The 212811-nt window shown below is 60.4% G+C and carries 190 protein-coding genes, 2 pseudogenes and 2 riboswitches (1 of these 194 cut by a window edge); of the genes and pseudogenes, 76 read left to right on the top strand and 116 right to left on the bottom strand.

What is annotated here, in order from left to right; all coding sequences use genetic code 11:
• Positions 1–640, top strand: a 640-nt coding sequence (locus tag NTD81_RS15610) for a CDC27 family protein (RefSeq protein ID WP_262183536.1), incomplete at its 5' end; no start/stop codon positions are given.
• Between the two features lie 388 nt (positions 641–1028).
• Here the strand turns inward: NTD81_RS15610 and aguA are convergent.
• From aguA to NTD81_RS15585, 5 genes are all read right to left on the bottom strand, one after another.
• Positions 1029–2123 (bottom strand): agmatine deiminase, encoded by a 1095-nt coding sequence (gene aguA / locus NTD81_RS15605; RefSeq protein ID WP_262183535.1) that lies wholly within the window; start codon positions 2121–2123, stop codon positions 1029–1031.
• Between the two features lie 206 nt (positions 2124–2329).
• Positions 2330–3211 (bottom strand): N-carbamoylputrescine amidase, encoded by an 882-nt coding sequence (gene aguB, locus NTD81_RS15600; RefSeq protein WP_262183534.1) that lies wholly within the window; start codon positions 3209–3211, stop codon positions 2330–2332.
• Between the two features lie 301 nt (positions 3212–3512).
• Positions 3513–3713, bottom strand: coding sequence for a ribosome modulation factor (gene rmf / locus NTD81_RS15595; protein ID WP_262183533.1), 201 nt, complete (start codon positions 3711–3713; stop codon positions 3513–3515).
• Between the two features lie 195 nt (positions 3714–3908).
• Entirely contained in the window at positions 3909–5489 is a 1581-nt protein-coding gene (gene gshA, locus NTD81_RS15590) for a glutamate--cysteine ligase (RefSeq protein ID WP_262183532.1), read from the bottom strand.
• A 204-nt stretch (positions 5490–5693) separates the two neighbouring features.
• The gene (locus NTD81_RS15585) at positions 5694–8006 is read right to left on the bottom strand and encodes a Tex family protein (protein WP_262183531.1); all 2313 of its coding nucleotides are present in this window, start codon (positions 8004–8006) and stop codon (positions 5694–5696) included.
• Between the two features lie 271 nt (positions 8007–8277).
• Here NTD81_RS15585 and ompR point away from each other — a divergent pair, with 271 nt between their 5' ends.
• The 3 genes from ompR to NTD81_RS15570 all read left to right on the top strand — a co-directional run bounded on the left by ompR (position 8278) and on the right by NTD81_RS15570 (position 14166).
• Complete coding sequence (gene ompR, locus NTD81_RS15580) at positions 8278–9018, top strand: two-component system response regulator OmpR (RefSeq protein ID WP_262183530.1); 741 nt, start codon at positions 8278–8280, stop codon at positions 9016–9018.
• Complete coding sequence (locus tag NTD81_RS15575) at positions 9018–10331, top strand: ATP-binding protein (RefSeq protein WP_262183559.1); 1314 nt, start codon at positions 9018–9020, stop codon at positions 10329–10331. The genes ompR and NTD81_RS15575 overlap by 1 nt, the downstream gene beginning before the upstream one ends.
• Positions 10332–10398: 67 nt before the next feature.
• Positions 10399–14166, top strand: a complete 3768-nt coding sequence (locus tag NTD81_RS15570) for an EAL domain-containing protein (RefSeq protein ID WP_262183529.1) — start codon at positions 10399–10401, stop codon at positions 14164–14166.
• Here NTD81_RS15570 and rimK read toward each other — a convergent pair.
• Together rimK and NTD81_RS15560 are read right to left on the bottom strand one after the other, a co-directional pair.
• Entirely contained in the window at positions 14163–15068 is a 906-nt protein-coding gene (gene rimK / locus NTD81_RS15565) for a 30S ribosomal protein S6--L-glutamate ligase (protein ID WP_262183528.1), read from the bottom strand. The two genes, NTD81_RS15570 and rimK, sit on opposite strands and share 4 nt — an antisense overlap.
• Positions 15068–15541, bottom strand: a complete 474-nt coding sequence (locus tag NTD81_RS15560) for an ATP-dependent zinc protease (RefSeq protein ID WP_262183527.1) — start codon at positions 15539–15541, stop codon at positions 15068–15070. The genes rimK and NTD81_RS15560 overlap by 1 nt, the downstream gene beginning before the upstream one ends.
• A gap of 86 nt (positions 15542–15627) precedes the next feature.
• Here NTD81_RS15560 and NTD81_RS15555 point away from each other — a divergent pair, with 86 nt between their 5' ends.
• A complete protein-coding gene (locus tag NTD81_RS15555) occupies positions 15628–16020 on the top strand; it encodes an RNA-binding S4 domain-containing protein (RefSeq protein WP_262183526.1) in 393 nt (130 codons plus the stop codon).
• On the opposite strand, the gene NTD81_RS15550 is transcribed toward NTD81_RS15555, so the two are convergent.
• The gene (locus tag NTD81_RS15550; protein ID WP_262183525.1) at positions 16017–16826 is read right to left on the bottom strand and encodes a phosphatase PAP2 family protein; all 810 of its coding nucleotides are present in this window, start codon (positions 16824–16826) and stop codon (positions 16017–16019) included. The two genes, NTD81_RS15555 and NTD81_RS15550, sit on opposite strands and share 4 nt — an antisense overlap.
• A 224-nt stretch (positions 16827–17050) precedes the next feature.
• On the opposite strand from NTD81_RS15550, the gene hslO reads away from it, so the two are divergent.
• The 3 genes from hslO to NTD81_RS15535 all read left to right on the top strand — a co-directional run bounded on the left by hslO (position 17051) and on the right by NTD81_RS15535 (position 21646).
• Positions 17051–17938, top strand: a complete 888-nt coding sequence (hslO, locus tag NTD81_RS15545) for an Hsp33 family molecular chaperone HslO (protein WP_262183524.1) — start codon at positions 17051–17053, stop codon at positions 17936–17938.
• A gap of 156 nt (positions 17939–18094) precedes the next feature.
• Complete coding sequence (locus tag NTD81_RS15540; RefSeq protein WP_262183523.1) at positions 18095–19636, top strand: phosphoenolpyruvate carboxykinase; 1542 nt, start codon at positions 18095–18097, stop codon at positions 19634–19636.
• Positions 19637–19720: 84 nt separating this feature from the next.
• Positions 19721–21646, top strand: a complete 1926-nt coding sequence (locus tag NTD81_RS15535) for an ATP-dependent DNA helicase RecQ (protein WP_262183522.1) — start codon at positions 19721–19723, stop codon at positions 21644–21646.
• Between the two features lie 37 nt (positions 21647–21683).
• Here NTD81_RS15535 and NTD81_RS15530 read toward each other — a convergent pair whose 3' ends face one another.
• From NTD81_RS15530 to NTD81_RS15515, 4 genes are read right to left on the bottom strand one after another with little or no spacing between them, the layout of a single operon-like run.
• Positions 21684–22298: an ABC-type transport auxiliary lipoprotein family protein gene (locus NTD81_RS15530; protein WP_262183521.1), complete on the bottom strand. Its 615-nt coding sequence runs from the start codon at positions 22296–22298 to the stop codon at positions 21684–21686.
• Positions 22295–23212 carry an MlaD family protein gene (locus tag NTD81_RS15525; protein ID WP_262183520.1) on the bottom strand — a complete coding sequence of 306 codons (918 nt, stop codon included), beginning with the start codon at positions 23210–23212 and terminating at the stop codon, positions 22295–22297. The genes NTD81_RS15530 and NTD81_RS15525 overlap by 4 nt, the downstream gene beginning before the upstream one ends.
• Positions 23213–24001 (bottom strand): ABC transporter ATP-binding protein, encoded by a 789-nt coding sequence (locus tag NTD81_RS15520; RefSeq protein WP_262183519.1) that lies wholly within the window; start codon positions 23999–24001, stop codon positions 23213–23215. It abuts the gene before it with no gap.
• Entirely contained in the window at positions 23998–25143 is a 1146-nt protein-coding gene (locus tag NTD81_RS15515) for an MlaE family ABC transporter permease (RefSeq protein ID WP_262183518.1), read from the bottom strand. Before NTD81_RS15515 ends, NTD81_RS15520 begins: the two co-directional genes overlap by 4 nt.
• Positions 25144–25292: 149 nt before the next feature.
• Here NTD81_RS15515 and NTD81_RS15510 point away from each other — a divergent pair, with 149 nt between their 5' ends.
• Positions 25293–25637 (top strand): cupin domain-containing protein, encoded by a 345-nt coding sequence (locus NTD81_RS15510; protein ID WP_262183557.1) that lies wholly within the window; start codon positions 25293–25295, stop codon positions 25635–25637.
• Between the two features lie 41 nt (positions 25638–25678).
• Here the strand turns inward: NTD81_RS15510 and NTD81_RS15505 are convergent, their stop codons facing one another.
• Both NTD81_RS15505 and NTD81_RS15500 read right to left on the bottom strand, forming a co-directional pair.
• On the bottom strand, positions 25679–26347 hold the full coding sequence (locus NTD81_RS15505) for a DUF3313 domain-containing protein (RefSeq protein WP_262183517.1): 669 nt from the start codon (positions 26345–26347) through the stop codon (positions 25679–25681).
• 138 nt (positions 26348–26485) lie between these two features.
• Positions 26486–27424 (bottom strand): class I SAM-dependent methyltransferase, encoded by a 939-nt coding sequence (locus NTD81_RS15500; RefSeq protein WP_262183516.1) that lies wholly within the window; start codon positions 27422–27424, stop codon positions 26486–26488.
• A 91-nt stretch (positions 27425–27515) separates the two neighbouring features.
• Between NTD81_RS15500 and NTD81_RS15495 the strand changes: the two genes are divergently transcribed.
• Both NTD81_RS15495 and NTD81_RS15490 read left to right on the top strand, forming a co-directional pair.
• On the top strand, positions 27516–28118 hold the full coding sequence (locus NTD81_RS15495; RefSeq protein WP_262183555.1) for a nitroreductase family protein: 603 nt from the start codon (positions 27516–27518) through the stop codon (positions 28116–28118).
• Between the two features lie 195 nt (positions 28119–28313).
• Positions 28314–28493 carry a hypothetical protein gene (locus NTD81_RS15490; RefSeq protein WP_262183515.1) on the top strand — a complete coding sequence of 60 codons (180 nt, stop codon included), beginning with the start codon at positions 28314–28316 and terminating at the stop codon, positions 28491–28493.
• Positions 28494–28499: 6 nt separating this feature from the next.
• On the opposite strand, the gene NTD81_RS15485 is transcribed toward NTD81_RS15490, so the two are convergent.
• Positions 28500–29399, bottom strand: coding sequence for a LysR family transcriptional regulator (locus NTD81_RS15485; RefSeq protein WP_262183514.1), 900 nt, complete (start codon positions 29397–29399; stop codon positions 28500–28502).
• A 134-nt stretch (positions 29400–29533) separates the two neighbouring features.
• Between NTD81_RS15485 and NTD81_RS15480 the strand changes: the two genes are divergently transcribed.
• Genes NTD81_RS15480 through NTD81_RS15465 form a run of 4 tightly spaced genes read left to right on the top strand, consistent with a single transcriptional unit; the run spans position 29534 to position 34223 of the window.
• A complete protein-coding gene (locus tag NTD81_RS15480) occupies positions 29534–30787 on the top strand; it encodes a 3-hydroxyacyl-CoA dehydrogenase (RefSeq protein WP_262183513.1) in 1254 nt (417 codons plus the stop codon).
• Positions 30784–32574, top strand: a complete 1791-nt coding sequence (locus NTD81_RS15475) for an acyl-CoA dehydrogenase C-terminal domain-containing protein (protein WP_262183512.1) — start codon at positions 30784–30786, stop codon at positions 32572–32574. The genes NTD81_RS15480 and NTD81_RS15475 overlap by 4 nt, the downstream gene beginning before the upstream one ends.
• A 38-nt stretch (positions 32575–32612) precedes the next feature.
• Positions 32613–33776, top strand: a complete 1164-nt coding sequence (locus tag NTD81_RS15470) for an iron-containing alcohol dehydrogenase (RefSeq protein ID WP_262183510.1) — start codon at positions 32613–32615, stop codon at positions 33774–33776.
• Positions 33777–33785: 9 nt separating this feature from the next.
• Positions 33786–34223 carry an acyl-CoA thioesterase gene (locus NTD81_RS15465; RefSeq protein WP_262183509.1) on the top strand — a complete coding sequence of 146 codons (438 nt, stop codon included), beginning with the start codon at positions 33786–33788 and terminating at the stop codon, positions 34221–34223.
• A gap of 45 nt (positions 34224–34268) precedes the next feature.
• Here NTD81_RS15465 and NTD81_RS15460 read toward each other — a convergent pair whose 3' ends face one another.
• From NTD81_RS15460 to NTD81_RS15445, 4 genes are all read right to left on the bottom strand, one after another.
• A complete protein-coding gene (locus NTD81_RS15460; protein ID WP_262183508.1) occupies positions 34269–34715 on the bottom strand; it encodes a hypothetical protein in 447 nt (148 codons plus the stop codon).
• Between the two features lie 148 nt (positions 34716–34863).
• A complete protein-coding gene (locus NTD81_RS15455; protein WP_262183507.1) occupies positions 34864–37185 on the bottom strand; it encodes an FdhF/YdeP family oxidoreductase in 2322 nt (773 codons plus the stop codon).
• Positions 37182–38012, bottom strand: coding sequence for a formate dehydrogenase accessory sulfurtransferase FdhD (gene fdhD, locus NTD81_RS15450; RefSeq protein ID WP_262183506.1), 831 nt, complete (start codon positions 38010–38012; stop codon positions 37182–37184). The genes NTD81_RS15455 and fdhD overlap by 4 nt, the downstream gene beginning before the upstream one ends.
• A 109-nt stretch (positions 38013–38121) precedes the next feature.
• The gene (locus NTD81_RS15445) at positions 38122–39018 is read right to left on the bottom strand and encodes a LysR family transcriptional regulator (RefSeq protein WP_262183505.1); all 897 of its coding nucleotides are present in this window, start codon (positions 39016–39018) and stop codon (positions 38122–38124) included.
• A gap of 157 nt (positions 39019–39175) precedes the next feature.
• On the opposite strand from NTD81_RS15445, the gene lysM reads away from it, so the two are divergent.
• Positions 39176–39613 (top strand): peptidoglycan-binding protein LysM, encoded by a 438-nt coding sequence (lysM, locus tag NTD81_RS15440; protein ID WP_262183504.1) that lies wholly within the window; start codon positions 39176–39178, stop codon positions 39611–39613.
• 82 nt (positions 39614–39695) lie between these two features.
• Here lysM and yrfG read toward each other — a convergent pair whose 3' ends face one another.
• Positions 39696–40367 (bottom strand): GMP/IMP nucleotidase, encoded by a 672-nt coding sequence (yrfG, locus tag NTD81_RS15435; RefSeq protein WP_262183503.1) that lies wholly within the window; start codon positions 40365–40367, stop codon positions 39696–39698.
• 119 nt (positions 40368–40486) lie between these two features.
• Between yrfG and nudE the strand changes: the two genes are divergently transcribed.
• Positions 40487–41053, top strand: a complete 567-nt coding sequence (gene nudE / locus NTD81_RS15430; RefSeq protein ID WP_262183502.1) for an ADP compounds hydrolase NudE — start codon at positions 40487–40489, stop codon at positions 41051–41053.
• A gap of 7 nt (positions 41054–41060) precedes the next feature.
• Positions 41061–41897 carry a 3'(2'),5'-bisphosphate nucleotidase CysQ gene (gene cysQ / locus NTD81_RS15425; protein WP_262183501.1) on the top strand — a complete coding sequence of 279 codons (837 nt, stop codon included), beginning with the start codon at positions 41061–41063 and terminating at the stop codon, positions 41895–41897.
• Between the two features lie 46 nt (positions 41898–41943).
• Here the strand turns inward: cysQ and NTD81_RS15420 are convergent, their stop codons facing one another.
• A complete protein-coding gene (locus tag NTD81_RS15420) occupies positions 41944–43854 on the bottom strand; it encodes a beta-ketoacyl synthase (RefSeq protein WP_262183500.1) in 1911 nt (636 codons plus the stop codon).
• Positions 43855–44099: 245 nt separating this feature from the next.
• Between NTD81_RS15420 and NTD81_RS15415 the strand changes: the two genes are divergently transcribed.
• The 5 genes from NTD81_RS15415 (at position 44100) to gcvH (ending at position 50345) form a co-directional block, all read left to right on the top strand.
• The gene (locus tag NTD81_RS15415) at positions 44100–45725 is read left to right on the top strand and encodes an acyl-CoA synthetase (protein WP_262183554.1); all 1626 of its coding nucleotides are present in this window, start codon (positions 44100–44102) and stop codon (positions 45723–45725) included.
• A gap of 136 nt (positions 45726–45861) precedes the next feature.
• Positions 45862–46863 carry an extracellular solute-binding protein gene (locus NTD81_RS15410; RefSeq protein WP_262183499.1) on the top strand — a complete coding sequence of 334 codons (1002 nt, stop codon included), beginning with the start codon at positions 45862–45864 and terminating at the stop codon, positions 46861–46863.
• A 113-nt stretch (positions 46864–46976) separates the two neighbouring features.
• Positions 46977–48596 carry an ABC transporter permease gene (locus NTD81_RS15405; protein ID WP_262183498.1) on the top strand — a complete coding sequence of 540 codons (1620 nt, stop codon included), beginning with the start codon at positions 46977–46979 and terminating at the stop codon, positions 48594–48596.
• A gap of 152 nt (positions 48597–48748) precedes the next feature.
• The gene (gene gcvT / locus NTD81_RS15400; RefSeq protein WP_262183497.1) at positions 48749–49831 is read left to right on the top strand and encodes a glycine cleavage system aminomethyltransferase GcvT; all 1083 of its coding nucleotides are present in this window, start codon (positions 48749–48751) and stop codon (positions 49829–49831) included.
• 124 nt (positions 49832–49955) lie between these two features.
• Positions 49956–50345 (top strand): glycine cleavage system protein GcvH, encoded by a 390-nt coding sequence (gcvH, locus tag NTD81_RS15395; RefSeq protein WP_262183495.1) that lies wholly within the window; start codon positions 49956–49958, stop codon positions 50343–50345.
• 61 nt (positions 50346–50406) lie between these two features.
• On the opposite strand, the gene NTD81_RS15390 is transcribed toward gcvH, so the two are convergent.
• The 4 genes from NTD81_RS15390 to NTD81_RS15375 form a co-directional block, all read right to left on the bottom strand.
• Positions 50407–51684 carry an esterase/lipase family protein gene (locus NTD81_RS15390; protein WP_262183494.1) on the bottom strand — a complete coding sequence of 426 codons (1278 nt, stop codon included), beginning with the start codon at positions 51682–51684 and terminating at the stop codon, positions 50407–50409.
• 18 nt (positions 51685–51702) lie between these two features.
• The gene (locus NTD81_RS15385; RefSeq protein ID WP_262183493.1) at positions 51703–52158 is read right to left on the bottom strand and encodes an NfeD family protein; all 456 of its coding nucleotides are present in this window, start codon (positions 52156–52158) and stop codon (positions 51703–51705) included.
• Positions 52159–52161: 3 nt separating this feature from the next.
• Entirely contained in the window at positions 52162–53082 is a 921-nt protein-coding gene (locus NTD81_RS15380) for an SPFH domain-containing protein (RefSeq protein ID WP_262183492.1), read from the bottom strand.
• 156 nt (positions 53083–53238) lie between these two features.
• Complete coding sequence (locus NTD81_RS15375) at positions 53239–54816, bottom strand: murein L,D-transpeptidase (RefSeq protein ID WP_262183491.1); 1578 nt, start codon at positions 54814–54816, stop codon at positions 53239–53241.
• 139 nt (positions 54817–54955) lie between these two features.
• On the opposite strand from NTD81_RS15375, the gene NTD81_RS15370 reads away from it, so the two are divergent.
• Positions 54956–55681 (top strand): murein L,D-transpeptidase catalytic domain family protein, encoded by a 726-nt coding sequence (locus tag NTD81_RS15370; RefSeq protein WP_262183490.1) that lies wholly within the window; start codon positions 54956–54958, stop codon positions 55679–55681.
• Here the strand turns inward: NTD81_RS15370 and NTD81_RS15365 are convergent.
• Together NTD81_RS15365 and rpiA are read right to left on the bottom strand one after the other, a co-directional pair.
• The gene (locus NTD81_RS15365; RefSeq protein WP_262183489.1) at positions 55678–57462 is read right to left on the bottom strand and encodes a GspE/PulE family protein; all 1785 of its coding nucleotides are present in this window, start codon (positions 57460–57462) and stop codon (positions 55678–55680) included. The two genes, NTD81_RS15370 and NTD81_RS15365, sit on opposite strands and share 4 nt — an antisense overlap.
• A gap of 151 nt (positions 57463–57613) precedes the next feature.
• On the bottom strand, positions 57614–58288 hold the full coding sequence (gene rpiA, locus NTD81_RS15360) for a ribose-5-phosphate isomerase RpiA (protein WP_262183488.1): 675 nt from the start codon (positions 58286–58288) through the stop codon (positions 57614–57616).
• Positions 58289–58446: 158 nt separating this feature from the next.
• Between rpiA and ilvA the strand changes: the two genes are divergently transcribed.
• Both ilvA and NTD81_RS15350 read left to right on the top strand, forming a co-directional pair.
• The gene (gene ilvA, locus NTD81_RS15355; protein ID WP_262183487.1) at positions 58447–59961 is read left to right on the top strand and encodes a threonine ammonia-lyase, biosynthetic; all 1515 of its coding nucleotides are present in this window, start codon (positions 58447–58449) and stop codon (positions 59959–59961) included.
• Positions 59962–59985: 24 nt separating this feature from the next.
• On the top strand, positions 59986–60426 hold the full coding sequence (locus tag NTD81_RS15350; protein WP_262183486.1) for a DUF2269 domain-containing protein: 441 nt from the start codon (positions 59986–59988) through the stop codon (positions 60424–60426).
• A gap of 895 nt (positions 60427–61321) precedes the next feature.
• Here the strand turns inward: NTD81_RS15350 and NTD81_RS15345 are convergent.
• Positions 61322–61975 (bottom strand): HAD family hydrolase, encoded by a 654-nt coding sequence (locus NTD81_RS15345; protein WP_262183485.1) that lies wholly within the window; start codon positions 61973–61975, stop codon positions 61322–61324.
• A gap of 143 nt (positions 61976–62118) precedes the next feature.
• Between NTD81_RS15345 and NTD81_RS15340 the strand changes: the two genes are divergently transcribed.
• Entirely contained in the window at positions 62119–62598 is a 480-nt protein-coding gene (locus NTD81_RS15340; RefSeq protein WP_262183484.1) for an RNA pyrophosphohydrolase, read from the top strand.
• Between the two features lie 19 nt (positions 62599–62617).
• Positions 62618–64897, top strand: a complete 2280-nt coding sequence (gene ptsP / locus NTD81_RS15335; RefSeq protein WP_262183483.1) for a phosphoenolpyruvate--protein phosphotransferase — start codon at positions 62618–62620, stop codon at positions 64895–64897.
• 45 nt (positions 64898–64942) lie between these two features.
• On the opposite strand, the gene NTD81_RS15330 is transcribed toward ptsP, so the two are convergent.
• A complete protein-coding gene (locus NTD81_RS15330; protein WP_262183482.1) occupies positions 64943–65689 on the bottom strand; it encodes an NRDE family protein in 747 nt (248 codons plus the stop codon).
• 178 nt (positions 65690–65867) lie between these two features.
• Between NTD81_RS15330 and NTD81_RS15325 the strand changes: the two genes are divergently transcribed.
• The 3 genes from NTD81_RS15325 to NTD81_RS15315 are packed head-to-tail and all read left to right on the top strand — an operon-like array spanning position 65868 to position 68254.
• The gene (locus NTD81_RS15325) at positions 65868–66650 is read left to right on the top strand and encodes a sulfite exporter TauE/SafE family protein (RefSeq protein ID WP_262183481.1); all 783 of its coding nucleotides are present in this window, start codon (positions 65868–65870) and stop codon (positions 66648–66650) included.
• A 9-nt stretch (positions 66651–66659) separates the two neighbouring features.
• A complete protein-coding gene (gene lgt, locus NTD81_RS15320) occupies positions 66660–67463 on the top strand; it encodes a prolipoprotein diacylglyceryl transferase (protein ID WP_262183480.1) in 804 nt (267 codons plus the stop codon).
• Positions 67460–68254: a thymidylate synthase gene (locus NTD81_RS15315; protein ID WP_262183479.1), complete on the top strand. Its 795-nt coding sequence runs from the start codon at positions 67460–67462 to the stop codon at positions 68252–68254. Before lgt ends, NTD81_RS15315 begins: the two co-directional genes overlap by 4 nt.
• On the opposite strand, the gene NTD81_RS15310 is transcribed toward NTD81_RS15315, so the two are convergent.
• From NTD81_RS15310 to NTD81_RS15295, 4 genes are all read right to left on the bottom strand, one after another.
• Positions 68212–69483, bottom strand: a complete 1272-nt coding sequence (locus tag NTD81_RS15310) for a hypothetical protein (RefSeq protein ID WP_262183478.1) — start codon at positions 69481–69483, stop codon at positions 68212–68214. The two genes, NTD81_RS15315 and NTD81_RS15310, sit on opposite strands and share 43 nt — an antisense overlap.
• Before the next feature lie 176 nt (positions 69484–69659).
• Positions 69660–71024: a GTPase/DUF3482 domain-containing protein gene (locus tag NTD81_RS15305; RefSeq protein WP_262183477.1), complete on the bottom strand. Its 1365-nt coding sequence runs from the start codon at positions 71022–71024 to the stop codon at positions 69660–69662.
• On the bottom strand, positions 71017–72414 hold the full coding sequence (locus NTD81_RS15300; protein ID WP_262183476.1) for a DUF2868 domain-containing protein: 1398 nt from the start codon (positions 72412–72414) through the stop codon (positions 71017–71019). Before NTD81_RS15300 ends, NTD81_RS15305 begins: the two co-directional genes overlap by 8 nt.
• A 124-nt stretch (positions 72415–72538) precedes the next feature.
• Positions 72539–73648 carry a glycerophosphodiester phosphodiesterase gene (locus NTD81_RS15295; RefSeq protein ID WP_262183475.1) on the bottom strand — a complete coding sequence of 370 codons (1110 nt, stop codon included), beginning with the start codon at positions 73646–73648 and terminating at the stop codon, positions 72539–72541.
• A gap of 130 nt (positions 73649–73778) precedes the next feature.
• Between NTD81_RS15295 and NTD81_RS15290 the strand changes: the two genes are divergently transcribed.
• Positions 73779–74303 (top strand): dihydrofolate reductase, encoded by a 525-nt coding sequence (locus tag NTD81_RS15290; protein WP_262183474.1) that lies wholly within the window; start codon positions 73779–73781, stop codon positions 74301–74303.
• Positions 74304–74345: 42 nt separating this feature from the next.
• Here the strand turns inward: NTD81_RS15290 and NTD81_RS15285 are convergent, their stop codons facing one another.
• From NTD81_RS15285 to NTD81_RS15230, 12 genes are all read right to left on the bottom strand, one after another.
• Complete coding sequence (locus NTD81_RS15285) at positions 74346–75722, bottom strand: nucleobase:cation symporter-2 family protein (protein WP_262183473.1); 1377 nt, start codon at positions 75720–75722, stop codon at positions 74346–74348.
• Positions 75723–75874: 152 nt separating this feature from the next.
• A complete protein-coding gene (locus NTD81_RS15280; protein ID WP_262183472.1) occupies positions 75875–76321 on the bottom strand; it encodes a GNAT family acetyltransferase in 447 nt (148 codons plus the stop codon).
• A gap of 150 nt (positions 76322–76471) precedes the next feature.
• Complete coding sequence (locus NTD81_RS15275) at positions 76472–77026, bottom strand: GNAT family N-acetyltransferase (protein ID WP_262183471.1); 555 nt, start codon at positions 77024–77026, stop codon at positions 76472–76474.
• A gap of 453 nt (positions 77027–77479) precedes the next feature.
• On the bottom strand, positions 77480–78064 hold the full coding sequence (locus tag NTD81_RS15270) for a cysteine hydrolase family protein (RefSeq protein WP_262183470.1): 585 nt from the start codon (positions 78062–78064) through the stop codon (positions 77480–77482).
• 124 nt (positions 78065–78188) lie between these two features.
• On the bottom strand, positions 78189–78980 hold the full coding sequence (locus tag NTD81_RS15265; RefSeq protein ID WP_262183469.1) for a glucose 1-dehydrogenase: 792 nt from the start codon (positions 78978–78980) through the stop codon (positions 78189–78191).
• Positions 78981–79092: 112 nt separating this feature from the next.
• On the bottom strand, positions 79093–79623 hold the full coding sequence (locus NTD81_RS15260) for a D-alanyl-D-alanine carboxypeptidase family protein (RefSeq protein ID WP_262183468.1): 531 nt from the start codon (positions 79621–79623) through the stop codon (positions 79093–79095).
• Positions 79624–79722: 99 nt separating this feature from the next.
• Positions 79723–80712 carry an alpha/beta fold hydrolase gene (locus tag NTD81_RS15255; RefSeq protein ID WP_410017166.1) on the bottom strand — a complete coding sequence of 330 codons (990 nt, stop codon included), beginning with the start codon at positions 80710–80712 and terminating at the stop codon, positions 79723–79725.
• Positions 80713–80992: 280 nt separating this feature from the next.
• Positions 80993–81973 (bottom strand): MBL fold metallo-hydrolase, encoded by a 981-nt coding sequence (locus NTD81_RS15250; protein ID WP_262183466.1) that lies wholly within the window; start codon positions 81971–81973, stop codon positions 80993–80995.
• Between the two features lie 181 nt (positions 81974–82154).
• Entirely contained in the window at positions 82155–82514 is a 360-nt protein-coding gene (locus NTD81_RS15245; RefSeq protein ID WP_262183465.1) for a hypothetical protein, read from the bottom strand.
• Between the two features lie 60 nt (positions 82515–82574).
• Entirely contained in the window at positions 82575–82985 is a 411-nt protein-coding gene (locus NTD81_RS15240) for a roadblock/LC7 domain-containing protein (protein ID WP_262183464.1), read from the bottom strand.
• Positions 82982–83518, bottom strand: coding sequence for a GTP-binding protein (locus NTD81_RS15235; protein ID WP_262183463.1), 537 nt, complete (start codon positions 83516–83518; stop codon positions 82982–82984). Before NTD81_RS15235 ends, NTD81_RS15240 begins: the two co-directional genes overlap by 4 nt.
• Before the next feature lie 12 nt (positions 83519–83530).
• Complete coding sequence (locus tag NTD81_RS15230) at positions 83531–84163, bottom strand: hypothetical protein (RefSeq protein WP_262183462.1); 633 nt, start codon at positions 84161–84163, stop codon at positions 83531–83533.
• 136 nt (positions 84164–84299) lie between these two features.
• Positions 84300–84385: riboswitch (cyclic di-GMP riboswitch) on the bottom strand.
• Between the two features lie 307 nt (positions 84386–84692).
• Here NTD81_RS15230 and NTD81_RS15225 point away from each other — a divergent pair.
• Both NTD81_RS15225 and NTD81_RS15220 read left to right on the top strand, forming a co-directional pair.
• Positions 84693–84962 (top strand): annotated as a pseudogene (locus tag NTD81_RS15225) (haloacid dehalogenase-like hydrolase); the annotation flags it as partial.
• 352 nt (positions 84963–85314) lie between these two features.
• On the top strand, positions 85315–86229 hold the full coding sequence (locus tag NTD81_RS15220) for an alpha/beta hydrolase (RefSeq protein ID WP_262183461.1): 915 nt from the start codon (positions 85315–85317) through the stop codon (positions 86227–86229).
• 86 nt (positions 86230–86315) lie between these two features.
• Here the strand turns inward: NTD81_RS15220 and ilvD are convergent, their stop codons facing one another.
• From ilvD to NTD81_RS15185, 7 genes are all read right to left on the bottom strand, one after another.
• Complete coding sequence (gene ilvD, locus NTD81_RS15215; RefSeq protein WP_262183460.1) at positions 86316–88154, bottom strand: dihydroxy-acid dehydratase; 1839 nt, start codon at positions 88152–88154, stop codon at positions 86316–86318.
• A gap of 258 nt (positions 88155–88412) precedes the next feature.
• Positions 88413–89108 (bottom strand): MgtC/SapB family protein, encoded by a 696-nt coding sequence (locus NTD81_RS15210; protein WP_262183459.1) that lies wholly within the window; start codon positions 89106–89108, stop codon positions 88413–88415.
• Positions 89109–89339: 231 nt separating this feature from the next.
• On the bottom strand, positions 89340–90197 hold the full coding sequence (locus NTD81_RS15205; protein ID WP_262183458.1) for an ABC transporter permease: 858 nt from the start codon (positions 90195–90197) through the stop codon (positions 89340–89342).
• Between the two features lie 3 nt (positions 90198–90200).
• Entirely contained in the window at positions 90201–91433 is a 1233-nt protein-coding gene (locus tag NTD81_RS15200; protein WP_262183457.1) for an ABC transporter permease, read from the bottom strand.
• A 62-nt stretch (positions 91434–91495) separates the two neighbouring features.
• On the bottom strand, positions 91496–92569 hold the full coding sequence (locus tag NTD81_RS15195) for an ABC transporter substrate-binding protein (RefSeq protein WP_262183456.1): 1074 nt from the start codon (positions 92567–92569) through the stop codon (positions 91496–91498).
• A 28-nt stretch (positions 92570–92597) separates the two neighbouring features.
• A complete protein-coding gene (locus tag NTD81_RS15190; RefSeq protein ID WP_262183455.1) occupies positions 92598–93719 on the bottom strand; it encodes an ABC transporter ATP-binding protein in 1122 nt (373 codons plus the stop codon).
• A gap of 246 nt (positions 93720–93965) precedes the next feature.
• Positions 93966–95162 (bottom strand): class I SAM-dependent rRNA methyltransferase, encoded by a 1197-nt coding sequence (locus NTD81_RS15185; protein WP_262183454.1) that lies wholly within the window; start codon positions 95160–95162, stop codon positions 93966–93968.
• A 179-nt stretch (positions 95163–95341) separates the two neighbouring features.
• Here NTD81_RS15185 and NTD81_RS15180 point away from each other — a divergent pair, with 179 nt between their 5' ends.
• From NTD81_RS15180 to NTD81_RS15165, 4 genes are all read left to right on the top strand, one after another.
• Entirely contained in the window at positions 95342–96151 is an 810-nt protein-coding gene (locus NTD81_RS15180; RefSeq protein ID WP_262183553.1) for an HDOD domain-containing protein, read from the top strand.
• Between the two features lie 76 nt (positions 96152–96227).
• A complete protein-coding gene (mutM, locus tag NTD81_RS15175; protein ID WP_262183453.1) occupies positions 96228–97040 on the top strand; it encodes a bifunctional DNA-formamidopyrimidine glycosylase/DNA-(apurinic or apyrimidinic site) lyase in 813 nt (270 codons plus the stop codon).
• A 64-nt stretch (positions 97041–97104) separates the two neighbouring features.
• Positions 97105–97683 (top strand): lysophospholipid acyltransferase family protein, encoded by a 579-nt coding sequence (locus tag NTD81_RS15170; RefSeq protein WP_262183452.1) that lies wholly within the window; start codon positions 97105–97107, stop codon positions 97681–97683.
• Between the two features lie 75 nt (positions 97684–97758).
• Positions 97759–98094, top strand: a complete 336-nt coding sequence (locus NTD81_RS15165; RefSeq protein WP_262183451.1) for a multidrug transporter — start codon at positions 97759–97761, stop codon at positions 98092–98094.
• Positions 98095–98125: 31 nt separating this feature from the next.
• On the opposite strand, the pseudogene NTD81_RS15160 reads toward NTD81_RS15165, so the two are convergent.
• The 8 genes and pseudogenes from NTD81_RS15160 to NTD81_RS15125 all read right to left on the bottom strand — a co-directional run.
• A pseudogene (locus NTD81_RS15160) lies at positions 98126–98744 on the bottom strand (transposase); the annotation flags it as partial.
• A gap of 306 nt (positions 98745–99050) precedes the next feature.
• A complete protein-coding gene (locus NTD81_RS15155; protein WP_262183450.1) occupies positions 99051–100031 on the bottom strand; it encodes an AGE family epimerase/isomerase in 981 nt (326 codons plus the stop codon).
• Positions 100032–100340: 309 nt separating this feature from the next.
• Positions 100341–102023 (bottom strand): gamma-glutamyltransferase, encoded by a 1683-nt coding sequence (gene ggt, locus NTD81_RS15150; RefSeq protein ID WP_262183449.1) that lies wholly within the window; start codon positions 102021–102023, stop codon positions 100341–100343.
• Positions 102024–102142: 119 nt separating this feature from the next.
• Entirely contained in the window at positions 102143–102394 is a 252-nt protein-coding gene (locus NTD81_RS15145) for a YfhL family 4Fe-4S dicluster ferredoxin (RefSeq protein ID WP_262183448.1), read from the bottom strand.
• Positions 102395–102514: 120 nt separating this feature from the next.
• Positions 102515–102994, bottom strand: a complete 480-nt coding sequence (coaD, locus tag NTD81_RS15140; RefSeq protein ID WP_262183446.1) for a pantetheine-phosphate adenylyltransferase — start codon at positions 102992–102994, stop codon at positions 102515–102517.
• Positions 102995–103173: 179 nt separating this feature from the next.
• A complete protein-coding gene (locus NTD81_RS15135; protein WP_262183445.1) occupies positions 103174–104766 on the bottom strand; it encodes a GMC family oxidoreductase in 1593 nt (530 codons plus the stop codon).
• Between the two features lie 49 nt (positions 104767–104815).
• A complete protein-coding gene (locus NTD81_RS15130) occupies positions 104816–105361 on the bottom strand; it encodes a twin-arginine translocation pathway signal protein (protein WP_262183444.1) in 546 nt (181 codons plus the stop codon).
• Between the two features lie 44 nt (positions 105362–105405).
• Positions 105406–106848, bottom strand: a complete 1443-nt coding sequence (locus NTD81_RS15125; RefSeq protein WP_262183443.1) for a coniferyl aldehyde dehydrogenase — start codon at positions 106846–106848, stop codon at positions 105406–105408.
• A gap of 196 nt (positions 106849–107044) precedes the next feature.
• On the opposite strand from NTD81_RS15125, the gene NTD81_RS15120 reads away from it, so the two are divergent.
• Complete coding sequence (locus NTD81_RS15120; protein ID WP_262183442.1) at positions 107045–107722, top strand: TetR/AcrR family transcriptional regulator; 678 nt, start codon at positions 107045–107047, stop codon at positions 107720–107722.
• Here NTD81_RS15120 and NTD81_RS15115 read toward each other — a convergent pair.
• The 5 genes from NTD81_RS15115 to NTD81_RS15095 form a co-directional block, all read right to left on the bottom strand.
• Positions 107719–108714, bottom strand: coding sequence for a hydrolase (locus NTD81_RS15115; RefSeq protein ID WP_262183441.1), 996 nt, complete (start codon positions 108712–108714; stop codon positions 107719–107721). The two genes, NTD81_RS15120 and NTD81_RS15115, sit on opposite strands and share 4 nt — an antisense overlap.
• Positions 108715–108737: 23 nt before the next feature.
• Positions 108738–109904, bottom strand: a complete 1167-nt coding sequence (locus tag NTD81_RS15110) for a nucleotide sugar dehydrogenase (RefSeq protein ID WP_262183440.1) — start codon at positions 109902–109904, stop codon at positions 108738–108740.
• 130 nt (positions 109905–110034) lie between these two features.
• Positions 110035–110634, bottom strand: coding sequence for a 16S rRNA (guanine(966)-N(2))-methyltransferase RsmD (rsmD, locus tag NTD81_RS15105; protein WP_262183439.1), 600 nt, complete (start codon positions 110632–110634; stop codon positions 110035–110037).
• Positions 110634–112121, bottom strand: a complete 1488-nt coding sequence (locus NTD81_RS15100; protein ID WP_262183438.1) for a M16 family metallopeptidase — start codon at positions 112119–112121, stop codon at positions 110634–110636. The genes rsmD and NTD81_RS15100 overlap by 1 nt, the downstream gene beginning before the upstream one ends.
• Complete coding sequence (locus tag NTD81_RS15095) at positions 112114–113469, bottom strand: M16 family metallopeptidase (protein WP_262183437.1); 1356 nt, start codon at positions 113467–113469, stop codon at positions 112114–112116. Before NTD81_RS15095 ends, NTD81_RS15100 begins: the two co-directional genes overlap by 8 nt.
• 205 nt (positions 113470–113674) lie before the next feature.
• Between NTD81_RS15095 and ftsY the strand changes: the two genes are divergently transcribed.
• The 5 genes from ftsY (at position 113675) to NTD81_RS15070 (ending at position 118652) form a co-directional block, all read left to right on the top strand.
• Entirely contained in the window at positions 113675–115174 is a 1500-nt protein-coding gene (gene ftsY / locus NTD81_RS15090; protein WP_262183436.1) for a signal recognition particle-docking protein FtsY, read from the top strand.
• 2 nt (positions 115175–115176) lie between these two features.
• The gene (ftsE, locus tag NTD81_RS15085) at positions 115177–115848 is read left to right on the top strand and encodes a cell division ATP-binding protein FtsE (protein WP_262183435.1); all 672 of its coding nucleotides are present in this window, start codon (positions 115177–115179) and stop codon (positions 115846–115848) included.
• Positions 115845–116867, top strand: coding sequence for a permease-like cell division protein FtsX (gene ftsX, locus NTD81_RS15080; protein WP_262183434.1), 1023 nt, complete (start codon positions 115845–115847; stop codon positions 116865–116867). The genes ftsE and ftsX overlap by 4 nt, the downstream gene beginning before the upstream one ends.
• Before the next feature lie 111 nt (positions 116868–116978).
• On the top strand, positions 116979–117833 hold the full coding sequence (gene rpoH, locus NTD81_RS15075) for an RNA polymerase sigma factor RpoH (RefSeq protein WP_262183433.1): 855 nt from the start codon (positions 116979–116981) through the stop codon (positions 117831–117833).
• Positions 117834–117971: 138 nt separating this feature from the next.
• Positions 117972–118652: a lysoplasmalogenase gene (locus NTD81_RS15070; RefSeq protein ID WP_262183432.1), complete on the top strand. Its 681-nt coding sequence runs from the start codon at positions 117972–117974 to the stop codon at positions 118650–118652.
• Here NTD81_RS15070 and mtgA read toward each other — a convergent pair.
• Positions 118649–119374, bottom strand: coding sequence for a monofunctional biosynthetic peptidoglycan transglycosylase (mtgA, locus tag NTD81_RS15065; RefSeq protein ID WP_262183431.1), 726 nt, complete (start codon positions 119372–119374; stop codon positions 118649–118651). The two genes, NTD81_RS15070 and mtgA, sit on opposite strands and share 4 nt — an antisense overlap.
• Positions 119375–119491: 117 nt before the next feature.
• Here mtgA and NTD81_RS15060 point away from each other — a divergent pair, with 117 nt between their 5' ends.
• The 4 genes from NTD81_RS15060 (at position 119492) to trmB (ending at position 121716) form a co-directional block, all read left to right on the top strand.
• Positions 119492–119863: a DUF423 domain-containing protein gene (locus NTD81_RS15060; protein WP_262183430.1), complete on the top strand. Its 372-nt coding sequence runs from the start codon at positions 119492–119494 to the stop codon at positions 119861–119863.
• A gap of 81 nt (positions 119864–119944) precedes the next feature.
• Complete coding sequence (thiS, locus tag NTD81_RS15055) at positions 119945–120145, top strand: sulfur carrier protein ThiS (protein ID WP_262183429.1); 201 nt, start codon at positions 119945–119947, stop codon at positions 120143–120145.
• Between the two features lie 46 nt (positions 120146–120191).
• Positions 120192–120986, top strand: coding sequence for a thiazole synthase (locus NTD81_RS15050; protein WP_262183428.1), 795 nt, complete (start codon positions 120192–120194; stop codon positions 120984–120986).
• A 10-nt stretch (positions 120987–120996) separates the two neighbouring features.
• A complete protein-coding gene (trmB, locus tag NTD81_RS15045) occupies positions 120997–121716 on the top strand; it encodes a tRNA (guanosine(46)-N7)-methyltransferase TrmB (protein ID WP_262183427.1) in 720 nt (239 codons plus the stop codon).
• Between the two features lie 26 nt (positions 121717–121742).
• Here trmB and NTD81_RS15040 read toward each other — a convergent pair whose 3' ends face one another.
• Together NTD81_RS15040 and NTD81_RS15035 are read right to left on the bottom strand one after the other, a co-directional pair.
• Entirely contained in the window at positions 121743–122462 is a 720-nt protein-coding gene (locus NTD81_RS15040) for a 16S rRNA (uracil(1498)-N(3))-methyltransferase (RefSeq protein ID WP_262183426.1), read from the bottom strand.
• 66 nt (positions 122463–122528) lie between these two features.
• Positions 122529–123935, bottom strand: a complete 1407-nt coding sequence (locus NTD81_RS15035) for an adenosylmethionine--8-amino-7-oxononanoate transaminase (RefSeq protein ID WP_262183425.1) — start codon at positions 123933–123935, stop codon at positions 122529–122531.
• Positions 123936–124227: 292 nt separating this feature from the next.
• Between NTD81_RS15035 and NTD81_RS15030 the strand changes: the two genes are divergently transcribed.
• A complete protein-coding gene (locus tag NTD81_RS15030; RefSeq protein ID WP_262183424.1) occupies positions 124228–124773 on the top strand; it encodes a cytochrome b in 546 nt (181 codons plus the stop codon).
• 65 nt (positions 124774–124838) lie between these two features.
• A complete protein-coding gene (locus NTD81_RS15025; RefSeq protein ID WP_262183423.1) occupies positions 124839–125417 on the top strand; it encodes a YceI family protein in 579 nt (192 codons plus the stop codon).
• 71 nt (positions 125418–125488) lie between these two features.
• Here NTD81_RS15025 and NTD81_RS15020 read toward each other — a convergent pair whose 3' ends face one another.
• The 4 genes from NTD81_RS15020 to ahcY all read right to left on the bottom strand — a co-directional run bounded on the left by NTD81_RS15020 (position 125489) and on the right by ahcY (position 131542).
• Positions 125489–127366: a DEAD/DEAH box helicase gene (locus tag NTD81_RS15020; RefSeq protein ID WP_262183422.1), complete on the bottom strand. Its 1878-nt coding sequence runs from the start codon at positions 127364–127366 to the stop codon at positions 125489–125491.
• Between the two features lie 286 nt (positions 127367–127652).
• Entirely contained in the window at positions 127653–129026 is a 1374-nt protein-coding gene (gene ppnN, locus NTD81_RS15015) for a nucleotide 5'-monophosphate nucleosidase PpnN (RefSeq protein WP_262183421.1), read from the bottom strand.
• Positions 129027–129200: 174 nt separating this feature from the next.
• A complete protein-coding gene (metF, locus tag NTD81_RS15010) occupies positions 129201–130046 on the bottom strand; it encodes a methylenetetrahydrofolate reductase [NAD(P)H] (protein WP_262183420.1) in 846 nt (281 codons plus the stop codon).
• Between the two features lie 89 nt (positions 130047–130135).
• The gene (ahcY, locus tag NTD81_RS15005; RefSeq protein ID WP_262183419.1) at positions 130136–131542 is read right to left on the bottom strand and encodes an adenosylhomocysteinase; all 1407 of its coding nucleotides are present in this window, start codon (positions 131540–131542) and stop codon (positions 130136–130138) included.
• A gap of 8 nt (positions 131543–131550) precedes the next feature.
• Positions 131551–131677, bottom strand: a riboswitch (S-adenosyl-L-homocysteine riboswitch).
• Between the two features lie 311 nt (positions 131678–131988).
• Here ahcY and NTD81_RS15000 point away from each other — a divergent pair.
• Together NTD81_RS15000 and NTD81_RS14995 are read left to right on the top strand one after the other, a co-directional pair.
• The gene (locus NTD81_RS15000) at positions 131989–132375 is read left to right on the top strand and encodes an MAPEG family protein (protein ID WP_262183418.1); all 387 of its coding nucleotides are present in this window, start codon (positions 131989–131991) and stop codon (positions 132373–132375) included.
• 113 nt (positions 132376–132488) lie between these two features.
• Positions 132489–132938, top strand: coding sequence for a c-type cytochrome (locus NTD81_RS14995; protein WP_262183417.1), 450 nt, complete (start codon positions 132489–132491; stop codon positions 132936–132938).
• Positions 132939–132941: 3 nt separating this feature from the next.
• On the opposite strand, the gene ligB is transcribed toward NTD81_RS14995, so the two are convergent.
• From ligB to NTD81_RS14975, 4 genes are all read right to left on the bottom strand, one after another.
• Positions 132942–134600, bottom strand: a complete 1659-nt coding sequence (ligB, locus tag NTD81_RS14990; RefSeq protein ID WP_262183416.1) for an NAD-dependent DNA ligase LigB — start codon at positions 134598–134600, stop codon at positions 132942–132944.
• 180 nt (positions 134601–134780) lie between these two features.
• Positions 134781–135971: a methionine adenosyltransferase gene (gene metK, locus NTD81_RS14985; protein WP_262183415.1), complete on the bottom strand. Its 1191-nt coding sequence runs from the start codon at positions 135969–135971 to the stop codon at positions 134781–134783.
• The gene (locus NTD81_RS14980; protein ID WP_262183414.1) at positions 135968–136999 is read right to left on the bottom strand and encodes an ArsR/SmtB family transcription factor; all 1032 of its coding nucleotides are present in this window, start codon (positions 136997–136999) and stop codon (positions 135968–135970) included. The genes metK and NTD81_RS14980 overlap by 4 nt, the downstream gene beginning before the upstream one ends.
• Positions 137000–137064: 65 nt before the next feature.
• Complete coding sequence (locus tag NTD81_RS14975) at positions 137065–137946, bottom strand: LysR family transcriptional regulator (RefSeq protein WP_262183413.1); 882 nt, start codon at positions 137944–137946, stop codon at positions 137065–137067.
• 108 nt (positions 137947–138054) lie between these two features.
• On the opposite strand from NTD81_RS14975, the gene NTD81_RS14970 reads away from it, so the two are divergent.
• The 7 genes from NTD81_RS14970 to NTD81_RS14940 all read left to right on the top strand — a co-directional run bounded on the left by NTD81_RS14970 (position 138055) and on the right by NTD81_RS14940 (position 145791).
• Positions 138055–139206, top strand: a complete 1152-nt coding sequence (locus NTD81_RS14970; protein ID WP_262183412.1) for a TDT family transporter — start codon at positions 138055–138057, stop codon at positions 139204–139206.
• Between the two features lie 105 nt (positions 139207–139311).
• Positions 139312–141312: a transketolase gene (gene tkt / locus NTD81_RS14965; protein WP_262183411.1), complete on the top strand. Its 2001-nt coding sequence runs from the start codon at positions 139312–139314 to the stop codon at positions 141310–141312.
• A 63-nt stretch (positions 141313–141375) separates the two neighbouring features.
• Positions 141376–142449 carry an erythrose-4-phosphate dehydrogenase gene (epd, locus tag NTD81_RS14960; RefSeq protein ID WP_262183410.1) on the top strand — a complete coding sequence of 358 codons (1074 nt, stop codon included), beginning with the start codon at positions 141376–141378 and terminating at the stop codon, positions 142447–142449.
• Between the two features lie 12 nt (positions 142450–142461).
• On the top strand, positions 142462–143625 hold the full coding sequence (locus NTD81_RS14955) for a phosphoglycerate kinase (RefSeq protein ID WP_262183409.1): 1164 nt from the start codon (positions 142462–142464) through the stop codon (positions 143623–143625).
• Positions 143626–143658: 33 nt separating this feature from the next.
• Positions 143659–143991, top strand: coding sequence for an MliC family protein (locus NTD81_RS14950; protein ID WP_262183408.1), 333 nt, complete (start codon positions 143659–143661; stop codon positions 143989–143991).
• 141 nt (positions 143992–144132) lie between these two features.
• Positions 144133–145197, top strand: a complete 1065-nt coding sequence (fba, locus tag NTD81_RS14945; RefSeq protein ID WP_262183407.1) for a class II fructose-bisphosphate aldolase — start codon at positions 144133–144135, stop codon at positions 145195–145197.
• 81 nt (positions 145198–145278) lie between these two features.
• Complete coding sequence (locus tag NTD81_RS14940; protein ID WP_262183406.1) at positions 145279–145791, top strand: YgjP-like metallopeptidase domain-containing protein; 513 nt, start codon at positions 145279–145281, stop codon at positions 145789–145791.
• Here the strand turns inward: NTD81_RS14940 and NTD81_RS14935 are convergent.
• The 4 genes from NTD81_RS14935 to NTD81_RS14920 all read right to left on the bottom strand — a co-directional run bounded on the left by NTD81_RS14935 (position 145774) and on the right by NTD81_RS14920 (position 149999).
• A complete protein-coding gene (locus NTD81_RS14935) occupies positions 145774–146007 on the bottom strand; it encodes a DUF2789 domain-containing protein (RefSeq protein WP_262183405.1) in 234 nt (77 codons plus the stop codon). The genes NTD81_RS14940 and NTD81_RS14935 overlap by 18 nt on opposite strands.
• 30 nt (positions 146008–146037) lie before the next feature.
• Positions 146038–146520: a GreA/GreB family elongation factor gene (locus tag NTD81_RS14930; RefSeq protein WP_262183404.1), complete on the bottom strand. Its 483-nt coding sequence runs from the start codon at positions 146518–146520 to the stop codon at positions 146038–146040.
• Positions 146521–146551: 31 nt separating this feature from the next.
• Positions 146552–148741, bottom strand: a complete 2190-nt coding sequence (yccS, locus tag NTD81_RS14925; RefSeq protein WP_262183403.1) for a YccS family putative transporter — start codon at positions 148739–148741, stop codon at positions 146552–146554.
• A 121-nt stretch (positions 148742–148862) separates the two neighbouring features.
• On the bottom strand, positions 148863–149999 hold the full coding sequence (locus tag NTD81_RS14920) for an NAD(P)/FAD-dependent oxidoreductase (protein ID WP_410017165.1): 1137 nt from the start codon (positions 149997–149999) through the stop codon (positions 148863–148865).
• A gap of 182 nt (positions 150000–150181) precedes the next feature.
• Between NTD81_RS14920 and NTD81_RS14915 the strand changes: the two genes are divergently transcribed.
• A complete protein-coding gene (locus tag NTD81_RS14915) occupies positions 150182–150919 on the top strand; it encodes a substrate-binding periplasmic protein (protein WP_262183401.1) in 738 nt (245 codons plus the stop codon).
• A gap of 3 nt (positions 150920–150922) precedes the next feature.
• Here NTD81_RS14915 and NTD81_RS14910 read toward each other — a convergent pair whose 3' ends face one another.
• From NTD81_RS14910 to NTD81_RS14900, 3 genes are all read right to left on the bottom strand, one after another.
• Entirely contained in the window at positions 150923–152185 is a 1263-nt protein-coding gene (locus NTD81_RS14910; protein WP_262183400.1) for a diguanylate cyclase domain-containing protein, read from the bottom strand.
• A 40-nt stretch (positions 152186–152225) separates the two neighbouring features.
• Positions 152226–153605: an ATP-dependent RNA helicase DbpA gene (gene dbpA / locus NTD81_RS14905; RefSeq protein WP_262183399.1), complete on the bottom strand. Its 1380-nt coding sequence runs from the start codon at positions 153603–153605 to the stop codon at positions 152226–152228.
• A gap of 216 nt (positions 153606–153821) precedes the next feature.
• A complete protein-coding gene (locus NTD81_RS14900; RefSeq protein WP_262183397.1) occupies positions 153822–156041 on the bottom strand; it encodes a primosomal protein N' in 2220 nt (739 codons plus the stop codon).
• Between the two features lie 262 nt (positions 156042–156303).
• Between NTD81_RS14900 and rpmE the strand changes: the two genes are divergently transcribed.
• The 3 genes from rpmE (at position 156304) to NTD81_RS14885 (ending at position 158765) form a co-directional block, all read left to right on the top strand.
• Positions 156304–156519, top strand: a complete 216-nt coding sequence (gene rpmE, locus NTD81_RS14895) for a 50S ribosomal protein L31 (RefSeq protein WP_262183396.1) — start codon at positions 156304–156306, stop codon at positions 156517–156519.
• 26 nt (positions 156520–156545) lie between these two features.
• Complete coding sequence (locus NTD81_RS14890) at positions 156546–157346, top strand: thermonuclease family protein (protein ID WP_262183395.1); 801 nt, start codon at positions 156546–156548, stop codon at positions 157344–157346.
• 150 nt (positions 157347–157496) lie between these two features.
• Entirely contained in the window at positions 157497–158765 is a 1269-nt protein-coding gene (locus tag NTD81_RS14885; RefSeq protein WP_262183394.1) for a malic enzyme-like NAD(P)-binding protein, read from the top strand.
• Between the two features lie 103 nt (positions 158766–158868).
• On the opposite strand, the gene NTD81_RS14880 is transcribed toward NTD81_RS14885, so the two are convergent.
• Positions 158869–161283, bottom strand: coding sequence for a penicillin-binding protein 1A (locus NTD81_RS14880; protein ID WP_410017164.1), 2415 nt, complete (start codon positions 161281–161283; stop codon positions 158869–158871).
• A 184-nt stretch (positions 161284–161467) separates the two neighbouring features.
• On the opposite strand from NTD81_RS14880, the gene NTD81_RS14875 reads away from it, so the two are divergent.
• The 12 genes from NTD81_RS14875 (at position 161468) to NTD81_RS14820 (ending at position 178074) form a co-directional block, all read left to right on the top strand.
• Positions 161468–162532, top strand: coding sequence for a pilus assembly protein PilM (locus NTD81_RS14875; protein WP_262183392.1), 1065 nt, complete (start codon positions 161468–161470; stop codon positions 162530–162532).
• Positions 162532–163101: a PilN domain-containing protein gene (locus NTD81_RS14870; RefSeq protein ID WP_262183391.1), complete on the top strand. Its 570-nt coding sequence runs from the start codon at positions 162532–162534 to the stop codon at positions 163099–163101. Before NTD81_RS14875 ends, NTD81_RS14870 begins: the two co-directional genes overlap by 1 nt.
• A complete protein-coding gene (gene pilO / locus NTD81_RS14865; RefSeq protein ID WP_262183390.1) occupies positions 163098–163721 on the top strand; it encodes a type 4a pilus biogenesis protein PilO in 624 nt (207 codons plus the stop codon). Before NTD81_RS14870 ends, pilO begins: the two co-directional genes overlap by 4 nt.
• Positions 163718–164245 carry a type 4a pilus biogenesis lipoprotein PilP gene (gene pilP, locus NTD81_RS14860; protein WP_262183389.1) on the top strand — a complete coding sequence of 176 codons (528 nt, stop codon included), beginning with the start codon at positions 163718–163720 and terminating at the stop codon, positions 164243–164245. Before pilO ends, pilP begins: the two co-directional genes overlap by 4 nt.
• A 54-nt stretch (positions 164246–164299) precedes the next feature.
• Positions 164300–166396, top strand: a complete 2097-nt coding sequence (gene pilQ, locus NTD81_RS14855) for a type IV pilus secretin PilQ (protein WP_262183388.1) — start codon at positions 164300–164302, stop codon at positions 166394–166396.
• Between the two features lie 4 nt (positions 166397–166400).
• Positions 166401–166919 carry a shikimate kinase AroK gene (gene aroK, locus NTD81_RS14850; RefSeq protein WP_262183386.1) on the top strand — a complete coding sequence of 173 codons (519 nt, stop codon included), beginning with the start codon at positions 166401–166403 and terminating at the stop codon, positions 166917–166919.
• Positions 166920–166969: 50 nt separating this feature from the next.
• Complete coding sequence (gene aroB, locus NTD81_RS14845) at positions 166970–168073, top strand: 3-dehydroquinate synthase (RefSeq protein WP_262183385.1); 1104 nt, start codon at positions 166970–166972, stop codon at positions 168071–168073.
• Positions 168074–168083: 10 nt separating this feature from the next.
• The gene (locus NTD81_RS14840; protein WP_262183384.1) at positions 168084–169655 is read left to right on the top strand and encodes an AAA family ATPase; all 1572 of its coding nucleotides are present in this window, start codon (positions 168084–168086) and stop codon (positions 169653–169655) included.
• Positions 169656–169925: 270 nt separating this feature from the next.
• Complete coding sequence (gene gltB / locus NTD81_RS14835) at positions 169926–174374, top strand: glutamate synthase large subunit (protein WP_262183383.1); 4449 nt, start codon at positions 169926–169928, stop codon at positions 174372–174374.
• Positions 174375–174408: 34 nt separating this feature from the next.
• Positions 174409–175827: an FAD-dependent oxidoreductase gene (locus tag NTD81_RS14830; protein ID WP_262183382.1), complete on the top strand. Its 1419-nt coding sequence runs from the start codon at positions 174409–174411 to the stop codon at positions 175825–175827.
• 219 nt (positions 175828–176046) lie between these two features.
• Positions 176047–177114, top strand: coding sequence for a uroporphyrinogen decarboxylase (gene hemE, locus NTD81_RS14825; protein ID WP_262183381.1), 1068 nt, complete (start codon positions 176047–176049; stop codon positions 177112–177114).
• 78 nt (positions 177115–177192) lie between these two features.
• Positions 177193–178074, top strand: a complete 882-nt coding sequence (locus NTD81_RS14820) for a GNAT family N-acetyltransferase (RefSeq protein ID WP_262183380.1) — start codon at positions 177193–177195, stop codon at positions 178072–178074.
• Positions 178075–178326: 252 nt separating this feature from the next.
• Here the strand turns inward: NTD81_RS14820 and NTD81_RS14815 are convergent, their stop codons facing one another.
• The 24 genes from NTD81_RS14815 to NTD81_RS14700 all read right to left on the bottom strand — a co-directional run bounded on the left by NTD81_RS14815 (position 178327) and on the right by NTD81_RS14700 (position 200218).
• Positions 178327–179187 (bottom strand): aldo/keto reductase family oxidoreductase, encoded by an 861-nt coding sequence (locus NTD81_RS14815; protein ID WP_262183379.1) that lies wholly within the window; start codon positions 179185–179187, stop codon positions 178327–178329.
• A gap of 799 nt (positions 179188–179986) precedes the next feature.
• On the bottom strand, positions 179987–180322 hold the full coding sequence (locus tag NTD81_RS14810) for a c-type cytochrome (RefSeq protein WP_262183378.1): 336 nt from the start codon (positions 180320–180322) through the stop codon (positions 179987–179989).
• Positions 180312–180755, bottom strand: coding sequence for an excinuclease (locus NTD81_RS14805; protein WP_262183377.1), 444 nt, complete (start codon positions 180753–180755; stop codon positions 180312–180314). Before NTD81_RS14805 ends, NTD81_RS14810 begins: the two co-directional genes overlap by 11 nt.
• Positions 180756–181128: 373 nt before the next feature.
• The gene (locus tag NTD81_RS14800; RefSeq protein ID WP_262183376.1) at positions 181129–181917 is read right to left on the bottom strand and encodes a hypothetical protein; all 789 of its coding nucleotides are present in this window, start codon (positions 181915–181917) and stop codon (positions 181129–181131) included.
• 30 nt (positions 181918–181947) lie between these two features.
• Positions 181948–183183 (bottom strand): beta-ketoacyl-ACP synthase, encoded by a 1236-nt coding sequence (locus NTD81_RS14795; protein WP_262183375.1) that lies wholly within the window; start codon positions 183181–183183, stop codon positions 181948–181950.
• Entirely contained in the window at positions 183183–183911 is a 729-nt protein-coding gene (gene fabG, locus NTD81_RS14790) for a 3-oxoacyl-ACP reductase FabG (protein WP_262183374.1), read from the bottom strand. Before fabG ends, NTD81_RS14795 begins: the two co-directional genes overlap by 1 nt.
• Positions 183911–184372, bottom strand: coding sequence for a hotdog family protein (locus NTD81_RS14785; protein ID WP_262183373.1), 462 nt, complete (start codon positions 184370–184372; stop codon positions 183911–183913). The genes fabG and NTD81_RS14785 overlap by 1 nt, the downstream gene beginning before the upstream one ends.
• On the bottom strand, positions 184369–185577 hold the full coding sequence (locus NTD81_RS14780) for a beta-ketoacyl-[acyl-carrier-protein] synthase family protein (RefSeq protein WP_262183551.1): 1209 nt from the start codon (positions 185575–185577) through the stop codon (positions 184369–184371). Before NTD81_RS14780 ends, NTD81_RS14785 begins: the two co-directional genes overlap by 4 nt.
• Positions 185577–186077, bottom strand: a complete 501-nt coding sequence (locus NTD81_RS14775; protein WP_262183372.1) for a hypothetical protein — start codon at positions 186075–186077, stop codon at positions 185577–185579. Before NTD81_RS14775 ends, NTD81_RS14780 begins: the two co-directional genes overlap by 1 nt.
• Complete coding sequence (locus NTD81_RS14770; RefSeq protein ID WP_262183371.1) at positions 186077–186802, bottom strand: class I SAM-dependent methyltransferase; 726 nt, start codon at positions 186800–186802, stop codon at positions 186077–186079. The genes NTD81_RS14775 and NTD81_RS14770 overlap by 1 nt, the downstream gene beginning before the upstream one ends.
• Before the next feature lie 26 nt (positions 186803–186828).
• The gene (locus NTD81_RS14765) at positions 186829–188073 is read right to left on the bottom strand and encodes an NAD(P)/FAD-dependent oxidoreductase (RefSeq protein ID WP_262183370.1); all 1245 of its coding nucleotides are present in this window, start codon (positions 188071–188073) and stop codon (positions 186829–186831) included.
• The gene (locus NTD81_RS14760) at positions 188060–189220 is read right to left on the bottom strand and encodes a sodium:proton antiporter (protein WP_262183369.1); all 1161 of its coding nucleotides are present in this window, start codon (positions 189218–189220) and stop codon (positions 188060–188062) included. Before NTD81_RS14760 ends, NTD81_RS14765 begins: the two co-directional genes overlap by 14 nt.
• Entirely contained in the window at positions 189214–191556 is a 2343-nt protein-coding gene (locus tag NTD81_RS14755; RefSeq protein WP_262183368.1) for an MMPL family transporter, read from the bottom strand. The genes NTD81_RS14760 and NTD81_RS14755 overlap by 7 nt, the downstream gene beginning before the upstream one ends.
• The gene (locus NTD81_RS14750) at positions 191546–192172 is read right to left on the bottom strand and encodes an outer membrane lipoprotein carrier protein LolA (RefSeq protein WP_262183367.1); all 627 of its coding nucleotides are present in this window, start codon (positions 192170–192172) and stop codon (positions 191546–191548) included. The genes NTD81_RS14755 and NTD81_RS14750 overlap by 11 nt, the downstream gene beginning before the upstream one ends.
• A gap of 191 nt (positions 192173–192363) precedes the next feature.
• The gene (locus NTD81_RS14745) at positions 192364–192789 is read right to left on the bottom strand and encodes an acyl-CoA thioesterase (RefSeq protein ID WP_262183366.1); all 426 of its coding nucleotides are present in this window, start codon (positions 192787–192789) and stop codon (positions 192364–192366) included.
• A complete protein-coding gene (gene hutH, locus NTD81_RS14740) occupies positions 192782–194323 on the bottom strand; it encodes a histidine ammonia-lyase (RefSeq protein ID WP_262183365.1) in 1542 nt (513 codons plus the stop codon). Before hutH ends, NTD81_RS14745 begins: the two co-directional genes overlap by 8 nt.
• Positions 194304–195239 carry a glycosyl transferase gene (locus NTD81_RS14735; protein ID WP_262183364.1) on the bottom strand — a complete coding sequence of 312 codons (936 nt, stop codon included), beginning with the start codon at positions 195237–195239 and terminating at the stop codon, positions 194304–194306. Before NTD81_RS14735 ends, hutH begins: the two co-directional genes overlap by 20 nt.
• Positions 195236–195970, bottom strand: a complete 735-nt coding sequence (locus NTD81_RS14730) for a glycosyltransferase family 2 protein (protein WP_262183363.1) — start codon at positions 195968–195970, stop codon at positions 195236–195238. Before NTD81_RS14730 ends, NTD81_RS14735 begins: the two co-directional genes overlap by 4 nt.
• Positions 195963–197660 (bottom strand): acyl-CoA synthetase family protein, encoded by a 1698-nt coding sequence (locus tag NTD81_RS14725; RefSeq protein ID WP_262183362.1) that lies wholly within the window; start codon positions 197658–197660, stop codon positions 195963–195965. The genes NTD81_RS14730 and NTD81_RS14725 overlap by 8 nt, the downstream gene beginning before the upstream one ends.
• Positions 197657–198202, bottom strand: a complete 546-nt coding sequence (locus tag NTD81_RS14720) for a hypothetical protein (protein ID WP_262183361.1) — start codon at positions 198200–198202, stop codon at positions 197657–197659. The genes NTD81_RS14725 and NTD81_RS14720 overlap by 4 nt, the downstream gene beginning before the upstream one ends.
• Positions 198202–198462, bottom strand: a complete 261-nt coding sequence (locus NTD81_RS14715; protein WP_262183360.1) for an acyl carrier protein — start codon at positions 198460–198462, stop codon at positions 198202–198204. The genes NTD81_RS14720 and NTD81_RS14715 overlap by 1 nt, the downstream gene beginning before the upstream one ends.
• A gap of 10 nt (positions 198463–198472) precedes the next feature.
• Entirely contained in the window at positions 198473–198733 is a 261-nt protein-coding gene (locus tag NTD81_RS14710) for a phosphopantetheine-binding protein (RefSeq protein ID WP_262183359.1), read from the bottom strand.
• Positions 198708–199511: a lysophospholipid acyltransferase family protein gene (locus NTD81_RS14705; RefSeq protein WP_262183358.1), complete on the bottom strand. Its 804-nt coding sequence runs from the start codon at positions 199509–199511 to the stop codon at positions 198708–198710. The genes NTD81_RS14710 and NTD81_RS14705 overlap by 26 nt, the downstream gene beginning before the upstream one ends.
• On the bottom strand, positions 199496–200218 hold the full coding sequence (locus NTD81_RS14700; protein ID WP_262183550.1) for a beta-ketoacyl synthase chain length factor: 723 nt from the start codon (positions 200216–200218) through the stop codon (positions 199496–199498). The genes NTD81_RS14705 and NTD81_RS14700 overlap by 16 nt, the downstream gene beginning before the upstream one ends.
• A gap of 198 nt (positions 200219–200416) precedes the next feature.
• Here NTD81_RS14700 and NTD81_RS14695 point away from each other — a divergent pair, with 198 nt between their 5' ends.
• A complete protein-coding gene (locus NTD81_RS14695) occupies positions 200417–201184 on the top strand; it encodes a ParA family protein (RefSeq protein ID WP_262183357.1) in 768 nt (255 codons plus the stop codon).
• Positions 201185–201242: 58 nt separating this feature from the next.
• Here the strand turns inward: NTD81_RS14695 and NTD81_RS14690 are convergent, their stop codons facing one another.
• From NTD81_RS14690 to NTD81_RS14655, 8 genes are all read right to left on the bottom strand, one after another.
• Positions 201243–202043, bottom strand: a complete 801-nt coding sequence (locus tag NTD81_RS14690; protein WP_262183356.1) for a universal stress protein — start codon at positions 202041–202043, stop codon at positions 201243–201245.
• 89 nt (positions 202044–202132) lie between these two features.
• Positions 202133–202576 carry a PaaI family thioesterase gene (locus NTD81_RS14685; protein WP_262183355.1) on the bottom strand — a complete coding sequence of 148 codons (444 nt, stop codon included), beginning with the start codon at positions 202574–202576 and terminating at the stop codon, positions 202133–202135.
• Between the two features lie 91 nt (positions 202577–202667).
• Positions 202668–203102: a thioredoxin TrxC gene (gene trxC, locus NTD81_RS14680; RefSeq protein ID WP_262183354.1), complete on the bottom strand. Its 435-nt coding sequence runs from the start codon at positions 203100–203102 to the stop codon at positions 202668–202670.
• Between the two features lie 388 nt (positions 203103–203490).
• Entirely contained in the window at positions 203491–204765 is a 1275-nt protein-coding gene (locus NTD81_RS14675; RefSeq protein WP_262183353.1) for a bifunctional O-acetylhomoserine aminocarboxypropyltransferase/cysteine synthase, read from the bottom strand.
• A 138-nt stretch (positions 204766–204903) separates the two neighbouring features.
• Entirely contained in the window at positions 204904–205881 is a 978-nt protein-coding gene (locus NTD81_RS14670; RefSeq protein WP_262183352.1) for a sulfite exporter TauE/SafE family protein, read from the bottom strand.
• Positions 205882–206617: 736 nt separating this feature from the next.
• Positions 206618–208078: a protein adenylyltransferase SelO gene (selO, locus tag NTD81_RS14665; protein ID WP_262183351.1), complete on the bottom strand. Its 1461-nt coding sequence runs from the start codon at positions 208076–208078 to the stop codon at positions 206618–206620.
• 59 nt (positions 208079–208137) lie between these two features.
• Positions 208138–211455: a mechanosensitive channel MscK gene (gene mscK / locus NTD81_RS14660; RefSeq protein ID WP_262183350.1), complete on the bottom strand. Its 3318-nt coding sequence runs from the start codon at positions 211453–211455 to the stop codon at positions 208138–208140.
• Between the two features lie 76 nt (positions 211456–211531).
• On the bottom strand, positions 211532–212811 hold the 3' portion of the coding sequence (locus NTD81_RS14655; RefSeq protein WP_262183349.1) for a potassium/proton antiporter. The gene runs 466 nt beyond the window's last position; 1280 of the gene's 1746 nt are visible here — the last part of the coding sequence; the start codon falls outside the window, past its right edge; its stop codon occupies positions 211532–211534.

Genomic DNA, 212811 nt, shown 5'->3' with positions numbered 1-212811 from the left:
GGATAACGCGGGTTGCTCATGGCACCTCCTAATGGGCCGTATTATGAGGCCTGGAGGTGTCTACGAAACTAGGGGCGATTCACACCTTCATGATGGGTTGCGTTTCTCAACGTTGCGGAGGCAACAGAGCAAATTGAACCAATTAACTGATATCAAGAAGCTAGACGGCCTCATCAAAAATCGGAAATACGATGAGGCCCTCGGCCTTTGCAATCTGCTTCTAGAAGAGACAAGTACTGATGAGCATCGGAATCTTCTGCGCAAGAGATCCCATATACACAGTTTGCTAGGTGATTATCAGCAAGCGATTGATGACCGCCTTGAGCTTATTGGCGAAGCCCAAGAAGAGGCGGATATTTTCTTTGCCTCTCTATGTTTAATAAGGGCGGGAAAATTCAAGGATGCATATCGAACGGTGAATATGGGCATTGCGGGGCTGCCAGACACACATACCCCCTATACTGATGAGCTTATATTTCTCAGAGCTTATGCCCTTGTGAAGCTGGAGCTATACCAAGAAGCAATTGAGGTATGCGGCCATATAAAGGATGGCATGAAGATGTGGGTATCAAGTTTCAACAGACCCACTTCAAAGGATGAGCTTGTAAATGCCGCAGAGGGCAAATCCAACGCCATCTGATCTCGCAGCGAGTAGGGTGGATGACGCTTTACCCATCCACCGTTTCCCGGCGTGAGCGTTATACCTGTTACAGCTTTATGTGATAAGGCGTTAACGGTTATTGTTGGATGTTCGGCTTATGGTGGACAAGCTTCGCGTTGTCCACCCTACTTACTACACGTTGTGCGACCGGAAGATTTAATACGGCCGGCTGATTTACCTTGATCCCACGAGCCGGAAAACTTTGAGCACTTTGCGCTAAGCACGCAAGAGCGGTTGTGGGGTTGGAGTAAGGCCGGTGAGTGGCTGTGGTACTTGCGGCTATTGGCGTCGAGCGGAGCGGGTGGACAGGGGATTAGGGTCAATAAAAACGCCCGGCTAATTGGCCGGGCGTTTTTGTTTTACGGTTTTATGCGGCGGGTTGTTGCTGGGTGATGCAGTGGATATTGCCGCCGCCCAGAAGGATTTCGCGGCCCGGGACCATGACTACGCGGTGCTCGGGGAAGAGCTGTTCGAGCAGGGTGCGGGCTTCGGCGTCTTTCGGGTCGTCGAAGCTGGGGGCGATGATGCCGCCGTTGACGATCAGGAAGTTGACGTAGGAGCCGGCCAGGCGGATCGAGGGATCGCGTTCCTGGCTGCCGTCGACCATATCAACGCCGGCGCATTCTTCTGCGGTGGCGTGCAGGGGGCCGGGGATTGGCATTTTGTGCACCACCAGCTGGCGGCCCTTGGCATCGCGCGCGTTTTCCAGCACCTGCATGGCGGCTTGGCAGCGGGGGTAGTTGGGGTCGTTGCGGTCGTCGGTCCAGGCCAGCAGGACCTCGCCGGGGCGCACGTAGCAGCAGAAGTTATCCACATGGCCGTCGGTTTCGTCGTTGTACAGGCCGTCTGGCAGCCAGATCACCGTGTCGATGCTCAGGTGCTCGCGCAGTACCGTCTCGATCTGTTCGCGGCTCAGATGCGGGTTGCGGTTGGCGTTGAGCAGGCATTCTTCGGTGGTGATCAGGGTGCCTTCGCCGTCGACATGAATGGAGCCGCCTTCCAATACAAAATCGTCGGTGCGATAGCGCGCGCAGCGTTCGATTTCGAGAATCTTGCGCGCCACTTGGTCGTCGGTTTGCCACGGAGCATAGAGGCCGCCGTTAAAGCCGCCCCAGGCGTTAAAGGCCCAGTCCACGCCGCGTACTTCGCCTTGGTTATTAGTGACGAAGGTCGGTCCGGTGTCGCGCACCCAGGCGTCGTCGTTGCTGATTTCCACCACGCGGATATTGGCGTGGTCGAGACGCGCCCGGGCGTTTTCATATTGCTTGGCGCTGACGCCGATGGTCACCGGCTCAAACTCGGCAATGGCTTTGGCTACGGCCGTGAAGGCTGCTTGCGCCGGCTTGCCGCCTAGGCGCCAGTTGTCCGGGCGCTCGGGCCAGATCATCCAGGTTTGGCTGTGGGGTGCCCATTCCGCTGGCATGTGAAAACCGTCGGCGCGGGGAGTGCTGGTCAGGGTCATGACTGTTACCTGTGGCAAGGGGCAGCATTGAGGCTGCCCGGCACAAAAGGGCACCGCTAAATATCACCGGTGTGTAAGCGCTGGGGTTAAACGGGCTAGGGCCAAGCAAGATGCTTATTTACACGGCCGTAAACTCGTCGCTGTCCGCCTGTTTTTGCCCCGCGCTTGCCGCCTCGGCTAGTTTTTTAGCAGCCCAGTAAGAAGGATTATTCGCTGGCCAGTTTGCCGTCCAGAGTCAGCACCGGGCCGTAGAGGTTTGGCCGGCGATCACGGAAGCTACCCCAGGCGCTACGGATATGCTCAAGCTGGTCCAGATCAAAGCTGTGGACCAGGATGCCTTCTTCGGTTTGGTTGAGCTCTTCGACTTTTTCGCCGAACTGGTTGGCGATAAAGGACGAGCCGTAGAAGTTGATGTGGTAGTCGCCCTGGTCTTCGCGACCGATACGGTTGCTGGCCACCAGCGGCATCAGGTTAGCGCCGGCATGGCCTTGCTGCACGCGCTGCCAGTGCTCGCGGGAGGTGATGTTGGGGTCGTGCGGTTCGCTGCCGATGGCGGTCGGGTAGAACAGGATTTCCGCACCCAGCAGCGCCATGCTGCGGGCACACTCCGGGAACCACTGATCCCAGCAGATGCCTACGCCGATTTTGGCGTAGCGGGTGTTCCACACCTTGAAGCCGGTGTCGCCTGGGTTGAAGTAGTACTTCTCGTGATAACCAGGGCCATCCGGGATATGGCTCTTACGATAAATGCCGAGGTTAGTGCCGTCGGCATCGATGATCGCGATGCTGTTAAAACGCGCGCGCCCGGCCAGCTCGAAGAAGCTGATCGGCAATACCACTTGCAGCTCTTTGGCAACTTTCTGGAAGTGCAGGATCGCCGGGTTGCTCTCCACAGGGGTGGCCAGTTGCAGGTAATCGGCATTGGGCTTCTGGCAGAAGTAGGGCGTCTCGAACAGCTCTTGGATCAGGATGATCTGCGCGCCTTTGGCGGCGGCTTGGCGCACCAGTTTTTCGGCGTTGGCGATATTCGCAGCAGTATCCCAAGAACAGGCCATCTGGGTGGCGGCGACGGAAACGATACGGCTCATAGGGGGCACCTCAGCAGGGGTTACGAGTCATCTAAGACTAGAACGGGCCGCTGACACTTTGTTGAAACGGCCAAGCCTAGCAATGAATAAGCTATTTATAACCGATAAAAATCGGCTTTCCAAGCGGATTGGCTGATTTTAAAGGGCTATAACTCGATATTTATCGAATAAAAATCGGTATTTTGTCGATTAAAACCTATTTGATCAGGCCTGTGGCGGATAAATTGCGCACAGCCAAAGGCCTTAGGCAGCCAGCCTGTGCCAGGTTAAGCGTCGTTTGCTACGGCAGTAGGGGAGTGGCTTAAGCGCGATGGCGCCGATGCAGTTGGTATTGCTCAAGACCGTCGGCCCAGCCGGCTTCCCAGGCGGCCACCAGCACCTCGGCGCTTAGCTCATGGGCGTGCTGGGCCTGACCGGTGAGGCCGGCCATGTAGCCTTTCTGATAAGCCTTTTCCAGGCTTTCAAGGCTCCAGTCTTGGGCTGTGGGGTTGGATGAGTCCATCAGGCTGCTCGGGCTAACCACTTCAGGTTAATCCTAGCCCCCGCAGGCTGTGCTGAATGCGCCACTGATCTCGCTTTTAGCACCACTGGCAGGGCCTGTGACCGGCTTGGCAAAAATCCCTGGCAGCTGGTTTGCGCTGCGCCGCTTGACCAAGCCGCAGCGCAACGTCGGGGGTCGACGTTACGCTGCTGGGGCTTATACCGCGAGGGCGAGGATGCTGGCTTGGTAGGCGGCGGCGAAGTTGTCGAAGTCGCCGTGTTCTTCGGCTTCCAGAGCGCTTTGCTCAACCAGGGACTGGCTGACGCTGGCTTCAAACTCGGCTTGCTGCGCGGTGCTCAGCGCCTGGCTGCGGAAGTACTCGGCATGGCTCAGGCTTTGCGCCAAGGCAAACTGGGTAAAGCTCTGGCCTTGTTGCAGGGCCGCCAGCACTTGCGCCGAAGGGGTCAGGGCCGGGTCGGCGACTTTCGCTTGTTGGGCGTTCAGCGCCTGGCGATGGGTGTCGCTGCCTTGGCTCTGATCGAGCAGGTCCGCCAGGGCCGCGATCTGGCCCAGCAGGTCGTTGGCCCAATCTTTGAGCAGCACCGGCTGGCCGTCACGTTGCAGATGCAGGTCGGGACGGCGGCCTTCTTTCACCACTATAAGGAAGTTATCGCCGCAGTCGCCGCACTCGTTGCTTTGCAGCAAGGGGCTGTCATGCATGGCGCAGAACAGCAGGAAGGCGTCGAGGAAGCGCGCCTCGCTGAGGTCAATGCCCAGCGGCAGGAAGGGATTGATATCCAGGCAGCGCACTTCGACGTACTGCACGCCACGGGCCATCAGCGCTTGGATCGGCCGTTCGCCGCTGTAGGTCACGCGCTTGGGGCGGATGTTGGAGTAGTACTCGTTTTCAATCTGCAGGATGTTGCAGTTGAGCTGCAGCCACTGCCCGTCTTTCTTGGTGCCGACTTCGACATAGGGTGGGTACGGCGTGCCAACTGCTCGGCGCAGGCTGTCGGTGTAGCTGGCCAGGTTGTTGTAGCAGGGCGTCAGGCCGGCTTGGGCGCTGCTCTGATAACCCAGGTCGCTCATGCGCAGGCTGGTGGCGTAGGGCAGATAGAGGGTCTCGTCGTCGAGCTCCTGCAACTGGTGTGGCCGCCCGCGCATAAAGCCTTTGTGCAGGGCTGGCGAGGCGCCGAACAGGTACATCAGCAGCCAGCTGTAGCGACGAAAGTTACGGATCAGGGCGATATAGCGTGTCGACTGATAGTCGCGGGCGCTGCTGTTGTCGCCTTCGGCTTCTTGCTGGGCTTGCCAGAGCGCTTCGGGCAGGGAGAAGTTGTAGTGGATGCCGGCAATGCACTGCATGGTTTTGCCGTAACGCAGGGCCAGGCCTTTGCGATACACGTACTTGAGCTCACCGATATGCGAGCTGCCGTACTGGGCAATCGGGATCTGCTCTTCTTCTGGCAGGGCGCAGGGCATCGACGGGCTCCACAGGTACTCACCATCGAGCTTGCTGTAGACGAAACGGTGGATGCGTTCCAAGTCGGCCAGGGTGGTGGCCGGGTCCGGTTCGGCTGGGGTGATAAATTCCAGCAGCGACTCGGAGTAATCGGTGGTGATCTGCGCGTGAGTGAGCGCCGAGCCTAAATTCTTTGGGTGCGGGGTCAGGGCCAATTGGCCAGCGCCATCGACCCGCAAGCATTCACGTTCGATGCCGTGCAGGCACTGGGAAAGCAGGGAGAGGTTGGCGCGCTCGCCAAGCTGGGCCAGGCGGCGGGATAACAAATCGCTCAAGTGTGCATTCCTTCAGGCATCGGTTGCCCCGATATGGGGACGATGGTCGGGCTCTACAAGGGGCCTTAACGCCTTTAAATCAAGCAGACGCGTCTTATAACTCAGCAGCCCCTGAGAGTGTTATAGCAACTGCGGCTGTATTTAGCCGTCCCTGGTCGACGGGCAGCGGACGCGGGCCTTGCAGGCCGGCGTCCGCTGTGCGGGTTACTTCTTCAGTTGCTTGGCATTGGCAAACAAAGCCGCCATGCCGCCGCTGGCTGGCGCCGGTTTATCCTCACGGGAGTGCCGTTCGCTACGTGGCGCATTGCCGCCACGGTTGCCGCCTTTGGGGCCTTCGACTTTCTCGCCGGGGGTGTCGCCCATGCGCATGCTCAGGGCGATACGGTTACGCGGGATGTCCACCTCCATGACCTTGACCTTGACCACGTCGCCGGCTTTGACCGCTTCGTGGGGGTCTTTGATGAACTTCTCCGACAGCGCCGAGATATGCACCAGGCCGTCCTGATGCACGCCGATATCGACGAAGGCACCGAAGTTGGTGACGTTGGTCACCACGCCCTCGAGGATCATGCCCAGCTTGAGGTCTTGCAGGGTTTCCACGCCGTCCTGGAACTCAGCGGTTTTAAACTCGGGTCGCGGGTCGCGGCCGGGTTTTTCCAGCTCGCTGAGGATGTCGTTGATGGTCAGCAGGCCGAATTTCTCATCGGTGAACTGCTTGGGATCAAGGCGCTTAAGGAAGCTGCTGTCGCCGATCAGCGAACGAATATCGCGGCCGGTATCGGCAGCAATGCGTTGCACCAGCGGGTAGGTTTCCGGGTGCACCGCCGAGGCGTCCAGCGGGTTATTGCCGTTCATCACACGCAAGAAACCGGCGGCCTGCTCGAAGGTTTTGTCGCCCAGGCGCGGCACTTTCAGCAGCTCCGCGCGGCTGTTAAAGGCGCCGTTGGCATCGCGGTAATTGACGATGTTTTGCGCCAGTGTGCCGTTGAGGCCAGAGATGCGCGCGAGCAGGGCGGCGGAGGCGGTGTTGACGTCGACGCCGACGGCGTTCACGCAGTCCTCGACCACCGCATCCAGCGAGCGCGCCAACTTGAGCTGCGATACGTCGTGCTGGTACTGGCCCACCCCAATGGATTTCGGGTCGATCTTCACCAGCTCGGCCAGCGGATCTTGCAGGCGGCGGCCGATGGACACGGCGCCGCGCAGCGAGACGTCCAGATCCGGGAATTCTTTGGCCGCCAGTTCCGAGGCCGAGTACACCGAAGCGCCGGCTTCGCTGACCATGATTTTGGTCAGCTTCAGCTGTGGATACTTTTTGATCAGCTCGATCACCAGCTTGTCGCTTTCGCGGCTGGCGGTGCCGTTGCCGATGGCGATCAGCTCGACGTTATGTTTGGCGCACAGCTTGGCCAGCGTGTTGATGGTGCCGTCCCAGTCGTTACGCGGTGCGTGGGGGTACACGGCGGTGGTGTCGAGAACCTTGCCGGTGGCATCGACCACGGCGATTTTGCAGCCGGTGCGCAGGCCCGGGTCCAGTGCCAGGGTGGCGCGGGGGCCAGCTGGGGCGGCCAGCAGCAGGTCGTGCAGGTTGCGCGCAAACACGCTGATGGCTTCGTCTTCGGCGCCTTCGCGCAGCTCGCCGAACAGGTCGGTTTCCAGGTGGGTGTAGAGCTTGACCTTCCAGGTCCAGCGGACCACTTCACCGAGCCATTTATCCCCCGCGCGGCCTTGGTTGCTGATGCCAAAACGCTCGGCAATCATGCCTTCACAGGGATGCAGGGTGCCCGGCAGCTCGTCGCCGACCTTCAGGCTGGCGCTCAAGATGCCTTCGTTGCGACCACGGAAAATCGCCAGGGCACGGTGCGACGGAGCGCCTTTGAATTTCTCGTCGTGCTCGAAGTAATCGCGGAATTTCGCCCCTTCGGCTTCTTTACCGGCGACCAGGCGGGCGCTCAGGGTGGCGTTGTCTTTCAGGTAGCTGCGCAGGTTGGCCAGCAGGGTGGCGTCCTCGGCAAAGCGCTCCATGAGGATGTACTTGGCGCCTTCGAGCACGGCTTTGATGTCGGCGAAGCCTTTGTCGGCATCGATAAAGCGTGCGGCTTCGCTTTCTGGGTTAAGCGTTGGATCGTTAAACAGTGCGTCGGCCAATTCACCGAGGCCGGCTTCCAAGGCGATCTGGCCCTTGGTGCGGCGCTTCTGTTTGTACGGCAGGTAGAGGTCTTCAAGACGGGTTTTGCTGTCGGCCAGATTGATTTCGCGGGCCAGTTCCGGGGTCAGTTTGCCCTGTTCTTCGATGCTGGCTAGGATGCTGGCGCGGCGCTCGTCCAACTCGCGCAGGTAGCGCAGGCGCTCTTCTAAGTTACGCAGTTGGGTGTCGTCGAGGCTGCCGGTGACTTCCTTACGGTAACGGGCGATGAACGGTACGGTCGAGCCTTCATCAAGCAGGGCCACCGCAGCGGCGACTTGTTGTGGGCGCACGCCCAGTTCATTGGCGATGCGGTTGTTGATGCTATCCATATAAACGCTATCCACACGTGAACGACAAAAAGACCACGCCGGGGCGGGCCAAACGCGAAAGGCCGGCATTATAAACACGGCCTTGGCCAAGCTGCCGCATTGCCCGTTCGCAGCCGGTACTGGCACTGCTGGCCGGGGAAGGTTACGGTTAACAGGGAAAAATCTGCTAACAATGGACTGCCCGCCAGCCCCAGCAGCTGAGCCATAATGCCGGTCATTGTGCCCTGCCTGCGTGTTTGCGTCGGGCTTAGGTTTACCAAGGAGCCCCCGAATGAGCAGCACTACTGTCCCTGCCGATGGTGAAAAAATCCTGATCGTTGATGACGATGCACGCCTGCGTCGTCTGCTTGAGCGGTTTTTCGACGAGCAAGGCTACCGCGTGCGTACCGTGGAAAACGTCGAACAAATGGACCGTCTGCTGTCCCGCGAGCTGTTCAATCTGGTGGTGCTGGATTTGATGCTGCCGGGTGAAGACGGTTTGTCTGCGTGCCGGCGCCTGCGTGAAGCGAACAACCAAGTACCGATCATCATGCTCACCGCCAAAGGCGATGAAGCCAGCCGTATCCAAGGTTTGGAGTTAGGCGCTGACGACTATCTGGCCAAGCCGTTTAACCCCCGTGAGTTGCTGGCGCGGATCAAAGCCGTGCTGCGCCGACAAACCCCGTTGGTGCCTGGTGCGCCGGGCAGCGAAGACGCCTCGGTGAGCTTCGGCGATTACGAGCTGTCGCTGGCCACCCGCGAGCTGCGTAAGGGCGACGAAGTGCACATGCTCACCACCGGTGAGTTCGCGGTACTCAAAGCCTTGGTTCAGCACGCCCGCGAGCCGCTGACCCGCGACAAGCTGATGAACCTGGCCCGGGGCCGCGAGTGGGATGCTCTGGAGCGTTCCATTGACGTGCAGATCTCGCGTTTGCGTCGCCTGATCGAGCCTGATCCGTCCAAACCACGCTATATCCAGACTGTCTGGGGCGTGGGCTACGTGTTTGTGCCGGACGGTAATAAAGCACCGTGATCAAAACCCCGCTGTGGTTCCCGCAAAGCTTCTTCGCCCGCACCTTATGGCTGGTGCTGATTGTGGTGCTGTTCTCCAAGGCGCTGACCCTGGTTTATCTGATGATGAACGAGGACGTCTTGGTCGACCGCCAATACAGCCATGGCGCGGCTTTGACCTTGCGCGCTTATTGGGCGGCGACGCCGACGCAGCGGGATGTGATTGCTGACGCCGCGGGGCTTAAGCGCGTGCCGTCGAACAAGGTGCCGGTCACTGAGCAGCACTGGCCCTACAGCGATATTTTCGAGCGGCAAATGCAGGCGGAGCTTGGCCCCGACACCGAAGTGCGGGTGCGTGCCAGCAGCCCGCCGGCTTTGTGGGTGCATGCGCCGAGCTTGGGCAATGAGTGGCTGCGGGTGCCGCTGTATCCCCATCCGCTGCGCGGCCAGCGGATCTGGAACGTCCTCGGCTGGTTCCTCGCCATTGGTTTGTTATCCACCGCCGCGGCGTGGATCTTCGTGCGCCAGCTCAATGCGCCCTTGAAACGCTTGGTCTATGCCGCGCGGCATGTCGGCCAAGGCCGCAGCGTGCGTCTGCCGATCAGCGATACGCCCAGTGAGATGACCGAGGTGTACCGCGCCTTCAACCAGATGGCTGAGGATGTGCAGCAGGCCGCCCGCGAGCGTGAGCTGATGCTCGCCGGCGTGTCCCATGACTTGCGCACGCCGCTGACCCGCTTGCGCTTGTCTCTGGAGTTTTTGCAGAGCGACAGCGAGCTGACTGAAGACATGGTGCGCGATATCGAGGATATGGACGCCATCCTCGATCAGTTTCTGGCGTTTATCCGCGATGGCCGCGATGAGCCGCTGGAGGTGCTGGATCTGGCCGAGGTGATCGGCGAAGTGGTGGCGCCCTATAACCAGAAGCAAGAAACCGTGCGCTTATTTTTGGAGCCGGTGCCGCAGGTGCCGCTGCGGCGGGTATCGCTCAAGCGTTTGTTGGTCAACCTGATCGAAAACGCCCTGCGCTATGCCGGCAGTGCGGTTGAAGTGGCGGTTTCGGTATCCGGTGATCACAGCGCGCCGTACTTGGTGATCAGCGTGTTGGATCGCGGCCCGGGGATTGATCCACAAGAGCTGGCCAGCATCTTCAACCCCTTTATTCGTGGCGACCGCGCCCGTGGTGGCCAAGGCGCCGGCTTAGGCCTGGCCATCGTCAAGCGCATCGCCGCTTTGCATGGCGGCAACGTGGAGCTGCGCAACCGCTCCGGTGGTGGTCTAGAGGCGCGGGTGTGCTTGCCGCTGGGACTGTTACTGCCGAGGGATGCAGTTTAATTAGGTACTGGCGTGCGACATTGGCTGACTGAACTATGCTCAAGCAGTTGCCTAGGTCGAGATCAGTATGTTGCTTGCGCTACCGCGGCTGTCCCGCTGGACATGGGTGCTGCCGCTGCCCCTCCTGCTACTTGCGAGTGCGTTATCGCTGTTCACGTGGTTCAGTGAAGGGGCGGGCTTGTGGTATCTGCCTTATGCCTTAGCCCTGGTGATGCTGCTGTGGTGGGGGCCACGGGTGTTGCTGGCGGTGTATCTCAATGGCGTGCTCTGTGCGCCGCTGTGGGAGCTGAGCTGGTCGTGGGCGCCGCTGTTTGCCCTGCCGCAGACCTTGAGCCTAGGCCTGGCCTGGTGGTTGCTGCGCAATAACTTTGACCCGGCTCTGCCGTCCACCGCAGCGCTGCTGCGCTTTGTCCTGCGTGCGCTGTTGGTCGCCAGTGTGCCCATGTGCCTGGGCTTGGCCCTGTGCCTGCGCTTAAGCGGCAATCTAGAGGCGACGCATCTGTGGCGCGCCGCTGCGCTGCTGTGGTTGGTGGATAACCTCACTGCCCTGGCGGTGAGCGTGCCGCTGCTGGTCTATCTGACTCCTTGCCTGCGTCGTCGCCAATGGCTGGCAGCGAGCCGCTTGGAGGGCGCGCGCCATGTCGATGCGAGCCTGCGCCAAGTGCCGCCCTGGTATGTGCAATTGGCCTTGTTGCTGGGCGTCGGTTGGTTATTCGGCTGGGTGCCGCTCAGTGTTTACTTACCGTTGCTGGGCATGCAAATGCTCGCTCTGGCCTTGGTTTGGGGCTTTGCCGGCAGCGTCTGCGGGGTGTTGGCGGGGGTCATCCTAGTGCTGTTGCTGCCGGTGCTGCGCGGCGTCACCGAGCCTTTGCAGAGTGTCGACAGCAGTCAGTTGGAGCTGTATTTCAGTGTCCTGCTGTTTATCCTCGCCAGCCTGTTAGTCGGCCGCAGCCTCAGCGATATGCGCCAGACCCTGGCCCGCAGCAAGCAGATGCAGCAGCAATTGGCCCTGGCCAATCAGGCACTGGAGGCCAGCCCCCTCGGCGTGACCATCGCCGACGCGCGCCAGGCGCAGTGGCCGCTGATTTACTGCAACCCGGCCTTTGAGCGCATCACCGGCTACAGTCGCGCCGAGCTGCTGGGCAAGTCGTGGGATTTTCTCCTCAGCGACGATCAGGGCATGGAGTCCATCATCCGCCTGCAGCAGGCCTTGGAGATGGGCTCGCGCTGTGAAGTGGTGCTGCGTAAACAGCGCAAAAATGGCGAGCACTTCAGCAGCCATTTCACCTTGGCGCCGCTTTACGACGCCCAGGGGGTGAGCCACTTCTTCACCTTACAAAGCGACGTCACCGTCAAAGAGCAGCTGGCGGAGCAGGTCCGCGCGCAGAGCAGCGAACTGCTTAAGCAAAGCCATTTATTCAGCCAGACCGAACATATCGCCGATTTAGGCGGCTGGATCTTGAAAATGCCCGAGCGCAGCATGGACTGGAGCCCGGGCTGCTACCGCATCTATGAGCTGGACCCGGCCAATGGCCCGCCCAATCTGGATGTAGCCCTGGGCTATATGGACGCCCCCAGCGGCGCTCTGGCTGCGCAAACCTTGCAACGGGTGATTCAGGGTCAGGATCAGTTCGAGTTTGAGGCGCGCCTGCTCAGCGCCAAAGGCAAGCTGCGTTGGCTGCGTATTCGCGGCATTGCCGAGCGCGACGGCAGCGAGCTGGTGCGCATCTATGGGGCGATTCAGGACGTCAGCGCGCACAAGGATGCCGAGCAGCAACTGCGCGAGCGCGATGAGCGCCTGCGCCTGTTCTTTGAGGCGCCGCTGATGGGCATGGCCCTGACTGATCCGAATTTTGTCTGGGAGGAGGTCAACCAACGCCTGTGCAGCATGCTCGGCCGCACTGCGCAGCAGATGCAAAGCTGTAGCTGGCAAAGCCTGTCGCTGGCGGAGGAGTTGCAGTTGGAGCAGCCGCTGATTGATCAACTGCACAGCGGCCAGCGTGAAGGCATTGAGCTGGAAAAACGCTGGCAGCGCGCCGATGGCAGCATTCTGCATTCACGGGTGAGCTTGCGCGCGGTGCGCCACAGCACTGGACGGGTGCGGATGTTTTTGCTGCTGGTGGAGGACACCAGCGAGCGTCAGCAAGCCGAGGCGCGTTACCGCGCGATCGTCGAGCACGCGCCGGAAGCGATCTTGCTGATGGACCTCAGTGGCCGGGTTGTCGACTGCAATGAAAACGCGTTGCGTCTGCTGCGCTACAGCCGCGAGGAGCTGTATGCCAAGTGCGTGTATGAGTTAAATCCCGCCATGCAGCCAGGTGGCCAGGCTTCGCCGGAGCTGGGCCAGACCTATCTGGAGCAAGTGATGGCCGGTGGCGCTCCGGTATTCGAGTGGCTGCACCGCGACAGTCGGGGCTGCCTGGTGCCCTGCGAGGTGCGCTTGGTGCGGATGCCCGGCGAGCCGGTGCTGATCCGTGGCAGCGTCACGGATATTTCCGAGCGTAAGCAATACCAGCAAGAAATCGAGCGTCTGGCCTTTAGCGACGAACTGACCGGCCTGCCTAACCGCCGCTTGCTGCTTGATCGCCTGCAGCACTCGATGAATCGCGAATTGCGCGCCGGCACCTTGGGCGCGTTGCTGTTTATCGACTTGGATCACTTCAAAACGGTTAACGACAGCCTCGGCCATCGTGCCGGCGATGCCCTGTTGAAAGAGGTGACCAAGCGCCTGTCGAATAACCTGCGGGCTGAAGACACCTTGGCGCGCATGGGCGGTGATGAGTTTGTGGTGCTGCTCGAAAGCCTCAGCGATAACCCGCAAATCGCCGCCCGTGCCGCCACCACCACTGCCGAGAAGTTGCTGCAGAGCCTGCAAGGCAGCTGCTGGATTGAGGACCACGAGCTGACCATCAGCGCCAGTATCGGTATTGCCCTGCACCCCTTTGGCAGCCAGTCGGCCTCCGATGTACTGAAACAGGCCGACACCGCCATGTACCGGGCCAAGCAGAGCGGGCGCAATGCCCTGCATTTTTTTGCCGAGCAGATGCAGAGCGAAATCGACCAGCGCCTGCAACTGCAAAACGAGCTGCGCCAGGCCATCGCGCGGCAACAACTGTACTTGGTGTTCCAGCCGCAACTGTGTCTGCTCAGCCAGCAAGTGCGTGGCGCCGAGGTGCTGCTGCGTTGGCGCCACCCGCAGCGCGGCGAGATCATGCCCGGCGACTTTATCCCGCTGGCCGAAGAAACCGGCTTGATTGAGGAGATTGGCCGTTGGGTGCTGGAGCAAGCCTGCCGCACTTTGGCGCAGTGGCTTGAGCAGTGGCCGCAACTGGTGCTGGCGGTCAACCTCAGCCCCCGCGAGCTGCGCAGGCCTGGCTGTGTTGAGCGGATCAGCGAGTGCTTGCAGCGCTACCAGATCCCGCCTACGGCGCTGGAGATGGAAATCACCGAAGGCGTGCTGATGCAGGACATCGAGCAGTGCATCAGCAATATGCAGGCGCTCAAGGCCTTGGGCGTGCGCTTTGCCATCGATGACTTCGGCACCGGTTATTCGTCGCTGACCTACCTTAAACGCCTGCCGTTGGATCGTTTAAAGATCGACCGCAGCTTTACCTGGGATATGGAAAGCGAAGAGGGCAGCGCCCTGTTGTTGGTGCAGACGATCCTGATGATCGCCAGCAATCTCGGGCTGGATTGCGTGGCCGAGGGCATCGAAACCGTAGGCCAGCTGCAGCGTCTGCAAGCCAGTGGTTGCCAGTTGGGGCAGGGCTATTACTTTAGCCGGCCCCTGGCCGAGGCCGACTTTGTCGCGTGGCTGCAACAGCGCGAGGCTTAGCCCTTGCCGCGGGTGCGGGTCAGGTGTGGGCCGCCGTTTTTCTCGATGTACTGAATGATGATCCCGGCCACATCCTTGCCGGTGGTGGCTTCGATGCCCTCCAGGCCTGGCGAGGAATTGACCTCCATCACCAGCGGGCCATGGTTGGAGCGCAGGATGTCGACCCCAGCCAGACTCAGACCCATGACTTTGGCCGCGCGGATGGCGGTCATGCGTTCTTCCGGAGTGATTTTGATCAGGCTGGCCGAGCCGCCGCGGTGCAGGTTGGAGCGGAACTCGCCGGGCTTGGCCTGGCGCTTCATCGCCGCGATCACCTTGTCGCCGACCACAAAGCAGCGGATATCGGCGCCGCCGGCTTCCTTGATGTATTCCTGCACCATGATGTTTTGCTTGAGGCCCATAAAGGCCTCGATCACCGACTCAGCGGCGGTGGCGGTTTCACACAGCACCACGCCAATGCCCTGGGTGCCCTCCAGCACCTTGATCACCAAGGGCGCGCCGTTGACCATCTGGATCAGGTCGGCGATGTCGTCCGGCGAGTGGGCAAAGCCGGTAACCGGCAGGCCGATGCCACGCCGCGAGAGCAATTGCAGGGAGCGCAGTTTGTCCCGCGAGCGGGCAATGGCCACCGACTCATTGAGCGGGAACACGCCCATCATTTCAAACTGGCGCAGCACCGCGCAGCCGTAAAAGGTTACCGAGGCGCCGATGCGCGGGATCACCGCATCAAAACCTTCCAGGGGTTTACCGCGGTAGTGGATCTGCGGCTTGTGGCTGGCGATGTTCATGTAAGCGCGTAGTGTGTCGATCACCACCATCTCATGGCCGCGTAATTGACCGGCTTCGACCAGGCGGCGGGTGGAATAAAGGCGCGGATTGCGCGACAGCACAGCGATTTTCATTAGGCACCAGCAGGGTTAGCAAGGGACGGTTTCGACTGCACGTAGCTGCGTGCCGGGTCGACCAGTAATCTTCCCGCAATCAGGGCCTTGGAGCCAAGCAAGATGCGGTAGCGCATGGTTTTTCTGCAAGCTAGTGTGAACTCCACCCACCATTGCTGTTCACCTAAGGTGATTAGAGTGCGGATCACGTAGCGCGATTGGCTTTGGCCGTTGGAGCTTTTGATGGTCTTCATCGACACCAGCGGCGCCTCGCAACGGTGGCCGCGTTGGACCAAAGTGCCCATGTGCGCAGTGAAGCGCACCCATTGTTCACCGTTGCGGCTAAACGGCTGAATATCGCTGGCATGCAAGCTGGAGGTGCTGGCGCCGGTATCAATTTTCGCGCGCAGGCCGATAATTCCCAGCTGCGGTAGGTTGATCCACTCCCGCAGGCCGATAATGCTGTGCTGGTTGAGGCTATTGCTGGAAGCCATCGCGGACCTCAGAAAATCTTGTTGGTAAGTAGGACAGCTTCGTCAGGCAAAATATCTGCCAACGCAGTGTGAAAGGTGACATTCGGATGAGCGATAACGATGACAAGGTGCGCCTGGATAAATGGCTGTGGGCCGCACGCTTTTACAAAACCCGGGCACTGGCTAAGGCCGCCATAGAGGGCGGTAAAGTGCATCACCGGGGGGAACGCTGCAAGCCTAGCAAAGAGCCAAAAGTTGGCGAGGAATATGTCATCCGTGCCGGTTTTGATCAGCGCACCGTGCAGGTTCTGGCCCTCAGCGTGGTGCGCCGGGGCGCGCCCGAAGCGCAGGCACTCTACGCCGAAACCGCGCAGAGCATTGCCCTGCGCGAGCAGGCCAGCGCCGCCCGGAAGTCCGGCGCGGCAGGGCTACAAACCGATGGCCGGCCGAATAAGAAGCAGCGCCGGCAATTTCAGCATTTTCTCCAGCAGCAGGATTAGCTCGCGGCGGGGGTCGGCGCCTTGATCACGCTGAGGCTGCCGAGCACCGGCCATTGCGCAAGGTGCCGCCACAGCGGGGCGCTGACCCGTTCCAGGGCATTGCTGAAGTGGTAGGCCCACGGCGTAAAGCTGCCCCAGGCCAGGCCGAGCAGGCCCAGCAGGACGCCACCGACAAAGTCGTCGGAGCCCCAATGGGCGCCGGCCACCAGGCGTGGCAGCATAAAAATCCCGGCCAGCAGCCACACCAGCGCGGTTTTCCAGCCACGGCTAAACAGGCTCATAAACATCGCCCAGATCAGCAGCACCGAGGCGTGATCGCCGGGGAAGCTATTGCTCGAACGGTCCTTCAATTCCCAGCGGGCTTCCCAGCTGGGGAACAGTTCGGTCAGGCGGATCGCGCCATCGACCACCATCGACGGGCTGTCGTGCTGCCAGTCCATGTGGTCGACCCATTTACTGAACAGCACGCGGATTACCAGCATCACCAGCAGCACGCCGAGAAAGGCAAACAGCGCCTTGCGTACTTGCGCGGCGGGGAAAATAAAGTCGCCTTTGAGCATCACCGCGAGCATGACCAGGCCGACGCCGATATCCACCGGGCGCAGACTGCCAAAGGCCCAGATATAGGCCCACAGGCCCTTGCCGGCGATGGGCGCGTTGAGTTGCTGGAACAGTTGTAAGTCGAATTGATCCCAGATCGCCCGGGATACCGGCCACAGCCAGCTGAGAAGGAGCAGCAGGGCCAGCAGGTGGCAGAGGATTATGGGCAATAGTCGCCAGTGCTTATTCAAGCGAAGAGATGACATAACAGCGTCCTTGTCGTTAATTTTTATTTAGCACCTTAAAGCCTAAGGACAAACCACTTGGCTTGCCAAGGGCTGTGTCGATATTTGCCTGTTTGTCCTACGATAAATATTGATGACGGCGCGTCCGATAGTTTCCGTTCTCAGGCTTAATAGATAAGTGTTGCTTGGTCGGGGGCGGTTTTGCGCCTAAAATCGGCGGCCTATTTCCATTCAGTGAACTGGGCATGTCTGATTTCTCCCAACGCTTCTTGTTCGATGACAGCGATATCCGTGGCGAACTGGTCGGCCTCTCCGACAGTTACCACCATGTGCTGGCCAAACACGCCTACCCACAACCTGTGGCGCAATTGCTCGGTGAGCTGCTCGCCGCCGCATCGTTGCTGCTTGGCACCCTCAAGTTTGATGGCCTGCTGATCCTGCAAGCACGCTCCAGCGGCGCGGTGCCTTTGCTGATGGTGGAATGCTCCAGCGACGGCGACGTGCGTGGCATTGCCCGCTATCACGCGGAACAAATCAGCGCCGACGCCGACTTGCCGACCTTAATGCCGGACGGCGTGCTGGCCATGACCGTTGATCCGAAGGCGGGCCAGCGTTATCAGGGCATCGTGGATCTGCATGGCGCGACGTTGGCGGATTGCCTCAGTAACTATTTCGCCACTTCCGAGCAGTTGCCCACCCGTTTCTGGCTCAGTGCCGATGGCCAGCGCGCCCGTGGTCTGCTGTTGCAGCAACTGCCGGCGGATCGCCTCAAAGACCCAGAAGAGCGCCAAGAAAGCTGGCTGCACGCGCTGGCGCTGGCCGACACGCTGAAGGCCGAAGAGCTGTTAGGGTTGGATAACGAAACCCTGCTGCATCGCCTCTATCACGAGGACGCGCTGCGCTTGTTTGACCCGCGCGCCCTGCAATTCCGTTGCAGTTGCTCCCGCGAGCGTTCTGGTCGTGCCCTGATCAGTCTCGGTCAGGCCGACGCCCAGGCGTTGGTGCAAGAACACGGCGGTAGCGTGGAAATTGACTGCCAGTTCTGCAACGAACGCTACCTGTTCGACGCCGCTGACGTGCTGCAACTGTTTGTCGATGGTGGCACTGAGGCCCCTTCGGACACTCGCCACTAATAGCTAATGGTAATCGCGCGGATGTTTTGCTCAGGGGGCTTCACCCGCTGCAGGGTTTTTCTGGCATAATCCGCGCAATTTTTTCGCTGTAGTAGTACCAAGATTCCTACTACAAAACGTTCGCAAGACTCGGCTTCATGGCCGACGGGGAACCTCATGACGCAAGCCAACAACACCGTGTACACAGACATTAGCGCTGCTCAACTGGTCGAAGAAGCCCTTCGCCGCGGTGAAGGTGAATTGGCCGACAATGGCGCACTGGTAGTCCGTACCGGCCACCGTACGGGCCGTTCGCCGGCTGACCGGTTCATCGTGGAAGAGCCGAGCAGCGCCGCGAACATCGCCTGGGGCGGCATCAACCGTCCGTTCCCAGCCGATAAATTCGATGCGTTGTGGAACCGTGTAGAGGCCTTCTCCGCCGCCCAAGACAGCTTCGTCTCCTACGTTCATGTAGGTTCCGCCGCGGAACACTACCTGCCAGTAAAAATGACCACCGCGACTGCCTGGCAGAACCTGTTCGGCCGTCAGCTGTTCATCAACCCTGAGCAGTACAACCCGGCGGGCCGCGCTGAGTGGCAAGTGCTCAACGTGGCTAACTTCGAGTGCGTGCCTGAGCGTGATGGCACCAACTCCGATGGCTGCGTGATCATCAACTTCGCCGCCAAGAAAGTCCTGATCGCTGGCATGCGCTACGCCGGTGAGATGAAAAAAGCCATGTTCAGCGTGCAGAACTACCTGCTGCCTGAGAAAGACGTGCTGCCGATGCACTGCGCCGCCAACATCGGCGAAGAAGGCGACGTGACCCTGTTCTTCGGTCTGTCCGGCACCGGTAAAACCACCCTCTCGGCTGACGAAAGCCGCTACCTGATCGGTGACGACGAGCACGGTTGGGGTGAAGGCGTGGTGTTCAACATCGAAGGCGGTTGCTATGCCAAGTGCATCGACCTGTCCGAGAAGAACGAACCAGTGATCTGGAAAGCCATTAAGTTCGGCACCGTGCTGGAAAACGTGGTGCTTGATGAGCAGCGCAAGTCCGACTACGCCGACGACAGCCTGACCCAAAACAGCCGCGCCGCGTACCCGCTGGAGTACGTTGAGAAGCGCAGCGAGCTGAACCTGGGTGGCGAGCCGAACGCGGTGATCTTCCTGACTTGCGACCTGACTGGCGTGCTGCCACCGGTGTCGATCCTCAACAACGAACAAGCGGCGTACCACTTCCTGTCCGGTTACACCGCGCTGGTTGGTTCCACCGAAATGGGCTCGGGCGGCGGCATCAAGTCGACCTTCTCCACCTGCTTCGGCGCACCGTTCTTCCCGCGTCCGGCTGGCGTCTACGCTGAGCTGCTGATCAAGCGCATCAACGCCTTCGGCTCCAAAGTGTACCTGGTTAACACCGGTTGGACTGGCGGTGGCTACGGCGTCGGCAAGCGCTTCAACATCCCGACCACTCGTGGGGTGATCGCGGCGATCCAGAGCGGCGCGCTGATCGGTGCAGAAACCGAGCACCTGCCAATCATCAACCTGGATGTGCCAAAGGCTGTTCCAGGCGTCGAAACCAACCTGCTCAACCCACGCAACACCTGGGCTGACAAAGCTGCCTACGACGAAGCGGCGAAAGCCCTGGCCAAGTTGTTCACCGACAACTTCCAGAAGTTCGACGTCAGCGACGCGATCAAAAACGCCGGTCCGCAAGCCTAAGCTGCGATCTGCTATAAAAAACCGCCTTCACCGGCGGTTTTTTTATGCCCGCTGCTGGGCGGTTTATGCACCGAGGAATGTTCCATGCTCAGTACCCTGCAAACGGTCTTCGGCTTCAGCCAGTTACGCCCCGGTCAGGATGCGGTGGTCAGCGCTCTGCTGGCCGGGCGCTCGGCGGCGGCGATCTTCCCGACCGGCTCGGGCAAGTCGCTGTGCTATCAGTTGCCGGCGCTGCATCTGCCGCACCTGACTTTGGTGGTGTCGCCCTTGCTGGCGCTGATGCAGGATCAGTTGGCGTTCCTCCATCGTCTTGGCATCAGCGCCGGCAGTATCGACTCGGCGCAAAGCCGTGAACAGGCCAACGCGACCATGGCCAAGGCCCGCGCCGGTGAGCTGAAGATCCTCATGATCAGCGTCGAACGCTTAAAGAATGAGCGTTTTCGCCACTTTTTAAGCCAAGTGGCGATCTCGATGTTGGTGGTGGATGAGGCCCACTGCATCTCGGCCTGGGGACATAACTTCCGGCCGGACTATCTCAAGCTGCCGGACTACCAGCGCCAGTTCAATATCCCCCAGGTCTTGCTGCTGACCGCCACCGCCACGGCGCCGGTGATTGCTGACATGCAGCGTCAGTTCGCCATCGCCGAGGCCGATGTGGTGCGCACCGGCTTTTACCGGCCTAACCTTAACTTGCTGGTCGCGCCCATCAGCGGCAACGATCGTCAGCAGTACGTGGCGCAGTGGCTACAGGGCAAGGCCGGGCAGGCGAGCATTGTCTATGTCACCCAGCAGCAAACCGCTGAGCAGCTCGCCGCGTATTTAAGCCAGCAGGGCGTGCCGGCCCAGGCTTACCACGCCGGCTTGCCCAGCGAGCAACGCGAACGCATTCAGCGCCAGTTCATGGCCGGCGCCAGCCGCTGCATTGTCGCCACCATCGCCTTTGGCATGGGCATCGATAAGGCCGATATCCGCAACGTGTTGCACTTCGATTTGCCCAAATCCATCGAGAACTACAGCCAGGAAATCGGCCGCGCCGGCCGTGATGGCCAGCCAGCTGATTGCGTGGTGCTGGCCAACCGCGACAGCCTGAGCCTGCTGGAGAACTTTGTGTATGGCGACACCCCGGAGTTAAGCGCCATCGCCGAGGTGCTTAGCGCCCTGCGCCAAGGCAGCAGCCACGGCCAGTGGGAATTGCTGCTCAATGCCCTAAGCGAGCAGAGCAATATCCGCCCGCTGCCGCTGAAAACCCTGCTGGTGCAGCTGGAGCTGCGCGGCATTATCCGCCCCCTGTATGCCTACTTCGCCGAATACCGGTTTAAGTTCAGCGTCGAGCCGCAGCTGATTGTGCAGCGTATGCCGGGCGAGCGCCGGCAGTTTACCGAGGCGCTATTTGCCAGCGCCCAGCGGGCCCGGACATGGCTGACCATGGACTTCGAGCAGCTCTGGCAACAGCACCAAGGCGAGCGCGGGCGGGCGATCAAGGCCCTGGAGTATTTCCAGGAGCAGGGTTGGATCGAGTTGCAAAGCAAGCAGATGACCGAGGTCTACAGCGTACTCAAGGCTGATTTTGACCCTGAGCAGTTAAGCGCAGAACTGCATGACTACTTTAGCCAGCAGGAGCGCAGCGAGATTACCCGCATCCACGCCATGCTCGAACTGTTCGCCAGCCGCCAATGCCTAAGCCAGCGTCTGGCTGGGTACTTTGGCGACACCAGCGCGCCGCAGCATTGTGGCCACTGTTCGGTGTGTCGGGGGCAATTGGCCGAGTTGCCGCAGCCGCCCGCGTTAGCGGCGTTGGACGCCGGGCAGGTGCAGAAGCTGGCCGGCGCCTTTGTGGCGGTGCATCAACAGCGCCTTGGCCACGCGCCGAGCAGCACCTGCCTGACCCGTTTTCTCTGCGGGATCAGCATGCCCCTGCTGCTGCGCCTGAAGGCGCGTCAGCTGCCGGGGTTTGCGGCGTTGGCGGATTACCCTTATGCCGAGGTGCGGGCTTGTCTGGACGCGGCCTAGGACATCCTCGGGCGCGCGGCGCGATGGCCGCGTGCGCTTAGTGGCTGCGCAGATGGGCTTGTTGCTGGGTCCAGTTGACCAGTTGCCGGCTTAACTCGTCAGTGGCCAGGCCAAGGCTCTGCACCACCGCCGGCACGGCGCTGGATGTGGCCGCCTGGCGCACGTTAAAGCGCTGGCTGCTGAGGATGCGCTGGGTGTCGCCCTCGACCAGCTGCACGTCGAGCAGGACATGCGCCTGCACCTGGCCGTCGCGGTATTCGCTCTGGAAGGCGCGCAGGTCCATGACCAGTTCCAGGTCAGCTTGCAGGTTATTGCTGTCGCTGCTCACTGCCGCGAGCTTGGCGTCTTGGCTAAAGGCTTCGATCAGGCGGTCACGCAGCAGCAAGGGCGCGCGATCACTCCAGCGTGCGCCCTTGTAAGCGCTGATCTGGTTCTGCTGGTTGACCACGGCAATCCGTGTGCTGTCGAGCAGTTGGTTGGCCTGCGCCTTGTTGATCCGCAGACTGACCCCGTCCATGGACGGCGCCGCCTTGAGCGGCAAGGTTTGGCTGGGTAACAGGTAAATATCCAGTGGCTCGCTCTTGGGCAAAATCGAGCAGGCACTGAGCAGGCTCAGCGCCACCAAGGCGACTGGCAGCAGGCGACGGGTCATGGCTGGAACTCCTTGATGCTGTCACTGCGCAGCAGATAACCGGCAGGATCTTCTTCTAAACGACGGGCAAAGCCACGCAGGCTGCCAAGGGTTTCGCGCAGTTCCGTCATGGCCGGGCCCAGCTCCGCTACACCGTGCATTCCATTGTTGAGGGCGCCTTGGTTGCTATGCAGCAACTGTTCGACGGCGCTGGCGCTGCGCTCCAGTGAAGCCAGGGTGCGGCTGGCGCTTTCCAGCGAGTCGCGACCGGAGCCGGCGAGCATCTGGTTGGCATTGCGCATCAGCTCGGCGGCTTCTTGGCTGGCGCTGCCCATTTGCTCCAGGGCGTTGTGCAGCTCGTCGCGTTGCCCGGCAATACTGGCGGTGGTCTGCTGGATATTGTCGAGGGTGCGCGAGATGTTCTCCACGTTCTGCTCGGAGAACAGGGTGTGGGCGCGGTTGAGCAGATTGGTCACGCTCAGCAGCAGGTCTTCGCCGTTGGCCATAAAGCGCGCCAGTGGCGAGGGGTCGGCAATGATCTGCGCCGGCTTGCCATCGACGCCTTCGAGCATTGGGGTTTTCGGGCTGCCGCCATGCAGTTGAATGATCGCCGCGCCGGTGACACCGGTGATCGACAGGCGCGCATGGGTGTCGAGCTTGATCGGCGTGGTGGCACTGACGCGAATGCGCGCGCGCACTTTGCGCGGGTCGATGGGGTCGAGGCGCAGGCTGATCACATCGCCGACCTTGATCCCGCTGTATTGCACGGCGCTGCCTTGGCTTAAGCCGCTGACCGCCTCTTTGAAGATCACGTCGTAATCGCGGGTTTCATGCTCGGAGCTGCTGTGGTTCAGCCACAGGCCAAACAGCAGCGCGCCAGCCAGTAGCGCCACGGTGAATAAACCGATGAGTACGTGATGAGCGCGCGGCTCCATTTAATTTCTCCCCGCCGCGCCGGAGGCGGCTTGCTCGGCAGCGCGTCCGCGCGGGCCGTGAAAATATTCATGAATCCAAGGGTTGTCAGTCTCGGCCACCACCGCAAGGCGATCGGCCACCAACACGCGTTTTTCCGCCAGCACCGCGACCCGGTCGCAAATGGTGTAGAGCGTGTCGAGGTCATGGGTGACCAGAAACACACTCAGGCCCAAGGCGTCGCGCAGGGTCAGGATCAGTTGATCGAAGGCGGCGGCGCCAATTGGATCGAGGCCAGCGGTGGGCTCGTCGAGAAATAAAATATCCGGCTCCAAGGCCAGGGCGCGGGCCAGGGCTGCGCGTTTGACCATGCCGCCGGAGAGCTCGCTGGGATACTTATCCCCCGCCTCGCGGGGCAGGCCGACCAAGGCCAGTTTGACCAAGGCCAGGCGCTCGGCGCTGGCGCGGTTGAGACCCGCGTGTTCAATCAGCGGCAGGGCGATGTTTTCCGCCACGGTCAGCGAGCTGAACAGGGCGCCGCGCTGGTACAGCACGCCAAAACGCCGCTCCAGCTGCGAGCGCTGCAGGCTCGGCAGGCTCAGCAGTTCTTCACCAAATACGTGCACGGTGCCGGCGTTGGGCCGGCGCAGGCCGACGATACTGCGCAGCAGCACCGATTTGCCGGTGCCGGAGCCGCCGACCACGCCGAGAATTTCACCCTGCTTGAGATCCAGGTCGAGATTGTTATGCACCGTCTGTTGACCGAAGCGGTTAACCAGCGCGCGCACTTGAATAACCGCTGTCTGACTCACCAGCCCATCTCCATCAAGAACAAGGCCGCTAAGGCATCCAACACAATCACCACGAAGATCGACTGGACCACGCTGGAGGTGGTGCGCTCGCCCACCGATTGGGCGCTGCCGGTGACCTTAAAGCCCTCCAGGCAGCCGATCACGGCAATCAAAAAGGCGAACAAGGGCGCTTTGCCCAAGCCGACTAAAAAGTGCCGCAGCTCGATGTCTTCCTGGAGCATGGCCAGGTACATGGTCGGCGAAATATCCAGGCTTAAGGCGCAGACCACGCCGCCGCCGATAATACCGCTGAGCATGGCGATAAAGGTTAGCAGCGGCAGAGCGATCAGCAGCGCGAACACCCGTGGCAGCACCAGCAACTCCAAGGGATTGAGGCCCAAGGTGCGGATCGCATCGATCTCTTCGTTGGCCTTCATCGAGCCGATTTGCGCGGTAAAGGCACTGGCGGTGCGTCCGGCCATGAGGATGGCGGTGAGCAACACGCCAAATTCACGCAGAAACGAAAAGGCCACTAGGTCGACGGTGTACACCGTGGCGCCAAAGTCGGCCAATACCGTGGCGCCGAGAAAGGCCACCACCGCGCCGACCAAGAAGGTCAGCAGGGCGACGATGGGCACGGCATTCAGGCCGCTTTGCTGCAAGTGCGCGACCAGTGAGGTGACGCGCCAACGGCTGGGCCGCAGCAGGATGGCAAACATGCTGCCTAAGGTCAGGCCGATAAAGCCCAGCAGGGCCATCAACTGCTGCCACAGCTCGGCAATGCTCTGACCAATTTGCCCGAACAGCTCGAACCACAGTGGCTGCCGGGCTTTGGGCTGACTGTCACCCAGCTCGCCAATGGCCGCGCCGACGCTGCTGAGCAGGGCGCGCCGCTCGCTACTGAGGCTGCTGCTCTGGCTGATCAGTTGGGCTAAACGCTGGCTGCCGAGCAATTGCACCAACAGCGCCGCGCCGGCTGTGTCCAGCGCGCCGAGGGCGTCTAGCTCAACTGCGGCGTCGGCCTTGAGCTGGCCACTGAGCGTGGCGATTTGCTCTTCCAGCTGGGCGTAATGGCGCAACGTCCAGTCGCCACCGATGCGTAGTCCGGTGCTGAGGTCCTGGGAGCTGGCTGACAGAGGCGTGATAAACGGGGCTGTACTCATGGGGCTATAGCTTAACTCCGGCGCCGACTCTTGTACGGACAATTGCGTAGGCAGAGTGTTGCAGGTCGGTCGCAGAACAGTTTGCTGCGGGTGAGTGATTAGGCTGGCAAGCCCATGGCAGGTTTTCGCCTGCCTGTTTTAAGGAGCTGCTGATGAACCCTATTACCGTGTTACGTGATACCCAACCTTTACCGGTGCTGGACGCCTGCAAATGGACCCGCATCGCCGGCGAGCCGCATACCGTTAACCTCAATGCCTACACCTCGGCTGATGGCAGCAAGATCATGGGCACCTGGATCTGTACCCCAGGCACCTGGGAAGTGGCGTATGAGAAGTGGGAGTACTGCCACTTCCAAGAGGGTTACTGCATCATCACCCCTGAAGGTCAGGCGCCGATTCATCTGCGCGCGGGAGATATTTTTATCGTCGAGCCTGGGATGAAGGGCACCTGGCAGGTGGTTGAGACGGTGCGCAAATACTTTGTCTTTGCCTAGCGCAGCGGCCCTGACCTGCGCGGTCAGGGCGGGCTGGGTGGCTAGCGGGCTAGGCCGTTGGGTTTGAAGTCGCGGGTGTCTTTGGCCCACTCATCCAGCACCGGTTTGATGTCTTTTAAGGTCAGCTGGGTGCTGTCGTTCTCCAGTTGCAGGCCATGGCCTTTACGCACTACCCGGGTCAGCGGGAGCTTGGTGCGTCCATCGAGGGCTTCGACCTCGATATAGATATTGGTGTCTAGGTCGCGGGCACCAGAAGCGGTCATGGCGGCTGCGGCAACCAACGCCACGGGAATCACCTCATAGACCTTGAGTCCTTCAGGAGTTAGCTCCACCGCCGAGATGGCGGTGCGCAGGACGATGGTGTCTGGCTCTGCTTGGTTAACGATGCGCAGCTGGCCGCCCAGCTCGCGCTGTAAGGCCTGTTGCAGGTAGTCGGCGATCTCATCCAGGGTTTTCTGGCTGACCTGCTCATTGGGCTTGGGCGCCGGGTAGAACTGCGGTTTTTCCACCAGCAGCGAGTGATAAGCCTGAGGTTGGAAGTCGGAGGCCACCCAGCGCATCACTGGCACGCCGCTGGCCGACTCAGCGGGACGCAGGCCCGAGTAATCGCTGAGAAAGCCCGAGTACTGCTCGGGGTTGGTGGTTTTGCTGGCGCAACCGGCCACTAGCAAGCTGGCAAACAGGGCCAAACCTAAGGCTTTGTATGTCATGTGTGCGATCTCGGAAGGGAGGTGGTTTAACTGTAGATCAGTTTGGAACCGCCGCTGGTCGTAATTGTTCCAACGTCCTACTTTATCCAGGCTGTCTATCTCGCGTGTTACAGCCATCCTGCGAGTCTTTATTAGTACTTAGGTGTGAGTGAACAGCAGCGCTTTTAACGCGCTGTCAGTCTGATTGTCAGGGAACTCCGGCGGGTTTGCCAAGCGTTCACTGAACTGCAGCTGTGGCGCCTCTTGCGCCATGCTTTGCCGCAGGTACTCGGGGCCTACTTCCGGGTCATTGCAACAAGCCAATACGCTGCCGCCGGGATTAAGCAATTGCGGCAAGCGTTTTAGAACTTTGGGGTAGTCCTTACTCAGGACAAAACTGCCGCGCTGGAAGGACGGCGGATCGATGATGATCAGATCGTAGGGCGCATACTTGGCCACCTTGCCCCAGGACTTAAACAAATCGTGGCCTAAGAACACCACTTGGCGCAGGTCATGCTGATTCAGCCGGTGGTTATCGCGGCCACGGCTCAACGCGGCGCTGGCCATATCCAGATTGACCACCTGGCTGGCGCCGCCAGCCAGCGCGGCCACAGAGAAACCGCAGGTGTAAGCAAACAGATTAAGCACGCGCTTGCCTTGGGCATTGGCTTGCACCCACTGGCGGCCATAGCGCATATCAAGAAACAACCCGTTGTTTTGCTTGTGCCCCAGATCCAGCAGGTAGTGCAGGCCATGTTCACTGATTTGCCACTGTTGCTGGGGTTCACCGAGCAACCAGCGGCTGGGGCTCTGTGGCAAATAGCGCAGTTGCAGCAACAGGCTATGGGCTTGGCTTGTCTGCCACTGTGGGCTGCGGGTTAACTCCAGAAGCATCTGCTCAAGAGCGTGCAATTGTTCATCGCTGACAGGTTTAAACAGCGCCACCAGCAGCACGCCTTGCAACCAGTCCACGGTGATTTGCTCAAGCCCTGGCCAGCAGCGGCCACGTCCATGGAACAGGCGACGGGTTTCTCTGGGCGCAGGGTTTAAGGCGCTGAGCAGGTGCTGTTGGAGAGTGGCGAGGTGAGCTGGGGTCATGGCGGGCGGGCTAGTTGACAGGTGAAGTGGCTAGCCGGCAATGGTAACAGACCCTAGCATGGCGACTTTAGACCGCCACCTGAGGATTCCCATGCTGATCGATGAAGTGATTCGTAGCCGCCGTGCCGTGCGCGCCTTTGATCCCAGTTTTAGCCTGAGCGCCGCCGAGCAACAGGAGCTGTTGGAGCTGAGCCTGTTCGCGCCCTCGGCGTTTAATCTGCAACACGTGCGCTTGGTGCAAGTCAGTGACCCACAGTTGCGTGAGCAAATTCGAGCCATCGCTTGGGATCAGGCGCAGGTCACCGACAGCGCCTTGCTGGTGGTGGTGTGCGCCCGTGTCGATAGCTGGAGCAGCCATGCCGAGCGCGTGTGGCAAGAGGCACCGCAGCCGGTGCGCGAATTTATGCACGGGGCCATTCAAGGTTATTACCAAGATCAGCCGCAAGTGCAGCGTGATGAATGCATGCGCAGTTGCGGTCTGGCCGCGCAAACCCTGATGCTCGCGGCGCGGGGCAAAGGTTTGGATTCCTGCCCAATGGATGGTTTTGATTTTGCCGCCATGGCTAAGCTGATCAACCTGCCGGAGGATCATTTGATCGCGCTGATGGTCGCCGTGGGCAAAAAAGCGGGCGCGGATCATCCCCGGATTGGCCAACTGCCGTTTGCCGAGCGGGTGCGGCAAAACGGCTTTTAAGCAAAGTGTGAAATGGCTGCGATTTTTTTGTCACGACCATCACACTTTGGTGTGCGCGCAACAACTTGTCGGAAAGTTTTTTGTACTCTGATTTTATTCGGCGAATTCAGTCGAATCCTGTGCAGGCTCCGTCATGTGCCTGTCAGTCGTGGGAGCCCAGACTCCCGCTGGAGTATTTTTCTGCCGAGGTGATGGATGTCGAACCTGGATACGCGTCAATCGGATCAGCGTTGCCTGCCCGCGCTGCGTGCGCACATTGGCACCCTGCTGGATAAGGGCTGGGTGATCGTCGACCGTGCACCGCTGACCCTGCGCTGTGGGCGCAAAACCTATCAGGTGCTGCATGGCATGCTGATCAGTGAGTCGGGTCTGTAAGGCTGCTTAGCGCTGGCCGATCAGCTTGATTTGCTCCATCAGCCAGTGCAGCGCCGGCTCGCGCTGGCGCGCTGCCAAGCTGACCATCTGCAAATGAAACGGCCCTAGGTTGAAGGGCAGGTCATGCAATTGCAGGGGCAATAACTGGGTGAAATGTTCCGCCAGACGTCGTGGCAGCACCGCTGCCAACTCACTGCCGGCGATCAAATGGGCGGCCTGTAGATAATTCGGTGTGGTGTAGTGGATGGTCCGGGCCAGGCCGTGCTCGGCTAGCCACTGATCAACCATGCCACGGGTTTGCCCGCCACTGACCCACAGGTGGCGCAGTTGAATAAACCTCTCTAAGTCGATCACCTGCTGCGCCAGAGGATGGTCGCGGCATAGCGCCAGTTGCAGGGTTTCACTCATCCAGTGTTGGCAACTAAAGCGCGCCGGCACTTGGTCAAAGCGCCCCAGCAGTAAATCCACCTCGCCTTGATCGAGGGCCGCCATCGGCAGGTTCGGCGTCAGGTGGCGAATATCGATGCGCATCCCCGGCGCCTGTTCGCTGAGCTTACGCAGCAGCGCAGGCATGCAGATCAGCTCCACATAGTCGGTCACGGCAATGCTGAATTGCTGACGGCTGGTCGCCGGATCGAAGATCGGCGTGGCGCTCAGACTTTGCTCGATCTGTTGCAGCGCCGCGCGAATTGGCGCCTCCAGCGCTTGGGCGCGGGACGTCGGCTGCATGCTGCGGCCGACGCGCACCAGCAGCGGGTCATTGACCAGGGCGCGCAGGCGGCTCAGCGCATTGCTCACCGCCGGTTGACTCAGGGACAGGCGGGCGGCTGCGCGGGAGACGTTTTGCTCACGCATCAGGGCATCAAATACGCGCAGCAGATTGAGGTCAAAGTTCGAGATATTCACTGTTGAAATACTTCGTATCACAAGACTAAATTTCAAAAATAGTAGCGCCTTGCTTATGGTGGTTGCTGATTTTTTTTCGCCATCGCGCAGTGGGGCGGTATCCGCCGGCTGCACAGAACAATAAGAGGGTGGGTATGCACGAGGCAGGGGCTGTTCAACTAGGCGCAGTACAACTGGCCGCAGTGATTGGTGCGGGCACCATGGGCCGGGGCATTGTCATGAGCTTGGCGAATGCCGGGATCAAGGTGCTGTGGCTGGATAACAACCCACAGATGCTCGAGCAGGCGCTCGGCGTCGTGGCCGAGACCAATGCGCATAACCTCAAGCTCGGGCGGATCAACGCCGAGCAATGCGCGGCACGTATAGCCTGTGTGATCCCGGTGGCCGAGTATGCCGAGCTGGCCCAGGCCGATCTGGTGATCGAGGCGGTGTACGAGAACCTCGAGCTTAAGCAGCAAATCTTCCGCACCCTGGACGCCATCCTCAAGCCCAGCGCCATCCTCGCCAGCAATACTTCGGCGCTGGATATCGATGCCATCGCCAATGTTACGCGGCGCCCGCAACAGGTTCTGGGCCTGCACTTCTTTAGCCCGGCGCACATCATGAAGCTGCTTGAGATCGTCCGGGGTGCGCAGACCGCCCCCGCGGTGCTGACGGCAGCGCTGGAGTTGGGGCAGCGGATTGGTAAGGTCAGCGTGGTCGCGGGCAACTGCGACGGGTTTATCGGCAACCGCATGCTCCACACCTACGTGCGCGAAGCGCGCATGATGCTGCTCGAAGGTGCTTATCCACAGCAGGTCGATGCGGCCTTGCAGGCATTCGGCCTGGCCATGGGGCCGTTTCGCATGTACGACGTGGTGGGTATCGATCTGGAATGGCGCGCCCGCGAGTTGGCCGGCAAGGGCCAGGATGATCCGGCCATTCAGGTCGATAACCGTCTGTGCGAACTGGGCCGCTTCGGCCAGAAAAGCCGGCGCGGTTATTACCGCTACGCCGAGGGCAGTCGTCAGGCTGAGCATGACCCCGAGGTCGACGCCTTGGTCTTGGCGGTGTCCGAGCAACTGGGTTTGCGCCGCCGGGCAATCGACGACAGTGAGATCGTTGAGCGCTGCTTGCTGGCGCTGGTCAATGAGGGCGCGAAAATCCTCGAAGAAAACATCGCCGCTAACAGCCACGACATCGATCTGGTCTACCTCAATGGCTATGGCTTCCCCGCCAGCCATGGCGGGCCGATGAGCTGGGCCGACAGCCAGGGGCCGGCGGCGCTCCTGCAACGCCTGCGCAGCCTACAACAAGACTTTGGCAAGCACTGGCAGCCGGCGTCATTAATCGAACGACTGGCCGCCAGTGGCCAACGCTTTGCCGATGTTAAGGAGGGCCAGCTATGAGCTATCAAGCACCGCTGCGCGATATGCAGTTCGTCTTACATGAGCTATTCGACATCAGCGCCCACTGTGCACTGCTCGGCAATGGCCTGGACCGCGAGTTGGTCGACGGCGTGCTCGAAGAGGGCGCGCGTTACGCTGAAGAAGTGGTGGCGCCACTTAATCGCAACAGCGATGAGCAGGGCGTCAGCCTGCATGAAGGGGTCGTGACGACGCCTGATGGCTTTGCTGAGGCTTACCAGCAGTATGTGGATAACGGCTGGGCGGGGATGACCGGGCCGAGTGAGTTCGGTGGCCAGGACCTGCCGCAGATGCTCGCCTGTAATTTCCACGAAATGCTGATGGCCGCCTCGTTGTCGTTTCGTATTTATTCCGGCCTTACCGAGGGCGCGGTGTTGGCCCTGCACAAGCACGGCAGCAGCGAGCTGCAACAGGCCTATCTGCATAAGCTGGTCAGCGGCGAGTGGACCGGCACCATGTGCCTCACCGAACCCCAGGCCGGCACAGACTTGGCCTTGCTGCGCACTAAGGCCGAGCCACAGGCCGACGGCAGCTATAAGGTCACGGGCAGCAAGATTTTTATCAGCGGCGGCGAGCAGGATCTGTCGGCCAATATCATCCATCTGGTGCTGGCACGTTTGCCCGATGCCCCGGCTGGGGTGAAGGGCATCAGCCTGCTGCTGGTGCCTAAGTTTATAGCTAACGCCGACGGCAGCCTCGGTGCGCGCAACACCCTGAGCTGCGGCGCCATCGAACATAAGATGGGGATCAAAGGCGCGGCCACCTGCGTGATGAATTTCGATGGCGCCACCGGTTGGCTGATCGGCGCGGCCAACCAAGGTTTGGCTGGCATGTTCACCATGATGAACGACGCGCGTTTCCAGGTGGGCTTGCAAGGCCTGGGCATTGCCGAGGCGGCCTTTCAGGGGGCGCTGCGCTATGCCCGCGAACGCTTGCAGTCGCGCGCCCTGAGCGGCCCGGCAGCGCCTGAGCAAGCGGCCGATCCGATCATTGTGCATCCCGATGTGCGACGCATGTTGCTCACGCAAAAAAGCCTTCTCGAAGGCAGTCGCATGCTCGCGGTGTACTGCGCGCAGCAGCTCGATCTACAGCATCAGCATCCTGACGCGGCGGCGCGCAAGGCGGCTGGTCAGCGCGCGGCGTTGCTGATCCCGATCGTCAAAGCCTTCTGCACCGATATGGGCCAGGAGGTCGCCAGCCACGCCGTGCAGGTGTACGGCGGGCATGGTTTTATCCGCGAGTGGGGGATTGAGCAGCTGATGCGTGACAGCCGCATCACCCAGCTGTATGAGGGCACCAACGGCATTCAGGCGCTGGACTATATCCGCCGCAAGCTGCTTGGCGATGGCGGCGCTGAACTCGGCGCCTTGCAGGCTGAACTGAGCCAGTTCTGCAGCGCGCAAGCGGCGCGGCCGGCCTTAGCCAGCCTGGCGCAGACGCTGACGCAGCGCTTAAATGAGTGGGGTGAACTGAGCACCTGGGTGCTGGCGGCAACACAGCGCGATCCGGAAGAGATCGGCGCCTGTGCCGTGGATTTCTTGCACTATTCGGCCTACGTGCTGCTCGCCGGCTTCTGGCTGCAAGCGGCGGCGCGGGCGCAAGATGCCATTGAGCAGGGCAGCGCTGACCTAGCCTTCTACCGGGCAAAAATGCAGACTGCACACTTCTATCTGCGCCGCGTGTTGCCACGCGCCAGTGCCCATCGCGAAGCGGTGTTGGGCGGCGCCGAGTGTTTGATGGCCATGGATGCGGCTGACTTCGCCTTTTAATCAGCTGCTGCGGCAGCGTTAATCACTGAGGACATCCCATGCAGGCCTTTAGCTTTGCGACCACCGCGCAAATCCAGTGCGAAGTAGGCGCCGCGCGCCGCCTTGGCGAATTGTGCCGCGCGCGGGAGGCGCAGCGGGTGTTGCTGGTGACCGATCCGGGCATCACCAAGCTCGGTTTGTTAAACGAGGTGCTGCCTGGCTTTGCCCAGGCCGGGGTCAGCATCGAAATATTCGATCAGGTTCAGGCCGACCCGCCTGAAGCCATCGTGCTGAGCGCCGTGGCCCAGGCCAAAGCGCTCAACGCCCAGCTGATTATCGGCTTTGGTGGCGGCAGTTCGATGGACGTGGCCAAGCTGGTGGCACTGCTCGCCCATCCGGCGTGCAGTCAGGATCTGGCGCAGATCTATGGCGTCGGCAATGCCCGTGGTCAGCGCTTGCCGTTGGTGCTGGTGCCGACCACCGCTGGCACCGGCTCGGAGGTGACACAGATTTCGGTGATCACCACCGGCGCCACCAGCAAGATGGGCGTGTTGTCGCCGTTGCTGCTGCCGGACTTGGCCGTGCTGGATGCCGAGCTGACCTTGGGCTTGCCGCCAGCCGTCACCGCCGCCACCGGCATTGATGCCATGGTGCATGCCATCGAGGCCTATACCAGCATCCTGAAGAAGAACCCGCTGTCGGATCTGCTCGCCCGTGAGGCCCTGCGCTTGCTCAGCGCCAATATCGATGAGGCGGTGCATAACGGCAGTAACCGCGAGGCGCGTCAGGCCATGTTGCTGGGTTCCTGTCTGGCCGGCCAAGCCTTCGCCAACGCACCCTGCGGCGGTGTGCATGCCCTGGCCTATCCATTGGGCGGCCATCTGCATATTCCCCACGGCCTGGCCAACGCCCTGATGTTGCCCCATGTGCTGGGCTTTAACGCCAGTGTGGCGGCGCCTTGGTATGCCGAGTTGGCGCCCTTGGTCGTTGGTGAACGGTTAAAAAACGGCGCGGTCATTGAACAGGCCGAGCAGTTTATCTGCGCCTTGGCGGATATTACTCAGCGCAGTGGTTTGCCCACCCGCTTGCGTGACGCCAACGTGCCTGAGGACTTGCTCCCGACTTTCGCCCGCGACGCCATGGTGCAACAGCGCCTGTTGGTCAATAACCCCCGGGAGATGACCGAAAATCACGCCCTGGCGATCTACCAGGCGGCCTATTGAGGACTTTATATGGCTGATGCCCAAGCACAGCGCAGTGATTACCGCTACCTCCAGCCCATCACTACCCGCTGGCATGACAACGATATCTATGGTCATGTGAATAACGTCACCTACTACAGCTACTTCGACAGTGCGGTGAATACCTATCTGATCGAAGTCGGCGGCCTGGATATTCACCACGGCCAGGTGGTGGGCTTTGTGGTCAGCTCCAGCTGCGATTATTTCGCCTCGATTGCCTTTCCCGAGCGTATCGAAGTGGGCCTGCGGGTGGCCAAGCTGGGCAACAGCTCGGTGCAATACGAGCTGGCGATATTCAAGGACGGCGAGGCCCACGCCTGTGCGGCGGGGCGCTTTGTCCATGTCTTTGTCGAGCGCAGCAGCAACCGCCCCTTGAGCATTCCCGACAACCTGCGCGCGGCCTTAACCGCGTTGTTGCCATCGGCCTGAAACACAAAAGCCGCGATTAAGCGGCTTTTGTTGGGCTGGCGTAGATTAACGGTGTTTGTGTCTGTGCCCGTATTTGTGGCCTTTGCCTTTTTTGCGGTTATAGCTGCGGTTATCACGGCGGTCGTAGCGATCATCGCTACCGGCATATTGGTTCGCCAACGCGCCGCCGGCTGCGCCGCCTAAGCCAGCACCAATGGTTGAACCGGTGCTGCCACCGAGTTGATTACCGACTACCGAGCCACCGGCAGCGCCTAAGCCGCCACCTAAGGCCGCTTCGGTTTTATTGCGATCGCGGGCGGTGATGGCACCACCGGCAGCGCCGCCTAAACCTGCACCAATGGCCGCGCCGGTGCTGCCACCAAGCTGTTGGCCAACCACATTACCGAGCACCCCGCCTAGACCTGAGCCCACGGCGACAGTGCCGTTATCGCCCGCCAGGGCATAGGGCACGCTGAAGGCAGTGAACAGCACAGCGGAAATTAACGTACGCATACGGCTAACCTTTACAGATAAATGGGTACGCGGTGCCTAAGCAGCCGCCCCGGGCGTAACCGCCAGCAGGTAAAGGCTTAGAACTTAATACGTGGAAAAATTCCCTGAACGGTTACACTTGTGTGACAAATGACACATCTAGGCCCAGTTAAATGATCCGGCTATTCGCTGCGGCGGCACTCAGGCGGATGGCGACGAACTTGGACGTCGGGGTAAAGCTGCCCGCCCCGACACTGCTCAACGGCACCAAAGGATTAGCTTCCGGGTAATAAGCCGCCGCTTGTCCGGCGGGAATATCAAAGGCCAGCAGGGTAAAGCCCCGCACTTTGCGTTCGATACCGTCGTCCCACAGCGATTCGATATCCACCTGCTGACCGGGCTTGTAGCCCAGGCGCAGGATGTCGGCTTCGTTGGCAAACAGCACCTGACGCTGGCCCCTCACGCCGCGATAACGGTCGTCCAGGCCATAGATGGTGGTGTTGTACTGATCGTGGGAACGTAGGGTCTGCAGGATCAGATCGGGCACCTGACCGCTGGCCCGCACTTGTTCGGGCAGCAGGTCAGCCGGCAGCGGGTTGGCCTTGAAGTGGGCTTTGCCCGAGGCCGTCTTCCAGCGCCGCTCACCGGCCGCGTTGCCCAGATAGAAGCCACCTGGGTGTTGCACGCGGCGGTTAAAGTCGGCGAAGCCGGGAATGGTTTCGGCAATCAAGTCGCGGATACGCCCGTAGTTAGCGATCAGCGCGTCCCAGTCCACCGGGTGATTACCCAGGGTGGCCTTGGCGATACCGGCGATGATGGCTGGTTCCGAGCGCATTTCTTGCGACAGCGGTTTGAGCTGGCCGTAGGAGGCGTGGATCATGCTGAACGAGTCTTCCACCGTCACCGCTTGCGCGCCTTCGGCTTGCAGGTCGATATCGGTGCGGCCCAGGCACGGCAGGATCAGCGCCTCGGCGCCGGTGGTCAGATGGCTGCGGTTGAGCTTGGTGCTCAGTTGCACGGTCAGCGCGCACTGGCTGAGGGCCTGATGGCTGCGCGGGCTGTCTGGAGTGGCCTGGGCGAAGTTGCCACCGAGGCCGATAAACACCTTAGAGCGACCTTCGAGCATGGCCTCGATGGCCTCCACCACGTTGTGCCCTTCGGCGCGTGGGACTTGGAATTTAAAGCGTTGCTCCAGCGCATCGAGGAAGGCCACGGGCGGCCGTTCATTGATGCCCATGGTGCGGTCGCCCTGCACGTTACTGTGGCCGCGTACCGGGCACAGACCGGCGCCGGGACGGCCAATGTGGCCGCGCAGCAGTTGCAGGTTAACGATCTCCTGGATGATCGCCACCGAGTGCTGATGCTGGGTAATGCCCATGGCCCAGCACATGATCACCCGTTCGGCGCGGCGATAGGCCAGGGCGGCGTGCTGCAGTTCATCCAGGCTTAGGCCCGATTGCTCGACCAGCGATTGCCAACTGCTGTTATCCAGCAACTCCAGGTAAGCCTCGACGCCAGTGGTGTGCTGGGCAATAAAGTCCAGGTCGAACACCGGCTCCGCGCCTTTGGCCAAGGCTTCGCGGTGCCATTGCAGGAGGAACTTGGCCATGCCGCGCAGCACCGCCATATCGCCGCCCAAGGCCGGCCGGAAGAACGCGGTGTTGAGCGGTTTAGAGCCGTTGCTGAGCATCTCCAGGGCATTTTGCGGATGCTGGAAGCGCTCCAGGCCGCGCTCTTTGAGCGGGTTGAAGCACACCACCTGGGCACCGCGTTTGACCGCTTCGCGCAGCGGCTCAAGCATGCGTGGATGGTTGGTGCCGGGGTTCTGGCCGAGCACGAAGATCGCATCGCTGTGCTCAAAATCATCGAAGGTCACCGTGCCTTTGCCGACCCCTACGCTTTGGCCCAGGCCGACACCGCTGGCCTCGTGGCACATGTTCGAGCAGTCAGGAAAGTTGTTGCTGCCAAAGGCGCGCACAAACAGCTGATACAGATACGCCGCTTCGTTACTGGCCCGCCCCGAGGTGTAGAACTCGGCCTGATTGGGGTTATCCAGTTGCTTGAGGTGCTGGGCGACCAGCTTAAAGGCGGCGTCCCAGCTGATCGGCACATAGTGGTCGCTGACGGCGTCGTAGCGCATCGGCTCGGTCAGGCGGCCTTGGTATTCCAACCAATAGTCACTTTGCTCACGCAGCTGAGTGACGCTGTAGCGGGCGAAAAAGGCGGCATCCACCCGGCGTTTGGTGGCTTCCCAGTTAACGGCCTTGGCGCCGTTTTCACAGAACTTGATATGGCCGTCTTCCGGCGAGTCGCCCCAGGCGCAACCAGGGCAGTCGAAGCCGCCGTTCTGGTTGGTCTTGAGCAAGGCACGGAGGTTCTTAAACGGTTGCTTACTGTCCAGCCAGAAGCGCGTCACGCTGCGCAGCGCGCCCCAGCCCGCAGCCGGGCCGGAGTAAGGCTGGTAGCGCGGGTTGATGGTTTGCAGACTCATGGCTGGGCAACTCCTGGCGCCTGCGGGCTGTAGAGCCTGGGGGCGCTGTGCTTAGGCAAATGAATAAGGTTGAGCTGATGCTGGCGCGCCCACTGCACGCTGAGGCTGGTGGGGGCGGAAAGACTGACCAAAGTGCCGATGCCGGCGCGCAGGGCCTTGTGGATAAGTTCCAGACTGCAGCGGCTGGTGACCACGGCAAAGCCCTTGCTGCGTGGCAGCGCCTGGCTGTGCAGGGCACCGATCAGCTTATCCAGAGCGTTATGGCGGCCAATGTCTTCGCGGCACAGGACGATCTCGCCGTGCTCATCCACGTACAGCGCGGCATGCACGGCACCACTGTCACGGGCCAGGGTTTGCGCTTGCTCGATGCGCCCACGCAGGCCGTGCAGGTGCTCAGGCGGCGGCAGGGCGCTGGGGCTTAGGCTGGGGATATCGGGCAGCGCTTGATCCAGCGCTTCGACGCCGCACAGGCCACAGCCGCTGGTGCCGGCAAGGGTGCGGCGCTGCTCTTTCATGGCCCAGAACGCGCGGTTGCTGATACGGATTTCAGCATTGATGCTGCTGGTGGAGCTGTGCAGCTGAATGTCGTAGATGTCATCTATCGATGTCACTAAGGCACTACTGAGGCTGAAACCGCGGATAAAGTCCGCCACATCCTTGGGCGTGACCATCATCACGCTGTGGTTGATCCCGTTAAAACTCAGGGCCAGTGCCACTTCCTCCGCCAGCGCGGCGCTGCTGTCCGGTGCGGGAGCCGCGCTGAGTTCGACATAACTGTAGCTTGGGGCCGTCACTAACTGAGGTGGGGGCGAAGCAGAGCGGGACATGGCACAGCAATCCTTAAGACCAATGCTGGAGTCAGCCTAGGCCGCTGCCTTGAGGGCGTCTAATCGCTGTTGCCAATACCTTGATCGATTTGCTCTATGGGTTGTGCTGTCAGACTGCCTGTTGTGGCGCTAAAAGCTCTTCGGCCTGGCTGAAGCATGCTTCGGCCAACGGCGAACGTGGCCCGCTGCCACGCATGATCAGACCCAGTGGCGCAAGGGTCAGGGCGTCCTCAATGGGCGTCAGTGCCAGATGTTCATTGGCCTCGCTGTGGCCACTGTTGAGTGGCACGATGGCGCAGCACAAGCCAGCGCTGACCCCTTGCAGTAACTGATGAACGGCATCGGTTTCCAGCCTGGGGTTTGGCGTCAGGCCCCGGGAGCGGAAGCCATGATCAATCGACTGGCGAAAATGCATGCCCGCCGAGAGCAGGCCCAAGGGCAGTTCGATAAGGTTTTCCCAACGCAGCGCCGGGCTGGTGAACTGGAAGAAACGCCGGTCATAGAGCAGGCCCATGCGCGTTTCGGCTAAGGCGAAGCTGTCGAAGTGCTGCGGGTCGAGGCGATCCAAATAGGACAGGCCCAGCTCCAGCTGATTACTGCTCAAGCGCTCCAAAATCTGCTCGCTGCTCAGGGCAAACATCTGAAAGCGCAGGCTCGGGTGGCGGTTGGCAAACAGCTGGACCAAGCGCATGGGGTCAAACCCGGCCAAGGGCACCACGCCTAAGCGCAGGGTGCCGACCAACTGGCCGCGGCAGGCGGCGGCTTCGGCGTACAGGCCATCGTGGGCAGCCATCAGGCTGCGTGCCCAAGCCAAGATGCGCTCGCCGTCGGCACTGAAGCCCTCAAAGCGCTGGCCACGATGGACCAGTTGCAGACCCAGCTCTTCTTCCAGCTGGCGCAGGCGCATCGACAGGGTTGGTTGGGTGATGTGGCAACGCGCTGCCGCCTGGCCAAAGTGGCGGGTCTCGTCCAAGGCGATAAGGAATTTCAGTTGCTTGATGTCCATGCAGCAATCCCAGCGAGGTTTGGCCCATTCTAACAGTCGTGCCGATGCTGCTTGCCAGTACGATTGTCATGCTGGCAACCTCAGCAAAGATTTGCGACTAAACTGCAAATTCACCCGGCTGCGACCGGTACCCATCCAAGGATTAAAAGGAGCACATATGAGTCTGTTCAACTTTGTCAAAGAAGCAGGAACCAAACTCTGGGAATCACTGGTGGGTCAGGAGGCGCAAGCCGCTGAGTCGCTGGCGGCGCACGTAGCCCAGGTCGGCTTGGGCAATCCCAATATCCAAATCAGTGTGGAAGGGGAAAAAGTCACCGCCAAAGGTGAAGTGGCGACCCAGGAAGAGAAAGAGAAAATCCTCCTGGCCCTGGGCAACGTCGCGGGCGTGGCGGAAGTGCTGGATCAGATCACCGTGACCACCCCGGCGGCTGCGGCGCGTTTTGTCACCGTGAAAAAAGGCGACACCCTGAGCGCGATTGCCAAGGCCGAGTATGGCAATGCCAATCTCTATCCGAAAATCTTCGAAGCCAACAAACCGCTGCTCAGCCACCCGGACAAAATTTATCCGGGCCAAGTGCTGCGCATTCCGGAGTAAGCCTCAGCGGCAGGCGCGCAGCAGGCGAGTGCAATGCTCGCTTACTGCGCGCGCCTATTGCATGCGCCGCCTACTGAATCACTCAGTGGCCGCTCAGGCCCAGCAGTAACGCGCGGTAATCCTCTACCGCGGCAAATTCCTCGGTGTCTTTTTGCGTCGCCTGGCTATCGGGCTGACGCACTGCGAGCAGTTGCGCCACGCCAAAGGTGCGGGCGCTGCGCAGGATCGGCAGGCTGTCGTCGATAAACAAGCTGCGCGCCGGATCAAACGGGCAATCCGCCTGCAACGCCTGCCAGAACTGCTGGTCTTCCTTGGGATAGCCGTAGTCGTGGGAGCTGATCATGCGGTCGAAGTAGGGCGCCAGTTCGACTCGCTCCATCTTTAACGACAGCGAATCACGGTGGGCATTGGTGATCAGCAGCACTTGCTTGCCGGCTTTGCGCAGCGCGGCGAGAAACAAATCGGCATCCGGGCGCAGGGCGATCAGATGGGCCACTTCGCGCTTAAGCGCGGGAATCGGCAGATTCAGCTCGCGGCTCCAGAAGTCTGTGCAATACCAATTGAGCTGCCCGGCATGCTGACGAAACAGCGGCAGCAGCTCCGCGTCAGCCAGCTCACGGCTGATGCCATGGTGCTCGGCGTAGCGTGCGGGCAGGTGCTCTAGCCAGAAGTGGTTGTCGAAATGCAGGTCCAGCAGGGTGCCGTCCATATCCAGCAGGACGGTGTCCAGGGTATTCCAAGCTAAGGCAGGCATAGGCAAACTTCTGGTAAATAAAAGAAGGTGGCAATTGCCGCGCCGGTGTCGCCATCAGCGCAACGGCGGCGATTATCCGCGCTATGATACCCCGCTAAGTCATGCCTAGGAGCTGTACCATGCGCCAGAAGCCAACCGTACTTGCCCGCGAAATAGTCGCCAGCAGCCGTCTGTTTCGTGTTGAAGAGTTGCAGCTGCGTTTCAGCAATGGCGTGGAACGCACCTACGAGCGGTTAGTCGGCAAGGGTGCCGGTTATGGGGCGGTGATGGTGGTGGCCATGGCCGATGCCGAGCATGCCCTGTTGATCGAGGAATACTGCGGCGGCACCGATGACTACCAACTGTCGCTGCCTAAAGGTCTGATCGAGCCCGGCGAAGATGTGCTCGACGCTGCCAACCGTGAGCTTAAAGAAGAAGCCGGCTTTGGCGCCCGCCATCTCGAGCACTTAGCTGAACTGAGCTTATCGCCTGGCTATATGAGCCAGAAGATTCAGGTGGTGCTGGCCTGGGATCTGTTTGAGGAAAGCCTGCCGGGCGACGAGCCTGAGCCGATCAGCGTGGATAAAGTCCACCTGCGCGACCTTATGAGCTTGGTCCAGCACCCGCAATTCACTGAGGGTCGTGCTTTGGCGGCGCTCTATTTGGCCCGCGATCTGCTTATCCAGCGCGGCCTGTTCAGTCTGTGAGTCACTCATGAGCCATCCCGTAACGGCGCCTGTGATCGCCGAGCTAATTGCCCTGGTGCGCCAAGCGGGCGCCGCCATCCTGCCGTTCTGGCGCAACGACGTGGCGGTGACGCAAAAGTCCGATCAGTCGCCGGTCACCGCTGCCGATCTGGCCGCGCACGATATCCTCGTCGCCGGCCTAGAACAGCTGCTGGCCGAGGTGCCGGTGCTGTCTGAAGAAGACGCCGATATTCCCTTAAGCACCCGCCAGCAATGGCAACGCTGGTGGTTGGTCGACCCGTTGGATGGCACTAAGGAATTTATCAGTGGCAGTGCAGAGTTCACCGTTAACGTCGCCCTGATCGAGCAGGGCCGCGTGCTGTTCGGCGTGGTCGGTGTGCCGGCGACCGGGCAGTGCTACTACGGTGGCGCAGGTCTCGGTGCGTTTGTCGCCGATAGCGCCGGCAAGGTGCAGCCGATCAGCGTGCGCACGGCGCCGGCTGAGGCCTTTACCCTGGTGGCCAGCAAGCGTCATTCCAGCCCCGAGCAAGAGCAGTTGCTCAGCGATTTGCAGGCGCGCTTTGGCCAACTGCAACTGGCCAATGTCGGCAGTAGCCTGAAGTTTTGTTTGCTCGCGCAAGGTCAGGCCGATTGCTATCCGCGCTTGGCGCCGACATCGCAGTGGGACACGGCAGCGGCCCAAGGCGTGCTCGAAGGCGCCGGCGGCGAGGTGCTGCGCTTAAACGGCGAGCGCCTGGATTACCACGCCTATGAGTCGTTGCTTAATCCGTTCTTTATCGCACTGCCGGCGGCGGCCGATTGGCGTGCTGAGGTACAGGCCTTGGCGGCCAAGCTGGGCCAGTAACGCTTGAGCTAGCGCCCATGCCGCCTGGCCTGGGCGCTATGCCTGCTTAGTCGAGCATGTCGCGATAGCGCGCATCCGAGGCAAATTGCAGAGGCTGGGCAAAGCCCGGCACTTTGATCTGCTCAGCGCTGATCTCGATCTGCTTGTCGTCGATCATGTCGTTGCCGAAGTTATAAATAATCTCCAGCTGACCTTTCAGCGCTAGCTCATCGTACGCCTGCGCCGCGCTGCGGGTGGCGGCGCGGCGCGTCTGGTAAGCGGCAAAGGCCGCTTCGCCATGGCGTTTGCGCAGCATGCGCTCGGCCACATGGGGGGCCAACACCACGGCGCTGGCGTTGTTGCCGCCAAAGCCCTTGGAGTTGATAAAGCAGGCTTCCAGTTGCTCAGGCGCCAGGCTGCGATCTTCAGTGGCGATGCTCAGGTGATCCTGGAACACGTCGTCGGCGACCGCATCGATGGTCTTGATCCCCGGAATAATCCCGTACTTGAAGCTGCCCAAGGCGCTGATCAGCTGGTCGCCGCTGGCGGTGGCCAGGCTGTGGCCGACAAAGGCTTTGACCGCCGTCACCGGCCATTGCTCGATGGCAAAGGCGCTGGCCACGCGCTCAAGGATCTCTGATTCGGTGACGCGGTTGGCCGGGGTGCTGGAGCCGTGGGCGTGGACGAAGCTGCGCTGGCGCACGCCGTCGGCGCCGATCAGTTGCACGGCGCTGGCCACGGCCTTGGCCACGGTCAGGTAGTTACCCGGGCCGGGGGCAGAGATGGACTTTTTAAAGCCGTCGGCGTTGATAAACACATCCGGCACCGCACCGTGGATATCGGCGCCCAGTTGCAGGGCCAGTTCGTCATCCATCAACACCACAAACTGGCAGGCTTCGGCCAAGGTGAAGCCGCAGTTGGCGCCGAATGGCCGGCTGGCGCGACGAAAGTCTACGTCATCCTTGCCTTCGATCTGGCGCAGGCCTTCTTCTGTGGCCAGTGCGCCCATGGCGCCGTAACCCTCGATGCACTCTTGGTTGACCGGCGCTTCACTGTTGCCGACCACCACCACGCGGGACTTGCCCGATTGGATTTGTTCGACACCCTTTTGCAGGTTGTACAGGAAGGTGGCGCAGGCCCCAGTGGTGCTGCCGGTGGTGCCGACGCTGCCGAGCACATAGGCGTTGATAAAGTCCGCCGGCATGGTGTTCAGGCCCAGGGCCAGTTGCTTGGCGGTGACACGGCCACCTTTAAGGCGCGACTGCATCATGCCGCCGTAGCCGTTTTCATCCAGCTGGCTCATCACGCTGCCGGCGAACACGGCGATTTGATCCGGTGCGACCTGCTGCACGATGTGCTGCCATTCGATGCCCACCGAGCGCAGTGCGTCGGTCACGCCGACCACGGTCATGGCCAGGCCGCGTGGGTGGAAGCGGGAGTTGTACAGCTCGCTGGGCTCAAAGCCTGTGGGCAGTTGGCCGGCGGATTTCACTGCGAGCGGGCGGTAGCTGGCGATTTTGAATTCGCAGCTGTCATGCAGGGTGACTTGCACTTCGCTGGCGTTGAGCTCAGTCACTGACCAGTTCTCTGGCAGTGGCTCAGGCAGTTGCTTACGGCTGGTGACAAAGCTCAGCGGGCTGTCGGCAGTGGCGCTGAGGCTGATGTTCTTCTGCCAGTAAGCGGCGTCCGGGTCCAGGTGCTGGGCTTCGATACGGCGTACTAGGGTGCCGGCGAGGATGATGGCGCTGAACCGCGCATCGATCTCGGCCAGGCTCAGCACTTGGCCCTGGTCGTCTTGGTACTGACCGTCAACCACGTGCACCAGCTTCATCATCTGTGCCAGGCCCGCGAGGGTTTGCTGACGAGCGGGCAGGTCCATCGATTCCAGCACAGTCCGGCGGAAGCCATGGTGGAAGGAGCTACGTCCAGCTGCGTTATAGCCACCAAATCCAACGATCACAGGTAAGCGTGAGGTCACTCGATCACTCCTTCAAAAAATAACGCCGGCCAAGCTCAGATGAGGTGATGACAGCTTGGCGATTGACGCCGGCGCTCTAGCACGCGGCACTTGGGTGCAGGGTGCACGCCAGCATGGCGTCGGGATGCCTATGCTGACGCAACGGCTGACCCATAAGTCACGGTTTCCGACCAAGGTATGACGGTAACATTGCCAGGCAACTGGTACGTTTGTCAGCCTTGGGTCGGAGAACAACAATGCACAGCATCAACCCTTACGAATACGGCATGCCGCGTGAAGCCGCGAATTTTCAGGCACTGAGCCCGCTAACTTTTATTGAGCGTGCTGCCAGTGTCCATCCGCAGCGCCTGGCGGTGATTAATGGCGCGTTACGGCAAACTTGGGGGCAGACTTATCAGCGCTGCATCCGCCTGGCCTCGGCGCTAAGCCAGCGCGGCGTGGGCCTTGGCGACACCGTGGCGGTCATCGCACCGAATGGTCCGGCCATGTTCGAAGCGCATTTCGGCGTGCCGATGTGCGGTGCGGTACTCAACGCCATCAACACCCGTCTGGATGCCGAAGCCGTGGCCTTTATCCTGCAACACGGCGAAGCCAAGGTGCTGCTGGTGGATAAAGAGTTCGGCGAGCTGGTGCAACGGGTCACCAGTCACTTGCCCAATCGCCCGCTGATCATCGATATCGACGATCCGGAATACGCTGGCGGGCAACTGATCGGCCAGTTCGATTACGAGGCGCTGCTGGCCGAGGGCGATCCTGACTACGCGTGGCAGCTGCCAGCTGACGAGTGGCAGGCGATCTCCCTCAACTACACCTCCGGCACCACCGGCAACCCCAAAGGCGTGGTCTATCACCACCGTGGCGCGCACTTGAATGCGCTGTCCAATGCCATGTGCTGGGACATGAATCGCTTCCCGGTATACCTGTGGACCTTGCCGATGTTCCACTGCAACGGCTGGTGCTTCCCCTGGGTGATGGCCGCCTATGTCGGGGTTAACGTGTGCCTGCGCCATGTCCGGGCCGAGGCGATCTACCCGGCGCTGGCCGAACATGGCGTCGATCACTTCTGCGGCGCACCGATCGTACTGAACATGCTGGCCAACGCCGCGGATGAACTGAAAGCGCTGAAAACCCAGCCGGTCAAAGTGCTCACTGCTGGCGCCGCGCCACCGGCGGCGGTGATCGAAGCCATGGAGGCCTTGGACTTCCGCGTCACCCACGTCTATGGCCTGACCGAAACCTACGGCCCCAGCGTGTCTTGCGAGTGGAACAGCGCCTGGGATAAGGAATCTGCCGAGCAGCGCGCGCGCCTCAAATCCCGTCAGGGCGTGCGTGCGCCATTACTGGAAGGGCTGATGGTGGCCAATCCGGATACTTTGGAGCCAGTGGCCAAAGATGGTGAGACCATCGGCGAGATCATGATGCGCGGCAACGTGGTGATGAAGGGCTACCTGAAAAATCCTTCGGCCACCGCTGAAGCCTTTGCCGGCGGCTGGTTCCATTCCGGCGACCTGGCCGTGTGGCACGCCGATGGCTATGTGGAGATCAAGGACCGCTCCAAGGACATCATCATCTCCGGCGGCGAGAACATTTCTTCGATTGAGGTGGAGGACGTGCTCTACCGCCATCCGCAGATCCTCGAAGCCGCTGTGGTGGCCATGCCGCACAGCAAATGGGGCGAGACGCCTTGTGCATTTATCGCGGTCAAAGCCGGGGCGCAGCTGGACGCGGCCGAAGTGATCAGCTTCTGTCAGCAACATATGGCGCGCTTTAAGGTGCCTGGCCATGTGGTGTTTACCGAGCTGCCGAAGACCAGCACCGGCAAGGTGCAGAAGTTTGTCCTGCGCGAGCAGGCGCGGGCTTTGGTCGTCTGATCGACCCCAGGGCGGCCAGTGCTTAGGGCTGGCCGCCAGCCTTTTTGAAACAGCTGGCAATCTCCTTGGGTTGTGATAGCAAATGCAATTGACTAGCATTTAGCACTTTTACTCGTCATAGCAAGAGGCTATATCCATGTTGCCAAGCAAGCGTTTACTCGCCGTTGCCACACTCGTGACAGTGGCGGGTACCGCCCAGGCTGCCGATGAAGTGGTGGTCTATTCCTCGCGTATCGATGAGCTGATCAAGCCGGTGTTCGATGCCTACACCGCGAAAACCGGGGTGCCGGTCAAGTTCATCACCGATAAAGAAGCGCCGCTGATTGCCCGGCTCAAGGCCGAAGGGGCGAACACCCCAGCCGATATGCTGATCACCGTGGATGCCGGTAACCTCTGGCAAGCCGAGCGCGAAGGCGTGCTTAAGCCGATTAAATCCGCTGTGATTGAAACCAATATCCCGCCGCAATACCGCTCCAGCACCGGTAGCTGGACTGGCCTGTCGCTGCGCGCGCGGACCATCTTCTACTCCACCGAGCGCGTCGAGCCGAGCGAGCTGTCGACTTACGAAGCCTTGGCCGATGCCAACTGGGAAGGGCGCCTGTGCCTGCGCACCAGTAAGAAGGTGTACAACCAGTCGCTGACCGCCACCCTGATCGAAACCCATGGCGCCGAGAAGACCGAGCAAATCCTCCAGGGTTGGGTGAATAACCTGGCCACCGACGTGTTTGCCGATGACATCGCCGTGCTGCAAGCCATCGACGCCGGTCAGTGCGACGTCGGCATCACCAACACCTACTACTACGGGCGTCTGCACAAGGCCCAGCCGGATCTGCAGGTGAAGCCGTTCTGGCCTAATCAGAACGACCGTGGCGTGCACGTCAACCTGGCGGGCGCTGGCATCACTAAAAACGCGCCCCATCCAGAGGCCGCCCTTAAGCTGCTGGAGTGGATGACTGGCGATGAAGCCCAGGCGCTGTTTGCCGGGATCAACCAAGAATATCCGGCTAACCCGAAAATCCAGCCTTCGGCTGAGGTGCAAAGCTGGGGCACGTTCAAGGCTGATGCGATCCCGGTGGAGGTCGCCGGTAAGCGCCAAGCCGAAGCCATCATGCTGATGGATCGCGCCGGCTGGAACTAAGCCTGCGCTTGGCTGGTTATACTCGACGCCCCGGCTTGCTCCGGGGCGTTGCTTTTACGCGTTAAGCGGCCTTGCGCCATCTGATAAAAAATCTGCCGTTCTGAGGAATTTGCGTGGCCCATCCTGCCCAACGCCGCTGGTATCCGCCGGTTTTTGCCCTGGCCTTGTTGGTGTTAATGCCCCTGGCGGTGCTGCTGCTGAGCTGGCACGAAGTGGATGGCAAAATCTGGAGCCACCTGTGGCAAACCCAGATGCCGCGCTTGTTGGGCAATACCGCAGTACTGCTGCTCGGGGTCGGCGTGGGCGTGACGGTGCTCGGTGTGAGTCTGGCCTGGCTCACCAGCCTGTGTGAATTCCCCGGCAGGCGTTGGCTGGACTGGGCGTTGATGTTGCCCTTTGCCATCCCAGCCTATGTGCTGGCGTTTGTGTTTGTCGGCCTGCTGGATTTTTCCGGGCCGGTGCAAAGCCTGCTGCGCGAATGGTTCGGTACAGGCGTGCGCCTGCCCCGGGTGCGCTCCACCGGCGGGGTGATCTGCGTCTTGGTGCTGGTGTTTTACCCCTACGTGTACCTGCTGGCGCGCAATGCCTTCCTCGCCCAGGGCAAGGGCTTGATGGAGGCGGCGCGGATTCTTGGTTTAAGCCCGTGGCAAGCCTTCTGCCGCGTGGCGCTGCCCATGGCCCGCCCGGCCATTGGGGCTGGCCTTGCGTTGGCGCTGATGGAAACCCTGGCCGATTTTGGCGCCGTGTCTGTGTTTAACTTCGACACCTTCACCACCGCCATCTACAAGACCTGGTACGGCTTCTACAGCCTAAGCAGTGCGGCGCAACTGGCCAGTTTGCTGCTGTTGGCAGTGATGCTCGTGCTCTACGGCGAGCGCCGTGCGCGCGGTGCGGTGCGGCCGGTGAATGAGCGCCCACGGGGCGCCGCGCTGTATCACCTCAAGGGCGTTAAAGCCTTGGCGGCCAGCAGCTGGTGCGGCTTGGTGTTCGCCTGTGCCTTTGTCATCCCGGTGACGCAACTGGTGCTGTGGTTTATCCAGCGCGGCCGGTTTGATCTGGATGAGCGTTACACCGGTTTAGTCCTGCATACCCTGTATTTGGGCGGCCTGGCGGCGCTGATCACGGTGAGTTTGGCGTTGCTGCTGGCCTTTGCCCGGCGTCTCACCCCGACACCGCTGATGCGTTCCAGCGTGGCCCTGGCCAACTTGGGTTATGCCTTGCCGGGTTCGATGCTGGCGGTGGCGATCATGCTGGTGTTTAGCTACCTGGACAATGTCATGGTGATTCCGCTGTCGAACTGGCTCGGTGGCGCTGGCAAGCCGCTGCTGCTGGGCAGTCTGGGGGCCTTGCTGCTGGCCTATCTGATTCGTTTTATGGCGGTGGCCTATGGCCCGTTGGAAAACAGCCTGGCGCGCATTCGCCCCTCTTTGCCGGAAGCTTCCCGTAGCCTGGGCGTCAGTGGCGTACCGCTGTTTGTGCGGGTGTATCTGCCATTACTGGTGCCGGGGGCGCTGACCGCCGCGCTGCTGGTGTTTGTCGACGTACTCAAGGAAATGCCGGCCACCTTGCTGATGCGTCCCTTTGGTTGGGACACCTTGTCGGTACGGGTGTTTGAAATGACCAGCGAGGGCGAGTGGGCCCGCGCCGCGCTGCCGGCTTTGAGCCTGGTGCTGGTCGGCTTGCTGCCGGTGATCTTGCTGATCCGCCGTTCGGCACGGGGTGTGACCGAGTAGCACAGCTGGGCCGGTCAACGTGACCGCCTCCGGTGTTGCGGCTACAATGCGCGCCATTCGTGGCGGCAGGCCTACTCGTTAGACCGAGCCGAGACCCCAGTGATGGGGCTATCCCGGCAGCCACCGACTGCCCAGCCCGCAAGGAGATAGTTATGGGACAGCGCACACCGCTCTACGATATGCACCTCGCCTTGGGTGCCAAGATGGTCGACTTCGGCGGCTGGGACATGCCGTTGCATTACGGCTCACAGGTCGATGAGCATCACCAAGTGCGCGGCGATTGTGGGGTGTTTGATGTTTCCCATATGACCGTGATCGATGTCAGCGGCGCCCAAGCCAAAACCTATCTGCAGCTTCTGCTGGCCAATGACGTCGAACGTCTTTCGGAGGTTGGCAAAGCCCTGTACAGCGCCATGCTCAACGAGCAGGGCGGCGTCATCGATGATCTTATCGTCTACCTGACAGACTTCGGCTATCGCCTGGTGGTGAATGCCGCCACCCGCGACAAAGACCTGGCCTGGCTGCACCTGCAAAGCATGGATTTCGACGTGCAGCTCAAGCAGCGCAGTGATCTGGCCATGCTCGCCATTCAAGGCCCGCAAGCCCGGCAAAAGACCGCCGAACAGGTGCGTCAGTCCGCTGCGCAACTGATCCACAACCTCAAGCCCTTCGAGGGCCAGGCGGACGGCGAATGGTTTATCGCCCGCACCGGCTATACCGGTGAAGACGGTCTGGAAATCATGCTGCCCGCCAACGAAGCGGTGGAGTTCCTGAACGATCTGGTTGGCGCCGGCATCTCGCCGATTGGCCTCGGTGCCCGCGATACCCTGCGCTTAGAGGCGGGGATGAACCTGTACGGCCAGGACATGGACGAAAGCGTCACGCCGCTGGTGGCCAACATGGCTTGGACTGTGGCCTGGGAGCCAGCGGCGCGTCAGTTTATCGGGCGTAACGCCTTGCACCAGCAGCAGGCGGCCGGCGTGCAAAGCAAGCTGGTCGGTTTGGTCTTGGAAGAGCGCGGCGTACTGCGTGCCCATCAGGTGGTACGAGTCGAAGGCATCGGCGAAGGCGAGATCACCAGCGGCAGTTTTGCCCCTACTCTGGGTAAGTCGATTGCCCTGGCGCGGGTGCCGAGTGCCACCAGCGAGCGCGCTGAAGTAGAGATCCGCGGCAAGTGGTATCCGGTACGGGTGGTTAAACCAACCTTTGTACGTAATGGCAAAGCGCTGATATAACGGCTAACAACCTGCCTGGCAGCGTGCTGCTGGGCGACGATTGACTGATTTGCTATGGTCAGGCCACTGCCTGCTAAATTTCCATGACGGCGCCGGCGCCGTTATGCCTGATGAGGACCCCTAAATGAGCAATGTACCTGCTGACCTGCGTTACGCCGCCAGCCACGAATGGGCACGCCTGGAAGCCGATGGTTCGGTGACCGTAGGCATTTCTGACCACGCCCAAGAAGCCCTCGGCGACGTGGTGTTTATCGAGCTGCCGGAAGTGGGTAAAACCCTCAGCGCCGGTCAGGAAGCTGGGGTGGTGGAATCGGTTAAGGCCGCTTCCGACATCTACGCGCCGGTATCCGGTGAAGTCATCGCCATTAACGACAGCCTGGCCGACAGCCCGGAAAACGTAAACAGCGATCCATACGCCAGCTGGTTCTTCAAGCTCAAGCCGGCTGACGCCAGTGAGCTGGACAAGCTGCTCGACGCCGCGGCCTACCAGGCAGTGGCCGATAGCGACGCCTAAAGCGCGTGGCGTGAGCCTTGTACAAAGCCCCGCTGAGTCGGGGCTTTGTTGTCTGTGCCGGTTAGTTTTTACCCCGGCAGCCTTTGCTCGGCAGGCTGGCCAGCGCGCGGTTGAGCAACTGGCTGCTGCGCGAGCTGCTTAAGATGCTGTTGTGGTCTTCCGCGAGCATAAATAACTGCTCGGCTTCATCTTGGGCGTGGTTATCCAGCTCGCTAGCCAGGGGCACCACGCCGTCGTTGGGCGTCGGCAACAGACTGTTGTTGCCGCTGTAGCTGACCAGCAGCCATTGGCGCATATGGGCTGGCAAGGGGTTGGCGAACAAGCGCTGCAAATAAGCGCTACCGGGGGCCAGATCGCGCCACAGGGGAATATCCAGCGGCACATCACGCACACCGCTGGCCGCCGAAGGATGGCCGGCCCAAGGCGTGGACAGGGTAATAAACAAACACAGGCGCTGATCGTCACTCGGGCTGAGTTGCTGCACCGCGCGGCGCGCTAACAGGCCGCCCATGCTGTGGGCAAAGATATGCATGCGCCGTGGTCCGTAGCGCAGCTGCACATCACGCATGGCCACGCTGAGCAAATAAGCGCTGTTATTCAGCGGCAGGCCGCTGGGGTAGTGGAACAACACCGGCTGAAAGTGCCTGAGGTCGAGCTTAGCCAGCAGCTCTTGCCAGTCGCGCGGCGAAGAATTGATGCCGTGGACTAAGAAGATGGGCTCCTTGTCTTTGTCCCAAGGCGCGAGCAGGTACAGGCCATAGCCAAACTGCTGGATAAAGGTCAGCGGCTGCCAGGCGCCGAGGCTGACACTCTGCGGATCAAAACGCACATCGTTAAGGCTGATCGGTTGCAGGTAATTGCTTTGGAGGCGCGGTTGCTGGCCGTACAGAACCTGCAAGCGCAGATCCAGCTTGGGCGCCGCCGCCAGTGAGCGGCTATGCAGCTCGATGGGGTTGAGCTGGATCAACTGCTGCCACTGGTTCGGGTTAGGTTGCACGGCCAGCGCTGTGGTCTGCGCTGTCTGCAACCACTGGCGCGGTTCATCGCGGTCGAGGCGGAAGTTAGCGTTGCGGTCTTCAAAGGCCAGCAGTTGGTAGTGACCTGGCGCCACGGTGAAGTAAAAGCCTTCGCGTGGCGCGCTAATGCGGTATTCCAGCACCTGGCTGTGTTCATCCAGCAGCGCCACCCAAGCGCTATTGCCGGAGTCGCTGGCGCGAAGTTGACCGCTGACCAACTGCAGCTGTTGGTGGGCCTGCTGCATTTGCTGATCCAGCTTAAGCAGGTTGCAGCTGCCCAGGCTCAGCAGCAGGGCGAGCAGCAATACATGTCGTCCTGGCATGTTTGCGCCTTGTTCGAGTTAGTCTTGCGCTGCGTTCTCCACCAATAGGATCACGCCTTCTTGGCCGACCACCCGCACGTTGCTGCCGGCCGGCATGTCGGCGCCGCTCACCAGCCATAGACTATCACCGGCTTTGATCTTGCCGCGGCCACGGCTGATGGCCTCGTGCAGGGGGAATTCGCGGCCCAGCAGCTCGCTGCCACGTTGGTTCAGGCCGGCTTGGCTAGGGCTTTGGCTCGTGCGCTGTTGGTGGCGGTGCCAAAGCCAAACCGTGACGACTGAGAGCAGGCCAAAGGCGACAAACTGCGCGCTCCAGGGGATGTCGCCAACGACAAAGCTGAGGATGCCGACGCTGACGGCGGCCAGGCCAATCCACAGTAGATAACCGCCGGCGCCAAACACTTCGAGGATCAGCAATAAGGTGCCGAGGGCTAGCCAGTTCCACGGCGACAGCTGCTGGACAAACTCCCACATAGGTTAAGCCTTCTGTTTGTCGAATGTGGCTTTGACGATTTCGCCGATGCCGCCCACCGCGCCGATCACTTGGCTGGCTTCCAGCGGCATGAGAATCACCTTGCTGTTATTGGCGCTGGCCAGGTTGCCTAAGGCCTCGATGTATTTCTGCGCGACGAAGTAGTTAACCGCCTGCACGTTGCCACTGGCGATGGCCTCGGAAACCATTCGGGTCGCCTCGGCTTCGGCCTGGGCGGCACGCTCACGGGCTTCGGCTTCGAGGAAGGCGGCCTGGCGCTGGCCTTCGGCTTTGAGGATGTCGCCTTGCTTCTGCCCTTCGGCGGTAAGAATCGCGGCCGCACGCAGACCTTCGGCCTCCAGGATTTGCGCCCGCTTGATGCGCTCGGCCTTCATCTGCCCGGACATCGCCGCCATCAGGTCAGCGGGTGGGCTGATGTCTTTGATTTCGATGCGGGTGATCTTGATCCCCCACGGCGCGGTGGCTTCATCGACGGTCTTGAGCAGGCGTTCGTTGATCGCGTCGCGCTGGCCGAGCATGGCGTCCAGTTCCATGGAGCCGAGCACGGTGCGGATATTGGTCATCACCAGATTGCGGATGGCGTGTTCGAGGTCATTCACCTCATAGGCTGCTTGGGCCGCATTGATGATCTGGAAGAAGCAGATGGCGTCGATCTGCACCGTGGCGTTATCCGAGGTGATCACTTCCTGGGCCGGGATATCCAACACGTTCTCCATCACATTGAGCTTGCGGCCAATGCGGTCCATCACCGGTACGATCAGGTTTAAGCCCGGTTTGAGCGTGTGGATGTAACGGCCAAAGCGCTCGACGGTCCATTCGCTACCCTGTGGCACGACCTTCACGCCCATAAAAACAATGGCAAAGGCCAGTGCCACGAAGAGAAACAACACGCTGCCAACTTCCATCTGTAAAAGCTCCTTTAGTGTTGGATAGGGTTTATTCGGCCTGAGCAAAGCGCCAAGCAGCGGCTGTATAGCACAGGCACTGCGGCATATCTGTGGCGGTGCTAACAGACTGAGGCGAATCGTTGATGCGTCTAGGATGCACCTAGCTGACGGCTGTCAGTGTGGCAGCGCTTGGATCAGCGGTTGATCCTGACGGTAGATATCGGGGTAGTACTGCAGTTTGCCATCGGCGTTGGCGGCGGCAGTCCAGTAGGCCATCAGCAGGGTTTTCGGCTGTTTGAGCCGATATTGCTGAGTCTCGCCGGTGGCGATGCGCTCGCGTACCGCTGTGGCCTCATCGGCGCTGAGCAGCCAGTCGAGCAGGCTGTCCACCGCCTCGACCCGCACGCAGCCGGCGCTAAACGCCCGTGGTGCTTTGCTAAACAGGTGCTGGCTGGGAGTGTCGTGCAAATACACGGCAAAGGGGTTGGCGAAGCGCACGGCCATGCGTCCCAGCGGATTGGCCTTGCCGGCGGCTTGGCGGAGCATGACCGCGCCGGGGTTTTGCCAGTCGATAGTCAGTGGGTCGAGGACATTGCCGTCATGATCGATCACGCTCAGTTGGTGTTTGTCCAAGTAACCGAGGTCCTGGCGGATGGCCGGCAACTTGTCCTCGCGCCAGATGGTCGGCGGCACTGTCCAGGTCGGATTAAGCGTGAGGCGATTGATCTGCGAGATCAGCAGTGGCGTGGCGCGCTCCGCGCGACCCACCTGGACCCGAGTGCTCCAGCGCAGTTGCTGCTGTTGCCAGACTTGCAGCTCGGCGGCGGCGACGTTGATCAGCACCTCGGCGTGGTTTAGGTCGTTGCCCAGCCAGCGCAGGCGCTCGAGGTTGGCGCGCAGTTGCTCACGGCGCACGGCTGGGGAGATATTCAGCTCGGTCAGGCTGGCCGGGCCCAGCACGCCATCGGGGTTAAGTCCATGGTCACGCTGAAAGTCCTGCAAGGCTTGTTGGGTCGCTGGATCGTAACTGCTGTCTGCGTTGTTCGCCGGCAGGGTCAGGTAACCTTCGGCACTTAAGCGCGTGCGCAGCTGCGGCAGGCGCAGATCCTGGCCATTGGGTTTGAGCAGTTGCCCGCTGGCCAGCGCTTGCCACTGAGCCAGGCTGTGCTGCCGCTGCTGCGCATAGGCTTGGCGCAGTTGTTGATATTGCAGGCTCTGTGGGCGGGCGGCGGCAAAGGCGGCGCTCGGCTGCTCAAGGTGGGCAATGGCCACGGCAAGGCTCGCGGCCTGGCTGTCACTGGCGGGCAGGTCCGGCGCACGCCACAGGCGCTCAGCCGCTTTGGGGTGCAAGCGGCCACCTTGTAAATGCTGCAAAGCTTGCAAAAAGCTGTGGCTGGTCAATATATCGGCACAGGCTGTGTTGCTATTGTTGCCGGTATCGCCCTGCAGCGCGGGCAGTGGATATTCGCTGGGGGACAGGCCGTCATCGGCCAACTGGGCGATTTGCTCGTGCAGCTCTTGCAGGCGTGCCGGTGTGGACCACGCAGGCTGGTTTTGCTGTTGGCCGTAGAACTGTTGCAAACGGCTCTGCGCTGCCTGGTCTAGGCTGGCAGGGAGCTTGCCGCAAGGGGATAGGTCATGAAGCAGGCTGGACAGCTCGTTAGCAGAGGACTGGACCGGCTGCTCGGCGTTAGCGACCAATGGCGCAAGGAGCGCGGCAAGGCTCAGGTAATATGCGGTTTTTTTCAACAATCTACTGCTCCAGTCCTTGGCCTATCATGACCGCTGCCGTAGTGCAGCAGGTTGGATAATAGCGGTCAGGTGAATAAGGGCAACTGCAATAACTTATTACAAAAGCTGCCAACGATTGTTGCTTAGAGGTACTTCTTCAATGTTTCGACGTCTGAGTCACGTTTTTTGTGGCGCCTTATTTTTGCTGGGAGCAGTGTTTACCGGGGGAGTGGGCGCAGCGCCCAGCCAAGTTCAAGTATTACAGCGCGAGTTGAGCCTGGTGGCGCCCGGGCTTAACCGGCAGGCGCTGGAGCATGCGCTGGCGGCCATGCAGTGCGCCGTCAACCATGGCGCCGAGCCGGCACGGCGCTTAGCCGTCATCGATTATTCGCGACCTTCCACTGAGCGGCGCCTGTGGATCTTTGATTTGCAGCGCAAGCGTTTGCTGCTGCGCGACTTCGTCGCTCACGGGCGGATGTCCGGGGAAAACTTCGCCGAGACCTTCTCCAACCGCCTGGGCAGCAACCAATCCAGCCTGGGGTTGTTCCGCACCGCCGAAACCTACAGCGGCAAGCATGGTTATTCGCTGCGCATGGATGGTTTGGACCCAGGTGTGAATGATCTGGCCCGCGAGCGGGATATCGTCATCCATGGTGCGTCTTATGTCAGCCCGAGCCTGGTGCGCAGCCAGGGTCGGATTGGCCGCAGCCTTGGCTGCCCGGCCGTGCGTCCGGAAGTGGCGCGCATGGTGGTGGATCAACTGAAAGGCGGGCAGTTCTTGTTTGCCTGGCACTCCGATCAGCGCCTGCTGAAAAACTCCGCCTACCTGAGCTGCCAGCCGCAACGGGTGGCCACGGTGATTGCCCAGGTGCAGTCGCGCAGTTAGCGTTGTTCACTCTGCGGGGTAACCCGCAGCACTTCCTCAAGGGTGGTCAGGCCGGCGGCAATTTTTTGCGCGCCGGATAAGCGCAGGCTGCGCATGCCATCTTTAAAGGCATGCCGGCGCAGGTTGAGCAGGTCAGTGTCGGCGCTGATCAAGGGCTTCATGGCGTCGTTAAGCAGCATGATTTCATAGACTCCGGCGCGGCCCCGATAACCCGTATCGCGACATTCCAGACAACCTACCGCCCGCATCGCCTGGGTTGGCAGCGGCGCGTTCCAGGGTTTGGTCAGTTGCTGCCAGTCTTCTTCATTCAGCGTGTGCGGCTCTTTGCAGTGCGGGCACAGGGTACGCACCAAGCGCTGGGCCATGACGCCGAGGATGGTGGCCTTGAGCAGGTAATGCGGCACGCCCAGCTCCAGCAGGCGGGTAATGGCGCTGGGGGCATCGTTGGTGTGCAGGGTCGACAGCACCAAGTGCCCGGTCAGCGCCGCTTGGATCGCCATCTCGGCGGTTTCCAGGTCGCGGATTTCGCCGACCATGATGATGTCCGGGTCCTGGCGCATCAGGGCGCGCACGCCACTGGCGAAGGTCAGGTCGATATTGCTCTGCACCTGCATCTGGTTGAAGGCGCCCTCGATCATCTCGATCGGGTCTTCAATGGTGCAGACGTTAACCTCTTGGGTCGCCAGTTGCTTAAGCGTGGTGTACAGCGTGGTGGTCTTGCCTGAACCAGTAGGGCCGGTGACCAGAATGATGCCGTTGGCCTGGCGGGTCATGCTCTGCCAGCGGCGCATGTCGTCGGCGGAGAAACCCAGCTGGTCGAAGCTTTTCAGCAGCACCTCAGGGTCGAAAATGCGCATCACCATCTTCTCGCCAAAGGCGGTGGGCAGGGTCGACAGGCGCAGCTCCACTTCGGCGCCATCCGGGGTTTTGGTTTTCACCCGGCCGTCTTGCGGTTTGCGTTTCTCCGCCACGTTCATCCGGCCCAGGCTCTTCAGGCGGCTGACGATGGCCACCGTGACCTGCGGCGGGAACTGATAAACCGTGTGCAGCACGCCGTCGATACGAAAGCGCACGCTGCCTTGCTCGCGCCGCGGTTCGATATGGATATCGCTGGCGCGCTGTTGGAAGGCGTATTGGAACAACCAGTCGACGATATTGACGATATGCGCGTCGTTGGCATCCGGCTCCTGGTCTTGGGCGCCGAGATTGAGCAGCTGCTCAAAGTTGCCCACCGCACTGAGTTTGCCGTCCACCGCCGAAGCGCCAGTGACCGAGCGCGCCAGGCGATAGAACTCGACGGTGAAGCGCTGGATATCCACGGGGTTGGCCAGCACCCGTTTGATCGGGCGCTTGAGCACATGGGTCAGGTTGTCTTCCCAGCTGCGCACCAGCGGTTGGCTGCTGGCGATGGTCACACAGTCTTTATCCACCGCCACGGCGAGGATTTTATGACGCTGGGCAAAGGCATAGGACATCAGCCCGGTGGTGGTGGCGACATCGATTTTTAACGGGTCGATGCGCAGATAGGGCTGGCCTGTCTGCTCGGCCAGCCACAGGGTCAGGGCTTCGAGGTCGAGTTTTTTACCGGGACGGGTGAGGTCGTCGAACTGCTGGCAGGCGAGAAACTCCAGCGGATGTTGCTGGTTATTCACCGCGCTGCGGCGTACCGCCAGGCAGTGCTCGGCATTGTCCTGACAGAGGCGGCCTTGGCTGACCAGTTCACGCAGCAGATCGCCTAAGTCGAGCAGGCGATCGTGGGCACTCGCGACAAATGCAGACATAACTCAGACGACCCCAATGACAATGCAGAAGATGCTCGCCGGGCGCTAAGCCCAAGGCGAAGGCACAAGCCATAACATGCCGGTTACGGCGCTGGCATTGTGCCTACTGGATCCATTCTTGCACAGTCGTCTGGTTTTGCTGTTAAGCCTCTTAGGCGCGGTTCAGGCTCTTCACGCCTGAGGGGGTGCCCAGTAGCAGCAAATCAGCCGGGCGGGCGGCGAACAGGCCGTTGGTCACCACGCCGACGATGGCGTTGATCTGGCTTTCCAGCTCCGCTGGCTGGGTGATCGACAGGTTGTACACGTCGAGAATCACGTTGCCGTTATCGGTGACTACACCTTCGCGGTACACCGGATCGCCGCCGAGCTTCACCAACTGACGGGCGACGTGGCTGCGTGCCATGGGGATGACTTCCACCGGCAGTGGGAAGGCACCCAGCACCGGCACCAGCTTGCTGGCGTCGGCGATGCAGATAAAGGTCTTGGCCACGGCGGCGACGATCTTCTCGCGGGTCAGGGCAGCGCCACCGCCTTTGATCAGGTTGAGGTGCTCGTCGCTCTCATCGGCGCCGTCGATGTAAAACTCCAGGTCGCTGACTGTGTTCAGTTCATACACCGGGATGCCGTGGCCTTTGAGGCGGGCGGCGGTGGCTTCGCTGCTGGCGACAGCGCCGTCGAAGTCCATCTTGTGCTTAGCCAGGGCATCGATAAAGCAGTTGGCGGTGGAGCCGGTGCCTACGCCGATCACGCTCTTGGCGTCGAGCTTGGGCAGAATGTAGTCGACGGCAGCCTGGGCCACGGCTTGCTTGAGTTGATCCTGATTCATCTGGGGGAGCCTGGTGGAAGTCAATATTGGGGCGAATTATACCGTGCTGGCCTGTTAAACGAAGCGCCGGCCGGCAAAAGCCGCTGCGTCATATGGTCGTGCGGCGCGGCGCTGGGGTAGACTCCCTGATTCTCTGTAAGCCGCCTGCGAACGCTCTTATGCTCGAAGATTACGTTAAGAAAATCCTCACCTCGCGCGTCTACGACGTCGCCGTGGAAACGCCGCTGCAAGCGGCCAACCAATTGACAGAGCGTCTGGGCAACCAGATTTTGCTCAAGCGCGAAGACTTGCAGCCGGTTTACTCGTTCAAAATTCGCGGCGCTTACAACAAGCTGGCCCAGCTCACGGCTGAGGAACAAGCCCGCGGCGTGGTCACTGCCTCGGCCGGCAACCATGCCCAAGGCCTGGCCCTGGCGGCGAAAAAGCTCGGTGTGGCGGCGACCATCGTCATGCCCAAAACCACTCCGGAAATCAAAGTGCATGGCGTGCGTTCGCGCGGCGGCATTGTGGTGCTGCACGGCGACAGTTTCCCCGAGGCGCTGGCGCATTCGCTCAAGCTGGTCGAAGAGCAGGGCTACACCTATATCCACCCTTACGACGACCCGCACACCATTGCCGGCCAAGGCACCATCGCCATGGAGATCCTGCGTCAGCAGCAGGGGCAACTGGATGCCATCTTCGTCCCGGTCGGTGGCGGCGGTCTGATCGCGGGTATCGCCGCGTACGTGAAGTACCTGCGCCCAGAGATCAAAGTCATCGGCGTCGAACCGGACGACTCCAACTGCCTGCAAGTGGCCATGGCGGCCGGCGAGCGCGTGGTGCTGCCGCAGGTGGGGTTGTTTGCCGATGGCGTGGCGGTGGCGCAAATCGGCGCGTTCACCTTCGATATCTGCAAAAGCTATGTGGATGAAGTGATCACCGTCAGCACCGATGAAATCTGTGCGGCGATCAAGGACATCTACGACGACACCCGTTCGATCACCGAACCCGCCGGCGCGTTGAGCGTGGCCGGGATCAAAAAGTATGTGGAGCGTGAAGGCTGCACCGGTCAAGTGCTGGTGGGTATCGACTCCGGCGCCAACGTCAACTTCGACCGTCTGCGCCATGTTGCCGAGCGCGCCGAGTTGGGCGAAGGCCGTGAAGCGATCATTGCGGTGACCATCCCCGAGCAGCCGGGCAGCTTTAAAGCCTTCTGCGAGGCGCTGGGTAAGCGGCAGATCACCGAGTTCAACTACCGCTACCACACCGGCAGCGAGGCGCATATCTTCGTCGGCGTGCAGACGCATCCCGAGACCGATCCGCGTGTGGCATTGGTCCAAGGCCTGCGCGATAAGGGCTTCCCGGTGCTGGACCTGACCGATAACGAACTGGCCAAGCTGCATATCCGCCATATGGTCGGCGGCCATGCCGCAGCGGTGCCGGATGAGTGCGTGTACCGCTTCGAATTCCCTGAGCGCCCAGGTGCCTTGTTTAACTTCCTGCAGAAGTTGGGCGGGCGCTGGAATATCTCGATGTTCCACTACCGCAACCATGGCGCGGCCGATGGCCGGGTGGTCGCGGGCTTGCAAGTGCCGACGGCAGAACGTGAGTTGCTTCCGGCAGCGTTGGCCGAGATCGGTTATCCCTATTGGGATGAAAGCGACAACCCGGCCTATAAACTCTTCCTCGGTTAAGCCTGAGCACAAAGGAATTCTGTGATGGAACATTACCTGCTACTGAAAATCCTCCACAGCGCCCCGGCGGTGCTGGTGCTGCTGGGTGTGCTGGCGCACATCTTTATGCTGTGGAAGGCCGCCCGTGGCGGCGACAGCGCGGTGCTGCAACGCAAGCTCAAACGCACCCGCCTGATCAGCCTGCCGGTGCTCAGCCTGTTGGCCTTGAGCCTGCCGGTGAGTGGCTGGTGGCTGGTGAACCTGGCCGGCTTGCCGCTGGGACAAACCTGGCTGCTGGGCAGCAGCTTGTTGTTCGCCGTGCTGGTCATCGTGGTGCTGTTGCTCAATGGTCGCCTGGCCGCCTGGCAGGCATTGGGGGCGACGCCCGCACCCAGCAAAATCACCCGCTTCAGCGCCGTTTACGCCGTGTTGATCGTGGTGCTGCTGTTGGCGATTTTGGGCCTGATGGGCGCCAAACCCCTGTAAACCCCGCTTGTAATAAGCGCCGCCTGACAGGCGGCGTTTTTGTTTGCGCGCAGCTTATGTCGGGTTGACCGGCGCTACGGTGCAAGCGCCTGTGCGGCGATTGCACCCTTGTATCTCGACTAGCCCCTCCAATCGAGGGATAGCACGTAGGGTGGATGACGCTTCACCCATCCACCATGCAGCCGTGCATAGATAGATCGGCAAGCCTTCAGTTTGGGGGCGATGGTGGCCAAGGCGCTGCGCGGCCGTTGACCACCCTACCGTGGTGGCTGTGGATAGAGCGTAGGGTGGATGACGCTTCACCCATCCACCATGCGGTCGCACCATAGATAGATCGGCAAACCTTCAATTTGGGGCGGTTGCGATGGTGGCCAAGGCCGCTTTGCGGCCGTTGACCACCCTACGGTGAGCGGCTGTGGATAGCGTGTAGGGTGGATGACGCTTCACCCGTCCACCATGCAGCCGCACCATAGATAGATCGGTAAGTCTTCAAGTTTGGGGCGGTTGCGATGGTGGCCAAGGCCGCTGCGCGGCCGTTGACCACCCTACCGTGGTGGCTGTAGATGGAGCGTCGGGTGGATGACGCTTTACCCATCCACTATGCGGCCGTGCATCGATAGATCGGTAAGCCTTCAAGTTTGGGGTGGTGGCGATGGTGGCCAAGGCCGCTTTGCGGCCGTTGACCACCCTACCGTGGTGGCTGTGGATAGCGCGTAGGGTGGATGACGCTTCATCCATCCACCATGCAGCCGTGCATTGATAGATCGGCAAGCCTTCAATTTGGGGCGGTTGCGATGGTGGCCAAGGCCGCTGCGCGGCCGTTGACCACCCTACGGTGGGTGGCTGTGGGTAGCGCGTAGGGTGGATGACGCTTCATCCATCCACCCCTAAGGGCTTAGCGCAGCGAGATGATCGGCCAGCCGCGTTCGTTGGCGGTGGCGGTCAGCTTGGCGTCGGGGTCGACGGCGAAGGGGTGGCTGACTTGTTCCAGCAGCGGCAGATCGTTGATCGAGTCGCTGTAGAAATAGCTGTCTTCTAAGCTCTGGCCGTTTTCTTTGAGCCAGCGATTCAGGCGTGTCACCTTGCCGCCCTGGAAGCACGGCACGTCCGTGGTACGCCCGGTGTAACGGCCATCGATCATCTCGCACTCGGTGGCCAGCAGGGTGTCGACGCCCAGGCGCGCGGCAATCGGTCCGGTGATAAAGCGGTTGGTGGCGGTGATGATCAGCAACTGGTCACCGGCGGCGCGGTGCTTATCCAGCAGTTCCAAGGCCTTGGGCAGGATGATCGGCTCGATGCGGTCGCGCATAAATTCGCGGTGCCATTGATCCAACTGGGCCATATCGGTACGCCCGAGCAATTCCAGGCTGAAGTTCAGGTAGTCGGCGATATTCAGGGTGCCGTTTTGATAAGCCTTAAAGAATTCGTCGTTACGCGCTTGGTGCGCGGCGCGGTCCAGAATGCCGCGTTCGCAGAGGTAGTCGCCCCAGGCGTGGTCACTGTCACCGCCCAAGAGGGTGTTATCGAGATCAAATAAAGCCAAACGCACGGGAGTACCTGTCCTTACAAAGGTCTGAGGGGGCTGAGGATAGCGGCTTTTGTGCGGCATGCCCATTGTGCAAAGCCCCGCATTGCTGCTGTTGCAATCTTTATGGAACAATGCCGAAACATGCGCTTACGAGGTTGCTCGCCGTGATCGATCCTGATGGTTTTCGCCCCAATGTCGGCATCATTCTGACCAATGATGTCGGGCAGGTGCTGTGGGCGCGGCGGATTAACCAAGATGCCTGGCAATTTCCGCAAGGTGGCATCAATGACCGCGAGTCGCCTGAAGAGGCGCTTTATCGCGAGTTGAATGAAGAAGTGGGGTTGGAACAGCAAGATGTAAAAATTCTTGCCTGTACCCGAGGCTGGTTGCGTTATCGTCTGCCCCAGCGTCTAGTACGCACCCATAGCCAACCGTTGTGTATCGGTCAAAAGCAAAAGTGGTTCTTGCTGCGCCTCACCGGCGATGAGAACCGCGTACGTATGGACCTCACCGGCAAACCGGAATTCGACGGTTGGCGCTGGGTCAGTTATTGGTATCCGTTAGGTCAAGTGGTCACATTTAAGCGCGAAGTTTATCGTCGCGCCCTCAAGGAACTTGCTCCGCGCCTATTAGTGCGGGACTGACACAAGGCACCAACCAAGCATGCTCAATACGCTGCGCAAGATTGTCCAGGAAGTAAACTCCGCCAAGGACCTCAAGGCGGCGTTGGGCATTATCGTGCAGCGCGTGCGCGCGGCCATGGGCAGCCAGGTGTGCTCGGTGTATCTGCTGGACCCGGACACCAACCGCTTCGTCCTGATGGCCACCGAGGGTCTGAATAAAAAGGCCATCGGCAAGGTCAGCATGGCGCCCAATGAAGGCTTGGTCGGCTTAGTTGGCACCCGCGAGGAGCCGCTGAACCTTGAGCACGCCTCCGAACACCCGCGCTACCGCTACTTCGCCGAAACCGGCGAGGAGCGTTACGCCTCCTTCCTAGGCGCACCGATCATCCACCACCGCCGGGTGATGGGCGTCTTGGTGGTGCAGCAAAAAGAACAGCGCCAGTTCGACGAGGGCGAAGAAGCCTTCCTCGTCACCATGAGTGCGCAGTTGGCCGGGGTTATCGCCCACGCCGAGGCCACCGGCTCGATCCGTGGCTTGGGCCGCCAAGGCAAGGGCATTCAGGAAGCCAAGTTCGTCGGCTTGCCCGGCTCGCCCGGCGCGGCCGTAGGCACCGCCGTGGTGGTGCTGCCGCCGGCGGATCTGGATGTGGTGCCAGATAAAGTCGCGGAAGACATCGACGCTCAGCTGGAGCTGTTCAAGTCGGCGCTGGAAAACGTGCGCGCCGATATGCGCACGCTATCGGCGAAGATGGCCACCCAGTTGCGCCCTGAAGAGCGGGCGCTGTTTGATGTGTATTTGATGATGCTCGAAGACGCCGCCTTGGGTAACGAGGTGGTCAAGGTCATCCGCACCGGCCAGTGGGCCCAAGGCGCGCTGCGGCAGGTGGTGGCCGAGCACGTTAACCGCTTTGGTCTGATGGACGACGATTACCTGCGCGAGCGCGCCAGTGACGTGAAAGACCTCGGTCGGCGTCTGTTGGCTTATCTGCAGCAGGCCCATCAGCAAGCGCTGGTGTACCCGGACAACTGCATCCTGGTCAGCGAAGAACTATCCCCAGCCATGCTCGGCGAAGTGCCGGAAGGCAAGCTGGTCGGCTTAGTCTCCGTCTCGGGGTCGGGCAACTCCCACGTCGCCATCTTCGCCCGCGCCATGGGCATCCCCACGGTGATGGGCGCGGTCGATCTGCCGTACTCGAAGATCGATGGCATCCAGCTGATCGTCGATGGCTACCACGGTGACGTCTACACCAACCCCAGCGAGGTGCTGCGCAAGCAGTACGCCGAGGTGTTGGAAGAGGAGCGTCAACTGGCCCAAGGCCTGGCGGCCCTGCGCGAATTGCCCTGCGAAACCACCGATGGCCGGCGTATGCCGCTGTGGGTCAACACCGGTTTGCTCGCCGATGTCAGACGCGCCCAGGAGCGTGGCGCGGAAGGCGTAGGGCTGTACCGCACCGAAGTGCCCTTTATGATCAAGGAGCGCTTCCCCAGCGAGAAAGAGCAGATGGCGATTTACCGCGAGCAGTTGCAAGCCTTCCACCCGCTGCCCGTGACCATGCGCAGCCTCGACGTGGGCGGCGATAAGGCGCTGAGCTATTTCCCGATCAAAGAGGACAACCCCTTCCTCGGCTGGCGCGGCATCCGCGTGACCCTCGACCATCCGGAAATCTTCCTGGTGCAGGCGCGGGCCATGCTCAAGGCCAGCGAAGGCCTGAATAACCTGCGCATCTTGCTGCCGATGATCTCTGGGATTCAGGAGTTGGAAGAAGCCCTGCACCTGATCCACCGCGCCTGGGGCGAAGTGCGCGACGAAGGCACCGATGTGCCGTTGCCGCCCATTGGCGTGATGATCGAAGTGCCCGCAGCGGTCTATCAGACTCGCGAGTTGGCGCGGCAAGTGGACTTCCTCTCGGTCGGCTCCAACGACCTGACCCAGTACCTGCTCGCCGTGGATCGCAACAACCCACGGGTGGCCGATTTATACGACTACCTGCACCCGGCGGTGCTGCAAGCGCTGATCAAGGTGGTTGAAGGCGCCCATGCCGAAGGCAAGCCGGTGAGCATTTGCGGCGAAATGGCCGGCGATCCGGCCTGCGCCGTGTTGCTGATGGCCATGGGGTTTGACGGCCTGTCGATGAACGCCACCAACTTGCCCAAGGTGAAGTGGTTGCTACGGCAGATCAGCATGAGCAAGGCCAAAGAGCTGCTGGCGCAAGTGATGACCATCGACAATCCGCAGGTAATTCGCAGCACCTTGCTCCTGGCGCTGCGCAATCTGGGCCTGGATCGCATGCTCAATCCAGCCTCGGACATCCAGGCTTAAGCGCCACACCGGCTGCGCGACGCCTGCAAGCGTCGCGCAGACTGCTTAGCCCTGCCACTGCACCTCAGCGATAAACTCGCCATGACTGGCAAAGCTGCGTTCAGTCAGCTCGCGGCGGCCATCGCTGTGCACGATCACACTGGTGCTGGCGCGGGTGCCATAGGCGTCGCTGTGGATAAATACGCTGCTCAGCAAGCGCTCAGTGGGCAAACCTACTCCGGTATCCGGTAGCAGCTCATCGGCGGCGGGCTGCGGATTATGCAGCAACTGGAGCAGCGCGCTGCTGCTGGGCTTGGCGAGGCAGGTGGCGAGGTCGGCTTTGGCCCGTTGCAGCTTGGGCCAGGGCGTATCCAGGTCGTCATTCGACAGACCATAAAGACCGGCCGGCAAACAACGTATCTCGGCGCTGTGGGAATTGAAGTGCCAGAGCTGCTGGGCGTCCCCCAGCAGCAGGTTAAAGCCGCTGTAGTGCTGGCGCTGCTGGCTGAGGTCGCGCAAAAACTCTGCAGGATTGTGTCCGCCGCGCAGGAAGTTGGCCGCCAGCTCCCCTCTGGAGCGCTGCCCAAGAGCTAGGCTGGGGTCACGGATATTGGTCAGCGCAGCAAAGCGCCCGTTGGGGCCAATGCCCAACCAGGTGCCGCCGGCTTGCAGGTCACGCCCGGCGATTATGCCTGGCGCCTCAGGCCAGGGCGCGGCGGCCTGGCTGGGGCGGGCATAGAACTCATCCCGATTGGCTGCCACCAGCAAGGGCAGGGCATGGCCGGGGCGCCAAGCGAAGACAATCAAGCACATAGGTGATTACTGCCGCGTCTAGGGTAAGGGAACTGCTGGGGTTAAGCAGCGTTGCGTGCTGTTACATAGCACGAAAATGTCAGGGGCACTTTAGCAAAGGCATAACGTCGTATATCTGCCAATGTGGAGCACAACAGGCTGCTTCCGTTACCATGCGGGATCATTTGCGGGGGTGGCTATGGAACTGCTGTTGTATTTAGTGCTGGGCTGCGCAGCGGGAACCCTGGCTGGGCTGTTTGGAGTGGGCGGCGGCATCATTATCGTCCCGGTGCTGGTGCTGAGCTTCACGGCCATGGGCGTGTCGCCGGAAGTGCTGACCCACTTGGCCGTAGGCACGTCGCTGGCGACCATCATCTTCACGTCGATCAACTCGATTCTTGAGCACCACCGCAAAGGCGCCGTGTTATGGCCGGTGTTTGCCTGGATGACGCTGGGGATTTTGCTCGGCGCGGCCTTAGGCTCGGCCACTGCGGCGGCGATTCAAGGGCCGCTGCTGCAAAAAATCATTGGCGTGTTTGCCATTGTGATTGCCATCCAGATGGTCTTCGAGTTGAAACCCAAGGCTGGCCGGGAGGTCCCAGGCAAGCCGGGGCTGACGCTGGCGGGTGTGGTGATCGGCTGGGCTTCGGCGATCTTCGGCATCGGCGGTGGTTCGTTGACCGTGCCGTTCCTGACTTGGCGCAGCGTGCCGATGCAAAAGGCGGTGGCCACCTCGGCGGCCTGTGGCTTGCCGATTGCGATCTTCAGTGCCCTGAGCTTTATCTGGCTGGGCTGGCATCGTCCTGAACTGCCCGAGTGGAGCTTGGGCTTTGTCTACTTGCCGGCGCTGCTCGGTATTGCCATCCCCAGTATGTTTTTTGCCCGCTTCGGCGCGCGTTTGGCGCACAAGTTGTCGCCACGCCTGCTTAAGCGTCTATTTGCCTTGCTGCTGTTTAGCGTGGGCCTGAGTTTTTTGGTTTGAGGAATACAAATGCTGCCTTATCCGCAGATTGACCCGGTAGCAGTGGCGCTCGGCCCGCTGCAAATTCATTGGTATGGCCTGATGTACCTGATCGGCATCGGCGCGGCTTGGTGGATGGCCTCGCGGCGCCTGGCTGACTTCGATCCGACCTGGACCAAGGAGAAACTCTCCGACCTGGTGTTCTGGGAGGCCATGGGCGTGATTCTCGGTGGGCGCCTGGGTTACGCGCTGTTTTATGATTTCTCGGCCTATATCGCTGACCCAACCAAGCTGTTCCGCATCTGGGAAGGCGGCATGTCGTTCCATGGCGGCTTTATTGGCGTGATGTTAGCCACCTTGTGGTTCGGCAAGCGCAACAACAAGAGCTTCTTCCAGTTGATGGACCTGATTGCGCCAATGGTGCCAATCGGTTTGGGCGCTGGGCGCATCGGCAACTTTATCAACGGCGAGCTGTGGGGCAAGGTCAGTGATGTGCCGTGGGCCATGGTCTTCCCCACTGGCGGGCCGCTGCCGCGTCATCCGTCGCAGCTGTACCAATTTGCCTTGGAAGGCGTGGCACTGTTCGTCATCCTTTGGCTGTACAGCCGTAAACCAAGACCAACCATGGCCATCTCCGGCATGTTTGCCCTGTGGTATGGCATCTTCCGTTTTATTGTCGAGTTCGTCCGCGTGCCGGACGCTCAGCTGGGCTATTTGGCCTTCGGCTGGCTGACCATGGGCCAAGTGCTCTGTCTGCCGATGATTCTTGGCGGGATCGGCTTGATGATCTTCGCTTACCGTAAAAAAGCCCCGCTACAAGGAGCTACGCAATGAAGCAGTACCTCGACATGATGCGGCTGGTGCGTGATACGGGCACCTTTAAAAGTGACCGCACCGGTACTGGCACCTACAGCATTTTTGCCCACCAAATGCGCTTTAACCTGGCCGATGGTTTTCCCTTGGTGACCACCAAAAAGTGTCACCTGAAATCCATCATCCATGAGCTGCTGTGGTTCCTTAAGGGCGACACCAATATCCAGTACCTCAAGGATAACGGTGTGCGCATCTGGGATGAGTGGGCCGATGAAAACGGCAACCTGGGCCCGGTGTATGGCTACCAATGGCGCAGTTGGCCAGCCGGCAACGGTGAGTCGATCGACCAGATCAGTAAGCTAATCCATATGATCAAAACCACCCCGGATTCGCGCCGCTTGATCGTCTCGGCGTGGAACCCGGCGCAGGTCGAGCACATGGCCCTGCCGCCGTGCCACGCGCTGTTCCAGTTCTACGTGGCCGACGGCAAACTGAGCTGTCAGCTGTATCAGCGCTCAGCGGATATCTTCCTGGGTGTGCCGTTTAACATTGCCAGCTACGCCTTGCTGACCCTGATGATTGCCCAGGTCTGCGAGCTTGAGCCCGGCGACTTCGTCTGGACCGGCGGCGACTGCCACCTGTACGCCAACCATATCGAACAGGCCGACCTGCAACTGAGCCGCGAGCCGCTGCCACTGCCGCAGATGAAGCTCAACCCTGCAATCAAAGACGTGTTCGGCTTCCACTACGAAGACTTCGAACTGGTCGGCTACCAAGCCCACCCGCATATCCCTGCACCGGTCGCGGTGTAAGGCTTGGGTATGGCTACTGCCACCATGGAGTAGCCTGTTTTATCCGAGTTTGCCAAGTGACCGAAGTTGTTGCAGTAGAGATAAGCGATAGTTTTGACTTGTGTAGGTTTTTTTGGAGGTATCACCTGATCTAGTTGCTTTACATCACTTTTTGCAAACGGTATGCACTGACCTGTGCGCTTATCGAGATCGTTCTCCTTGGTCTTCTCAAGGTGAGACGGGCACAAGAGGACAATAGAACCGTAGCGATAGAGCGCGAACCCTTCAATGATGTACTTCATCTCCATGCTGCGCGATAGCGACCAGAGCTTCGTATCCAGGACATTGGCGGGATACTCAGCATTGGTAATCAGGTACCGATTGATCTGCCGGTCACTGATGCCGAGAAACTTGATGGCAAACACAGCCGGGAAAACCAACAGCGATGGAATCATCATCATCAACAATGCCAAAAACACAACCCCCCCCCAGAGCCCCCCTCTAACCTGCTTTGCTCGGCCCTTGGATGCTAAATGGTAGTAACCAAAGGAGGGAGCCAGAGAAAAGACCATGGCGATGACACAAAAGAAACCAGCTTCTGCTGCACCTCCCGTTATCCCCCGCTCTTGGTAGAACATAGTCACTAACCAGGCGGGATAGATACTGGATAGTGCCGCAAAGCCCACTACCAAAGTAAAGGCGCCGCAAGCCGCAAGCCACTGCCAGCGATTAACCACGCGACCTAGCGATTCAGCCTTATCAATATTCCCGGCGATGAAAAACCACGAACACAGTGCTGGGATAGCAAAGACTGCTAGCCCCCACCAAACGCTAGTCACCTCCCCGTTATAGGCCCGATAGCCTACCGGAAGTATGAGAACGAACATTGAGGCGGCAGTGATTATTATCAGCTTGCGAACAATCGATGCGGCGACCTCGGGCTTTGGGCGAAGCTCGTCCAGCCCGAAGGATAGAAATAGCGAAGAGATCAACATGCTACCGATTAGCAAAACGAAGAACAGCATGTAGGCCAGCCAAAGCAAAATCAATCCTGGGCCGAGCTCAAGCGAGGGCATAAACACATCTGGTCGACCGATGTAGCGAGAGTAGGTCAAAAGGTTGAAGATGCCTGCGATTGGGGATAGGACGGCAGCGAGCGCAGAAACCCAGCCATAGTGTTCCTTCAGAAAGTTCAATGTCCAAGAGAAAGATTCGGCAGGCTCGGCTGGCGTGTTTTTTTCTGAGCACATGCAGGGCTTCCATTTATAAAAATGGCCCTACAATACAGCCCGCATCGATCATTTTCCCTAAAACAACTCAACTACCCAGCAATCTGCCGGATTTGTTTGGGCGTCTAGAAATGGTGCTAGTGGCCATCAACGCCCAGAGGATCCACAACAGCGCTTCTCCCCTAAATATTTCACGTTTACAGCGTTTGGCTGAGCAGCTGAATTTGCTGCTGGCGTTCGCTGTGCTGCAACTGCGCATTGGGATTAAGGCTCGACCACTCCGGATGGGCGCGGGCTTTGCCGAGGGCGGGGGGCAGTTTGCCGGTTTGCCAGCTGCTGTCTTGCGGGTTGTTCAGTTGAATCGCCTCCAGCGCGGCATGGCCACGGCCTTGCAGGGCTTGCAGCAGTTGCTGCTGACGCACGGCGAGCAGGCGCAGCACGGCGTCGTCGACGGTCAGCTCGCGTTGGCCTTGCAGCTTGCCTTTAAGCCGCGCGCCGTAGCTGCGCAGGGTTTGCGCGCCGCCGCCCAAGAGCGCGCCCACGGCGGCCGCGGCGCCTAAGGTCAGGCCGCCGACCAGCAGATCAACCCCGGCGCCGGCCGCGGCACCGGCGGCAATCCCACCACCGAGTTTGATCCCCAGTTGTTTGAGGGTCTCGGGGTTAAACAGATCGTCGCCCCAACGGCCGTCGAGCAGAGGCAGTTCGCCGGCCTTGGCATCTTCACGGCGAAAGGCATACAGGCGCAGCAGTCCTTCGACGCATTGCTGCTCGCGCTGGCGCACGCTGCTGTGCAGCGCTTCGATGGCCTGCGGCACCTGATTGCCTTCGTTGGCCACGCTGCGTCTACAGGCGGCGACATCGACCAGCAGCTCGGCGATCAGGCGTTTGCCGCTATTCAGGCGCAACTGGCGTTGCTCGGCTTGATCATCGAGCAGCAGTTGCAGTTGCGGGCGGGCTTTTTCCAGCAGCAGGGCCAGGCTTTCATACAGACGCTGCTCGGCGTCCAGTGGCGGCGCCACGCTGTCGAATTCGATCAGGGCATGCAGGCCTAAGCGTGCCAGGGCTTCGCGCCACTCTTGCTGACGCGCTTGCTGGCCGCTGACAAAGTTCAGCACCGGCAGCAGCGGGCGGCCGCACATGGCCAGGGTCGCCAGTTCGTCGCGGTACTTGGCCAGCACCGGCTCGCGGGCGTCGATCACATACAGGCCGGCATCGCTGGCCAGCAGTTGGCGCAACACCTTGGCTTCTTGTTCAAAGCGCTGGCGGGCTTCGCTGCCGGCTAAAAAACGCTCCAGCCGCGCCGGGCCGTCGAGACGCTCGCCAGGGCGATCCAGTTGTTCTAAGTAGTCGAGCAGGGCGATGGCGTCTTCCAAGCCGGGCGTGTCGTACAGCTCCAGTAAGGCCTGGCCCGCCACCGATAGCCGGGCGCCCTCGACATGGCGGGTGGTGCTGGGTCGATGGGAGACTTCGCCGAAGCCGACATCGCGGGTCAGGGTGCGCAGCAACGAGGTTTTACCCACGTTGGTATGGCCGACTACGGCCAGTTGCAGGGCTTTAGTCATGGCCGCTCTCCAGCCAGGTGAAGGGCGCGCTGCTGCTGTGGATCAGTTGCAGTTGCTCCAGGGCCTGGTGCCAGTCGCTCAGGCGTTGGCTGTCGAGGGCTTCACCGGGCGGTGCTTGCAGCAGCCAGACGCGGGTGCTGCTGGCGCTGCGTGAGAGTTCGGCGATCAGCGCTAAGCTTCCGCGATCCGGGGAGCGCCGTGGGTCGCAGGCAATCAGCAGGCGCTCGGCGGGGAAGCGGCTGAGCTGGTCGAGCAACTGCCGGCGCTGTTCGCGGCTGTCGATTACCCCGGCATCGCTGATGCCCTTGGGCAGTTGCGGCGGCCAACTGCGTGCCGGGTCCAGCTCAATCGCCACCAGCAAGGCCCCTTGGCTGCTGGCCAAGGTTTGCCCGGCGCTGCTCTGATGCAGGGTGCCGGGGGCGGCATCGCACACGCCCAAACGTTCGCTGCTGGGTTGCAGGCGTTCGCGCAGCAGTTGGTAGCCGGGTAGGCTGAGGTCGAGTTGCAGCTGCTTTACCCCTCTGCGCCAACGCCAGGCGCAGTACAGGGCCAACAGCAGGCGTGGAATCAGACCATAGACCAGCAGCACGCCTACCAGCCAGCTGGCCCAGTGCAGGCGCGCGTTTTCATCGGTCAGCGCGCTGCTGCCACTGGCGCGGATTAAGTCGGCATCCGGCAGGCTAAAACCCAGCAGCGCCGGCAGGTGGCCGAGGCTTTGGGTGAGGGCGACAAAGCTGTCGCTGCCCCACAGGGTGCTTTCCCAGACAAAGCCGTAGCGCCGGGTCGAGAGCATGATCAGCAGGGTGATCAGCGCGCACAGCAGCGTCACCAGCCAGAAGCTATGCACCAGCACGGCCAGTCCCCAGCGGGTCAAGCGCTGGCGGCCCAACAGCAGCAACAGGGCTGGCGCCAGTTGTGCGGCCTGGGCGTCGCGCGCCAGTTTGCCGCTAAGCCACAGCCATAAGCGGCCCAACGCGCCGCCGCTGTCGCGGGCCAGCAGCAAGCTGAATAACCAGCCGAGCAGCAACAGGGCGTTGACCCCGAGCAGGCTGCCCAAGGCCCAGAACACATTGACCGGTTGCTGACCGTTGCCCAGCGCCGCCACGGCGAGGCCGCTGCCGCTGACAATCGCCAGCAGCAAGAGCAGCCAGCCGGCCAGACGCGCGCCTTGTAGCCAATGTTGCAGGGCCTTGGCCTGACCATCGCGCTCGGCCAAGAGCACGGCACGTTGGCTGATCAACTCACTGAGTTCGCCGCTTGGTGTCTGGGCTTGGGCACGGCGATTGGCCTCGCTGTCGTCGAGCAGGCCGGCTTGTTCTTCACGCAGGCGTATGGCTTCGCTCAGCCACAGGCGATGCAGGGGATGGGAAGTAGGTCGGGGTTCAGTCACGCGACGTCTCTGCAGTTAGGCTGGGGTCAGCATAACCGCAGAGCTTTGTGGATGCGAAGCCAGCTCGTCTAAGTGCCTTATTACTTAAGTGCCCGAGCCTGAGCAGGGGCGCACTAAGGACGGCTTATGGCTGCTGGCGCAGCTTGAGGGCGATATCGGCCTGGTCGATAAACAGGCCATCGATGCCGGTGGCCAAAAAGCGCTTCAGCTCTGCGTTGATATCGCCGCGCTCGGCGGGTTCATTGCTGCTGCGCAGGTCGCTAGGCAGGAAGTTGTTTTCCGCGCGGAAGGTGTAAGGGTGCACCTTCAGCCCCGCCGCGTGGGCATCGGCGACCAAGCGGGTGGGCTGTGTCAGGTTGCCGTTGGCATCGCGCGGGATGATTTGGTTTTTGTCCGGGCCGATGCCAGCGGCGTAGCGGGCGATGGCTTTAAGCCCGGCCGGGGTGCTCATCTGGGCGAAGGTCAGGCGGCTGCCGGCCAGCGTTTGGTCATAGGGTTGGCCTTCGCCGGACATCAGCTGAATCAGCCGAATCGACGTGCGCTGGCTGAGGGCTTTGAGGTTGTCCACCTCGAAGGACTGGATATACACCGGCGCTTTGCGGCTGTCGTAGCCGTTTTTGCGCAGGATGCTCAGCAGGCGACCTTCCAGCGGTAAGCCAATGCTCTGGAAGTGGCTGGGGTGCTTGGTTTCGATATACAGGCCGATTTGGCGTTGTTCGCTGTTTTGCAGGGCTTTCACCAAGTCGATGATTTCCTGCAGGGTGGCGATTTTAAAGGCGCCGTCCAAGCGCGCATTGCCGGGGCGAATCGCCGGGATGCGCTCGATGGCACGCAGGGTTTTCAGCTCGGCGAGAGTGAAGTCTTCGGTAAACCAGCCATCGAGCGTCACGCCATCGATGTTTTGGCTGCGCCGGCGATTGGCGAACTCCGGATGCTGCGCCACATCGGTGGTCAGGCCCAGCTCGTTGTCGTGGCGGGCCAGCAGCACGCCGTCCTTGCTCGACACCACATCCGGCTCGATATAGTCGGCGCCTTGCAGGATGGCCAGAGAGTAAGCGGCCAGGGTGTGCTCGGGGACATAACCGCTGGCGCCGCGGTGGGCGATGATCAGTGGTTTGGGCTCGCTGGGCTGGCCGTGATGGCCAGAGTTGGGGCTCGCGGCGCAAGCCAAGAGGGGGAAGCTCAAGCCGCCGATCAGCAGGCTGTGGATAAGTTTGTCCATCAACTTAGGCATAAAATGCACTCCATGCGGGTAAGGGTTGCTAGCCTCAACAGGCAAGGTTACAGGCGCGTGACAACCAGCGTTAACCGCCAGTGTGCGCAGCTCGGCGCTTTTGCCAATCGCTCAGTCGCTGCCCTCTGCTATGCTGCGCGCCATGAATACCAAGCTCCCACTCTGCCTGATTGCTGCCCTCGCGCAAAACCGCGTGATTGGCCGCGATAACCAGTTGCCCTGGCACCTGCCAGCGGATCTTAAACACTTCAAAGCTCTGACCCTCGGCAAGCCGATCATCATGGGCCGCAAAACTTGGGACTCCCTTGGCCGCCCGCTGCCGGGCCGGCTCAATCTGGTGGTCAGCCGCCAGGCGGGTTTGCAGCTCGAGGGCGCGGAAGTTTTTGTCAGCCTAGCTGATGCGCTCGTGCGCGCCGAAGCCTGGGCCCGCGAAACCGGCGCCACTGAGCTGATGCTGATTGGCGGCGCGCAGTTGTATGAGTTGGCCTTGGCCCAGGCCGATCGCCTGTACCTGACCCGTGTCGAGCTAAGCCCTGAGGGCGATGCCTGGTTCCCTGAAGTGGACGCCAGCCAGTGGCAGCGCAGCAGCGTCGAAGCCCTGCCGGCGACGCAAGAGACTCCGGCTTACGCCTTCGAGACTTGGGACAAAATCTAAACCTCTCGGCGCGCTGCTTAATGGCCGCGCGCCGCGGCTGGCTTATTCAGCGTTCTGACTAGCCGGGCTTTGCGGCAAAAACCAGTTCATCAGCAGGGCGCAAATGCCGCCCGTCGCCACTCCCGATTCCAGTACGTTGCGCACCGAAGCCGGCAGGTGGGCGAGGAATTCCGGCACCTGGGAAAAGCCCAGACCCAAGGCCAGCGACACCGAGATAATCAGCAAGGCGCGGCGATCCAATTGCACCCCGGCGAGGATATTGATCCCGGCAGCGGCTACCGCGCCAAACATCACCAGCGCAGCGCCACCCAGCACCGGCTCCGGCACGGCTTGCAGCGCTCCGGCGACGCTGGGAAACAGGCCGAGAATCACCAGCAGAGCGGCAATCCACAGGCCGACATGGCGGCTGGCAATGCCGGTGAGCTGGATGATGCCGTTGTTCTGCGCAAACACCGAGCTGGGGAAGGTGTTAAACAGCCCGGCCAGCAGCGAGTTCACCCCGTTGACCAGCACGCCGCCTTTGATCCGCTGCATCCACTGCGGGCCTTCCACGGCTTGGCGCGACAGCTTGCTGGTGGCGGTGATATCGCCGATGGCTTCCAGCGAGGTGACCAGATAAATCACCACCATGGGGATAAACAGACTCCAGGAGAATGCCAGGCCAAAGTGCAGCGGCATCGGCACCTGGAACAGCTCGGCGGCGTGCATGCCACTGAAATCCAAACGGCCCATATAGCCCGCCAGGGCATAGCCGATGGCCAGGGCGACAATGATCGCGCAGCTGCGCAACCACACCCACGGCAGGCGGTTGAGGACAATGATCGCCGCCAGCACTACGCCGGACAGCAGCAGGTTTTCGCCGTTGGCAAAGGTGCCGTTGGCCATGGCCGAGTAGCCGCCGCCCATGCTGATCAGCCCGACTTTAATCAGCGTCAGGCCAATCATCAGCACCACGATGCCAGTCACCAGCGGGCTGATCAGGTGCTTGATAAAGGGCAGAATGCGCGACACCGCGATCTCGATAAACGAGCCGGCGATGACCACGCCAAAGATCGCCGCCATCACCCCTTCCACCGGCGTGCCTTGCTTGACCAACAGCACGCCACCGGCAATCAGCGGGCCGACAAAGTTAAAGCTGGTGCCCTGCACAATCAGCAAGCCTGCGCCCAGCGGGCCAAAGCGTTTGCACTGCACGAACGTGGCGATACCGGAAATCACCAGCGACATCGACACGATGATATTGGTGTCCCGCGCCGACACGCCCAAGGCCTGGCAGATCAGCAAGCCTGGGGTGACGATCGGGACGATAATCGCCAATAAATGCTGTAACGCCGCCAATAACGCCGCTAATGGCCGGGGTTTGTCGTTAAGGCCATAGATAAGTTCATCGCGAGTTTCGGGGCTGGGGCTCGGGTTCATGGCAGGGCTTCGGTAAAAAAGCGGCAATTCTACCTGAGCTGCACGTAGACGGGCTGTCGCTGCTGGCGAATTGGCCGGCATATCCACTTAACGCGGTGGTTTCGGGCTGTCGCCTAATCGTCTTGCTTAGGTCTTTGGCTGAGTGGCTCTGCTTAAGTGCTCTTTGGCCCAGCCAAGTTGGCCGGGATGATTTTGCCCATGCTGATAATCGGCTCCACCTCATAGCCCAGTGCTTCATAAAAGGCGGCGGTGGCTTGGTTACTGCTTAGCACTTGCAGATTGATTTTGACGCAGCCCAACGCCGTTAGCGCTTGCTCGGCAACGGCCACGAGTTGCTGACCCAGGCCCTGACGCTGAAATGCCGGGTCCACCGCCACGGCGTAGAGCCAACCACGGTGACCGTCGTAACCGGCCATGGCCGTGGCAATCACCTGGCCCTGGGCCTCAGCGACAAAGAACAGGCCATCGGCGCAGGCCAGCTTGTTATCGATGCTTAGCTCGGGCTGGCGATGGGGCACGTTATAGCCCAACAGCTCGCGCCATAAGCGGATCACTTGGCTGCGGTCGGTGGTGTCGTGATAGGGGCGGATATGGGGCATGGTGAGTCTCAAACAAGCGCTGGTTTAGGGATGGCTCTGCTGGGCAGTCTGATGGTTAATTGCTGCAGTTTGCCAAATAGATCGACAGCATAGGCAGGCTCGGGCGACAGTGTTCCGCCCTGCCATAGCGCTGCTAAAACGTTGGTAAAACTACGGGCTGACCCGCGAATACACACGGGTGTTACGCAGCTTGCCGTGGTTGTCCAAGCGCTCGTTGCGCAAGGTGCCTTCCAGTTCAAAACCGGCGCGTTCGGCCACCCGCCAACTGGCGCTATTGCGCTCATCCATGGTGATTTCCACCCGGCTGGATTGCAGTACGTTTAGCGCATGTTCAGCCAGGGCTTGCACCGCCTCGGTGATTAGCCCTTGGCCGGCGTAACCGGTGCAGCGCCAATAGCCGATTTCAAACTGGCGCAGATCCCAGTTCGGCTTATGCAAGCCGCTGCTGCCGATTAACTGGCCGCTGTTCTTAAGAAACAACAAGGCCATCAGATCCTCATTCAGCAACCAGCGGCCATAGGCTTTGCGGCAGGTGGTTTCTGACGCTTCCAGACTAGGCTCAGGACTAACCCAAGGCAGCCAAGGTGCCAGTTCGGCAACCGACGCGCGCAGCGCCGCATTGAGTAACGCGCCGTCGCCAGGCTTGGCTGTGCGAATAATCAGGCGCTCGGTTTCCAGTTGTTCGGGGAGGCGGTTGCTCTGCATACGGTTCCTTCCGTGTAGAGATAAGTTGTGCCGGTTGGCGGCGGGTGTGTGCACATTCCTTGGCCATCAATAACCACCAGCGTGTCGCGCCTGCCATGAGCCACTGCGTGAGCCACTGTAGCCGTTGCGACAACCAGTTGGCCGGCCTGCACGCTGGGGTTTCACCCACGAGGATCAGCTTGAGCTATCCCGCGATCACCAGCAAGGTCTGCGGATAGTTGTGGCTTTCTGCAGGCGTGGCACTGCCTTGCATACGCAGTACTTTGAGCTTGGCCCCGGCCACTTAGGCCAGCACGGCAGGCTGCCAAATAGGCGACTTGGTAGCAGTTGCTGGGCGGTCGATAAGTGGCATAGGGAACTCTTTAGGCCAGAGCCAGAGAGTGGGTATGAGTGTGCGCTGCCGGCTAATCAGCCTCAGCCCATCAGGGCTAAGCACTTGCTGTTAAGCACCGCTCAACCCCGTAACCTGAGTAATTGCTCTGTGCTGAGCACGGTGGCGTATTCACCATCGAGGTTGGCCAGAGCCATGGCGTGCACATCTTCGGCACTGCGCAATAGGCCGTTGTAGTCCGTTTTGGCGAAGGCAAAGGTGGCATCGGCTGCCACATAGGTACTGAAACCCAGATTGCCGGCACTTCTGGCGCTGGCTTCCACCGAGTTATTGGTGCTGACGCCGACCAGCACGACGGCGCTTATGGATCTGACTCGTAGCCAGCGCTCCAGGCCTGACTGGATGAAAGCATCGGGTACGTTTTTTTCCACCACATGCTCGCTGTCCAGCGGTTGCAGTGCGTGCTGGAACTCGGCACCGGGCTGTCCAGGCCAGAAGACAGAGCCTGGGGTTCTGGACATATGCCGCACGTGCACGACAGGAGCACCCGCCTGGCGCCAGGCATTTAGGAGCAGGGCAATGTTGTGCTCGGCCTGCGGGTTATTGCGCGCACCCGCCGCCGGCTCGGCCATGCAGCGCTGCATATCGATCAGGATCAGTGCCGGTGGCTGGTCTTTGCTGGTGGAATACTGAGGTTGCTTGCTCATCAAGTCAGTCCTTTGCTTGATTCTATTACCGCATGGCGGCTGGTCAGTGTGATCGCGTCGGTTTTAGGTGCCCGACTAATCTGGCGTTTGGGCTCAGCACGCTCGGTATAGCCTGTCTTACGACTTAAGTGGGGGCGGCAGCGGAGCCTGCCAATAAGCCGCCATCAATGTTGATTTCGCTGCCCGTGATATAGCTGGCCTCGTCGCTGGCCAGCAGTACTGCGACCGCGGCCACTTCTTCCGGTAAGCCAAAACGCTGCAAGGGCGTGTCACGCACCAGCAGCGCCATAGTGCGTTCGCGCTCAGTTGCTGGGCCGAGCATCGGTTCCCACATGGGCGTCAGAATGGCGGCGGGATGGATCGAGTTACAGCGAACGTTAAGGCCTTGGGCGGCGCAATAAAGCGCTACGCTCTTGCTGTGATTACGCACTGCCGCCTTGCTCGATGCATAGGCCGCCGCAGCCGGGATGCCGACTAAGCCTGAGCGTGAAGAGATATTGATAATCGCGCCAGTGCCGCTGCTGCGCATGGCCTGAATCGCGTATTTGCAGCCCAGAAACACGCCATCCAAGTTGGTCGCATGCACCTGGCGCCAATCGTCTAGGCTGGCAAACTCGGGGTTGTGTACCGCGCCTTGTTCCAGGCCGGTGATGCCGGCGTTGTTCACCACAACGTCGAGCTGCCCGTGACTCTGCACAATGCCCTGGCTGACCTCGCGCCACTGCGCCTCATCGCGTACATCCAGATGCACATAACGGGCATTAGCGCCGAGGCGGTCGGCCATTTGCTGGCCTGCAACATCATCAATATCGCTTAGGTAAACCTGTGCTCCCTCGACAGCGAAGGCTTGGGCAATGGCTGCACCAATGCCGCGAGCGGCGCCGGTGATCAACGCGATTTTGCCGTTAAGACGCATGGTTCAAGTCCTTTGAGAGTCTGCGTTGCTGTGGCCTGTTATAGCCCATAGCGGCACTCGGCTGAGCGGATTTAAGCCTGTACCTGACGATCAGCCGGCTAAGTGGCCGTGATTAGATTGCGCGGTTCTGGTGGTAGCACCAATGCCAAGGTTCAAAGTCATAACCGGCCGCGTTGCCTTGGGGATAGGACAGGTAAAAGCCATAAGCCGCTGCATGGCTGCTGAGCCAGGTAAAGGCTGGTGTCTGGGCAAACGTAAGCTCCAGCGCGGCGCCGCCGGCTGTGCCGAGGTCGATGGCTCTGCCGGTGTGATGCTCGCTACAGCCGGGCAGGGCTGATACCGCTAAGACCTGCTCAATGCTTTGGCCTTGGCCGAGCTTGCGCCGAATGATCTGCGCTTGCCGCTCCACGCTGCGATAGGCCGAAAGCATAACCAGGCTAATACCCGCCGCGCTGGCCGCCCTGTGCATGGCGTGCCAGGCATTGGCTGCGGCTGGCGTGAGCCAATGCTGCCGGCCGTCAGCGTCCTGCGCTGCGCAAATAAGCTCGTGGGCTTCTTCGTATTCGATCCATACGCGCTCTGAATGCGGCGTTTCTACAACACCGAACTCCTGCATAAATAGCTGTAGGTGAGCAGAGCGCATGGGCTGACCTTGGGGTTCGCTAATTAAACAAGACCGCTGCAGTTGAGCCGCCGGTTGAAGTGTTCGGCGCCAAGCCCAAGAGCTAGGCGCCGTGATGCTTTAACGAGTCTTAAGCGCCGCAATCAACTGCTGGTGAAACTTCGCCGGGTCTTCCATTTGTGGCGCGTGGCCGAGGCCCGGGAATTCGATCAGACGGGCGCCGGGGATGCGTTTGGCGGTGGCTTTGCCCAGCTGGTCGTAGTGACCGATTTTGGCTTTGACCTCAGGCGGGGCGATATCGCTGCCGATGGCAGTGGTGTCGGCGTCGCCAATCATCAACAGCGTCGGCACCTTGAGGTTGGGCAGTTCGTAGTACACCGGCTGGGTGAAGATCATGTCGTAGATCAGCGCCGAGTTCCACGCCACCACTTTATGTCCTGGGCCTTTATTCAGGCCGGCGAGCATATCGACCCAGCGATCATATTCCGGCTTCCAGCGCCCAACGTAGTAAGTGCTTTGCTCGTATTTGCGCACGCTCTCGGCGCTCAGCTTGAGCTCGCGCTCATACCACTGATCGACACTGCGCCATGGCACGCCAAGGGCCTTCCAGTCTTCCAAACCAATGGGGTTGATCAACACCAGATGGCTGACCTGCTTGGGGTACATCAAGGCATAGCGCGCGGCCAGCATGCCGCCGGTGGAGTGGCCGATAATCTCCGCCTGGTCGATGCCGAGGCTGCTCAGCAGGGCGTGGGTGTTGTCGGCTAATTGCTGAAAGCTGTACTGATAATTGGCCGGTTTGCTCGATGTGCAAAAGCCGATTTGGTCCGCCGCAATCACCCGGTAGCCGGCGTCGCTGAGGGCTTTGATGCTGTCGTCCCAAGTGGCGGCGCAGAAGTTTTTACCATGCAGCAGCACTGCCGTTTTACCGTTGGCCTGGCTTGTGGGCGGCACATCCATATAGCCCATGCTCAGGTCCTGGCCCTGGGATGTCAGAGCGTAATGTTTAAGCGGGTAAGGGTAGCTAAAGCCCTGTAGCTCCTGACCATAGCCTTCTGCTGGGGCTGGGCTGGCGCTGGCCAGTAAGGGAAGTGTGGTACTGATGGCCAAAACCGCGCGGAATAATGTTCGCAAAATGACTCTCCACAAGTTGAATAAACACATCGTTGATGCCGTCGCTAAGGACTCGGCTGACGCTATGGAGTTCGTCCATACGCCTGTTTGAACAGACCAGTGGGGCCGCTCTGGCCACTTGCACCAACCTGCCTGCAAACGCTGTAAAGGCGCCTACCGCCATACTGCCGTGGGTCTATTCTGGTCGCGGTAAGGTGCTGTGGGCGCGTATAAAAAACCCGGCCTTAGCCGGGTGAGTGCAGACCACTTCGGTATGTTAGGGCAGCGGGGCAAATTCGGCAGGCACCCAGTTGTAGCCTTTGCCGTCTTTACCGATATGGCCAATGCCGGGGAAGGGCAGGTGAGCCCCGGCGACCCACCAGCTCTTGGCGCTCGCCTCTGCCAGCACGGCCTTACGGGTTTTGATGGCCTGGGCTTGGTCACTATCAAACTCGAAGGACACTTCGGGGTGCTGAAACTGCACGGCATGGGAATGGATGATATCGCCCCACAGCAGCAGGCTCTGCCCCTTGGACTCGATCAGGAAGGAGCTGTGTCCCGGCGTGTGTCCCGGTGTTGGCAGCACGCTTAGACCGGGCGCTAACTGCTCGCCGCCTTTAAAGGTGCGGAACTTACCGGCGGCTTTATACGGCGCGATGGCGTCCTGGGCCATTTGGTACAGGCCCTTGGCCCCAGCAGGCGCAGCGCTGGTGTTAGCGGCGCTGAGCCAGAAATCGGCATCGGCCTGAGCGGCCCACACCGTGGCTTTGCTGAACGCGGCCTGGGCGTCAGCCGAGCGGATGCCGCACATATGGTCGGGGTGCATATGGGTCAACAGCACCGTGTCCACTTCTTCAGGCTGGTAGCCGGCAGCCTTGAGATTGGCTTGCACATTGCCCAAGGTCGGGCCGAAGCACTGCGCCGCGCCAGCATCGACCAGCAGCAGGTGCTCAGGGGTTTGAATCAGGTAGGCGTTTACCGCAGTCTGAAAGCCCGGGTCGCTCTGCTGGAATTTACCGCTGAGTAGGCGTTCGATGGCTTTGTTGTCGAGGCCTTTGAGCTGCGTTGGTTTGAGCTGCACGTAACCGTCGTACAGTGCGGTGATGGTGATATCACCGAGGGCTTGGCGGTAGTAGCCAGGCGCCTGTGTGATAGGTGTGCTGGGCGCCGCTTGCGTGACTGCCGGCAAGACGCTGAGACCGAGCGATAGCGCGAGGGCTAATGGCTGAAAGGTCTTAGTTGAGTACAACTTACCCATGTTCTGATCCCCTAGAGTGCCCGCGATAGGTGGTCAGCATCTGCTCGATGCCGGACACTTAGCTTGGTCGGGGTAAGCCTTGGGCGTCAATCCGTGATTGTTGTTCAGGTTGCCGCGGCGCCGGGAAATCGATCCGTGCCGGGCACCCTTTATGCGCCCGGCAGCGGGCTGTTGCGCGGACTTACAGGCTGACCGCGCTTTCCACCTCTTGCAGCTTGCGCCGCGCCAGAGCCAGGTTGGACTTGGACTTATCCAGCACGTAATAGATAAAAATCCCTTCAGCCGCGGCCAACGGACGAATGATGTGGTACTGCTTGCCAAGGGTGATCAGGATGTCTTCGATCACATCGTTGAGGTTCAGCGACTTCATGGTTTTCAGCTTGGCTCGCACCACCTCAGTGTTGCCAGCCGCAGCCAGTTCCATATCCACGCCTGCCCCGGCTTCGCCCAGTAGCATGCCGCTGTTGGCATCGACCACCGCCGATGCCAGGGCACCGTCCAGTTGCAGCAGAGCGTTCAGCGATTCTTGTAGTGTTGCCATGGTTCATCTCCTTTGCGCGTTGTGTGAGGTGCCCCGTGGCTGCGCGGTGCCGGCGGGGCTTTAATTGACCTTGGCGACGCGGGCAACCGCGCGCTTGGCCAGATACAGGACTTGCCCGAGCACCTCATTACGAGCTGCCACTAAGTTGAGAATCATCGGATAGACGGGATGGGGAATATCGAGGATCAGCACATAGCCTTCGTCCGCCTCGACCACCACGTTTTGGTAGTGGCCGATGGCGCTTTCTTGGCCGACCATGGCGCCCAGCGCGGAGATCGAGCAGGCCATGGCCGCCAGCTTGGCCACCTCGACGCCAGCCTTGGCCTGCGCCGCCACTTCAAAGCCATCAGCCGTGGCAATCACCCCGGCGCTGAGGCCGCTTAAGGCCTGCATCAGCTCGTCGAGTTCGGCCTGGGCTTGTTGTTGGATGCGTTCAACCAATTCTGTGTTAACGCTGGTGAGTCGGTTCATAGCGGTGCCACCTGATGTTCGAGTTGCAGCAACAGAAGATCGAGCAAGCCCAGCACCTGGGCCTTATCGCGTACGTCGGCGCGGACCACCGGGCAAATCAGGCCATGTTCGGCCAGGCGTTTGCTGTATTGATCCAGGGCGCTGCTGGCACTCAGCGGCAGGCGTCCCACCGCGACCACGCAGCCCGTGCTGGCGATCAGCTCAGCAAAGTTGCTCAGGTAGATCGACAGGTCCGCCAATGGATCAGGCCGGCTGTGATCGAGCAGGATGACAATGCCCAGCGCGCCTTTGGCGAGGATCTGCCACATAAACGCAAACCGTTGCTGTCCCGGCGTGCCATACAGGCGCAGTTGTTCGCCGCCGGGTAGGGTCAGCTCGCCATAGTCGAGGCCCACGGTGGTGGTGTCTTTGTGCAGGCTGGGGTCGTTGTTCTGCACATCGGTGGTAACCGGCGGGATCTCGCTGATAGCGCTGATGGCGGTGGTTTTGCCGGCGCCCATGGTGCCGGTAAAGAGGATTTTGTATTCGCTCATAAATGCGTCTGCCTAGCGTGCCGTCAGGCCAAGGTGGGCCCGCAGGCGGGCGAAAAAGCCTGGCGGCGTGGGGGTGGTGGCGACTTTGCTGGCGCTGACCTGCTCAAGCAGCAAGCCGGCCTTGTACAGGTTGCGCAGCAGGCGCAGACAGTCTTCCAACTCCACGGCGCTGCGCGCACTGAGCTGCTCAAGGTTGCACGCGCGAGCACTAAGCAGCGTGGCTAAGCGCAGATTGGCGGGCGTTTGGCCAAGAATTTCCTGCGTCGGCCAACTGGCCAGCCGGTAACTGCACAGTGGATCAAAGGCGTGACTGCCGGGGCCCGCTTGGTTCAGCAGGCGGGCGATCTGTTCCAAGCGCTCGAACACCTCATTGGCGCGCAGTGGCCAGTGCACCGCCAGCTCGCTGCTGTCTGTGCGTTGCTGGGTGACCTTGAGAACCGCGCGGGCAGTGCAGGGCCTGCTGCCCTCGGCGATCCTGTCGCCACCCAGTACCAGCAGATCCGCCTCAGTGCCTTGCACGTGCTGCCACTGGCTCTGGGTGCGCCCGGCCAATAGGCCGACGATGGATTTGAATACCACTTCATCGCGCATCGGCAACTGGGCAAAGGCATAGGTAAATGGCTCTGGGGATTTCAGCCCGCGCATGGCAACGACTCCATGGGGGCCGCGCCAATCGCCATTGGCCAATGCTGAAACAGGTACCTATTCATCCGTTATCCCTTAACCGGGCGGCTGCCTAGGGTTTGCAAACGCTGCGCGCAGCGGCGCATATCACGCTGTTCTAGGCAACCCCGCTGTCGTTGCCCAAAGGCTGTAGATCGGTGGCTTTGCGAACCTGGCTTTCGCGCAGGTGTGCTTTTGTCGGCTTTGAGCCTAGCGGCTGGCCAAGGCGCGACCTACACACTTTGGTGGGGACTTAGTAGGGCCTGTGAACTTGATTCCAAAACCGGCAAGGCGCCATAAAATCCGGCCTTTTGTACTATTGGCGTCAACGTGTAGGAGGCGTAACTGGCGGTTTAGAGCGCTTGGGCGGCACCGGAAAAAGAATTAATAGGGGTTAGTTGAGGTAGGGGTAGGCGCTAAATTTAGCGACCAGTGGCAAGTGCTATTGGCCACTCGCGTGAACATCGTGGTGACTTGGGTGGCTCAGAGCACTAATGGTGCGCTGGGATAGGTTGCCACCGCGCGCAAACCAATCGCCGCCGACCACTATGACTCTGCAGCAATCCTCATCTATATCGATCAGTGGAAAAAAACGCTGTTGGTCGGTCCTCCCAGTAGTGACGGATATAGGCTGTTCCACGATGTCGACGTGGCCAAAGGCGGCAGTCATCTGTGGATCAACCGCAAAGACAAGTATATGAGCGCGCTCAACGGCATGATGGCCAAGCACGCAGCGGCCCAAGCCAAGGAAGGGTTGCCGGTGACGGCGGATAAAAACTAGCTGATCGTGATTCCGGAGCAGCTTCAGTCAGCTCCGAACTAAGAGCAAAGCGTATATGGGTTGCTGGAGTTTCATCGATGCCGGCAGCCCTGTACGCCGGTAAAAAGTTAGTTGTTAAGACACACTCTATATGAGTGGGTATTGACCCTTTGGATAAACCCATTGGCGTTAATAAGTGCTGCGTTTTTCATAGATTATTTAAGTGTTAAGGGCCTTGCATAAGTAAGTTAGATGGTGAGCTTTTAATAAATGGTATTGCCATGGATTTTTAGCGTGAACGAAGGTTGTCGGCTATTGTCCGACAGTTTGGCGGTGGGTCGCCCAATTGATCTTAATCACGGACGATAAAAGCATGAGTGTCACGAACCAAACCCTGATCAACTTTGCCCATGAAGCTCGCAGCAACTACAGAAATCTAATTCCCCTCGCTGGCCAACCTGATGCGCTATTTGCGGTTAAGAACATGACCCTCACAGGGCAAAATCCCGATCGCCAATTGCCCGCCCGTTTATATACCCCCAGCCAACAGCCGGAACAAACCAGTTATCCACTGGTGCTATTTCTGCACGGCGGCGGTTGGATCTCTGGCGACTTGGACACCCATGATGTGTTGGCCAGGGCTTTGGCCCTAGGGCTCAATGCGCAGGTGCTTGCCGTGCAATACCGTCTGGCACCAGAGTCCGATGGCTTCGCCCAGGTCGATGATGCCTTGCTGGGCTTAACGTGGTTGTTCGAGCAAGCCGACTCTTTGCAGGGTAATACGCGCCAGATCGTGGTGGTAGGAGACAGCGCAGGCGCGACCCTAGCGGCTAATTTGGCGAGTAGATTGGTCGAGGACAATAGTGCGATTAAATTAGCTGCGCAGTGGCTTATGTATCCGGCGGTTAATTTCGACTTTGCCACGCCATCTATGCGAACTTATGGCGAGAATAAATTCCCGGATAAAAGTTTTATCGCACTGGCGCGCCAGGCCTATTTGCCTGCTGATGTGGCAGAGAATGATCCCCGCTTAGTTCCTTATTTCTCCAACCATGCTCATGCAGTCCCCAGTATCGTTTCTCTGGCTGGCGAAGACCCGCTCAGCTCAGCAGCGCAGGAATATGCGCAGAAGCTAATCGACAATAATATCCAGTGTGAGTGCACGGTTTACCCGGGGCAGGCTCATGGCTTTATTCAATTTTATAAAGATAAAGCGGCGAACCCATTAGGTGAGAAGGCGCTGAGGGATGGCTTAGGCCTATTAAAGGCTTGGTTGAAAGGCCTTTAGGCTAATCGGGTTAGCAGAAGCGTTGATGTTAGGCCTATAAAAAACCCGGCTTAGGCCGGGTTTTTTATTAACTGTGCAGACAGCTTTTAGCCGTCCAGCAGCGCCTTATTACGCACGGCGCCTTTGTCGGCGCTGGTGGCCAGCAGGGCGTAGGCTTTGAGAGCAGTGGTGACTTTGCGTGGACGCTGCTCTACCGGCTTCCAGCCTTTTTGGTCTTGCAGGGTGCGGCGCGCGGCCAGTTCGTCATCGCTGACCAGCAGGTTGATGCTGCGGTTAGGGATGTCGATCAACACCTTGTCGCCGTCCTGCACCAGGCCAATCGCGCCGCCGGCAGCGGCTTCTGGCGAGGCGTGACCGATGGACAGGCCCGAGGTGCCGCCAGAGAAACGGCCATCGGTGAGTAGGGCGCAAGCTTTGCCCAAGCCTTTGGACTTCAGGTAAGAGGTCGGGTAGAGCATTTCCTGCATGCCCGGGCCGCCTTTCGGGCCTTCGTAGCGGATGATGACGATGTCGCCTGCCTTTACTTCGTCGGCGAGGATGCCGCGCACGGCGCTGTCTTGGCTTTCGAAGATCTTGGCGTTGCCTTCGAAGACATGAATCGACTCATCGACACCGGCGGTTTTGACCACACAGCCGTCCAGCGCGATATTGCCGTACAGCACGGCCAGGCCGCCTTCTTGCGAGTACGCGTGCTCGACACTGCGGATGCAGCCGTTTTCACGGTCGTCATCGAGGGTTTCCCAACGGGTCGACTGGCTGAACGCGGTCTGGGTCGGGATGCCGGCCGGGCCCGCCTTGAAGAAAGTGTGCACGGCCTCGTCGTTGGTTTGGGTGATATCCCATTTAGCGATGCCCTCGGCCAGGGTCTTGCTGTGCACGGTCGGCAGTTCGGTGTGGAGCAAGCCGCCACGGGCCAGGGCGCCGAGGATGGAGAAAATGCCACCGGCGCGGTGCACGTCTTCCATGTGGTATTTCTGGATGTTCGGCGCGACTTTGCACAGTTGCGGCACTTTACGTGACAGGCGATCGATGTCGCGCAAGTCGAAGTCGATTTCGGCTTCTTGGGCGGCGGCCAGCAGGTGCAGGATGGTGTTAGTCGAGCCGCCCATGGCGATGTCCAGCGTCATGGCGTTAGCGAACGCTTTGACGTTGGCGATATTGCGCGGCAGCACTGATTCGTCGTTGTCGCCGTAGTAACGCTGGCACAGTTCGACGATGGTGCGCCCGGCTTGCAGGAACAGTTGCTCGCGGTCGCTGTGGGTGGCCAGGGTGGAGCCGTTACCCGGCAGGGCCAAGCCCAGGGCTTCGACCAGGCAGTTCATCGAGTTGGCGGTGAACATGCCTGAGCAACTGCCGCACGTTGGGCAGGCGCTGCGCTCGTATTCGGCGACTTTTTCATCGCTGGCGCTGCTGTCAGCGGCGATCACCATAGCATCGACCAAGTCCAGACCGTGGCTGGCGAGCTTAGTTTTACCGGCTTCCATCGGCCCGCCGGAGACGAAGATCACTGGGATGTTCAGGCGCAGGGCGGCCATCAGCATGCCGGGGGTGATCTTGTCGCAGTTACTGATGCAGACGATGGCGTCGGCGCAGTGGGCGTTGACCATGTACTCCACGGAGTCGGCGATGATCTCGCGGCTTGGCAGCGAATAGAGCATGCCGTCGTGGCCCATGGCGATGCCGTCGTCCACGGCAATGGTGTTGAATTCTTTGGCCACACCACCGGCACGTTCGATCTCACGGGCGACCAGTTGGCCTAAGTCCTTCAGGTGCACGTGGCCGGGCACAAATTGGGTGAAGGAGTTGGCGATGGCAATGATCGGCTTCTTGAAATCTTCGTCCTTCATCCCGGTGGCGCGCCACAGAGCACGGGCGCCGGCCATATTGCGGCCTTGGGTGGAAGTCTTGGAACGATAATCGGGCATGGCGGTAATCCTGCTAAGGCTGTTCAGGTCTCGCGCTCAGGCGTTGGCGCGGTACAGGCACGGAGTTGGGGTGCTTATGTTGAGCCGGGTTCGGGCCTAAGGCAAACGCGTGTGGGCGTTGGCCGTGGGCTGGGCGGGGCGTGCGCAGGATGGGCGCGGGCACCGCCGGGCTGCAAGTGCGCCTGGGGTGTGGCAACAGAGGCTGATTCTAATCCTTCACGGCGCCTGCACGAAAGGCCGGCGCCGCTAAAGATGGCCTTACAGTTCGGTCTCCTGGATGCGCCAGCGCACGGATGTGACGCCTTGCTCTTGGGTCAGGCGCCCGACGCAGTTCTCTAATTGATGATCATTACGCTGATGGGCTTGCAGCAGGGCGTTGATCTTGGCCCGCTCGCCGTTGTCGGACTCTTTGCTGTCCAGACGTTGCAGGCGCATGCCCATGCGTTCCACCGCCTCGGTGATGCGGATGCGGATCAGCGCTTCCTGCTCGGGGTGACAGACCACGGTGATGGCGTATTGCTGCTCGTGCTCGCGATGGGCTTGCGGTTGGCGATTGATAAAACTCACCAACGGACGTAGGGCGACGTTGGCCAGCAGGATAAAACTGGCCACTATGGTCGCCGCCGGCAGATGCCCGGCCCCGGCCAGTACCCCCACCGCAGCGGCGCACCAGAGGGTGGCGGCGGTGTTCAGGCCGCTGATCTGCAAACCGTCGCGCATGATCACCCCAGCGCCCAAAAAGCCAATCCCGGACACCACCTGAGCGGCCACGCGGGTTGGGCTGTTATCGCCGTCGGTCAGGTCGGCGAACAGGGTAAAGCTGGCCGCGCCTAAGGCGACCAGGGCGTTGGTGCGCAGCACCGACAGGCGCTGGCGCCACTGGCGTTCGATGCCAATCATGGCGCCCAGCAACAGAGCAACTAAGAGATTAGGGGCGTAGCTCAACTCGTCCATGGTGCACGTTCTCCGGGGGAAACGGGCCGACAGTTAAAAACAGTCTGGCTGATATTTCGTAGGGCACAGCAAAAACCCATGCGACCGACACGACGGTGATGGGGCACGGGTTTTAGTGGCGGGCAGTTTGTTATGGATGGCGCGGTCTAGTCCGGGCTTTGCAGGCCATCATAGGCCGCCGCGCAGGCGGGGGACAAGGCTGGCACCCTGGCCAGCCTCAAGCTGAACAACTTACTCGCTGATCTGTGCGCTGCGCATGCGCTCGGAACGTCGACGCAGCAACTCAAGGGTGATCAGCAGAATGATCGACATCAGAATCAGCAAGGTCGCCACCGCCAGAATGCTCGGGTTGATCTGCTCGCGCAGGCCGGAAAACATCTGGCGCGGAATGGTGCGCTGCTCGGGGCCGGCCATAAACAGGATCACCACCACCTCATCGAACGAGGTGATAAAGGCGAACAGCGCGCCGGAAATCACCCCCGGGCGGATCAGCGGCAGGATCACATCAAAGAACACCTGCATCGGGCGCGCGCCCAAGCTTTGCGCCGCGCGCACCAGGCTGTAATCGAAACCAGCCAGGGTGGCGGTGACGGTGATGATCACAAAGGGTGTGCCCAACACGGCGTGGGCGACAATGACCCCGAGCAAGTTGCCGGACAGGCCGAAGTCCGAGAAGAAGATAAACATTCCCGCCGCGGTGATGATTACCGGCACGATCATCGGCGACAGCAACAGCGCGGTGATCAGCCGCCGCGCCGGCATCTCATCACGGGCCAGCCCCACTGCCGCGCAGGTGCCCAGCACCGTGGCAATCAGGGTGGCGCTGATGCCGATGATGAAGCTGTTCTTGATCGACAGCAGCCAGGCTTCATCCTCAAACACCTGGCGATACCAGCGCAGCGAATAAGCGCCGGGCTCGAAGGTGAGCATGCCTTGGGTGAAGCTGAAGAACGGCTCGTGGTTAAACGACAGCGGCACGATCACCAGGATCGGCAAAATCAGAAACAGCAGCACCAGCCACGAGCAGCCGCGCAGCAGCCAGGCGCCTAGGCGGTGGGACCAGCTGTAATACAGCGTTGAATGAGCCATGGCTTACCCCAGCTTGATATTGCTGGTGCCGACAAAGCGGTCGTACACCCAGTACAGAAGCAGAATCAGCGCGAGCAGCAGCGAGCCCAAGGCCGCGGCCAGCTCCCAGTTGTTCGAGCGCTGCATGTGGAAGGCGATGATGTTGCTGATCATCTGGCCATCGGTGCCGCCGACCAGCGCCGGGGTGATGTAGTAACCAATGGAGATGATAAACACCAACAGCGCGCCGGCACTCAGGCCCGGCAAGGTCATCGGCAGGTAGATACGGGCAAACGCCGGCAGCGGCTTGGCGCCCATCGACAGCGCGGCGCGGGTGTAGCTGGGGTCGATGCTGCGCATCACGCTGTACAGCGGCAAGACCATAAATGGCAGCAGGATATGGGTCATGGCCAGAATGGTGGCGAACGAGGTGTAGAGCATCTCCACCGGCTGTTCGATAAGGCCGGTGCTGAGCAGCAGGCTGTTGATCACACCATTGGTTTGCAGCAGCGCAATCCACGCCGTGGTGCGCACCAGCAAAGATGTCCAGAACGGCAGCAGCACCAGCACCATCAACAGGTTGGCGCGGTTGCTCGGCAAGTGCGACAGGTAATAGGCCAGCGGATAACCAATCAGGGTGCACAGCGCGGTGATCACCAGCGCCATGTACAGGGTCTTGCCATACAGCTTGAGGTAGATCTGCGTGCTGCGGCTTTCGATCTCGCCCTCGTGGCTCATCTGCAGGTCGAGGGCGGTCAGGTAGTTGTCGTAGGTGTAGGGCTTGCCTGCGCGCTCGATGGCGCGCCAGAGGTTTTCATCGCTCCAGTTGCGATGACTGGCCAAGAGCGCCTGGGCGCCTTGGGCCGCTAAATCTTGGGCGGCCATACGGCCAATTTGCCGCGCACTGGCTTTGACGACGCTGGACATGCCGCTGTAGCTGCGGTTGATCTCTTCAGCGAGTTTGCCGGACTGGCGCCGTTGGTTGAGGTCGTGTAGCTCACGGGCAAAGGTCGTCAACACCGGCGTTGGCGGCGTGCCTTGGCCATCCCATTCGGCGAGTTGTTCCAGGGTGTGCGGGATCAACTGGGTCAGGGTCGGGTGATAGACGCTGCGCCAGAGCATGCTGGCAATCGGCGCGACAAAGGTCAGCAGCACGAACAGCAGTAACGGCACCACCAGCGCCAGGGCTATCCAGCGTTTGCGGTTGTGGCTCTGGGCGGCTTGGCGGGCTTCAGCGGGGCTTAGGGTGGCAGACAAAACAGCACTCCAGCGGACTCATTGACACGCGAGGGCGCATGGCCCCCGCGCTACGGCTTGGCTTACTTCTGCAGCAGCCACTCGTTGAACTTCTCGCTCAGGCTCTCGCCATAGTCAGCCCAGAACGCCGAGTTGGCTTTGATGCCTTCGTCCAGGTGCGCAGTCGGCAGGTTGGCGACCACGTCAGCGGCCAGCAGTGGCGCCGAGGATTTACGGGTCGGGCCGTAAGCCACATCGGCCATGCCGGCCAGCGGTTTGGACTCGGTGCTATAGCTGACAAACTTCATGGCCAGGTCTTTTTTCGGCGTGCCTTTCATCACTGACCACACATCGAGGTCGAACAGGTGGCCGTCCCAGACGATGACGAAGGGTTTGTTCTCGCGGCGGATCGCATCGTAGAAGCGGCCGTTAGCCGATTGCACGATCACCGCGCCACCGTCGTTGAGCAGTTGCGGCGCTTGCGACCAGGAGTCGAACCAGACGATGTCTTTCTTGATGGTGTCCAGTTTGGCAAAGGCGCGCGCCTGGCCTTCTTCGGTGGCCAGCACTTCGTAGACTTTGTCTTTAGCCACGCCGTCGGCCATCAGCGCCCATTCCAAGGCCACTTGCGGACGCTTCTGGAAGGCGCGTTTGCCAGGGATTTTTTTCAGGTCAAAAACATCCGCTACGCTCTGTGGCACCGCGCCGCCGATGGTGTTTTTGTTGTAGGCATAGACCACGCTGAACACGTCAGTGGCCACCGCGCACTCGCTGGCAATGGCGTCGGGGAAGAAGTCTTCAGCGGCTGGTTTACCGTCGATACCGGCCGGCAGTTTGCTGTGGTCGATCACTTCGAGCAGACCCTCGGAGCAGGCGCGCTCCAGGTCGATGGCTTCGATGCTGACCACGTCCCAGGTGATGCGGCCGGACTCAACCTGCGCCTTCATCTCGGCGATGCCGCCGGAGTAGCTGTCCATCAACACCTTGGTGCCGGTGTCTTTAATAAACGGATCAACCATGTGAGTTTTATGCGCCGCGCCATAGGCACCGCCGAACGACACCACCGTCAAACTTTCCTCAGCCATGGCCCCGGCGCAGATTGCGCTGAGGGCGGTGGCGAGGGCTAAGCGGGAGAAACCTTGGGTCAATGCTGCCATCTCGATGCTCCATTTCGCTGTTGTGTTTTTAATGGGTACTGCTGGGTGTGTGCGGGTGGTCCAGGGCTTGGCTGTGCTCGGCCAGCCAGGCTAAGGCGACCTCTTGTTCCGGGCTGAATTGGGGGGCGCTGCTGTCGTTCAGGTACTTGACCACCAGCTCGCTGCCGCAGGCGCTGTGGAAGTGATAGCGGATGTATTCGCCGACGTAATGGCGGGCGGCAAAGCGTGCTTGGATGCGGTTGCCTTGCACGCCGAGTTTGTCGGTGAAGGTGAGTTTTTCCGGGCGGATCGAAACCATGGTCGGCATGCCGACTTGCTCGCAGTTGGCGCGCTGCGTGCGCACCAGCTCGCCGCCTTTCAGGCGCACCTGCACGCTTTGCTCTTCGACTTGTTCGATCACCCCTTCGAGGGTGTTGCTCTCGCCGATAAAGTCGGCGACAAACAGGTTGGCCGGGCGCTCGTACAGCACATGGGGCGCGTCGCACTGCTGCACCACGCCGTTATTGAACACGGCGATGCGGTCGCTCATGGTCAGCGCTTCGGTCTGATCGTGGGTCACGTAAATCACGGTAAAACCCAACTGCTGGTGCAGGCGTTTGATCTCGAACTGCATTTGCTCGCGCAGCTTCTTATCCAGCGCGCCGAGAGGCTCGTCCATCAGCACGATATCGGGCTCGAAAATCAGCGCCCGGGCCAGGGCCACGCGCTGCCTTTGCCCGCCGGAAAGCTGCGCCGGATAACGGCCGCCAAAGGCGTCTAGTTCGATCAATTTGAGGTATTCATCGACCTTGGCGCGGATCGCCGGCTTGGCCATTTTGCGCAGTTGCAGGGGGTAGGCCAGGTTCTCGCGGATGGTCATGTGCGGGAACAGCGCGTACTGCTGAAACACCATGCCGATATTGCGCTCGTAGGGCGCGATGCTGGTGACGTTACGGCCGTTGATCAGGATCGCTCCGCTGGTGACGTCTTCAAAGCCAGCGAGCATCATCAGGCAGGTGGTTTTGCCTGAGCCAGAGGGGCCGAGCAGGGTGATGAACTCGCCCTTGGCCACGTTGAGATTGAAGTCTTTGACCACTAGGTTTTTGTGATCGTAGGTCTTCTTAACCTTGGTAAATTGCAGAAACCCTTGTGCCCCGGACAGCTCAGCCATACCTCTCCCTAGAATTCCCCAATCGGTGGTGCAAGGACAAACCCTTAAGCGTTTATCCGCGACGCTATTGCATGGCTGGATACACGCAAGCACTGTGCCAGTTGTCAGCGTGCACGGCAGAGCCCATTGCTGAGCGGTTGGGCTTTAAAGGGGGAGGCGGCGGGTGCGGCGGGAGGGACTAACTGTGGGAACAAGTAACACTGTTGGGGCAGCACCTGCCGAGCTGCACTCGGCAGGTGCGTGTGCTCAACTATTGGGCAGCAAGCGGCACGTCAGGCTCTTGATATAGCGGGTTTCGGCGATGGCCGGGTGCACCGGATGGTCCGGGCCTTGGGCGCCGCGCTCCAGCATCTGGATATTGCGATCCAGATGGCGTGCGCTGGTGAGCAGGATGTTTTGCAGATCATCCTCGGGCAGGTGCATGGAGCAGCTGGCGCTGACCAGGATGCCGTCTTTGCTGAGCAGGCGCATGGCTTGTTCGTTGAGACGCCGGTAGGCGGCCTCACCGTTTTTCAGGTCTTTTTTGCGTTTGATAAAGGCCGGCGGGTCAGCCACGATCACATCGAAGCGCTCTTCAGCGGCCTTAAGCTGCTTCAGCGCTTCAAACACATCGCCTTCGACGCAGGCGACTTTATCGGTCAGGCCGTTCAGCGCGGCGTTACGCTCGACGCCATCCAGCGCGAAGCCCGAGGCGTCTACGCACATCACGTCGCTGGCGCCAAAGGCCGCCGCTTGCACGCCCCAGCCGCCGATATAGCTGAACAGATCGAGGACACGCTTGCCCTTAACGTAGGGCGCCAGGCGCGCGCGGTTCATGCGGTGGTCGTAGAACCAGCCAGTCTTCTGGCCTTGGATCACCGGTGCTTCGAACTTCACGCCGTTCTCTTCCAGCGCGACCCACTCCGGCACCAGGCCAAAGGCGGTTTCCACATAACGGTTGAGGCCTTCGGCGTCACGCGCGGCGGAGTCGTTCTTGAGCAAGATGCCGCTCGGTTTGCACACCTGAATCAGGGCGGCGAGCACGTCGTCTTTGTGCTGCTCCATGGTCGCCGAGGCGATCTGCACCACCAGAATGTCGTGGAAGCGATCCACCACCAAACCCGGCAGCAGGTCGGAGTCGCCATACACCAAGCGGTAGCACGGTTGCTCGAACAGGCGCTCGCGCAGCGACAGGCAGACGTTGAGGCGATGCACCAACAGCGACTTGTCCAGCACGTGCTTGGTGTCGCGCGACAGCAGGCGGGCGCAGATCAGGTTGTTGGGGCTCATGGCGACCACGCCCAGCGGCTTGCCGCCGGCAGCCTCAAGAATCGCCTGGTCACCGGCATTAAAGCCGTTCAGGGGGGTGGCCGCGACGTCGATCTCGTTGCTATAGACCCACAGGTGGCCGGCGCGCAGGCGGCGATCGGCATTGGCTTTCAGGCGCAGGCTAGGCAGCGACATGCTCGGTAACTCCGGAAAAAAGAGCGAAATTATAGCGGGTTAGCCACTGACTTGGCGCGCGAACTGAGCTGAAACGGCGCGCTGAATTGGATAAACTGGCGCCTTTCATCGCCTGGTTGTCCGACATGTCTCAAGAGCTGTCTGCTGAATATATCCAGCAAGTGTTGCAGGGCATTAGCGTGCCGCCCCAACCGCAAATCATGGTGGATTTGCAAATGGAGCAGGTGATGCCCAGCCCTGATCTGAAGGCCATCGCCAAACTGATCAGCCAGGACCCAGGCTTGGCCGGCGCGTTACTGAAGTTGGTCAACTCGCCGTCCTTCGGCCTAAGCAACCGCATCGCTTCGATTCAGCAGGCAGTCAACTTGCTGGGCTGCAACACGGTGATCAACCTGATCAACGCCCAGTCGATCCGTGGCGAGCTGACCGACGAAGCCATCGTCACCCTCAACCGCTTCTGGGACAGTGCCCAGGACGTGGCCGTGGCCTGCCTGATTTTGGCCAAGCATATCGGCTACCACTCGCCGGATGAGGCCTACACCTTGGGGCTGTTCCACAACTGTGGCATCCCTTTGATGATCAAGCGCTTCCCCAACTACATGAGCGTGTTGGAGCAGGCCTACGCCGAGGCGGGTGACGAGTGCCGCGTGGTGGACACGGAAAACCGCCTGCTCAACACCAACCATGCGGTGGTCGGGTATTACACGGCGAAGTCCTGGCGTTTGCCGCTGCACCTGTGTGAGGCGATTGCCAGCCACCACAATGCCTTGGCCATCTTCGCCGATGAGTCGGGGCGTGATGCGCAGCTGAAAACCCTGCTGGCGATTTTGAAGATGGCTGAGCACGTATGCAGCAGTCACCGCGTTCTCGGCGCGCAACAGCAGGACCACGAATGGCTGTGCATTGAGCAGTTTGTGTTGGAGTACGTGGGCTTGTCCGAGTACGACTTCGAGAACCTGCGCGAAAGCATTCGCGATCAGAATCACTAAGCCTTCAGCTTGGCAGACACCGGGCCAGAACTGCTAAGGTTGGCCCTCGCTCCTTGCCCACCATTGAAGAGCCGTTATGCCTGAATTGCCAGAAGTCGAAACCACCCGCCGCGGCATCAGCCCGTACCTGATCGGCCAGCGGGTTAACCGCGTGATCGTGCGCGAGCGCCGCCTGCGCTGGCCGATCCCGGAAGACCTGGACATTCGCCTGTCCGGGCAACGCATCGAGGCCGTGGAGCGGCGCGCCAAGTACCTGCTGATCAAAGCCGAAAGCGGCAGTTTGATCAGCCATTTGGGCATGTCGGGCAGCTTGCGCCTGGTTGAGAGCGGCTCACCGGCGGCCAAGCATGAGCATGTGGATATCGAGCTGGAGTCCGGCTTGGCGCTGCGCTACACCGACCCACGGCGCTTTGGTGCGTTGTTGTGGAGCAGCGCGCCGCTGCAGCATGAACTGCTCAGCAAGCTAGGACCGGAGCCCTTGGGCGGCTTGTTTGATGGCGAGCGCCTGTACAGCATGTCCCGGGGCCGGTCGATGGCAATCAAGCCGTTTATCATGGACAACGCCGTGGTGGTCGGGGTGGGTAATATCTACGCCACCGAGGCCTTGTTTGCCGCCGGTATTGATCCGCGCCGCGAGGCCGGCAGCGTGTCTAGGGCGCGTTACCTGAAGCTCGGTGAGGAGATCAAACGCATTCTGGCGCACGCTATTGAGCGCGGCGGCACCACGCTGCGCGACTTTGTCGGCGGTGATGGGCAGCCGGGATATTTCCAGCAAGAGTTGTTTGTCTATGGGCGCGGCGGGGAGTTCTGCAAAGTCTGTGGCAGTACCCTGCGCGAAGTTAAACTGGGCCAGCGCGCCAGTGTTTATTGTGGGCGCTGTCAACGCTAAGCAAACTGCCAACAGAATAAAATGACCCGCATTAAGTGGGCGTTATAAGAATAAAGAGGTAAAGATGTCCGGTAATTATTTGCCGCGTAACCCATTGGCTGAAGGGCTCGGCCATATGGTGATGAAAATCATGGGCTGGCGCATCGAGGGGCAGTTACCTAAGGTCGATAAGTTTATTGTGATCGGCGCCCATCACACTTCTAACTGGGACTTCGTCCTGTTTATCGCCGCCAAGTTTATCTTGCGCCTTAACGCCCGTTGGTTTGGTAAACACACAATCTTTCGCTGGCCGTTTCGCGGCATCTTGCGCCGCTGGGGCGGGATCGCCATCCGCCGCGAGCGTCAAGGCAATACGGTCGATCAGGCGGTGCAAGCCTTCGCCGAGCACGAGCAGTTTGTGCTGATTTTGTCGCCGGAAGGCACCCGTAAAAAAGTCGAGCGCTGGAAGATGGGCTTCTACCATATTGCCCACCGCGCCGGTGTGCCGATTGTTTTAGGCGCTTTGGATTACTTTAATAAACGCATTGTGTTGGGCCCGGCGTTTTATCCCAGCGGGGATACCGAAGCTGATTTAAAAGAAATATTTAACTTTTACCGTGCCTTTATCCCGAAAAAGCCTGAATACGCCTTTCACGGCGATTGACGGCGATCACGCTGACAGGCCCATAAGCGCTGATATAGTTAGCGGTACTGCTGACCAATAATAAAGGACCGTCCCATGAAACTGTTTCGCTCAACCGCAGCTGTATTGGCACTCACTACTGCTGTGCTGGCCATGCCCGCCAGCGCCCAGCAAAACACTGCGGGCGGGACATTGTACGAAACGGAAACCCCGGCGGCGTTCGCCATGATCGGCGACCTGCTGATTGCCCGGCCGCTGCTGATTGCGGCGACGGTGGTGGGGGCTGGGGTGTTTGTGCTGACCCTGCCGTTTTCCGCCGGTGGCGGCAATATCGGCAAGGCCGGCCAAGCCTTGGTGGTTGAACCAGGCAAATCCGCCTTCGTGCGCTGCCTGGGCTGCACCGAAAGCGGCTATAACGTAAGCGCTCCATAACCCCCACCCGAGCAAAAGTCGGGCGGTGCGCTTAGCTCGGTGAGACCGGCGAGCAGTTCCACGGCAACAAGGCTTCGTAAGCCTCAACCGTTTGAGCTTGCGGCGTGGCGCCGCCACGCATAAGGCTCTTTGCCGTTGGCCTTGGCGGTCTCAACCACGCTGTACAGTTGAGCGCTGGCTGTGGCGCCTTTTCGGGTGTCGCTAAATAGCCAGTTTTTAAGACCGACAACCAAGGGCCGGATAGCCCGTCAGCAGTATTATTGTTGATGGGCAAGTTACCCCGCCTCGGTGTAGCGCACCAGCTTGCTCCAGTTGCTGCCCCAAGTACTCGACAGCCTTTCCCTGGGCGTCTGCGTAGTGATCTGGGGTTGGGTCTTTTCCAGCCAAGTTCGAAGTTGATTCAGCAGTGGCAGACTTTTTTGCTGACGGCCTTCGTGCTGTTGTTCATCATTGAGTTCTTTCAGATCGCGCTCAATACCGTAGAGCTTGTTGATCAGGTTCAGCGCGATATCCGTACGCCCGGTTTTGCCCTCGGTGGTACTTTTGTGTCTTCGACAAACTTACGTCGCCCAGCGGCCCATTCGCTCAACGACCGGTTGTGCGGCCAAGGCGTTGTAGTCGGTGTAAGCGACAGTCATGACATAGCCGCGACTTTGATATCCCGTTCGACCAAGGCTCAAGCCGTCGATGGATTTTCTGAAGTCCACAGGTTTGGGCTAGAGATAGACCTTTTCGACTTTGGCATCGGGTCGCATCATCAAGTGTTGGCTCCGCAGAGAGATCAGGAGCACAGCATTGACGATCAACTAAGCGTTTTGAACGTGGAGTTTATGGGGCGCTTACGCAAAATTGGGGGGGGATTACCGTGCTTACAAATAAACAGTTAATCGAAAGATGAAAATAAATAATCTAATCTCCGCGCCAATTTACTTAATCACACCTTTGTGCATCAAAATTTAAAATTGAGAAAGCTTTTTATAACACTCTATTAAGTGATACCCAGTAGTGCTCTTGTAACTAGCGCCCTCATCACCGTAAAACTCTAGAAAGCTATCGCCAATGAAGAAGCAATCAGCAAAAAAAATCATGTACTCACGATCTGCACACTGCATATTAAATGAAGCTCTGAGGTACTCGCAGCTTTGCCAAATACGTTTTCTTTCATGCAAATAATTGAGCTCGCCATCAACCAGAGGTTGAATGACGCCAACTGTCGGATTAGCCAAAATTCGAGCAGAATTAAAAAGATCAGTCAGATCGATATCAAAAAGGTCTGACAAACCATATTCAATGATTATTGATACCCACTCAAAATTATGCCCCAAGTCGTAAGCAAGAAAATCCCCGCTGTCAGCACTGATCAACTCAGCGAACAGATAGTTATTCTTATCAAAAAACAATTCTATTATACGAGAGGATAATGATTCTAAAAGGTAGCTATCTTTAACTAATCCATTGCATCTCAAGAAGCCGAGCGCCTCGACAATATGCATTGCAGAATTCAGCTCTAAACAGTCAGCCCTCGCCAAGGGAGCAAAGCAAGCATGATTAGAGTGGCGCTTATCTATAGTCGTGACAGTCGTATGAATATCCTCTTGGAGAGAAAACTCCGAAGTATTCCCTAAAGCCTTATAAAGGCGACCTTGCGCCAATGCAAGAAAGGCCAGCTCATAAGAGGATAATTGGTTTAAATATGACTCCATTAATCCATAGTGCTCTCGTATGGATCTATAGATGTCAGCAGCATAACCAATTGCGCGTTTGTCATCTTTCAGTTCAAAATAAATACTTAAAAATACAATGGCTCTGGTGTTGCATAAAAGGCGGGGTTGATTGAAAGACGTACATTTGCCATCCAGTTTCTCAGGAATTACTCCCAATCTATCATGTTCAGAAATTATTTTATCAGCAAACCGGTTAATAACAGAAGAAAACATTAGGCTCGCCCTCTTGATTAGACAAACAAAAAACTTTCTCTATTTTCATGAATATAACTCAAGCCCAATAGCACGCACACTGCAATATCTACAACCAGGGGGTCTAATACAATCTCTCCGAAAGGCAAACACAACACCCTGCTAACAATTGTCTTTGAGCATTGATTATTTTTGAATGATACACATCAATATACACATGCTCTGCTAAATACTTTATAGAGGCCTTTTGAGCGCCGAGCGATGACAAAGCGGAATATTGATCGCTTGTTGATTTTCTATACCCTGTTTCAGCAAAAATAAGGCCGCCCCTTAGCGCGGTGTCAGCGGCGTCACCACGGCAGTGCCGACGCCACGGCCATCACTGGCCGCCTGCACCTCTGCGGTGTCCTTACGCCACAGCAGCACCTGCTGATTGCCGTATGGGCGATCCGTGCTCTTGAGCTTATAGCCCATGCCCTGCAAGGCGCTGAGCTGGCTTTGGCTAAAGGCGTCGGGCTCGTACTCGAGCACATCCGGCAGGTACTGATGGTGGTAACGCTTGGCGTTGGGCCAGCGCTCAATGGGTTGGCCATCTAGGTATTCCAGCATGGCCAACAACACCATGCTGGGGATGCGGCTGCCTCCGGGGGTGCCGAAGCTGGCCAGCTGCGTAGGACTCTCAATAAAGCTCGGGCTCATGCTCGACAGCGGACGCTTGCCTGCGGCTACGTCGTTGGCCTGGCTGCCGCTTAAGCCGTAGGCGTTGCTGCCTTGCACGTCGGCGGCGAAGTCATCCATCTCATTGTTGAGCAGCACCCCGGTATTGGGCACGGTGAAGGCAGCGCCAAACGGCAGGTTAATCGACAAGGTTGCCGCCACCGCGTTGCCGTCGCGGTCGAGCACGCTGAAGTGGGTGGTGTGCTCCCCTTCGCGCCAAGGCGCCGCTGGCGGCAGGCTGCTGCTTGGGGTGGCGTGCTGGGGATCGATACTGGCGGCCAGTTGGCTCAGATAGGGTGCGGCGAGCAACTGACTGACCGGGTTAGCGATAAAGTCCGGATCACCCAGTAAGCCGCGATCACGATAGGCACGGCGCAGCACTTCGACCACCAGATGGCTGCGCTGGGCGCGCTCGGCCTCGCGCCACGGCAGTTGTTGCAGCATCAACAGGCTTTGCGCCAAGGCCACGCCGCCCGCTGAGGGCGGCGGCGCGCTGATCAGTTCGCGGCCGTCATTCAGGGCTACGCGCAGCGGTTGGCGCTCAACCACGCGATATTCGGCCAAGTCCTTGAGGGTCCAGATTCCGCCGCCAGCGCGCACGCCATCGACCAGTAATTGCGCGGTTTTGCCGGCATAGAAGCCGCTGCGGCCATACTGGCCTAAGCGCTCCAGGGTTTGCGCCAACTCCGGCTGACGCAGCAGGCTGAGTTCTGGCGGGATCTGGCCCTGATCGAGAAACAAGCGCGAGGTCTCGCCGTCGTCGCGCATCGCCGCCAGGCGCCACTCGGCACGCTCGCGATAGACCCGGTCGACACTGAAGCCATCGCGGGCCAAGCGCAGCGCCGGCGCCAATGAGTCGCGCAGCGGCAGCTTGCCGTAGTGTTCGGCTAATTCCACCAGTGCGGCTGGCAGGCCGGGGATGGCGGCGGCCAAGGCGCCATCGAGGGATAGGCGCGGGTTGATCTTGCCGTTGACCTTATACAGGTTGGCATGGGCGGCTAAGGGCGCGCGCTCGCGGGCATCGAGAAAACGGTAGGTCGGCTGCGCGCCGGTCTGGCGCAGCAGAAAGAACCCGCCGCCGCCCAATCCTGAGCTGTAAGGCTCGACCACCGCCAGGGCGGCGCTGATCGCCACCGCCGCGTCAAAGGCATTGCCGCCTAAGGCCAGGGTTTCCTCGCCGGCCACAGTGGCGGCCGGGTGGGCGCTGGCAATGGCCCCCGGGTGCTCGGCTGCCTGCAATGTGGCAGCAGCGAGCAGGGCCAGGCTGATCAGGATTAGACGGGATAGTTTCGGCATCGCTCAAATCTCTACATCGCACAGTGGGAGTAGGCTCAAGCGCAAGGCCTGGCGCATGCTGGATACGACCGGCGGGGCCAGCGGTCGGTTCAGCGGCTGCGCGGCGATAAGGCTCTAAATCAGGCTTTGCCGGTGATGATCAGGTACTTCTGCATCAGTTGATCCTTGTTCTCGACGTTGTTTTCGTCGAGGGGAATGCAGTCCACCGGGCAGACTTGCTGGCACTGCGGCTCGTCATAGTGGCCGACGCATTCGGTGCACAGATTCGGGTCGATCTCGTAGATTTCCTCGCCTTGGGAAATCGCGGCGTTAGGGCACTCGGGTTCGCAGACGTCGCAGTTAATGCAATCGTCGGTGATGATCAGGGACATGAACTTAACCACTCCTGCTGCCACCGCCCGGTAGCAGCCTCACTGCGTCGGTCGACGCATAGCAAAACAATAGGCGGCAAATTGTGCCGCAGAACAGCCGCGCATGCACGCGGCTTGCTCCTAGCGTTTGAAGCGTTCGGTCAGCGCCTCGGCCACGGCGGGATGGACGAAGTTGGAAATATCGCCGCCCAGAGCCGCTATTTCACGCACCAGGGTCGAGGAAATAAACGAGTATTTCTCTGACGGGGTGAGGAACAGGCTCTCTACTTCCGGCGCCAGCTGGCGGTTCATATTGGCCAGTTGGAATTCATATTCGAAGTCCGACACTGCGCGCAGGCCCCGCAGGAACACATTGGTGCCTTGTTCTTTGGCGAAGTGCGCGAGCAGGGTGGAAAAGCCCACAACTTCGACGTTCGGCAGGTGCTTGGTGACTTCTCGGGCCAGTTCCACGCGTTGCTCGAGGCTGAACAGAGGGTTTTTCTTCGGGCTGGCCGCAACGGCGATAACCACAGTATCGAACAGTCGCGCGGCGCGCTCGACCAAGTCACCGTGCCCCTTGGTAATGGGGTCAAAGGTTCCCGGGTATAACACTCGATTCATCGTGATGTCCTAGTGGATCGTTAGGGAGTCGGATGGTATCGCAGGGTGTTGCGCGGGGCCAAGTTTCCGTCTGACCAAGTCATTAAAAAAACCTAATTTAGGTGAATTTTCAGTGAATTCCCCTAAAACTTTTCGCCGCCTCTAGCTGACTTGCCCGAGGCGGACAGGCGGCGCCGCTTTCAGGTCTTTAGGCGCTCGGCCAATTGGCTGGCGAGCTTGGCGGTGAGGGCGTAGATCGACAGCTGTGGGTTGGCGCCGATGCTGGTGGGAAACAGCGAGCCGTCATGAATCGACAGGTTGGCCAGCTGATGATGCCGGCCAAGGCTGTCGCATACCGCTTGCTGCGGGTCTTCGCCCATGGCGCAGCCGCCCATGACGTGGGCGCTGCCGAGGCGGGTGCGGTACAGCTCCAGGCTTAGGCTGCCGATCAGGCTCTTGGCCTCGGCCAGGGTTTTCACATAACCGGCATCGCCGTGTAACGGCAGCACCGCTTTGGCACCGGCGGCGAACTGGATCTCGGCCATGGTGTGGAAGGCGCGGCGGATGCCGTCCCAGGTGTAGGCGGTCATGCTGTAGTCGAGCACTGGGCTGCCGTCGTCGCGCAGCTCCACCGTGCCTTCGGCGCTGTCGGGGTGGAAGCCATCGCGCATCAGCGCGAGCATCACGTTGGTGTGCGGCAGTTGTTCCATGCGCAGGGCGTTATCCACGCCAAAGCGGCCGAGCAGGGTGGCGGCCAAGGCCGGTTGCAGCGGCGGCACTTCGAGTTTGTAGGACATGCGCCCGGTGGTGCCGTCATCCCACTGGAAGTGATCGCTGTAGATCGACTGCGGCGCGCCGTAGAAGGGGTTGATCACCTGCTCAAATTGCGCGGCGCTGAAGTTCACCAGATGTAAAAAGGTGCGCTTGCCGGTGCGCTTGTGCGGGTCCGGCGCGGCCGAGCGCAGAAGCAAGGCCGGGGTGTTGATGCCGCCACCGGCGAGCACGTAATGCTTGGCCTTGACCGTTATCTTGCGCCCGTTCGGCGCCACGCTGCGCTCATCCATGGCCAGGCATTCAATGGCCGTGACCTGATCGCCTTGCAGCACAAGTTTTTCTGCCCGCGCCAGGTACAGCAGGGCGCCGTGATTATCCAGCATGCCGGGGATAGTGGTGACCAGCATCGACTGCTTGGCGTTGACCGGGCAGCCCATCCCGCAGTAACCGAGGTTCCAGCAGCCGCGCACATTGCGTGGGATCACATGCCAGTTGTAACCGAGCTTCTCGCAGCCCGCGCGCAGGGCATCGTTGTTGGCATTCGGCGGGATGGCCCAGGGGGCCACGCCCAAGCGCTGCTCCATTTTGTCAAACCAGGGCGCCATCTCGGCACTGCTATGACCTTTGACGCCATGCTGCGTGGCCCAGTGCTCCAGGGTAGGAGTGGGCGTGCGAAAGCTCGACGTCCAGTTGATCAGCGTGGTGCCGCCTACGGCCCGGCCCTGCATGATGGTGATGGCGCCATCCTTGCTCATGCGCCCGATGCCTTCCTGATACAGGTTGGGGTAGGCCTCGGCTTCGAGCATTTTGAAGTCGTCGCTGGTTTTCAGCGGGCCTTCTTCGATTAGCAGGACCTTGAACCCGGCGGCGCTGAGGATCTCCGCGGTGGTGCCGCCACCGGCGCCGCTGCCAACGATGGCGACATCGGCTTCCAGAGTCAGATCGGCCTCTAGCTGTGAGCCGTTATAGGTCTGCCAGCCGCGGGCGAGGCCTTGTTTGAACATATCAGGTACGGGCATGGCGCAATCTCTGGGTGGCTACAGCAGTCAGACGCTAAGGTGGGTGGGCTTAAAATTTCGGCGGGCCAGGGTAGCCACAGTGCGCCCATGATTGCGGGGCGCTGTACCAAGCCATCAACACCAGTTGCAGCAAGGCCGCATGGGCTTTGCGCAGTAAGCTGATCGAGCTGTTTTCCCAGCGTTTGAGAAAGGCCTGCATATGGGCCTCGGAAGCCTTGTGCCAATGCCCCCAGATCCCGGTCAGCGGACCGCGGGTAATCGGCATGGTCAGCAGATCAAACAGCTGCTGGGTCAGCTTGAGCATGCTCGGCGACAGGTGATTGAGGCCGTAATCGATATTCTTCAGGGTCTGCTCCACCGCTTGCGGCATCTGCGCAGGCTGCACTGCACTGCTCAGCAGCACCGGGATCAGCGCCTGCAAAAAGCCCAGGTCGCTGGCGCGCAGCGCCGCATAACCATCTTGCAGGCGGCTGTCGGAGCAGCCGCTGAGGCTGGCGGTAACGCCCACGGTGGCCAAGAAGGCACTACCGAACAGGCCGACTTTAAGCACATGGCGCCGCGACAGCTGGGCTGTCGCGCTCAAGGAGGTGGTCATAGCGGATTCGCTCTCATACGCGCTCTGCGGTGCAGGGCCGGGGCTTAACGCACGAAAAACTTATAGACCATGTTTAGCAGCCAGCCGCCATAGGGCGGGTAGATCACCTTGGCCGCGTTAAAGCGCTGTTTGATAAACACGCCCTTGGCCTTGCTGAAGGTCAAGAAACCCTCATGCCCGTGGTAATGGCCCATGCCCGAGGGGCCGACGCCACCGAACGGCATATCGTCCTGGGCCACATGCAGCAGGGTGTCGTTGATGCACACGCCGCCCGAGTGGCTGTGAGTCAGCACATGCTGCTGCTCGGCCTTGTCGTAGCCAAAGTAGTACAGCGCCAGGGGCCGGTCGCGCTCGCGGACAAAGCTCAGGGCTTGCTCCAGGCTGTCGTAAGGAATGATCGGCAGCAGCGGGCCGAAGATTTCCTCCTGCATCACCTTCATCTCATTGCTGACATTCAGCAGCAGGGCGTGGGGCATGCGCCGGCCCTGGCCCTCGGCAAACAGCGGGATGACTTCGGCGCCTTTGTCCTGGGCGTCGGCCACATAGCTGTTCAACCGCTGCAGCTGGCGCTCGTTGATGATCGCGGTGTAGTCCGGGTTGTCGGTGAGTTTCGGGAAGAAAGTGGCGACAGCCTGGCGATAAGCTTCGACGAAACCCATCACGCGGTCTTTGGGCACCAGCACGTAGTCCGGGGCTACGCAGGTTTGTCCGGCGTTAAGGGTTTTGCCGAAGGCGATGCGTTCGGCGGCGTCGGCCAGAGGCACGCTGGCGCTGACGATGGCCGGCGACTTGCCGCCCAGTTCAAGCGTTACCGGCGTCAGGTTATCCGCTGCGGCGCGCATGACATGCCGGCCAATGCTGGTGGCGCCGGTGAACAGCAGGTGATCGAAGGGCAGCTTGGAGAAGGCCACGCCGACATCAGCCTCGCCTTGCACCACGCTGACTAAGTCTTCCGGGAAAATGGTCGCCAGCAGGTCTTTCAGCACCTGGGTGGTGGTCGGGGTCGACTCGCTCATCTTGATCATCACCCGGTTGCCGGCGGCCAGCGCCCCGGTCAGCGGGCCAATGGCGAGAAACAGCGGGTAGTTCCACGGCACGATCACGCCCACCACGCCCAGCGGCTGATAGATGACCTTGGCCGCAGCGGGCATAAACTGCACGCCGACTTTGCGCCGCGAGGGCTTCATCCATTTTTTCAGGCGCTTAGTCGCGTAGTGAATGCCGTGTAGGCTCGGCAGCAACTCGGCCAGCAGGGTTTCATCGGCGCTGCGGTTGCTGAAGTCCTGATTGATCGCCTTGATCAGGCTGTCGCGCTCGTTGCTCAGCAGCTCGGCCAAGCTCTTGAGCCAGCGGATGCGCTGCTCGGCGGCAGGCATTGGGTTAGCATTAAAGGCCTGGCGCTGCACAGCGAAGGTGCTGTGCATGTGGCTGAGTTGCGCTTGGCTGTTGTGCAGACTTTGTTCTAATTGGGCGACTTCGGCGACCATTTGTGCTGCTCCTCGGCATTCCAGCAAAACCGTGCTTCAACGGTTGAAACCCGGTGAAAGGATGTCTGGATTTTTAGAGTAAATACTCTAATGTGTCAATTGTCTGACCGTGGCCGTTGGGCAGCTTGCTTATCCGGGACTTGGCTTGCCGCTACGGACGGTTGGCCTGCCGCTTGGCTAGTGAATTTGAGGTGTTATGAGTGCTGTGTTGAAAACCCGTGATCGGATCATCCAGGACAGCCTGGCGCTGTTTAATGCTCAGGGTGAGCGGGCCGTGACCACTAACCATATCGCCGCCCACTTGGGGATCTCGCCGGGCAATCTGTATTACCACTTCCGCAATAAGCAGGCGATCATCGCCGAGCTGTTCGACCAGTACGAAGCTCAGGTGGACAGCTTCCTGCGCCGCCCCAGTGGGCGCCCACTGACGGTGGACGATAAAACCTTCTATCTCGAGGCGCTGCTCGCTGCCATGTGGCACTACCGCTTTTTGCACCGTGACCTAGAGCATTTGCTCGACAGCGACGTGCAATTGGCCCAGCGCTACCGGCTGTTTTCGCAGCGCTGTCTGGAGCGTGCGCAGGATATTTATCAGGGCTTTGTCGAGGCCGGCATCCTGCTAATGAGCCCGGCGCAGATTGAGGCGTTGACCCTTAACAGCTGGATCATCATGACCAGCTGGGTACGCTTTTTATGCACTGCGCGTGGCGATGCCAGCGACCTTAGTCAGGCCATGCTGCGCCGGGGGATTTACCAGGTGCTGGCGCTGGAGGGCGGTTATATCGCTGCACCAGCGCGGGCGGCAGTGGAGGCGCTCTACGCCCGCCTGCATGTGCCGCTGGAGCAGGTGCTGGGGCCCAAGAGCCAAGGCTAAGTCCGGGCCTGATCCAGCTGGCTCAACCAGGCGGGAATACGCCGCTCTAGGTAATAACCGGTTTGCCCGGAACGGCCTTCGATAAAGCCGACATGGCCGCCCTTGGCGTGCAACTCCAGCTGCACCTGGGCGGACAGCTCATGGGCTTCGGGCAGGCTGTGGCGGAACACGAAAGGATCGTCAGCGGCCTGAATCATCAAGGTTGGCGTGGCAATGTCTTTAAGGAAGAAGCGGCTTGAGGCGCGCTGATAATAGTCGTGGGCATCGGCGTAGCCATGCAGCGGTGCGGTGAAGCGTCCGTCAAAATCCCAGAAGGTGCGCATGCCCTTGGTTGAGCCCAGCTCGCGCAGGGTCGCGGCGTGCTGTGGGTAACCTTGTTGCTGGAAGTAATCCTGCTTGAGCTGCACATAGGCACCCAGCTCGCGCATAAAGTGCGCTTGATAGAGCTTGGAAAACCCCTGACCGATGCGCTGCGCGCAGTGATCCAAACGAAACGGCACCGACACCGCCACCGCGCCCTGCAACTGGCTGGCGGCACCTTGCTCGCCTAGATACTTAAGCAGCACGTTGCCGCCCAGCGAATAGCCCACGCCATACAGGGCCGCCTGTGGCCGTGTGCGGCGCAGATGACGGACCACCTGCAACACATCGGCGCTGACGCCGGAGTGATAACCCTGGGGCAATAGATTCGGCTCGCCGGAGCAGCCGCGCCAATTCAAGGCCACGCTGGACCAGCCGCGTTGGCCCAGCTGGTGTTGCAGGCCGAGCACGTAATGCGAGCTCGATGACCCGGTCAGGCCGTGCAGCACCAGCACCAACGGCCTGTCTGCATGCTGCGGGCCATGCCAGTCCAGATCGAGAAAGTCGCCGTCGTCCAGCCACAGGCGCTCACGCTGGCGGGTCAGACTCGGTGGCTTGCGCCACAGTGAACCCCACAGGGTTTGCAGGTGTGGGTTGGCCAGCCACCAAGGGGCGCGATAGGGATCAGACATGCAGAGGGCACTTGCGTAAGGGGTTAATCACAGCCAAATACGTCGCGGCTGTAAATCTTCGCGCTGACATCCGAAAGCTGTGCGCAGCGCCGATTGCACAGGATGATATCCGCCTGCGCCTTAAACTGGGCAAGATCATTCAGCACCTGGACAGCGGCATATTCAGCGCCCGTCCAGTTGGGTTCATAAATCAGCACGCGGATGCCGTGCTCGACCAACTGCTGCATCACCCCTTGAATGCTGGCAGCGCGGAAATTATCCGAACCGCTTTTCATGATCAGTCGGTAGATCCCCACCACCTGCGGCTTCTGCGCGATGATCTGCGCAGCAATAAAACTTTGCCGCACCGGGTTGGCGGCGACTATGGCGCTGATCAAGCGTTGCGGCACTCCAGCAAAGTTAGCCAGAAGCTGCTGGGTGTCTTTCGGCAGGCAGTAGCCGCCATAGCCAAAGGAGGGGTTTTGATAGTGCTGACCGATCCGTGGGTCGAGGCCTACGCCCTGAATAATCTGCGCGCTATCGAGGCCGTGGTGGATGGCGTAGCTGTCCAGCTCATTGAAAAACGCCACGCGCATGGCCAGGTAAGCATTGGCAAACAGCTTGATCGACTCGGCCTCGCCGGCGTCGGTGAGCAGCACCGGGAAATTGCGATCCAGGCTTGCGTTTAACAGCACTTGAGCGAACTTTGCCGCCCGTGTCGAGCGCTCACCGATAATGATCCGCGTTGGCCGCAGGGCATCCTCAAGGGCGCGGCCTTCGCGGAGAAACTCCGGGGCAAAGAGGATTTGGCTGCAGCCGAACTGTTGTTTGACCCGCTCGGTATAGCCCAACGGCACGGTGGACTTGATGACGATCAGCGCCTGCGGATTGAGGCGCAGCACATCCTTGATCACCGCCTCAATCGAGCGGGTATCGAAGGTGTTGCTGTGTGGGTTGTAATCCGAGGGCGTGGCGATCAGCACATAGCTGGCGCCGCTATAGGCGTCTTGCGCATCGAGGGTGGCGCGCAGATTAAGGGAGCGCTGGCTGAGATAGTCCTGTAACAGGCTGTCGCTGATCGGCGCCTGGCCCTGGTTGAGCGCCGTGACCTTGGCCGGGTTGATGTCCAGTGCCACCACTTCGTGCTGCTGGGCCAGTAACACCGCGTTAGCCAAACCCACGTAGCCCATGCCGGCTACGGCGATCTTCATGGCTTCAGCCCAGGCGCTAGGCGCCAATGGATGCTCAGTGCCGACATAACGCCCCCTAAGATTTGCGCCGATGTTGGGCAAACCTTAAGAGGCACTTATGACGCTTAGGCTACAGGGTTGGCTGCTGGGCTTAGCCGCGCTGCCACAGCGAGTAATGCACCTGGCCTGTGTGTTTCTCCCGGTGCAGGCGCCAGTTGCCGGGCAGGCCGAGGGTCGAAGGCGCGGTTTCGCTTTCGCAGTAGATCCACGCCCGCTCTGTCAGCCAGCCGTGACTTTCCAGCAGGGTGCAAGCTGGCGCGAGCAAGTCCTGATGAAACGGCGGGTCGAGGAACACCAGATCAAAGGCGCTGCTGGCCGGCTGTTGCAGATGGGCCAGGGTATCCACTTGCTGCACCTGACCGGCGTGGCAATTGAGCAGGCTCAGATGGCCGCGCAAGGCGGCCACCGACTGCGGGTTTAAATCCAGCGCCAGGGCCTGTTCGGCGCCGCGCGACAGCGCTTCTAAAAACAGCGCGCCGCTACCGGCGAAGCAGTCCAGCACCTTGGCGCCTTCAACATAGGGCGCGAGCCAGTTAAACAGCGTCTCGCGCACTCGATCAGGCGTCGGCCGCAGGCCCGGGCCGTCGGGAAAGCTAAAGCGCCGTGAACGCCACTGCCCAGCGATGATGCGCAACTGGCCAGTGCCGCCATGGACGCCGGCTTTGGCCGGCGCGGTGGATCTTTTACTCATTAATGCTCCGGTACGGCAGAAGGCTCTTGGACTGGGCGCTCAGTGGGCGGCGGCAGCGGTTGCTGCGCCACGGTCGGGCCAACGCTGACCACCACCAGAGCGTCAGGGTCGAGGTGCTTGGCCATGGCGGCCTTCACTTGCGCAGCGCTCAGAGCCTGGATTTGCGCCATAAAGTCTTCGAGGTAATTCAGCGGCAGGCCGTAGAACGCCATGGAGCCGAGTTGGCCAACAATCGCCGAGTTATTTGCCGTGCTCAGCGGATAGCTGCCGGCGATCTCGCGTTTGGCGTCGTTGATTTCCTTCTCAGTCGGGCCGTTTTTGATGAAGTCAGCCAGCAGATCCTTCACCAGTTGCAAGGTGCCGCTGCTCAGTTCGGCGCGGGTTTGCAGGCTGATGGTAAACGGACCCTTGGCCTGCATGGTGCTAAAGCCAGAGTACACGCCGTAGGTCAGTCCGCGCTTCTCGCGCACTTCGGTCATCAAGCGGGTACCGAAACCGCCACCGCCGAAGATCTGGTTGCCCAGGTACAGCGCCGCATTGTCCGGATCACGGCGATCAATGCCCAATTCGGCAATCATCAGGTGAGTCTGCTTGGAAGGAAACTCAATGTGCTGCTCGCCGGCTTGCGGCGCCTGCGGTTGCGCAACTGGCGCCAGGCCTGGGCCTTGCGGCAGGGCACTGGAGACCTGCGCGGCCAGGGCTTCGGCATCGGCGCGGGAAAGGTCGCCAACCAGCGCGATCACCGCGTTGCCAGCGGCATAAGCCTTGGCGTGGAAGGCTTGCAGTTGTTCGCGAGTGATTGCGCTGATCGACTCGGGCGTGCCGTCACTCGGATGCGCATAGGGATGCTCGCCGTAGAGCCGTTCAAACAGGGCGCGGCTGCCGATTTTGCCGGGGTTTTGTTTGTCGTACTCAAAGCCGGCCAGCAGCTGGTTTTTGATCCGCAGCAGCGAGTCTTCAGGGAAGCTTGGCTGGCCCAGCACTTGGCTGAACAGCGCCATGGCCGGCTCGCGTTGTTCGCGCGCACTTAAGCTGCGCAGGCTGGCGATGGCCATGTCGCGGTACGAACCATTACCGAACTCGGCGCCTAGGTCTTCAAAGCCGGCAGCGATGGCGCCGACGTCTTTACCGGGGATGCCTTCGTTAAGCATGGCGTTGGTTAAGGTCGCCAGGCCCGGGGCGTCGCCATCACGGCTGCTGCCGGCGGCGAAGGTCAGTTGCAGGTCGAACATCGGCAGCTCGTGGGCTTCGACGAACATGACCTTGGCGCCTTCAGCGGTTTGCCAGGTTTGGATATTCAGGCTGCGCTGGGCAGGGGCTTGTTTATCCAGCTCGGTTAATGACTGCAAACCCTGAGTCGCTGCGGGCGCAGCGGCCGCGCGCTGTGGCGCCAGCACCGGGTTTTGTTGCAGCAGGGCTAGGGCGCCGAGAATCAGCACCACAGCCAAGACGAGCAGGGCGTAGCGCAGGGATGTACGCTCACTCATGGCGGCTCTCCTCAGGCAGAACGTGGGCGACGGTTAAGCGCTCGCGGGTGAAAAAGGTTTTTGCGGCTTGCTGAATATCAGCCGGAGTCACCGCTTCGAGCTCGGCCAATTCCTGATCGACCAGCTTCCACGACAAGCCCACCGACTCCAATTGGCCGATAGCATTGGCCTGGCTGGAAATCGAGTCGCGCTCGTAGACCAGGCCGGCGATCACTTGCGCACGCACGCGGGCTAGTTCTTGCGGCGTGGGCGGGCTGTCCTTAAGTTTTGTCAGCTCGCGCCACAGGCCGGCTTCGACTTGCTCAAGGGTTTTACCGGTTTGGATATTCGGGCTGGCGGACAGGATAAACAGGCTGTCGCCACGGGGCGTGTTGTCGTACCAAGCCGAGGCGCCGGAGACCAACTCCTCGCCGCGTTCCAGATGGGACGCCAGACGGGCGCTATAGCCGCCATCGAGCAGGGCGGAAATCAAACGCAGCGCATGCACTTGGCGCGGCTCTTTAGCCGTGGCCAGGCCGGGCACGTTAAAGCCCATCATCAGGCTTGGCAGTTGTGTCTGCACATGCAGCGTCAGGCGGCGCTCGCCGGGCTCAGCCAGCTCCAGCGGGACTTTGGCGCTGGGCAGGGGGCGCTTGGGAATGGCGGCGAAATAGCGCTGGGCCAGCGCTTTGACCTCGCTGGCGCTGACATCGCCGACCACCACCAACGTGGCGTTATTCGGTGCATACCAGTTGTGGTACCAGGCGCGCAGCTCATCGATGCTCATGCGATCCAGGTCAGCCATCCAACCAATAGTCGGCGTGTGATAGCCGCTGGCAGGGTAGGCCAGGGCTTTAAAGCGCTCGTAGGCCAAGGCGTTGGGCTTGTCGTCGGTGCGCAGGCGCCGCTCTTCCTTGATCACTTCGATTTCTTTGGCGAACTCATCGGCCGGCAACTTCAGGGTGGCCATGCGATCCGCTTCCAGCTCCAGCGCTATCGGCAGGCGATCGCGGGCCAGCACTTGGTAATAGGCGGTGTAGTCATCGCTGGTAAAGGCGTTCTCTTGCGCGCCTAGGTCACGCAGGATGCGCGAGGCTTCACCGGGGCCGACCTTGCTACTGCCTTTGAACATCATGTGTTCAAGGGCGTGGGACAAGCCGGTCTGGCCCGGCGTCTCGTAGCTGGAGCCAACCTTGTACCAAACTTGGGAGACCACCACCGGGGCGCGGTGGTCTTCGCGCACTATGACTTTAAGGCCGTTATCGAGGCTAAATTCGTGGGTCGGTTGGGGTTCGGCAGCGCTGGCCAGCAGTGGCCAACTGAACACGCCAAGCAGCAGCGCGGTAGTGCGATGGGCAAATTTGTGCATGAGTTATCGACCTGTCGGACGGGCCCGCTTGGTCTTAGCGTCGGCGGGCGCGGAGGTGCTAGGATACGCATCCGTTTTACTGGCGGCCACGCCTGCTAAGGTTTCAGATAATTTCGCGCACCGTTCGTATCTCGCGAGCGTTGGGAGCGGCGTTAAATTTGAGGCTAGCACTTGGCGTGACGCACATTTGAGATAGCCACCCTACATGTTTGGTTCCAACGACGATAAAAAGACTGAAAACCCCTCTGCGCCTGACTCTGCGCCTAATTCAGGGGGCAAAGTCGAGGAAAAAACCGCGCCGAAAAAAGGTTTGTTTAGTTGGTTCAGGCGCGGTTCAGCTGCGGCCACCGACGTGCCGCCAGTTGCTGCCGTTGAAACCACTCCGGCAGAGCCGGCCACTCCTGCGCCAAGTGCCGTGGAAGAGGCTGCGCCAAGCCCCATCAGCGAGCCTGCATCTGTTCAGTCTGTTCAGCCCATTGCGGACGCAGTAGATGTGGCTGTCGCCAGCGTCGAGACAGCCGCTGTCGAGCCCGTGCCGCCGCAGGCGGAAACTGCGCCGGTAGCCTTTGCTCGCGACGTTGCGGAGTCTGAGCTTGCCCCAGTACCGACACTAGCACCCGCCCTCGATGTCGAGGTTGCGTCTGCGGTTATCAGCGCCGAGCCTGCACCTGCACCTGCACCTGCACCTGCACCTGCACCTGTCGCGCTGCCTGAGCCTGAGCCTGAGCCGGTTGCGGTCGAGCCAATCCCGGCCGTTGAGACAAAAAAGGTCGAAGAGCCGCGTCTGGGCTTTTTCGAACGCCTGAAAAAAGGCCTGTCGAAGACCAGTGCCAGTCTCGGCGAAGGCATGGCCAGCCTGTTCCTTGGCAAAAAAGCTATCGACGATGATCTGCTCGAAGAGCTGGAGACCCGCCTGCTCACCGCCGACGTCGGCGTCGAAGCGACCACCGCGATTGTGCAAAACCTGACCAAACGCGTCGCCCGTAAAGAGCTGGCCGACAGCGGTGCGCTGTACAAAGCCCTGCAGGATGAATTGACCGCGTTGCTCAAGCCCGTCGAGCAACCGCTGCTGATCGACAGCAGCAAGCAGCCCTATGTGATCTTGGTGGTCGGCGTGAACGGCGCCGGTAAAACCACCACCATTGGCAAGCTGGCGAAGAAGCTGCAGCAAGAAGGCAAGAAAGTCATGCTCGCCGCCGGCGATACCTTCCGCGCCGCTGCCGTTGAGCAATTACAGGTGTGGGGCGAGCGCAACCAGATCGCGGTGATCGCCCAGCACACGGGCGCCGACTCCGCGTCGGTGATCTTCGACGCCGTACAGGCAGCCAAGGCCCGTGGCGTGGATGTGTTGATCGCCGACACAGCAGGGCGTCTGCATACCAAAGATAATCTGATGGAAGAGCTGAAAAAGGTCCGTCGGGTCATCGGCAAGCTGGATGAAACCGCACCCCACGAAGTGTTGCTGGTGCTGGATGCCGGCACCGGGCAAAACGCGATTAACCAGGCCAAGCAGTTCAACCAAACCGTGAACCTCAGCGGTTTGGCGCTGACCAAGCTGGACGGCACGGCCAAAGGCGGGGTGATCTTCGCCCTGGCCAAGCAGTTTGCTTTGCCGATTCGTTACGTTGGCGTAGGCGAAGGTATTGATGACCTGCGCACCTTTGAAGCTGAAGCCTTTGTGCAGGCGCTGTTCGCGGAGAAATAGCGATGATTAGGTTCGAGCAGGTTGGTAAGCGTTACCCCAACGGCCACGTTGGGCTGCACGAGCTGAGTTTTCGCGTGCGCCGCGGCGAGTTCTTGTTTGTCACCGGTCACTCGGGGGCGGGCAAAAGTACTCTGTTGCGTTTGTTGCTGGCGATGGAGCGGCCCACCAGCGGCAAGCTGCTGCTGGCCGGGCAAGACTTAGGGCAGATCACCAATGCGCAGATTCCTTATCTGCGCCGGCAAATCGGTGTGGTGTTCCAGAATCACCAACTGCTGTTTGATCGCAGCGTGTTCGACAACGTCGCCTTGCCGTTGCAAATCCTGGGTTTGTCCAAGGATGAGATCGGCAAGCGGGTAGCCAGTGCGCTGGAACGCGTGTCGCTGTCGGACAAAGCCGTGCAGTTCCCCGGCGATCTTTCCACCGGCCAGCAACAGCGGGTCGGTATCGCTCGCGCCATCGTCCATCAGCCGGCCTTGCTGCTGGCCGACGAACCCACAGGTAACCTCGACCCGCGCTTAGCCGCTGAGATCATGGGTGTGTTTGAAGACATCAATCGTTTGGGCACCAGTGTGCTGATCGCCAGCCACGACTTGGCCCTGATCGCGCGCATGCGTCACCGCATGCTGACCCTGCAACGTGGTCGCCTAATTGGCGACGGGGAGGCCGGGGTATGAGTGCAACCCGTATGCCGCCACCGCAACCCGCGCAACGCGTGGGGGCTGCGCCGAAAAAAGAAGACCTGCCGACGACTGATCCGCAAGCCGGGCCAGACTTCCGCTCGCAACTGGCGGCGTGGGTCGAAAGTCACCGCGCCAGTCTGCTCGATGGCCTGCGGCGCCTGTTCAAACAGCCGATTGGCAGCTTTTTCACCTGCCTGGTGATGGCTGTGGCGTTGAGCCTGCCCATGGGCTTGTCGTTGTTGCTGGATAACATTCAGCGCTTAGGCGTGTCGTGGCAGAGCGCGGCGCAGATCTCCCTGTATATGCAGATCGACGCCAGTGACCGCCAAGGCGAGGAGCTGCGCGCGCAGATCGCCAAGATGCCGGATGTCGCTGAAGCCCAGTGGATCAGCCGCGAGCAGGCCCTGGCCGAGTTTCAGCAGCAGTCCGGCTTAGGCGAGGCGCTCAAAGAGCTGCCGAGCAACCCGCTGCCGGGTGTGGTGGTGGTGACGCCTAAAGAAGTCGATAAAGACGCCCTGGAGGCCCTGCGTGGCCGTCTGGCTGAGCTGCCTAAGGTGCAGCAGGCGCAGTTGGACTTGCTCTGGGTCGAGCGCCTAAGCGCCATGCTTAAATTGGGTGATCGCTTTGTGTTCGGCTTGGCCTTGCTGCTGATTTCGGCCCTGCTGCTGGTCATCGGCAACACCATTCGTCTGCACATCGAGAACCGTCGCATTGAAATTGAAGTCATTAAGCTAGTCGGTGGTACCGACAGCTACGTGCGCCGCCCGTTTCTTTATATGGGCACCCTCTATGGTTTAGGCGCCGGCTTGTTGGCTTGGGGCTTACTGGCCTATGGGTTGAACTGGCTGAACGATGCTGTGGTACGGTTATCCGGTTTATACGGCAGTGACTTTGGTTTGGCCGGTGTCCCTTTACCTGACGCGCTATCTTTGGTTTGCGGCGCGGTATTGCTTGGTTACATTGGCGCTTGGCTGGCGGTCGCCAGACACTTGAGAGAGTTGGCGCCCCGGTAGTAAGTTATTGTTTTGGTTAATTTTGACTATGCACACTGGAACTAGTATCAACGTACAAAGTCCTATTTCCCGGTGCTAGACTGCGACACGATTTGTAAGTCGGAGGGTTATATGTCCACTTCTTTGCAACCTGTTCATGCTCTGGTTCCAGGCGCCAACCTGGAGGCTTATGTGCATGCGGTAAACGGCATCGCGCTGTTGACCCCAGAGCAGGAGCGTGAGCTGGCTGAAAGTCTCTTTTACAAGCAGGATCTGGAAGCCGCCCGGCAAATGGTGCTGGCTCACCTGCGTTTTGTGGTGCACATCGCCCGTAGTTATTCCGGTTATGGTCTGGCTCAGGCTGACCTGATCCAAGAGGGCAATGTCGGTTTGATGAAGGCGGTTAAGCGCTTTAACCCAGAAATGGGCGTGCGCCTGGTGTCCTTCGCTGTGCACTGGATTCGTGCGGAGATTCACGAGTTCATCCTGCGCAACTGGCGCATCGTTAAAGTGGCCACCACCAAGGCCCAGCGTAAGCTGTTCTTTAACCTGCGCAGCCAGAAGAAGCGTCTGGCTTGGTTGAACAACGATGAAGTGCATGCCGTCGCCGAAAGTTTGGGCGTAGAGCCCCATGAAGTGCGTGAGATGGAAAGCCGCTTGACTGGCCAAGACATGGCCTTTGACCCAGCGGCTGAAGCCGACGACGACAGCGCCTTCCAGTCGCCTGCGCATTACTTGGAAGACCACCGCTACGACCCGGCCCTGCAGTTGGAAGACTCGGACTGGACCGACAGTTCCTCGGCTAATTTGCATGAAGCCTTGGAAGGTCTGGATGAGCGTAGTCGCGACATCCTTTACCAGCGCTGGTTGGCTGAGGAAAAGGCGACGCTGCATGACCTGGCGGCCAAGTACAACGTGTCCGCTGAGCGTATCCGGCAGTTGGAAAAGAACGCGATGAACAAGCTCAAGGGCTCCATCGCCGCCTAACTGGTTGTGAACGTCTTGAAAAACCGCACTTAGGTGCGGTTTTTTTATGCTCAGGATTTACCTCCTTAAGGGCTTGAGCTTATTGGGACAGTCGTTCATCTTTGCCCCATAACAATTAATAAAAATAGTGGAGCGCCTATGTCTGTCGTGCACGCCCGTCTGTATGGCTTGGCCTTAGTGTTGGGGATCGCTTACATCCTGCTGATCGAACTGCAGCCCTATCCCTTGAGCTGGCTGCTAAAGCTGGCACCGATGCTGATCTATGCCGTGCTGGTCTGGCGGGTGATTCCGGGGGCGGCGGGGCGCTGGCTGGCGGCGGGGTATGTGGCGGCAGCGGCGGGCGACTTCTTCCTCGATTATGGCAACCGCGATGGCTTGTTCCGCCAGGCGCTGATCTCGTTCTTGCTCAATCAGCTGGCCTTTGTCGTCGGCTTTAACTTGCTCGGCCGTGGACGTTCCTGGCGCTGGCTGTGGAGCTTGCCAGTATTGGCTTACAGCGTGTTGCTGGCGCTGTGGATGGTGCCGGCGGCGCTCGGTTTGCAGGTGCCGGTGGCGATCTATCTGGGCTGTTTGCTGTTGATGGCTGTGAGTGCGGCGCGCGTCGAGCATAGTCCTGGGCCGTTGTGGGCCGGCGCAATGCTGTTTGTATTGGCGGACTCACTGATCGGCCTGAACAAGTTTGTGTATCCGTTCGAGCACGCGGTGCTGGTGATTGTCAGCCTGTACTTTAGCGGCCAGTCGCTGATTGCCTATGGCTTACTGCGCCTGGACCGCACTGCAGCGCGAGGCGCCCCAGGTACTGTGGATACGTTGGCTTAGGACTTATCGGCGAAGCTAAAACTGGCGCCCTTAAGCTGATTTAAATAATGGCTGCCGCCTAGTTGTCGCGATTGCTGGCGAATCCAGCTGGCCCGGCGCTGGATATAGGTGTTGGGCTTGCCCGCGCTCCAGCGCAGTGGGTTGGGCAGTACGGCTGCCAGCTGGCTGGCTTGCTGGTTATTCAGGTACGGCGCGCCCACGCCGAAGTGGTGTTTGGCGGCGGCTTCGGCGCCAAATACGCCATCGCCCCATTCGACGCTATTGAGGTACATCTCAAGGATCCGCTGTTTGGGCCACATCAGCTCGATCAGCCCGGTAAACCAGGCCTCAAGCCCCTTGCGCAGCCAGCTGCGGCCTGACCAGAGAAACAGGTTCTTCGCCACTTGCTGACTTAAGGTGCTGGCGCCGCGCAGGTTGCCGCCTTGCTGGTTGTGGGCCATGGCCGCTTTGATCGCGGCGAAATCGAAGCCCCAGTGCTCGGCAAACTTCTGATCCTCGCCGGCGATAACCGCCATCTTCAGGCTGTCTGGCAGCTCTTGCCAGGGCCGCCAGGTGCGCTGCAAGTCAATCGGCTCGCCGCTAAACCAGGACTCGACTTTGCGCTCGATCATCAGGGCGGTAAACGGCGGCGCCACCCAGCGCATTAACAGCACCAGCAAGATGGAGGCGAGGGCGAACCAGGCCAGGGCTCGGCCCAGGCGGCGTGCGACGTTGAACAGCATGCGGATTTCTTGGCGGTGGGGGGATTGTCGGCCATTATAGCCAGCCTCGCTGGGGGATGAGCGGTAAACTGCGGCACTCCCCAAGCATCTGCGGATATTAAATAAGTGGAGCTGCCCATGTCCCGTTTATGGTTATTGTTGGCCGCGCTCGCCGGTTTTACTGGCGTGGCTCTGGGAGCGTTCGGCGCCCACGGCCTTAAAGGTCAGATCAGCCCGGAGTATCTGGCGATTTTCCAAACGGCCACCCAATACCAACTGCTGCATGCCTTGGCCTTGCTTGGCGTCAGCCTGCTGGCGGCGCAGCGGCCGCGGCGTTTGCTGATCGGCGCCGGTGCCTTGTTCAGCCTCGGCATTGTTTTGTTCTGCGGCAGTTTGTATGGGCTGACCCTGACCGGCACGCGCAGTTTGGGCATGGTCACGCCCGTCGGCGGGCTGTGCTTGATGCTCGGTTGGCTGAGCTTGGCCCTGTGTGCTCTCAAGCACCGCTAAGTCCGGCCAGCCCTTGAGCCTTGGTCGCTGGCGGTGATCAGGCTAGAATGCCGGCCCTTTCCCATTAATGACTAAACCGTCATGCAAATTCAGTTAAACGGTGCGCCCTTTGAACTGGCCGACGGCGCGAACGTGGCGGCGCTGATTGAAGCCCTGGAGCTGAGCGGGCGGCGTATCGCCGTTGAGCTCAATCAGGACATCGTGCCGCGCAGTCAGCATGCCAGCACCGTCTTACGCGAAGGTGATCAGGTGGAAGTGGTACACGCCATCGGCGGCGGTTAAGTCCTGCCCGCGTCCCACCTGCCTGCCCATATATAGAGGATCTACCATGAGCCACCTGCCCAGCGACAAGCCCTTTACCCTGGCTGGCCGTACCTATCAATCGCGCCTGCTGGTCGGCACCGGCAAGTACAAGGATCTCGAAGAGACCCGCCTGGCCATCGAGGCATCCGGCGCCGAGATCGTCACCGTGGCGGTGCGTCGTACCAACATCGGCCAGAACCCCGGCGAGCCGAATTTGCTCGATGTGATCAGCCCCGAGCGCTACACCATCCTGCCGAACACTGCCGGTTGCTACGACGCGGTTGAAGCGGTGCGCACCTGCCGTCTGGCCCGTGAGCTGCTGGACGGGCACAAGCTGGTCAAGTTGGAAGTACTGGCCGATCAGAAGACCCTGTTCCCCAACGTGATCGAAACCCTCAAGGCCGCTGAAGTGCTGGTCAAAGATGGCTTCGACGTGATGGTCTACACCAGCGATGACCCGATCATCGCCCGCGAACTGGCGGCCATGGGCTGCATCGCGGTCATGCCGCTGGCCGGCTTGATCGGCACCGGTTTGGGCATCTGCAACCCGTATAACCTGCGCATCATCCTCGAAGAAGCTACGGTGCCGGTATTGGTCGATGCCGGGGTGGGGACGGCTTCCGATGCCACCATCGCCATGGAGCTGGGCTGCGAGGCGGTGCTGATGAACAGCGCCATCGCCCATGCGCAAAATCCGATCCTGATGGGTGAAGCCATGAAGCACGCGATCATTGCCGGGCGCATGGCCTATCTGGCCGGGCGTATGCCGAAGAAACTCTATGCCAGCGCCTCGTCGCCGCTGGATGGCCTGATTAAGTAACGAGCACTCCATGACTGATCTACCCGAGCAGCCCGACGCGGCTGTGGATACCTCCAAACACCGCACCATCAAGAGCTTTGTGATGCGTGCCGGACGCATGACCGAAGGCCAGCAGCGTGGCCTCGACTTGGGCATGGCAAAGTTCGCCTTAAAGCTCGAAGACGGCTTGCAGGACTTTGACCAGGTGTTTGGCCGCAGCGCCCCGCGCACTTTCGAGATCGGTTTTGGCATGGGCCATTCGACCTTGGAAATGGCGGCGGCGGCGCCTGAGCAAGACTTCATCGGCGTCGAAGTACATCGCCCAGGCGTCGGTGCGCTGCTTAATGGCGTGATGACGCAGAACCTGAGCAATGTGCGGATTTACAGCTGCGATGCCTTGGAAGTGCTGCGTGACTGCGTGGCCGATGCCAGCTTGGATCGCGTGCTGCTGTTCTTCCCCGATCCGTGGCACAAGGCGCGTCACCATAAGCGCCGGATCGTCCAGGCGTCCTTTGCTGAGCTGGTGCGCAGCAAGCTCAAGGTCGATGGCGTGCTGCATATGGCCACCGATTGGCAGCCCTATGCCGAGTACATGCTGGAAGTGCTGAGCGCGGCGCCGGGTTATCAGAACCTCGCCGCCGATGTCCAGTACGTGCCGCGTCCAGAAGAGCGGCCGGTGACTAAGTTCGAGCGCCGTGGCGAGCGCTTAGGGCATGGCGTGTGGGATTTGAAATTCCAGCGCAGCGAGTAAGCGCAACTGATCAACTGTGGCGCGGCTTAAAAGTCGCCCCACAGTTGCTGGGCCACGCTAAGCGCCACCACTGGCGCCGTTTCAGTGCGTAGCACCCGTGGCCCCAAGCGGGCCCCATGAAAACCCTGGGCCTTAGCAAGCGCCACTTCCTTATCGCTTAAGCCACCTTCCGGGCCAATCAACATGGCCAGGCTGCTTGGCTGTGGGTGGCTGGCCCAAGGTTCGGCCACCGGATGCAGCACCAGCTTAAGGTCGGCGCTGGTTTGTTTAAGCCAGTCGTCCAAGCTGATTGGCGGGTTAATGATCGGCAGCACCGAGCGACCGCACTGTTCGCAGGCGCTGATCGCGATCTGGCGCCAGTGGGCCAGGCGTTTGTCGGCGCGCTCGTCTTTTAAGCGCACTTCGCAGCGCTCGCTGATGATCAGGCTGATTTCATTGGCGCCCAGCTCGGTGGCCTTTTGAATCGCCCAGTCCATGCGCTCGCCACGGGACAGACCTTGCCCCAAGTGGATCTGCAGCGGCGATTCGGGCTGGCCGGCAAAGGCTTCGCGCAGCTCGACACGCACGTTCTTTTTACCCACCTCGATCAGCTCGCCCAAGTATTCCTGGCCGCTGCCATCAAACAATTGCACCGCATCGCCTGCGCTATGCCGCAGCACGCGGCCGATGTAATGCGCCTGGGCTTCGGGCAGTTCGTGTTGGCCAAGGCTCAGGGGGGCGTCGATAAAAAAGCGGGACAGTCTCATGGCAATTCTCTGTGGTGCTAAGCGCTTAAATCATGTGCACAGGCCCGCGTGCGGCGGGCGCTGGGTTTAGCCCGGATCGCGAAAACCGGGGTGCAGGCCGGGATTAACGGCCACGCTGACGTGGCTGCGGGTGGCCAGGTCAATGCCTTCACTGGCGACCTCGGCGAGGAAGTCGATCTGCTGCGCTGTGATCACATAGGGCGGCAGCAAGTACACCACGTTGCCCAGCGGGCGCAGCAGCGCGCCGCGTTCCAGCGCGTGCTGATAGACCTTAAGGCCACGGCGCTCCTGCCACGGGTAGGCGGTCTTGCTGGCTTTGTCCTGGACCATTTCCACGGCCAGGGCCATGCCGGTCTGGCGCACTTCAGCAACGTGCGGATGCTCAGCCAGATGGGCGAAGGCCTGGCCCATGTGGGTCGCCAGGGCGCGGTTGGCATTGATCACGTCGTCCTGCTCGAAGATATCCAAGGTCGCCAACGCCGCCGCACAGGCCAGCGGGTTGCCGGTGTAGCTGTGGGAGTGGAGGAAGGCGCGCAGGGTCGGGTAATCGTCGTAGAACGCCTGATAGACCTTATCGGTGGTCAGGCACGCCGCCAGCGGTAGATAACCGCCGGTAAGGGCCTTGGACAGGCAGAGGAAGTCCGGGCGGATGCCGGCTTGTTCGCAGGCAAACATGCTGCCGGTGCGGCCAAAGCCGACGGCGATTTCATCGTGGATCAGGTGCACGTTGTGGCGGTCGCAGGCTTCGCGCAGCAGCTTGAGGTACAGCGGATGGTACATGCGCATGCCGCCGGCGCCTTGGATCAGCGGCTCGACAATCACCGCTGCCACTTCATGGCCGTGCTCGGCCAGAGCTTGCTCCATATGGGCGAACATGGCGCGGGAGTGTTCCTCCCAGCTCGCGCCTTCGGGGCGCAGATAGCAGTCCGGGCTCGGCACCTTGATGGTGTCCAGCAACAGGGCTTTGTAGGTGTCGGTGAAGAGCCCGACATCGCCCACCGACATCGCCGCGATGGTCTCGCCGTGGTAGCTGTTGGTCAGGGTGATAAAGCGTTTCTTCTGCCCTTGGCCGACGTTGAGCCAGTAGTGGTAGCTCATCTTCAGCGCCACTTCGATGCAGGACGAGCCGTTGTCGGCGTAGAACACCCGGTCGAGGCCCGCCGGGGTGAGCTTGACCAGACGCTCGGACAGCTCGATCACGGGTTGATGGCTGAAGCCGGCGAGAATCACGTGCTCCAGTTGATCGACCTGATCCTTGATGCGTTGGTTAATCCGTGGATTGGCGTGGCCAAACACATTCACCCACCAAGAGCTGACCGCATCCAGATAACGCTTGCCGTCGAAGTCTTCTAGCCACACGCCCTCACCGCGCTTGATCGGCACCAGTGGCAGGTGTTCGTGATCTTTCATCTGCGTGCAGGGGTGCCACAGCACCTCAAGATCGCGGCGCATCCAGTGGTCGTTAAGGCTCATGCTCGACTCTCTATCGGTAACGGCTTTAGCAATGCCGGTGCTGGCAGTGGTGACTCAGTTAGGCCTGGGGCGGCTGGCCGCTAGGCAGGGTCGCTAAGCCTAGCAGAACTGAGGCGCGCAGAGGCTGCCAAGGGCTGTTCTGAGCGTTCACAGGTCATCGGTCACAAAACCTACTGTCTTACAGTTACATCATGTATATCGATTGGTTCTAGCGAAATTTCTGAGCAAACGTTGATAGGTTTGTTGTTAGGCTGCATAACTTCGCTCTTAATTTGCCCCTGGAGTCAGGCTTATGCGTTGGCGTAATTCCCCGTCCCATTACGGTTCGGTCAGCATCCTGATGCACTGGCTGGTGGCCGTTGTGGTGTTTGGTTTATTCGGTCTGGGCTATTGGATGGTCGGGCTGGATTACTACAGCCCGTGGTACCAAACCGCACCGGACCTGCATAAAAGCATTGGGCTGTTGTTGTTTGCCTTGATGCTGTTGCGCGTGCTGTGGCGCTTGAGCAACCCGACGCCGGCCAGCTTGCCCAATCACGGTGCCTTGACCCGTTTGGGCAGCAAGTTGGGTCACGCCTTTTTGTATCTGGGCCTATTTGTGCTGATGCTGTCCGGCTACCTGATTTCTACTGCCGAAGGCCGTGGGGTTGAGGTGTTTGGCTGGTTCGCCGTGCCGGCCAGTATTACCAGCATTCCTGAACAAGCGGATGTTGCCGGGCTGGTGCACAAATACCTGGCTTGGGCCTTGGTGATCTTTGCCGGCTTGCATGGTCTGGCTGCGCTTAAGCACCACTTCATCGATAAAGACCGGACCTTGCTGCGCATGTTCGGTGGCTGATCGCACAGTGTTGTAATTACAGCTGGGTTAACCAGCTGATCTAACTTTAATAAGGAGAGTAAGCCATGTTGAAAAAGACACTCGTTGCACTAGCCCTTGGTGGTGCGTTGATGGGCGCAGGCCAAGTAATGGCCGCCGATTACAATATCGACAAACCAGGTCAGCATGCCTTCGTTAACTTCCGCATCAGCCACTTGGGCTACAGCTGGCTGTACGGGACCTTCAAAGATTTCGATGGCACCTTCAGCTTCGATCCAGCCAAGCCTGAAGCGAGCAAAGTGCACGTCACCCTGAAAACCGCCAGTGTGGACACCAACCACGCCGAGCGTGACAAGCACATCCGCAGCGAAGAGCTGCTCAACACCAGCAAAAACCCGACTGCGACCTTTACCTCCACTGCGGTCAAATCCACCGGTGAAGGCACTGCCGACATCACTGGCGATCTGACCCTTAACGGTGTGACCAAGCCAGTTGTTATCGCGGCCAAGTTCATTGGTGAAGGTAAAGACCCATGGGGCGGCTACCGCGCCGGCTTTGAAGGCACCACCAAGATCAAGCTGAAGGACTTCAATATCCTCCGTGATCTCGGCCCGGCTTCCCAAGAAGCTGAGCTGGTGCTGTCGGTAGAAGGCGTGCGTCAGTAAGTCCATCCGGCTGACGCCTGCTTAAACAACAACGCCGCCCATTGGGCGGCGTTGTTGTTTGGGCTTAAGTCTTACGACTCGTCGCGGTTGCGCGTCAGCAGGGCGGGTTTTTCGCCCCGTGGACGGGCTGTGCTGGCCAGTTCATCAAGCTGCTCAGGCGTCGGGAAACGATCCAGGCGCGAGCCTTTGTGCATGATCACCGGCTGCTTGTCACGGGCTGGCTTAGCGACGCCTTCTTGGCGTGGCAGCTCGTCACGATGCAGCGACGTGGTGCGGTTGTCCCGTGGCGGACGGGCCGCCCGTGGCGCGCCGTTGCGGCCTTGGCCCGCTTGGCCAGTGCCCTGGCGACGACCTTGGACACCGCTACCAGCGCCGGCGCCATTGCTGCGTGGTGCACCTTTGTTGGCACGTGGTGCTTGGCTTGGCGCTGCGCCAGTGGCCGGGCGGCGGCCACGGTTGTTCTGCTTGTTCTGCACCGGGCTTACGTAATCCACGCGGTTGCCGAAGTTATCGATTTCGTCGTCGCGGAATTCATCCGGCGCGCGATCTGGCGGCAGTGCCGGGATGGCCGGGGCGGCGCTGCGCGCTGGGCCACGGGACTGCTGCTGGCGGCCACCTTGGGGCTTGGCGGCGCGATTGTTATCGCGGCTGCCTTCTTTCTTCTCGCGGCCTTCACGGCCTTCGCGATTGTCGCGGCGAGCGTTGTTGTTCTTGCGTTCGCCTTCGATTTTGGCTTTAGCTGGGCGTGGCTGACGCGGCTTCTGCGGCTCACGCACTTCCGGGCGCTCAGCTTCAACGGCGCTGGCATCGAAGCCGAGCAGATCACCGTCAGGGATTTTCTGCTTGGTCATGCGCTCGATGCTTTTCAGCAGTTTTTCTTCATCCGGGGCGACCAGCGAGATCGCCTCGCCGTTACGCCCGGCACGACCGGTACGGCCGATGCGGTGCACGTAATCTTCTTCGACGTTAGGCAGCTCAAAGTTGACCACATGGGGCAGTTGGTCGATATCCAGACCGCGGGCGGCGATATCGGTGGCGACCAGGATGCGCACCTTGTTCGCCTTGAAATCGGCCAGCGCTTTAGTGCGCGCGTTCTGGCTCTTGTTGCCGTGGATCGCCACTGCCGGCAGGCCGTGTTTATCCAGGTACTCAGCCAAACGGTTGGCACCGTGTTTAGTGCGGGTAAACACCAGCACCTGCTCCCACGCACCAGCGGTGATCAAGTGGGCGAGCAGGGCACGTTTGTGGCTGGCTTGCAGACGGAATACCCGTTGCTCGATGCGCTCAACCGTGGTGTTCGGCGGCGTCACTTCGATGCGCTCGGGGTTGTGCAGCAGCTTGCCGGCGAGGTCGGTGATGTCCTTGGAGAAGGTCGCCGAGAACAGCAGGTTCTGGCGCTGTGTCGGCAGCTTGGCGAGGACCTTCTTCACGTCATGGATAAAGCCCATGTCGAGCATGCGGTCGGCTTCGTCGAGGACCAAGATTTCCACGTGGGACAGGTCGATGGCGCGCTGGTTGGCCAGGTCAAGCAGACGGCCGGGGCAGGCCACCAACACGTCGACGCCCTTGGACAGGGCTTGAATCTGCGGATTCATACCAACGCCGCCGAAGATGCAGGCGCTGACAAAAGGCAAATCGCGGGCATACAGCTTGAAGCTGTCGTGCACCTGAGCGGCCAGTTCGCGGGTCGGGGTCAACACCAATACGCGCGGCTGCTTGGCCGAGTGACGCTGGGCGCGATCCGGCTGACCGTTAGGGAACAGTCGCTCAAGGATCGGCAGGGCAAAACCGCCCGTCTTACCTGTACCCGTCTGGGCTGCAACCATCAGGTCACGGCCTTGCAACGCGGCGGGAATAGCCCGCTGTTGCACCGGAGTGGGTTGGGTGTAGCCGGCATCTTCAACAGCACGGACTAAAGCCTCGGAGAGACCGAGGGAGGCAAAGGACATGTGTAATCCTGTCTAGTGAGGGCGCAGCCCTATGGTGTATTGCCTGACTTGAATCACACTTGGGGAGTGCGATCCCGTCCGGTACTGCTGGCCTCTGGGGACAGCATCCGGGCGCAAGCCTGGCGGGAAGGCCCGAGTATAACAGAGCGAAGGGCCCGTGAATGTGTGACTGGTTAAGGTTTTTTCCAGCGCGACGGATGGCAAAGCCAAGCGCCGCGCGGTGGATAGTCCGTTTAGTCTGGTCGGCCGAGGATAAGTTCCGCACCCCTGACCGCCCCCCAACAGGTTATTTCACCACCTTATAACAAGGCACATAGGCGACGTTATCCGGCAGTTTCATGCGGTGTTGCTCGACGAAAGCCTGCAACAGTAAATCCAGCTGCTGCATGATCTGCGGGTCGCCGGAAATCTGATACGGGCCGTTTTGCTCGATCAAGCGGATGCCGTTTTCTTTAACGTTGCCGGCGACAATCCCGGAGAACGCCCGGCGCAAATTGGCCGCCAACTCATGCACCGGCTGTTCGCGGGTCAGGTTGAGGCTGGCCATGTTGGCGTGGGTCGGCTCGAACGGATGCTGGAAGCTTTCGTCGATTTTCAGCAGCCAGTTAAAGTGGAACGCATCATTGTGCTGACGGCGGAACTCGGTGACTGACTTCACCCCGGCAGACATTTGCTGAGCCACTTTGACCGGGTCATCGATAATGATTTGATAGCGCTGCTGCGCCACCTGGCCCAAGGTCGCGCCGATAAATTCGTGCAACTGCTCCAGATAATTGGCCGCGCTGCGCGGGCCGGTGAGCAGCAACGGGAAGGGGATATCCTGGTTGGCTGGGTGGGTCAGGATGCCCAGCAGATATAGCAGTTCTTCCGCCGTGCCGGCGCCGCCGGGGAAGATGATGATGCCGTGGCCGACGCGCACGAAAGCTTCTAGGCGCTTCTCGATATCCGGGAGGATGACCAGCTCATTGACGATCGGGTTCGGCGCCTCAGCGGCGATGATGCCCGGCTCCGTCAGGCCCAGGTAGCGGGCCTGCTGATAGCGTTGTTTAGCGTGGGCGATGGTCGCGCCTTTCATCGGCGCCTTCATCACGCCCGGGCCACAGCCGGTGCAGATATCCAAGCCGCGCAGGCCCAGTTCGTGGCCGGCCTTCTTGGCGTACTTGTATTCTTCGCTGCTGATCGAGTGGCCACCCCAGCACACCACCATTTTCGGTTCGGCACCGGGGCGCAAGGTTTTGGCGTTACGCAGCAGGTGGAAGACGTAGTCGGTAATACCTTCAGAGCTGCTGAAGTCGACGCGCTGGTTCTCCAGCTCGCTCTGGGTGTAGACGATATCGCGCAGGGCGCTGAAGAGCATTTCGCGGGTGCTGGAAATCATCACGCCGTCGACAAAGGCATCGGCCGGGGCGTTGATCAGTTGCAGGCGGATGCCGCGATCTTGCTGCTGAATCTGAATATCGAAATTGGGGTAGGCCTCGACGATGGTCTTGGCGTTATCGCTTTGCGAGCCGGTATTGAGGATGGCCAAAGCACATTGGCGAAACAGCTTGTACACGTTGCCCGAGCCGGTCTCGCGCAGCTGCTGGACTTCCCGCTGGGAAAGGGTTTCCAGGCTGCCTTTGGGGTTGACGATGGCATTGGTGGTTTTGCGTGCGGCCACTGCGGCGTTCCCTGATCTACGGCGTAGGCCATGCTTGGCCAGGCGCTGACTAAAAGTATGGTCGTACTTGCGATTTATGCAGAAGAGCGGATTTAGAGGGCAAGACCCTCGCGACAGTTCAATTGCTGAATGCCGCAGTTGCCAACCCCGGTTGGGGTTGGCAGTACCTAGGGCTTAGCGCGGCAACTGGAGGTTATTCCAGATCGCCAGGCTCGCTTCGGCTTGGTTCAGCGTATAGAAATGCAGGCCCGGTGCGCCGCCTTGCAGCAGTTGCTCGCACATGCGGGTGATCATCTCGGTGCCGAACTGCTGGATGCTGTCGATATCGTCACCGTAGGCTTCCAGTTGTTTGCGCACCCAGCGTGGCAGCTCAGCGCCGCAGGCGTCGGAGAAGCGCGCCAGCTTGCTGTAGTTGGTGATCGGCATGATGCCCGGCACGATCGGCAGATCCACGCCCAACTTGCGCACGCGCTCGACAAAGTAGAAGTAGCTGTCGGCGTTGAAGAAGTATTGGGTGATAGCGCTGTCGGCGCCGGCCTTGGCCTTGCGCACGAAGTTGGCGATATCGTCCTCGAAGTTACGTGCCTGCGGATGCATCTCCGGGTAGGCGGCAATTTCGATATGGAAGTGATCGGCGGTTTCTTCGCGAATAAAGCTCACCAGCTCGTTGGCGTAGCGCAGCTCGCCGCTGGCCATGCCCATGCCCGATGGCAGGTCACCGCGCAGGGCGACGATGCGCTTGATGCCGGCATCTTTGTACAGGTTGAGCAGCTCACGCAGCTCGGCTTTGCTGTCGCCCACACAGGACAAGTGCGGTGCGGTGGGCACCTTCACTTCGCCGTCGAGCTGCAGCACGGTGTTGAGGGTACGGTCGCGGGTCGAACCACCGGCACCATAGGTGCAGGAAAAGAAGCTCGGTTGGTAAGTCGCCAGTTGGCGCGCGACATTCAACAGTTTTTCGTGGCCGGCTTCGGTCTTGGTGGGGAAGAACTCGAAGCTGTAACGCCGTTCTTGAGACATAAGACAATTCCGTAAGGTGGGCCTGGCGCAGGGCCGGCCCGCCGTAGTACTCAATGGGTTGGCCGGTTACGGCCAACCCAGCCGCGTCATTAGTAGCGGTAAGCGTGTGGCTTGAACGGACCTTCAACCGCCACGCCGATGTAGTCGGCCTGGGTCTTGGTCAGTTGGGTCACGACGCCGCCGAAGCCCTTAACCATTTCCAGAGCCACTTCTTCGTCGAGTTTCTTCGGCAGCACTTCTACGGTCAGGCGCTCGGCTTGTTTGTCAGCCGAGAGGTCAGCGAACTTCTGCTCGAACAGGAAGATCTGCGCCAGCACTTGGTTGGCGAACGAGCCATCCATGATGCGGCTTGGGTGGCCAGTGGCGTTGCCCAGGTTCACCAGACGGCCTTCCGCCAGCAGGATCAGGTAGTCGTCGTTCTGTGGATCGAAGCTGCCAGCGCCGGTGCGGTGGATCTTGTGCACCTGTGGTTTAACTTCTTCCCATGCCCAGTTTTTGCGCATGAAAGCGGTGTCGATTTCATTGTCGAAGTGGCCGATGTTGCACACCACCGCGCGCTTTTTCAGGGCTTTGAGCATGTTGGCATCGCACACATTGACGTTGCCGGTGGTGGTCACGATCAGGTCGATCTTGCCCAGCAGGGCGGCGTCGATGCTGGCGGCGCTGCCGTCGTTAACACCATTGATAAACGGCGACACCACTTCGAAACCGTCCATGCAGGCTTGCATAGCGCAGATGGGGTCGACTTCGGACACCTTAACGATCATGCCTTCCTGACGCAGCGACTGCGCCGAGCCTTTGCCCACGTCACCGTAACCGATGACCAGTGCTTGCTTGCCCGACAGCAGGTGGTCGGTGCCGCGCTTGATGGCGTCGTTCAAGCTGTGACGGCAACCGTATTTGTTGTCGTTTTTGCTCTTGGTGACGGAGTCGTTAACGTTGATCGCCGGGATCTTCAGCTCGCCTTTGGCCAGCATGTCCAGCAGGCGGTGCACGCCAGTGGTGGTTTCCTCGGTCACGCCGTGGATTTTGCTGAGCATTTGCGGGTATTTCTTATGCAGGATTTCGGTCAGGTCGCCGCCGTCGTCCAGCACCATGTTGGCGTCCCAAGGCTGACCGTCTTTGAGGATGGTCTGCTCGATGCACCACTCGTATTCGGCTTCGGTTTCGCCTTTCCAGGCAAACACCGGGATGCCGGCCGCCGCGATGGCCGCAGCCGCTTGGTCTTGGGTGGAGAAAATGTTGCAGCTCGACCAGCGCACTTCAGCGCCCAGGGCGATCAGGGTTTCGATCAGCACGCCGGTTTGGATGGTCATGTGGATGCAGCCGAGGATCTTCGCGCCTTTGAGCGGCTGGCTAGCGGCGTACTTACGACGCAGGGCCATCAGCGCCGGCATTTCCGACTCGGCGATGATCAGTTCTTTGCGGCCCCAATCAGCCAGGGAAATATCGGCGACTTTGAAATCGTTAAAAGCAGCGCTCATAAAGCTCTCCATTCGTTGTCTGCGAATGGGCGCCGTTGATGCGTTTGGATAACGCCCCATCCGAGCCTGACAGATCAACCCGCTGGTGGTCACGGCAGGGCCGGACGCAAACTCTGGGATAAACCTGCTGCAGCGCCCCTCGGACAGGTGGCGGGAGTGACCGGGCGGTGCCGGTCACGAAAATCGGTGGCAAGTATAGCCAGCCTCAGGCCTAAGCCCAAGGATTTCCGTCAGGCGCCGGCTATTATCCGGCACCTGACGGGTGCTTTAGTGCTAGGGTTGGTGGCGGCCGCAGCGGCCCTGGGCGCGGCGTAAAGTGCGGTATTGGCTGAGTTTGTCAGCGCTTATTGAGCAGTGTGAACCAAGCAGCAGCTTGTGCCGATGCTTTGCGTACAGTGCCTAGGTGGTTCGTTGAGCCCATAACGTAGACGGCATAAACATAATAATTAGGAGTTGCCATGACCCTTGCCTACTGGTGTGTACTGATCGCGATAATCCTGCCCTATGTAGCCAGCATCACCGCCAAGGCGGTCGGCGGCGGCTTCAGTCCCAAATACAACCATGACCCGCGTGCCAAGCTCGATACGCTCACTGGTATGGCGCGGCGTGCGCACAACGCCCAGCTCAACGGCTTTGAAATCACCCCGGCGTTTGCCGCCGCAGTGATTATCGCCCATCAGATCGGCGTGGCTGGCCAGGCAGTGATTGATCAGATCGCCGTGGCCTTCATCGTCAGTCGCGTGGTTTATTTGCTCTGCTACCTGCTCGATTGGGCCTCGCTGCGTTCATTGGTCTGGATTGTTGGGGTAGGTTTGATCGTTAGCCTGTTTGTGTTGTCTGCCTAAACTTAAGCCAGGCGTGCTGGCTTGCCTGCGGCAAAACACCACGCTTGGCCTTAAGCCTGGGGCTGAGGATACTGTCTGCCCCGGTGTTTCCGTCATTGCTGTCTGAAGGTGTTATGAAGCTTAAAAGCCTGCTCGTACTAGCCACTGTATTGACCCTGACAGCCTGCGGTGGGGTTGATCCCAACTCCCCTGAAGGCCAGCGTCAGGCAATTTTTAAGCAGATGCTTAAGGTCAGCGAAAACCTCGGCGGCATGATCCGTGGGCGCGTGCCATTCAACGCCGATGAGTTCGTGTTGGGAGCCGCCGAGCTGGACAAGCTGGGCCGCACGCCGTGGCAACACTTCCCGCAAGTGCAGGACGACGGGCAAAAGACCCGGGCGAAGGCCGATGTATGGCAGCGCCAAGAGCGCTTCCAACAGCTGGCCAAAGAGCTGGAGGCCAGCACCGCGGCGTTGGTCGTGGCGAGCAAAAGCCAGCCGCTGCAAGCCTCGGCTGTGGCCGCGCCGATCAAGCAAGTGGAAGGCACTTGCAAAGCCTGTCATGAAGAATTCCGCGCGTTCTAAGGCTTAAAAATCGCCGATCTGCGCTTGCTGCAGCTGTTTCAGCAACTCTTGCACCGGCGGGTGGTTAAGCAACTGTTGCAACTGCACCGAGTGGGACCGGCTTAACCCGGCCTGTTGCCATTCATCGCTACTGCTCTGGGCCATTTGCGTCCAAGGCTGCGTGCTGGGCGGCGGCGCAGCGAAGCCCAAGGCACGCCACCAGCTAGCGCTGGGGCGCTGGCGGGCCAGCTGCAAGCTGTGGTGCAACTGTTCGGCTGAACGTGGGCCGAAACCAGGCGTTTGTTGCAGGCGTTCAAGGGGCAGATCCAGCCAGTCCAGCAGGCCTTCGAGATGCTGAGCGTCCAGCAGTTTGTGCCAGGTGCCAGCAGCGACGCCAGGCAAGGCCAGGCCCTGTTTGCCACTGAGCCACACCAGGCGGGCGTGGAACTGGCTGCGGCAGCCCGGCGTGTTACGCCAGCAACTGAAGCGGTGATAGTCCTGCGCTCGCGGGATGCTTAGCGGTTGGCGCACGGGACTGCGCAACAGCACGCCAGTGAACTTAGGGATGGTTTGTCCGGATAGGCCGAGGCTGATCTGATCGCCGGGGCGGATATCCAAGCCTTGCCAGCGCGCCAGTGAGCCGAGGCTCACGCGCCGCACCAGACGGTCGTCCAGCTTAGTGGCGGCTAACTGCAGCACCGGGGTGATGCGCCCGCTGCGGCCAATGCGAAACTCCACCGCTTGTACGAGGGCTACGCTCTGCCGGCTGGGGTACTTCCAGGCTATCGCCCAATGTCCCGGCTCGGCTTGCCAGCGCTCAGGTGGCGGGCGTTGGCCCTGACGCAGCACCACACCGTCGCTGGCAAACGGCAGGGGTTGCTTCAACCAATGCTCGCGCCACCGCTGGGCCTCGCTTAGGTTGTGGATTGGCTGGCTGAATTCTTGGCTGTCACGAAAGCCGAGCTGGCTGAGTTGCGCCAGGCGTTGCGGCATGCTCGTCGGCCCGTCCGGCCACTCCCAAATAAACAGGCCGATGCGGGCGCCATCGGCCTCGCTGAGTTGGCGGCGTTGCAGCAACCCGGCCACTTTGCTGCGTGCGCCCAGGCTGCCTGCTTGTTGTTGGATATGTCCGGGCAGGCGCCAGTACAGCTCGCCTTGCAGGACCGCGCTCAACGCTTGCCCTAGTTGCTTGGGGATGGCGCTGATCTGCCCGGCGGCGCGGGTCCAGTCTTGGCCGCTGCGCCCATCGCCCCGGCTGATCACTTGCTGCAGGCGGCCTGCGCGGTAAATCAGGCTGACTGCCACGCCATCGACCTTGGGCTGAATCCAGAGGTCGCTGCGGCCATTCAACCAACGCTGTACCGCCTGCGCGTCGGCGAGTTTGCTTAGGCCCGTGTGGGCATAGGGATGCGACAGCGGCCCGGCGCTGCTGGCCACAGGTTGCTGCACGGGCAACTCGATACTGGGGAAGCAGGCGCGCCAGTGGGTGAAATTAGCGCTGGCCTGGTCGTACAGGGCGTCGTCCACCAGCGCTTGGCCCTGGCCGTGATAGGCATCGTCCCACTGCTTCAGCTGGGTGCTTAGCTGGTCCAGTTCGCGGCGGGCTTGCTCGATGCTCCAATCCGGGCAATCCGCCCAACATTGCGCGCACATAAATACCAAGCACAGCAGGCTGAGCTTCATCTTGAGCATCCTTGCTCAGGGGCGGGAGGCTGAGCTTAGACGCCGCGCCGGGCTTTGGTGGGCGACCGGTTTGAAGCTTTTGTGAGGTTTTTATGGCGCAGAAAAAACGCCGCGCCCAGTGTGCCGGGCGCGGCGTTTAGTGCTTGCGGCGCCTGCTCGGGGCAGGCGCGAACTGGGGGCTTACAGGCCAGCGGCAGCGCGCAGCTGTTCGGCCTTGTCGGTTTTTTCCCAGGTGAAGGTGGTGAAGCTGTCATCGCCGACGGTCTTCTGCTGCGGAGTACGGCCGAAGTGACCGTAAGCGGCGGTTTCCTGATACATCGGGTGCAGCAGGTCGAGCATCTTGGTGATGGCGTATGGACGCAGGTCGAACACCTCACGCACCAGCTTGATGATCACGTCTTCGGCGACTTTGTTGGTGCCGAAGGTGTTGATCGAGATCGACGTCGGCAGGGCCACGCCGATGGCGTAGGACACCTGAATCTCGCAGCGTTCGGCAAGGCCCGCGGCAACGATGTTCTTGGCCACGTAACGACCGGCGTACGCGGCGGAACGGTCAACCTTGGATGGGTCCTTGCCGGAGAACGCGCCGCCACCGTGACGGGCCATGCCGCCGTAGGAGTCAACGATGATCTTACGGCCAGTCAGGCCGCAATCGCCCACTGGGCCGCCAATGACGAAGTTGCCGGTGGGGTTGATGTGGTACTGGGTGTCTTTGTGCAGCAGCTCAGCCGGCAGCACGTTCTTCACGATCAGCTCCATCACCGCTTCTTTCAGATCGGCCTGGCTGATGTCCGGGTTGTGCTGGGTCGACAGCACCACGGCATCGATCCCGACCACTTTGCCGCCGTCGTAACGGCAGGTGACTTGCGATTTGGCATCCGGGCGCAGCCATGGCAGCAGGCCGGACTTACGCGCTTCTGCTTGGCGCTCAACCAGACGGTGGCTGAACACGATAGGCGCAGGCATCAGGACGTCGGTTTCGTTGCTGGCGTAGCCGAACATCAGGCCCTGGTCGCCGGCGCCTTGGTCTTCTAGCTTGGCGCGGTCGACACCTTGGTTGATGTCCGGGGACTGCTTGCCAATGATGTTGATGATGCCGCAGGTGGCGCCGTCAAAGCCGACGTCGCTGGAGGTGTAGCCGATATCGCAAATCACTTTACGGGTGATTTCTTCCAGGTCGACCCAGGCGCTGGTGGTGACTTCGCCGGAGACGATGGCCACACCGGTTTTCACCATGGTTTCGCAGGCGACGCGGGCGTGTTTGTCCTGGGTGATGATGGCGTCGAGCACGGCATCGGAGATCTGGTCGGCGATCTTGTCGGGATGACCTTCGGATACGGACTCAGAGGTAAAGACTGAATATTCGCTCATCGATCGGATTCCTGTGGTTTTGCGTGTGTTGGAGCCCGTAGGCCAAAGGTTGAAGAAGGTTTAGCAAAGTGCCGTAGTTGAATCTGAAAACCGTTGCGTAGCCCCACGTACAGGCTCTCGCTGGGGGTTAGGCCGGCGGCCGTGGCCCAGCGCGCCAGGTCGTCCTGTTCAAAGCCCAGCCACAGATCGCCGCAGGTTTCCCGGGCCCAGCTCTGATTGTGGCTGCACAACTCACTGAGCAGCAGGCTGCCGCCGGGCTTAAGGCGCTGCGCCAGTTGCTTGAGGGCCTCGGCGGGGGCGGGGAAGTGGTGCAGAACCATGTTCAGCACCATGCAGTCGGCGGCCGGGTAGTCATCTTGCAGGGCATCGGCCAGTTGCAGTTGTACGTTAGTCAGGCCGTCTTGCTGGCAACGCTGTTGGGCCAGCTCGAGCATGGCTGGGCTGTTATCCAGAGCGGTGACCTGAGCGAAGCGCTTAGCCAGTTCAGCGAGGAAGCTGCCATCGCCAGGGCCGATTTCCACGGCGCTGGCGTGCGCGGCAAAGCCTAGGGAGTCGAGCAGGGCCAACAGGCTGTCGCGGTACTGCGGCAGGGCGGCGATCAGGTCTTGCTGGGCCTTGAAGCTGGCGGCGCTGCGGGCGAAGAACTCTTGGCTGGCGGCGGCGCGTTGCTGGTGCACGGCCCCGATGCGTTGTTGCACCTCAGGCGGCAGGCTGAGCTGGTCGATCTCATCCAGCAGGGCTGCCTGCAGGCGGCCGCCGAGCTGGTCTTCAGCGGCTAAGGTACGGCGATAGAAAATCGCATTGCCTTCGCGGCGCGTCGCCACTAAACCGGCTTGGGCCAGCACCTTCAGATGATGGCTGATGCCTGATTGGCCAGTGGCGAAGATCTGCGCCAGCTCCAGAACGCCGAAGGAATCGTTGGTCAGGGCGCGCAAAATGTTCAGGCGCAGGCTGTCGCCGCCAGCTTTGCACAGGGCGGCGAGGGCATCGAATGGCTCGAAAGCCAAGTGGGGGGCGCGCAGGTTCATAGTTTGCGCAGTCTAGACGGGCAAATTTTATCCAGCAATAGCAATATCAAAAAGTTTTGATATTGCTATTGATGCTCTGCGCATAAGGCCAGAAAGCTCGCCGGCGCGGGGCTCAGGCTGGCGCCGAGGCGCCACAGCACATACAGCTCGCGCTCGATCTGCAGGTCAGTGATGGCCAGCCGTTTAAGGCTGCCGTTGGCCAATTCGTGCTGGACAATACGTTGCGACAGCCACGCGATGCCCTGGCCGTCGACCAATAAGCGTTTAAGCGCCTCGGTACTGCCAATCGCCATTTGCGCCCGGGCTTCGAGGCCATGGGCTTGGTAAGCCTGCTCAATGCTATGGCGTGCGCCGGAGCCGGGCTCGCGCATATACAGCGGATAGTCGTGCAGGTCGCGGGCTAGCAAGCGCTTGGCGGCGGCCAGCGGATGGTGCGGCGCCACCACCGGCAGCAGGGCGTCACGGGCGAGCAGGCGGTGTTCGTAGTCGCACTGGGCGAACTGGCCTTCGACAAAGCCGAGGCTGATCAGGCCGTCATCCAGCTGTTGAGTCACCTGGCCGGTATTGCTCACATCCAGATTGATAAACAGCCGGGGATGCTGCTGGCGAAATCGCTGGATCAGTGCCGGCAGCATATAGGCGCCCAAGGTGGCGCTGGCGCCCAGATGCAGTTCGCCGGTCTCCAGATGCGCGAAATCCTGCAGTTCGCGCTCGGCTGCCAGCTCTAGGGCAAAGATGCGCCGGGCATAGTGCTCTAGGCGCGCGCCACCTTCGGTCAGGCGCACTCCACGAGCCTGGCGCTCAAATAGCTGCAGGCCGAAGTGCCCCTCTAGCTCGCGGATCTCGCGGGTTACTGCCGGCTGGCTGATATGCAGTTGCTGCGCCCCGGCGCTGATGCTGCCGGCATCGGCTACGGCGAGAAAGACTTTGAGGTGGTGCAGGTTCATAAACGCCTCACATAAATAAAAGGCATGTTTAGGATGCTAAATATGTATTTTTAATATAGCAGGGCACTGCATAGGCTGGCTTCATTCCCGTATCAATCAGGACTGAACATGAGCAGTTCCCTTATTAGCAGCCGCCTGCCCGAACCCTTAGCCTTTATCCGTCACTTCACCCCCAGTTGGTTTGCCATGACCATGGGCACCGGGGTGCTGGCCCTGGTGATCGCCGATCTGCCTTGGGCCATCCCCGGCTTGCACCGCCTCGGTGAGGCCATCTGGGTGTTGGCGGGGCTGTTGTTCGCGTTATTTAGCCTGCTGTTCACCGCCCGTTTGCTGCTGTTCCCCGACACTATCCAGCCGATGCTGCTGCATCCGGTGCAGTCGATGTTCCTCGGCGCCATTCCCATGGGCTTGGCGATGTGGATCAAAGGGTTGTTGCTGTTCGGCGTGCCGCACTGGGGCGCGGCGGTGTATCCCCTGGCCCATGCCCTGTGGTGGCTGGATGCGGCTCTGGCCTTGGCGGGCGCGTTGTTGGTGCCGTATTTGATGTTCACCCGGCAGAGCCATGCCTTGGATAAGCTCACTGCGGTGTGGCTGCTACCGATTGTCGCGCCTGAGGTGGCGGCGAGCACGGCGGGGGCGCTGGCCATTCATCTGGCGCCGGAATTGGGCCGCCAGTTGTTAGTCGCAGGCTTCGTCTTGTGGGGGCTGTCGCTGTCTCTGGCGTTTTCCCTGATTACCTTGGTCTTGCTGCGTCTGGCCCTGCATAAACTGCCGGATACCGACTTTGCCGCCACCAGTTGGCTGCCGCTGGGCCCCTTGGCCACTGGCTGCTTGGGCTTACTGAGCATGGGCGGGGCGGCGCCCCAGGCCTTTGCCGGCACACCCTTGGCTGAGGCTGCGGCACTGAGCAGTCACCTCGGCTTGATCGGTGGCCTGGCGCTGTGGGGCGCGGGGCTCTGGTGGTTGGTGATCGCCACGCTGTTCACCCGTCGTTATATCCGCGAGCGTATGCGCTTCAACCTGGGCTGGTGGGGCTTTACCTTCCCCTTGGGAGTGTTTGCCCTGGCCACCTTCGAGTTGTTTCATCTCACCGATGTGGGTTTTTTTGCCTGGGCCGGGCTGCTGTTCGCCGTGCAGCTGCTGTTGGTTTGGCTGCTGGTGGCGAGTCGGACCTTGGCCGGGCTCTGGCGTGGTGAGTTGTTTCAGGCGCCGTGTCTGGTTGGGGTCAACAGCGTGGCGATGACGGTATTGAGCAAGTAACGCGGCTGATTTGCCGGCAGATGACTATCTGTCATTGCCCCGCAGGGGTTCGCTGGGCGAAAATGGGCGTCTTTTCGTATTTAGACCCCCGCAGGAGATTCAGCGATGCCCAGCCGTCGTGAGCGAGCCAATGCCATTCGTGCCCTCAGCATGGATGCCGTGCAGAAAGCCAACAGCGGCCACCCAGGTGCCCCCATGGGCATGGCGGATATCGCCGAGGTTCTGTGGCGCGACTTTCTAAAGCACAACCCGGCCAACCCTAGCTTTGCCGACCGTGACCGCTTCGTGCTGTCCAATGGTCACGGTTCGATGCTGATCTATTCGCTGCTGCACCTGACCGGCTATGACCTGAGCATTGACGATCTGAAAAACTTCCGTCAATTGCACAGCAAAACCCCTGGTCACCCGGAGTACGGCTACACCCCAGGCGTGGAAACCACCACCGGGCCGCTCGGCCAAGGTATCGCCAACGCCGTGGGTTTTGCCCTGGCGGAGAAAGTGCTGGGCGCCCAGTTCAACCGCGATGGCCACCAGATTGTTGACCACTTCACCTACGCCTTCCTTGGCGACGGTTGCATGATGGAAGGCATCAGCCACGAAGTCTGCTCCCTGGCCGGTACTCTGGGCTTGGGCAAGCTGGTGGCGTTCTATGACGACAACGGCATCTCCATCGACGGTGAAGTGCACGGCTGGTTCACTGACGACACCCCGGCGCGTTTTGAATCCTACGGCTGGCAGGTGATCCGCAACGTCAATGGTCACGACGCCGAAGAAATCAAAATGGCCATCGAGACGGCGCGCAAAGCTGACGACCGTCCGACCCTGATCTGCTGCAAAACCACCATCGGTTTTGGCTCGCCGAACAAGCAAGGCAAGGAAGAGAGCCACGGTGCTCCGCTGGGTAACGATGAAATCGCCCTGACCCGCGCAGCCTTGGGCTGGAACCACGGGCCGTTTGAAATCCCGGCCGAGATCTACGCCGAATGGGATGGCAAAGCCGCTGGTGCCGTTGCCGAAGCCGAGTGGAACAAGCGCTTCGCCGCTTACGCCACGGCTTACCCAGAGCTGGCCAGCGAATTCAAACGGCGTATCAGCGGTGAACTGCCGGCGGACTTCGCCGAGAAGGCTGCGGCCTATGTGCAGGAAGTGGCGGCCAAGGGCGAGACCATCGCCAGCCGCAAAGCCAGCCAGAACACCCTGAATGCCTTCGGCCCGTTGCTGCCAGAGTTTCTCGGTGGCTCGGCGGACCTCGCCGGCTCCAACCTGACCCTGTGGAAAGGCTGCAAAGGCGTGTCGGCTGACGACGCCTCCGGCAACTACATGTTCTACGGTGTGCGCGAGTTCGGTATGAGCGCGATCATGAACGGCGTGGCCCTGCATGGCGGTTTCGTGCCATACGGCGCGACCTTCCTGATCTTTATGGAATACGCCCGTAACGCCGTGCGCATGTCGGCGCTGATGAAACAGCGCGTGCTCTATGTGTTCACCCACGACTCCATCGGTCTGGGCGAAGACGGCCCGACCCACCAGCCGATCGAGCAACTGGCCAGCCTGCGTGGCACGCCGAACCTCGACACCTGGCGCCCATGCGACGCCGTCGAGTCGGCAGTGGCGTGGAAGCACGCAATCGAACGCCACGACGGCCCTAGCGCGCTGATCTTCAGCCGCCAGAACCTGCCGCACCAGAACCGCGACGCCCAGCAACTGGCTGATATCGCCCGTGGCGGTTACGTGCTCAAGGACTGCGCCGGCGAGCCGGAGCTGATCCTGATCGCCACGGGTTCGGAAATTGGCTTGGCGGTGCAGGCTTACGAGCAGCTCAGCGCTCAAGGTAAGCAAGTGCGGGTGGTGTCGATGCCGTCGACTTCGGTCTTCGACCAGCAAGATGCCGCCTACAAGCAAGACGTACTGCCACTGCAAGTTGGCGCGCGGATCGCTATCGAAGCCTCGCACGCGGACTACTGGTACAAGTACGTGGGCCTGGAAGGTCGCATCATCGGCATGACCACCTTTGGTGAGTCGGCGCCGGCCCCGGCCTTGTTCGAAGAGTTTGGTTTCACTGTGGAAAACATCCTGGAAACCGCCGCCGAACTGCTCGACGCCTAAGCCGCCGAGCATTGGGTGGGTCGCTGTGAGGTGGCTCACCCTGTGTCGACTATCGAGAACGCCATGTCGCAACGACCCTTTCGTGTCGCTTTGAACGGTTACGGCCGCATTGGCCGTTGTGTGTTGCGCGCCCTGCACGAGCGCGGCGCCGGTGCACAGCTGGAGATTGTGGCTTTAAATGACTTGGCCGATCAGGCCAGCATCGAATACTTAACGCGCTTTGACTCCACCCACGGACGCTTCCCCGGTGAGGTCAAGGTCGACGGCGACTGCCTGCATATCAACGGTGCTTGCGTGAAAGTCCTGCGCGAGCCCACCCCGGAAGCCATCGACTGGTCAGGCCTGAACATCGACCTGTTGCTCGAATGCTCCGGCCAATACACCAACCGCGCCCAAGCCGAACGCTTTTTGCGTGCCGGTGCGCCGCGGGTGCTGCTGTCGCAGCCGATGTCCAGCGAAGCGGATATCGATGCCACCGTGGTCTTTGGCGTCAACCAAGCGCAGCTCAGCGGCCATGAGCGCTTGATCTCCAATGCCTCCTGCACCACCAACTGCGGCGTGCCACTGCTCAAGTTGCTGAATGAGGCGGTGGGGCTTGAGTATGTGCAGATCACCACGATTCACTCGGCGATGAACGACCAGCCGGTGATCGACGCTTATCACCATGAAGACCTGCGCCGCACACGCTCGGCGTTTCAGTCGGTGATTCCGGTGTCCACGGGCCTGGCTCGGGGCATCGAACGCTTGCTCCCGGAGTTGTCCGGGCGCATCCAAGCCAAGGCGATTCGGGTGCCGACCGTCAACGTGTCGTGCCTCGACATCACCTTGCAAACCTCGCGCGACACCAGCGCGCAGGAGATTAACCAAGTGCTCCGTGCTGCCGCTGAAAGTGGCCCGCTCCAAGGTCTGTTGGCCTATACCGAGCTGCCCCACGCCAGCTGCGACTTTAACCACGACCCGCATTCGGCCATTGTCGACGGCAGCCAGACCCGCGTGTCTGGCCCGCGCTTGGTCAACCTGCTGGCCTGGTTCGATAACGAGTGGGGGTTTGCCAACCGTATGCTCGATGTCGCGGAACATTTTTTAGCGATAGCCCAGATTAACGCCCCTAACCCACTTGCTACCCAGCCCCTGTGAAGGACTGACCCCATGACTGTTCTGAAGATGACCGACCTCGACCTCGCCGGTAAGCGCGTGCTGATCCGCGAAGACCTCAACGTGCCGGTAAAAGATGGCGTGGTGAAGAGTGACGCGCGCATCCTCGCGGCGCTGCCGACCATCAAACTGGCCCTGGAGAAAGGCGCGGCAGTGATGGTGTGCTCGCACTTAGGCCGCCCGAGCGAAGGCGAATTCAGCGCCGAGAACAGCCTTAAACCAGTGGCTGACTACCTGAGCCAGGCCTTGGGCCGCGAAGTGCCGCTGCTGGCCGATTACCTCGGCGGCGTGGACGTTAAAGCCGGCGATATCGTGCTGTTCGAAAACGTGCGCTTTAACAAAGGCGAGAAGAAAAACGCTGACGAACTGGCCCAGCAATACGCCGCCCTGTGCGACGTGTTCGTGATGGACGCTTTCGGCACCGCGCACCGCGCTGAGGGTTCGACCCATGGCGTGGCCAAGTTCGCCCAAGTCGCCTGTGCCGGTCCTCTGCTGGCTGCCGAGCTGGACGCGCTGGGCAAGGCCCTGGGCCAACCAGCTAAGCCGATGGCTGCCATCGTCGCCGGCTCGAAGGTTTCGACCAAGCTCGACGTGCTCAACTCCCTGAGCCAGATCTGCGATCAACTGATCGTCGGCGGCGGCATTGCCAACACCTTCCTCGCCGCGGCGGGCTTCCCGGTTGGCAAGTCGCTGTACGAAGCGGATCTGCTCGACACCGCCAAAGCCATCGCGGCTAAAGTCAGCGTACCGTTGCCGGTTGACGTCGTAGTCGCCAAAGCCTTCGCTGAAGACGCCGAAGCGACCATCAAGGCCGTAGCGGATGTGGCTGAAGACGACATGATTCTCGACATCGGCCCGCAAACTGCCGCGCAGTTCGCTGAGCTGCTCAAGGCGTCCAAGACCATTCTGTGGAACGGCCCGGTCGGCGTGTTTGAGTTCGACCAGTTTGGCCAAGGCACCCAAGTGCTGGCCAAGGCCATTGCCGAGAGCCCGGCGTTCTCCATCGCCGGCGGTGGTGACACCCTGGCCGCCATCGACAAATACGACGTGGCCGCGCAAATCAGCTATATCTCCACTGGTGGCGGGGCTTTCTTGGAATTTGTTGAAGGTAAAGTGCTACCGGCTGTGGCGGTGTTGGAACAACGCGCCAAGGTCTGACTCTTAAGCACCCTAAGCTGAGGCAAGGACGCTATGCATCATCGATTGACCCCTGTATTGCTGTTAACCGCGCTGGGCTTGCTCAGCGCCTGTAGCAGTCAGCCTCAGTCCGCGGGCGACACGTGGAACCACTGGGAGTGTGACAGCCAGGCGCAGGTGCAATGGCGTTACGCTGATAGCAAGCAGCAGAGCGTCGACGTGCGCGTCGGCGGCGATGACATCGTGCATCGCCTGCGCCGCGAGGTCAGCGGCACCGGCGAGCTGTACAGCGACCCGTTGCTGTCGTTTCAGCTGATCGATCAGCAGGGCGTGCTATACCGCACGCAAACTGACGATTTAATCGGTCGCGGCTGCAAAGCCAAATAACCCAGCGCGCCGCTCAAAAACAGGGTTTGGCGCGAATTAACCCTTGTGGGCAGGCGCTTACTGCTCGCGAAGAACTTGAATCACGCCTGCCGCTGCGGCAGGCTTGCAGAATTAACGAGCCCCACCGGGAGAAAGAACACCATGGCACTTATTAGCATGCGGCAGATGCTCGACCACGCCGCCGAATTCGGTTACGGCGTGCCGGCATTCAACGTCAACAACCTGGAGCAAATGCGCGCCATCATGGAAGCGGCCGATAAGACCGACTCCCCGGTGATCGTTCAGGCTTCCGCCGGTGCGCGTAAATACGCCGGTGCGCCGTTCCTGCGCCACCTGATCCTGGCCGCTATCGAAGAATTCCCGCATATCCCGGTGTGCATGCACCAAGACCACGGCACCAGCCCGGATGTGTGCCAGCGCTCGATCCAACTGGGCTTCAGCTCGGTGATGATGGACGGCTCGCTGAAAGAAGACGGCAAAACCCCTGCCGACTACGAATACAACGCCCGCGTCACCCGGCAAACCGTATCCTTCGCCCACGCCTGCGGCGTGTCGGTAGAAGGCGAGCTGGGCTGCCTGGGTAGCCTGGAAACTGGCCAGGCCGGTGAAGAAGACGGCGTCGGCGCTGTAGGCATCCTCGATCACAGCCAAATGCTGACCGATCCGGAAGAAGCCGCGCAGTTCGTCAAAGACACTCAAGTGGATGCCCTGGCTATCGCCATCGGTACCAGCCACGGTGCCTACAAGTTCACCAAGCCGCCTACCGGTGACATCCTGGCGATCGAGCGGATCAAAGAGATCAACAAGCGCATCCCTAACACCCACCTGGTGATGCACGGCTCTTCCAGCGTGCCGCAAGAGTGGCTGGCGATCATCAACGAGTTTGGTGGCGACATCAAAGAAACCTACGGCGTGCCAGTCGAAGAAATCGTTGAAGGGATCAAGTACGGTGTGCGTAAGGTCAATATCGACACCGACCTGCGCCTGGCCTCCACCGGTGCTATGCGCCGCTTTATGGCCGAGCACCCGAGCGAATTTGACCCGCGCAAATTCTTCGCCGAAACCGTTAAAGCCATGCGTGACGTGTGCATCGCCCGTTACGAAGCCTTCGGCACCGCTGGTAATGCCTCGAAGATCAAACCGATCTCCCTGGAAGGCATGTTCCAGCGTTACGCCAAAGGCGAGCTGGCCGCTAAGGTCAACTAATCTGGCTCTCTAAGCCCCGTGCTTAGCTTGAAGAAGCCCGCCTAGTGCGGGCTTTTTCATACCTGTTGAGGAACCTCTGGCGTGTTGAAATACCTGCAAGCCTACCCCTTGGGGTTACAGCAACAAATCCAGCAGCTCATAGATCAAGGGCGCTTGGGTGACTACCTGGCCCAGCGTTATGCCGGCACTCATTCAATTAAAAGTGACAAGGCGCTGTACAGCTACGTGATGGAGCTTAAGCAGGAGTACCTGCGCAGTGCGCCGGCCATCGATAAGGTGCTTTACGACAATCGCCTCGATCTGACCCACCGCGCTTTAGGCCTGCACACGGCAGTATCGCGGGTGCAGGGCGGTAAGCTGAAGGCGAAGAAGGAAATTCGCGTCGCCGCCTTGTTTAAAGAGGCAGCGCCGCAGTTCTTACAGATGATCGTGGTACACGAGCTGGCGCATCTCAAGGAAAGTGAGCACAACAAGGCGTTCTATAAGCTCTGTGAACACATGTTGCCGGGCTATCACCAGCTGGAGTTCGACCTGCGCGTGTACCTGACCTGGCGCGAGCTGCCAGGTCAAACGGCACTAGGCGCGCAGGAGTAAGTTGAGCTGGTCGATGGAGTCGGCCCAGTCGGCATCTTGCAGCAGTTTATCGCGCAGGAACTTGGCCTGCTCCGGTTGCCAGAAGCTGGCATCCGCCAAGTGCTCGTCGGGAGCGAGGTGGCCGTTGTGCTTGATAAAGCTCTCAATGCTGGCCGGGTCACTGGGTAGTCCCAATTGTTGGAACAGGGCAACCAGATCGGGTGGGTAGCTGGACATGGCAGACTCCTTAGTGGCACGAATGGTCTGTTAGTCGACTGCGAGAACCTCAAACAGTTGCACTTTGCCTGACAATTGCAGGCGCACCTCGTCGCCCACCTGCTTGCCCAGTAGGGCTTGGCCCAAAGGCGCGTGGCGACCGATCACCTGAATCGCGCCGCCGTTATGCGGCACGGCCATGGCCGCGCCGCTGGGGCCAAGCAGCAGATGGCGCTGCTGCTCGTTGGCGTCGGCAAGCGTAATCAGGGCGCCCAGCTCAATGCCTTGGCGTTCGTCGTAAGGGCGCACCACCAATTGCTTCCAGGTGCTTAAGGCCTGACGGATTTCTTCACTGCGCCGTGCTTGTCCGGTGGCCAGATAGGAAGCTTCCAGGCCTAGGGTGTCGTATTTGTTCTCGGCGATATTTTCTTCATGGGTCGCCGCCTCATAGGCCACCAGCGCCGCTTGTTGCGCTTGGCGCAGATCCTCTTCGAGCTGCTGCAGGACGTGGGCGATCAGGTCGTGTTTGGGCATGCTTGGCATCATCGTTAGGTCCGCAGGCGCGCTAAAGGCCGGCCTGCTCGGTGTTTTTGCCCTTTTGCAGGTGGGCGGCGAGGGTCCGCAGCGGCGCCAGTTGGCGGCAAATCAAAGCCAGTTGGGTTTGGACCTGACGCTGGGCATCATCCATGTCATCGCTCAGCTCGGATAATTGCTGTGCCAGTTGCTGTTCGGTTTCGCTGTGGATCGGTACGGGCTGCTCGTCATTAAGGGCCTGGGCGATGCTCTCCAGGCTGTCGGCCAATTGGTTGGCGCTGTTGAGGAGAAAGCCGGCGTTGTCATCCAGCTGACTTTCACCACGATGGGCGCCAAGGCCGGACAGGTAGCTCAAGAGGGTGTGCGAGAGCACCAGAAAGCGAAAACCTAAATCAGTGTCTTTGCGGAAATAACCTGGCTCCATGAGCATGTTGCCCAGTGCCGTCGACAGGGTGGCATCGGCGTTGTGGGCATTGCGCCGGGCTAAGCGATAGTCGAGGTTGTCGCGTTTGCCGTAGCGGTATTGCTCGATGATCTGCTGCAAGTAGCGGCTGTTGCAGCTCAGGGTACTGGCCAGCAGCTTATTCAGCCGCCGCCCTTGCCAGTCCGGCAGGATCAGCAGCACGGCGAGGCCGGCAATCAGGCAGCCGAGCAGGGTGTCGAGCAGGCGCGGGATAAACAGCTCATAGCCGTTATCCGTCTGGTTAAAGCAGAACAGCACCAGCAACGTCATCGCCGCCGTAGCCCAGCTGTAGCGCGTACTGCGCAGGGCGAAGAAGGTCACCCCGGCGACCACCGCGAGCAGGGCTTGAGCCAAGGGGTTGGGCACCAGATCAAACACCGCCCAACCGATCAGCAGGCCCATCACCGTGCCCGTGATGCGCTGGCCAAGGCGGCGGCGGGTGGCGCCATAGTTGACCTGGCAGACGAACAAGGTGGTCAGCAAAATCCAATAGCCCTGGCTTGGGTTGACCCAGTGCAGCAAGCCGTAGCCGGCGGTTAGCGCCAGCGATAAGCGCAGGGCATGGCGGAACAGCAACGAGGTTGGCGTGAGCTGGGAGCGGATGCGCTTGCGCACATCGCGCAGAGATTTCGGGTCGCGGTCATACAGGCTGCTGTCTTGTTCTTCGGCTAAGGCATCGGGGTTGCTGGCGCTGCTCAGTTGCAGGTCGAGGTTGCGCAGGTTGTTGGTCAGCGCGCGCAGCGAGCGCAGCAAATGGCGCCAGGCCGGATTGCTCTGGATGCGCAGGTGTTCCAGAGAGGCGTGTAAGTCGCTCAGGGCTTGCTGGCTCAGTTCGCGGTGCTCGAAGCTTTGGCGCAGTTCGATGGCTTGGGCTAGACGCTGGCAGTCTTCACCTTGCGAGCGCAGCAGGCGCTGGCAGCGAAACAGCACGTCGCTGTGGAAGAAGGCTTCGGCCAAATCGTTGTACGGGTAGTGTGAGGAACTGGTGCGCTCGTGGATGTCCTGAGCCAGGAAGTACAGCTTGAGGTAGCGACTGACCTTTGGCCCGGCGCGGCGATGGCCCACGCGGTGCAGAATGATTTCCTTGGCCGCGTTGAGCGCTGCCACCACCCGGCCATTTTGCTTGGCGAGGTTCAGGCGGCGTTGCTCCACATCGAGCTGGCGCAGCGGCTCGAACAGGGCCGATTTAAGAATCAGGTACTGGCCCAGCTCTCGGAACAATTTGGCCAGGCTGTGTTGCACCGCTTGCTGGGCAAACAGCGCATTCCACAGCACCGACAGCAAGCCATACCAAGCGGCGCCGGCCAGCAGCAGGATGGCTTGGTTGCCGCCATTGGGCAGAGCGCTGCGTTGGTCCACGCCAATCATGCTGTACACCGCCAGGATCAAGGTGGCGTAGGCCAAGGTGGCATAGCGCTCGCCCAAGGCGCCAAGCAAGGTGAGGGCAAAGCTGGAGCCGGCGAGGGCGATGACAAACAACCAGGGGTAGGGAAACAAGCACTCCACGGCGTAGGTGGCCGTGGCAAAGCAAGCCAGGGTCACCAGCACGGCAGTCAGGCGCCCCTGCCAGCTGTCATCGGTCTCTGCCAGCGCGCTGGCAATCACCCCGAGAAACAATGGAATCAGGCTGTGCATCCATCCCTGCGACCAGCACAGCAGCAACACGCCGCTCAAAGCGATAGCCGCGCGCAGGCTATAGCCGAGTTTCTCTTTCGCCCAGAGGCGACGTAAGGGTTGGCGAAGCGAGGTGGACGGCATAGACCGGCCTTCTACAAGGGAAAGCCATAGCCTAGCGGAGCTAGGCGGCGCTGGGCAGTGAGATTGAGCAGTTGGGTAAAATTTCTGTGCGGCTTAGATGTTTTGCCTGGCAACCGGACCGCTATACAAATTGGGCGGCGGCAAATCCCGAAGCCCAGGCCCACTGAAAATTAAAGCCGCCCAGGTGACCGCTGACATCCAGCACCTCACCAATAAAATACAGGCCTGGAGACTTCAGCGACTCCATGGTTTTCGACGACACTTCATGGGTGTCGACGCCGCCCAAGGTCACTTCGGCGGTGCGGTAGCCCTCGGTGCCTGCCGGCACCAGCTGCCAGTTGGCCAGTTGCTCGGCAACGGCCTTCAACTCGCTGGCGGTGTATTGCTTCATTGGCTTGGAGACGAACCAGCTGTCGCTGAGCAGCGTCGCCATCTTCTTGGTGAAGAGTTCGCTGAGCAGGGTTTTCAGCTCGCTATTAGGCCGGGTTTGTTGCTGTTCGCTGAGCCACTGCGGCAGGTCGATATGCGGTAGCAGGTCGATGCTGATGGACTCGCCGGGTTGCCAGAACGAAGAGATTTGCAAAATCGCCGGGCCGGATAAACCCCGGTGGGTGAACAGGATGTTCTCGCGAAAGCTCTGGCCGTTACAGCTGACTAAACAGTCTTCCACCGACGTGCCGGACAATTCGCTGCAGAGGGTTTTTAGGCTGGGGTCGGTGATGGTGAAGGGCACGAGGCCCGCGCGGGTCGGCAGCAGTGTGTGGCCAAACTGCTTGGCCACCTGATAACCGAAACCCGTGGCGCCCAAGGTTGGAATCGACAGGCCGCCGGTGGCAATCACCAGCGACTCGCAACTGATCGCTCCGGCACTGCTGTCCAGCGCATAGCCGGTGGCGCTTTTGCTGATGCTGTTGATCGTGGTGCTGGTGCGCAGCGTCACGCCGGCCTCGGCGCATTCGGCGAGGAGCATGTCGAGGATGTCGTTGGCCTTGTTATCGCAAAACAGCTGACCGAGTTTCTTCTCGTGATAAGCCACGCCGTGCTTGGCCACTAGGCCGATAAAGTCCCACTGGGTATAGCGCGCCAACGCGGATTTACAAAAGTGTGGGTTGCTCGACAGGTAGTTGCTTGGCTCGCAGTACAGGTTGGTGAAGTTGCAGCGGCCGCCGCCGGACATAAGGATCTTTTTGCCCGGCTTATTGGCGTGATCCAGCAGCAGCACTTGCCGTCCTCGCGTGGCGGCGCTGAGCGCGCACATTAGGCCGGCGGCACCGGCGCCGATAATCACCACTTGCGAGTTAAGCACTGCAACTTCCTCAAACCAGACAGCGCTGAGTAGCAGCGCCAAAAGGCCGGCATTTTACCTGATGCTCCCGAGATGTGCTTCGGCGCTGATCAGCTAGGCTTAGGCTTCATCTTCGCCAAATGGAGCTGACCGTTATGGGTGAACTGCGTGTCGCTTTACTGGGGTTGCTGCTGTTGTGGCTGGCGCCTGCCAATGCTCAGCCAGAACTCAGGCTGGTGGCCAATACGTGGCCGCCATTTAATGACGAGACACTGCCGGGCAATGGTGTGGCCAGCGACTTGGTCAGCACCGCCTTGGCGCGTGCCGGTTATCTCAGCAACTACACCGAAGTGCCCTGGGCCCGTGCGGTGCGCGGTTTGCAACGCGGCACCTACGACATCCTGATCAATGCTTGGTATTCCGATGAGCGCGCCGCTTACGGCGACTTCTCCGCACCGTACTTGGTTAACCGCATCCGCTTTGTGCAGCGCCGCGGCAGCGCCATCGGTTATCAGCAGCTAACCGATCTGCATGCCTACAGCATCGCCATCGTGCGTGGTTATGCCTACAGCCCTGAGTTTGACAAAGATCCGCAGCTCAACCGGGTCGGCGTGCTCAGCTTTGAAGTGGCCGCGCGCATGTTGCACGCCGGCCGTGTGCAGTTGGCCTTGGAAGACGAGCTGGTAGCGCGTTATCACCTCAACCGCAACTTGGCGGAGATTCGCGAGGATCTTGAGTTTTTACCCAAGCCCTTAAGTGAAAACGGCCTGCATATCCTGATCAGCCTGAACGTGCCTGAGCACCGGCAGATTGCCGAGCGCTTCGATCAGGCCATCGCCGCCATGCAGGCCGATGGCAGCTATGCGCAGATCTTTAAGCGCCATGGCCTGTAGCGTTTAACGCCAGAAGTTACGCCCGCGGCCTTGACGCTTCGCCTCATACAAACAGCGGTCGGCCTGATGCAGCAACGACTCCAGGTCGCTGGCCTGGCTGTAATAAATCCCCGCGCTAAACGACAGCGGCGGCGCCCCGACGGCATAGTGAGATTGCAGGCACTGCTCCCGCAGACGGTCGAGGCTGGCGCTTAAGCTCGCGGCATCCTGCGGGCTGAGCATGGTGAATTCTTCGCCGCCTAAACGACCAAGCAAGGCCTCGGGGAAGGCCTCGCTAAAGGCCCGGCTGAAGGTGATCAGCGCTGCGTCGCCGCTGGCGTGGCCAAACTCATCGTTGATCCGTTTAAAGAAGTCCAGGTCGATCATCACCGTGCTCAAGCTGTCGCCATTGGCGTGGGCGCGTTTGAGCAGTTGCTGACCTTGTTCGTAGAACGCCCGGCGGTTGTTCAGGCTGGTGAGGGCGTCGTACTGCGCCGCTTGTTTCAGCGCGCGCAGCATGTCGCGCCGCTCTAGGCTGGACATCACCCGGCAGTTGAGCTCTTCCGGGCAAAACGGCTTGCGCAGGAAGTCATCGGCGCCGTGCTTAATAAACTTGGCGCTCAAGGCACCTTGGGCATCGGTGGACAGGCCGAGGATGATCAGCTCTTTGCGCTTTAAGTCCTGGCGCAGCCGTTTGACCAGATCGAAACCACTGATGCCGGGCATGCTGTGGTCAACCAAAAACAGGTCGATATCCGGCTGCTCGCGCAGTATGCGCAGCGCTTCGTCGCCATCGCTGGCTTCGAGCAATTGATAGCGTTGCGGCGTCAGTACATGGCGAATGTATTGGCGCGTGGCTTGGGAGTCCTCGGCGATAAGGATCTTAATCTGCCGGTTGGTTTCCAGCCGGTTCAGCAGGTGGAAGGCGTAGTCGTAGGCGTGCTGGCTGTCTTTGAGCACGTAATCGACCACGCCCTTGAGTAGGAACTGATCGCGGCGGTACTCGTTGTAGCTGGCCGTCAGGACGATGCACGGCAGCTCATAGGCCAGCACCAGGTCGACGATCTCGCCGTCGCTGGCATCGGGCAAATTGAGGTCGACCACGGCGGCAAAAAACAGCGCAGACGAGGTCTCCAGCATCACCTGCGCCTCCCCCAGAGAGGCGCAGAATACTGGCTGTAGTTCAGTGTGCAGGCGAAACAGTCGTTCGAGGATGCGCAGCACCAGGGGACTGTCTTCAACGACCAAAATATTGCGTTTGGTCTGGGTGTGGTGAGATGAATGCATGACTATCTACTACATCCAAAAAGCGCTGTGGCGATCAGCCTTAGAAGCTACGTACGCGTAGGGAACGACCTTTGATTTTGCCTTCGCTGAGGCGCTTCAGGGCTTGGCTGGCGACGCTGCGCTCGACGGCCACGTAGGCTTGGAAGTCGAAGATCGCGATCTTGCCCACGTGGGTGCCGGGAATGCCGGCCTCGCCCGTCAGCGCACCGAGAATATCGCCCGGGCGCAGTTTGTCTTTACGTCCGGCGGCAATGCACAGGGTGATCATCGGCGGTTGCAGCGGTGCGCCGCCCTGGTGTTTGAGGCTGCTGAGTGGCTGCCAGTTAAGTGGGGCTTTTTGCAGGTCTTCGATGGCTTGCGCACGGTGGCCTTCGGCCGGGGCGACCAGGCTGGCGGCCAGGCCTTTTTCGCCGGCGCGACCGGTACGGCCGACGCGGTGGATATGGATTTCCGGATCGCGGGCCAGCTCGACGTTAATCACCATGTCCAGCGCTTCGATATCCAGACCACGGGCGGCCACGTCGGTGGCGACCAGTACCGACAGGCTGCGGTTAGCGAAGGTGGCCAGCACCTGATCGCGGTCACGTTGCTCCAGATCGCCATGCAGGGCGGCGGCGGAGATGCCTTTGCTGGTCAGATATTCGACCACTTCCTGGCACTGCTGCTTGGTGAAGCAGAAGGCCACGCAGGACTGCGGGCGGTGGTGGTTGAGCAGCTTCACCACGGCCTCTAGGCGTTGCTCGGGCTCGATCTCGTAGAAGCGCTGCTCGATCTGCACATCGTCGTGCAGGGTTTCGGCTTTGACCTGCTGCGGATCGCGCATAAAGCTCGAGGCCAGTTGTTTGATCCCGGCCGGATAAGTCGCAGAGAACAGCAGGGTCTGACGACGGCTGGGGGTTTGCCCAATGATGTCGGCGATGCTGTCGTAGAAGCCCATGTCGAGCATGCGGTCGGCTTCGTCCAGCACCAGGGTATTGAGGCCGTCGAGCTTCAGGGTGGCCTTGCTCAGGTGCTGCTGCACGCGCCCCGGAGTACCGACGATGATCTGCGCGCCGTGCTCCAGCGAGGCGATTTGCGGGCCGAACGGCACGCCGCCACACAGGGTGAGAATCTTGATGTTGTCCGCCGAGCGGGCCAGGCGGCGCAGCTCCTTGGCCACTTGATCGGCCAGCTCGCGGGTTGGGCACAGCACCAATGCCTGGCAGCCGAAGTAGCGCGGGTTAAGCGGGTTCAGCAGGCCGATACCAAAGGCGGCGGTCTTGCCGCTGCCGGTTTTGGCTTGGGCGATCAGGTCCAGACCCTTGATCATCACCGGCAAGCTCTGCGCCTGGATCGGCGTCATCTCGGCATAACCGAGGGACTCAAGGTTGGCCAACATGGCGGGGGAAAGCGGCAGAGAAGAAAAAAGGGTGCTGGTCACGGGACAGGCCTGCTAAACGAAATGACGCGCAGTGTAACAGGCTAGGCCCTACCACTTGGCGCTTTACGCAGCTTTAGCCGGGGCAGAAAAGTCTCAGTGCGGGCTGCCCAAACGCCGCTTTCGGCTGAGCGAAGCTGCATTTATCCGCCGCGTGGGGCAAACCCCGTTCGGCAAGGGACGCGCGCTTATATCCCTGTGCACCGATTGCCCGCCGCGCTAAAACAAATCGATGGGGTCGACATCCAGCGACCAGCGCACTGGCCGGCCACAGGGCATGGCTTCCAATGCCGGCATCAGCGAGTGCAGCAGGCGATGCAGCGGCGCGCGGGCGTTGGCTTGCAGCAAGAGTTGCGCGCGATAACGGCCAGCGCGGCGCTCCATGGGCGCCGGTACCGGGCCGAGCAGCTCGATGCCGGTTAAACCTAGTTCACCCACTTGCAGCTCGGCTTCGCTGCAGGCGTCATCGAGAAAGCCCTCGGCTTGTCCCGGCTTGTGCGCTTCGGCGCGCAGCAAGGCCAGGTGGCAGAACGGCGGCAGGCCGGCGCTGCGCCTTTCGCTCAAGGCTTGCTCGGCAAAGGCGAAGTAGCCCTGCTCGGTCAGTTGCACCAGCAGCGGATGGTCCGCCAGGTGGCTTTGAATAATCACCTTGCCCGGCTCTTCAGCCCGCCCGGCCCGGCCTGCGACCTGCACAATCAACTGGGCCATGCGCTCACTGGCGCGGAAGTCGGCGCTAAACAGACCGCCGTCAGCATCGAGAATGGCTACCAGCGTCACCCTCGGGAAGTGATGCCCTTTGGCGAGCATCTGGGTGCCGACCAGAATGCACGGCTCACCTTTTTGCACCTGCTGGAAGAGGTTGTCCATGGCGTCTTTGCGCGAGGTGCTGTCACGGTCCACGCGCAGCACCGGAAAGTCGGGGAAGAGGATCTCCAACCGCTCTTCGGCGCGCTCGGTGCCGGCGCCGACGGGGCGTAAATCGACGTTATTGCACTTGGGGCAGTTGCTTGGCTGTCGTTCGCTGTGGCCGCAGTGGTGGCAGCGCAGCTCGCGCGAGCGTTGGTGCACGGTCATCCGCGCATCGCAGCGGGGGCATTCGGATAGCCAGCCGCAGTCATGACACAGCAAGGTCGGCGCGAAGCCGCGGCGATTGAGGAACACCAGCACTTGCTGGCCGGCGGCTAAGGTTTGGCCGATGGCTTGTTGCAGAGGGGCGGAGATGCCGGAGTCGAGCGGACGGCTTTTCACGTCCAAACGCAAAAACTTCGGCTGCTTGGCGGCGCCGGCGCGGTGCGGCAGTTGCAGCAGGGCATAGCGACCGATCTGGGCGTTGTGCAGGCTTTCCAGTGACGGCGTGGCGGAGCCCAGTACCACCGGGATGTTCTCCTGATGGGCGCGCACCACGGCCAAGTCGCGGGCGTGGTAGCGCAGGCCTTCCTGCTGTTTATAGGAGGCGTCGTGCTCTTCGTCGATGATGATCAGGCCGGGGTTTTGCATCGGCGTAAACAGCGCCGAGCGGGTACCGATAATGATGTCAGCCTCACCGTCGCGCGCCGCCAGCCAGGCGTCTAAGCGTTCCCGATCATTCACGGCTGAGTGCAGCAGGGCGATCCGCGCATTAAAGCGCTGTTCAAAACGCGCCAGGGTTTGCGGGCCTAAGTTGATCTCGGGGATCAGCACCAGCGCCTGCTTGCCAGCCTCCAGCGTCTCGCGGATCAGTTGCAGGTACACCTCGGTCTTGCCGCTGCCGGTGACGCCGGCGAGCAAAAACGCATTGAAGCTGCCGAAGCCTGCACGGATCGAGTCGGCGGCGGCGCGTTGCTCGGGGTTCAGTGGCAGTTCTGGCTGTGCCAGCCAGTTGGCATGACGCGGCGTCGGTGCGTGGCGGCGTACTTCGACCTGCACCAGGCCTTTTTCCAGCAGCAGGTCGAGGCTGTCTTTATTCAGTTGCAGCTTGCTCAGCAGTTGGTGCGACACGCCATGGGGATGTTGGGCGATGGTTTTCAGCGCATCGCGCTGGCGCGGCGCCCGGCTTAAGCGTGGGTCATCCAGCTTGGCTTCGGGGCTGATCGACCAGAAGCGCTCTTGGCGCATTTGCGCCGGCTCGCCTTGGCGCAGCAACACCGGCAAGGCCCAACTTAGGGTGTCACCAAGGCTGTGCTGGTAATACTGGGCGGTCCACAGGCATAGCTTGAACAGCGCCGGCGGCAGCGGTGACTGCGGATCGAGCAGTTCCAGCGCGGGTTTCAGCTTGTCGGCCGGCACCTCGCTGGAGTCGCACACTTCCACCAGCACGCCGATCATCTCGCGGCGGCCAAACGGCACGCGCAGGCGCATGCCGGGTTGCAGGCTGCTGCGTAGCACGCCTGCCGGCGCACGATAATCAAACAGACGGCGCAGCGGCGAGGGCAGGGCGAGGCGCAAGATGGCGTTGGGCACGGGATACCTGATGGACTGGGCCTGCTCCATGCGGGCGAGAGCAGGCGGCGCCGATTAATAAGGCTTTAGCATAGCTAGGCACAGTTTTAGTCAGCGGCGATCTTAGCATGGGCCTGTAGCCCCCGATCTATCAGCCACTCGGCGGCTGATACGATGCTGTCGCTTGCGTCATGACGACTCTCTGGTATTATCGCCGGCCTAATTCCGTGCGGTACCCGACAATAGTGTCTGGTGGCGGCACGCTAGCCTTGAGGAATCACCCATGAAAGCCGATATCCACCCAACTTACGAAGCCGTCACCGCTACCTGCAGCTGCGGTAACGTGATCGAAACTCGCTCCACTCTGGCTAAGCCTCTGGCGCTGGACGTGTGCAACGAGTGCCACCCGTTCTACACCGGCAAGCAAAAAATGTTGGATACCGGCGGCCGTGTTGATCGCTTCAAACAGCGTTTCGGCATGTTCGGCGCCAAGCAGTAAGCTTGCGTCCCGCACCGGTGGCCCTGATGGGTTTCTCCGTCGTGCAGAAAAAGGCGTCCCTAGTGGGCGCCTTTTTTATTGCCTTACTTTTTACCAGCCAGGCTCAGGCGTTCTGTCCGCTGCCGGGCAATCTGCCCAAGGTCAAAGTACAACGGGTCGTGGATGGCGACACGTTGCGCTTAGTCGACGGCCGCAGCGTGCGCTTGTTGGGCCTCAATGCGCCTGAGCTGAGCCATCAAGGCCGGCCCACCGAAGCCTTTGCCGAGGCAGCCCGTGAGCGCTTGCAGGACTTGGTTGAGGCCAGTTCCGGGCGGGTTACTCTGCAGGTCGGTGAACAGGCCAAGGATCACTACGGCCGTACCTTGGGCCATATCTATGGCAGCAACGGAGCCAACTTCGAGGCGCAATTGCTTGCCGAAGGTTTGGCTTATGCCGTGGCGGTGGCGCCGAATTTAAGCTTGGTCGACTGCCAGGTGCAGGCCGAGCGCAGTGCCCGTCAGGCTGGCTTGGGGCTGTGGCAAAAGCCTCCGGTGCAGAGCCCGCAGCAACTGCGCAGCAGTGGTTTTAGCTTGATCCAGGGGCGGATCAAGCGGGTTGAACGCAACGGGGGTGGCCTGTGGTTGGAAATGGGCGACTCGCTGGTGCTGCAAATCCCCAAACGCCTGTTCAAGTATTTCGACCTCAAAGAGCTTGAGGCCCTTGAAGGGCAGCGTGTGGAAGCACGCGGCTGGCTGGTCGATCGCAACCAGCGTGGTGGCGCCGGCAAGGGTCAGGCGCGGTGGCTATTACCTATTACCGCGACGAGCATGTTGCAGGTTTTACCCTAAGGCGTAGGCTAGCCAAATCTGTTCGCATTACCTGACAAATACCCTGGGATAAGCCGTGCCAGCCTTGCTGGTAGCGGTCTTGTGTAGCTGCACTCAAGTTGCGTATCCTCGCCGCCTGCCTGTTCAACACCCCATAGCGGAAATGCCAATATGTCAGATTTGAAAACGGCCGCTCTCGACTATCACGCTAATCCTCGTCCAGGAAAGCTGAGTGTCGAGCTCACTAAAGCAACAGCCACTGCACGGGATTTGTCCCTGGCCTACAGCCCAGGTGTGGCTGAGCCAGTGCGAGAAATTGCACGCGACCCGGAGCTGGCGTACCGCTACACCGGCAAAGGCAATTTGGTGGCGGTTATCTCTGATGGCACCGCGATTCTGGGTCTGGGTGACCTCGGTCCATTGGCCTCCAAGCCGGTAATGGAAGGCAAGGGCGTGCTGTTCAAACGCTTCGCCGGTATCGATGTATTTGACATCGAAGTCGAAGCGGAAAGCCCGCAGGCGTTTATTGACACCGTACGCCGCATCTCCATCACTTTCGGTGGGATCAACCTCGAAGACATCAAAGCCCCTGAGTGCTTTGAAATTGAACGCACGCTGATCGAACAGTGCGACATCCCAGTCTTCCACGATGACCAGCACGGCACCGCGATCGTTACCGCGGCCGGCATGCTCAACGCTCTGGAAATTGCTGGCAAAACCCTGCCTGAAGCGAAGATCGTCTGCTTGGGCGCCGGCGCTGCGGCTATCTCCTGCATGAAGCTGCTGGTGAGCCTGGGCGCTAAAGTGGAAAACATCTTTATGGTCGACCGCCAAGGCGTGGTGCACTCCGGTCGTGAAGATCTGAACCAGTACAAAGCGGTGTTCGCCAGCGAAACCGATAAGCGCACTCTGGCCGATGCCTGCGAAGGCGCTGACGTCTTTGTTGGCCTGTCCGGGCCGAACCTGCTCAGCGCTGAAAACCTGCTGCGCATGGCGCCGAACCCTATCGTCTTCGCGTGCTCGAATCCCGATCCAGAAATCAGCCCGGAACTGGCTCACGCCACCCGTAGCGATGTGATCATGGCGACCGGTCGTTCCGACTACCCGAACCAGGTCAACAACGTATTGGGTTTCCCCTTCATCTTCCGTGGGGCCTTGGACGTTCGCGCCACGCGCATCAACGAAGAGATGAAAGTCGCTGCCGCTCTGGCCTTGCGTGATCTGGCCAAGCTGCCAGTGCCGCAGGAAGTGTGTGACGCTTACGGTGGTATCGCCCTGAACTTCGGTCGCGAGTACATCATTCCTAAGCCAATGGATCAGCGTCTGATCACCGTGGTATGCGACGCCGTGGCCAAGGCTGCGATCGACAGCGGTGTGGCGACTCTGCCGTATCCGAAGAACTATCCGTTGCAGTCGGTTGACGACGTGTTTAACGGCTAATCTCGGGCCAATAAAAAACCAGAGCTTGGCTCTGGTTTTTTTATGCCTGCGGTTTAGTGGCTAGGGTGCAAGCGCCGCGCAGGCGCTTGCACCGTTACAACACTTAGAACAGATCTAGCGGAGTGGTCTCATCGGCTGGCAGCGGGCTGCCGGGGATGCTCATGCCGGGAGCAAATTCACCCACGGGCGGCGGCGAATCCTCGGCCTTAAACAGCTCGAAGTAGGCATTGGGCGTATCTGGCGTGGCCGCACGACCGCTGAGTGGATCGATGCGCAGGGTCAGCAAACCTTCCGGTTCCGCTTGGGTGTGGCTGGGTTTGCCTTTAAGGGCGGCGCCCATATAGCTCATCCAGATCGGTAGGGCGACGGTGCCGCCGTATTCGTTGCGGCCGAGGCTTTCAGGCTGGTCAAAACCAGCCCATACCGTGGTGATGTAGTCGGAGTTATAACCGGAGAACCAGCTGTCTTTGGATTCGTTGGTGGTCCCGGTTTTGCCCGCCAGATCATCGCGGCCCAAGGCCAGGGCGCGGCGCCCGGTGCCGCGCTTGATCACGTCCTGCAGCATGCTGGTCATGATGTACGCAGTACGTGGGTCGAGGATCTTCTCTGCAGTGGCGACTGGGCTGCTAGGCGTTTGTGCCTGTGCCAGGTCGCTGTCCTGCGCCTCTGGCTGAGGTTGCGGCTGGCTGGTGCTCGGCGCTTGTAGCGGGGTGGCGTTAAACAGCAACTGGCCGGTGCGGTCTTCGATGCGCTGGATCAGGTACGGCTGGGTCTTGTAGCCGCCGCTGGCAAACACGCTCCAACCGGTGGCGATTTCCATCGGCGTGAGGCTGGCGGTGCCGAGGGCCAGCGACAGGTTCGGCGGCAGGTCCTTTTTATCGAAGCCGAAGCGCTCGATGTAGTTCAGCGTGCTGTTGATGCCTAAGTCTTGCAGCAAGCGGATCGAAACCAAGTTACGCGAGCGATACAGCGCCTCACGCAGGCGGATCGGGCCTAAGAAGGTATTGGTGTCGTTCTTTGGCCGCCAGACTTGCGACAGGTTGTCGTCGGCGAACACGATGGGTGCATCGTTGACCATGCTCGCGGCGGTGTAGCCTTTGTCCAGCGCGGCGCTGTAAACAAAGGGCTTAAAGCTCGAGCCCGGCTGACGCTTCGCTTGGGTGGCGCGGTTGTAGTTGCTCTGCTCGAAGGAGAAGCCACCGACCAAAGCGCGAATGGCGCCGTCGTGTGGGTCCAGCGAGACCAGTGCGCTTTGCGCGGCAGGCAGCTGGACAAAGCGCAGGCTGCCATCGTCTTTGTGCTGCACGCGAATCAGGTCGCCGATTTTGCTGACGTCAGCCGGCTGTTGCGGGCGTGGTCCCATGCTGTTGGTGTTGAGGAAGGGGCGTGCCCACTTCATGCTGTCCCACGGCACCGCCTGTTCTTCACCTGTGCGCAGCAATACCTGCAGACCGCTTTTATCGACGTTGGTGACAATGGCTGGCTCTAAGCCGCCGAGGTTGCTGTGCTTGGCCAGCTCGGCCAACCAATGCTCCTTGGTCATCCCCGGCAGACGGCTTTCCGGACCGCGATAACCGTGGCGTTGGTCGTAGTTGATCAGGCCTTCACGCACGGCGTTATTGGCCGCGTTTTGCAGGTCGCTGGGCACGGTAGTGGTGACGTTATAGCCGGCTGTGTAAGCCTCGCTGCCATAACGGCCAACCATTTCGGCGCGGGCCATTTCGGCAATATAAGGCGCGCTCAGTTCAGGCGTTGCCACGTGGTAACTGGCGTCGATCGGCTCGGCCAGGGCTGCTTGGTAACGCTGCTGGTCAATCTTGCCGAGGCTGTACATGCGCCCCAGGATCCAGTCGCGACGTTCCAAGGCACGCTTGGGGTTTGCCAGTGGGTTAAAGCGCGAAGGGGCTTTGGGCAGGCCGGCGATCATGGCCATTTGCGCCAGGCTGACGTCGCGGATCGATTTGCCGTAATAAACCTGCGCGGCGGATTCGATGCCGTAGGCGCGGTTACCCAGGTAAATCTTGTTGACGTACAACTCGAGAATTTCGTTTTTGCTCAGCTCGCGTTCAATTTGCAGGGCCAGCAATATTTCATTGATCTTGCGGGAAAAGCTTTTTTCGCTGGTGAGGAAGAAGTTCTTCGCCACCTGCATAGTGATGGTGCTGCCACCACTTTGAATTTGCCCGCTTTTCAATATTTGCGTTGCAGCGCGCATCAGGCTGCTGACGTCGACGCCATAATGGTTGGCAAAGTTATCGTCTTCCGCCGCCAGCAGCGCGTTGATGAAATCCGGGGGGATGTCAGCGAAGGCAATGGGCGAACGGCGCATTTCACCGTACTCGGCGATGAGCTTGCCGTCGCTGCTGAACACCCGCAGGGGGATCTGCAATTGGATGCTACGCAGAGACTCGACCGAGGGGAGGCTCGGGCTCAGGTAGAGATAAGCACCGCTAAAACTGAGGACCAAGCCACAAATAGCAGCAACGCCAGACCAGCAGAGAAAACGCACAAAACGCATCAAGATTTTAGGATTTCCAAATAAAAGAAAGGCTTAAACAGAGCGGGTGTTTAAAAGAGAAAAGCTGGTCACATTATAAGCGGTTTTTTTGCGGAGTAGCCATTTGCGCTTCTGTCAAGACTGTTATTTAATGTGAAAAAACATAAATAGTCCGTAAGTTACGGATGCCAATAGGAAATCGATCGTGCTAGGGCTTTTTACTAAGAAAGCGAATACGCTTCTCGGGATCGATATCAGTTCGACTTCCGTCAAGCTACTTGAATTAAGTCGCTCCGGAAATCGTTATAAAGTCGAGGCTTATGCCGTCGAACCGCTACCACAGAGTGCGGTAGTGGAAAAAAACATTGCTGAGCTGGAAGGGGTCGGTAAAGCCATTGCGCGGGTCGTGGCCAAATCGAAAAGCTCAGTGAAGGTCGCAGCGGTGGCCGTTGCGGGCTCTGCGGTGATTACCAAAACCATTGATATGGAAGCTGGGTTGTCCGATGACGACCTGGAAAATCAGCTGAAAATCGAGGCTGATCAGTACATTCCCTATCCCCTTGAAGAAGTGGCCATCGACTTTGAAGTGCAAGGCGTTTCCGCGCGCAATGCCGAGCGCGTTGAAGTGCTACTAGCCGCTTGCCGCAAAGAAAACGTCGAAGTGCGCGAAGCGGCCCTGACCTTAGGCGGCCTGACGGCCAAAGTGGTCGACGTTGAAGCCTACGCCTTGGAGCGGGCTTACTCGTTGCTGCTCGATCAGCTCGGTGCGGGTCGTGACAAGCTCACCGTGGCGTTGGTCGATATCGGCGCCACCATGACCACCCTCAGCGTGCTGCATAACGGCCGTACCATCTATACCCGCGAGCAACTCTTTGGCGGCAAGCAGCTGACCGAAGAAATTCAGCGTCGCTACGGCCTCTCCATGGAGGAGGCCGGCTTGGCCAAGAAGCAAGGCGGCCTGCCCGACGACTACGACAGCGAAGTGCTGCAGCCATTTAAAGATGCCGTGGTGCAGCAAGTGTCGCGCTCCTTGCAGTTCTTCTTCGCTTCGGGTCAGTTCAACGAAGTGGATTACATCCTGCTGGCCGGCGGTACCGCCTCGATTGCCGATCTCGATCGCTTGATTCAGCACAAACTGGGGACACCGACCTTGGTGGCCAACCCCTTCGCGGACATGGCACTGAGTGGCAAGGTCAATGCGGGCGCCCTCGCCAGTGATGCCCCAGCGCTGATGATTGCCTGTGGTCTGGCGATGAGGAGTTTCGACTAATGGCACGGATCAACCTTTTACCTTGGCGTGAGCAACTGCGCGAAGAGCGCAAACAGCGCTTTCTGGTGGCCCTGTTGGGCGTGTTTATCGTCGCTGCGGCTGCGGTGTTTCTGGGTGGCCAGTATCTGGATTCGGCGACTGAGCAGCAGAACGCGCGCAACGATTTTGTGCGTAAAGAAATTGCCTTGCTGGATGCGCGCATCAAAGAAATCAGCGAGCTGAAAACCCGCCGCCAGCAGTTGCTGGAGCGCATGAAGATCATCCAGGACCTGCAAGGCAACCGCTCCATCATTGGCCGGATGTTTGAGCAACTGGTGCGTACTTTGCCCGATGGCGTGCATTTCACGGCGGTGAAGATGAAGGGCAAATCCATCGATATCGTTGGCGCTGCTGAATCGAATAACCGGGTTTCCAACCTGATGCGTAACTTGGATGCGTCTGAGTGGCTGACGGCGCCCAATCTGACGGAGGTCAAGGCCGTTACGGCAGCTATTGATCAGGCTAACGAGTTCCGTTTGAGCGTCCAGCAAACCCAGCCAGAAGCTGCTGCTGGGGAGGTTAAACCATGAGCCTGAATGATTCGTTAGCCAGTCTTAAACAGATTGATTTAAATAATCTGGATTTTAATAACATTGGCTCTTGGCCGGCCGCGGTTAAAACCATCGCCGCAATTTTGTTATTTTCCCTGGTATTAGGCTTGGGTTACTTCTTCTATCTGCAAGATATGCAATTGCAGTTGGAGTCGGTACGAAACGAAGAAGGTAATTTAAAGCAGCAGTTCGCCTCCAAAGCTAAACAAGCAGCCAACTTGGATGCGTATAAAGCGCAAATGGCCGAAATGGAAGTTTCCTTCGGTGCTTTATTAAAACAACTGCCCAGCGATACCGAAGTACCGGGTTTGCTCGAAGATATCACTCGTACCGGTTTGGGCAGTGGTCTGGAGTTTGAAGAAATCAAACTCATGCCCGAGGTCACCCAGCAGTTTTATATTGAGTTGCCGATCCAGATTAAAGTCGTTGGTACCTACCATGACCTGGGCAATTTCGTCAGCAGTGTGGCCAGCTTGCCACGGATCGTCACCTTGCATGACTTCGAGCTGGTGCCGGCGAAGAGCGATAACAGCGCACTGATTGCCATGAACATCTTGGCTAAGACCTACCGCTATAACGACAAAGGGGTGGCGAAATGAGTAGCTGTCGCCCAGCGCTGCTGTGTCTGCTTGGGGTAATGCTCGCAGGCTGTAACAACTCGAGCGATTTTGCCGATCTGCAGAGCTTTATGGATGAAACTCGTGCGCAACCGAAAAGTGCCATCGAGCCGCTGCCGAAGTTCCAAACCTTTGAGAACTTTGTCTATGGCGTCGCGGCCATGCGCAATCCGTTTCAGCCACCGATCAAGATTGATCTGACGGCTAAGCAAAAAGGTTCGCGGGACATTAAGCCGGATGAAACCCGGGTTAAACAGTTCCTCGAAGATTTCAATATTGAGAGCTTCACCATGGTCGGCACGCTGGGCAATGCGGGTTCGCAATATGCCTTGGTCAATGGCGCTAACAGCGTGCATCGGGTACGGGTCGGTGATTACTTAGGGCGTAATCACGGCCGTATTGTCGGGATTGATGAAGGCAAAATTGAAGTAATCGAGATAGTCCCGGATGGTGAGGGTGGTTGGTTGGAACGCCCACGCAGTCTCTCCCTTAAGGAGCGCTCTTAATAGAGTGAATCAGCGATGAAGAAAAATAATCAGTCTGCCCAACGGAAACCTCACATGAGCCATTTTCTTCCCAAGCTAAGCCTCTCGTTGCTAGCTGTGCTGCTGTCGCCGAGCCTGCTCGCCGCCAATTTGCAAGCGCTGGATGTGGCCAGCCTGCCTGGTGATCGGGTCGAGCTGAAGCTGACCTTCGACGAGCCCGTGCTAGCTCCGCGCGGCTACACCATTGAGCAGCCCGCGCGTATCGCCATCGACCTGCCGGGTGTATCGAGCAAGCTGGGGGTGAAGAGCAAAGAGCTGGGCGCCGGTAATGCCCGCAGCGTGACCGTGGTTGAAGCGAAAGACCGCACCCGTTTGATTGTTAACCTGACCAATCTGTCCCCGTATAACACCCGTGCTGAAGGCAACTCGGTTTACGTTGTTGTGGGTGAAGGTGCCAGCGCCAATGCCGCAGCGCCGACCACGGCCGTTGCCGCACCGGTCTCTGCACCGGTCAAACCCTATGTGGCGCAAACCCGCGCGGTGAGCAATATCGACTTCCAACGCGGTGAGCAGGGCGAAGGTAATGTCGTCATCACCCTGTCGGATGCCTCGGTGAGCCCGGATATTCAAGATCAAGGCGGCAAGATTCGTCTGGCCTTCAATAAGACTGAGTTGCCAGAGTCCCTGCGTGTGCGTCTGGACGTAAAAGACTTCGCCACCCCGGTGCAGTTCGTTAGCGCTAGCGAGTCCAATGGCCAGACCAACATTCTGATTGAGCCAACCGGGGTCTACGACTACCTGGCTTACCAGACCGATAACAAACTGACCCTGAGCATCAAACCGCTGACCCAGGCCGAGTCTGAAAAGCGTAAGAGCGAAAGCTTTGCCTACACCGGCGAGAAGCTGTCGCTGAACTTCCAGGACATCGATGTGCGCTCGGTGCTGCAGCTGATTGCAGACTTCACCGACCTCAACCTGGTGGCCAGTGACACGGTTAAGGGCAATATCACCCTGCGACTGCAAAACGTGCCTTGGGATCAGGCGCTGGACTTGGTGTTGAAAACCAAAGGTCTGGATAAGCGCAAAGTCGGCAACGTCTTGCTGGTCGCGCCGGCCGATGAAATCGCCGCCCGCGAGCGTCAAGAGCTGGAAGCGCAGAAACAAATCGCCGAGCTGGCGCCACTGCGCCGTGAGCTGATCCAAATCAACTACGCCAAGGCGGCGGACATGGCCAAGCTGTTCCAGTCCGTGACCAGTGGCGGTACCGATGAGCGCGGTTCAATCACGGTTGATGAGCGAACTAACAGCATTATTGCCTACCAGACTCAAGAGCGCTTGGACGAGCTACGGCGCATCGTGGTGCAGTTGGACGTGGCTGTGCGTCAGGTGATGATCGAGGCACGTATCGTTGAGGCCAACGTCGATTACGACAAGTCGCTGGGCGTACGTTGGGGGGGCAACTTGTGGAGCGGCAATGACTGGTCGGCCTGGGGTAAAAATGGCCAGCTAGGTGTTGAGGATGAAGAAGGCAGCAGCGTTGGCCACTTTGAGGGCAGACCTACTATTCCTGTGAACACCCCCTTCGTTGATCTGGGGGTAACGGGTAGTTCTGGGATTGGCATTGGCTTTATCAGCAATAACGCGATCTTGGATTTGCAGCTCAGTGCCATGGAAAAATCAGGTTCAGGTGAGGTGGTATCGCAACCTAAGGTGGTCACTTCCGATAAGGAAACCGCCAAGATCCTTAAAGGTACTGAGATCGCTTACCAAGAGGCTAGCTCCAGTGGTGCAACCACTACCTCGTTCAAAGAGGCTTCGCTGTCGCTCGAGGTAACGCCGCAAATCACGCCTGACAACCGTATTCTGATGGAAGTTAAGGTCACCAAAGACGCTCCTGACTTCTCGGTGATCGCATCCACCAACGGTGTTCCGGCTATCCAGAAAAACGAAGTTAACGCCAAAGTGCTAGTCACTGATGGCGAAACGATTGTCATCGGTGGGGTGTTCTCCAATACTCAATCGAAGTCGGTGGATAAGGTGCCATTCCTGGGTGATGTTCCGTACGTGGGCCGTTTGTTCCGTCGCGACATTGTGCAGGATAAGAAATCAGAGCTGCTGGTATTCATTACTCCACGTATCATGAACAACCAAGCAGTCACCGTGAGCCGCTAACGTTGTGCGAAATTTGATTTTGGTTGGCCCGATGGGCGCTGGGAAAAGCACCATCGGGCGTTTGCTAGCAAAAGAACTACGGTTGCCGTTCAAAGATTCTGACAAGGAAATTGAGCAGCGCACCGGTGCGGATATTCCGTGGATCTTTGACGTGGAAGGCGAGCAAGGCTTTCGCGAGCGCGAGCAGGGGGTGATCGCTGATCTGTGTGCCAGTGATGGAGTGGTGCTGGCCACCGGGGGCGGGGCGGTGATGCGTGAGCAAAATCGCGTGGCACTGAAGCAAGGCGGGCATGTGGTGTATTTGCATGCGTCGGTGGAGCAGCAGGTCGATCGCACGGCCCGTGACCGCAACCGCCCGCTACTGCGTACGCCGAACCCGAGTAAGGTGCTGGCCGAGCTGCTGGCTATCCGTGATCCGCTGTACCGCGAGGTGGCCAGTATCATCATCGAGACGGACGAGCGTCCGCCGCGTTTGGTGGTGCAAGAAATCCTTGAGCGGCTGGACGCGCTCAGTTCCCATTAAAGCGCAGGCTGAACTGCGCTATCCTAGGCCTCTTTGTTCATGGGGGCTTTATGCAGACTATTGATGTCGACCTGGGTGAGCGCAGCTATCCGATTTATATCGGTGCAGGCTTGTTAGCTCGGAATGATTTGCTGGCGACGCACATTGTTGGTCGACAAGTTGCAATAGTCACCAACGACACCGTTGCGCCCCTCTATCTGGCCCAGCTTGAGCAAGCGCTCAGCGGCTACAACATCACCTCGGTGGTGCTGCCCGACGGCGAAAGCCATAAAAACTGGCAAACCCTGCAACTGATTTTTGATGGCCTGCTCAGCGCTCGGCATGACCGGCGCACCACCGTGATTGCCTTAGGTGGCGGGGTGATTGGTGATATGGCCGGCTTTGCGGCCGCCTGTTATCAGCGCGGGGTCAACTTTATTCAGGTGCCGACCACTTTGCTGTCGCAAGTGGATTCCTCGGTTGGTGGGAAAACCGGCATCAACCACCCGCTGGGCAAGAACATGGTGGGCGCTTTCTATCAGCCGCAAGCGGTGCTGATCGATACCCAAAGCCTGTCCACCTTGCCTGAGCGTGAACTGTCGGCTGGCCTGGCAGAGGTGATCAAGTACGGTTTGATCTGCGACGCGCCGTTCCTGGATTGGCTGGAAGAAAACATGAGCGCGCTGCGTGCACTCGATCAGGCGGCGCTGACAGCGGCCATCGCCCGTTCCTGTGCGGCTAAAGCCCGAGTGGTGGCGGCGGATGAGCGCGAGTCGGGAGTGCGAGCTACCCTTAATTTAGGGCACACCTTTGGCCATGCCATTGAGACTCATCAGGGCTACGGCGTGTGGCTGCACGGTGAGGCCGTGGCGGCGGGGACGGTGATGGCGCTGGATATGTCGCAGCGTTTGGGTTGGATCACCGCGGCCGAGCGTCAGCGCGCTGTGAAGCTGTTTATTGCCGCCGGTTTACCGGTCACTCCACCGGCAGATATGACCCCTGCGGATTTTATGGAGCATATGGCGGTCGATAAGAAGGTCCTCGATGGCAAGTTGCGCCTAGTGTTGTTGCGCGGTTTGGGTGAGGCAGTAGTGACGGGCGATTTTCCCCGGGACATTTTGGATGCCACGCTGAGTGCAGATTATGCCCAGCAGTTGGCTCAGCTTAAAAATTAACGAGAGCCCCATGACAAGTCTGCATGCTGACGAGGCGTTTCTAGATCATTACCAATTCACCCATGATCCGTTCGCGGCCCGGGTGCCTGGTTTCAAATTCTATCCTGCGCAGCGCAAGCCGGTGCTCGGCCAATTGCACCACTTCGCCCGCTACAGCCAGCTGGTGCTGGTGGTGGCCGGCCCCGACGGCAGTGGTAAGACCTTACTGCGTCAGGCGCTGGTAGCCAGCACCAACAAACAGGCGGTGCAGAGCGTGGTGGTGTCGGCCAAAGGGGCGGAAGACCCAGCCAGCATCCTGCGCCAAGTTGCCCAGGGTTTGCAGGTGGCGCGGCCCGATGCGGCGAGCATCCTCAACCAAGTGGCGCAGTTGGCCCTCACCGGTCAGGAAGTTTATGTGCTGGTCGACGACGCTGAAGACCTCAGCGACGCGGCGATCAGTGCCTTGCAAACCCTGGCGGCTGGTGATGGCGAAGGCCGCGCTCACGTGTTCCTGTTTGCCGAGTCGCAGCTGTTGGCGCGCCTTGAGCAGTTCGAGGCCACCGATGAGGCGTTCCACATCATTGAGCTGCAGCCGTACAACGAAGACGAAACCCGCGAGTACCTCAAGCAGCGTCTAGAAGGTGCGGCGCAGAGTCTGGATGTGTTCAGTGATGAGCAAATCGCCGAGATCCATGATCAATCTGGCGGTTGGCCGGGCGGTATCAACCAAGTGGCGCGGGAAGTTCTCGCCGATGCGATGGTCGAGCGCCGTGGGGCTGCCGCGGCTTCGGGAGGCGGTTTCAAGCTGCCGCGTAAGCACTTGCTGGCCCTGTGCGTGGTCGCTGTCGGTGTACTGGCGGCTTGGCTGATGCAGGGCCGGGTCAGCAGCGACAAGCCTGCTGCACCGGCTGTTGCACAAGCACCGAGCACTGGCGCAGCTGGTGAGGCGCCGGCGATTCAATTCGAAGGTTCTAATCAGCCGGTGCCGTTGCCGTTAGTGGGCGAAGCGCAGCCAGTGATTCGTGAGCCGCTGGCCCAAGCTTCGGGGATGGCCGAGGAAGGTCATGAAGGTGGTGCGGTGCAACTGCCGCCTGCTGTCCCGGTGGTGCCTTCGGCGGTCGGTTCTGCTGCCGCGCCAGCTCCGGCGCCCGTCGCGACACCCGCCCCAGCGCCTGCTCCAGCACCTGTGGTTGAGCCTAAGCCCGTGGTGGCCGCGCCTAAGCCGCCAGCGCCGAAACCAGCCCCAGCTCCTGCGCCTAAGCCAGTCGTGGCGGCTAAGCCGGCAGCTACTGCAGCTAAGCCTGTGGCCAGCGCGGGTAGTTCGACGGCGGCGTGGTATGCCGCCCAGCCAGGCAACCAATTTGCCCTGCAGGTTTTGGTTACCGGCTCGGAAAGTAAAGCGCAAGACTTGCTGCGCAAAAATGGTGCGCAATTTCACTACTACAAAAAAATGCACCAAGGCAGTGCTATTTATGTAGTGACTTACGGCAAGTTTGCCAGCCAGGCGGCGGCGAAAAATGCCATCAGCTCATTGCCTGCTGCCCTGCAAGCCGGTAAGCCATGGGCGCGCAGCTTTGCCTCGATCAAGGCTGAGGCGATTTAATAGGCCAGATGGCCTGCCAATTGCATGCTTTTTTGGTGCGGAGAAATCGACGATTGCACTATTATGGTGTTCGTCGATTTTTCTTTCATCTGAGCGGCATTTTCTTATATAAATTCGCCAGAAATATTCCAGCTGAGTAGCGCGAGCAGGCTAAGATGTCTGCTCACTGCCTGCGCCACGCTAAGGCTTGCCCGTGCGCGCTCAACAGCTAGCCCCGTGATTATGTAAGTAACTTGCCTGCGGTTTGGGCAATTTGGTGAGAGTGTCCCTATGAAAGCAGGTTTGTACCGTCCTGATGAGTTCAAGGATAACTGCGGCTTCGGCCTGATTGCCCATATGCAGGGTGAAGCTAGCCATCACCTGCTGCAGACCGCGATTGAAGCGCTAACCTGCATGACCCACCGTGGTGGGATTAACGCCGACGGCAAGACCGGCGACGGTTGCGGCCTGCTGATTCAAAAGCCGGACCTGTTCCTGCGCGCCATGGCCCAGCAGCACTTCGGCGTCGAGCTGGCCAAGCAATATGCCGTGGGCATGGTGTTCCTCAATCAGGACCCGGTTAAAGCCCAGGCTGCGCGGGACAACATGAACCGCGAAATCCTCGCCGCTGGCCTGCAACTCGTTGGCTGGCGTCAGGTGCCGGTGGACACCAGCGTGCTCGGACGCCTGGCACTGGAGCGCCTGCCGCAAATCGAGCAGGTGTTTATCGGCGGTGAAGGCCTGAGCGATCAAGAATTCGCGATCAAACTGTTCAGCGCCCGCCGCCGTTCTTCGGTGGCTAACGCGGCGGACAGCGACCACTACATCTGCAGCTTCTCGCACAAAACCATCATCTATAAAGGCCTGATGATGCCGGCGGACCTGCAGCAGTTTTACCCAGACCTGGGTGACGAGCGCCTGCAAACCGCGATCTGCGTGTTCCACCAGCGCTTCTCCACCAACACCCTGCCGAAATGGCCGCTGGCTCAGCCGTTCCGCTTCCTGGCGCACAACGGTGAAATCAACACCATCACCGGTAACCGCAACTGGGCTCAGGCCCGGCGCTTGAAGTTCGCCAACGATCAGATCTTTGATCTGGAAGAGCTCGGCCCGCTGGTGAACCGCGTCGGCTCCGACTCCTCCAGCATGGACAACATGCTGGAGCTGATGGTCACCGGCGGCATCGACCTGTTCCGTGGTGTGCGCATGATCATTCCACCGGCCTGGCAGAACGTCGAAACCATGGACGCCGAACTGCGCGCGTTCTACGAATACAACTCCATGCACATGGAGCCGTGGGATGGTCCTGCGGGAGTGGTGCTGACCGATGGCCGCCATGCGGTGTGCCTGCTCGACCGTAACGGCCTGCGCCCGGCGCGCTGGGTCACCACCAAAAACGGCTACATCACCCTGGCCTCGGAAATCGGCGTGTGGAACTACGCCCCTGAGGACGTGTTGGCCAAAGGTCGCGTCGGCCCGGGGCAGATTCTCGCCGTGGATACCGAAACCGGCCAGGTGCTTAACAGCGACGATATCGACAACCGCTTGAAGTCCCGGCATCCCTACAAACAGTGGATGCGTAAGAGCGCGCACCGGATCAAGGCCACCTTGGAAGACAAGGACCATGGCTCGGCGTTCTACGACCAGGACCAGCTCAAGCAGTACATGAAGATGTTCCAGGTCACCTTCGAGGAGCGTGACCAGGTGCTGCGCCCGCTCGGTGAGCAGGGCCAGGAAGCCGTGGGTTCGATGGGCGACGACACGCCGATGGCCGTGCTGTCTCAGCGCATCCGCTCGCCGTACGACTACTTCCGCCAGCAGTTCGCCCAGGTGACTAACCCACCGATCGACCCGCTGCGCGAAGCGATCGTCATGTCCCTGGAAATCTGCCTCGGTGCCGAGCGCAATATCTTTGAAGAGTCGCCTGAGCACGCCGTGCGCGTGATCCTCAGCAGCCCGGTGATTTCCCCGGCCAAGTGGCGGGCCCTGATGACCCTGGATCGCCCGGGCTTCGAGCGCCATGTCATCGACATGAACTACGAGCAGAGCGTCGGTCTGGAAGCTGCGGTGCTGAATATGGCCGATCAGGCCGAAGAAGCCGTGCGCGCCGGCAAGGTGCTGCTGGTACTCAGCGACCGTCATATCGCCCCAGGCAAACTGCCGGCTCATGCGGCATTAGTCACTGGTGCTATTCACCATCGCCTGACCGAAAAAGGCCTGCGCTGCGACTGCAACATCCTGGTCGAAACCGCCACCGCGCGCGACCCGCACCACTACGCGGTGTTGCTGGGCTTTGGCGCTTCGGCGGTGTATCCGTTCCTGGCTTACGAAGTGCTGGGCGATTTGATCCGCACCGGCGAAGTGCTGGGCGATCTGTACGAAGTGTTCAAGTACTACCGCAAAGGCATCGCCAAAGGCCTGCTGAAGATCCTGTCGAAGATGGGCATCTCCACCGTTGCTTCCTATCGCGGCGCGCAGCTGTTTGAAGCAGTCGGCTTGGCGGACGAAGTCACCGAACTGTGCTTCCGTGGCGTCGCTAGCCGGATTAAAGGCGCGCGCTTTGTCGATCTGGAAAGCGAGCAGAAGCTGCTGGCCGCCGAGGCCTGGAGCCCGCGCAAGGCCATCCAGCAAGGGGGCTTGCTCAAGTTCGTGTATGGCGGCGAATACCACGCCTACAACCCGGACGTGGTGAACACCTTGCAAGCCGCCGTGCAGCAAGGCAACTACGAAAAATTCAAGGAATACACCACGCTGGTGGATACCCGTCCGGTGTCCATGCTGCGCGACCTGCTCAAGCCGAAACTGGCGGCGCAAGCGCTGGCATTGGACGAAGTGGAGCCGCTGGAGGCGATCCTTAAGCGCTTCGACTCTGCCGGTATTTCCTTGGGCGCCTTGTCGCCTGAGGCCCACGAAGCCATCGCCGAAGCAATGAACCGCTTGGGTGCGCGCTCCAACTCCGGTGAGGGCGGTGAAGATCCCGCGCGTTACGGCACGCTGAAGAGCTCGAAGATCAAGCAAGTGGCGACGGGGCGTTTCGGGGTGACTCCGGAATATCTGGTCAATGCTGAAGTGCTGCAGATCAAAGTCGCCCAAGGCGCCAAGCCGGGCGAGGGCGGTCAGCTGCCTGGGGGCAAGGTCAACGGTCTGATCGCGCGGCTGCGGTATGCCGTGCCGGGCGTCACCTTGATTTCGCCACCACCGCACCATGACATCTACTCGATTGAAGACTTGGCCCAGCTGATCTTTGACTTAAAGCAGGTCAACCCGCAGGCACTGGTGTCGGTCAAGCTGGTCGCTGAGGCCGGTGTCGGCACCATCGCCGCCGGTGTGGCCAAGGCTTACGCCGACTTGATCACCATTTCCGGCTATGACGGCGGCACCGGTGCATCACCTCTGACTTCGATCAAATACGCCGGCGCCCCATGGGAATTGGGTCTGGCCGAAACCCATCAAACCCTGCGCGGCAACGACCTGCGCGGCAAGGTGCGGGTGCAGACTGACGGCGGTCTGAAAACCGGTTTGGACGTGGTCAAAGCAGCCATCCTCGGCGCCGAAAGCTTCGGCTTCGGCACCGCGCCGATGATCGCCCTGGGCTGTAAGTTCCTGCGCATTTGCCACCTGAACAACTGCGCCACCGGCGTCGCGACACAGAACGACAAGCTGCGTAAGGAACACTTTATCGGCACCGTTGAGATGGTGATGAACTTCTTCACCTTCGTTGCCGAAGAGACCCGCGAGTGGCTGGCCAAACTGGGCGTGCGTAGCCTCGAAGAGCTGATCGGGCGTACTGATCTGCTCGAAGTGCTGCCGGGCGACACGGATAAACAAGGCCATCTGGACCTCACGCCGCTGCTGGGCAGCGCGCATATTCCGGCAGACAAGCCGCAGTTCTGCCAGGTCGACCGCAACCCGCCGTTCGACGAAGGCAAGCTGGCTGAACAGATGGTGGAGCTGGCCCGTGGCGCGATTGATAGCGCCAGTGGCGGCGAGTTTGAGTTGGATATCTGCAACTGCGACCGCTCCATCGGTGCCCGGGTTTCTGGCGAAATCGCCCGTAAACATGGCAACCAAGGCATGGCCAAGGCGCCGATCACCTTCCGCTTTAAAGGCACTGCCGGACAGAGCTTTGGCGTGTGGAACGCCGGTGGCCTGCATCTGCGCTTGGAAGGCGACGCCAACGACTACGTCGGCAAGGGTATGACCGGTGGCAAGCTGGTGATCACTCCGCCTGCGGGCAGCCCGTTCAAGACTCAAGAGTCGGCCATCATCGGCAACACCTGCCTGTATGGCGCAACCGGCGGCAAGCTGTTCGCCGTGGGCACGGCCGGTGAGCGTTTCGCTGTGCGTAACTCCGGCGCTCACGCCGTGGTGGAAGGCACTGGCGATCATTGCTGCGAATATATGACTGGCGGTTTTGTCTGCGTTCTGGGTAAAACCGGCTACAACTTCGGTTCGGGCATGACAGGCGGGTTCGCCTACGTGCTGGACCAAGACAACAGCTTCTACGATCGGGTTAACCACGAGTTGGTGGAAATCCAGCGCATCAGCAACGAAGCCATGGAGGCTTACCGTAGCCACCTGGAACAAGTGCTGAGCGAGTACGTAGCCGAAACACAAAGCGCGTGGGGCACCACCCTGCTGGAAAATCTCGACGACTATGTGCGCAAGTTCTGGCTGGTTAAGCCGAAAGCCGCCAGCTTGAAGTCGCTGCTCTCCAGCACCCGTGCCAACCCGCAATAAGAATGCGCCTGAAGTGGTTTGATGAGGTATTGCAATGACTGAACGTCTGAATAACGACTTCCAGTTCATCGAAGTCGGGCGCAAAGACCCGAAGAAGAAACTCTTGCGTGCGCGTAAGAAGGAATTCGTCGAGATCTACGACAACTTTAAGCCCGCCCAGTCGGCCGAACAGGCCCACCGGTGCCTGGGCTGCGGCAACCCGTATTGCGAATGGAAGTGCCCGGTGCACAACTTCATTCCCAACTGGTTGAAGCTGGTCAGCGAGGGCAACATCCTCGCCGCCGCTGAGCTGTCGCACCAAACCAACACCCTGCCGGAAGTCTGCGGCCGGGTGTGCCCACAGGATCGTCTGTGCGAGGGTGCCTGTACCCTCAATGACGGTTTTGGCGCGGTGACCATCGGCTCGGTGGAGAAGTACATCACCGACACCGCCTTCGCCATGGGCTGGCGCCCGGATATGTCCAAGGTCAAACCGACTGGCAAACGCGTCGCCGTGATTGGCGCAGGCCCTGCCGGCTTGGGCTGTGCCGACGTGCTGGTGCGCAACGGCGTGACCCCGGTGGTGTTCGATAAGAACCCGGAAATTGGTGGTCTGCTGACCTTCGGTATCCCGGAGTTCAAGCTGGAAAAATCCGTGCTCAGCCGCCGTCGTGAAGTGTTCACCGGCATGGGTGTGGAGTTCCGCCTGAACACCGAAATCGGCCAAGACATCACCCTGCAACAACTGCTCGATGAATACGATGCGGTGTTTATGGGCATGGGCACCTACACCTACATGAAGGGCGGCTTCCCCGGTGAAGACCTGCCTGGCGTGCACGATGCCTTGGATTTCCTGATCGCTAACGTCAACCGCAACCTGGGTTTCGAAAAGGCGGCAGAAGACTTTATCGATATGAAGGGCAAACGCGTGGTGGTGCTCGGTGGTGGTGACACCGCCATGGACTGCAACCGCACCTCGATCCGCCAGGGCGCCAAGAGCGTGACCTGCGCCTATCGCCGCGACCAGGAGAACATGCCTGGCTCGCGTAAAGAGGTGAAGAACGCCAAGGAAGAAGGGGTGAAATTTCTCTTCAACCGCCAGCCGATTGAGATTGTCGGCAACGGCAAGGTCGAAGGCATCAAGGTGGTCGAGACCCGTCTCGGCGCGCCGGACGCCCGTGGCCGCCGCAGCCCCGAGCCGATTCCTGGCTCCGAGGAAATCATCCCGGCCGAAGCGGTGCTGATTGCCTTTGGTTTCCGCCCAAGCCCGGCGCCTTGGTTCAGCGATTTCAAAATCGATATCGACAGCCAAGGTCGTGTGGTCGCGCCAGAACAAGCCCAGTTCAAACACCAAACCAGCAACCCGAAAGTGTTTGCCGGTGGCGATATGGTGCGCGGCTCGGACTTGGTGGTCACGGCGATCTTCGAGGGGCGCAACGCCGCCGAAGGCATCCTCGACTACCTGGGCGTCTAAGCCTCGATGGCCAGCACAAGCCCCTGTGCTGGCCGTTATTCGGGTCTGGCAGCCCCCGAGGCAAATAGTCGCAATAGATAAAAGGCATGGCTGGTTCCGTGCCTTTTGTTGAACCCTTTGCGACAATGCCCGGCTTTAAGGTTTATGCATCAGGGCCGTGGCATGTGCTAGCGGCACCTATACTGATGCTCCGCTGAACTACTGCCAGGAATTCTGCCGATGTCCGTCCTGAAGAACGACCGCTTTCTTCGCGCTCTGCTAAAGCAGCCCGTTGATGTCACCCCCGTGTGGATGATGCGCCAAGCGGGTCGTTACCTCCCGGAATACCGTGCCACCCGCGCCAAGGCCGGCAACTTCGTCAACCTGATGAAGAACCCAGAGATGGCCTGCGAAGTCACCATCCAGCCACTGGACCGTTACCCGCAACTGGACGCGGCGATTCTGTTCTCCGATATCCTCACCATCCCTGATGCCATGGGCCAAGGCCTGTACTTTGAAACCGGCGAAGGTCCGCGCTTCAAGAAGGTCATCAACACCCTGGCCGATATCGAAGCCCTGCCGATTCCTGATCCAGAGCAAGACCTGGGTTACGTGATGGACGCCGTACGCACCATTCGCCGCGAGCTGAACGGCCGTGTGCCGCTGATTGGCTTCTCCGGCAGCCCTTGGACCCTGGCCACCTATATGGTCGAAGGCGGCTCGTCGAAGGACTTCCGCAAGTCCAAGGCCATGCTCTACGACAATCCACAAGCCATGCACGCGCTGCTGGATAAGCTGGCCAAATCGGTCACCACTTACCTCAACGGCCAGATCAAGGCCGGCGCCCAAGCGGTGCAGATTTTCGACTCCTGGGGCGGCGCGCTGTCGGCTGCGGCCTACCAAGAGTTTTCCCTGCGCTATATGAAGCAGATCGTCGACGGCCTGATCCGCGAACACGACGGCCGCCGCGTGCCGGTCATCCTGTTCACCAAAGGCGGCGGCCTGTGGCTGGAATCCTTAGCTGAAACCGGCGCCGAAGCCCTGGGCCTGGACTGGACCTGCGACATCGGCAGCGCCCGCGCCCGCGTCGGCAGCCAAGTGGCGCTGCAAGGCAACATGGACCCGAGCGTGCTCTATGCCAACCCCGCGGCGATCCGCGCTGAAGTCGGGCGCATCCTGGCCAGTTACGGCCAAGGCACCGGCCAAGTGTTTAACCTCGGCCACGGCATCACCCCAGAAGTCGACCCAGCCCATGCTGGCGCTTTCTTTGATGCAGTGCACGAGCTGTCGGCGCAGTATCACCAGTAGAGGTGGATATTGGATTGAGCAAAAAAGCCGCTATTTAGCGGCTTTTTTAGTATTAGGAGGGGTAGGAAGGAGTTTTATATGGACATAGTTTACTTAAACTCTGTGGGTCAGGAGTATATAAGTAAGGGTATGCAAACTCAGCTTGAAGCGTACCTGGAAGAATATAATATTCGTGTTGGCGAACGTTATATTGCCGTTGTAGCGCTAAGCTCTGGTGCGCTGAAAGGTGTAGGAATTATCGAGCAAAGAAAGTTTCATAGTGCTCGGGAGTATATTGTTCTTCACGTTGCAGAAAATGTAAGGCGCAGAGGTATCGCATCATCGATTTTAAATCGTCTGCAAGCCTTGTCTGCTAGGCAAAAGCTGCAATGTCTTACCTCGGCAACTGACCACGCGCTGATTGGTTTTTTGCTTAAAAATAGATTTTCTCTGGCCCGCAAGACCTACGAGGTTGAGATAGACCAGAAACTCTCTGCCCCTTCTGATTTACAAGGTTTTCAGGTCAGAGCTTTTAGCCAGCTTAACAATAAAGACCTCGAAGAGGTTGAGCGACTGTTATTCCTAAATTATAAAAAATATCACGCAAGCGTTAATGCCATAGCTGATGGGTTTACCCCGAGTTGGTTTTTCGAACGAATTAAAGACAGCATCAATATGGTTGCGTCTAAAGCTTTGTTGGTCAGCTCTAAAGATACTGGGAGTTATCCGGTTGTTGCGTATTTTATTGTGGGGGAAGAACTGGCTGATGCTATAGAAGTCGCTTATTTTGGGGGCAAGAACGAAGCAGATGTTGAAGTCTATCGCGCCTTCTTTTATCAGGAGGCCAATGTCTTGCTCACGCGTCGTGCAAAGGTTTTCTTTGAAGCAGACGATACCGATGTATATATGAATCGGTTGGTTGGCGATTTAGCTAATCCGGCTAAATGGCAATATGGCACCTATGTAAAGAACCTGTCGTAGACCCGCTTAGTTGGTTTGGTCACATTTGCTTATCCTCGCTATATGAATATTGTCTTGATTCCCTGCTTATGCATCAGCCGTACCGGCCAATGGCGGCTGGATGAAGCGCCACCCGCCCTGAGGAATGGGCACGTTTGCGTAGGGTGGATAACCTTTAGTTATCCACCGCTGCGGTGGGGTGTGGATCAGGTGCTGCAAGGTTGGATATGGGGCATGGCGGCTGGTTAGAGCGCTATCCACCTTAGGGCGTAATCAAATCGCGTTGAGTTTGGCCAACGCCTCGGCGGGTAGTTTGAGTTTTCCGGCTTTGAGGTTTTCCTCTAGGTGCGCCACTGATGAGGTGCCGGGGATCAGCAGGATATTGGCTGAGCGTTGCAGCAGCCAGGCTTGGGCCACTTGTAGTGGTGAGGCGCCGAGCTCTTGCGCGACCTGCGCCAGGGCTGCGGACTTCAGGGGGCTAAAACCGCCTAGGGGGAAGAACGGCACGTAGGCGATATTGGCGGCGGCGAGCTGATCGATCAGCGCATCGTCGCTGCGGTGGGCCAGGTTGTAGTAGTTCTGCACGCACACGATTGGCACCAAGGCGCGGCCTTGCTCCACCTGTTTGGCGGTGACGTTGCTTAAGCCGATATGACGCACCAGTCCTTGCTGTTGCAGCTCGGCGAGGACGTTTAAGGGCTCTTCGATAGAGCCTTCCGCTGGGCCGATCTGGCTAAACATAATGCGCAGATTGACCACCTCCAAAACATCCAGTTTTAGATTGCGCAGGTTGTCGTGCACCGCCTGGGTTAGCTCCTTGGCGGAGGCTGCGGGCAGCCAAGCGCCTTCGTCGCTACGCCGGCAGCCGATCTTGGTCACCAACACCAAGTCGTCGGGGTAGGGGTGCAGCGCTTCGCGGATCAGTTGGTTGGTGACATGGGGGCCGTAGAAGTCGCTGGTGTCGATATGGTTAACCCCGGCGGCAATGGCGGCACGTAGTACCGCCAAAGCGCCTTGATGGTCTTGGGGCGGGCCGAACACATTGGGCCCGGCCAGTTGCATGGCGCCATAACCGAGGCGTTTTACCGCGCGGTGGCCGAGGGTGAAGGTACCGGCCTGATCAACTACTGACATGGTGTCGACTCCTGAATGCATCGATGTGAAAGGCTGACGTGGGGCGTTAAACGAAACGGGCCGGGGAGCATCTGCTGTGCCTAGCGCGCGGGCTTTAGAGTCGCTACGGCGCTGCAAGTAGCGCCGCTGAGTCAGTGTGAGGCGTAGCGGTGAATGAAGTTCAGTCAGGCCAATGGCCGCATATCGCTTAAAACGTAGCCTGGATTAGCCGCGCAGCGGCGTAAGCCGGGATGGTTAGGCGGGGGCTTTGGTTGTGCAGATGGTGGGTTGCACCCACCCTACGGTTTGCCTGCCTTGGGGGTTGGTTTACCCACACCCACGGTGAGAGTGGGTGCCTGGGGAGGGCTGTGACGTAGCCTGGATTATCCGCGCAGCGGCGTAATCCGGGATGGTTAGGTGGGGGCTTTGCTGGTGCAGGATGGTGGGTTTCACCCACCCTACGGTTTGCCTGCCTTGGTGGTTGGTTTACCCAAACCCACGGTGTGAGCGGTGGTCTGGAGAGGGTTGTGACGTAGCCTGGATTAGTCGCGCAGCGGCGTAAGCCGGGATGGTTAGGTGGGGGCTTTGCTGGTACAGGTGGTGGGTTGCACCCACCCTACGGTTTGCCTGCCTTGGTGGTGGGTTTACCCACCTCACGATGTGAGCGGTTGTCTGGAGAGGGTTGTGACGTAGCCTGGATTAGCCGCGCAGCGGCGTAAGCCGGGATGGTTAGGCGGGGGCTTTGGTGGTGCAGATGGTGGGTTGCACTCACCTTACGGTTTTACCCGCCTTGCTGGTGGGTTGCACCCACCCTACGGGTTTACTCGGGGGTTGGTTTGGCTAGGCTGCGCAAATGCTTGAGCAGCGCTTGTTGTTCTTCGCTGCTGAGTTTTTCCGCGTAGGCGGGCATGGCGCCTGGGCCTTGTTGGATGGCGTGGAGGATCTCGTCATCGGTGGTGTTGGCTTGCCACTTGGGCTTGCTCAGGTTCTGCGCAAACAGCAACCAGCCGCGCAGGGTATGGGCGTTGCCGTTGGCACCATGGCATTTACTGCAGTGCTGCTGGAAGAGCTGCTGGCCATCGACTTGTGCGCTGGCCGGCAGGCTTGCCAGGAGCAGGGCGGTGAGTACACCGCCCTGCAACGCTTTACTTAGCAATGGCGAGATCGCCTTTCAGGGCGACGCCAGCCATGATCGCGCCGGCATGGCATTCGTAGTTTTTGCTGTTTTTGTACTCAACGTTTTTGTAGTTGCTGGCCAGGTTGACCACGGCGTTGGCACCGGCAGCTTTGGCTGCATTTTGCAGGCGGATCAGGGCCGATTGCAGGGCCCAGCTGCAGGCGCCTTCATCGGACTTGTTAAAGGCGTTGGTCTTCTGGCTGGTAGTCACGCCTGACTTCACCACGCTGACTTTACCGGCAGGTTGGGTACCGGCCAGGTAGAACTTCACGCTGCCGTCCAAACGACCGGCGTTGGTGGCTTCTTGCACCGCTGTGGCGAAGTCGGGGAAGAGGGTGGTGTCGCGGGCCTGGCTAATGCTTGGAAGGGCTGAAAGACAGGCTGCTGCGATGATCCAATGTTTTATTTTCATCATTTCCTCTGAGGGGCGTGGTGGGTTGGAAATATGTCCTGGCTTATATGGCGAGCACCTCGTGGCAGAAACTGCGCTTGCTGGCCTATTTTGCCTGGTCTGACCTCTGCTCAAAGAGGGCTCAATATTTTTCGTACGATAGTCTATTTATTGCCATGATTTATAGCCTGCTTTCACGATAGCAGGGTTTGTAATGTCGGCTGTGGCGTCTTGCCGAGGTGTTTTATGGGCGTAGTTGCTTCGATCGCCGTGCACGAGGTGTACTGAGGGTGATTGTGGAAATGGAATATTTAGATGGCCCTTAATGCAAACGCCCCGAACATGTCGGGGCGTTTGCATTAAGGGTTCTGGGCCTTTTTATTCATCGCCCGTCTTATTTAAAGGTCACTAGATCACCACGCAAGGTAACGCTGGACATCAATTTTCCCGTTGTGCACTGATATTTTTGTGGGTCTTTGTAGGCGTCGAGCTGGTTGAGGCTAATGATATTGACCACCGCATTGGCACCGTTTTGTTTGGCGCTATTCTGCAAACTTAGCAGGGCGGACTGAAGGGAGCGGAGGCAGGCATCGCTTTCGTTCTTGTTTGAGGCGTTAGTCTTGCGGCTGCTGTATTGGGTGCGGATCTTGGTGGCGTCACTTGGCGTTGTTTGCCCGGCTAAGTAGAACTTTACACTGCCGTCCAGAAAGCCCGCTTGGATAGAACTTTGCACGGCATCGTTGAAGTCTTGGTAGGTTGTGCGCTCTTCAATCTTCAGGCGATTTAAGCGCTCATCAAAGACATCTATGTTGAGCTCCCTGAGAATATTTACGCGCAGATTTTTTACCCAGCGGTTGTAGTTGCGGTGAATCGCCCCGTTCTTGTAATTGAGATTCGAGCTAGCGCGGTAAAGAATCTGCAGCGATGTGGGAGAGTAAGGGATGTCAATTTCTGCATGATGTTTACGCACGGTAATTTCTGCCTGGATCTTGCCGGGCTGGACGGCTTGCACTGTCCAGTTTCGCTGAGCCAGGGCAGTGATGATAGCTCTCTGCATCTCGAGGTCGGTGATATCCAGATTGCTGGAGAGCTTATCGCTTGGGTTGTAGATCGGCTTGCTAGTACAGGCGCTGAGTAACAGCGCTGCAGCTAACAACATCAGGTTCCGGTAAGTTCGAGTCATTCCTTTAACTCCTGGGGGTGATGGCGATGGTTAATTCCATCGCCGGAAAATCAGTGACGTGTTCACGCCACCAAAGGCGAAGTTGTTGTTCATCACGTAGTCGTTATTCAGTGTGCGGAATTCACCGCGCAGGTAGTCAAGCTCCGCGCAGGCCGGATCGATGTTGTCCAGGTTAAGCGTGGGCACATACTGGTTGGCATTCATCATCTCGATGCTAAACCAAGACTCCAGCGCACCACAGGCGCCGAGGGTGTGGCCGAAATAGCTCTTTTGCGAGCTGATTGGCATCTGTGCACCGAACAGCTCTTGGGTGGCCAGTGTTTCCGCCACATCGCCCTGTTCGGTAGCGGTGCCGTGGCCATTCACATAGCCGATGGCGGACGGTTGCAAGCCGGCATCTTCGAGGGCTAACTCCATCGCCCCGCGCATGGTCGCCTGCACCGGTTTGGTCGCGTGTTGGCCGTCGGCGTTGCAGCCGAAGCCGACGATTTCGGCGTAGATAGTCGCGCCACGGGCCAGGGCGTGTTCCAACTCCTCGAGGACCAAAATGCCGGCGCCTTCACCGATCACCAAGCCATCGCGGTCACGGTCATAGGGCCGTGGCGAGAGGTGCGGCGTGGCGTTTTTCAGGCTGGTGGCATACAGCGCATCGAACACCATGGCCTCGGTCGGGCACAGCTCTTCAGCGCCGCCGGCGAGCATCATTTTCAGGCGGCCGAACTTGATCGCCTCATAGGCATAGCCGATGCCCTGACTGCCGCTGGTGCAGGCGCTGGACGTCGGAATCAGGCGGCCCTTGAGGCCGAAGAAGATGCTGATATTGGCCGCCGTGGTGTGCGGCATCATGCGGATATAGGAGTTGGCGTTGAGACCGTCGGCCACCGAGTTGAGCAGCATATTGCCGAAGGCTTTGACCTCTTCGGTGCTGCCGGTGGACGAACCGCACGCCACGCCCATCCGGCCGTCGCTAATGCAAGGATCACCGAGCAAGCCGGCATGCTCCAGGGCGCGTTCGGCGGCGTACACCGCCAGCTTGCTGACCCGGCCCATGCTGCGCGTTTGTTTGCGGGTCCAGTGCTTGGGCGTTTCAAAATCATCCACCGGGCCGCCTAGGCGGGTGTTGAGTTCGCTGTAACGCTCCCACTCGTGCATATAGCGGATGCCGCTTTTGCCGGCACGAAAATGGCCCTCGATGGTCGGCCAGTCACTGCCCAGGGAGGTCACGCCAGCCATGCCGGTGACGACTACTCGTTTAAATCCGCTCATCAGCACAACCCACCGTTTACTGCGAGGACTTGGCGGGTGATGTAAGCCGCCTCCTCAGACATCAGAAAATTCACTGCGCCGGCCACTTCTTCGGGGGTACCCATGCGCGCCGCCGGGACCATTTTGAGGATCTCTGCAATCGGCACATCCTCATCGACGATGTCGGTGTCGATCAGGCCCGGAGCCACGCAGTTGACCGTGATCTTGCGTTTGCCCAGCTCGATGGCTAGGGCTTTGGCTGCGCCAATTACGCCGGCCTTGCTGGCGCTGTAATTGACCTGGCCACGGTTGCCGATCAGCCCCGACACCGAGGTGATGCAGACGATGCGCCCGGCCTTGCGCCGCCGAATCATCGGCATGGTCAGCGGCTGCAAAACATTGAAGAAGCCATCGAGGTTGGTACGTAGCACGCTGTCCCAATCGTCTTCACTGAGCGCCGGGAAGGCGCCGTCGCGGGTCAGACCGGCGTTACACACCACGCCGTAATAGGCGCCGTGCTGCTCCACGTCCGCTTCAAGAATGGCGCGGCAGGTGGCGCGCTCGGCTACGTCAAACTGGAGGATGCGTGCGCGTTGGCCCAGCGCTTCGATCTGCGCTTGCACGGCTTGGGCTTCGTCGCGCCGCGAGCGGCAATGCAGGACGATGTCGTAGCCGCTTTGGGCCAGACGCAGGGCAATGGCGCGGCCGATACCACGGCTGGAGCCGGTGACCAGAATGCTTTCACTCATCAATGCGCTTCCTGAAACTCTTCTTGTAAATAACTGGCCACCTGCGGCGGGCGGAACACATTAAGGCGCGCCATGGCCTCAATGCCGGGGCCGTTTAAATGGCACTCGAACACGCCCATGCCGTTGTCGTCTTGTAGCGAGCGGGTGGCGTGAATCTGCAGCTCGGCGCCTAAGGGAAAGTGCTCAACATTGCACTGATAGCTGCGCGTGCCGAGCAAGAAACCCAGCTCCACCGGCTCGCCACGCAAGCGCGCTTGGCAACCGGCGTAGGCGGCCACGCTTTGTGCCATCAGCTCGATGCCCAGCCAAGCCGGCAAGCTGCCGTCGGCCTGATTGAACAAGCCGCCTGCGCGCACGGTCAGGCAGGTGTGGATATCTTCTGCGCTGAAGCTTATGACCTGATCGATCAGGATCATATCGCCGGCATGCGGCACCAGTTCTGCTACGGGCCAGATGTTCATGCCGGTGCCTGCGCGTCGCTGAGAATCAGGCTGATGTTATTGCCGCCAAAGGCGAAGGAATTGCTCATCAAGTGACGTCCATGGCGTTTAGCCAACTGTTGACCGTGCTGCACTAAATGTAAGGCCGGCAGTGCGGGGTCTGCCACGCCGTCGCCCAGTTGTGGCGGCAGCAAGAGGTCGGGGTTGTAGCGACTTAAACTGAGCCAGCAGAAGGCCGCTTCCAGCGCACCGGCAGCGCCCAAGGTGTGACCGGTCAACGGCTTGCTTGAGGAGCAGGCCACGCCTGTGGGGAACACCGCGTGTACGGCCAGGCTCTCCATGGCGTCGTTATGCTGGGTGGCGGTGCCGTGCAGGTTGAGGTAGTCGATCTCCGTGGCGGCAAGGCCCGCTGCCTGCAAGGCTTTATGCATCGCTGCTTGGGCGCCGAGGCCGGCGGGTTGCGGCGCGGAAATATGGTGCGCATCGCAACTGGCGCCAGCTCCCCGCAGGACGATAGCGGCGCTGCCAGGCAGCGGCTCTCGGGTCATTAAAAACAGCGCGGCACCTTCACCGATATTGATGCCCCGACGGTTGGCCGAGAACGGCAAGCAGGGCGCCGGGCTGACGGCTTCCAGCGCAGAAAAACCGTTAAGGGTCAGGCGGCAGAGGCTGTCCACCCCGCCGCAAATCACTGCGTCGCAAATGCCTAACCGCAGCAGGCGCTGCGCGCTGAGCAAAGCCCGCGCCCCTGAGGTGCAAGCGGTGGAGATGCTGTAGCAGGGGCCGCTCAGGCCCAGCCAATCGCTTAAAAAACTGGCCGGCTCGACCAGCTCTTGCTGGCTGTAGTGGTAACTCTGCGGCAATGCACCGTGTTGAAGAAATTCGCCGATACCTTGGCTGGCCTCTTCGATACCGGTGGTGCTGGTGCCGAGGATGACGGCGACGCGGCTAGGACCGTATTGCTCAAGCGCGGTGCGCAGCTCGGGCTCAATTTCCAGGGCGGCGGCGAGCAGCAGCTGGTTGTTGCGGCACAGCGGATGGCCCAGCTGAGCCGGTGGCGTTGGCAGCTCACCGGGCACGCTGCCGACGGTGAGGCTTTGTTCACGCACCCAGCCGGCTTGTGCGCGCATGCCGCTGCTGTCACCGGCAAACAGGGCTTGGGCCACGGCCGCTTTGCCTTGGCCAAGGGCGCAATTAAGACCGAGGGCGTTGAGGTAGGTGACCATCATTGAGCCTTGTCATCATCGAGGGGACTGATTTGGTAGTGCAGCCCAGAGCCTGCCTGCAGGCTAAACAGCAATGCCGAGCGGTACTGCACTTGCCAGTTGGGCGCTAAGCGGCGGCTGCCATCGGCCAGCACTTGCCAGTTGCCGGCGGGGTAAAGTTGCGCCAGTTGCGCGGGCTCGCTTAAGGCAAACAACAGCGCACTGAACAGCTGACGCGCCTCGGCATTGGGCGGCAGCAATCCATCGTTATGCCACTGGCCAGCGAGCAGTTGTTGCCGGGCCAAGGGCACGCCCAGTGGGTCGAATAACGAGGCGCGCAGCACGCCGCCTTCGTCTTGCAGCACCAGCCACCAGCTCTGCGTTGCCTCGCTGCTGATGCGCTGCACGTGCAGGCTCAGCGGCAGTGGCGCGGGCCAGCTCGGCATCTGCTGCGGCAGCGGGGTTTGGCTGACGCAAGCGCTCAGCAGCAGGCCCAGGCTCAAGAGCAGTACGCGCAGCATTAAGGGGTGGCCTCCAGCGGCTTGCGCGCCACCACATTGACCAGGGTTTCCTGGCGTTGGCCAACGGGTTTTGGCTGACAGATGCCCCAGCGCTCGAGCAGGCCGAAGTCGCTGGAACGGCTCCACCACAGATACGGGTACGAGACGTTTTGCTCGGTAAACTCGAAACCCTGTTGGCGCAGCATGGCCAGATATTCGTCAGCGCTTTTCTGCACGTGCATGGGGTGGCGGAACAGCCAGCGGATCACCCAGGTATCGATGTAGTACTTGGTCGACTCGGCAAACAGCAAACGGCCGCCGGGTTTGAGCACGCGCCAGAACTCCTTAAGCGCTTGCTCCTGTTCGACCAAGTGGTGAAAGGTCTGGTGACAGAACAGCAGATCGACGCTGGCATCGGCCAGGTCGATCTTGGCGCAGTCACTGTTGATCAGTTGCACCTCGAGGCCTAAGCGTTGTGCTTCGGCCCGGGAGCAGTCGAGGCTGTGCGGGTCGGCATCCAAGCCGAGCAACTGCGCCGGCTTAAATGCCTGCGCCAACAAGCTGAAGGAGCGCCCCTGGCCGCAGCCAGCATCCAGTAGCACTGGTGCGTCGGGCAAGGGCTCAGCGTGCAGGCGCAGCAGATCGTTGATCGCGACGCGCAGCACGTGATGTTGCCAGACGTGGCTCTGCAGAAACCAAAAACCGAAGCGGGTTTCTTCCACATAGGTGGCGGCTGGATTATTCATAGGGCTCCTTGCTTATTGTTCTGAACTTAGGCGCTGGCGCACAGCTCGGCGAGCACCCGCAGGCGCCGCTTGGGCTCAGCCACATAGGGGTTATTGGCATCCCATGCGTAGCCGGCGAGGATCGAGCTGATCATGCGGCGGATTTCCGGTTGGGATTTTTCGAAGAAAATCACATCCTGGAAGCTGCCGTCATACCAGCCCTCGACGTACACGCGGAAGGTATCGACGCCACGCTTCAGCGGTACGGCAAACTCGTTCTGCCAGTCCACCTGCTCGCCGCTCAGTTGGCGGTGCAGCAGGCCGGCAGCCATGCTCGCCGAGCGCATGGCGATGGTCACACCGGAGCTGAATACCGGGTCGAGGAATTCCGCGGCGTTGCCCAGCAGGGCAAAGCCTGGACCATGCAAGGCTTTGACGTTGGCCGAGTAGCCGCCGATGGTGCGCGCCGGGGTGTCCCATACGGCGTTTTTCAGCACCTTGTGCAAGCTTGGAGTCTCGGCGATAAATTGCTGGAGGCACTGGTCCAGATCTTCCGGACGGCCGTCATAGCGTTGGGCGTCTGCCACTACCCCGACCGAGCAGCGGCCATTGCTGAACGGGATAGTCCAGAACCACACGTCACGCAGGGTCGGATGGGTGGTGATGAGGATTTTTTCGCGGTCAAAGCCGGTGCCGGCACTGCGATCCTCAACGTGGGTGAACAGCGCTTTGCGCACCGGGAAGCTGGACGGTGTATCGAGGTCGAGCAGGCGCGGCAGGACCCGGCCGTAACCGCTGCCATCGAGGACAAAGGTGCACTGCACTTGATATTCGTGGGCGTCGGCCAGGCGCCGGACGCTCAGGATGGGCTGCGCTTGGCTGAAGTCCACGGCGAAGATTTCTTCTTCGTAGCGGATCTCCACGCCTTGCAGCTCGGCTTGGTCTGCCAGCAGCTTGTCGAAGTCGGCGCGCACCACCTGATAAGTCGAACCTTGGCCCGGGGTGAAGGTGTCGCGGAAATCAAACTCGGTGTAGCGCTCGCCCCAACCGAACGCGGCGCCATGCTTGGTTTGAAACCCTGCGGCGCGGACCGCCTCGAGCATGCCGGCTTCCTCGACAAAGTCGAGGCAGTGGGAGAGCAAGCTCTCGCCAATGGAGAAGCGTGGGAAGCGCTGACGCTCCAGCAGCAACACGTCGTGCCCCTGGCGTTTGAGCAAGGTTGCCGCAATGGCGCCCGATGGCCCCGCGCCGATGACCACTACCTGACGTTGTTCGACTTCAAGTGACTTCATGACTACTTTTCGCCTCATTGGCAATTTTATAGTTGGCAGATCGTGTGCCGAGCAGTGCCGGCAGTAAGGTGGAAAACAAACTCATCAGCAGCAAGCTGAAATACACCAGTGCATCAATCAACTGCAGCTGTAGCAGCAAGTTGAGGAAAACAATTTCGGTCAGGCCGCGAATGTTCAGCAGCAGACTTTCCCGCCACTTCACCCGGGCGCTGGCCGCCGGTGCGGCCCAATGCAGGCCCAGCCAACTGCCCAGTACTTTGCTCAGCACTGGCAGCACCAGCAGCGGCAGCAGATAGGCCCACGACAGGCCTTGGCTGACGCCATGGAAGTCCACCCGCAGGACGCCGTAGGTGAGGATCAGTGGCACTGCCAGGCCATTGAGCAACAACTTCCACTGCGGTTCTGGTAACGGCAGCACAAAGGGCTGTTTCAGTGCGCCGAGGCACAGCATGTAAGCGATGCCAAACACCAGGGCGTTTAAATGCAGCTGCTGCAACAGCAGCATCAGGGCAAAAAAACATAAGCTGTAAACCAGCCCATGGCGCACACCCAAGGCGCGCAGCAGCAGGGGCAGGGTGGCGGCCAGCAGCGGCCAAAGCAGGGTGGCCGGATTGCTGCTGCCTTGGGCCAGGCCAAACAGGCTCCAGCACATAAAGTCCATGAGGATGGCTGCATGCAGCAGGCGTTTAGTCGCCGCCGGCGGGTAGCCGATGCTCTGCAAAAACAGATAGAGCACCGGGATCGCGGTGATCGAAAACAGCAGGCCAATGCCCACCGCACTGAGCCAGCCCCACTCGCCGGGCAATAACCAGTACGCGCAGGCCACACCGGTCAGCATCGGCAGGGCAAAGCTGGGGATGGCGATTCGCAGGCTGGCGCTGCTGACTTTAAGGTCGATCACATCACTCAGGATGTAACCCAGCAGCAAGGCGAAGCACAGGTTGTACAGGCCTTGCAGCCACTGCGGGGCGAGCAGCTCTGCGGCGCTTAACTGCCAGTGTGGTTCGACCCAGACCAACAGCAAGGTGGGGATGGCCAAACTGGCCACCAGTAACTGCGCGACGATGGGGATCAGGCGTTTGCCGGCGAGCAGCGCGAGCGAGGCGTATAGCAGCAGAGCAAGCAGCCAAAACGCGGCGATTAACATGGTTGTGTACCCGTGGTTGTGTTTGGCTGTTGCCCGGCCCAAGGTGCGAGCAAGAAGCAGAACAGCAGGCCGAGGCTGATGGCTAAACCGAAGTTGGCAATCGCCGGCGTAGCGCTGATCAGCAACAGGCCAAACGACAGCCAGCTGGTCAGCGCCGAGAGTAGGGTGCCGAGCAAGCTCACCGCCGGGCCGCCGATGTTCTCGCGCATCAGGATGGCGTAGTCGACACCAATGGCGGTGATCAGCAGCAAGCCAAACAGGCTAAACAGCGTCAGCGGTTGCCCCAGCCAGCCCAAGCACGCCAACGCGCTGAGCGCGGCTAAGAGCGGCAGACAAACCACCCGCAGTGCCCCCGGTAAACCGAAGGGGATGCACAGCAACAGCACGATCGCCAGGCTGGAAAGTAACTTGAGTTCGGCGGCGCTCAGTTGGGTGTCGCTAAACAGTTGATTGAGTTCAGCGATGCGGTCGACCAACTGCACCTGTGGCAAGTCCCTCGCCAGCTGTTGCAAGGCGCCACTGTCAGTCAGGCCCTGCAAGCTGACGATGGCCGCCACGCCGTCCGCCTGCTGGCCTAGCCACAATGGCCGCCACGGCTCGCCGATAGGGCTGGCCAGTGTTTGTTCCAGGCTGGGCGCGGGGCTGTCTAGCAGTTGCTTGAGTTCCTGCTGCAGGGCCGCAGGTTCGAGGCCGGCGTCCAGCAGTGGCTGCCAATGTTTGGGCAGTTGTTGCAGGGCCGCGTGCAGCGCATTCAACTGGCTGGCGGGGGCGACTAATTGATTCAGGCTGAGGTAGCCGCGCAGTTGCCCGGCCGCGATGGCTTGGTCCAGACGGAGGCCGAGCTGTGCCTGGCGCTCCAGCAGTTGCTCAAGGTGGCTGGCGCGGACCAGGAAGAACTGGCTGGTGGGTTGTTGCCCGGTCAGCTCGGCGATTTGCTGGGCTTGCGCCGCTAGTTGCGGCTCCTTGCCCAGCCATTGGCGCAGATCATTTTGGCTGTGCAACTGCCACAGCCCACCGGCGCAAAACAGTAGCAACAGCCCGGCCAAAGGTGCGCTGCCGATTTTACCGAGCAAGGCCTGGCGCCAGTGCAGCGCCCGTTGGCTCAGACGCAGCAAACTGGGCGCAGGGCTCAGGCGTAAGCCGCGCAGCCAGGCCGGCAGCAGACAGACCGAACACAGGTAAGCCGCGAGCAAGCCAGCCGCGGAAAACACCGCCACTTGGGTCAGCGCGGGGAAGGGGGTAAAGGCCAGCGCCAGATAGCCGATCAGGTTGCTGGCCAAACTCAGATTCAGACCCGGCAGACTGGCGCGCACGGCGGCCCAGCTGTCCCACCGAGGCGCACCGCCAAGGCTGGCCCAGCTCTTACTCAGGTAGTGCTGCGGATAGTCCGCCGCCACGCCGACTAAGCTGGCGCCGAGGACCAAGGTCAGGGCGTTGATCTGGCCGAACAGCAGCACGCAAGCGCTCACTCCGGCCAGCAAGGCCATGGCCACGGGCAGTAGGCTGAGCAGCACGCGCAAGCGGCGAAAAACCAAGAGCAACAGCAGCAGCGTGCCGAGGGTCGCACCGCCGCCAATCAGGCTGATCTCGCGGCTGGCTTTGGCTTGCCCGGCAGCGGCGTAGAGCACGCCGCCGGTGGCCAGCAGTTGCCCGCCTGCCGCCGTGACTTGGCTGCGCGATTGCTCAAGCAGTGCCGCAATTTGCGGTGGCTCGTGCATATCGAAAGCGCTGCCGTTGGCGCTGGCGCGCAGCAGCGCCCAGGTCAGGCCATCGCCTTGCAGCAGCAGGGCGCCGCTGCTCAAGTCGGGTTGTACCCGGCTGTTGCTGTTCAGTGCTTGCTGGGCGCGGGCGCCGAGGCCGAGCCAGTCATCCTGCAATGGCAGCAGGCTGATGCTGGCGAAGGGGTCAAACAGTTGCGCGGCGCGCTGTGCAAGCCACTGCTCGGGGTGCTCAATCAGCAGTTGGCGGTCGGCGCCAGACAGCAAGGCCAAGCGGTTGTGCTTAAGCGCCTCACGCAGCGCGGCGAGGTCCTGATTGGCTTGCCACTGCACCTGGCTAAAGCGCCCGCTGGCTTGCCATTGCTCGGCCAGTTGTTGAGTCAGGGCGATAGCCTGCTCACGCTGCGGGTGGCCGACCAGTAGCAGCACGTCGCGATTAAGCGGCGCCTGCATGCGTTGTTCGGCTTGTTGTACCCGCGCGTCGCCGCTGCTCTTGGGCAGCAGGGCGAGCATGTCCGCCGCCACTGGCGGGCCGTTGCGCCATTGCCAGGCAGCCAGCGCCAGTACGGCGCAGAGCAGCACTAAAAAGCTACGCGGCAACCAGCGCTCACTGGGCAAAGTCGCTTTGCTCCTGTGCGCTGAGGCTATCGCCGATTTGGTTGGCCGGCAGGCGCAGGACGGTGCGATCCCCCTGGGTTTCGTCCAGTTCGATCTGCTCGACCAGGGCGCCACCGGAGATGCCAATGCCGTTAAAGATTTGTTTGAGCAGCAGTGATTTAGGCGTCAGCTGCAATTGCCACTGGCTGGCGTTGCCGCTGAGCTTTAGGTCAAAGTCTTGCGCTAAGCCTGTGTGATCGCCTTTGAGCACGGCGAGAAACAAGCGGCTCTGTTGGGCGGCGATATCTTGTCCCGGCTGTTGCTGCCAGCCGTTGGCCACACGTTTGAAGATGCCGTTGCGGTCGATGCGGTAGTCCTGCGCGAGCGGGCTGCGCAGCTGCCAGAGCAGGCCGTGCTCCGCACTCAATACAAACTGGCCACGGCTGCTCAGTGGTTTGGGCAGGGCGCGCAGGTGCTTCTCTTGAATCAGCGGGCCGCGAATCACCGTCGGCTGGCTGAGCTGAGCGCTAAGTTGGTCCAAGTCAAAGGCTTGGGCCTGGGCGCAGAACAAGAGGGCGCTGAGCAGCAGGCTTAGGGGCAATATGCATTGGCCACGAGTTTGGCGGGGCGTGCCCATGACCGCGCAGTGATGGCTTGCCCCCATCCTGCGCGGCTGCGGTTTTTGGGCCCGTGCGCAGATGTCATCGGACGCGCCCATAGCAGCGGTACGAAGGGGTTTCAGACTGACCGCACAGTGATGGGTTACACCCATGCTACGGGGCTGGCCACGGCTGCTGGTTAGCCAGTGCGCGGCCCAGCGCCAGAGTTTCATGCCAGCACCTTGGCTACGGCGTCGGTGAACACCTTGGGCGAGACAAACTGCATCTCGCGGCTGGCGATCTCCACCGCTACCTGCACGCTGCTGCCACGGGTCATGCGTTCACCGGTGGCGGCATCGCGGATCAGGTAGTTGATCTTCAGGCGGTTCTCCCACTCGACCAAATCGGCGCGCACGCTAATTTGCTGGCCAAACACCGCGCCGCGCATATAGCGCACTTGCAGATCAATCACCGGCCAGGCGTAACCGGCGTCGCGCATTTGCGCGTAGCCGTGGCCGATTTTATCGAGCAGGGCACAGCGCGCCTGCTCGAAGTATTTGACGTAGTGGCCGTGCCAGACCACCTCCATGCTGTCGACATCGAAGAACGGCACCTGCAGTTCGATCTGCGCTTGCACCACGCCTTGGCTACGCATAGAGACTCCAGTGTTGTTCGCGGATACGCACCAAGCAGTGGCGCAGCTCGGCTTCCAGCCCGCGGTCTTCAATCACCGGGGCAAACTCGCTGGCCAGTTGTTCTCGCATGGCCGCCAGCGGCGCGGGGATATCGTCTTTACCGGCGCGCTGGCGCAACCACACGCCTTGGTTGGCGGCCAGCAGGGTGGCGGCGGCGACCTGCTCGGTCAGCTCCAGGCTACGCAGGGCGTCGCGGGCGGCGATGGTGCCCATGCTGACTTTGTCTTGGTTGTGACACTCGGTGGAGCGCGAGAACACGCTGGCCGGCATGGTGTTTTTCAGGGCTTCGGCAGTCCAGGCGCTGGCGCCGATCTGCACGGCCTTAAAGCCGTGGTTGATCATCGCGGTTGCGGCTGGCGCGCCGGACAGGTTGCTGGGCAGGCCGTGGTTGTAGCGCACGTCCACCAGCAGGGCGAGCTGCCGATCCAGCAGATCGGCGACGTTACCGACCAGGTTTTTCAGGCTGTCCATGGCGAAGGCGATATGGCCGCCGTAGAAGTGCCCGCCATGCAGCACCCGTTCGGCTTCGGCGTCGATCAGTGGGTTGTCGTTGGCACTGTTGAGTTCAATTTCGATGAACTGGCGCAGCAGCCCCAGACTGTCGGCCAGCACGCCGAGCACGTGGGGGGCGCAGCGCAGCGAGTAGCGATCCTGCAGGCGATGCAGCGGCGCGGTCGGCGCGTTGATCGCCAAGTCCTCACGCAGCCAGGCGGCGACTTGGGTCTGACCGGGGTGGGGTTTGGCGGCGAACAGGCGCTCGTCGAAATGCTCCGGATTGCCTTCCAGCGCTACCACGTTGAGCGCGGTGATACGCGTGGCCAGCTTGAGCAGATAGTCGGCGCGCGAATAAGCCTGACAGGCCAGGGCGGTCATCACGGCGGTGCCGTTCATGATCGCCAGGGCTTCTTTGGGGCGCAGGGTCAGTGGCGTCCAGCCCAGCTCGGCGTGGACCTCAGCAGCGCTGCGGCGCTCGCCTTGATACAGCACCTCTCGCTCACCGCTTAGGGTGGCGGCGACATACGACAGCGGGGTCAGATCCCCGCTGGCGCCGACCGAGCCTTCTTCAGGAATCAGCGGCAGGATGTCGTGGGCGAGGAAGGCTTGCAGGCGTTCCAGCAGTTCCACCCGTACCCCGGAGACGCCGTGGCAGAGGGTTTGCAAACGCACCGCGAGTACCGCCCGGGCGCTCGCTGCATCGAGTAATTTGCCCAGGCCACAGCCGTGGAAGGTGTACAGATGACGCGGCAGCGCTTCGACCTGATTGAGCGGCACGGCGACGATGCAGGAGTCACCATAGCCGGTGGTGATGCCGTACACCTCGCCTTCGCGATCCAGCAAACTGTCGAGGAAGCGCGCGCCCTTGGCGATTTTTTCGCGGTAGGCGGCGTCGCTCTGCAACTGGGTCGGCGCGCTGCGCTGGGCGACGGCCACCACCTGCTCGATGCTTAAGGGGCGTTCGCCAAACAAAACCGGATCAGGCTGCTTTGTTGTCATCTTTATTCCAAAACGGGTAGAAGTTGAACCACTGCAACGGCGCGCTCAGGCAGCGCTGCGCGAGGCTATCGGCATAACGCTGGGCACAGAGTTGGATCACCTGCTCACGCTCACTACGTTTCCACTGCAGGCGCTCGGCAAACGCCTCGATAAACACCTGGTATCGCGAATCAGTTTTTAGGCAATAAATCAGATTGACCGGGCACTGCAGCAAGCCCGCCAGTAGCCACGGACCTTGCGGAAAGTCCGCCGGCTGGCCGAGGAAATTGACCCGCGCGCGGCGCCCCTCTTTGAGCGGCACGCGGTCGCCGGCAATTGCCAGCCACTCGCCACAGGCAAGGCGTTCGGACAATTGCAGCATGACCGCAGCGTCCAGCTCGCTGACCTGGATCAGACGCAGGTGGGTGGCGCCGGCCTCACCGAGCAGGCGATTGAACTGCTCGGCATGTTTGGTGTGAACCAGCACATTAATCGTCACTTGCTCGCCGACTTCGGCCAGGGCCCGGCACACTTCCAAGTTGCCCAAATGGGCGGCCACCAGGATCTGTCCACGACCTTCTTGGTAGAGCGTGCGGCACAGATGCGCGGGGTCATCCAGGCTCATGCGCGTCAGGCTCATCTTGCCGTTCCAGACATCGAGCTTATCCAGCAGGCTGTCGGCAAAGCTCATAAATTGGCGGAACACCCGGCGCCGGCTGGGGCGTAAATCATCGCGCCCACTCCACTGGGCGAGGTGCTGCTGGTACTCCCAGATGCTCTTGCGCGCCTTGCCGCCAAAGACAAAGAAATACAGCACGATCAGATACAGCAAGGGGCTGAGCAGACGCCGCCCAAGCAGGCGATTGAGGCCCATGGTCAGGCGCATCAGCCAGTAGCTGCCGCGCTCGCGCTGTTGCGCCCAGTGCTGCTTTTTCATCCGCGCCACCTGCGCCAGAGGATCGCCGGCGCGCGCCACAACATGCCGAAGAACAGCTTGGCGTGCATCTTGGAAATCAGCGCGTTGTCCTGCCACAAACGAAAATGTGAGAGCCCGTCGGCCGGGTAATGCACGCGGGTCGGCAGCCAGTGCATGGGCTGATTACGCCAAGCCAGACGCACCAGAATCTCCGGGTCGAAGTCCATCCGCGTACCGAGCCGGTGGCTGTTGATCAGGGCTAAAGTGCTGGGCAGTGGATAGACGCGAAAGCCGCACATGGAGTCGCGGATGGCCAGCGACAGGCTGTTGATCCACACCCACACATGGGTCAGATAACGGCCATATAAACGGCCCTTGGGCACGCTGGCATCGTATTGGGGGTAGCCGCAAATCAGCGCCTGCGGCTGGGCTTGCGAGGCGGCCAAGAACGGTGCGACATCGGCCAGCTCGTGTTGGCCATCGGCGTCCACTTGCAGGGCGTGGCTAAAGCCTAAACGCGCGGCCTCACGCAGGCCGGCCATCACCGCTCCGCCCTTGCCTTGGTTAACGGCCAGGCGCACCAAGAAGGTGTCCACCTGATTGGCAAGCTGCGTCATTACCGCCGCGCATTCGGCGTTGCTGGCATCGTCCACCAGCACGCAAGGCAGGCCTTGCTGGTGCACGGCCGCAACTACCGCCGGCAGGGTCTGCCCGTGGTTGTACACCGGAATTACCGCGCAGGGCTTATGCACGGGCGCCTCCGAGGAGGATGCGGCCCGAGGAGCAGGGCGCCTCGCCATTGCGCAAGGCAAAGTAGAGTTTGCCGCGCTCGCTGTCGAAACGCAGGCTCAGTTGCACGCGATCACCGGGGCGCACCAGTTGCTGAAACTTCAGCACTTCCATGCCGACAAAACGCGGTGGCAGTTCAGGCATCAGTTGCCGGGCCAGTTGCTGGGCCCAATCGACTTGCACCACCCCGGGCAGCACTGGCGTTTGCGGGAAGTGGCCGCTGAAATGGGCCAGGTCCAGGGGAATCTCCAGCTGCAATTGCCACTCGCCGTCTTGCTCCTGCACCGCGCTCGGCTCGACCTGTGTGGGCCGGGGCGCGTTCAGCAGTTGCTCAACCAGGCTCTGCGGCAGCTTGCCTTGGCTGTTATAGGGCAGTTGCGCGAGCAGGCGCCAACGGCGCGGCAGGGCGATGGCCTCGCAGTGATGCGCGAGGTGGCTGCGCAGGGCCTCAGTGACCGCACGCCGCCCTTGGTTACGCAGGGCATGTACGCCGGCGGGGCTCAAGCTGACCAGTGCACCGAGGTAGGCGCGGCCCTCTTGAATCACGCCTAAGCGGGCGTCGCTGAGCCACTCATGGCTGCTCAGCGCCTGCTCCAGCATGGGCAGGGAGATGCGTTTTTCTTCCAGCTTGATGATCCGGTCCAGCCGCCCGCGCAGCACAAAGCGGCCATCGGCGCCGATACTCACGGCATCGGCGGTTTGTTCGCGCTGGCCTTCGGGCAGGTAGGGCGAGGTCAGATTGAGCGCGCCGTGCTCGTCCTGGCCCAGGGCGACGCCGGCAAAGGGCGTCCACTGTTCGCCACCTTGGCGCCAGGCGATGCCGCCGGTTTCCGAGCTGCCATAGATTTCGCTGGGCCACTGGCCGAGCAGCTGATGCAGGGTGCTGGCCGTGTCGGCTGGCAGCGCACCGCCGGAGGAGAACACTTGCGCCACTTGGCGCAGCGCTGGCCAATCGAGGTTATCGCCCATGCGCTTAAGCAGGGCCGGGCTGGTCACCCAGGCAAAGCGCGCTGGGCTGCCATCGGCATTAAGCGTGCGGCTATGGGCCAGGCTTTCCCGTTGTAAGTCTTCCGGGAAAGGCAGCGCCCGTGGCCACAGCATTCGCCCGGCACACAACGGCCACAGCACGCGGAATAACAGGCCGTAGATATGTTGCGTGGCGACGCTGCCGAAGAGGGTCGCACCTTGCAGTTGCGCACCCCACAGTTGCTCCAGCGCCTCGACTTCATTGCTCAGTTGGCGCAGGTTTTTCTGGATCAGCTTGGCCTCGCCCGTGGAGCCCGAGGTGCTCAGGGTCAGTTGGCAATGCGGCAACTCTAGCGCGGCTGCGGGCAGGGCCGGGCCATCGGCGCTGAGCAGGCTATCGAGGTTGTCCAGCCACAGGTCACAGTGCTGCGCCAGGCGCTGGCGAGTCTGTGCCTGGGCGTCAGCCGGCAGCACCACGCTGACACCCGCGCGCCAGGCGGCCAGCAGGGCAATGGCCAGCTCGCCGGCATCGTCCAGATACAGCGCCACGTTGCGGATGCCGCGTTGCTGCAAGCACGCGGCCAGTTGCAAGGCGTGCCGGCGCAGCGTCGGCTGATCCATAGTCGGCGTGATGGGGCGCTGCGGATGGGCTTCGACAAGCAGTTGCTCGAGGGTTAGCCAGGTCATTCATGTCTCCTTACGTGCTGGCGGACCAGCCACTCACCGACAAACAGTAGGCCCATCAGGCCGTAGGCAATCAGGCCGGTGTAGAGCGTCCACCAGCTCAGCGGCGCCCAGAGGTTAAGGGCCACCACCACTAAGCCGTTGAATAAGAAAAATCCCATCCAAACCTGGGTCACCCGCCGCGTATGCTTAATTGCAACCGGCGGCAGATTAGGCTCGCGCAGCCGCGCTAGGCGTTCGATCAACGGTGGGCCGAACTTCAGGCTGTGGCTAAACAGCGCGAACAAAAAGCCATTGAGCAACACCGGATACCAGCGCAGTAAATGCGGTTCCCCCGCCAGCCCCAGCAGCAGGCAAAAGCCCAGGGCGAGCAGGGTGGTCCACGTGTTGCCCGGTTTATCGCGTTGGCTCAGGCCTCGTGCCAGCCATAGCACGCCCAGCGCCAGGGCAAACACCTGGGGTGAGCAGTGTTCCATGCCGTAGTACACGGCAAAGGGGTACAGCAGTGCGGCGATAAACAGCAGCAGGCCAAACAGGCGGCCCATTATTCGTGGGCTGGGTTGTTGACCAGCTGCAGCACGGCCTCGACCACGTCACCTACGGTGCGCACCGCCTTGAACTCTTCGGCGGCGAGCTTCTTCCCGGTTTGCCGTTTGATATGGTCGATCAGGTCGACGGCGTCGATGCTGTCGATCTCCAGATCTTGATACAGGTTGGCTTCGGGGGTGATGCGCTCGGGGTCCAGCTCGAACAGCTCCACCAAGGCGTCACGCAGGGTGTGGAAAATTTCTTCGCGAGTTTGCATCCGGGCTTCCTCAGGCGGTTTGCTGCGATGAGACAAATGCCGCCAGGCTAGCCACATTGGCAAAGTGCTTGCGGGTGTCTTTGGCTTCAGCGTCAATCTTGATGGCGAAACGTTTTTGGATGGCGAGGCCCAGCTCTAGAGCATCGACGGAGTCGAGGCCCAGGCCTTCGCCAAAGAGGGTGAGGTCACTGGCAATGTCTTCAGCACTCATGTCTTCGAGGCCAAGGGATTCGATTATTAGATTTTTAATGTCGAGTTCGAGAGTGCTCATCTAAAGCGAGCTCCTTAATAAAATGCTGATGCAGACATTGGTTGAGTTTACGCGAAGCCACGGGAGCCGGGCCCTGCGCTTGAAATTGTTGGGGGTGGATATCCTCGCCGACCTGCAGGCGGAAGTGAAACCGGCGCGACGGAATGCTGTACCAAGGCTCCGCTTTGGTCAGGGTGGTGGGCGTGACGCTGATGCTCACCGGTGTGACGATGCGCGCCCCGCGTAGAGCGATGGCCGCCGCGCCGCGATGGAACTCCGGGAAGCTGCCCGGCGTGGTGCGGGTGCCTTCGGGGAAGATCACCAGGGTCTGGCCTTCGCGCAGGGCGTCGGCGGCCTCTTCGAGCATGTCCATGCTGCCGCTGTTGCTGATGTACTGCGCGGAGCGAATCGGGCCACGGGTGAAGGGGTTGTGCCACAGGCTTTGCTTCACCACGCAGTTGGCATCGCGGATAAAGGCGATCAGCACCACCACGTCGATGAGCGAAGGATGGTTGGCAATCACCATCTGCCCTGGCTGGCCCAGGCGCTCGACGCCTTCGACCTCATAGGTCAGCACGCCACTGCGGTACATAAAGCGCACAAACCAGTAGAAGGTCAGGCTGACCACGGCGCGTGCGCGGCTGCGCCGCTGGCTGGCGCTACCGGGCAACAAGGCCAGCAAGGGAAACACCAGCAGGCGCAGCACCACGCCACCTAGCCCGAATAAGGCAAACGACAGCCCCGTAGTGAGCAAGCGCCAAGCGTAGGGCGCGCTGTAGGAACTCAGACCTTGGCGCATGACCAGGTCCACTGACGGTTATTGCAGTAATGCTGCAGCTGCGTTTGTTCGCTGCACAGGGCGCGCACCAGGTTCAGCGCATGGGGCCATTGGGCAGCGGCGCCGCGGCCCTGACTGAGGCTCAGTTGCCACTGCGAGCCCGGCTTGAGTAGCAGGCTGACCGCGTAGGGGAACGGCACATCCGTGATATAGGGCTGATACAGCTGCGGCGGGGTTTCTTCGGCAATCACCAGCAGCACTGCCGGGGCGCCATCGGCCAACATGCCGCAGGCTTCGAGCACGGCATTCTCCAAACCGTCGCCGGCACCAGCCAGGGCGGTCATCTCACTGGTATCACCGCGCTGGATCGACCACAGGCCAATAATCGCGTTGTGCACCGAGAGGCTGAACTGGGTCGGCGACAGCGGCTCTTCCTGCGCCAGATCGGTGAGGATGGCCAGCGTGCGTGGCGTTTCGCCATGGCGGCTGGCGAAGACCATGGGCAGTTGCGGATAGGCTTCGGCCAACGGCCAGGCCACGTGAAAAGCCATCCGCGCCAGACGGCTCAAGCGCCGGCGCTGCATGGGCGGCAGGGCGCTGACATCGGGCTGTGCGCCGCTATCCACCAGGCACGAAGGTGCCTGATGCCAGTCGCACCAATCTTGAAAGTCGTCTAGCCCGGGGGCCCAGGCGCGCCATTGATCTATTGTGAAAGTTGTCACGCGCAGTGGCGTCCAATTCGGCTAATGCCCGTGCTAGCCAGCTTGGCTGGGTAGTCGGTAGGGTGGTGGTATTATCCAGAGGCAATGACCGTTGCGCAAATTTATACTAATTATTGCCACTTGCACTGCTATGTTGTTGGATGGGCTTCTTAGCAACTTTGTGTTAATGCCCAAGAATACTTTTCCGCTTTAAGGGGGTGTTGCATGCGGCGCGTGATTTTTAATCAGAAAGGTGGCGTGGGGAAATCCAGTATTGCCTGCAACCTAGCGGCAGTCAGCGCTTCCCAGGGCTATCGCACGCTTTTAATCGACTTAGATGCCCAAGCTAATTCAACTCATTATTTGACTGGCCTGACAGGTGATGAGATTCCCATGGGTATTGCCGAATTCTTTAAACAGAGCCTGAGCTCTACCTCTTTTCGTAAAAATAAAGTGGATATCTACGAAACCCCGTTCGACAATTTGCATGTCATCACCGCCACTGCCGAATTAGCTGATTTACAACCAAAACTTGAGCAAAAACATAAGATTACCAAGCTAAGAAAGTTGCTCGATGAGTTGGCCGAAGATTACGAACGTATTTATCTGGATACGCCGCCGGCGCTGAATTTTTATACCGTGTCGGCCTTAATCGCGGCTGACCGGGTGTTGATTCCCTTTGACTGCGACAGCTTCTCGCGCCAGGCCCTGTATGGTCTGCTGCGGGAAATCGAAGAGCTCAAAGAGGACCACAACGAGGCGCTGGAGGTGGAAGGCATTGTGGTCAACCAGTTCCAGCCGCGCGCGACCTTGCCCCAGCAATTACTGGATGAATTGATCGCCGAGGGTCTGCCGGTGTTGCCGGTGAACTTGATGAGCTCAGTGAAGATGCGCGAGTCCCATCAGGCCTGCACGCCTCTGATTTATCTGGATCGTAGCCACAAGTTGACCCAGCAGTTTGTGGAACTGCACGACCTGCTGGAAAACGCCTAGAGCCAGCCCACTAAAAAAGCGGCCTCAGCCGCTTTTTTATCGGTGTGCGGGATTGCTTTTAACGCACCACCAACACATCACAAGGCGCCTTGTGCAGGAAGTGCTGGGCCAGGCTGCCCAGCAGGGCTTGGGAAAGGGCGCTGCGGCCATGGCTGCCGAGTACTAGCAGCTCACTGTGGTGTTGCTTAATGTGCTGTTGCAGGGCGCGCAGGATGCCGCCTTGCTCCACCGAGTGGGTCAAGGTCGGGCCGTGTTCTGGCAAGTTTTGCGCCTCATCTTCCAGCAACTGAGCGATCAACGCCTGCTGCGTCGCCAGTTGCGCCTCCAGTTGTTTCGGCGAGCCTTTGCTCGGCTCGAAAACATGCAGGGCGTGGATTGACGCCTGTGCTGGCAACAGCTCAAAGGCATGGCCCAAGGCGCTGCATGCGCACAAAGAAAAGTCGATGGCGGCCAAGGCGCGCTGATAGGGCTCGAACTGGTTGCGCGCCACCAGTAGTAGTGGCACCGGGCAACTGCGCGCGATGCGACCCAGGCTGGTGCCGGAGAACAGGTCATGACGCTGCTGATGGCCGCCTAATACCAGCAGATCACAGCGCAACTCGCTGACCTGTTGCAGCACCACGTCGGAGGGTTTGCTGCCGCTGCGGATCAGCAATTGGCTGCCGGCGGGGGCGTACTGGCTGAGGCTTTTATCGAGGGCGCGGCGGGCCTGGTCTTGTTCGCGCTCGCTGGTGTGCGGTGCCAGCACATGCAGCACGCTGAGCCTGGCGTTGAACTGGCTGGCCAATTGGCTGGCGCGGCACAGGGCCATGTCAGCGGTGTCACGCAGGTCGTGGGCAATCAGAATATGCTGGGGCATGGGCAGCGCGCTCCTGCCGAGTGAGGTCGGCCATTTCATTCTGGCCTGGGGTCATGGGGCACCGCGTTGACCCAGAGCACACTCCGGCATCAGCGCGCACGCAGTTGGTAGACACCACGACTCTCAGCGACTACTTCAGCGCTGTCGTCGGTGAGTTGCAACTCTAGAACAAATTCGGCTTTGCCGGTGCTTAAGGCTTGCTGTTGCAGCTGCTCGATCTGCTCTTCGGACAGGCGCGCCGTCACGCTGATATCGCCCTTGGCCGGACGGCGAAAGCGCAGGTTCATTTCTTTGATAATCGGGTAGAAGCGTTGCACGTCAAAGCTGGTTAAAAACAGCGCCCCGCCGGGAATCTCCGCCAAGGTAAACAGAGCGCCGGCGTACATGCTGCCGATATGGTTCTGGTTGCCGGTCAGCGGCATGCGCAGCTGGACAAAGCCCGGTTCGAGGGCTTCGGCCTTAAGCCCGGAACGTTTGACGAAGGCAATCTGCTCTTCGGTGAGCTGACGCATAACTTCCAGCGGCATGGACATGGCAGGACTCCCCAAGTGGTGTCCTGCCAGCCTAGCGTTTGCCGCCAGGGCACGGAATGACGCGGCTGGTCGCGGCGCTTGACCGATTCGCTCAGAGCCCGTGCTGCTTCAGCCAGCCGAGTAATTGCGGCAACGGCAGGGCGCCGCTTTGCCGGGCCACTTCGACGCCACCTTTAAACAGAATCAGGCTGGGGATCGAGCGGATGCCCAGTTGCGTCGACAGTTGCGGATTGGCTTCGCTGTCCAGTTTGCCTAGGCGGCAGCGGCCTTGCAGTTGCTTGGCGGCTTGGGCAAAGGTTGGGGCGAAGCTGCGGCACGGCCCGCACCAGTCTGCCCAGACATCCACCAGCAGCGGCAGATCGCCTTTGAGTTGGCTGGCGAAGTTGCTTTGGCTTAGTTCAAAGGGCGCGTCTGGCAGAACCTCGCTCTTACAGCGACCACAGCGCGGGGCATCGTGCAGGCGCTCGGCTGGAATGCGGTTGAGACCGTTACAGCTGGGGCAGGGGATTAATAAAGGATTGGCCATAACGCCTCCACAAGGTTGATGACTGCAATGTGGAGGCGCGGCGCGGGGTTATCAAGGTTCGTCATCGCCTCGCCTGGATTAGTTACGCAGTGGCGTAGTCCGGGAACTGGTGGCTAGGTAAGGCTGGTTGGGTGGTCGTTGGGGGATGAGGTGTTGGGAGGTTGTGATGGTGCGTTACGCCGCTGCGCGGCTAACGCACCTTACGGTGGGTGATCGTTTGGGATGGGGAGTTGGGGAGGTTGCGATGGTGCGTTACGCCGCTGCGCGGCTAACACAGCTTACGGTGGGTGGTCGTTTGTGATGGGGTGTTGGGGATGTTGTGATGGTGCGTTAGGCCGCTGCGCGGCTAACGCACCTTACGGTGGAGGCTGACGCCTCCTTGGGATATTTAGCTGGCGGCGGTGAGGGCTTGTTCGAGGTCGGCGAGGATGTCGTCGATATGCTCGATACCAATCGACAGGCGCACCATGTCGCGCGGCACGCCAGCCTTTTCCAGCTCCTCATCATTGAGCTGGCGGTGGGTGGTGGAGGCCGGGTGGCAGGCCAGGGATTTGGCATCGCCGATATTGACCAAGCGCACCACCAACTTGAGCGCATCAATAAACCGTGCGCCGGCCTCCTGACCGCCCTTGATGCCGAACGACAAAATCCCCGCCGGCTTGCCACTGCTAAAGCGCACGGCCAGGTCATGCTCGGGATGATCGGGCAGCCCCGCGTATTTCACCCAAGCCACTTGCGGATGGTTTTGCAGGTAGTGGGCGACTTTCAGCGCGTTTTCGCTGTGGCGTTCCATGCGCAGGGCTAGGGTTTCCAAACCTTGCAGAATGAGGAAGGCGTTAAACGGCGACAGTGCCGCACCGGTGTTACGCAGCGGTACCACGCGGCAGCGGCCGATAAATGCGGCTGGGCCGAAGGCCTCGGTGTAGGTCACGCCGTGGTACGACGGATCGGGGGTGTTGAGCAGGGCGAAGCGTTCTTTGTTATCCGCCCAAGGGAATTTGCCCGAGTCGACCACAATGCCGCCGATGCTGGTGCCGTGGCCGCCGATGTATTTGGTCAGCGAGTGCACGACGATATCGGCGCCATGCTCAAACGGCCGGCAGAGAATCGGCGTGGCCACGGTGTTGTCGACAATCAGCGGCACGCCATGGCGGTGGGCAGCATCGGCCAGCGCTTGCAGGTCGACGATATTGCCGGCCGGGTTACCGATGGATTCGCAGAACACCGCTTTGGTTTTGTCATCGATCAGCGCTTCCAGCGCGGCGATATCGTCGTGGGCGGCGAAGCGGGTTTCGATGCCTTGGCGCGGCAGGGTGTGGGCCAGCAGGTTATAGGTGCCGCCGTAGAGCTTGGCCACCGAAACAATATTGTCGCCTGCCTCGGCCACGGTCTGAATCGCATAGGTGATGGCCGCCATGCCCGAGGCTACGGCCAATGCCGCCACGCCGCCTTCCAGCGCCGCCACGCGCTCCTCCAGCACCGCGGTAGTGGGGTTCATGATGCGCGTGTAGATATTGCCGGCGACCTTTAGGTCGAACAGATCGGCGCCGTGCTGGGTGTCGTCGAAGGCGTAGGAGCTGGTTTGGTAGATCGGCACCGCCACCGCTTTGGTGGTCGGGTCGGGGCTGTAACCGGCATGTATGGCAAGCGTTTCTGGCTTCATGGGCAACCTTTGTTGTTTTTCAGTAAAGGTCGCAGCATGGATAAAGGCTTTCGCCCCGGTCAATGCGCTAGCGCAAGGAAAGAGCGAATCGCCTAGAACATTTAGCCAGAAGCTTATGCTTCTGGCCGCGTTCGTAGCTTAGTTCAGCGCTTGATAGATGTTGTACAGGCTGATCAGGCTGATCAGGGTGCCGACGATGGTCAGCAGGGTGCGCGCCGAAAGCTTTTTGCACAGCAGGGCGGCAAACGGCGCGGCGAACGTGCCGCCGAGTACCAGGCCGGCGACCATCATCCAGGTGTCCGGCTGACCGGCCATGAGGATGAACGAGGTGGCGCTGGTGATGGTCAGGAAGAACTCCGCGAAGTTGACCGAACCGATCGTGGTGCGTGGGTCGCTGCCCGAGCCGAGCAGGCTGCTGGTGACCACCGGGCCCCAACCACCGCCGCCGGCGGCATCGACAAAGCCGCCAAACAACGCCAGCTTGGCTACGTGCTTGGGCTGCTGGCGCTGTTGCTGCACATGGCGGTAAGCCTTGCGCAGGATATACAGGCCCATCAGCAGCAGGTAGGCGGAAATAAATGGCTTGAGCACCTCGCCATCGAAGCTGGTGATCAGCGCCGCACCAAGCACTGCGCCAATGATGCCCGGCAGCAGCAAACGCAGAAACAGCGACTTATTCACATTGCCCAGCTTGGCGTGGGAGATGCCCGACAGGCCAGTGGTGAACACCTCGGCAATGTGCACGCTGGCACTGGCCGCCGCAGGGCTGGCGCCGGCGCTGAGCAAGAAGGTGGTGGCGGTAATGCCGTAGGCCATGCCGAGGGCGCCATCGACCACTTGGGCAAAAAAACCGACCGCTACCGCGCTCCAGAAGGCTGGGCTGTGCAGGGTGTTTTCGATGATTTCGAGGCCGCTGTGCTCGTTGTTGCCAAAGAACAGCCGCCAAGCCAGAAAGCTCAGTAGGCCAATCAGGGTCAACGCAGCAAACCAGACGGCAATGCGCAGAATCGGGTGGTTGTCGGGATGGGTAACGTGGTCTTCGACCGGGGGAATCCCCAGTGCTTGGTGCTCTTGGTTGAGGGCACTGGCACTGAGATCAAGATTTCGGATTTTCATAAGCTAAACGGCGCGCCTGACAGCGGGTGGTAGAACAGGGCGTAAAACAGCGGGGGACGATAGACGTCTTTTGCCAGCTAGTCTAAGAATCTTTGGGAAGGTCTATATGCTATTTCGGTTTAATAGATAAGGTGTGTCTCAATCTATTCGCTATAAATCGCGCGCTTAACCCTGGGCGCCGATGGCCAAGCAAAGCGTTGATCAGCCGCTAGGGCGCAATCGCCGCACAGGCGCTTGCACCACGGCAGCCCCCGCCCCAACCTAGGGTGGTCATCGCCCGCGCAGCTGCCTTGGCCACCATCACCACAGTGCCCTCATGCTTGAAGATTTACCGATATATCCATGGCGGACGCCTGGTGGATGGATGAAGCGCCATCCACCCTACGCTCTGGCGCGGGCAGCGTTAGGGCGCAATCGCCGCACAGGCGCTTGCACCGTGGTGATACGCGATGGCTGCGAAGCGGCGCGTTGTCACCCGGCGAGGTTGCAGGGTCGTAGCGCGGATTTGCCTGCGTCCCGGATTACGCCGCGTTGCGGCTAATCCAGGCTACGGGGCTAGCCGGCGGGTAGGGTGCAATCGCCGCACAGGCGCTTGCACCGTGGTGATACAGCGATGGCCGAGAAGCGGCGCGTTGTCCCCCTACGAGGTTGCAGGGTCATAGCGCGGATTTGCCTGCGTCCCGGATTACGCCGCGCTGCGGCTAATCCAGGCTACGGGCAGTGCAGGTGATGCCGTTTATGACGAGCAACTGATTTCCAGATGCTTGCCCCAATGCGGTGGGCGTTGGGCGTAGTGGGCGAACTCGGGTTGTTCGGCGAAGGGTTGTGACAGCACGTGGTGCAGTTCGCGTACCGGGCCGTAGTCGCCCAGTTCGGCGGCCTGGATGGCTTCTTGGGCTAGATAATTACGCAGGATGTATTTCGGGTTAACCCCGTGCATCCGCGTTTGCCGGGCGCTTGGTGTGTCGTCGTGGTGCTGAGTGCGCTGGAGATAATCGGCGGCCCAGGCATCGAAACCGGCGAGATCGACAAACTCATCGCGCAGTACCTGCACCGCCTGCTCGGCAGGGCTATCGCCCAGGGTGCGGAAGAACCGGGTGTAGTCCACTGCGCTTTGTTGCAGCAGTTGCAGCAGGCGTTGGATCAGCGCTTCATCGCCCTCGTCGGCATCTTGCAAGCCCAGGCGGCGGCGCATCAGGTCGAGGTACTGCGCTTGGTACAGCGGCAGGAACAGGCCCAGGGCTGCGCGTAAATCTTCCACGGCAATCAAGGGCGTCAGGGCTTGGCCGAGGGCGCTCAGGTTCCAGTGGGCAATCGGCACTTGGTTGCTAAAGCTGTAGCGGCCGCTGTCGTCGGAGTGGTTGCACACGTGGTTGGCGTCGAAGTCATCGAGGAAGGCGTAGGGGCCGTAGTCGAAGGTGATGCCGAGGATCGACATGTTGTCGGTGTTCATCACCCCATGGCAAAAGCCATAGGCTTGCCAGCGGGCGATCAGCTCGGCATTGCGCTCGATAATCTGGCGGAACATGGCCAGATAGGGCTGCGCTTCGGTTTGGCAATCGGCAAAGTGGTTGGCCAGAACGAAGTCAGCCAACTGCTTAAGCGCCTCATGCTGGCGGGTGTAGTAGAAAAACTCGAAGTGGCCGAAGCGTACATGGCTCGGCGCTAAGCGCAGGACCATGGCCGCGGTTTCGAATTTTTCCCGCCGCACCGGGGTGCTCGAGCCCGTCACGCACAGCGCCCGCGAGCTAGGGATGCCTAAGGCATGCAGGTGTTCGCTGGCGAGAAATTCGCGGATCGAACTACGCAGCACCGCGCGGCCATCGCCCATGCGTGAGTAAGGGGTCATGCCGGCACCTTTAAGGTGCAGATCCCAATGCTCGCCGGCGTTATTCAACACTTCCCCCAGCAGCAGGCCACGACCATCACCGAGCTGTGGGTTGTAGCTGCCGAACTGATGCCCGGAATAGACCATGGCCCGGGGCTCGGCGGTGCTCCAGAGCTTATGCCCGGAGAACAGCTGGACGAACTCAGGGGCATCCGCCGCGCGGGGATCTAAGTCGAGCAGAGCCATGGCGGCGTTACTGGCCACCACCAGGCGCGGCTCCTCAATAGGGGCGGGCAGCACGGCGCTGGAGAAGGTATCGCCTAAGCGGGCGAAGCGATTATCGAAGATCAGCTCATCGAGGCTTTTCACTGCTGTTCTCCGTTAACAACCCTAGCCGCGGCGTAAAGCCAGCGGCCAGGGTGTGGGGTTTAGGCCTGTGGCGCGGGAGCGTCAGGCGCAGATTCGGGCAGGGTTGTTTCCTGGCCCTGGCTATTGACCAGGGTCACTTCCATCTTGGTGGTGCTGACCAGGTTGATGCCGTTCTCATAGAACAGCTGATCGACCCGGCGGTTCAGCTCGTCCGTGGCCAAGCTGCGGTCACTCAGTTCGCGCACATAGACCTTCAGCTCGTAGCCCAAGGTGGTGGTGCCGTAGGTCATCAGCTGCACGCCTGGCATCGGGTCACGCAGCACCCGGCTGTTTTCCTGGGCCGCTTGCAGCAGCAAGGTCCGCGCTTCTTCCAGGTCGGCGCCGCGGTTGACGGTGAACTGCAGAACCAAACGGGTGGTGGTGTCGGTCAGGGTCCAGTTGATCAGCTGGCTGGTCAACAGAATCTGGTTGGGCACCACCACGGCTTTACGATCGCTGTCGGTGATATGGGTGGCGCGGATGCGAATCCGGTTGACCGTGCCGGTGACGGTGCCGATGGTCACCGTGTCGCCAATGCGGATCGGGCGCTCGAACAGCAGAATCAAGCCGGAAATAAAGTTGGCGAAAATCGCCTGCATACCGAAACCGATACCGACCGACAGGGCCGCCACCAGCCATTGCAGTTTGTCCCAACTTACCCCGAGGATCGACAAGGTGGTGGAGATACCGAAGCCGGCAATGGCATAAGACAGCAAAGTCGTGGTGGCGTAGGCGCTGCCCTGGGCCAGCTTGAGCCGCGACAGCACCAGCACTTCAAGCAGGCCAGGTAAGTTGCGCGCGAGGATCACGGTAATGGCGCTGACGATCAGGGCGCCGATCACATCCAGTACGCTCATCGGTACCATCGCCGCGTCGCCACCGGCGCCGCTGCTGTATTGATACAGCACGATGTTGTCGAGGTAGGTGAAGACGCTGATCAAGTCCGCCCAGATCCAGTACAGGCAAGCAATAAACGCCGCGCTCAGGGCTAGGCGAATGAGGCGCATGGACTGCTGGTTGATCTGTTCGATATCCAGGGTCGGCTCTTCGATCGGCACTTCGTTGCCGTCTTCGTTTTCCACCGCTTGCGCTTGACGCTTGGCCATCGCGCGCTGATAGGCCAGACGCCGCGCGGCGACGGTCAGGCCGCGGGCGAAGGTGCTGTCGAGGATCAGCCAGAGGATCAGCAGATACAGGGTGTCGATCAGCCGGTCAGTGAGTTTCAGCGCGGTGTAGTAGTAGCCAAAACCAATGGCGACGATCAGCAGCAGCGGTAGCGCGGTGAAGGCAATACCGACCAGTTTGTGGAAGGTGGTGCCGTGCTCACGTAAGGGGCCGACCAGCAGGATGCGGCCCATCAGCCAGGTCATCAAACCTAAGCCGATAAGGAGGATGCCCAACCCGATGACGTCCTCGGTGAGGGCCGCGGGTTGTTGCTCGGCGATGGTGACCACCGCGACCAGGGCCAGCACCACCAGGCCCAACTTGCGCACGTAGTTGTTGAGGTAGGCCACGTTCTGCGGCGCCCAGCGAAAGTGCAGCTCGGCCACGCCGTTGGGCACCAGAATGCGGTACAGGGTGTAGAACACCAACCAAGCTTCGGCCATCTGATACAGCGCTTGGGCCAGGCTGGCGTTTTCGCCACGGGCATCGATCTGCAAGGCATAGCCGCACAGGGCCAGGAACAACGTGCCGGGCAGGGCCAGCAGCACGTTCATCAGCAAGGCCAATGGCGTGTGCAACTGGCTGTCTTTCTTAAAGTGGCAGATGTCGACGTTGAGGGTGTCGAGCTTTTGCCGCAACCAGTTGCGCCGCCACAGCAGTACACCAATCAGCAACAGCAACGGCAGGAAAATCAGTGGCCGCTCGGTCAGGCCCGCCGCCAGTTGGCGCAAGTTTGAGCCCCAGGGCAGTTGCAGCACTTGTTCCTGCAAGCGCTGCGGCGCGTTTTTGAGCCAGTCCTGATTGAGCGGTTTGTTGCTGGGAATCCAGAACATCTGCTCGTCCAGGGTGGCGCGCAGCGCGCTGGCGGTGCTTTGCAGTTGATTCTGATTGAGCTGCAGGGTGATCGACTCATTGAGCAGGGTGCTCAGCTCTCGGTTGAGCTGATCTATCAGGTTGCGCCGGGTATTGATGATGTCCAGCAGGTTGGTACGCAGCTGCGCGTTGTCCAGACCTTCCTGGTTGGCTGCGTTGCTCAGCAGCTGGTCGACAAATTCGGTCGGGTTGCTGATCGCCTCGCGCTGCTGGGTCAGTTCGAACTGCTTAAGGCGCAGGTCGGCGATTTCATCGGTGATGTCACTGCCGATATTCAGCTGTGGCAGTGCCTGTTGTTGTTTGTAGAGAATCCGCGAGAGCAGCAAGCTGCCTTTGAGCACGCTGATCTGTTGTTCCAGCGCTTGGCCACTCTGGCTGAGGCTGTCGAGTTGCTGCTTAGTCTGCAGATTATCGTGAGTCAGCTGGTTAAGGCGGTCGGTGACTTTCAGCAGGTAGTCAGAGAGCTGCAAATTTTGCGCGCTTTGCTTGGCCAGCAGGCTGTCGCTGCCGGCTTTCTCGGCTTCGAGCGATTGCTGAGCCACGGTCTCCTCGGAGATGGCGTGACGTTTTTCGTTGATCAGGCTTTGCAGTTCAACCAGTGCTTGTTCACCGCGTTTGATCCGCTCATCGAGCAGGTTGCGGCGGCTGGTGCCTAAGTCTTGCAGCAGGCTGTTGCCGGCCAGCTCCTGGCGGCTGAGTTTGTTTTGGGCTTCCAGCTTGCTCAGTTCAGCTTTCAGCAGGTCACGCCGTTCTGCGGTCAAGGGCTTGCTGGCTTCACGTTCACCTTTGAGCAGGCCGGTGATTTCCAAGGTGCGAGTCTGGTTGCTGCTGATATCCGCTTGGGCGCGCTCCGGGCGGGTTTGCGCGGTAATGATCAGGCTGTTGGCCTCAATCACTTGCTGCTGCCAGGTGCTCATCTGGGTGTTGCGTTCGGCCAATACCTCTTCGAGCTTTTCCAGCGAGCTGTCGCCGTAGCGGGTGTTGATCGGTGTCCGCTGTTGGGCTTTGAGCTGGGCTAAATCTTGCTGCGCATCGCTGATTAAGCGCGGTGCTTGATCCAGCAGTTGTTCGAGGACCTCCAGGCGATTGATGCTGTCGGTCCGCTGCGTAAGCATGGCTAAGGTTTGCTCGAGGGTCTGCTTGAGCGCTTGTTGCTCAGCTTCGGGCAGCTTGCGTGCGGCCAAGCCATCGAGGCTTTTTTGCACATCCGCGGCAGTGGGCACGTCAGCTGCCAGCACGCCGGTGCTGGCAAAACAGGCAAGTAGGGCAAAGATGCAGGCAAGGGAGCGCAGAAACGACATGGAGATGACCGTCGGGGTAAGAGTTGGCGCAGTTTAGCAGGGCCTTGGCTAACGCTGGGCGGCTTCTGTCGCTGCTTTAAAACATCAGGGCCGGGCCGGGCCGGCTGCCTTCCGGGAAGCGCACACCGACCTTGAGGATTTTGTTGCCTTCCATGCTGGCCACGGTCCACACCAGGCTTTGCCACTGTACCTGGTCGCCGATCACCGGTTCGCCGCCAATCTCCTGGGCAATAAACTGCGCCAGGCTTAATTGCCCTTCGAGGTTTTCCAGCTTGAGCCCGTATAGCGTGGCAATCGCGCCCAGTTCGGCTTCGCCTTCCAATACGAAGTCGCCGAAAAAGCGCAGGTCCTGGGCGCGCTTGGGCGCTTCACTGAACAGTTTGCCGAGGCTGGTCAGGTCGCGGTCATGGCCGATTACGCAAAGAATATCGCCGGCTTCCAGGGTGGTACTGCCTGAGGGGTGGAGCAGCTCGTGGCCACGGAACAGGGCGGCGATCCGGGTGCCGTCGGGCATGTTGATTTCTTTGAGCTGAGCGCCGATGCACCACTTCTCAGCCCCAAGGCGGTAGACGAACAGCTCCCATTGGCTGGTGGGATGGATCTCCAGTCCGGCGCGGGAAATCGGCGCCGGCGCCGTGGGCACTTCGACCCGTGCCTTGCGCGCGGCCCAACCCAGGCTGGTGCCTTGCAGCAGCAGCGAGACCAAGACGATAAAGAACGCCACGTTAAAGAACAGCTTGGCGTTATCCAGACCGGCCATCAGCGGGAACACCGCGAGAATCACCGGTACCGCGCCGCGTAAGCCAATCCACGAAATAAAGCTGCGTTCGCGCAGGGTAAAGCCTCTGAACGGCAGCAGGCCGACAAACACCGACAACGGCCGGGCAAACAGAATCATCCACAGCGACAGCAGCAACGCCGGTATGGCAATGGGCAGCAAATCGCTGGGCGTGAGCAACAGGCCAAGGACCAGGAACATGCCGATCTGGCTGAGCCAGGCGAGGCCATCGAACATATGCAAGATGCCGTGGCGGTTGCGGATCGGCCGGTTGCCCAGCAGCAAGCCGCAGACGTAGACGGCGAGGATGCCGCTGCCGCCGATGGCGCCTGACAGGGCATAAATCAGAATGCCGCCACTGACTGCCAACAGCGGGTACAGGCCGCCAGCTACCTTGAGGCGGTTGATGATTTGCAACAGCAGCCAACCGCCGGCACCGCCGAGGCTGGCGCCAATCACAAATTGTTCAAGCAGGCTGCCGAGGATGTCCCAGCTGAAACTGGTGTGGCCTGAGGCGATCATGGCGATCAGGGTCACGGTGAGGAACATGGCCATCGGGTCGTTGCTGCCCGACTCGA

The organism is Pseudomonas sp. 5P_3.1_Bac2, assembly GCF_025465995.1.
GTDB lineage: Bacteria > Pseudomonadota > Gammaproteobacteria > Pseudomonadales > Pseudomonadaceae > Aquipseudomonas.
The sequence above is the reverse complement of the archived record's forward strand: the minus strand, read 5'-3'. Positions and strand labels throughout refer to the sequence as shown.

Coding starts and splice junctions, on each gene's coding strand:
- NTD81_RS15130 (WP_262183444.1), bottom strand. CDS start 105,361: ATGACCACCTCCTTGAGCGCGACAGCCCAGCTGTCGCGGCGCCATGTG.
- NTD81_RS15525 (WP_262183520.1), bottom strand. CDS start 23,212: ATGGAGCCGCGCGCTCATCACGTACTCATCGGTTTATTCACCGTGGCG.
- NTD81_RS14930 (WP_262183404.1), bottom strand. CDS start 146,520: ATGCCCAAACACGACCTGATCGCCCACGTCCTGCAGCAGCTCGAAGAG.
- NTD81_RS15000 (WP_262183418.1), top strand. CDS start 131,989: ATGACCCTTGCCTACTGGTGTGTACTGATCGCGATAATCCTGCCCTAT.
- NTD81_RS15295 (WP_262183475.1), bottom strand. CDS start 73,648: ATGCCTAAGTTGATGGACAAACTTATCCACAGCCTGCTGATCGGCGGC.
- NTD81_RS15260 (WP_262183468.1), bottom strand. CDS start 79,623: ATGCGCTCTGCTCACCTACAGCTATTTATGCAGGAGTTCGGTGTTGTA.
- NTD81_RS14840 (WP_262183384.1), top strand. CDS start 168,084: ATGACAAGTCTGCATGCTGACGAGGCGTTTCTAGATCATTACCAATTC.
- mtgA (WP_262183431.1), bottom strand. CDS start 119,374: ATGCTGTTCAACGTCGCACGCCGCCTGGGCCGAGCCCTGGCCTGGTTC.
- NTD81_RS15530 (WP_262183521.1), bottom strand. CDS start 22,298: ATGACCCGTCGCCTGCTGCCAGTCGCCTTGGTGGCGCTGAGCCTGCTC.
- NTD81_RS15385 (WP_262183493.1), bottom strand. CDS start 52,158: ATGTGGGAGTTTGTCCAGCAGCTGTCGCCGTGGAACTGGCTAGCCCTC.
- ilvD (WP_262183460.1), bottom strand. CDS start 88,154: ATGCCCGATTATCGTTCCAAGACTTCCACCCAAGGCCGCAATATGGCC.
- NTD81_RS15270 (WP_262183470.1), bottom strand. CDS start 78,064: ATGAGCAAGCAACCTCAGTATTCCACCAGCAAAGACCAGCCACCGGCA.
- yrfG (WP_262183503.1), bottom strand. CDS start 40,367: ATGCCTGCCTTAGCTTGGAATACCCTGGACACCGTCCTGCTGGATATG.
- NTD81_RS15275 (WP_262183471.1), bottom strand. CDS start 77,026: ATGCAGAGCAACCGCCTCCCCGAACAACTGGAAACCGAGCGCCTGATT.
- NTD81_RS15070 (WP_262183432.1), top strand. CDS start 117,972: ATGTCTGTCGTGCACGCCCGTCTGTATGGCTTGGCCTTAGTGTTGGGG.
- rmf (WP_262183533.1), bottom strand. CDS start 3,713: ATGGACTCATCCAACCCCACAGCCCAAGACTGGAGCCTTGAAAGCCTG.
- NTD81_RS15285 (WP_262183473.1), bottom strand. CDS start 75,722: ATGAACCCGAGCCCCAGCCCCGAAACTCGCGATGAACTTATCTATGGC.
- pilQ (WP_262183388.1), top strand. CDS start 164,300: ATGAGCCATTTTCTTCCCAAGCTAAGCCTCTCGTTGCTAGCTGTGCTG.
- NTD81_RS14935 (WP_262183405.1), bottom strand. CDS start 146,007: ATGTCCAGCTACCCACCCGATCTGGTTGCCCTGTTCCAACAATTGGGA.
- ahcY (WP_262183419.1), bottom strand. CDS start 131,542: ATGGAGAGCTTTATGAGCGCTGCTTTTAACGATTTCAAAGTCGCCGAT.
- NTD81_RS15500 (WP_262183516.1), bottom strand. CDS start 27,424: ATGACCCCAGCTCACCTCGCCACTCTCCAACAGCACCTGCTCAGCGCC.
- NTD81_RS15025 (WP_262183423.1), top strand. CDS start 124,839: ATGTTGAAAAAGACACTCGTTGCACTAGCCCTTGGTGGTGCGTTGATG.
- NTD81_RS14995 (WP_262183417.1), top strand. CDS start 132,489: ATGAAGCTTAAAAGCCTGCTCGTACTAGCCACTGTATTGACCCTGACA.
- NTD81_RS15480 (WP_262183513.1), top strand. CDS start 29,534: ATGCACGAGGCAGGGGCTGTTCAACTAGGCGCAGTACAACTGGCCGCA.
- NTD81_RS14720 (WP_262183361.1), bottom strand. CDS start 198,202: ATGGGCCGCCTGTTTGGCCTGCTGCTGTTTATCGCCGCACTGCTGTAC.
- NTD81_RS15390 (WP_262183494.1), bottom strand. CDS start 51,684: ATGCCAGGACGACATGTATTGCTGCTCGCCCTGCTGCTGAGCCTGGGC.
- aguA (WP_262183535.1), bottom strand. CDS start 2,123: ATGACCCTGACCAGCACTCCCCGCGCCGACGGTTTTCACATGCCAGCG.
- NTD81_RS15540 (WP_262183523.1), top strand. CDS start 18,095: ATGACGCAAGCCAACAACACCGTGTACACAGACATTAGCGCTGCTCAA.
- NTD81_RS15115 (WP_262183441.1), bottom strand. CDS start 108,714: ATGTCTGATCCCTATCGCGCCCCTTGGTGGCTGGCCAACCCACACCTG.
- lysM (WP_262183504.1), top strand. CDS start 39,176: ATGAGTCTGTTCAACTTTGTCAAAGAAGCAGGAACCAAACTCTGGGAA.
- NTD81_RS15310 (WP_262183478.1), bottom strand. CDS start 69,483: ATGTGCTCAGAAAAAAACACGCCAGCCGAGCCTGCCGAATCTTTCTCT.
- NTD81_RS14710 (WP_262183359.1), bottom strand. CDS start 198,733: ATGAGCACTCTCGAACTCGACATTAAAAATCTAATAATCGAATCCCTT.
- NTD81_RS15120 (WP_262183442.1), top strand. CDS start 107,045: ATGAGTGCTGTGTTGAAAACCCGTGATCGGATCATCCAGGACAGCCTG.
- NTD81_RS15560 (WP_262183527.1), bottom strand. CDS start 15,541: ATGGCTTCCAGCAATAGCCTCAACCAGCACAGCATTATCGGCCTGCGG.
- NTD81_RS14915 (WP_262183401.1), top strand. CDS start 150,182: ATGGGTGAACTGCGTGTCGCTTTACTGGGGTTGCTGCTGTTGTGGCTG.
- NTD81_RS15370 (WP_262183490.1), top strand. CDS start 54,956: ATGTTTCGACGTCTGAGTCACGTTTTTTGTGGCGCCTTATTTTTGCTG.
- NTD81_RS15020 (WP_262183422.1), bottom strand. CDS start 127,366: ATGTCCTTTGCCTCCCTCGGTCTCTCCGAGGCTTTAGTCCGTGCTGTT.
- NTD81_RS15050 (WP_262183428.1), top strand. CDS start 120,192: ATGAGCCACCTGCCCAGCGACAAGCCCTTTACCCTGGCTGGCCGTACC.
- NTD81_RS15505 (WP_262183517.1), bottom strand. CDS start 26,347: ATGACATACAAAGCCTTAGGTTTGGCCCTGTTTGCCAGCTTGCTAGTG.
- hemE (WP_262183381.1), top strand. CDS start 176,047: ATGTCCGTCCTGAAGAACGACCGCTTTCTTCGCGCTCTGCTAAAGCAG.
- hslO (WP_262183524.1), top strand. CDS start 17,051: ATGTCTGATTTCTCCCAACGCTTCTTGTTCGATGACAGCGATATCCGT.
- trmB (WP_262183427.1), top strand. CDS start 120,997: ATGACTGATCTACCCGAGCAGCCCGACGCGGCTGTGGATACCTCCAAA.
- NTD81_RS15235 (WP_262183463.1), bottom strand. CDS start 83,518: ATGAGCGAATACAAAATCCTCTTTACCGGCACCATGGGCGCCGGCAAA.
- ptsP (WP_262183483.1), top strand. CDS start 62,618: ATGCTCAATACGCTGCGCAAGATTGTCCAGGAAGTAAACTCCGCCAAG.
- NTD81_RS15410 (WP_262183499.1), top strand. CDS start 45,862: ATGTTGCCAAGCAAGCGTTTACTCGCCGTTGCCACACTCGTGACAGTG.
- NTD81_RS14735 (WP_262183364.1), bottom strand. CDS start 195,239: ATGAAAAAGCAGCACTGGGCGCAACAGCGCGAGCGCGGCAGCTACTGG.
- NTD81_RS15495 (WP_262183555.1), top strand. CDS start 27,516: ATGCTGATCGATGAAGTGATTCGTAGCCGCCGTGCCGTGCGCGCCTTT.
- gcvT (WP_262183497.1), top strand. CDS start 48,749: ATGGGACAGCGCACACCGCTCTACGATATGCACCTCGCCTTGGGTGCC.
- NTD81_RS15250 (WP_262183466.1), bottom strand. CDS start 81,973: ATGGGTAAGTTGTACTCAACTAAGACCTTTCAGCCATTAGCCCTCGCG.
- gltB (WP_262183383.1), top strand. CDS start 169,926: ATGAAAGCAGGTTTGTACCGTCCTGATGAGTTCAAGGATAACTGCGGC.
- cysQ (WP_262183501.1), top strand. CDS start 41,061: ATGAGCCATCCCGTAACGGCGCCTGTGATCGCCGAGCTAATTGCCCTG.
- NTD81_RS15100 (WP_262183438.1), bottom strand. CDS start 112,121: ATGAGTGAGCGTACATCCCTGCGCTACGCCCTGCTCGTCTTGGCTGTG.
- NTD81_RS15195 (WP_262183456.1), bottom strand. CDS start 92,569: ATGGCAGCATTGACCCAAGGTTTCTCCCGCTTAGCCCTCGCCACCGCC.
- mutM (WP_262183453.1), top strand. CDS start 96,228: ATGCCTGAATTGCCAGAAGTCGAAACCACCCGCCGCGGCATCAGCCCG.
- ftsY (WP_262183436.1), top strand. CDS start 113,675: ATGTTTGGTTCCAACGACGATAAAAAGACTGAAAACCCCTCTGCGCCT.
- NTD81_RS15470 (WP_262183510.1), top strand. CDS start 32,613: ATGCAGGCCTTTAGCTTTGCGACCACCGCGCAAATCCAGTGCGAAGTA.
- NTD81_RS15380 (WP_262183492.1), bottom strand. CDS start 53,082: ATGGAAGTTGGCAGCGTGTTGTTTCTCTTCGTGGCACTGGCCTTTGCC.
- NTD81_RS15455 (WP_262183507.1), bottom strand. CDS start 37,185: ATGAGTCTGCAAACCATCAACCCGCGCTACCAGCCTTACTCCGGCCCG.
- NTD81_RS14885 (WP_262183394.1), top strand. CDS start 157,497: ATGTCAGATTTGAAAACGGCCGCTCTCGACTATCACGCTAATCCTCGT.
- NTD81_RS14980 (WP_262183414.1), bottom strand. CDS start 136,999: ATGAACCTGCGCGCCCCCCACTTGGCTTTCGAGCCATTCGATGCCCTC.
- NTD81_RS14760 (WP_262183369.1), bottom strand. CDS start 189,220: ATGTTAATCGCCGCGTTTTGGCTGCTTGCTCTGCTGCTATACGCCTCG.
- tkt (WP_262183411.1), top strand. CDS start 139,312: ATGCCCAGCCGTCGTGAGCGAGCCAATGCCATTCGTGCCCTCAGCATG.
- rpmE (WP_262183396.1), top strand. CDS start 156,304: ATGAAAGCCGATATCCACCCAACTTACGAAGCCGTCACCGCTACCTGC.
- coaD (WP_262183446.1), bottom strand. CDS start 102,994: ATGAATCGAGTGTTATACCCGGGAACCTTTGACCCCATTACCAAGGGG.
- aroB (WP_262183385.1), top strand. CDS start 166,970: ATGCAGACTATTGATGTCGACCTGGGTGAGCGCAGCTATCCGATTTAT.
- NTD81_RS15585 (WP_262183531.1), bottom strand. CDS start 8,006: ATGGATAGCATCAACAACCGCATCGCCAATGAACTGGGCGTGCGCCCA.
- NTD81_RS15330 (WP_262183482.1), bottom strand. CDS start 65,689: ATGTGCTTGATTGTCTTCGCTTGGCGCCCCGGCCATGCCCTGCCCTTG.
- NTD81_RS15325 (WP_262183481.1), top strand. CDS start 65,868: ATGGAACTGCTGTTGTATTTAGTGCTGGGCTGCGCAGCGGGAACCCTG.
- NTD81_RS15535 (WP_262183522.1), top strand. CDS start 19,721: ATGCTCAGTACCCTGCAAACGGTCTTCGGCTTCAGCCAGTTACGCCCC.
- NTD81_RS15095 (WP_262183437.1), bottom strand. CDS start 113,469: ATGCACAAATTTGCCCATCGCACTACCGCGCTGCTGCTTGGCGTGTTC.
- NTD81_RS14910 (WP_262183400.1), bottom strand. CDS start 152,185: ATGCATTCATCTCACCACACCCAGACCAAACGCAATATTTTGGTCGTT.
- rimK (WP_262183528.1), bottom strand. CDS start 15,068: ATGAAAATCGCTGTGCTGTCGCGCAATCCGCGCCTTTATTCCACCCGC.
- NTD81_RS15290 (WP_262183474.1), top strand. CDS start 73,779: ATGCTGCGCGCCATGAATACCAAGCTCCCACTCTGCCTGATTGCTGCC.
- fdhD (WP_262183506.1), bottom strand. CDS start 38,012: ATGTCCCGCTCTGCTTCGCCCCCACCTCAGTTAGTGACGGCCCCAAGC.
- NTD81_RS15365 (WP_262183489.1), bottom strand. CDS start 57,462: ATGTCTGCATTTGTCGCGAGTGCCCACGATCGCCTGCTCGACTTAGGC.
- NTD81_RS14950 (WP_262183408.1), top strand. CDS start 143,659: ATGCATCATCGATTGACCCCTGTATTGCTGTTAACCGCGCTGGGCTTG.
- yccS (WP_262183403.1), bottom strand. CDS start 148,741: ATGCCGTCCACCTCGCTTCGCCAACCCTTACGTCGCCTCTGGGCGAAA.
- rsmD (WP_262183439.1), bottom strand. CDS start 110,634: ATGAGTAAAAGATCCACCGCGCCGGCCAAAGCCGGCGTCCATGGCGGC.
- pilO (WP_262183390.1), top strand. CDS start 163,098: ATGAGCCTGAATGATTCGTTAGCCAGTCTTAAACAGATTGATTTAAAT.
- NTD81_RS15515 (WP_262183518.1), bottom strand. CDS start 25,143: ATGAGTACAGCCCCGTTTATCACGCCTCTGTCAGCCAGCTCCCAGGAC.
- NTD81_RS15060 (WP_262183430.1), top strand. CDS start 119,492: ATGTCCCGTTTATGGTTATTGTTGGCCGCGCTCGCCGGTTTTACTGGC.
- NTD81_RS15570 (WP_262183529.1), top strand. CDS start 10,399: ATGTTGCTTGCGCTACCGCGGCTGTCCCGCTGGACATGGGTGCTGCCG.
- ligB (WP_262183416.1), bottom strand. CDS start 134,600: ATGAAGCTCAGCCTGCTGTGCTTGGTATTTATGTGCGCGCAATGTTGG.
- NTD81_RS15155 (WP_262183450.1), bottom strand. CDS start 100,031: ATGTTTTCTTCTGTTATTAACCGGTTTGCTGATAAAATAATTTCTGAA.
- NTD81_RS15170 (WP_262183452.1), top strand. CDS start 97,105: ATGTCCGGTAATTATTTGCCGCGTAACCCATTGGCTGAAGGGCTCGGC.
- NTD81_RS14805 (WP_262183377.1), bottom strand. CDS start 180,755: ATGAAAATAAAACATTGGATCATCGCAGCAGCCTGTCTTTCAGCCCTT.
- NTD81_RS15230 (WP_262183462.1), bottom strand. CDS start 84,163: ATGCGCGGGCTGAAATCCCCAGAGCCATTTACCTATGCCTTTGCCCAG.
- NTD81_RS14785 (WP_262183373.1), bottom strand. CDS start 184,372: ATGAACATCTGGCCCGTAGCAGAACTGGTGCCGCATGCCGGCGATATG.
- NTD81_RS15135 (WP_262183445.1), bottom strand. CDS start 104,766: ATGCCCGTACCTGATATGTTCAAACAAGGCCTCGCCCGCGGCTGGCAG.
- NTD81_RS15190 (WP_262183455.1), bottom strand. CDS start 93,719: ATGGCTGAGCTGTCCGGGGCACAAGGGTTTCTGCAATTTACCAAGGTT.
- NTD81_RS15490 (WP_262183515.1), top strand. CDS start 28,314: ATGTCGAACCTGGATACGCGTCAATCGGATCAGCGTTGCCTGCCCGCG.
- NTD81_RS14795 (WP_262183375.1), bottom strand. CDS start 183,183: ATGAGCGGATTTAAACGAGTAGTCGTCACCGGCATGGCTGGCGTGACC.
- NTD81_RS15145 (WP_262183448.1), bottom strand. CDS start 102,394: ATGTCCCTGATCATCACCGACGATTGCATTAACTGCGACGTCTGCGAA.
- NTD81_RS14715 (WP_262183360.1), bottom strand. CDS start 198,462: ATGCAAACTCGCGAAGAAATTTTCCACACCCTGCGTGACGCCTTGGTG.
- NTD81_RS15245 (WP_262183465.1), bottom strand. CDS start 82,514: ATGGCAACACTACAAGAATCGCTGAACGCTCTGCTGCAACTGGACGGT.
- NTD81_RS15465 (WP_262183509.1), top strand. CDS start 33,786: ATGGCTGATGCCCAAGCACAGCGCAGTGATTACCGCTACCTCCAGCCC.
- NTD81_RS14770 (WP_262183371.1), bottom strand. CDS start 186,802: ATGAATAATCCAGCCGCCACCTATGTGGAAGAAACCCGCTTCGGTTTT.
- NTD81_RS14690 (WP_262183356.1), bottom strand. CDS start 202,043: ATGCCCCAGCATATTCTGATTGCCCACGACCTGCGTGACACCGCTGAC.
- pilP (WP_262183389.1), top strand. CDS start 163,718: ATGAGTAGCTGTCGCCCAGCGCTGCTGTGTCTGCTTGGGGTAATGCTC.
- NTD81_RS14705 (WP_262183358.1), bottom strand. CDS start 199,511: ATGCGCCAAGGTCTGAGTTCCTACAGCGCGCCCTACGCTTGGCGCTTG.
- NTD81_RS14765 (WP_262183370.1), bottom strand. CDS start 188,073: ATGAAGTCACTTGAAGTCGAACAACGTCAGGTAGTGGTCATCGGCGCG.
- fba (WP_262183407.1), top strand. CDS start 144,133: ATGGCACTTATTAGCATGCGGCAGATGCTCGACCACGCCGCCGAATTC.
- ftsE (WP_262183435.1), top strand. CDS start 115,177: ATGATTAGGTTCGAGCAGGTTGGTAAGCGTTACCCCAACGGCCACGTT.
- NTD81_RS14670 (WP_262183352.1), bottom strand. CDS start 205,881: ATGAAAATCCGAAATCTTGATCTCAGTGCCAGTGCCCTCAACCAAGAG.
- NTD81_RS14830 (WP_262183382.1), top strand. CDS start 174,409: ATGACTGAACGTCTGAATAACGACTTCCAGTTCATCGAAGTCGGGCGC.
- NTD81_RS15165 (WP_262183451.1), top strand. CDS start 97,759: ATGAAACTGTTTCGCTCAACCGCAGCTGTATTGGCACTCACTACTGCT.
- NTD81_RS14780 (WP_262183551.1), bottom strand. CDS start 185,577: ATGGTCACCTACCTCAACGCCCTCGGTCTTAATTGCGCCCTTGGCCAA.
- NTD81_RS14745 (WP_262183366.1), bottom strand. CDS start 192,789: ATGCGTAGCCAAGGCGTGGTGCAAGCGCAGATCGAACTGCAGGTGCCG.
- NTD81_RS15210 (WP_262183459.1), bottom strand. CDS start 89,108: ATGGACGAGTTGAGCTACGCCCCTAATCTCTTAGTTGCTCTGTTGCTG.
- NTD81_RS14815 (WP_262183379.1), bottom strand. CDS start 179,187: ATGTCAGTAGTTGATCAGGCCGGTACCTTCACCCTCGGCCACCGCGCG.
- NTD81_RS14800 (WP_262183376.1), bottom strand. CDS start 181,917: ATGACTCGAACTTACCGGAACCTGATGTTGTTAGCTGCAGCGCTGTTA.
- NTD81_RS15185 (WP_262183454.1), bottom strand. CDS start 95,162: ATGTCGCTGCCTAGCCTGCGCCTGAAAGCCAATGCCGATCGCCGCCTG.
- NTD81_RS15240 (WP_262183464.1), bottom strand. CDS start 82,985: ATGAACCGACTCACCAGCGTTAACACAGAATTGGTTGAACGCATCCAA.
- NTD81_RS14695 (WP_262183357.1), top strand. CDS start 200,417: ATGCGGCGCGTGATTTTTAATCAGAAAGGTGGCGTGGGGAAATCCAGT.
- NTD81_RS14955 (WP_262183409.1), top strand. CDS start 142,462: ATGACTGTTCTGAAGATGACCGACCTCGACCTCGCCGGTAAGCGCGTG.
- fabG (WP_262183374.1), bottom strand. CDS start 183,911: ATGAGTGAAAGCATTCTGGTCACCGGCTCCAGCCGTGGTATCGGCCGC.
- NTD81_RS14970 (WP_262183412.1), top strand. CDS start 138,055: ATGAGCAGTTCCCTTATTAGCAGCCGCCTGCCCGAACCCTTAGCCTTT.
- NTD81_RS15555 (WP_262183526.1), top strand. CDS start 15,628: ATGAGCGATAACGATGACAAGGTGCGCCTGGATAAATGGCTGTGGGCC.
- rpoH (WP_262183433.1), top strand. CDS start 116,979: ATGTCCACTTCTTTGCAACCTGTTCATGCTCTGGTTCCAGGCGCCAAC.
- nudE (WP_262183502.1), top strand. CDS start 40,487: ATGCGCCAGAAGCCAACCGTACTTGCCCGCGAAATAGTCGCCAGCAGC.
- NTD81_RS14725 (WP_262183362.1), bottom strand. CDS start 197,660: ATGACCTGGCTAACCCTCGAGCAACTGCTTGTCGAAGCCCATCCGCAG.
- NTD81_RS15205 (WP_262183458.1), bottom strand. CDS start 90,197: ATGGCTCATTCAACGCTGTATTACAGCTGGTCCCACCGCCTAGGCGCC.
- ggt (WP_262183449.1), bottom strand. CDS start 102,023: ATGCCGAAACTATCCCGTCTAATCCTGATCAGCCTGGCCCTGCTCGCT.
- NTD81_RS15350 (WP_262183486.1), top strand. CDS start 59,986: ATGGAACATTACCTGCTACTGAAAATCCTCCACAGCGCCCCGGCGGTG.
- thiS (WP_262183429.1), top strand. CDS start 119,945: ATGCAAATTCAGTTAAACGGTGCGCCCTTTGAACTGGCCGACGGCGCG.
- NTD81_RS15265 (WP_262183469.1), bottom strand. CDS start 78,980: ATGCGTCTTAACGGCAAAATCGCGTTGATCACCGGCGCCGCTCGCGGC.
- NTD81_RS15475 (WP_262183512.1), top strand. CDS start 30,784: ATGAGCTATCAAGCACCGCTGCGCGATATGCAGTTCGTCTTACATGAG.
- NTD81_RS15110 (WP_262183440.1), bottom strand. CDS start 109,904: ATGAAGATCGCCGTAGCCGGCATGGGCTACGTGGGTTTGGCTAACGCG.
- NTD81_RS14890 (WP_262183395.1), top strand. CDS start 156,546: ATGGGTTTCTCCGTCGTGCAGAAAAAGGCGTCCCTAGTGGGCGCCTTT.
- NTD81_RS15280 (WP_262183472.1), bottom strand. CDS start 76,321: ATGCCCCATATCCGCCCCTATCACGACACCACCGACCGCAGCCAAGTG.
- NTD81_RS15035 (WP_262183425.1), bottom strand. CDS start 123,935: ATGAGCCTTAACGACCACTGGATGCGCCGCGATCTTGAGGTGCTGTGG.
- epd (WP_262183410.1), top strand. CDS start 141,376: ATGTCGCAACGACCCTTTCGTGTCGCTTTGAACGGTTACGGCCGCATT.
- NTD81_RS15040 (WP_262183426.1), bottom strand. CDS start 122,462: ATGAGACTGTCCCGCTTTTTTATCGACGCCCCCCTGAGCCTTGGCCAA.
- aguB (WP_262183534.1), bottom strand. CDS start 3,211: ATGAGCCGTATCGTTTCCGTCGCCGCCACCCAGATGGCCTGTTCTTGG.
- NTD81_RS14685 (WP_262183355.1), bottom strand. CDS start 202,576: ATGTCCATGCCGCTGGAAGTTATGCGTCAGCTCACCGAAGAGCAGATT.
- NTD81_RS15460 (WP_262183508.1), bottom strand. CDS start 34,715: ATGCGTACGTTAATTTCCGCTGTGCTGTTCACTGCCTTCAGCGTGCCC.
- NTD81_RS14820 (WP_262183380.1), top strand. CDS start 177,193: ATGGACATAGTTTACTTAAACTCTGTGGGTCAGGAGTATATAAGTAAG.
- metK (WP_262183415.1), bottom strand. CDS start 135,971: ATGAGCGAATATTCAGTCTTTACCTCTGAGTCCGTATCCGAAGGTCAT.
- NTD81_RS14675 (WP_262183353.1), bottom strand. CDS start 204,765: ATGAAGCCAGAAACGCTTGCCATACATGCCGGTTACAGCCCCGACCCG.
- trxC (WP_262183354.1), bottom strand. CDS start 203,102: ATGGCCAATCCTTTATTAATCCCCTGCCCCAGCTGTAACGGTCTCAAC.
- NTD81_RS15445 (WP_262183505.1), bottom strand. CDS start 39,018: ATGGACATCAAGCAACTGAAATTCCTTATCGCCTTGGACGAGACCCGC.
- rpiA (WP_262183488.1), bottom strand. CDS start 58,288: ATGAATCAGGATCAACTCAAGCAAGCCGTGGCCCAGGCTGCCGTCGAC.
- gcvH (WP_262183495.1), top strand. CDS start 49,956: ATGAGCAATGTACCTGCTGACCTGCGTTACGCCGCCAGCCACGAATGG.
- NTD81_RS15305 (WP_262183477.1), bottom strand. CDS start 71,024: ATGACTAAAGCCCTGCAACTGGCCGTAGTCGGCCATACCAACGTGGGT.
- hutH (WP_262183365.1), bottom strand. CDS start 194,323: ATGACAACAAAGCAGCCTGATCCGGTTTTGTTTGGCGAACGCCCCTTA.
- NTD81_RS14880 (WP_410017164.1), bottom strand. CDS start 161,283: ATGCGTTTTGTGCGTTTTCTCTGCTGGTCTGGCGTTGCTGCTATTTGT.
- NTD81_RS14750 (WP_262183367.1), bottom strand. CDS start 192,172: ATGGGCACGCCCCGCCAAACTCGTGGCCAATGCATATTGCCCCTAAGC.
- NTD81_RS14920 (WP_410017165.1), bottom strand. CDS start 149,999: ATGTGCGCGCTCAGCGCCGCCACGCGAGGACGGCAAGTGCTGCTGCTG.
- mscK (WP_262183350.1), bottom strand. CDS start 211,455: ATGTCGTTTCTGCGCTCCCTTGCCTGCATCTTTGCCCTACTTGCCTGT.
- NTD81_RS14870 (WP_262183391.1), top strand. CDS start 162,532: ATGGCACGGATCAACCTTTTACCTTGGCGTGAGCAACTGCGCGAAGAG.
- NTD81_RS14975 (WP_262183413.1), bottom strand. CDS start 137,946: ATGAACCTGCACCACCTCAAAGTCTTTCTCGCCGTAGCCGATGCCGGC.
- NTD81_RS15030 (WP_262183424.1), top strand. CDS start 124,228: ATGCGTTGGCGTAATTCCCCGTCCCATTACGGTTCGGTCAGCATCCTG.
- ftsX (WP_262183434.1), top strand. CDS start 115,845: ATGAGTGCAACCCGTATGCCGCCACCGCAACCCGCGCAACGCGTGGGG.
- NTD81_RS15220 (WP_262183461.1), top strand. CDS start 85,315: ATGAGTGTCACGAACCAAACCCTGATCAACTTTGCCCATGAAGCTCGC.
- metF (WP_262183420.1), bottom strand. CDS start 130,046: ATGTCTCAAGAACGGCGTTACAGCTTCGAGTTCTTCCCCACCAAGACC.
- NTD81_RS14775 (WP_262183372.1), bottom strand. CDS start 186,077: ATGCTGCGCGTACTGCTCTTGAGCCTGGGCCTGCTGCTGAGCGCTTGC.
- ilvA (WP_262183487.1), top strand. CDS start 58,447: ATGCTCGAAGATTACGTTAAGAAAATCCTCACCTCGCGCGTCTACGAC.
- NTD81_RS15315 (WP_262183479.1), top strand. CDS start 67,460: ATGAAGCAGTACCTCGACATGATGCGGCTGGTGCGTGATACGGGCACC.
- ompR (WP_262183530.1), top strand. CDS start 8,278: ATGAGCAGCACTACTGTCCCTGCCGATGGTGAAAAAATCCTGATCGTT.
- NTD81_RS15125 (WP_262183443.1), bottom strand. CDS start 106,848: ATGGTCGCCGAAGTCGCCCAATTAGAACAAAGTCTGCACAACAGCCAA.
- lgt (WP_262183480.1), top strand. CDS start 66,660: ATGCTGCCTTATCCGCAGATTGACCCGGTAGCAGTGGCGCTCGGCCCG.
- NTD81_RS15550 (WP_262183525.1), bottom strand. CDS start 16,826: ATGTCATCTCTTCGCTTGAATAAGCACTGGCGACTATTGCCCATAATC.